The organism is Citrobacter sp. Cpo147, assembly GCF_030332405.1.
Classification (GTDB): Bacteria; Pseudomonadota; Gammaproteobacteria; order Enterobacterales; family Enterobacteriaceae; genus Citrobacter; species Citrobacter portucalensis.
On sequence record NZ_JAOWHX010000030.1, the window covers coordinates 1,324,338 to 1,520,169 of the forward strand.

Annotated in this window: 176 protein-coding genes and 5 pseudogenes (1 of these 181 running past the window's edge); 85 read left to right on the forward strand and 96 right to left on the reverse strand. The window is 51.4% G+C overall.

The features are described 5' to 3' along the window. Nucleotides 1–618, reverse strand: partial view of a trigger factor gene (tig, locus tag OGY06_RS08910; RefSeq protein WP_003021622.1) — the start only. Its footprint begins 681 nt before the window's first position; only the first 618 of its 1,299 coding nucleotides appear in the window; its start codon is at nucleotides 616–618; the stop codon falls past the left edge of the window. Nucleotides 619–962: 344 nt separating this feature from the next. Then, nucleotides 963–1,280, reverse strand: a complete 318-nt coding sequence (gene bolA, locus OGY06_RS08915) for a transcriptional regulator BolA (protein WP_286605119.1) — start codon at nucleotides 1,278–1,280, stop codon at nucleotides 963–965. 306 nt (nucleotides 1,281–1,586) lie between these two features. Here bolA and OGY06_RS08920 point away from each other — a divergent pair, with 306 nt between their 5' ends. From OGY06_RS08920 to OGY06_RS08955, 8 genes are all read left to right on the forward strand, one after another. After that, on the forward strand, nucleotides 1,587–2,165 hold the full coding sequence (locus tag OGY06_RS08920; RefSeq protein WP_032941838.1) for a lipoprotein: 579 nt from the start codon (nucleotides 1,587–1,589) through the stop codon (nucleotides 2,163–2,165). A 44-nt stretch (nucleotides 2,166–2,209) separates the two neighbouring features. Beyond that, nucleotides 2,210–3,685 carry a muropeptide MFS transporter AmpG gene (gene ampG, locus OGY06_RS08925; protein ID WP_063941308.1) on the forward strand — a complete coding sequence of 492 codons (1,476 nt, stop codon included), beginning with the start codon at nucleotides 2,210–2,212 and terminating at the stop codon, nucleotides 3,683–3,685. 460 nt (nucleotides 3,686–4,145) lie between these two features. Then, nucleotides 4,146–5,093 (forward strand): cytochrome o ubiquinol oxidase subunit II, encoded by a 948-nt coding sequence (gene cyoA / locus OGY06_RS08930; protein ID WP_032942534.1) that lies wholly within the window; start codon nucleotides 4,146–4,148, stop codon nucleotides 5,091–5,093. A gap of 19 nt (nucleotides 5,094–5,112) precedes the next feature. Then, the gene (gene cyoB, locus OGY06_RS08935) at nucleotides 5,113–7,104 is read left to right on the forward strand and encodes a cytochrome o ubiquinol oxidase subunit I (protein WP_003831008.1); all 1,992 of its coding nucleotides are present in this window, start codon (nucleotides 5,113–5,115) and stop codon (nucleotides 7,102–7,104) included. Further along, nucleotides 7,094–7,708, forward strand: a complete 615-nt coding sequence (locus tag OGY06_RS08940; protein WP_003831007.1) for a cytochrome o ubiquinol oxidase subunit III — start codon at nucleotides 7,094–7,096, stop codon at nucleotides 7,706–7,708. Before cyoB ends, OGY06_RS08940 begins: the two co-directional genes overlap by 11 nt. Next, nucleotides 7,708–8,037, forward strand: coding sequence for a cytochrome o ubiquinol oxidase subunit IV (locus OGY06_RS08945; protein WP_003831006.1), 330 nt, complete (start codon nucleotides 7,708–7,710; stop codon nucleotides 8,035–8,037). Before OGY06_RS08940 ends, OGY06_RS08945 begins: the two co-directional genes overlap by 1 nt. A gap of 11 nt (nucleotides 8,038–8,048) precedes the next feature. Beyond that, nucleotides 8,049–8,939: a heme o synthase gene (gene cyoE / locus OGY06_RS08950; protein ID WP_003831005.1), complete on the forward strand. Its 891-nt coding sequence runs from the start codon at nucleotides 8,049–8,051 to the stop codon at nucleotides 8,937–8,939. Nucleotides 8,940–9,160: 221 nt separating this feature from the next. Then, nucleotides 9,161–10,525, forward strand: coding sequence for an MFS transporter (locus OGY06_RS08955; RefSeq protein WP_057067573.1), 1,365 nt, complete (start codon nucleotides 9,161–9,163; stop codon nucleotides 10,523–10,525). A 46-nt stretch (nucleotides 10,526–10,571) separates the two neighbouring features. Here the strand turns inward: OGY06_RS08955 and OGY06_RS08960 are convergent, their stop codons facing one another. Beyond that, nucleotides 10,572–11,063: a YajQ family cyclic di-GMP-binding protein gene (locus tag OGY06_RS08960; RefSeq protein WP_003831002.1), complete on the reverse strand. Its 492-nt coding sequence runs from the start codon at nucleotides 11,061–11,063 to the stop codon at nucleotides 10,572–10,574. 174 nt (nucleotides 11,064–11,237) lie between these two features. Here OGY06_RS08960 and panE point away from each other — a divergent pair, with 174 nt between their 5' ends. The 3 genes from panE to OGY06_RS08975 are packed head-to-tail and all read left to right on the forward strand — an operon-like array spanning nucleotide 11,238 to nucleotide 13,817. Next, nucleotides 11,238–12,149 carry a 2-dehydropantoate 2-reductase gene (panE, locus tag OGY06_RS08965; protein WP_060682658.1) on the forward strand — a complete coding sequence of 304 codons (912 nt, stop codon included), beginning with the start codon at nucleotides 11,238–11,240 and terminating at the stop codon, nucleotides 12,147–12,149. Then, a complete protein-coding gene (gene yajL / locus OGY06_RS08970) occupies nucleotides 12,112–12,702 on the forward strand; it encodes a protein deglycase YajL (RefSeq protein ID WP_286605121.1) in 591 nt (196 codons plus the stop codon). Before panE ends, yajL begins: the two co-directional genes overlap by 38 nt. 32 nt (nucleotides 12,703–12,734) lie before the next feature. Continuing rightward, a complete protein-coding gene (locus OGY06_RS08975) occupies nucleotides 12,735–13,817 on the forward strand; it encodes a hypothetical protein (protein ID WP_286605123.1) in 1,083 nt (360 codons plus the stop codon). Nucleotides 13,818–13,882: 65 nt separating this feature from the next. Here the strand turns inward: OGY06_RS08975 and thiI are convergent, their stop codons facing one another. Beyond that, nucleotides 13,883–15,331 carry a tRNA uracil 4-sulfurtransferase ThiI gene (gene thiI, locus OGY06_RS08980; RefSeq protein ID WP_008783933.1) on the reverse strand — a complete coding sequence of 483 codons (1,449 nt, stop codon included), beginning with the start codon at nucleotides 15,329–15,331 and terminating at the stop codon, nucleotides 13,883–13,885. Between the two features lie 196 nt (nucleotides 15,332–15,527). On the opposite strand from thiI, the gene xseB reads away from it, so the two are divergent. Genes xseB through yajO form a run of 4 tightly spaced genes read left to right on the forward strand, consistent with a single transcriptional unit; the run spans nucleotide 15,528 to nucleotide 19,588 of the window. Then, nucleotides 15,528–15,770: an exodeoxyribonuclease VII small subunit gene (xseB, locus tag OGY06_RS08985; RefSeq protein ID WP_003021586.1), complete on the forward strand. Its 243-nt coding sequence runs from the start codon at nucleotides 15,528–15,530 to the stop codon at nucleotides 15,768–15,770. After that, nucleotides 15,771–16,670, forward strand: coding sequence for a (2E,6E)-farnesyl diphosphate synthase (gene ispA / locus OGY06_RS08990; protein ID WP_008783932.1), 900 nt, complete (start codon nucleotides 15,771–15,773; stop codon nucleotides 16,668–16,670). Nucleotides 16,671–16,694: 24 nt separating this feature from the next. Beyond that, complete coding sequence (gene dxs, locus OGY06_RS08995; RefSeq protein WP_126955925.1) at nucleotides 16,695–18,557, forward strand: 1-deoxy-D-xylulose-5-phosphate synthase; 1,863 nt, start codon at nucleotides 16,695–16,697, stop codon at nucleotides 18,555–18,557. A 56-nt stretch (nucleotides 18,558–18,613) separates the two neighbouring features. Continuing rightward, nucleotides 18,614–19,588 carry a 1-deoxyxylulose-5-phosphate synthase YajO gene (gene yajO, locus OGY06_RS09000; RefSeq protein ID WP_008783931.1) on the forward strand — a complete coding sequence of 325 codons (975 nt, stop codon included), beginning with the start codon at nucleotides 18,614–18,616 and terminating at the stop codon, nucleotides 19,586–19,588. 99 nt (nucleotides 19,589–19,687) lie between these two features. On the opposite strand, the gene pgpA is transcribed toward yajO, so the two are convergent. From pgpA to nrdR, 6 genes are all read right to left on the reverse strand, one after another. After that, nucleotides 19,688–20,206 (reverse strand): phosphatidylglycerophosphatase A, encoded by a 519-nt coding sequence (gene pgpA / locus OGY06_RS09005; RefSeq protein WP_003021578.1) that lies wholly within the window; start codon nucleotides 20,204–20,206, stop codon nucleotides 19,688–19,690. Next, complete coding sequence (thiL, locus tag OGY06_RS09010) at nucleotides 20,184–21,161, reverse strand: thiamine-phosphate kinase (protein WP_126319044.1); 978 nt, start codon at nucleotides 21,159–21,161, stop codon at nucleotides 20,184–20,186. The genes pgpA and thiL overlap by 23 nt, the downstream gene beginning before the upstream one ends. Nucleotides 21,162–21,238: 77 nt before the next feature. Further along, nucleotides 21,239–21,658, reverse strand: a complete 420-nt coding sequence (gene nusB / locus OGY06_RS09015; protein ID WP_000801129.1) for a transcription antitermination factor NusB — start codon at nucleotides 21,656–21,658, stop codon at nucleotides 21,239–21,241. 19 nt (nucleotides 21,659–21,677) lie between these two features. Further along, nucleotides 21,678–22,148, reverse strand: a complete 471-nt coding sequence (gene ribH, locus OGY06_RS09020) for a 6,7-dimethyl-8-ribityllumazine synthase (protein WP_003021575.1) — start codon at nucleotides 22,146–22,148, stop codon at nucleotides 21,678–21,680. Between the two features lie 90 nt (nucleotides 22,149–22,238). Next, nucleotides 22,239–23,342: a bifunctional diaminohydroxyphosphoribosylaminopyrimidine deaminase/5-amino-6-(5-phosphoribosylamino)uracil reductase RibD gene (gene ribD, locus OGY06_RS09025; protein WP_003830984.1), complete on the reverse strand. Its 1,104-nt coding sequence runs from the start codon at nucleotides 23,340–23,342 to the stop codon at nucleotides 22,239–22,241. Nucleotides 23,343–23,345: 3 nt separating this feature from the next. Further along, nucleotides 23,346–23,795, reverse strand: a complete 450-nt coding sequence (gene nrdR / locus OGY06_RS09030) for a transcriptional regulator NrdR (protein WP_003021571.1) — start codon at nucleotides 23,793–23,795, stop codon at nucleotides 23,346–23,348. A gap of 153 nt (nucleotides 23,796–23,948) precedes the next feature. Here nrdR and OGY06_RS09035 point away from each other — a divergent pair, with 153 nt between their 5' ends. Together OGY06_RS09035 and OGY06_RS09040 are read left to right on the forward strand one after the other, a co-directional pair. After that, on the forward strand, nucleotides 23,949–24,488 hold the full coding sequence (locus OGY06_RS09035) for a SadB/YajI family lipoprotein (RefSeq protein ID WP_003830983.1): 540 nt from the start codon (nucleotides 23,949–23,951) through the stop codon (nucleotides 24,486–24,488). Nucleotides 24,489–24,786: 298 nt separating this feature from the next. Next, the gene (locus OGY06_RS09040; protein ID WP_003021561.1) at nucleotides 24,787–25,650 is read left to right on the forward strand and encodes a nucleoside-specific channel-forming protein Tsx; all 864 of its coding nucleotides are present in this window, start codon (nucleotides 24,787–24,789) and stop codon (nucleotides 25,648–25,650) included. Nucleotides 25,651–25,695: 45 nt separating this feature from the next. Here OGY06_RS09040 and OGY06_RS09045 read toward each other — a convergent pair whose 3' ends face one another. From OGY06_RS09045 to queA, 7 genes are all read right to left on the reverse strand, one after another. Then, a complete protein-coding gene (locus OGY06_RS09045; RefSeq protein WP_032942528.1) occupies nucleotides 25,696–26,388 on the reverse strand; it encodes a helix-turn-helix transcriptional regulator in 693 nt (230 codons plus the stop codon). Nucleotides 26,389–26,411: 23 nt separating this feature from the next. Next, on the reverse strand, nucleotides 26,412–26,777 hold the full coding sequence (locus tag OGY06_RS09050) for a VOC family protein (RefSeq protein WP_003021554.1): 366 nt from the start codon (nucleotides 26,775–26,777) through the stop codon (nucleotides 26,412–26,414). 170 nt (nucleotides 26,778–26,947) lie between these two features. Continuing rightward, nucleotides 26,948–27,919 carry a protein translocase subunit SecF gene (secF, locus tag OGY06_RS09055; RefSeq protein WP_003021550.1) on the reverse strand — a complete coding sequence of 324 codons (972 nt, stop codon included), beginning with the start codon at nucleotides 27,917–27,919 and terminating at the stop codon, nucleotides 26,948–26,950. Nucleotides 27,920–27,929: 10 nt separating this feature from the next. After that, nucleotides 27,930–29,777 (reverse strand): protein translocase subunit SecD, encoded by a 1,848-nt coding sequence (gene secD / locus OGY06_RS09060; protein WP_003021547.1) that lies wholly within the window; start codon nucleotides 29,775–29,777, stop codon nucleotides 27,930–27,932. A 27-nt stretch (nucleotides 29,778–29,804) separates the two neighbouring features. Continuing rightward, nucleotides 29,805–30,137: a preprotein translocase subunit YajC gene (gene yajC / locus OGY06_RS09065; RefSeq protein WP_003021544.1), complete on the reverse strand. Its 333-nt coding sequence runs from the start codon at nucleotides 30,135–30,137 to the stop codon at nucleotides 29,805–29,807. 22 nt (nucleotides 30,138–30,159) lie between these two features. Then, nucleotides 30,160–31,287 carry a tRNA guanosine(34) transglycosylase Tgt gene (gene tgt / locus OGY06_RS09070; RefSeq protein WP_003021535.1) on the reverse strand — a complete coding sequence of 376 codons (1,128 nt, stop codon included), beginning with the start codon at nucleotides 31,285–31,287 and terminating at the stop codon, nucleotides 30,160–30,162. A 55-nt stretch (nucleotides 31,288–31,342) separates the two neighbouring features. Beyond that, on the reverse strand, nucleotides 31,343–32,413 hold the full coding sequence (queA, locus tag OGY06_RS09075; RefSeq protein ID WP_003021529.1) for a tRNA preQ1(34) S-adenosylmethionine ribosyltransferase-isomerase QueA: 1,071 nt from the start codon (nucleotides 32,411–32,413) through the stop codon (nucleotides 31,343–31,345). A gap of 90 nt (nucleotides 32,414–32,503) precedes the next feature. On the opposite strand from queA, the gene acpH reads away from it, so the two are divergent. Both acpH and OGY06_RS09085 read left to right on the forward strand, forming a co-directional pair. Then, a complete protein-coding gene (acpH, locus tag OGY06_RS09080; protein WP_003830978.1) occupies nucleotides 32,504–33,085 on the forward strand; it encodes an ACP phosphodiesterase in 582 nt (193 codons plus the stop codon). Nucleotides 33,086–33,253: 168 nt separating this feature from the next. Further along, on the forward strand, nucleotides 33,254–33,856 hold the full coding sequence (locus tag OGY06_RS09085; RefSeq protein ID WP_003021524.1) for a peroxiredoxin: 603 nt from the start codon (nucleotides 33,254–33,256) through the stop codon (nucleotides 33,854–33,856). 120 nt (nucleotides 33,857–33,976) lie between these two features. On the opposite strand, the gene OGY06_RS09090 is transcribed toward OGY06_RS09085, so the two are convergent. The 3 genes from OGY06_RS09090 to OGY06_RS09100 all read right to left on the reverse strand — a co-directional run bounded on the left by OGY06_RS09090 (nucleotide 33,977) and on the right by OGY06_RS09100 (nucleotide 37,227). After that, a complete protein-coding gene (locus OGY06_RS09090; RefSeq protein WP_003830977.1) occupies nucleotides 33,977–35,845 on the reverse strand; it encodes an amidohydrolase in 1,869 nt (622 codons plus the stop codon). Nucleotides 35,846–35,866: 21 nt separating this feature from the next. Beyond that, nucleotides 35,867–36,412 (reverse strand): antibiotic biosynthesis monooxygenase, encoded by a 546-nt coding sequence (locus OGY06_RS09095; protein ID WP_003830975.1) that lies wholly within the window; start codon nucleotides 36,410–36,412, stop codon nucleotides 35,867–35,869. A 173-nt stretch (nucleotides 36,413–36,585) separates the two neighbouring features. Next, nucleotides 36,586–37,227: a hydrolase gene (locus OGY06_RS09100; RefSeq protein WP_003830974.1), complete on the reverse strand. Its 642-nt coding sequence runs from the start codon at nucleotides 37,225–37,227 to the stop codon at nucleotides 36,586–36,588. A 273-nt stretch (nucleotides 37,228–37,500) separates the two neighbouring features. On the opposite strand from OGY06_RS09100, the gene OGY06_RS09105 reads away from it, so the two are divergent. Then, nucleotides 37,501–38,403, forward strand: a complete 903-nt coding sequence (locus OGY06_RS09105) for a LysR family transcriptional regulator (RefSeq protein ID WP_003830973.1) — start codon at nucleotides 37,501–37,503, stop codon at nucleotides 38,401–38,403. Here the strand turns inward: OGY06_RS09105 and malZ are convergent. From malZ to phoB, 5 genes are all read right to left on the reverse strand, one after another. Beyond that, entirely contained in the window at nucleotides 38,397–40,214 is a 1,818-nt protein-coding gene (gene malZ, locus OGY06_RS09110; protein ID WP_003830972.1) for a maltodextrin glucosidase, read from the reverse strand. The two genes, OGY06_RS09105 and malZ, sit on opposite strands and share 7 nt — an antisense overlap. 138 nt (nucleotides 40,215–40,352) lie before the next feature. After that, nucleotides 40,353–41,726: a proline-specific permease ProY gene (gene proY / locus OGY06_RS09115; RefSeq protein ID WP_003021504.1), complete on the reverse strand. Its 1,374-nt coding sequence runs from the start codon at nucleotides 41,724–41,726 to the stop codon at nucleotides 40,353–40,355. Between the two features lie 81 nt (nucleotides 41,727–41,807). Continuing rightward, on the reverse strand, nucleotides 41,808–43,127 hold the full coding sequence (brnQ, locus tag OGY06_RS09120; protein WP_003021501.1) for a branched-chain amino acid transporter carrier protein BrnQ: 1,320 nt from the start codon (nucleotides 43,125–43,127) through the stop codon (nucleotides 41,808–41,810). A 405-nt stretch (nucleotides 43,128–43,532) separates the two neighbouring features. Continuing rightward, nucleotides 43,533–44,828, reverse strand: coding sequence for a phosphate regulon sensor histidine kinase PhoR (gene phoR, locus OGY06_RS09125; protein WP_003830971.1), 1,296 nt, complete (start codon nucleotides 44,826–44,828; stop codon nucleotides 43,533–43,535). A gap of 50 nt (nucleotides 44,829–44,878) precedes the next feature. Continuing rightward, nucleotides 44,879–45,568 (reverse strand): phosphate response regulator transcription factor PhoB, encoded by a 690-nt coding sequence (phoB, locus tag OGY06_RS09130; protein WP_218667598.1) that lies wholly within the window; start codon nucleotides 45,566–45,568, stop codon nucleotides 44,879–44,881. A 190-nt stretch (nucleotides 45,569–45,758) separates the two neighbouring features. Between phoB and sbcD the strand changes: the two genes are divergently transcribed. The 3 genes from sbcD (at nucleotide 45,759) to araJ (ending at nucleotide 51,466) form a co-directional block, all read left to right on the forward strand. After that, entirely contained in the window at nucleotides 45,759–46,961 is a 1,203-nt protein-coding gene (gene sbcD, locus OGY06_RS09135) for an exonuclease subunit SbcD (protein ID WP_286605128.1), read from the forward strand. Continuing rightward, nucleotides 46,958–50,101, forward strand: coding sequence for an exonuclease subunit SbcC (gene sbcC, locus OGY06_RS09140; protein ID WP_126955933.1), 3,144 nt, complete (start codon nucleotides 46,958–46,960; stop codon nucleotides 50,099–50,101). The genes sbcD and sbcC overlap by 4 nt, the downstream gene beginning before the upstream one ends. A 192-nt stretch (nucleotides 50,102–50,293) precedes the next feature. Next, on the forward strand, nucleotides 50,294–51,466 hold the full coding sequence (araJ, locus tag OGY06_RS09145; protein WP_063941368.1) for an MFS transporter AraJ: 1,173 nt from the start codon (nucleotides 50,294–50,296) through the stop codon (nucleotides 51,464–51,466). A 27-nt stretch (nucleotides 51,467–51,493) separates the two neighbouring features. On the opposite strand, the gene mak is transcribed toward araJ, so the two are convergent. After that, nucleotides 51,494–52,402 carry a fructokinase gene (gene mak / locus OGY06_RS09150; RefSeq protein WP_126955934.1) on the reverse strand — a complete coding sequence of 303 codons (909 nt, stop codon included), beginning with the start codon at nucleotides 52,400–52,402 and terminating at the stop codon, nucleotides 51,494–51,496. Between the two features lie 91 nt (nucleotides 52,403–52,493). On the opposite strand from mak, the gene rdgC reads away from it, so the two are divergent. Next, nucleotides 52,494–53,405, forward strand: a complete 912-nt coding sequence (rdgC, locus tag OGY06_RS09155) for a recombination-associated protein RdgC (protein ID WP_003021479.1) — start codon at nucleotides 52,494–52,496, stop codon at nucleotides 53,403–53,405. A 50-nt stretch (nucleotides 53,406–53,455) separates the two neighbouring features. On the opposite strand, the gene ppnP is transcribed toward rdgC, so the two are convergent. The 5 genes from ppnP to OGY06_RS09180 form a co-directional block, all read right to left on the reverse strand. Beyond that, entirely contained in the window at nucleotides 53,456–53,740 is a 285-nt protein-coding gene (gene ppnP, locus OGY06_RS09160; protein ID WP_003021477.1) for a pyrimidine/purine nucleoside phosphorylase, read from the reverse strand. A 71-nt stretch (nucleotides 53,741–53,811) separates the two neighbouring features. Next, complete coding sequence (locus tag OGY06_RS09165) at nucleotides 53,812–54,489, reverse strand: AroM family protein (RefSeq protein WP_003830963.1); 678 nt, start codon at nucleotides 54,487–54,489, stop codon at nucleotides 53,812–53,814. A gap of 246 nt (nucleotides 54,490–54,735) precedes the next feature. Next, nucleotides 54,736–54,927: a protein YaiA gene (gene yaiA, locus OGY06_RS09170; RefSeq protein WP_003830961.1), complete on the reverse strand. Its 192-nt coding sequence runs from the start codon at nucleotides 54,925–54,927 to the stop codon at nucleotides 54,736–54,738. A gap of 26 nt (nucleotides 54,928–54,953) precedes the next feature. Continuing rightward, the gene (aroL, locus tag OGY06_RS09175; protein WP_003830960.1) at nucleotides 54,954–55,499 is read right to left on the reverse strand and encodes a shikimate kinase AroL; all 546 of its coding nucleotides are present in this window, start codon (nucleotides 55,497–55,499) and stop codon (nucleotides 54,954–54,956) included. A gap of 186 nt (nucleotides 55,500–55,685) precedes the next feature. Further along, the gene (locus tag OGY06_RS09180) at nucleotides 55,686–56,141 is read right to left on the reverse strand and encodes a YaiI/YqxD family protein (protein ID WP_003830959.1); all 456 of its coding nucleotides are present in this window, start codon (nucleotides 56,139–56,141) and stop codon (nucleotides 55,686–55,688) included. A gap of 189 nt (nucleotides 56,142–56,330) precedes the next feature. On the opposite strand from OGY06_RS09180, the gene proC reads away from it, so the two are divergent. Then, nucleotides 56,331–57,140, forward strand: coding sequence for a pyrroline-5-carboxylate reductase (gene proC, locus OGY06_RS09185; protein WP_003830958.1), 810 nt, complete (start codon nucleotides 56,331–56,333; stop codon nucleotides 57,138–57,140). A 17-nt stretch (nucleotides 57,141–57,157) separates the two neighbouring features. Here the strand turns inward: proC and adrA are convergent, their stop codons facing one another. From adrA to OGY06_RS09210, 5 genes are all read right to left on the reverse strand, one after another. Beyond that, nucleotides 57,158–58,273 carry a diguanylate cyclase AdrA gene (gene adrA, locus OGY06_RS09190; RefSeq protein WP_122973925.1) on the reverse strand — a complete coding sequence of 372 codons (1,116 nt, stop codon included), beginning with the start codon at nucleotides 58,271–58,273 and terminating at the stop codon, nucleotides 57,158–57,160. A gap of 91 nt (nucleotides 58,274–58,364) precedes the next feature. Continuing rightward, nucleotides 58,365–58,685 carry a phosphate starvation-inducible protein PsiF gene (gene psiF, locus OGY06_RS09195; RefSeq protein ID WP_003830956.1) on the reverse strand — a complete coding sequence of 107 codons (321 nt, stop codon included), beginning with the start codon at nucleotides 58,683–58,685 and terminating at the stop codon, nucleotides 58,365–58,367. A gap of 97 nt (nucleotides 58,686–58,782) precedes the next feature. Continuing rightward, nucleotides 58,783–60,198: an alkaline phosphatase gene (phoA, locus tag OGY06_RS09200; RefSeq protein WP_003830955.1), complete on the reverse strand. Its 1,416-nt coding sequence runs from the start codon at nucleotides 60,196–60,198 to the stop codon at nucleotides 58,783–58,785. Nucleotides 60,199–60,302: 104 nt separating this feature from the next. Then, nucleotides 60,303–60,545 carry a sigma-S stabilization anti-adapter protein IraP gene (locus OGY06_RS09205; protein ID WP_003830953.1) on the reverse strand — a complete coding sequence of 81 codons (243 nt, stop codon included), beginning with the start codon at nucleotides 60,543–60,545 and terminating at the stop codon, nucleotides 60,303–60,305. 248 nt (nucleotides 60,546–60,793) lie between these two features. Then, complete coding sequence (locus OGY06_RS09210; protein WP_003830951.1) at nucleotides 60,794–61,990, reverse strand: multidrug efflux MFS transporter; 1,197 nt, start codon at nucleotides 61,988–61,990, stop codon at nucleotides 60,794–60,796. A 301-nt stretch (nucleotides 61,991–62,291) separates the two neighbouring features. Here OGY06_RS09210 and ddlA point away from each other — a divergent pair, with 301 nt between their 5' ends. Continuing rightward, nucleotides 62,292–63,386, forward strand: a complete 1,095-nt coding sequence (gene ddlA, locus OGY06_RS09215) for a D-alanine--D-alanine ligase (protein WP_032934537.1) — start codon at nucleotides 62,292–62,294, stop codon at nucleotides 63,384–63,386. Nucleotides 63,387–63,409: 23 nt separating this feature from the next. Here ddlA and OGY06_RS09220 read toward each other — a convergent pair whose 3' ends face one another. Beyond that, nucleotides 63,410–63,628 (reverse strand): DUF2754 domain-containing protein, encoded by a 219-nt coding sequence (locus OGY06_RS09220; protein WP_003830949.1) that lies wholly within the window; start codon nucleotides 63,626–63,628, stop codon nucleotides 63,410–63,412. Between the two features lie 264 nt (nucleotides 63,629–63,892). Between OGY06_RS09220 and OGY06_RS09225 the strand changes: the two genes are divergently transcribed. Next, complete coding sequence (locus OGY06_RS09225; protein WP_003830948.1) at nucleotides 63,893–64,216, forward strand: DUF2755 family protein; 324 nt, start codon at nucleotides 63,893–63,895, stop codon at nucleotides 64,214–64,216. Here the strand turns inward: OGY06_RS09225 and OGY06_RS09230 are convergent. Continuing rightward, the gene (locus OGY06_RS09230) at nucleotides 64,201–65,304 is read right to left on the reverse strand and encodes a DUF1615 domain-containing protein (protein WP_126955935.1); all 1,104 of its coding nucleotides are present in this window, start codon (nucleotides 65,302–65,304) and stop codon (nucleotides 64,201–64,203) included. The genes OGY06_RS09225 and OGY06_RS09230 overlap by 16 nt on opposite strands. Before the next feature lie 15 nt (nucleotides 65,305–65,319). Next, nucleotides 65,320–66,540: a peptide antibiotic transporter SbmA gene (gene sbmA, locus OGY06_RS09235; RefSeq protein WP_003021430.1), complete on the reverse strand. Its 1,221-nt coding sequence runs from the start codon at nucleotides 66,538–66,540 to the stop codon at nucleotides 65,320–65,322. Nucleotides 66,541–66,924: 384 nt separating this feature from the next. Here sbmA and ampH point away from each other — a divergent pair, with 384 nt between their 5' ends. Next, on the forward strand, nucleotides 66,925–68,082 hold the full coding sequence (ampH, locus tag OGY06_RS09240) for a D-alanyl-D-alanine-carboxypeptidase/endopeptidase AmpH (protein ID WP_003830945.1): 1,158 nt from the start codon (nucleotides 66,925–66,927) through the stop codon (nucleotides 68,080–68,082). A 1-nt stretch (nucleotide 68,083) separates the two neighbouring features. Here the strand turns inward: ampH and iprA are convergent, their stop codons facing one another. Together iprA and ehaB are read right to left on the reverse strand one after the other, a co-directional pair. After that, nucleotides 68,084–68,707: a hydrogen peroxide resistance inhibitor IprA gene (gene iprA / locus OGY06_RS09245; protein WP_003830944.1), complete on the reverse strand. Its 624-nt coding sequence runs from the start codon at nucleotides 68,705–68,707 to the stop codon at nucleotides 68,084–68,086. Nucleotides 68,708–68,796: 89 nt separating this feature from the next. Next, on the reverse strand, nucleotides 68,797–71,796 hold the full coding sequence (gene ehaB, locus OGY06_RS09250) for an autotransporter adhesin EhaB (RefSeq protein ID WP_286605130.1): 3,000 nt from the start codon (nucleotides 71,794–71,796) through the stop codon (nucleotides 68,797–68,799). A 500-nt stretch (nucleotides 71,797–72,296) separates the two neighbouring features. Here ehaB and hemB point away from each other — a divergent pair, with 500 nt between their 5' ends. Continuing rightward, nucleotides 72,297–73,271: a porphobilinogen synthase gene (gene hemB, locus OGY06_RS09255; RefSeq protein ID WP_003830941.1), complete on the forward strand. Its 975-nt coding sequence runs from the start codon at nucleotides 72,297–72,299 to the stop codon at nucleotides 73,269–73,271. A gap of 77 nt (nucleotides 73,272–73,348) precedes the next feature. Here hemB and tauD read toward each other — a convergent pair. From tauD to tauA, 4 genes and pseudogenes are all read right to left on the reverse strand, one after another. Beyond that, nucleotides 73,349–74,200, reverse strand: a pseudogene (gene tauD / locus OGY06_RS09260) (taurine dioxygenase). Continuing rightward, nucleotides 74,197–75,027, reverse strand: coding sequence for a taurine ABC transporter permease TauC (gene tauC / locus OGY06_RS09265; RefSeq protein ID WP_148362359.1), 831 nt, complete (start codon nucleotides 75,025–75,027; stop codon nucleotides 74,197–74,199). Before tauC ends, tauD begins: the two are co-directional and overlap by 4 nt. Further along, nucleotides 75,024–75,791: a taurine ABC transporter ATP-binding subunit gene (gene tauB / locus OGY06_RS09270; protein ID WP_126319864.1), complete on the reverse strand. Its 768-nt coding sequence runs from the start codon at nucleotides 75,789–75,791 to the stop codon at nucleotides 75,024–75,026. The genes tauC and tauB overlap by 4 nt, the downstream gene beginning before the upstream one ends. A gap of 14 nt (nucleotides 75,792–75,805) precedes the next feature. Next, nucleotides 75,806–76,768, reverse strand: coding sequence for a taurine ABC transporter substrate-binding protein (tauA, locus tag OGY06_RS09275; protein ID WP_218667601.1), 963 nt, complete (start codon nucleotides 76,766–76,768; stop codon nucleotides 75,806–75,808). A 323-nt stretch (nucleotides 76,769–77,091) separates the two neighbouring features. Here tauA and OGY06_RS09280 point away from each other — a divergent pair, with 323 nt between their 5' ends. From OGY06_RS09280 to fbpC, 6 genes are all read left to right on the forward strand, one after another. Then, nucleotides 77,092–77,721, forward strand: coding sequence for a response regulator transcription factor (locus OGY06_RS09280; protein WP_003830935.1), 630 nt, complete (start codon nucleotides 77,092–77,094; stop codon nucleotides 77,719–77,721). Beyond that, nucleotides 77,721–79,262 carry an MASE1 domain-containing sensor histidine kinase gene (locus OGY06_RS09285; protein ID WP_286605133.1) on the forward strand — a complete coding sequence of 514 codons (1,542 nt, stop codon included), beginning with the start codon at nucleotides 77,721–77,723 and terminating at the stop codon, nucleotides 79,260–79,262. The genes OGY06_RS09280 and OGY06_RS09285 overlap by 1 nt, the downstream gene beginning before the upstream one ends. Before the next feature lie 85 nt (nucleotides 79,263–79,347). Next, nucleotides 79,348–80,652 carry an MFS transporter family glucose-6-phosphate receptor UhpC gene (uhpC, locus tag OGY06_RS09290; protein WP_003830933.1) on the forward strand — a complete coding sequence of 435 codons (1,305 nt, stop codon included), beginning with the start codon at nucleotides 79,348–79,350 and terminating at the stop codon, nucleotides 80,650–80,652. Further along, nucleotides 80,649–81,680, forward strand: coding sequence for an ABC transporter substrate-binding protein (locus OGY06_RS09295; protein ID WP_003830932.1), 1,032 nt, complete (start codon nucleotides 80,649–80,651; stop codon nucleotides 81,678–81,680). Before uhpC ends, OGY06_RS09295 begins: the two co-directional genes overlap by 4 nt. A gap of 68 nt (nucleotides 81,681–81,748) precedes the next feature. Beyond that, nucleotides 81,749–83,827 (forward strand): ABC transporter permease, encoded by a 2,079-nt coding sequence (locus OGY06_RS09300; protein ID WP_008783887.1) that lies wholly within the window; start codon nucleotides 81,749–81,751, stop codon nucleotides 83,825–83,827. A gap of 11 nt (nucleotides 83,828–83,838) precedes the next feature. Next, the gene (gene fbpC, locus OGY06_RS09305; protein ID WP_240389175.1) at nucleotides 83,839–84,885 is read left to right on the forward strand and encodes a ferric ABC transporter ATP-binding protein; all 1,047 of its coding nucleotides are present in this window, start codon (nucleotides 83,839–83,841) and stop codon (nucleotides 84,883–84,885) included. Between the two features lie 108 nt (nucleotides 84,886–84,993). Here fbpC and mmuM read toward each other — a convergent pair whose 3' ends face one another. From mmuM to OGY06_RS09350, 9 genes are all read right to left on the reverse strand, one after another. After that, complete coding sequence (gene mmuM, locus OGY06_RS09310; protein WP_206159838.1) at nucleotides 84,994–85,926, reverse strand: homocysteine S-methyltransferase; 933 nt, start codon at nucleotides 85,924–85,926, stop codon at nucleotides 84,994–84,996. Beyond that, on the reverse strand, nucleotides 85,913–87,316 hold the full coding sequence (mmuP, locus tag OGY06_RS09315; RefSeq protein WP_086482642.1) for an S-methylmethionine permease: 1,404 nt from the start codon (nucleotides 87,314–87,316) through the stop codon (nucleotides 85,913–85,915). The genes mmuM and mmuP overlap by 14 nt, the downstream gene beginning before the upstream one ends. A 274-nt stretch (nucleotides 87,317–87,590) precedes the next feature. Next, complete coding sequence (mhpT, locus tag OGY06_RS09320) at nucleotides 87,591–88,802, reverse strand: 3-(3-hydroxy-phenyl)propionate transporter MhpT (protein WP_286605139.1); 1,212 nt, start codon at nucleotides 88,800–88,802, stop codon at nucleotides 87,591–87,593. Between the two features lie 69 nt (nucleotides 88,803–88,871). Beyond that, nucleotides 88,872–89,885, reverse strand: a complete 1,014-nt coding sequence (gene mhpE, locus OGY06_RS09325; protein WP_063941282.1) for a 4-hydroxy-2-oxovalerate aldolase — start codon at nucleotides 89,883–89,885, stop codon at nucleotides 88,872–88,874. Beyond that, nucleotides 89,882–90,832: an acetaldehyde dehydrogenase gene (gene mhpF, locus OGY06_RS09330; protein ID WP_003830924.1), complete on the reverse strand. Its 951-nt coding sequence runs from the start codon at nucleotides 90,830–90,832 to the stop codon at nucleotides 89,882–89,884. Before mhpF ends, mhpE begins: the two co-directional genes overlap by 4 nt. Beyond that, nucleotides 90,829–91,638, reverse strand: coding sequence for a 2-keto-4-pentenoate hydratase (gene mhpD / locus OGY06_RS09335; RefSeq protein WP_000184938.1), 810 nt, complete (start codon nucleotides 91,636–91,638; stop codon nucleotides 90,829–90,831). Before mhpD ends, mhpF begins: the two co-directional genes overlap by 4 nt. Nucleotides 91,639–91,647: 9 nt before the next feature. Continuing rightward, the gene (mhpC, locus tag OGY06_RS09340; protein WP_126955948.1) at nucleotides 91,648–92,514 is read right to left on the reverse strand and encodes a 2-hydroxy-6-oxonona-2,4-dienedioate hydrolase; all 867 of its coding nucleotides are present in this window, start codon (nucleotides 92,512–92,514) and stop codon (nucleotides 91,648–91,650) included. A gap of 17 nt (nucleotides 92,515–92,531) precedes the next feature. Further along, a complete protein-coding gene (gene mhpB / locus OGY06_RS09345) occupies nucleotides 92,532–93,476 on the reverse strand; it encodes a 2,3-dihydroxyphenylpropionate/2,3-dihydroxicinnamic acid 1,2-dioxygenase (RefSeq protein WP_149334971.1) in 945 nt (314 codons plus the stop codon). Between the two features lies 1 nt (nucleotide 93,477). Continuing rightward, entirely contained in the window at nucleotides 93,478–95,142 is a 1,665-nt protein-coding gene (locus OGY06_RS09350) for a bifunctional 3-(3-hydroxy-phenyl)propionate/3-hydroxycinnamic acid hydroxylase (RefSeq protein ID WP_286605142.1), read from the reverse strand. Nucleotides 95,143–95,333: 191 nt separating this feature from the next. On the opposite strand from OGY06_RS09350, the gene OGY06_RS09355 reads away from it, so the two are divergent. Then, complete coding sequence (locus OGY06_RS09355; RefSeq protein ID WP_003838640.1) at nucleotides 95,334–96,146, forward strand: DNA-binding transcriptional regulator; 813 nt, start codon at nucleotides 95,334–95,336, stop codon at nucleotides 96,144–96,146. Between the two features lie 135 nt (nucleotides 96,147–96,281). Continuing rightward, entirely contained in the window at nucleotides 96,282–96,584 is a 303-nt protein-coding gene (locus OGY06_RS09360; RefSeq protein ID WP_008783873.1) for a putative quinol monooxygenase, read from the forward strand. Between the two features lie 191 nt (nucleotides 96,585–96,775). On the opposite strand, the gene OGY06_RS09365 is transcribed toward OGY06_RS09360, so the two are convergent. From OGY06_RS09365 to OGY06_RS09375, 3 genes are all read right to left on the reverse strand, one after another. Further along, the gene (locus OGY06_RS09365) at nucleotides 96,776–97,333 is read right to left on the reverse strand and encodes a hypothetical protein (protein ID WP_286605144.1); all 558 of its coding nucleotides are present in this window, start codon (nucleotides 97,331–97,333) and stop codon (nucleotides 96,776–96,778) included. Between the two features lie 239 nt (nucleotides 97,334–97,572). Then, entirely contained in the window at nucleotides 97,573–98,049 is a 477-nt protein-coding gene (locus OGY06_RS09370; protein WP_003830914.1) for a cold-shock protein, read from the reverse strand. 86 nt (nucleotides 98,050–98,135) lie between these two features. Then, entirely contained in the window at nucleotides 98,136–98,381 is a 246-nt protein-coding gene (locus tag OGY06_RS09375) for a YmjA family protein (RefSeq protein ID WP_003021350.1), read from the reverse strand. Between the two features lie 383 nt (nucleotides 98,382–98,764). Here OGY06_RS09375 and OGY06_RS09380 point away from each other — a divergent pair, with 383 nt between their 5' ends. Further along, on the forward strand, nucleotides 98,765–99,541 hold the full coding sequence (locus OGY06_RS09380) for an MBL fold metallo-hydrolase (protein WP_286605146.1): 777 nt from the start codon (nucleotides 98,765–98,767) through the stop codon (nucleotides 99,539–99,541). An 18-nt stretch (nucleotides 99,542–99,559) separates the two neighbouring features. Then, nucleotides 99,560–100,510 carry a GlxA family transcriptional regulator gene (locus OGY06_RS09385; RefSeq protein ID WP_286605149.1) on the forward strand — a complete coding sequence of 317 codons (951 nt, stop codon included), beginning with the start codon at nucleotides 99,560–99,562 and terminating at the stop codon, nucleotides 100,508–100,510. Here the strand turns inward: OGY06_RS09385 and OGY06_RS09390 are convergent. Continuing rightward, entirely contained in the window at nucleotides 100,507–101,115 is a 609-nt protein-coding gene (locus OGY06_RS09390; RefSeq protein WP_231912267.1) for a class I SAM-dependent DNA methyltransferase, read from the reverse strand. The genes OGY06_RS09385 and OGY06_RS09390 overlap by 4 nt on opposite strands. 165 nt (nucleotides 101,116–101,280) lie before the next feature. Between OGY06_RS09390 and OGY06_RS09395 the strand changes: the two genes are divergently transcribed. The 4 genes from OGY06_RS09395 to lacA all read left to right on the forward strand — a co-directional run bounded on the left by OGY06_RS09395 (nucleotide 101,281) and on the right by lacA (nucleotide 107,513). Further along, entirely contained in the window at nucleotides 101,281–102,363 is a 1,083-nt protein-coding gene (locus tag OGY06_RS09395; protein ID WP_286605151.1) for a LacI family DNA-binding transcriptional regulator, read from the forward strand. Between the two features lie 121 nt (nucleotides 102,364–102,484). After that, complete coding sequence (locus OGY06_RS09400) at nucleotides 102,485–105,562, forward strand: beta-galactosidase (protein ID WP_286605153.1); 3,078 nt, start codon at nucleotides 102,485–102,487, stop codon at nucleotides 105,560–105,562. A gap of 57 nt (nucleotides 105,563–105,619) precedes the next feature. Continuing rightward, nucleotides 105,620–106,873 carry an MFS transporter gene (locus tag OGY06_RS09405; RefSeq protein WP_111466016.1) on the forward strand — a complete coding sequence of 418 codons (1,254 nt, stop codon included), beginning with the start codon at nucleotides 105,620–105,622 and terminating at the stop codon, nucleotides 106,871–106,873. A 28-nt stretch (nucleotides 106,874–106,901) separates the two neighbouring features. After that, nucleotides 106,902–107,513, forward strand: a complete 612-nt coding sequence (lacA, locus tag OGY06_RS09410) for a galactoside O-acetyltransferase (RefSeq protein WP_149334966.1) — start codon at nucleotides 106,902–106,904, stop codon at nucleotides 107,511–107,513. A 92-nt stretch (nucleotides 107,514–107,605) separates the two neighbouring features. Here the strand turns inward: lacA and prpE are convergent, their stop codons facing one another. The 4 genes from prpE to prpB all read right to left on the reverse strand — a co-directional run bounded on the left by prpE (nucleotide 107,606) and on the right by prpB (nucleotide 113,154). After that, nucleotides 107,606–109,492 (reverse strand): propionate--CoA ligase, encoded by a 1,887-nt coding sequence (prpE, locus tag OGY06_RS09415; RefSeq protein WP_286605155.1) that lies wholly within the window; start codon nucleotides 109,490–109,492, stop codon nucleotides 107,606–107,608. Nucleotides 109,493–109,531: 39 nt separating this feature from the next. Beyond that, nucleotides 109,532–110,983, reverse strand: a complete 1,452-nt coding sequence (locus OGY06_RS09420; protein ID WP_286605158.1) for a bifunctional 2-methylcitrate dehydratase/aconitate hydratase — start codon at nucleotides 110,981–110,983, stop codon at nucleotides 109,532–109,534. A 39-nt stretch (nucleotides 110,984–111,022) separates the two neighbouring features. Beyond that, nucleotides 111,023–112,192: a bifunctional 2-methylcitrate synthase/citrate synthase gene (prpC, locus tag OGY06_RS09425; protein ID WP_060682693.1), complete on the reverse strand. Its 1,170-nt coding sequence runs from the start codon at nucleotides 112,190–112,192 to the stop codon at nucleotides 111,023–111,025. A gap of 80 nt (nucleotides 112,193–112,272) precedes the next feature. Continuing rightward, complete coding sequence (gene prpB / locus OGY06_RS09430; protein WP_003830903.1) at nucleotides 112,273–113,154, reverse strand: methylisocitrate lyase; 882 nt, start codon at nucleotides 113,152–113,154, stop codon at nucleotides 112,273–112,275. A 253-nt stretch (nucleotides 113,155–113,407) separates the two neighbouring features. Here prpB and prpR point away from each other — a divergent pair, with 253 nt between their 5' ends. Further along, the gene (prpR, locus tag OGY06_RS09435; protein WP_286605160.1) at nucleotides 113,408–115,018 is read left to right on the forward strand and encodes a propionate catabolism operon regulatory protein PrpR; all 1,611 of its coding nucleotides are present in this window, start codon (nucleotides 113,408–113,410) and stop codon (nucleotides 115,016–115,018) included. A gap of 32 nt (nucleotides 115,019–115,050) precedes the next feature. On the opposite strand, the gene yahO is transcribed toward prpR, so the two are convergent. Then, the gene (gene yahO / locus OGY06_RS09440) at nucleotides 115,051–115,326 is read right to left on the reverse strand and encodes a DUF1471 family periplasmic protein YahO (RefSeq protein WP_003830901.1); all 276 of its coding nucleotides are present in this window, start codon (nucleotides 115,324–115,326) and stop codon (nucleotides 115,051–115,053) included. A gap of 266 nt (nucleotides 115,327–115,592) precedes the next feature. Between yahO and OGY06_RS09445 the strand changes: the two genes are divergently transcribed. From OGY06_RS09445 to OGY06_RS09460, 4 genes are all read left to right on the forward strand, one after another. Then, entirely contained in the window at nucleotides 115,593–116,225 is a 633-nt protein-coding gene (locus tag OGY06_RS09445) for a LysE family transporter (protein WP_286605162.1), read from the forward strand. Between the two features lie 79 nt (nucleotides 116,226–116,304). Then, on the forward strand, nucleotides 116,305–117,693 hold the full coding sequence (locus OGY06_RS09450) for a diguanylate cyclase (RefSeq protein WP_126955953.1): 1,389 nt from the start codon (nucleotides 116,305–116,307) through the stop codon (nucleotides 117,691–117,693). Between the two features lie 219 nt (nucleotides 117,694–117,912). Then, complete coding sequence (locus OGY06_RS09455) at nucleotides 117,913–119,010, forward strand: 4Fe-4S binding protein (protein WP_286605164.1); 1,098 nt, start codon at nucleotides 117,913–117,915, stop codon at nucleotides 119,008–119,010. 183 nt (nucleotides 119,011–119,193) lie between these two features. Then, nucleotides 119,194–119,703, forward strand: a complete 510-nt coding sequence (locus tag OGY06_RS09460) for a hypothetical protein (protein WP_231133693.1) — start codon at nucleotides 119,194–119,196, stop codon at nucleotides 119,701–119,703. A 446-nt stretch (nucleotides 119,704–120,149) separates the two neighbouring features. Here OGY06_RS09460 and foxA read toward each other — a convergent pair whose 3' ends face one another. From foxA to OGY06_RS09475, 3 genes are all read right to left on the reverse strand, one after another. After that, entirely contained in the window at nucleotides 120,150–122,258 is a 2,109-nt protein-coding gene (foxA, locus tag OGY06_RS09465) for a ferrioxamine B receptor FoxA (protein WP_122973923.1), read from the reverse strand. A 121-nt stretch (nucleotides 122,259–122,379) separates the two neighbouring features. Continuing rightward, complete coding sequence (locus tag OGY06_RS09470) at nucleotides 122,380–123,363, reverse strand: helix-turn-helix transcriptional regulator (RefSeq protein WP_003830894.1); 984 nt, start codon at nucleotides 123,361–123,363, stop codon at nucleotides 122,380–122,382. Between the two features lie 124 nt (nucleotides 123,364–123,487). Beyond that, the gene (locus OGY06_RS09475) at nucleotides 123,488–124,393 is read right to left on the reverse strand and encodes a LysR substrate-binding domain-containing protein (RefSeq protein WP_048236016.1); all 906 of its coding nucleotides are present in this window, start codon (nucleotides 124,391–124,393) and stop codon (nucleotides 123,488–123,490) included. 109 nt (nucleotides 124,394–124,502) lie between these two features. Between OGY06_RS09475 and OGY06_RS09480 the strand changes: the two genes are divergently transcribed. Further along, entirely contained in the window at nucleotides 124,503–125,132 is a 630-nt protein-coding gene (locus OGY06_RS09480) for a LysE family translocator (RefSeq protein ID WP_003830892.1), read from the forward strand. A gap of 101 nt (nucleotides 125,133–125,233) precedes the next feature. On the opposite strand, the gene OGY06_RS09485 is transcribed toward OGY06_RS09480, so the two are convergent. The 4 genes from OGY06_RS09485 to pepT form a co-directional block, all read right to left on the reverse strand. Continuing rightward, the gene (locus tag OGY06_RS09485) at nucleotides 125,234–125,470 is read right to left on the reverse strand and encodes a hypothetical protein (protein ID WP_003830891.1); all 237 of its coding nucleotides are present in this window, start codon (nucleotides 125,468–125,470) and stop codon (nucleotides 125,234–125,236) included. Nucleotides 125,471–125,568: 98 nt separating this feature from the next. After that, nucleotides 125,569–126,198 carry a DUF2913 family protein gene (locus tag OGY06_RS09490; RefSeq protein ID WP_048226383.1) on the reverse strand — a complete coding sequence of 210 codons (630 nt, stop codon included), beginning with the start codon at nucleotides 126,196–126,198 and terminating at the stop codon, nucleotides 125,569–125,571. A gap of 322 nt (nucleotides 126,199–126,520) precedes the next feature. Continuing rightward, complete coding sequence (gene dcuC, locus OGY06_RS09495) at nucleotides 126,521–127,882, reverse strand: C4-dicarboxylate transporter DcuC (RefSeq protein WP_003830889.1); 1,362 nt, start codon at nucleotides 127,880–127,882, stop codon at nucleotides 126,521–126,523. Next, a complete protein-coding gene (pepT, locus tag OGY06_RS09500; RefSeq protein ID WP_003830887.1) occupies nucleotides 127,879–129,135 on the reverse strand; it encodes a peptidase T in 1,257 nt (418 codons plus the stop codon). Before pepT ends, dcuC begins: the two co-directional genes overlap by 4 nt. Nucleotides 129,136–130,455: 1,320 nt before the next feature. Between pepT and OGY06_RS09505 the strand changes: the two genes are divergently transcribed. Both OGY06_RS09505 and OGY06_RS09510 read left to right on the forward strand, forming a co-directional pair. Then, complete coding sequence (locus OGY06_RS09505) at nucleotides 130,456–130,713, forward strand: YjhX family toxin (RefSeq protein ID WP_003021255.1); 258 nt, start codon at nucleotides 130,456–130,458, stop codon at nucleotides 130,711–130,713. 10 nt (nucleotides 130,714–130,723) lie between these two features. Further along, on the forward strand, nucleotides 130,724–131,470 hold the full coding sequence (locus OGY06_RS09510; RefSeq protein WP_218667612.1) for an SAM-dependent methyltransferase: 747 nt from the start codon (nucleotides 130,724–130,726) through the stop codon (nucleotides 131,468–131,470). Between the two features lie 56 nt (nucleotides 131,471–131,526). On the opposite strand, the gene OGY06_RS09515 is transcribed toward OGY06_RS09510, so the two are convergent. Continuing rightward, nucleotides 131,527–132,090 carry a DJ-1/PfpI family protein gene (locus OGY06_RS09515; RefSeq protein WP_003830885.1) on the reverse strand — a complete coding sequence of 188 codons (564 nt, stop codon included), beginning with the start codon at nucleotides 132,088–132,090 and terminating at the stop codon, nucleotides 131,527–131,529. 618 nt (nucleotides 132,091–132,708) lie between these two features. Between OGY06_RS09515 and OGY06_RS09520 the strand changes: the two genes are divergently transcribed. Genes OGY06_RS09520 through OGY06_RS09535 form a run of 4 tightly spaced genes read left to right on the forward strand, consistent with a single transcriptional unit; the run spans nucleotide 132,709 to nucleotide 140,297 of the window. Then, nucleotides 132,709–134,400: a dynamin family protein gene (locus OGY06_RS09520; protein WP_286605167.1), complete on the forward strand. Its 1,692-nt coding sequence runs from the start codon at nucleotides 132,709–132,711 to the stop codon at nucleotides 134,398–134,400. Nucleotides 134,401–134,421: 21 nt separating this feature from the next. Next, nucleotides 134,422–136,596, forward strand: coding sequence for a dynamin family protein (locus OGY06_RS09525; RefSeq protein ID WP_286605169.1), 2,175 nt, complete (start codon nucleotides 134,422–134,424; stop codon nucleotides 136,594–136,596). 1 nt (nucleotide 136,597) lies between these two features. Next, the gene (locus OGY06_RS09530) at nucleotides 136,598–137,815 is read left to right on the forward strand and encodes a dynamin family protein (protein WP_257661387.1); all 1,218 of its coding nucleotides are present in this window, start codon (nucleotides 136,598–136,600) and stop codon (nucleotides 137,813–137,815) included. Beyond that, on the forward strand, nucleotides 137,808–140,297 hold the full coding sequence (locus OGY06_RS09535) for a CFI-box-CTERM domain-containing protein (RefSeq protein WP_286605171.1): 2,490 nt from the start codon (nucleotides 137,808–137,810) through the stop codon (nucleotides 140,295–140,297). The genes OGY06_RS09530 and OGY06_RS09535 overlap by 8 nt, the downstream gene beginning before the upstream one ends. A 119-nt stretch (nucleotides 140,298–140,416) precedes the next feature. Here OGY06_RS09535 and OGY06_RS09540 read toward each other — a convergent pair whose 3' ends face one another. Continuing rightward, nucleotides 140,417–141,805, reverse strand: a complete 1,389-nt coding sequence (locus OGY06_RS09540; protein ID WP_149334955.1) for an APC family permease — start codon at nucleotides 141,803–141,805, stop codon at nucleotides 140,417–140,419. A 343-nt stretch (nucleotides 141,806–142,148) separates the two neighbouring features. After that, nucleotides 142,149–143,567 carry a glutamine synthetase family protein gene (locus OGY06_RS09545; protein WP_003830879.1) on the reverse strand — a complete coding sequence of 473 codons (1,419 nt, stop codon included), beginning with the start codon at nucleotides 143,565–143,567 and terminating at the stop codon, nucleotides 142,149–142,151. A 212-nt stretch (nucleotides 143,568–143,779) separates the two neighbouring features. On the opposite strand from OGY06_RS09545, the gene puuD reads away from it, so the two are divergent. The 13 genes from puuD to cbdX all read left to right on the forward strand — a co-directional run bounded on the left by puuD (nucleotide 143,780) and on the right by cbdX (nucleotide 156,642). Further along, on the forward strand, nucleotides 143,780–144,544 hold the full coding sequence (puuD, locus tag OGY06_RS09550; RefSeq protein WP_003830878.1) for a gamma-glutamyl-gamma-aminobutyrate hydrolase: 765 nt from the start codon (nucleotides 143,780–143,782) through the stop codon (nucleotides 144,542–144,544). A 25-nt stretch (nucleotides 144,545–144,569) separates the two neighbouring features. After that, the gene (gene puuR, locus OGY06_RS09555) at nucleotides 144,570–145,127 is read left to right on the forward strand and encodes an HTH-type transcriptional regulator PuuR (protein ID WP_003830877.1); all 558 of its coding nucleotides are present in this window, start codon (nucleotides 144,570–144,572) and stop codon (nucleotides 145,125–145,127) included. Between the two features lie 138 nt (nucleotides 145,128–145,265). Further along, nucleotides 145,266–146,753: an aldehyde dehydrogenase PuuC gene (puuC, locus tag OGY06_RS09560; RefSeq protein ID WP_048226397.1), complete on the forward strand. Its 1,488-nt coding sequence runs from the start codon at nucleotides 145,266–145,268 to the stop codon at nucleotides 146,751–146,753. Nucleotides 146,754–146,755: 2 nt separating this feature from the next. Further along, nucleotides 146,756–148,036, forward strand: a complete 1,281-nt coding sequence (locus OGY06_RS09565) for an NAD(P)/FAD-dependent oxidoreductase (RefSeq protein WP_003830874.1) — start codon at nucleotides 146,756–146,758, stop codon at nucleotides 148,034–148,036. A gap of 208 nt (nucleotides 148,037–148,244) precedes the next feature. Continuing rightward, on the forward strand, nucleotides 148,245–149,372 hold the full coding sequence (gene hyaA, locus OGY06_RS09570; protein WP_032934533.1) for a hydrogenase 1 small subunit: 1,128 nt from the start codon (nucleotides 148,245–148,247) through the stop codon (nucleotides 149,370–149,372). Continuing rightward, entirely contained in the window at nucleotides 149,369–151,162 is a 1,794-nt protein-coding gene (hyaB, locus tag OGY06_RS09575; protein ID WP_063941955.1) for a Ni/Fe-hydrogenase large subunit, read from the forward strand. The genes hyaA and hyaB overlap by 4 nt, the downstream gene beginning before the upstream one ends. An 18-nt stretch (nucleotides 151,163–151,180) precedes the next feature. Further along, the gene (gene hyaC / locus OGY06_RS09580) at nucleotides 151,181–151,915 is read left to right on the forward strand and encodes a Ni/Fe-hydrogenase b-type cytochrome subunit (RefSeq protein ID WP_286605173.1); all 735 of its coding nucleotides are present in this window, start codon (nucleotides 151,181–151,183) and stop codon (nucleotides 151,913–151,915) included. Next, complete coding sequence (hyaD, locus tag OGY06_RS09585) at nucleotides 151,912–152,493, forward strand: hydrogenase 1 maturation protease (protein ID WP_286605175.1); 582 nt, start codon at nucleotides 151,912–151,914, stop codon at nucleotides 152,491–152,493. Before hyaC ends, hyaD begins: the two co-directional genes overlap by 4 nt. A gap of 5 nt (nucleotides 152,494–152,498) precedes the next feature. Continuing rightward, nucleotides 152,499–152,900, forward strand: coding sequence for a hydrogenase-1 operon protein HyaE (gene hyaE, locus OGY06_RS09590; protein ID WP_257661382.1), 402 nt, complete (start codon nucleotides 152,499–152,501; stop codon nucleotides 152,898–152,900). Beyond that, a complete protein-coding gene (locus tag OGY06_RS09595) occupies nucleotides 152,900–153,757 on the forward strand; it encodes a hydrogenase expression/formation protein (RefSeq protein WP_286605213.1) in 858 nt (285 codons plus the stop codon). Before hyaE ends, OGY06_RS09595 begins: the two co-directional genes overlap by 1 nt. 89 nt (nucleotides 153,758–153,846) lie before the next feature. Then, nucleotides 153,847–155,391 (forward strand): cytochrome bd-II oxidase subunit 1, encoded by a 1,545-nt coding sequence (gene appC / locus OGY06_RS09600; RefSeq protein ID WP_218667618.1) that lies wholly within the window; start codon nucleotides 153,847–153,849, stop codon nucleotides 155,389–155,391. An 11-nt stretch (nucleotides 155,392–155,402) separates the two neighbouring features. After that, complete coding sequence (appB, locus tag OGY06_RS09605; RefSeq protein ID WP_063941951.1) at nucleotides 155,403–156,539, forward strand: cytochrome d ubiquinol oxidase subunit II; 1,137 nt, start codon at nucleotides 155,403–155,405, stop codon at nucleotides 156,537–156,539. Between the two features lie 13 nt (nucleotides 156,540–156,552). Further along, nucleotides 156,553–156,642, forward strand: coding sequence for a cytochrome bd-II oxidase subunit CbdX (cbdX, locus tag OGY06_RS09610; RefSeq protein WP_003830863.1), 90 nt, complete (start codon nucleotides 156,553–156,555; stop codon nucleotides 156,640–156,642). Between the two features lie 52 nt (nucleotides 156,643–156,694). Here the strand turns inward: cbdX and OGY06_RS09615 are convergent, their stop codons facing one another. Then, nucleotides 156,695–157,408, reverse strand: coding sequence for a GNAT family N-acetyltransferase (locus tag OGY06_RS09615; RefSeq protein ID WP_286605177.1), 714 nt, complete (start codon nucleotides 157,406–157,408; stop codon nucleotides 156,695–156,697). A 192-nt stretch (nucleotides 157,409–157,600) separates the two neighbouring features. Beyond that, the gene (gene pdxR, locus OGY06_RS09620) at nucleotides 157,601–159,070 is read right to left on the reverse strand and encodes a MocR-like pyridoxine biosynthesis transcription factor PdxR (RefSeq protein WP_063941949.1); all 1,470 of its coding nucleotides are present in this window, start codon (nucleotides 159,068–159,070) and stop codon (nucleotides 157,601–157,603) included. Between the two features lie 124 nt (nucleotides 159,071–159,194). Between pdxR and OGY06_RS09625 the strand changes: the two genes are divergently transcribed. From OGY06_RS09625 to OGY06_RS09640, 4 genes are all read left to right on the forward strand, one after another. Then, entirely contained in the window at nucleotides 159,195–159,644 is a 450-nt protein-coding gene (locus tag OGY06_RS09625) for a GNAT family N-acetyltransferase (RefSeq protein ID WP_003830860.1), read from the forward strand. 167 nt (nucleotides 159,645–159,811) lie between these two features. Further along, nucleotides 159,812–160,816 (forward strand): LacI family DNA-binding transcriptional regulator, encoded by a 1,005-nt coding sequence (locus OGY06_RS09630; RefSeq protein WP_063941948.1) that lies wholly within the window; start codon nucleotides 159,812–159,814, stop codon nucleotides 160,814–160,816. Between the two features lie 153 nt (nucleotides 160,817–160,969). Beyond that, the gene (nhaC, locus tag OGY06_RS09635) at nucleotides 160,970–162,421 is read left to right on the forward strand and encodes a Na+/H+ antiporter NhaC (RefSeq protein WP_003830858.1); all 1,452 of its coding nucleotides are present in this window, start codon (nucleotides 160,970–160,972) and stop codon (nucleotides 162,419–162,421) included. A 12-nt stretch (nucleotides 162,422–162,433) separates the two neighbouring features. Further along, the gene (locus OGY06_RS09640; RefSeq protein ID WP_286605180.1) at nucleotides 162,434–163,615 is read left to right on the forward strand and encodes a MalY/PatB family protein; all 1,182 of its coding nucleotides are present in this window, start codon (nucleotides 162,434–162,436) and stop codon (nucleotides 163,613–163,615) included. Between the two features lie 523 nt (nucleotides 163,616–164,138). On the opposite strand, the gene OGY06_RS09645 is transcribed toward OGY06_RS09640, so the two are convergent. The 12 genes from OGY06_RS09645 to OGY06_RS09700 all read right to left on the reverse strand — a co-directional run bounded on the left by OGY06_RS09645 (nucleotide 164,139) and on the right by OGY06_RS09700 (nucleotide 174,422). Next, entirely contained in the window at nucleotides 164,139–164,753 is a 615-nt protein-coding gene (locus OGY06_RS09645) for a hypothetical protein (protein WP_220721905.1), read from the reverse strand. Between the two features lie 31 nt (nucleotides 164,754–164,784). Continuing rightward, entirely contained in the window at nucleotides 164,785–165,555 is a 771-nt protein-coding gene (locus OGY06_RS09650; RefSeq protein ID WP_259472358.1) for a hypothetical protein, read from the reverse strand. A 232-nt stretch (nucleotides 165,556–165,787) separates the two neighbouring features. Next, a complete protein-coding gene (locus tag OGY06_RS09655; protein ID WP_275147885.1) occupies nucleotides 165,788–166,129 on the reverse strand; it encodes a TA system toxin CbtA family protein in 342 nt (113 codons plus the stop codon). 20 nt (nucleotides 166,130–166,149) lie between these two features. Then, a complete protein-coding gene (locus OGY06_RS09660) occupies nucleotides 166,150–166,467 on the reverse strand; it encodes a type IV toxin-antitoxin system YeeU family antitoxin (RefSeq protein ID WP_275147884.1) in 318 nt (105 codons plus the stop codon). A 17-nt stretch (nucleotides 166,468–166,484) separates the two neighbouring features. After that, entirely contained in the window at nucleotides 166,485–166,706 is a 222-nt protein-coding gene (locus OGY06_RS09665; protein ID WP_275147883.1) for a DUF987 domain-containing protein, read from the reverse strand. Nucleotides 166,707–166,714: 8 nt separating this feature from the next. Then, entirely contained in the window at nucleotides 166,715–167,197 is a 483-nt protein-coding gene (radC, locus tag OGY06_RS09670) for a RadC family protein (protein WP_275147882.1), read from the reverse strand. A gap of 8 nt (nucleotides 167,198–167,205) precedes the next feature. Then, on the reverse strand, nucleotides 167,206–167,670 hold the full coding sequence (locus tag OGY06_RS09675) for an antirestriction protein (RefSeq protein WP_275147881.1): 465 nt from the start codon (nucleotides 167,668–167,670) through the stop codon (nucleotides 167,206–167,208). Between the two features lie 140 nt (nucleotides 167,671–167,810). After that, nucleotides 167,811–170,654 (reverse strand): Ag43/Cah family autotransporter adhesin, encoded by a 2,844-nt coding sequence (locus tag OGY06_RS09680; protein ID WP_275147880.1) that lies wholly within the window; start codon nucleotides 170,652–170,654, stop codon nucleotides 167,811–167,813. A 72-nt stretch (nucleotides 170,655–170,726) separates the two neighbouring features. Next, nucleotides 170,727–171,413 (reverse strand): WYL domain-containing protein, encoded by a 687-nt coding sequence (locus OGY06_RS09685; RefSeq protein WP_235155445.1) that lies wholly within the window; start codon nucleotides 171,411–171,413, stop codon nucleotides 170,727–170,729. 226 nt (nucleotides 171,414–171,639) lie between these two features. Next, nucleotides 171,640–172,467, reverse strand: a complete 828-nt coding sequence (locus OGY06_RS09690; protein ID WP_286605185.1) for a DUF932 domain-containing protein — start codon at nucleotides 172,465–172,467, stop codon at nucleotides 171,640–171,642. An 89-nt stretch (nucleotides 172,468–172,556) separates the two neighbouring features. Beyond that, a complete protein-coding gene (locus OGY06_RS09695) occupies nucleotides 172,557–173,420 on the reverse strand; it encodes a GTPase family protein (protein ID WP_275147878.1) in 864 nt (287 codons plus the stop codon). 90 nt (nucleotides 173,421–173,510) lie between these two features. Then, on the reverse strand, nucleotides 173,511–174,422 hold the full coding sequence (locus OGY06_RS09700; RefSeq protein WP_275147877.1) for a hypothetical protein: 912 nt from the start codon (nucleotides 174,420–174,422) through the stop codon (nucleotides 173,511–173,513). A 393-nt stretch (nucleotides 174,423–174,815) separates the two neighbouring features. Between OGY06_RS09700 and OGY06_RS09705 the strand changes: the two genes are divergently transcribed. The 6 genes from OGY06_RS09705 (at nucleotide 174,816) to OGY06_RS09730 (ending at nucleotide 182,083) form a co-directional block, all read left to right on the forward strand. Beyond that, nucleotides 174,816–175,022: a helix-turn-helix transcriptional regulator gene (locus OGY06_RS09705; protein ID WP_248248492.1), complete on the forward strand. Its 207-nt coding sequence runs from the start codon at nucleotides 174,816–174,818 to the stop codon at nucleotides 175,020–175,022. A gap of 382 nt (nucleotides 175,023–175,404) precedes the next feature. Then, nucleotides 175,405–176,016, forward strand: a complete 612-nt coding sequence (locus OGY06_RS09710) for an inovirus Gp2 family protein (RefSeq protein ID WP_248248508.1) — start codon at nucleotides 175,405–175,407, stop codon at nucleotides 176,014–176,016. A gap of 304 nt (nucleotides 176,017–176,320) precedes the next feature. Continuing rightward, on the forward strand, nucleotides 176,321–177,199 hold the full coding sequence (locus OGY06_RS09715) for a helix-turn-helix transcriptional regulator (protein WP_121265170.1): 879 nt from the start codon (nucleotides 176,321–176,323) through the stop codon (nucleotides 177,197–177,199). Nucleotides 177,200–177,233: 34 nt separating this feature from the next. Then, the gene (locus OGY06_RS09720; RefSeq protein ID WP_047738096.1) at nucleotides 177,234–178,079 is read left to right on the forward strand and encodes a hypothetical protein; all 846 of its coding nucleotides are present in this window, start codon (nucleotides 177,234–177,236) and stop codon (nucleotides 178,077–178,079) included. Beyond that, a complete protein-coding gene (locus tag OGY06_RS09725) occupies nucleotides 178,079–179,524 on the forward strand; it encodes a hypothetical protein (RefSeq protein ID WP_275147876.1) in 1,446 nt (481 codons plus the stop codon). The genes OGY06_RS09720 and OGY06_RS09725 overlap by 1 nt, the downstream gene beginning before the upstream one ends. Nucleotides 179,525–179,560: 36 nt before the next feature. After that, nucleotides 179,561–182,083: a YeeR family protein gene (locus OGY06_RS09730; protein WP_275147875.1), complete on the forward strand. Its 2,523-nt coding sequence runs from the start codon at nucleotides 179,561–179,563 to the stop codon at nucleotides 182,081–182,083. Between the two features lie 189 nt (nucleotides 182,084–182,272). On the opposite strand, the pseudogene OGY06_RS09735 reads toward OGY06_RS09730, so the two are convergent. Then, nucleotides 182,273–182,470, reverse strand: a pseudogene (locus tag OGY06_RS09735) (thioredoxin domain-containing protein); the annotation flags it as partial. A 503-nt stretch (nucleotides 182,471–182,973) separates the two neighbouring features. On the opposite strand from OGY06_RS09735, the gene OGY06_RS09740 reads away from it, so the two are divergent. Continuing rightward, nucleotides 182,974–183,801, forward strand: coding sequence for a DUF2971 domain-containing protein (locus OGY06_RS09740; RefSeq protein ID WP_072197166.1), 828 nt, complete (start codon nucleotides 182,974–182,976; stop codon nucleotides 183,799–183,801). 178 nt (nucleotides 183,802–183,979) lie between these two features. Here OGY06_RS09740 and OGY06_RS09745 read toward each other — a convergent pair whose 3' ends face one another. Continuing rightward, entirely contained in the window at nucleotides 183,980–185,020 is a 1,041-nt protein-coding gene (locus OGY06_RS09745) for an Ntn hydrolase family protein (RefSeq protein WP_286605193.1), read from the reverse strand. 253 nt (nucleotides 185,021–185,273) lie between these two features. On the opposite strand from OGY06_RS09745, the pseudogene OGY06_RS09750 reads away from it, so the two are divergent. The 5 genes and pseudogenes from OGY06_RS09750 to OGY06_RS09770 form a co-directional block, all read left to right on the forward strand. Then, nucleotides 185,274–185,369 (forward strand): annotated as a pseudogene (locus tag OGY06_RS09750) (alpha/beta hydrolase); the annotation flags it as partial. 396 nt (nucleotides 185,370–185,765) lie between these two features. Then, nucleotides 185,766–186,473, forward strand: a complete 708-nt coding sequence (locus OGY06_RS09755; RefSeq protein WP_248248497.1) for a hypothetical protein — start codon at nucleotides 185,766–185,768, stop codon at nucleotides 186,471–186,473. Then, entirely contained in the window at nucleotides 186,470–187,051 is a 582-nt protein-coding gene (locus OGY06_RS09760; RefSeq protein WP_275147873.1) for a hypothetical protein, read from the forward strand. The genes OGY06_RS09755 and OGY06_RS09760 overlap by 4 nt, the downstream gene beginning before the upstream one ends. Nucleotides 187,052–187,477: 426 nt before the next feature. Next, nucleotides 187,478–188,248, forward strand: a complete 771-nt coding sequence (locus OGY06_RS09765; protein ID WP_116360910.1) for a YiiX/YebB-like N1pC/P60 family cysteine hydrolase — start codon at nucleotides 187,478–187,480, stop codon at nucleotides 188,246–188,248. An 889-nt stretch (nucleotides 188,249–189,137) separates the two neighbouring features. Then, the gene (locus tag OGY06_RS09770) at nucleotides 189,138–190,256 is read left to right on the forward strand and encodes a PIN domain-containing protein (RefSeq protein WP_119921935.1); all 1,119 of its coding nucleotides are present in this window, start codon (nucleotides 189,138–189,140) and stop codon (nucleotides 190,254–190,256) included. Between the two features lie 220 nt (nucleotides 190,257–190,476). Here the strand turns inward: OGY06_RS09770 and OGY06_RS09775 are convergent, their stop codons facing one another. The 6 genes and pseudogenes from OGY06_RS09775 to arsR form a co-directional block, all read right to left on the reverse strand. Beyond that, the gene (locus OGY06_RS09775) at nucleotides 190,477–190,863 is read right to left on the reverse strand and encodes a hypothetical protein (RefSeq protein WP_275147872.1); all 387 of its coding nucleotides are present in this window, start codon (nucleotides 190,861–190,863) and stop codon (nucleotides 190,477–190,479) included. Nucleotides 190,864–190,887: 24 nt separating this feature from the next. Continuing rightward, complete coding sequence (locus OGY06_RS09780) at nucleotides 190,888–191,403, reverse strand: hypothetical protein (protein WP_232943512.1); 516 nt, start codon at nucleotides 191,401–191,403, stop codon at nucleotides 190,888–190,890. A 308-nt stretch (nucleotides 191,404–191,711) separates the two neighbouring features. Further along, nucleotides 191,712–191,798 (reverse strand): annotated as a pseudogene (locus tag OGY06_RS09785) (arsenate reductase); the annotation flags it as partial. Further along, nucleotides 191,788–192,037: pseudogene (locus OGY06_RS09790) on the reverse strand (ArsA-related P-loop ATPase); the annotation flags it as partial. The pseudogenes OGY06_RS09785 and OGY06_RS09790, both read right to left, overlap by 11 nt. A gap of 17 nt (nucleotides 192,038–192,054) precedes the next feature. Further along, nucleotides 192,055–192,417 (reverse strand): arsenite efflux transporter metallochaperone ArsD, encoded by a 363-nt coding sequence (gene arsD, locus OGY06_RS09795; protein ID WP_116360907.1) that lies wholly within the window; start codon nucleotides 192,415–192,417, stop codon nucleotides 192,055–192,057. Nucleotides 192,418–192,464: 47 nt separating this feature from the next. Beyond that, nucleotides 192,465–192,815, reverse strand: a complete 351-nt coding sequence (gene arsR, locus OGY06_RS09800; RefSeq protein WP_248248500.1) for a transcriptional regulator — start codon at nucleotides 192,813–192,815, stop codon at nucleotides 192,465–192,467. Between the two features lie 216 nt (nucleotides 192,816–193,031). Between arsR and OGY06_RS09805 the strand changes: the two genes are divergently transcribed. After that, on the forward strand, nucleotides 193,032–194,648 hold the full coding sequence (locus OGY06_RS09805; protein ID WP_286605203.1) for an ATP-dependent nuclease: 1,617 nt from the start codon (nucleotides 193,032–193,034) through the stop codon (nucleotides 194,646–194,648). Here the strand turns inward: OGY06_RS09805 and OGY06_RS09810 are convergent. Beyond that, a protein-coding gene (locus OGY06_RS09810; RefSeq protein ID WP_103015411.1) for an IS3-like element ISSen4 family transposase occupies nucleotides 194,641–195,761 on the reverse strand; the annotation gives its coding sequence in 2 pieces (ribosomal slippage) (nucleotides 194,641–195,503 and nucleotides 195,503–195,761; 1,122 coding nt in all). The genes OGY06_RS09805 and OGY06_RS09810 overlap by 8 nt on opposite strands. Nucleotides 195,762–195,832 lie beyond the last annotated feature (71 nt).

Consider the following 195,832-nt stretch of genomic DNA (forward strand, 5'->3'; position numbering starts at 1 on the left):
TTTGTGGCCTTTAACGCCTTCTTCAAAGCCCGGGATCATACGACCCTGGCCCATCGCCAGTACGAAGTCAGACGCTTTGCCGCCTTCGAACTCTTCGCCGTCTACAGAACCGGTGAAGTCGATGGTTACACGGTCTTCTGCATCAGCAGCGCCGTCTTTGTCTTTCCAGGTAGCCTGCTGCTTGCGCAGGGTGTCCAGCATTACGTCAACGTCAGCGTCGGTAACTTCAACAACCGGTTTTTCAACTTCGATTGCTTCCAGGCCAGTCAGCTCAACTTCCGGGTAAACTTCGAACTCTACCGCGTAAGTAAAATCTTCACCCAGTTTGTATTCGCCCGGAACGTAGTTCGGTGCGCCAGCCGGATTGATTTTTTCTTTGATGATCGCGTCAACGAAGTTGCGGCTCATCAGGTCACCCAGAACGTCCTGGCGAACAGACGCGCCATAACGCTGAGCAACAACATTCATCGGTACTTTTCCTTTGCGGAAACCGTCAATACGCACTTTCTTCGCTACGTTGACCAGCTCGCTTTTCACAGCGGTCTCGATGCTGTCAGCAGCGATAGTAATCGTTACACGGCGGCCAAGGCCTTGAGTGGTTTCAACTGAAACTTGCATCTTGTTACCTCAAAAAATCACAGTGCTCGGTCAACTCTTCTCCGCAAGCACAGGTTGTTGGCTTCGCGGAACTGGGATGTTCTCATAAGCAATCACATTCCCTGTCGTCAGAATCATCCCGAAGACATTCCGAAAAATAAGACGCGCATTATAGCGGCATCACTTTTATGAGTCGAGAACGGTTATCGCGCGTTGCTGCGGCTTTTTTCACAATTCCCGGCTAATTTTTGTCTGAATACTGTACGACTGCCCCAGAATTCAGACAAAACAAAACGGCCCGCAGGCCGCTTTCACATAATCTGTAGCAACATACTGGAAAAGCGTCGGTTGTTGCAAATCCGTTTTTACGCGATGCTTCCCGCGCCACGACACGGAGGCGATGCAAAAATCGTATCCTGCAACGCTTCCCACTCCTTAATAGTGTAGGTATGCAGGGCAAGCGCATGAACGGTTGTGGAAAGTTCCGCCGTTAATGTGCTGTAAATCATCCGATGACGATTAAGAAAACGTTCACCTGTAAAGCGATCGCTAACCAGTACAACCTTAAAGTGGCTTTCAGAACCAGCCGGGACATTGTGACAATAGCTTTCATCCACAACTTCGAGGAACACGGGTTCGAACGCTGCCCTTAATTTTTCTTCTATTTGCTCACGAATCATCATGAAATTTTTCCTCCGACAACGCTGAGATGTCACCCATCCCTTTAAATACTAGCCGCTTTTACCGTTTTCATTACACCTTAGCAACAAAAAATTAGCGCTTGTCTGATTTTCTCATTCAAACGGATGAAGTTCACTGATTCCTCACTCCAATTTATTGCAAAAAGTCCGTTTATAGTCTCTACAAAGTCATAAAACGGACAACACAATGAATTTACATGCGTTACCCACTTCCCCTCATCGTTGGCGATGTTATGATGGCGGGAATTTTCTCTAACCATACAATTTAGATTCGCTGAGAGCCCTGGCATGTTTAAAAAAATCCTCGTCCCGTTTGTCGCACTGTTTATGTTAGCTGGATGCGCAACGCCGCCGACCACTATTGAAGTCTCCCCGAAAATTACCCTGCCGCAGCAGGACCCGAGCCTGATGGGTGTGACCGTTAGCATCAATGGTGCCGACCAGCGCCAGGATCAAGCGCTGGCAAAAGTCACCCGTGACAACCAACTGGTTACCCTGACCGCATCCCGCGATCTGCGTTTCCTGCTGCAAGAAGTGCTGGAAAAACAGATGACCGCACGTGGTTATATGATTGGACCAAACGGTGCAGTCAACCTGCAAATCATTGTTAACCAGCTGTATGCTGACGTGTCTCAGGGTAGCGTGCGCTATAACATCGCTACCAAAGCAGACATCGCCATCATCGCGACCGCCGCCAACGGCAACAAGATGACCAAAAACTACCGTGCAAGCTATTCTGTTGAAGGTGCTCTGCAGGCCTCTAACAAAAATATCGCTAATGCCGTTAACAGCGTACTGACCGATACCATCGCTGATATGTCTCAGGACACCAGCGTTCACGATTTCATCAAGCAGAACGCTCGTTAATTTCTGCCCATATGGCCCGGCGTTCGTCGGGCCTATAGAAGCCCATGTCCAGTCATTACTTACGTATTTTTCAGCAGCCACGCTCAGCTATCCTGCTCATTCTGGGGTTCGCCTCCGGTTTACCGCTCGCACTCACCTCCGGTACGCTTCAGGCATGGATGACGGTCGAGAATATCGATCTTAAAACCATCGGTTTCTTTTCCCTGGTCGGTCAGGCCTACGTATTTAAGTTTCTCTGGTCCCCGTTGATGGACCGTTACACGCCACCGTTTTTAGGTCGACGTCGCGGCTGGCTGCTGGCGACCCAGGTGCTGTTGTTAATTTCTATCGCCGCGATGGGCTTTCTGGAGCCTGGCACACAGTTACGCTGGATGGCCGCACTCGCAGTAGTGATCGCTTTTTGCTCGGCATCGCAGGATATCGTCTTTGATGCCTGGAAAACCGACGTATTGCCCGCAGAAGACCGCGGCACCGGCGCGGCGATCAGCGTGCTGGGCTATCGATTAGGGATGCTGGTTTCAGGCGGACTGGCCCTGTGGATGGCCGATCGCTGGCTGGGCTGGCAAGGGATGTACTGGCTGATGGCTGCGCTGTTGATTCCTTGTATCATCGCCACCCTGTTAGCACCCGAACCGACTGACACCATTCCGGTGCCTAAAACGCTGGAACAGGCGGTTGCGGCTCCGCTGCGCGACTTCTTTGGTCGTAACAACGCCTGGCTGATCTTACTGCTTATTGTGCTGTATAAGCTCGGGGATGCCTTTGCCATGAGCCTGACCACCACCTTTTTAATCCGCGGCGTTGGGTTTGATGCCGGTGAAGTTGGCGTGGTGAATAAAACACTGGGGCTACTGGCCACCATTGTTGGCGCGCTGTACGGCGGGATCCTGATGCAGCGCCTTTCGCTGTTCCGCGCATTGCTTATTTTCGGCATCCTGCAAGGGGCGTCGAATGCGGGCTACTGGCTACTGTCCATCACGGACAAACACATGTTTAGCATGGCGGCGGCCGTCTTCTTTGAAAACCTGTGCGGTGGAATGGGCACGGCAGCATTTGTCGCCTTATTAATGACGCTGTGCAATAAGTCCTTCTCAGCGACCCAGTTCGCCCTCCTCTCCGCGCTTTCTGCCGTTGGCCGCGTTTACGTTGGCCCGGTAGCGGGTTGGTTTGTCGAAGCACACGGCTGGCCGACGTTTTATCTGTTCTCGGTGTTTGCCGCGATTCCTGGTCTGATACTGCTGCTGGTATGCCGCCAGACTCTGGAACATAGCTGGCAAAATGAAAGCTTTATTCCACGCACGGAATTTCGTGGGGCGTACAGTCTGGCATTAATGACGCTGGTTGCGGGCTGCTGCCTGCTGCTGGTTTGGCTGCTGCTGTTAACCATGAACGCGCTGGATTACACCAACTTCTCCTTCCTGCCAGAACTGCTTGAAGTCTCGGTGGTGGTCGCAGTCTGCGGGGTCGTTTTTGGTGGATTGCTGGATTATCTGGCACTGCGAAAAACACGTCTGGCGTAAAAAAACCGCATTAATATCGCCGTTGTAATCACCCTACGTAATTATAACGGCGAAATAAGCAACAACTGCTAAAAATAATATTTGTTATTTTGTGCGCCAAAGAATTTGGAAATTATTGACGCCTTTTATATATACTATTTTCCTTACTCGATTCAGCCACGAAAGATTTATTTTTTGTTCCTCAATTGTCCCTTTATTGATAATCAATTGTTAAACAATTGTTTTATTTTCGTATTGGTTATACCAATTGCCCTCAGTACGCCCCCCACCCGCCCGCTTTCGTTATAACGTGATGTTGCAACAGGTTCTTAAAGCCAAAGCGACATATATTGCAACATATGTGACATGCACGGCAGAACCCAGTAACACAGATCTAGAGATGTTTACAGTAATGTAACCTTCCCGTAAAATGCCCTCACACTTTAAACGCCACCCGGTCCCGTGGAATTGAGGTCGTTAAATGAGACTCAGGAAATACAATAAAAGTTTGGGATGGTTGTCATTAATTGCAGGCACTGCATTACTCAGTGGCTGTAATTCTGCGCTGCTTGACCCTAAAGGACAGATTGGACTGGAACAACGGTCATTGATACTGACGGCATTTGGCCTGATGTTGATTGTCGTTATTCCCGCCATCTTGATGGCTGTTGGTTTTGCCTGGAAGTATCGTGCAAGCAATAAAGATGCGAAGTACAGCCCGAACTGGTCACACTCCAATAAAGTGGAAGCTGTGGTCTGGACGGTGCCGATCTTAATCATCATTTTCCTTGCCGTCCTGACCTGGAAAACCACTCACGCTCTTGAGCCAAGCAAACCGCTGGCGCATGACGAGAAGCCCATTACCATCGAAGTGGTTTCCATGGACTGGAAATGGTTCTTCATCTATCCGGAACAGGGTATCGCTACCGTGAATGAAATCGCCTTCCCGGCGAATACTCCGGTTGAATTCAAAGTGACTTCCAACTCCGTGATGAACTCCTTCTTTATCCCGCGTCTGGGTAGCCAGATTTATGCCATGGCCGGTATGCAGACTCGACTGCATCTGATCGCCAACGAAGTCGGTACTTATGATGGTATCTCCGCAAGTTATAGCGGACCAGGCTTCTCCGGTATGAAGTTCAAGGCTATCGCAACAAAGGACCGCGCCGAATTCGACCAATGGGTTGCTAAAGCTAAACAGTCCACGAACACCATGAGCGACATGGCAGCGTTCGAGAAAGTGGCTGCGCCAAGCGAATACAACCAGGTGGAATACTTCTCCAACGTGAAACCGGATTTGTTTAAAGACGTTATTAACAAATTTATGGCTCACGGTAAGAGCATGGACATGACCCAACCCGAAGGTGAGCACAGCGCACACGAAGGCATGGAAGGCATGGACATGAGCCACGCGGAATCCGCTCACTAAGGGGCCGAGGAAGAATACGATGTTCGGAAAATTGACGCTGGATGCAGTTCCGTTCCATGAACCTATTGTCATGGTTACGATTGCTGCCATTATCATCGGTGGTGCGGCCTTACTGGGCCTTATCACTTACTTCGGTAAGTGGACCTACCTGTGGAAAGAGTGGCTGACTTCTGTTGACCACAAACGCCTTGGCATCATGTATGTCATCGTCGCAATCGTCATGTTGATTCGTGGCTTTGCCGACGCCATCATGATGCGTAGTCAGCAAGCGCTGGCTTCTGCAGGTGAAGCGGGCTTCCTGCCTCCTCACCACTACGACCAGATCTTCACGGCTCACGGCGTGATTATGATCTTCTTCGTGGCAATGCCATTTGTTATCGGTCTGATGAACCTGGTGGTTCCGCTGCAGATCGGCGCACGTGACGTTGCATTCCCGTTCCTGAACAACCTGAGCTTCTGGTTCACCGTTGTCGGCGTAATCCTGGTTAACCTTTCTCTGGGCGTGGGTGAATTCGCGCAGACCGGTTGGCTGGCGTATCCGCCACTTTCGGGAATAGAGTACAGTCCAAGCGTCGGGGTCGACTATTGGATATGGGCAGTCCAGTTGTCCGGTATTGGTACAACCCTGACCGGTATCAACTTCTTTGTGACCATCATTAAGATGCGTGCGCCAGGAATGACCATGTTCAAGATGCCGGTGTTTAGCTGGGCATCTCTGTGCGCGAACATCCTGATCATCGCTTCTTTCCCAATCCTGACGGTTACCGTCGCGTTGCTGACCCTGGATCGCTATCTGGGCACCCATTTCTTTACCAACGATATGGGCGGCAACATGATGATGTACATCAACCTGATTTGGGCCTGGGGCCATCCGGAAGTGTACATTCTGGTTCTGCCAGTCTTCGGTGTGTTCTCCGAAATCGCGGCAACCTTCTCACGTAAACGTCTGTTTGGTTACACCTCTCTGGTGTGGGCAACCGTGTGTATCACCGTTCTGTCGTTCGTTGTTTGGCTACACCACTTCTTCACCATGGGTGCGGGCGCTAACGTAAACGCCTTCTTCGGTATCACCACCATGATTATCGCCATCCCGACTGGGGTGAAGATCTTCAACTGGCTGTTCACTATGTATCAGGGCCGTATCGTATTCCACTCAGCAATGCTGTGGACGATTGGCTTTATCGTCACCTTCTCAGTCGGCGGCATGACCGGTGTACTGCTGGCGGTGCCGGGTGCGGACTTCGTTCTGCACAACAGTCTGTTCCTGATTGCGCACTTCCATAACGTTATCATCGGCGGCGTTGTATTTGGATGCTTCGCTGGTATGACCTACTGGTGGCCAAAAGCGTTTGGCTTCACGCTGAACGAAACCTGGGGTAAACGCGCATTCTGGTTCTGGATCATCGGCTTCTTCGTAGCATTTATGCCACTGTACGTGCTGGGCTTCATGGGTATGACCCGTCGCCTCAGCCAGCAGATTGATCCACAGTTCCATCCGATGCTGGTCGTTGCCGCCTGCGGCGCCGCGCTGATTGCACTGGGTATCCTGTGCCAGCTGATTCAGATCTTCGTTTCTATTCGCGACCGCGAGCAGAACCGTGACCTGACCGGTGACCCATGGGGAGGTCGTACGCTGGAGTGGGCAACCTCTTCCCCGCCTCCGTTCTATAACTTTGCCGTTGTGCCGCACGTTCACGAGCGTGATGCCTTCTGGGAAATGAAAGAAAAAGGTGAAGCGTACAAGCAGCCTGCGCACTATGAAGAAATTCATATGCCGAAGAACAGCGGTGCCGGTATCGTCATTACCGCCTTCGCAACACTGTTTGGTTTCGCCATGATCTGGCATATCTGGTGGCTGGCGATTGCAAGCTTCGCAGGCATGATCATCAGCTGGATTGTGAAAAGCTTTGATGAAGACGTGGATTACTACGTGCCGGTCCCGGAAGTCGAAAAACTGGAAAACCAGCATTTCGATGAGATTACTAAGGCAGGGCTGAAAAATGGCAACTGATACTTTAACGCACGCGACTGCCCACGCGCACGAACACGGGCACCACGATGCAGGCCAGACCAAGATCTTCGGATTCTGGGTCTACCTGATGAGCGACTGCATTCTGTTCTCTATTCTGTTTGCAACCTATGCCGTTCTGGTGAACGGCACCGCAGGTGGCCCGACAGGTAAGGACATTTTTGAACTGCCGTTCGTTCTGGTTGAAACATTCCTGCTGTTATTCAGCTCCATTACTTACGGCATGGCAGCGATTGCCATGTACAAGAACAACAAGAGCCAGGTTATCTCCTGGCTGGCGTTGACCTTCTTGTTCGGTGCCGGATTCATCGGGATGGAACTCTATGAATTCCATCACCTGATTGTTAACGGTATGGGCCCGGATCGCAGCGGCTTCCTGTCTGCGTTCTTCGCGCTGGTCGGTACGCACGGTCTGCACGTCACCTCCGGTCTTATCTGGATGGCGGTGCTGATGGTGCAAGTTGCTCGTCGCGGTCTGACCAGTACTAACCGTACCCGCATCATGTGCCTGAGCCTGTTCTGGCACTTCCTGGATGTGGTGTGGATCTGTGTGTTCACTGTTGTTTATCTGATGGGGGCGATGTAATGAGTCATTCTAACGAGAGCGGCGGCGCATCCCATGGCAGCGTAAAAACCTACATGACAGGTTTTATTCTGTCGATCATCCTGACGGTCATTCCGTTTTGGATGGTGATGACAGGTTCTGCCTCACCGGCCGTCATTCTGGGAACTATTCTGGCAATGGCAGTGGTACAGATTCTGGTGCACCTGGTGTGCTTCCTGCACATGAATAGCAAATCTGATGAAGGTTGGAACATGACGGCCTTTGTCTTTACTGTGCTAATCATCGCCATCCTGGTTGTGGGCTCCATCTGGATTATGTGGAACCTTAACTACAACATGATGATGCACTAAGAGCGGCGATTATGATGTTTAAGCAATACCTGCAAGTAACGAAACCAGGCATCATCTTTGGCAACCTGATCTCGGTGATTGGGGGATTCCTGCTGGCCTCGAAAGGCAGCATTGATTATCCCCTGTTTATCTACACGCTGGTTGGGGTGTCACTGGTTGTGGCGTCGGGTTGTGTATTTAACAACTACATCGACAGGGATATCGACAGGAAGATGGAGAGGACCAAAAACCGCGTGCTGGTTAAAGGTCTGATTTCCCCTGCGGTCTCGCTGGTATACGCCACCCTGCTGGGTATTGCTGGCTTTATGCTGCTGTGGTTTGGCGCGAACCCTCTGGCCTGCTGGCTGGGGGTAATGGGCTTCGTGGTCTATGTGGGCGTTTATAGCCTGTACATGAAGCGCCATTCCGTTTATGGCACGCTGATTGGCTCACTCTCCGGCGCTGCGCCGCCGGTGATTGGCTACTGTGCCGTAACCGGTGAGTTCGATAGCGGTGCATTGATTCTGCTGGCTATTTTCAGCCTGTGGCAGATGCCGCACTCTTACGCGATTGCGATTTTCCGCTTCAAGGATTATCAGGCTGCCAACATCCCTGTACTGCCGGTGGTGAAAGGTATTTCGGTCGCGAAGAACCATATCACGCTGTACATCGTGGCGTTTGCTATCGCCACGCTGATGCTAACCCTGGGCGGCTATGCAGGTTATAAATACCTGATTGTTGCCGCGGCGGTGAGCGTCTGGTGGTTGGGCATGGCGCTGCGTGGTTATAAAGTGGAAGATGACAGAGTCTGGGCGCGCAAGCTGTTCGGTTTCTCCATCATCGCCATTACCGCGCTCAGCGTGATGATGTCGGTCGACTTTATGGTGCCAAACTCGCAGAACCTGCTGACTTACGTCTGGTAAGTTAATCGTCACACCTTCTATGCCGGATGGCGGCTGACGCCTTATCCGGCCTACAAAAAAGCACATAGCTTGTAGGCCGGATAAGTTACGTTCAGATCGCTATCCGGCATTTTCGTCTCCAGCCGACGCCCCTCACAACCCCAACATTTGTTAATAAAGCGCATATTTACCCAGCCTGCTTAGCGCTTTACACTAGGCGCGAAATTAATACAGAGGTGGGAATGAACGATTACAAAATGACGCCCGGTGAGTTGCGCGCCACCTGGGGTTTAGGGACCGTATTCTCGTTGCGCATGCTTGGCATGTTTATGGTCCTGCCGGTTCTGACCACGTACGGTATGGCGCTACAGGGTGCCAGCGAAGCGCTGATAGGCCTTGCCATCGGCATATATGGTCTGGCGCAAGCCGTTTTCCAAATCCCCTTTGGCCTGCTCTCTGACCGCATTGGTCGTAAGCCACTTATCGTCGGCGGGCTGGCGGTATTCGTTCTCGGCAGCATAATTGCTGCTCTCTCCGATTCAATCTGGGGCATTATTCTTGGTCGGGCTTTACAAGGCTCTGGCGCGATTGCTGCTGCCGTAATGGCGCTGCTTTCCGACTTAACCCGTGAGCAAAACCGTACCAAAGCGATGGCGTTTATCGGCGTCAGCTTTGGTATCACCTTCGCCATTGCGATGGTGCTGGGACCAATCGTTACCCATGCGCTGGGGCTACACGCGCTGTTCTGGATGATTGCAGCCCTTGCTACCACGGGTATCGTGCTGACCATTTGGGTCGTTCCCAATAGCACTACCCACGTGCTGAACCGCGAGTCGGGCATGGTAAAAGGCAGCTTCAGCAAAGTGCTGGCGGAGCCAAAACTGCTGAAGCTCAACTTTGGCATCATGTGTCTGCACATATTGCTGATGTCCACCTTCGTCGCTTTACCAGGCCAACTGGCGAAAGCAGGCTTCCCTGCAGCAGAGCACTGGAAAATTTATCTGGTGACGATGCTGCTGTCCTTTGTTTCCGTGGTGCCGTTCATCATTTACGCCGAAGTGAAGCGCAAGATGAAACGCGTGTTCCTCGCCTGCGTGTTACTGATTCTTATTGCAGAGATTGTATTGTGGAGCGCTAACGTGCGTTTCTGGGGGTTGATTGCGGGCGTGCAGATATTCTTCCTCGCGTTCAACCTGATGGAAGCCCTCCTCCCCTCGCTTATCAGTAAAGAGTCTCCGGCTGGCTATAAAGGCACGGCGATGGGCGTTTACTCCACCAGCCAGTTTCTTGGCGTGGCGATTGGCGGTTCGCTCGGCGGTTGGGTGGTTGAAATGTTTGATGGTCAGGCCGTATTCCTGGCCGGTGCGCTTCTGGCGGCAGTGTGGTTATTGGTGGCGAGTACAATGAAAGAGCCGCCGTACGTCAGCAGCCTGCGGGTGGAAATCCCGCCTGAAATTGCTGCGGATGACACCCTGAAGCAGCGCCTGCTGGCAAAAGAAGGAATAAGCGAAGTGTTAATTGTGGCGAAAGAACATTCGGCCTACGTGAAAATCGACAGCAAAGTGACGAATCGATTTGAGGTTGAGCAGGCCATCAGCCAGGCGTGAAGATGAGATTTGTCAGATGGCGGCTTACGCCATCTGACATAACGACTTAATCGCGGAAGTTCTTAAACTGGAACGGTTGACCGAGGTCGCCGCCGCGAACCAGTGCCATGACGGATTGCAGGTCGTCACGCGCCTTGCCGGTTACACGGATTTCTTCGCCCTGAATCTGCGCCTGCACCTTCAGTTTGCTGTCTTTGATCAGCTTAACGATTTTCTTTTGCACTGCGCTTTCAATGCCTTGTTTCAGCTTAGCTTCAACAAACCAGGTTTTACCACTGTGCACGAAGGTTTCAGGTACGTCCAGCGACGTGCCTTCAATACCGCGTTTGAGCAGCTTGGCACGCAGAATATCCAGCAACTGATTGACCTGAAAATCAGACTCGCTCAGCACCTTAATCGTCTTATTTGACTCATTCAGCTCAAAAGTCGCTTCAACGCCACGAAAATCAAAGCGTGACTCCACTTCGCGGCTGGCGTTATCTACCGCGTTACGGGCTTCCTGAAGATCAACTTCAGAGACAATATCGAAAGATGGCATCTTTTCCTCTCCCTTCATTTTTGATGCGAAGCATAATACCTGCAAAGTTACCCAACAGACAGCGCTATACTAGGCTGTATCCTTTAATTGTACGTGGTACTGATACCTGCGAACAATAATGGGGTACGGCCGATATGGATTAACACCTGGTGCTGTTGCAGGTGAGGAGGAAGAATGAAAATTACCGTACTGGGATGTGGAGCGCTAGGACAGCTTTGGCTTACCGCGCTATGCAAACATGGACATGAGGTGCAAGGGTGGCTACGCGTACCGCAACCCTATTGCAGCGTAAACCTGATCGACACGGATGGGTCAGTTTTTAATGAATCCCTGACGGCAAACGACCCCGACTTTTTGGCAAAAAGCGACCTGCTGCTGGTCACCCTGAAAGCCTGGCAGGTTTCTGATGCGGTAAAAAGCCTGGCCGCAATTCTGCCTGAAACTACTCCCATTCTGCTGATTCACAACGGCATGGGGACAATTGAAGAGCTGCATAACATTAAGCAACCTCTGCTGATAGGCACCACCACCCACGCGGCACGCCGTGACGGCAACGTCATCATTCATGTCGCTCAGGGAACAACACGCATTGGTCCGGCACGTGAACAAGACGGTGATTTCAGTTATCTGGCTGAAGTCCTGCAAGAGGTGCTACCGGACGTCGCCTGGCACGACACTATTCGCGCCGAGCTGTGGCGAAAGCTGGCCGTCAACTGCGTCATTAACCCGCTGACCGCATTATGGAATTGCCCAAACGGCGAGTTACGCCATCATCCTGAAAAAATAGCACTCATCTGCGAGGAAGTGGCCGCGGTCATTGAACGCGAAGGCCACCACACATCTGTGGACGATTTACGCTATTATGTCGAGCAAGTGATTGACAGTACGGCGGAAAATATCTCATCAATGCTGCAAGACATTCGTGCCCTGCGCCATACTGAGATCGACTACATTACCGGTTATTTGTTAAAACGCGCCCGCGCGCACGGCATCGCCGTCCCGGAAAACGCCCAACTGTTTGAAATGGTAAAGAGAAAGGAAAGTGAGTATGAACGCTCAAGCACTGGTATGTCTCGCCCCTGGTAGTGAAGAGACCGAAGCGGTCACCACTATCGATCTGCTGGTGCGCGGCGGAATTAAGGTCACAACTGCCAGCGTCGCCAGCGATGGCGACCTGACGATCGTGTGCTCACGCGGAGTGAAGCTGCTGGCGGATGCGCCATTAGTCGAAGTTGCTGACGGCGATTTCGACATTATCGTGCTACCGGGCGGTATTAAAGGCGCCGAGTGTTTCCGCGACAGCCCGCTGCTTATCGAAACCGTGAAACAGTTTCATCGTTCCGGGCGCATTGTCGCGGCAATTTGCGCCGCGGCCGCCACCGTACTCGTCCCACACGATATTTTCCCCATCGGTAACATGACCGGTTTTCCGGCGCTGAAAGACCAAATTCCCGCTGACCAGTGGCAGGACAAGCGCGTCGTATGGGATCCGCGCGTCAATCTGTTAACCAGCCAGGGACCGGGGACTTCCATTGATTTCGGTTTGAAAATCATTGATCTTCTGGTGAGTCGCGAAAAAGCTCACGAGGTGGCGTCACAGCTGGTGATGGCCGCGGGAATCTATAACTACTACGAGTAAATCTTCGAGCCACTCCCTTATAAGGAATCATAATGAAAGGATATCTGAGTGGAGTGGCTTTACTGCTCCTTTCCGGTTATGCCACAGCGACGCAACTCGAAATAAAGAGTATTGAATATCGCTATCCCGGAAGCACTGAAATGCAGTATCGCTTGCCATGGTTTTCCTCGACGGATAACCCCAAAGTTGCAAAACGCATTAACGATTATATTTTCGCAAGCTTTATCAATCAGCTACCGGGTAATACTCCACAGGCCACAGTAAATCAGTTTGCGAAATCAGCCATGAATCCCACCGCAAACCTTGACTACACGGTTGAGTATCGCGACGCAAAAATCCTGACGCTCAACATGTTTGTCGAAGGTTGCGGGGCGTATTGCGAGTCGTACAATGTGCCGATCAGCTTCGATTTAGCCAGCGGTGCGGCAATTACCCTTAACGATCTCTTTTCCCGGGCTACAATCGCCGAATTAAACATCCGTATCAGAAAAGATATCCGCGGCCAAATCGATACCTTTGTTACGGCGCATAATTCGCAAACACCAGAACAAATAAAAGAAGAGAAAGGTGAAGATTTTAACTATGCCGAATTCTACGCATCGTGCGCAACCTACACCGACGGTTTGTACTACATCGACAAATTCTCCCTGCAAAAAGACCATCTGGCTTTCCTGAACGGACGCTGTAGCAACCACGCCAGCCGTGCGCTCGACGAGTTGGGTGATTTCACAACGAAAATCCCAACCGCGGAACTGCAAAATCGACTCACACCGTACGGCCAATATCTGACTACCGTAAAGAGTACAACACCAGTTTCGCCAGCGCCCGGCATTGACGGCAAAGTCATGTACGGCACACTGGGAAAAAGCATGCGTATTGTGTTGAAGGTGGACTGCAAATACGGTGATTTTTTTGAAGGGGCTTACTTTTACCAAAAATTTGGCGCACCGATTGAATTGACCGGCAAATGCGACACAGCCGACAATCAACATTATGAACTGAAGACATCTGCGGCTGAACAAACGCAAGAGAAGATAACGCTAGAGTTAAAAGACGGTGTCTATCAGGGGCTCTGGGAGTCGAACGGGAAGACGCTTCCCGTGCGGTTTGAATAATATCGTTATATTGCCGGATGGCGGCGTAACCGCCTTATCCGGCCTACAACACGGTGTTTACTCAATTACGGGCGATACACCTTCACGTTCTCAAAGCCCTGCTCGCGCAGATAAAGCGCCTGCAGGCGACTCATCACCCCGCGTTCACACCACAGCAGCCAGGTTTTACTCTGGTCCAGATCGCCGAATTTAGTGCTCAGCTTGTAGAATGGCAGAGAAACGACGTCCACACCTTCAACCTTCAGCGGTTTATCATCCTGTTCATCCACAGAACGGATATCAAGGATTACGTCATTCGGGCCGAAACCGCTCACGGTTTCCACTTCTACCACGGTCTGCTGCGTCTGCTGGGCGATATCGCGAATATCGATATTGTTCGCTTCTTCAACCACTTTATCGAGGATAGAGAAATCGAAGTTTTCTTCTTCGGCCTCAATCTTCGCTTTGATCGCTTTCACCGTCGGGCTTTTTGAAATCACACCGCAGTATTCCGGCATGGTACGGGCAAAGTCCTCGGTACCAATTTCACGCGCCAGATTGATGATGTGCTCTTTATCATGGGAGATAAGCGGGCGCAGGATCAGTGTGTCAGAAACGTTATCGATCAGACGCAGGTTGGTCAGCGTCTGGCTGGACACCTGGCCCAGTGCTTCACCGGTTACCAGCGCCTGTACGCCGTAGCGCTCAGCGACTTTCGACGCTGCGCGAACCATCATACGTTTGAGAACCACGCCCATCTGGCCGTCATCAACTTTCTCCAGGATCTCACCGACCACCGGTTCAAAGTTGATAGCAACAAAACGCACGCGATGCGAACTACCGAAGCGATTCCACAGGTAATGCGCCACCTGGCGAACGCCGATTTCATGCGCTGCGCCGCCAAGGTTAAAGAAGCAATAGTGAACACGGCAGCCGCGACGCATCAGCATGTAGCTGGATACACCAGAGTCGAAACCGCCGGAAATCAGCGACAGTACGTCTTCCTGCGTCCCAATCGGGAAACCACCAATACCTTCATAGCGGCCTTTAACCAGCAGCAGACGGTCGTTTTCGATTTCAAGATTAACGGTCACATCCGGCTTCGTCAGCTTCACGCGTGCAGATTCAATATGTTGGTTCAGTCCACCGCCAACATAACGTTCCACCTCAATGGAGCTAAACTCATGCTTCCCGCGACGCTTCACGCGAACACAGAAGGTTTTACCTTCCAGTTGATCGCGATACTGAACCAGTGCTTTCTCGAAAATATCGTGCATATCGGTAAACGGCACGTCTTCTACTTCGAGAATGTGGTGGATACCCGGAATACGGGTCAGCGCGTCGCGAATATCCAGGCGCTGGCTTTCATCTTTAGCGCGAACCTCAACGTGATCCCAGTGACGAACAACGGCAAGGTCTTCATCATAGTGCTTTAAAACGTTACGAATGTTCCCTGTCAGAATTTTTATAAAGCGCAAACGCACAGATTGGCTTTTGATGGTGATTTCTGGGAACAATTTAATGATAAACTTCATGGCGGCAATGGTTCTTAGGCAAGTCTGAATGACTTGTAATGGAAAAAAATACAGCAGCCCATACCCGCGACTGCATCCAGGCGCGCAAGTATATCACCATCACGCGGCTACTGTGCACATTGCGCGTTATTTGCTTATCAGTGCGAGTCCGTTACCATAGTCTTGTGCTGCCAATACAGAGAGTCAGACATTCATTATGCCGAAGAAAAATGAAGCGCCCGCCAGTTTTGAAACCGCGCTGAGCGAGCTGGAACAAATTGTTACCCGTCTGGAAGGCGGCGACCTGCCGTTAGAAGAAGCGTTGAACGAATTCGAACGTGGCGTACAGTTGGCGCGTCAGGGACAGGTCAAATTGCAACAGGCTGAACAGCGCGTACAAATCCTGCTGTCAGATACTGAAGACGCCGCCCTTACGCCTTTTACACCGGATAATGAGTAAATGGATTTTACGCAGCAGCTACAGGCTTGCGTTGAGCAGGCCAACCAGGCACTGAGCCGTTTTATCGCGCCACTGCCCTTTCAGAACACTCCCGTGGTAGAAACCATGCAATATGGCGCATTATTAGGCGGTAAACGCCTGCGCCCGTTCCTGGTGTATGCGACCGGTCAGATGTTTGGTGTCAGCCTGAGTACGCTTGATGCTCCCGCTGCCGCCGTCGAATGCATTCATGCCTATTCGCTGATGCACGATGATTTGCCCGCGATGGATGACGATGACCTGCGACGCGGTCTGCCGACTTGCCACGTAAAATTTGGCGAGGCAAATGCGATCCTGGCCGGAGATGCGCTACAAACGCTGGCATTCTCCATTATCAGCGACGCCCCAATGCCGGAAGTCACTGACCGTGACCGCATCGCGATGATCTCTGAACTGGCTCAGGCCAGCGGCATCGCCGGTATGTGCGGCGGTCAGGCGCTGGATCTGGAAGCTGAAGGTCATCAGGTTGAGCTGGATGCACTGGAGCGGATTCACCGCCATAAAACCGGAGCATTGATTCGCGCCGCCGTGCGTTTGGGGGCGTTAAGTGCTGGCGATAAAGGGCGAGAATGCCTGCCAATACTCGACAAATACGCAGAAAGCATCGGTCTGGCTTTCCAGGTTCAGGATGACATCCTGGATGTGGTAGGCGATACTGCAACATTGGGTAAACGTCAGGGTGCTGACCAGCAGCTTGGCAAAAGTACCTATCCTGCACTTCTGGGTCTTGAGCAAGCCCAGAATAAAGCCCGGGATTTAATCGAGGATGCCCGCCAGTCGCTAAGTCTGCTGGCCGCACAGTCACTCGATACCTCGGCACTGGAAGCGCTAGCGGACTACATAATCCAGCGTGATAAATAAACCAACATATCCCATGAGCTTGCGATGAGTTTTGATATAGCCAAATACCCGACCCTGGCGCTGGTCGACTCCACCCAGGAGTTACGTCTGCTGCCAAAAGAGAGCCTGCCAAAGCTTTGCGACGAACTGCGCCGCTATTTGCTCGACAGCGTAAGCCGTTCCAGCGGGCACTTCGCCTCTGGTCTGGGCACGGTGGAACTCACCGTCGCGCTGCACTATGTCTACAACACCCCGTTTGACCAGTTAATCTGGGATGTGGGACATCAGGCTTATCCGCACAAAATTCTGACCGGTCGCCGCGATAAAATCGGCACCATTCGTCAGAAAGGCGGCCTGCATCCGTTCCCATGGCGCGGTGAAAGCGAGTATGACGTACTGAGCGTTGGGCACTCTTCTACCTCCATCAGCGCAGGTATCGGTATTGCCGTTGCCGCCGAGAAAGAAGGTAAAGAGCGCCGTACCGTGTGTGTGATTGGTGATGGTGCCATCACCGCTGGGATGGCGTTTGAAGCGATGAACCACGCGGGCGATATTAGGCCCGACATGCTGGTTATCCTCAACGACAACGAAATGTCGATTTCAGAGAACGTCGGCGCGCTGAACAATCATCTGGCACAGCTGCTCTCTGGCAAACTCTACTCATCGCTGCGCGAAGGCGGGAAGAAAGTCTTCTCCGGCGTGCCGCCGATTAAAGAACTGCTCAAACGTACTGAAGAACACATTAAAGGTATGGTTGTGCCGGGGACTCTGTTTGAAGAACTGGGCTTTAACTATATCGGTCCGGTGGACGGTCACGACGTGCTGGGGCTTATTACTACGCTCAAAAACATGCGCGATCTGAAAGGCCCGCAGTTCCTGCACATCATGACCAAAAAGGGTCGTGGCTACGAGCCTGCGGAAAAAGATCCGATAACCTTCCACGCGGTACCCAAATTCGATCCGTCCAGCGGATGCCTGCCGAAAAGCAGCGGCGGCCTGCCGAGCTATTCAAAAATCTTCGGTGACTGGCTGTGCGAGACCGCGGCGAAAGACAATAAGCTGATGGCAATCACCCCGGCAATGCGCGAAGGTTCCGGAATGGTGGAGTTTTCACGTAAGTTCCCGGACCGCTACTTCGATGTAGCGATTGCCGAGCAGCACGCGGTGACGTTTGCTGCCGGTCTGGCGATTGGCGGCTACAAGCCGGTGGTAGCCATTTACTCGACCTTCCTGCAACGCGCCTACGATCAGGTGCTGCACGATGTAGCCATCCAGAAACTGCCGGTCCTGTTCGCCGTTGACCGGGCAGGGATTGTTGGCGCAGATGGACAAACCCACCAGGGGGCGTTCGATCTCTCCTTCCTGCGCTGCATCCCGGAAATGGTCATCATGACCCCGAGTGATGAAAACGAATGCCGCCAGATGCTGTTCACCGGCTATCACTACAACGATGGTCCAACGGTCGTGCGCTACCCACGCGGTAACGCGGTAGGCGTTGAGCTGACCCCGCTGGAACAACTGCCAATTGGTAAAGGCATCGTGAAACGTCACGGGGAAAAAGTGGCGATTCTCAACTTCGGCACCCTGATGCCGGAAGCCGCTCAGGTCGCAGAGTCGCTGAACGCCACGCTGGTCGATATGCGCTTTGTAAAACCACTGGATGAAACGTTGATCCTTGAAATGGCTGCCCAACACGAGGTGCTGGTTACCATTGAAGAGAACGCCATTATGGGTGGTGCTGGCAGCGGCGTAAACGAAGTGCTGATGGCCCATCGTAAGCCCGTCCCGGTGCTGAACATTGGCCTACCAGACTTCTTCATCCCGCAGGGAACTCAGGATGAAGCTCGTGCCGATCTGGGTCTGAATGCCGCCGGAATTGAGGCCAAAATCAAGGCCTGGCTGGCATAATCCCCTCCCCGCTCCTGCTATGCTTAATTCATCACGAGCTAAGCAGGAGTGGATTGATGAAATACAACATCTTAGGAAAAACCGACCTACGGGTCTCCCGCCTTTGCCTGGGTTGCATGACGTTTGGCGAACCCAATCGCGGCAATCACGCCTGGACGCTACCTGAAGAAAGCAGCCGCCCGATAATCAAACACGCCCTTGAGGGCGGCATTAACTTTTTCGATACCGCCAACAGCTACTCCGCTGGCAGTAGCGAAGAGATTGTCGGTCGCGCGCTGCGTGATTTCGCCCGCCGCGAAGATGTCGTGGTCGCTACCAAGGTTTTTCATCAGGTTGATGATTTAGCGGAAGGATTATCCCGCGCACAAATTCTGCGCTCGATTGATGACAGTCTCCGACGCCTGGGTATGGACTATGTGGACATCCTGCAAATTCACCGCTGGGATTACAACACGCCGATCGAAGAAACGCTGGAGGCCCTCAACGACGTCGTAAAAGCCGGTAAAGCTCGCTATATTGGCGCCTCATCCATGCACGCTTCGCAGTTTGCCCAGGCACTGGCCTTACAAAAGCAACACGGCTGGGCGCAGTTCGTCAGCATGCAGGATCACTACAATTTGATCTACCGTGAAGAAGAACGCGAAATGCTGCCGCTTTGCTATCAGGAGGGTGTGGCAGTGATCCCATGGAGTCCGCTGGCGCGTGGTCGCCTGACGCGTCCCTGGGGAGAAACAACAGCACGCCTGGTTTCCGATGAAGTCGGTAAAAATTTGTACAACGAGAGCGATGAAAACGACGCGCAAATCGCCGCACGACTGACCGGTGTCAGTGAGGAGTTGGGTGTAACGCGGGCACAGGTTGCGCTGGCCTGGCTGCTGAGCAAACCCGGCGTGGCAGCGCCAATTATTGGCTCTTCGCGTGAGGAACAGCTGGATGAGTTGCTCAACGCGGTAGATTTAACGTTGAAGCCGGAGCAAATTGCCGAGCTGGAAACGCCGTACAAACAGCATCCGGTGGTGGGATTTAAATAAGCGCGGTTGAAGATTGTAGGCCGGATAAGCATAGCGCATCCGGCACTGATCGCCCGATGTCTCGGCGTTTATCGGGCCTACAATAGCCCCTGAAAAGGGTTAAATGATACCTACCGGCCAGTGATGACCGATAAAATACAAAATTCCGGCAGAGAGTATTCCAGCCACAATATCGTCGATCATGATTCCCGTCCCGCCATGCACGTTGCGATCGAACCAACGAATCGGCCACGGCTTCCACATATCCAGAATACGGAAAATCACAAATCCGGCGGCAACCCACTGCCAGTCGTTTGTCGGCAGCGCCATCAGGGTAATCCACATCCCGACAAACTCGTCCCAGACTATGCTACCGTGATCGTGCACGCCCATATCTTTCGCCGTTTGATGGCACAGATAAACGCCGATACAGATAGATAACATCACCACCAGCGAATACAGCTGCCACGGCAGAAAGGTCATTAAATACCAAAAAGGGATCGCCGCCAGCGATCCCATCGTGCCAGGAACAATTGGGCTCAGCCCGCTGCCAAAACCGGTGGCTAACAGGTGCCACGGATTGCGCATACTCAGGCGGCTTTTGGCGACATCTTTTTTAAGGCGCGGCAAAATGGTCATATCCTTTCCAGTCAAACGTGACGGGTTTTCCATCGCGCGTAAAGTGAATGCCTTCCACGTCCGCGCTCATCTGCCCAATGCAGGTAAACGCTGCGCCGAGATTTCCCAGCGCCACGTCCAGCGCACCACGATTAATTTCCGGTACGGTAAAGCATAACTCATAATCTTCACCGCCCGAGAGCGCCCAGCGCAGGGCCTGTTCCGGCTCAACGTGCTGTGACAATGCCGTGGAGTATGGCAGCACATCAACGTTAACCCGTGCGCCACAGCCGCTGGCATTAACGATGTGCCCCAAATCGGAAATCAAACCGTCGGAAATATCGATAGCCGCACTGGCCAGATCGCGCAGGGCTTGTCCCTGCAAAATACGCGGCGTGGGACGCAGATGGCGTTTCAGCAGATAGTCCGCGTCTGTTGCATCTGCAACCTGCAATCGGTTCTGCAAAATCGCCAGCCCGGCCGCACTGTCACCCGGCGTGCCGGTAACATAAATCCAGTCACCCGGTTTCGCGCCAGAGCGTTTTAAGGCCCGCCCAACGGGGACGTAGCCATGGATACCCAGCGTCATCGACAGCGGCCCACGCGTGGTGTCACCGCCAATCAGCTGCATATCATAGTAATTGAGGAGTTCAAACAGGCCATCGCTGAAGGCTTCCAGCCAGGCTTCATCGACGTCAGGTAACGTGAGCGCCAGCGTCAGCCACGCAGGATCCGCCCCCATCGCCGCCAGATCGCTCAAATTCACCGCCAGCGCTTTCCACGCGAGATCGGTCGGATCAATGTCGGGGAGGAAGTGGTTACCTGCCACCAGCGTATCGGTACTGATCGCCAGCGTTTGTTTTTCAGGGATGTTCAGAAGTGCGCAGTCGTCACCAATACCGGTTTCGACATCAAGACGAGAAGTTCTTACGCGGTCAAAATAACGGGCAATCAGGGAAAACTCGCCACATGCCATACGTTATGCCTCAGCAGAAAAAAAAGAAAAAGCCGGGGATAGCGGAAACAGGTTCCACCATCCAGCCGGCCTCGGGATTACTTTTTGTTGGGGCGAATCACAGGTGCTGCTTTATCCAGTACGCCGTTCACGAATTTGTGGCTATCTTCGGCGCCGAAGGTTTTTGCCAGTTCAATCGCTTCGTTGATGGCCACTTTGTACGGCACATCACTACGTTTAGACAATTCAAACAGCGCAATACGCAGTACAGCTTTTTCTACCTGACCCAGCTCTTCCAACAGACGAGACAGATAAGGCTTCATTAATCCATCCAGGTACGCGCTGTTAGTCGCCACCCCGGACAGCAGTTCACGGAAATACAGAACGTCGACATCTTTAACGTCCTGTTCCGCCAGGAACTGGTATTCAACATCAGCGATGTCGTTCTGGGACAACTGCCAGGAGTAGAGCGCCTGGACGGCACACTCACGGGCGCGGCGACGAGCAGCAGGTTTCACGGATTTCCCCTTACAAAAATCAGGCCTTGATGGCTTTCAATACATTAATCATTTCAAGCGCAGTCAGTGCAGCTTCTGCGCCTTTGTTACCGGCTTTAGTGCCAGCACGTTCGATGGCTTGTTCAATACTTTCGGTGGTCAGAACACCGAAGGCTACCGGAATGCCACTGTCCTGAGCGACATGCGCCAGGCCATTGCTTGCACCGCCAGCCACATATTCGAAGTGCGCGGTACCGCCACGGATCACCGTACCGAGCGCAATCACTGCGTCGTATTTACCGGTTTTTGCCAGTGCGTCGGCCGCCAGTGGCAGCTCATATGCACCTGGAACCCAAACAACGGTAATGTTTTCATCTTTAACCTGGCCAATACGTTTCAGGGCGTCGATAGCACCTTCCAGCAGGCTGTCATTGATAAAGTTGTTGAAACGCGCAATGGTGATGGCGACGCGAGCGTCCGGGGTAGCAACGTTAGCTTCAATAATGTTCATATTCTTCCTTCGGGTTCGATTTATGGCCCCGTAAGGGGGGCGGATTTTATCATAATATTCTGTGCGCTGCTTCCTCTAAATCAGAAAGCCTCACGCAGTCGTTAAATGCAGGCAAACGTCCGGGCCCACCTGGCGTATCTCATTGAATTTGAAATGGGGTGCGTCAGCCAGTTTCTCAAGGCCTGGAAGCACACATAATCCTCTCGCATCGCTGCCTAACAGTTTAGGCGCAACATAAACGATTAGCTCATCGACCAAACCGGCCTGTAATAATGCCCCTGCGAGCGTTGGGCCTGCTTCAACCCAAATGCTGTTAATTTGCTGTTTGCCCAGTTGCATCATTAGCACCACCAGATCCAGATGCCCGTTATGTTCCGGCACCTTCAGGCTGCGCACCGTCTCCGGCCAGCTACGAGGGTCGTCTTCAGTCCGGACAATCCAGGTTTCTCCTGGCTGTTGCACAATTTGGTGCTCCGGTGTGACCTGATTCTGGCTATCAAGAACAATGCGGATTGGCTGGCGCAGCTCTTCCTGCGGGTAACTCGCCTGAGTTGACTCCCCTAGCTCCGACCAACGCACGGTAAGCTGAGGGTCGTCTGCCAGCACCGTAGAACTGCTGGTTAAAATGGCATGGCTTTGCGCGCGCAAGCGTTGCACATCGCGGCGCGCCTGTGGCGAGGTAATCCACTGGCTTTCACCGCTGGCCATCGCCGTACGGCCATCAAGCGACGCGCCAAGCTTAAGCTGAAGATACGGGAATCCCGTACGCATGCGCTTGAGGAAGCCTTTATTCAGTTGCTCAACTTCGCTCATCATCAGCCCGTGGCTGACGTCGATGCCCGCCTGCTGTAAACGGTAGAGCCCACGTCCTGCGACCTGCGGATTGGGATCCTGCATCGCCGCAACCACACGCGACACCCCCGCCGCAATCAGCGCATCGCAACACGGCGGCGTGCGACCATGATGACTGCAGGGTTCGAGCGTCACGTAGGCAATTGCCCCCTGCGCTTTTTCTCCGGCCATCCGCAGAGCATGAACTTCGGCATGCGGTTCGCCCGCACGGTGATGATATCCTTCACCGACGATCTCCCCATCTTTCACAATCACGCAGCCCACGTTGGGGTTAGGGTGAGTGGTAAAACGTCCGCGCGCAGCAAGCTTCAGCGCGCGCGCCATGTACAATTCATCCTGCATGGCTTAGTCCTGTAGGCGAGCAATCTCTTCGCCAAATTCTTTGATATCTTCGAAACTCCGGTAGACAGAGGCAAAGCGGATGTAGGCGACTTTATCGAGCTTTTTCAACTGCTCCATCACCAGGTTGCCAATCATCTTACTCGGCACCTCACGCTCGCCCGTCGCACGCAGCTGTGATTTGATATGGTTTAACGCCATTTCGACGTCATCTGCGCTGACAGGCCGTTTCTCAAGCGCTCTGAGCATGCCGCTGCGCAGCTTTTCTTCATTAAAGGGTTCACGCACATCGTTGCTTTTCACAACGCGCGGCATGACAAGTTCAGCCACTTCAAAAGTGGTGAAACGTTCGTTACAAACCAGACACTGCCGACGGCGGCGTACCGAGGAGCCCTCGCCTACAAGACGAGAGTCAATTACCTTAGTGTCTACGGCGAAACAGAATGGGCAATGCATACGGCGTCCTGTACCTCAGTGGTTAACAGAATCTATTTTACCCTGAACTGCCGTGACAACAAAGGCGCTGCGCTTTTGAGACAAAGGATCGATGCCTTCGTGCTCAGTCCACACTACCATTATGCTATCGCGACAATGAAGGAAGTAATCACAATGACAAGACGTTACCTAAGAATTCTCCTGGTGGGAAGTCTCTTTAGTCTTAGTGCCTGCGCACAGCAAAGCGAAGTACGCCAGATGCATCAAAGCGTTAGCACGTTGAATAAAGAGATGACGCAGCTTAATCAGGAAACAGTAAAAATTACGCAACAAAATATGTTGAATGCAAAATCAACCAGCGGCGTCTATCTGCTACCGGGTTCCAAAACCCCGGCACGACTGGACAGCCAAATTGGCACCTTACGCATGTCACTGGTGAACATTGCACCGAACGCCGATGGTACGCGCCTGACGCTACGGATTCAGGGTGAATCCAACACGCCTTTACCCGCTTTTAGCGCCACCGTTGAGTACGGGCAAATTCAGGGCACCACGGACAATTATCAGGAAGTGAACGTTCACAACCAGTTGGTCAACGCTCCGGCGAGTATTCTTGCTCCCAGCGACGTAGACATTCCGTTGCAGATAAATGGCCTCACTCCAGATCAGTTAGGATTTGTTCGCATCCACGACGTCCAGCCTGTTAGCCAATAAACTTTTTTGCGGAACGTTTTGTGCGTTCCGCAACATCATCCCAGTCCATTTTGTTACTCCTCTGACATCACCGATATTTCTGGTAAAACTTGGCAACATTCATGGGAGCCAGTACAATTCGCCGCCTAAAGTACGCAAACGTGAACGCAATCGATTACGTAAATGATAGAACTGTGAAACAAGACATATTTTTGTGAACAATGATTTTTATAATAGGCTCCGAAGAATTACGAAATATTTAGAAACGCAAATTGCGCATTTTTCACTCCCGAAAGGGATTTCAAACAGTGGCATACATATGAAAAAAACATTACTTGCAGCCGGTGCAGTGCTGGCGCTCTCCTCGTCTTTTACTGCCAACGCAGCAGAAAATGACAAACCGCAATATCTGTCCGACTGGTGGCACCAGAGCGTTAACGTGGTGGGTAGCTATCACACCCGTTTCTCCCCGAAACTGAACAACGACGTGTATCTGGAATACGAAGCGTTTGCTAAAAAAGACTGGTTTGACTTCTATGGCTACATCGATATTCCGAAAACCTTCGACTGGGGTAACGGCAACGATAAAGGTATCTGGTCTGACGGTTCCCCGCTGTTTATGGAAATCGAACCGCGTTTCTCCATCGACAAACTGACCGGTGCTGACCTGAGCTTTGGTCCGTTCAAAGAATGGTATTTCGCCAACAACTACATCTACGATATGGGTGATAACAAAGCCAGCCGCCAGAGCACCTGGTATATGGGTCTGGGTACCGATATCGATACCGGTCTGCCGATGGGTCTGTCTTTGAACGTGTATGCTAAATACCAGTGGCAGAACTATGGCGCATCCAACGAAAACGAGTGGGATGGCTACCGTTTCAAAGTGAAATACTTTGTGCCGATCACCCAGGTTTGGGGCGGCCAGTTGACCTACATCGGCTTCACCAACTTCGACTGGGGCTCAGATTTGGGTGATGATCCGAACCGCACCAGCAACTCTATCGCGTCCAGCCACGTCCTGGCGCTGAACTACGATCACTGGCACTACTCCGTCGTAGCGCGTTACTTCCATAACGGCGGCCAGTGGAAAGGTGGAGATACCCTGAACTGGGGCGAAGGCGACTTCAGCGCGAAATCTACCGGTTGGGGTGGTTACCTGGTCGTAGGTTACAACTTCTAATCCAGACAATGTTTCGCAGACAAGCCAGCTTAACCGCTGGCTTTTTTATGGCTGGTCTTCACAGCGTACTTTACGCAAAAAGTCACTTAGCGAGCGATCTGCCGATTCGCGAAAATGCCTGTCGAGTGGCGTAATCTTCAGACATCGATCAACGCGAAAGCAACGATAATCGTCACGCTTCTCGCACCAGCCAACCAGCAGCCAGTGCTCGCCCCAGAAAAATAATCCCAGCGGCTGAACGTCGCGCCAGGAGAGGTTCCCGGACTCATCGCGATAATGCAGCGCCAGCACCTGCTGTGCTGAAACCGCGCGATGTATGAGATCGAAGGCACTACGTGAATGCGGCTGATTACCAAAATCTGGCGCGAAAATCCGCGTTTGCTCGGCTCTGCGCCGACTCTCTGGCGGCAATATCGCCAACACTTTTTCCTGCGCGGATTCCAACGCCTGTGAGAGTGAATCCCCACCCCATGTTTTCAGCAACCGAATCGCTACCATCAATGCTTCTGATTCGTGATGCGTTAACATCAAGGGCGGTAGATCAAACCCGGCCATTAAGCGGTATCCGCTGCCCACTTCGCCTTCAATAGGCACGCCGGATAAAGAGAGATCGCGGATATCGCGATAAATCGTCCGTTCAGAAACCTCAAGACGCTCTGCCAGCAGCGCCGCCGTTGTCACTCGCCTGCCACGCAGGATTTGCACAATCTGAAACAAGCGGTCGGCGCGTCTGCTCATTTTAATCCTCAGTGCTGAAAATATTACGCGGGTTGATGTAAACCAACACGATTGCCTTCGCTGTCAGTAAATAGCGCAATCGTACCAATGTCCTGCCCCAGTTCGAGTGGGCCAAACACACACTGACCGCCAGCAGTGGCGACGCGTTCAAGCGTTGCAGCCAAATCGTCCGTATGCAGATAAATAATAGCGCCCTGCGCTGAAGGCGTAATACCATCAAATTTAGCCAGCGCCCCGCCGGGAGCGGGATCCTGATGCGGAAATACGGCGAGCTCAGCGCAGTCCATATTCTCCCTGCGCAAAGAAACCTGCATCACTGGCTCATAAAAAGCGATGGCGCGATCCATTTGTGCCACGGGGATTTCAAACCAATTAATTACGTTGCTCATACTTCCTCCTGCCTGTGTGGGTAATCTCAGGAGGACTATAAGACAGGGCTACTGACAGCATACTGTCAGTAGTGTGGCGACAGGAAAAGATAATTACCTGTCGCTAATTCACAGGCAAAAAAAATCCCGACCTTGCGATCGGGATTCCAGTATCTTCACTCCTGGATGGGTTAAGGCAGAATCGACGGTTGATCCGCCCCTTCTTTCTCGACCTTCTGCTGCAGCATGTGCTCACGCTTCATACCCAGCTTCAGCGCCAGCGCCGAAGCCACGTAGATAGAAGACGCAGTACCGATGGAAACACCGATCAGCATCGTCAGTGAGAATCCTTCCAGTACCGGACCACCGAACAGGAACAGCATCAGAATAACCATCAACGTTGTACCGGACGTAATCAACGTACGGTGCAGCGTTTGAGTCAGTGACACGTTAAAGATTTCGTAAGGCGTACCGCGACGAATTTTGCGGAAGTTTTCACGAATACGGTCAGATACAACGATACTGTCGTTCAGCGAGTAACCGATTACCGACATCAGTGATGCGACGATAGTCAGGTCAATCTCGATATGGAACAACGACAGGATCCCAAGTGTGATAATCACGTCGTGCGCCAGCGCGATAACTACCCCTGCCGCCAGTCGCCACTCAAAACGGAAACCGACGTACACCAGGATGGAGATCAACGCCGCCATCAGCGCCATCGCACCGGTTTGCGCCAGGTCTGCACCCACGCTCGGACCCACGAATTCAATTCGCTTCACCGCGGCGTTTTGGTTGGTGGATTCGTTAATCACACTCAACACTTTACTACCCAGCACCTGACCGCCGTCTGCACCTTCAGTTGGCGGCATACGTACCATAATGTCGTGGCTGCTGCCGAAGTTCTGCAGAAGCGGATCAACGAAGCCCGCTTTCTCCAGCGCATCGCGCATCACGTCCATATCGGCCGGTTTTTCCAGCGTGATTTCAATAACCGTACCACCGGTGAAATCGAGACCCCAGTTAAACCCGCGTACGCCCATCACCACGATGGCCGCAATCAGCAGGAAACCTGAAATGCCGAAAGCCCAGTAGTCCCAGCGCATAAAGTCCCAGACTTTACGGCCGTGGTTCAATTGTTCAACAGTATATTCCTGTGCCACTTCGCACTCCTCAGATTGACAGCTTTTTGACGCGCTTGCCGCCATACAGCAGGTTTACGATGGCACGTGTACCGACAATCGCGGTAAACATCGACGTCGCCACACCAATACCGGTAGTAATCGCGAACCCTTTAATTGCCCCGGTGCCCACTGCGTACAGGATGATGACCTTGATCAGCGTCGTAATGTTCGCATCAAAGATGGAGCTAAATGCGCCCGCATAACCTTCATTGATGGCCTGCTGCACCGAACGCCCGTTACTCAACTCTTCTTTGATACGTTCGTTGATCAGTACGTTCGCATCGACCGCGACAGCAAGGGTTAAGACGATCCCCGCAATCCCCGGCATACTCAGCGTAGCACCCGGCAGCAACGACATAATACCGACAATCAGCACCAGGTTAGCAATCAGCGCACTGGTCGCAATCAGACCGAACTTCTTATAGAAGAAGATCATGAACAGGATAGACACCACCAGACCGGCCAGACATGCTTCCAGACCCTGTTTAATGTTCTGCATACCCAGGGTTGGGCCGATGGTACGTTCTTCAACAATCTGAATTGGCGCAATCAACGCACCGGCACGTAACAGCAGGGAAAGCTGGCGTGCTTCGTTCGGGTTGTTGATACCGGTGATACGGAAGCTGTTACCCAGACGAGACTGGATATTGGCGATGTTAATCACCTCTTCCTGTTTCACCAGTACTGCACGACCGTTAGCATCTTTCTTACCGCTGTCTTTGTACTCCACAAACAGGGTCGCCATCGGCTTACCGATGTTGTCCTTAGTGAAGTTGGACATGATGTTACCACCTGCGCTATCCAGCGAGATGTTAACCTGCGGCTGATTGTATTCGTCCTGGCTGGAAGTAGAGTCGGTGATATGGTCACCGGTCAGAATCACGCGTTTGTACAGCACAACCGGCTGGCCTTCACGAGACTGTTTCACTTCCGAATCACCCGGAACACGACCCGATGCCGCAGCGGACTGGTCAACGTTGGTGTTTACCAGACGGAACTCCAGCGTCGCGGTTGCGCCCAGAATTTCTTTCGCACGCGCGGTATCCTGAATACCCGGCAGTTCGACCACAATGCGGTCAGCCCCCTGGCGTTGTACCACCGGCTCAGCAACACCCAGTTGGTTAACACGATTACGCAGAATGTTGATGTTCTGCTGTACCGCGTATTCACGGGCTTCGCTCAGGCGCGCATCGGTCATTACCGCACGCAGAGCATTGCTGCCCTGGCTGGAAATAACCAGATCCTGGTGACGTTTGCTCAGGTAAGAGATAGCTTCATCACGGGCGCTGCTATCACGGAAAGTGATGCTCAGACCGTAGTTATCTTCTTTGCGAACAGTAGTATAAGGAATGCCTTTTTCACGCAGATCGCTGCGCAGGCTATCGATATTTTGTTCCTGCAACTTACTCAGCGCGGTGTCCATATCCACTTCCATCAGGAAGTGAACGCCGCCACGCAGGTCAAGACCGAGTTTCATCGGTTCTGCGTGAATGGCAGCCAGCCAGCGTGGGGTTGCCGGAGCAAGGTTAAGCGCCACGACGTACTGATCGCCCAGTACGCCCATTAATACTTCACGTGCGCGCAGTTGGGTATCAGTGGAGTCGAAGCGCGCGAGAATAGCACCCTCTTCCAGAGCCACAGACTTAGGTGTGATTTTATCTTCTTGTAACGTTTTCTGGACCTGGATCAGCGTTTGCTCACTGGCGGCGGCACCGCGCACGCCAGTGATTTGAACAGCCGGATCCTCACCATACAGGTTGGGAAGCGCATAGAGCAGACCGACGACAATAACGACGATCAGCATGACATACTTCCACAAAGGATAACGGTTTAACACGGCAGTTCCCTTTGGGAAAACAATAAATTACAGCGCCTTCATGGTGCCTTTCGGCAGAACGGCAGCTACGAAATCACGTTTGATAACCACTTCAGTGGTGTCGTTCAGCGCGATAGCGATGTAGCCAGATTCTGCTACTTTAGTCACGCGACCCACAAGACCACCGTTAGTCAGTACTTCATCGCCTTTCGCAATGGAGTTCATCAGGTTCTTGTGTTCTTTGGTACGCTTTTGCTGTGGGCGCAGGATCATAAAATAGAAAATCAGACCAAACACCACCAGCATCAGAATCAGAGACATCGGGCTGCCCTGCGCCGGAGCACCTGTTGCCGCTACCGCATCAGAAATAAAAAAGCTCATTCAAATTCCCTCATTATTAAAATTAATCAACGTTCACAGGTGGAACTGGTCTACCCTGACGTTGGTAAAAATCGGTCACGAAGCTCTCTAATTTACCCTCTTCAATAGCCTTGCGTAAACCCGCCATCAAACGCTGGTAGTAGCGAAGGTTATGAATCGTGTTGAGTCGCGCGCCCAATATTTCGTTGCAACGGTCGAGATGATGCAAGTAAGCGCGCGAATAATTGCGACAGGTGTAACAATCACACTCAGCATCGAGCGGACTGGTGTCGCTTTTATGTTTCGCGTTACGAATTTTTACCACGCCGTCAGTCACAAACAAATGACCATTACGGGCATTTCGCGTTGGCATCACGCAGTCAAACATATCGATACCGCGACGCACGCCTTCAACCAGATCTTCTGGTTTGCCGACGCCCATCAGGTAACGCGGTTTATCTGCCGGAATCTGCGGGCAAACATGTTCCAGAATGCGGTGCATATCTTCCTTCGGCTCACCGACAGCCAAACCGCCGACAGCGTAGCCATCAAAGCCGATATCTACCAGACCTTTGACGGAGATATCACGTAAATCTTCGTAAACACTGCCCTGAATGATGCCAAAAAGCGCATTTTTGTTGCCGAGACTATCAAAACGGTCACGGCTGCGCTTCGCCCAACGCAAAGACATCTCCATTGAGCGTTTAGCATAGTCCCAGTCGGCCGGATACGGTGTACATTCATCGAAGATCATCACGATATCGGAACCGAGATCGTATTGAATCTCCATCGACTTCTCTGGATCGAGGAAAATCGGATCGCCGTTGATCGGGTTACGGAAATGCACGCCCTGCTCGGTTATCTTACGGATATCGCCCAGGCTGAACACCTGGAAGCCGCCGGAGTCGGTGAGGATCGGCCCTTTCCACTGCATGAAATCGTGCAGATCGCCGTGCAGTTTCATGATTTCCTGACCCGGGCGCAGCCACAGGTGGAAAGTGTTGCCGAGGATAATCTGTGCGCCGGTCGCTTCAACTTCTTCCGGCGTCATGCCTTTTACTGTGCCGTAAGTACCGACCGGCATAAAAGCAGGCGTTTCTACTACGCCACGATCAAAAACCAGGCGGCCACGGCGAGCGCGACCGTCTGTGGTATCCAGTTCAAATTTCATCTTCACTCCTGCGTCAGAAAAACAGTCCGACGTTTTAAACACTCATGCCGGAGACTTACTCCCCGACACGCTCAGAAATAGCCTGCGGATTGTACGTGATAAACATGGCATCCCCGTAACTAAAAAAGCGATATTCCGCTTTTACCGCTTCATGATAGGCGTGCATGGTATTTTTATAACCAGCAAATGCGGAAACCAGCATAATCAGCGTTGATTCCGGCAGGTGGAAGTTGGTGACCAGAGCATCAATCACCTGATATTTATAGCCTGGATAAATAAAGATTTGTGTATCGCCGAAGAACGGCTCGATGAGATCGTTTTTGGCCGCCTGCGCCGCACTTTCCAGCGAACGCACGGAGGTGGTACCTACCGCAATCACGCGATTACCGCGCGCTTTCGCCGCCAGCACCGCGTCCACCACATCCTGCGGCACTTCCGCATATTCGGAATGCATAATGTGGTCTTCGATGGTGTCTACGCGTACCGGCTGGAAAGTACCCGCTCCAACGTGCAAGGTGACGAACGCCATTTCAATGCCTTTATCGCGCAGTTTAGCCAGCAGCGGATCGTCAAAATGCAGACCCGCGGTCGGTGCAGCGACGGCACCCGGTTTTTCGCTGTACACGGTCTGGTACAGCTCGCGGTCGGCGTCTTCATCCGGACGGTCGATATACGGAGGCAACGGCATATGGCCGATGGCGTTGAGGATATCCAGCACGCTGCGTTCGTCGTTAAACTCAACTTCAAACAGCGCGTCATGGCGGGCGACCATCGTCGCCTTAATACTTTCGTCGTCGCCCAGCAGCAGCTCGGCACCCGGTTTCGGCGCTTTCGAGGCACGAATATGCGCCAGAATACGTTTGTCATCCAGCATACGCTCGACCAGCACTTCAATCTTGCCGCCGCTGGCTTTACGACCAAACAGACGCGCAGGAATGACGCGGGTATTGTTAAAGACCAGCAAGTCTCCAGGGTTGAGCTTATCGAGCAAATCGGTGAAAGTACCGTGCGTCAGCGCGCCCGTCGGCCCGTCCAAAGACAGCAAGCGGCAGCTACTGCGCTCAGCTTGCGGATAGTGGGCAATCAGGGATTCGGGTAGTTCAAAGGTGAAATCGGTAACGCGCATGACACTGACTCAGACTAAAATAAGAGGCGGGTAGTCTAGTGCCGGGGCGTTCTCCCTGCAACCTTTACCCCTCTGGATAAACGTTTAACTATGAATTTTCTTGCACATTTGCATCTCGCTCACCTTGCCGATAGCTCGCTTTCCGGCAATCTGCTGGCCGATTTTGTCCGGGGTAATCCGGAAACACACTACTCGCCTGATGTGGTAGCAGGCATCTTCATGCATCGTCGTATCGACGTGATGACCGATAACTTACCGCAGGTGCGTGAAGCCAAAGAGTGGTTTCGTAGCGAAACGCGCCGCGTCGCGCCGATTACGCTGGACGTTATGTGGGATCATTTTCTGTCGCGTCATTGGTCGGAAATCTCCCCTGACTTCCCGCTGACGGACTTTGTGCGCTATGCCCGTACCCAGGTAACCACTATTTTGCCGGAATCGCCGCCGCGCTTTATCAATCTGAACAACTATATATGGTCAGAGAAATGGCTTGAGCGCTACCGGGACATGGATTTTATCCAGAACGTCCTGAACGGCATGGCCAGCCGCCGTCCACGGCTCGATGCCCTACGCGACTCATGGTATGACCTCGATACGCATTACGATGCGTTAGAAGAACGATTCTGGCAGTTTTATCCGCAAATGATGGAACAGGCGCGGTGTAAAACCCTTTGATCGCAGCCCGCATTCCCCGCCGGATAAGCAGTAGCCGCCGTCCGGCAAAAGATTGATAGACAAAACCTGTCTCATTGATTGCCAGCGCCTCTTTGTCTTATTCCCGAACACTCTCTATACTGGCCCGCGTTGCGTTCCAAAAACCCCTTAACTTTGCAGGAGAATTATATGGTACTGGTAACTCGTCAGGCTCCGGATTTCACAGCAGCTGCGGTACTGGGTAGCGGTGAGATCGTTGAAAACTTCAACTTCAAACAGCATACCAACGGTAAAACCACCGTTCTGTTCTTCTGGCCGATGGACTTCACCTTCGTTTGCCCGTCTGAACTGATCGCATTCGACAAACGTTACGAAGAATTCCAGAAGCGCGGCGTTGAAGTTGTTGGCGTTTCCTTCGACTCTGAATTTGTCCACAACGCATGGCGTAACACCCCTGTCGACAAAGGCGGCATCGGTGCAGTGAAATACGCAATGGTTGCTGACATCAAACGCGAAATCCAGAAAGCCTACGGCATTGAGCACCCGGAAGCGGGCGTTGCGCTGCGCGGTTCTTTCCTGATCGACGCTAACGGCGTTGTTCGCCACCAGGTGGTTAACGATCTGCCGCTGGGTCGTAACATCGACGAAATGCTGCGCATGGTTGACGCGCTGCAGTTCCACGAAGAGCACGGCGACGTTTGCCCGGCACAGTGGGAAAAAGGTAAAGAAGGTATGAACGCGTCTCCGGACGGCGTGGCAAAATACCTGACCGAGAACGTTTCCAGCCTGTAATTGGCATGAATCGACGAAAGGCCCGCAAATGCGGGCTTTTTTATTGTTCGCAGATCAGATAAGCGATTGCGTCACTTTCCGTTAGTATCGCCAGTGACGATACGCTTATCCAAACCACAATTAAAACGCGAAGCAGGAGCAGCCAAGCGTGCCCCAGAAAGCCCGGTCATCTGACACCGGAATCCCCGATTTCCGCGCAATATCATGCTGGTGCCCGTGTACACCGCAGCTACCGCAGCACTGGTGCATCTGCACCAGTGCGCCAATTTTCGCCGCAGCAGGTGGCGCTGAGCGAAAGTGCCCCGGCACCTTCACTACCGGCGACCAGTCCGGCACAACCGGAATAGCAGGTGGTGCCAGCGGGGTGAAATGCCCGGCGGCGTAAACCACTTTGCCATCAACAATGGTCATTACCGACTCAATACCTTTAATCTCTTCTTCCGGCACGCTGAAGTAATCTTTGGACAGCACCACCAGGTCGGCCAGTTGATCTTTCTCGATGCGCCCTTTCTTACCCTGTTCGCTGGAGAACCAGGCGCTACCGGCCGTCCACAGTTCCAGTGCCACATCGCGTGGCAGGCGATTGTTATCATCGTACATCGCCATACCACCAACGGTACGGCCCGAAACCAGCCAGTAGAGCGCGGTCCACGGGTTGTAGCTGGCCACGCGTGTGGCGTCAGTCCCCAGTCCGACCGGAACGTCAGCCGCCAGCATTTTCGCCACCGGCGGTGTATGTTTGACCGCATCTTTACCGTAGCGATCGACAAAATATTCGCCCTGGAACGCCATACGGTGCTGAACCGCTATCCCGCCCCCCAGCGCTTTTACACGCTCGATATTCCGTTCGGTAATTGTTTCGGCGTGATCGAAGAACCAGTGCAGACCATTGAACGGGATATCACGATTTACCTTCTCAAACACGTCCAGCATTCGGCTGATGGATTCATCGTAGGTAGCATGCAAGCGGAACGGCCAGCGGTGCTCAACCAGGTGTCGCACCACGCGCTCCAGCTCATCTTCCATACCTTCCGGCAGATCCGGGCGTGGCTGGAGGAAGTCTTCAAAATCCGCGGCCGAGAAAACCAGCATTTCCCCTGCCCCATTGGCACGATAGAAGTCGGTTCCCTGCCCTGGCTTGAGCATATCAGTCCAGCGTTCAAAGTCTTCCAGTTCCTGCTTCGGACGCTGGGTAAACAGGTTGTAGGCAATACGCACCGTCATCTGTTTGTTGGCGTGTAACTGCTCAATGATCTCGTAATCTTCCGGGTAGTTCTGGAACCCGCCGCCCGCATCGATGGCGCTGGTCAGTCCCAGACGGTTCAGCTCGCGCATAAACTGACGGGTCGAGTTAACCTGCATTTCCAGCGGCAGTTTTGGTCCCTTTGCCAGCGTCGAGTAAAGGATCATTGCGTTCGGTTTAGCGATCAGCATTCCGGTCGGGTTGCCGTTGCTATCACGCACAATCTCACCGCCCGCCGGATCCGGCGTCGCTTTGGTATAGCCAACCGCTTTCAGCGCGGCGCGGTTGAGCAAAGCCCGGTCGTAGAGATGCAGAACAAAAACCGGAGTATCAGGAGCGGCTTCATTCAGTTCTTCGAGGGTTGGCATGCGACGTTCGGCAAACTGGAATTCACTCCAGCCGCCCACCACGCGTACCCATTGTGGCGACGGCGTTCTGTCAGCCTGGTCTTTGAGCATGCGTAGCGCGTCCGCCAGTGACGGCACGCCCTCCCAACGCAATTCCAGGTTGTAATTCAGTCCACCACGAATAAGGTGCAGGTGCGAATCGTTCAGGCCAGGGATCACCGTATGCCCTTGCAGATCGACAACCTGCGTCCCTTCAGCGGTAAAGCTCATTACCCGTTCGTGGCTACCGGTCGCCAGAATCTTTCCGTTGGCGATCGCCACCGCCTCGACCTGAGGACTTTGTCTGTCGAGAGTATGAATTTTTCCGTGAGTCAGAATCAGTGTGGCAGTTTGAGACATAACAATCTCCTGAGATACCGGTCAGGCTTTTTTCAGCCATCCGGCAAACAGACGGGTTACGATGGGCATCCAGAACCAGACCACCAGCGCAACCACAAAGGCATCATTGATGAGATGCAGGAGTAACGAGCCCTTCATTGCAGGCAGCACAATGCCGGTCAACCACGGCACCAGATTGGTGCTTGGAAATATCACCAGCAGGGTTATCAGAAACTGTTTCCAGCGTTTGGGCTGTCGTACATGGGGCGCGGGCGGCGTAAACCAGAATGCTGCTTCGGTGCGAATTTCGGTTTTGTCACCTTCAGCCAGCAGTGGAGCAATCTCTTCGACCAACACGCGGCGCGTATCGGACTGGGTCCAGCTATACAGATGCTCAAGCGTGTCGAAGCGGATAATGATGTTCCACAGGTTGTTGCCATCTGCCGGGCGAATCACGTTCGCCCCGAGATGACCGGGAAATTCAGCCGCTACAGGCATGATTTTCCCCAGCCACTGCTCATACCGCTGCGCCTGCTCAGGTAGCAGAGTGTGAGTAATTACCAACGTCACATGTTTGTTCTGCGCCATGAAGGGTTCCTTGTTGACAGGAAACAGGCCGCTTAGGCCAGGAAAGTAATACACAAAATCATTCATGGTGCATCGAGGCGGCAAGGTTGTGGATCCCCGGGAGCTTACATAAGTAAGTGACCGGGGGACGCAAGCGAAGCCAACAAAGATGCAACATGAAGGATGACGTGTATTTAAGCTTTACGTTCCGGCGCGCCATGCACCATGGTATAGGCATAATCCACGCCCATACCGTAGGCACCGCTGTGCTCGCGTACCAGATCCATTACGGCGTCGTAGGTTTCTTTGCGGGACCAGTCGCGCTGGTACTCGAGAAGAACCTGTTGCCAGGTTACGGGTACGGCACCTGCCTGTACCATGCGATCGATAGAACGCTCATGAGCATCTACGGACGTGCCGCCGGAGGTATCCGTTACCACATAAACTTCATAGCCTGCCTCCAGTGCCATCAGCGCTGGAAAAGTCAGGCATACTTCGGTCCACAGCGCGGAGATAATCAGTTTTTTACGCCCGGTCGCTTCCACCGCTTTCACAAACGCCGTATCTTCCCAGGAGTTCATTGAGGTGCGTTCAATGGGTTTGACATCAGGATGAACCGCTAACAATTCCGGCCAGATATATCCGCTAAAACTTTTAGTTTCTACAGAAGTATAAATCACCGGAACATTGAATATTTTCCCGGTTTTCGCTAATGCCACGGTATTATTTTTTAAAGTCTGGCGATCAATATTCGCCACACCGAATGACATTTGCGGCTGATGATCAATAAAAATAAGCGTAGAGTTTTGAGGGTCAATCAGTTCCCGAATAGACATAGCATACCTTCTTAATCAATAAGTTAAAAGGCAACGGTCTGTATCTGCCGTCAGCAGCAGGATCCTGAATCAGAAAGCTTGTTGAGTATAGCGGGAAATTTCTAACGAGTTATTAAAGAAAACTTACCATCCTGTGAAACTATTAATTTTGTGTTGCGATATATCCTAAACAACATCAAAAAAATGCGCATGACTCATCTAATTTATTCACTGGCATTGTTTTTCTTCATTCGGTACAACAGAAGGGTTTAATTTTCAGGATATTTTCTGCTTATGCGCATTAATCTGGATGTTTTGCTTATTCTCGACGCTCTCGACAAACAGGGTTCATTTGCCGCAGCGGCCGAGTCGCTGTTTAAAACCCCTGCCGCACTCAGCTATATGATTCAGAAGCTGGAAAGCGATTTGAATATCGAGCTGCTTGACCGTTCCGGGCACCGGGCAAAATTTACCGATACCGGACAGATGATGCTGGAAAAAGGGCGTTTGCTGCTGAATGCGGCAAAAGATCTCGAAAAACAGGCGGTACAGCTGAGTTCAGGCTGGGAAAAAGAGCTGGCAATTGCGCTGGACGACTCCTTCCCTTTCGCTGCGCTGTTGCCCATTATCGATGAATTTCATGCGCTGAATAAGCAAACTCGCCTCAGTTTTACCCACCATACGCTGGCGGGCTCCTGGGAGGAACTGACCCATAATGGAGCCGATATAATTCTGGGGGCAATTAATGAACCGCCAACGTCTGCAGCCTGGTCCTATAAAATGCTCGGCACGTTGGACAATGTGTTTGTCGTTGCGCCTGAGCATCCGCTGGCCGCAGCAGCAGACGGCCTGACCAACGAACAGTTATGCCTGCATCGCGCGATTGTTATCAGCGACAGCGCCCGCTTCTGCCATCCGTTACAAACCAATCTGATGGAGGAACAGGCGCAAATCCGCGTCGATGACTTCCACAGTAAGGTGATGCTACTGCGGGCCGGTATGGGCTGCGGATTTCTCCCCCGCCATATTGCCAGCCCGTGGCTTACCACGGGCGAGCTGGTGGAAAAAACGGTTATCTCATTTCGCCAAAAAGACGTGGCTTATATGGCATGGCGCAATAACCGCGATGGGCTGGCACAGCGCTGGTGGCGGGAAACGCTGCTGGCAAGCCCGGAGATTGCGCGCTTATATCAATGACCTATCCATACCGAGGCGGAAATCGCCGGCAGCGTCAGGATATCGTCGGTAAGCATACCGTTGCCCTCTTTATGCTGCCATTGACTCACGCTCAGTAATGGCGAGGCTGGCAGGACCACTTCACAAGCGTGGCCACGGTTAATCGCCACCAGTACGCGCTGTCGGTTTAGCACGCGAACAAACACCACCACGTTATCCTCGGCGTAAATCACCTGGCAACCACCGTGGCGAAGCGCCTGATTCTGGTGGCGTAATTTTGCCAGCCGCTGATACAACGCCAGCAGAGTAGCGTCCTGTTTTTCAGGCTGCCACGGGAACGGTTTGCGACAAAAAGGATCGTTGTTCCCGTCCAGCCCCACTTCGTCACCGTAATAAATACAGGGCACGCCAGGCCAGGTAAACAGCCATACCACCGCTAGCGGTAACCGTGCGACGTCTTTACCGAGCAGAGATTTAAAGCGGGCGGTATCGTGGCTGTCGAGCTGATTAAACATCCGCAGCTGTTGCTGATGCGACAACCCCGCGCGGTAGTTATCCATCCACGCCATACAGGTCTGGGCATCAATGGATTGCGGGTCGTATGAGATATCGGTATTGGCGAGGAATCCCCAGAGGGGGAAAGTAAAGCCGCGATAGTTCATGGCGGCATCTTCTGCATCAGCCTGCAACCACTGACGCGCATCGCCAAAATGCTCACCCACCACATACGCCTCTGGCTGGGTTTCTTTTGCCGCCTGCGTAATTCCGGCCACATGTTGTAGGTTGTTACGTGCGCCTCCGGCCTCTCCCAGCATGTGCACCACATCAAGACGCCAGCCGTCCATACTCCACGGCGCTTTCAGCCAGTGGCGGACGATACTGTCTTCACCGCGATAAATTTCATTCACCAGGCTTTCCGAAGAAAAGTCCAGCTTGGGCAGGCTGGAATATCCCAGCCAGTCGAGCGCAACGCCGTCGGCTGAGAAATGATACCAGTCGCGCCAGGGGGATTCTGGATTATGGCACGCCCCGTCCGTCCCCCGATTATGTCGGTCAAACCAGGCGTGCGAATCGCCGCTATGGTTAAAGACGCCGTCGAGAATCAGACGCATGCCCTGCTGTTGGGTGTTGTGCCGCAGACGCAGTAGCGCCCTGTCGCCGCCAAATTGCGGATCAACATGACGGTAATCTTCGGTATCGTATTTATGCACGCTCGGGGCGGTAAATACAGGATTCAGGTACAGCGCCGTGACCCCTAACGTTTTCAGGTACGGTAGCTTTTCGCTGATGCCGTCCAAATCACCGCCATAGAACGTGGAGCCACCGGCCTGAGCCGTAAGCGGTTCATCCCATTCGCGCCGTAAGATGTCGTGTCCGGCGGCGTGGTGGTAATAGACGTTATCCTGGCCCGCTTCACGCGACTGGCTGCGGGCAAAACGGTCCGGGAAAATTTGATAGAAAATCTGATCGGCAACCCACTGCGGACCGTTATCCGGCACATCAACCGCAAACTGCTCCAGACGCGCAGGCGGAAAACGGCTGAATCCCTGTGGGGTGAACCACAGCTGACGATCGAGCCAAAGTAATTTAAAGCTATAGCGTCGACGAGGCTGCCCGCTGGAGAGATCGAGCGCCGCTCGCCACGCGGTCACGCCCGGCTGCGGCTGGCTGCGCTGCTTGTGCATAGCCAGCGAAATCTCTTCGTTATCATTTTCTGCGCGTAGCGTCACCCGCAGGGGTGGATTTTCCCCCGCCAACCATAATGTAATCGTCAGTTGATCTTTGTTTTGCTTAACAAATGGGGCAACCGGAAGGTGCCAGGCGTTCAACATCACGTATCCCCTTTGATGATAATGACGTCACCTTGCCATAGCGAAGTGCAGGATCACTCATCATCTTAACGTTTATTGGGGGAGGAGTTCGGGGGAGGAGAAAATTGCCGGGTAACGCAAAGCTACCCGGCAAAAATATTACTGTGCTTCAGCCAGTTGGCGCTCGCGACGGCGCTTGAATCCCCAGCCGACCAGCAGCAGAACAATCCACGCAAAGCCGACGTACAGCGAAATGCGGGTATCCGGATGATAGCCGATGAGCGCGATGATAAAGACCAGGAAAATTAGGCCAACAACAGTCGTCGTTACCCCACCCGGTACTTTAAATTTCAGCGCTTTGACCTCTTCCGGCGGCAGACGACGACGGAAAGCAATCTGCGACAACAGGATCATAATCCACACCCATACCGTGGCGAAAGTCGCCAAAGAGGCGATCACCAGGAAGACGTTTTCCGGCATGATGTAGTTAAGATACACCGCAAACAGCAGCGCGATAGTCATCACCATTACCGTCACCCACGGCACGCCACGACGCGACGTCTTGGCGAACATTTTCGGGGCACTGCCCTGCTCCGCCATGCCGTGCAGCATACGCCCCACACCGAAGACGTCAGAGTTAATAGCCGACAGCGACGCAGTCAGAACCACAAAGTTGAGGATCCCGGCAGCAAAGGTAATACCCATATGCTGGAACGTCATAACGAACGGGCTACCGTCGGTACCCACCTGGTTCCACGGGTAGATAGACATAATGACGAACAGCGTCCCCACATAAAACACCAGGATACGCATTGGTACGGAATTGATGGCGCGCGGAATAGATTTTTCCGGATCTTTGGCTTCGCCTGCGGTAATCCCGATAATCTCAATCCCGCCATAGGCAAACATCACCATTTGCAGCGACATCACCATGCCGAGCCAGCCGTTGCTGAAGAAGCCACCGTTGCTCCATAAGTTATGGATACCGGTTGGTTGTCCGCCGTTGCCAATCCCCCAAATGATGATACCGAAACCGGCAACAATCATGATGATAATGGTGGCGACTTTGAAGAACGAGAACCAGAACTCCAGCTCACCAAACACCTTCACGCTCATCAGGTTGATGGCGCAGATAATCAGCACCACGCTGAGTACCCAAATCCAGTGCGGTACCGCCGGGAACCAGACGCCCATGTATATGCCGAAGGCTGTCACGTCGGCAATGGCGACAATCAGGATTTCAAAACAGTAGGTCCAGCCGGTAATGTAGCCTGCCAGCGGTCCGAGGTTTTCCTGCGCATAGCGCGAGAAGGAGCTGGCTGCCGGGTTATGAACAGACATTTCGCCCAGCGCACGCATAATAATGTACGCTGCGACACCGCCGATAATATAGGCCAGCAACACGCTTGGCCCCGCCATTTTGATGGCGTCGGCCGAGCCGTAAAACAGCCCGGTACCAATTGCTGAACCTAATGCCATAAAGCGGATGTGCCGGGTGCTCAGCCCACGCTTTAGCTTGTTATTACTTTCCATCGATTCCTAACCTGTTAACACAATAAAAAAACCACGGGGCCATGTTAATAGCCCCGTGGTTAAAACTTATTGTCAGTGATATTAGTGTGCGCTGGAGGTCACTTGTCGACCCGCGGCGCGATCCCAGATAACTGCCAGGACCACCATCACGACTGTTGGCATCAACCACGCCAGCCCCTGCTCCGCCAGCGGTAAACGCTGGGTCCAGGCCGGTAACACGTCGCCAATTGCAGAAGCTTTAATGCCATCAAGGATACCAAAAATCAGGCTGATAAACATCGCAGGTGCAATGACGCGGGAAGAATTATGCCACCATGAGCGGGTAAAGCTTAATACAACCAGTGCGATACATGGCGGATAGATAGCCGTCAGCACCGGAATAGAGATCTGAATCAGATGGCTCAGACCCAGGTTAGAAACCACCATCGAGAAGCCGCCGAGGATAAATACCAGCGTACGATAAGACAGTGGAACGTACTGGGCAAAGAACTCTGCGCAGGCGCAGGTCAGGCCAACCGCGGTGACCAGACAGGCGATGAAAATCAGCGCCGCCAGCAGGAAGCTTCCTGCACCGCCAAAGGTGTGCTGAACATACGCATGCAGAATCGCCGCGCCGTTAGCAGACTGATCGACCAGAATCGCGCTATCTGAACCCAGACGGAACAGCGCGAGATACAGCAGCGTTAAGCCCACACCCGCCATTAAACCCGCCCAAACGGTGTAACGGGTCAGCAGACGCGCTTCAGTAACACCACGCGAGCGAGCGGCGTTAACGATAACAATACCAAACACCATCGCGCCCAGCGTATCCATGGTCAGATACCCGTTCACGAAGCCATTAGAAAACGCCGCAGTTTGATAGGCTTCCATCGCATTACTGATCGGGCCTGCAGGCCAGACGATTGCAGCGACAGACAGGACCACCAGCGCCAGGATTTTCAGCGGTGCCAGGAAATTACCCACCGTATCCAGCAGTTTGCCTGGATAAAGCGAAACCAGAATGACAATCGCGAAATAGATAACACTATAGATAAACAGCGGCAGCGCAGAGTCACCAGTCAGCGGTGCAATCCCGACTTCGAAAGAGACCGTCGCGGTACGCGGGGTAGCAAATAACGGCCCAACGGCCAGATAGCAAACGGTCGCCAGCAGCAGACCGGCAACTTTACCGATAGGCGTGCTCAGTCGGTCCACACCACCGCCGACTTTCGCCAGCGCGACAACGGTAAGTACCGGCAGGCCAACGGCGGTAATCAAAAAGCCAAAAGCCGCAGTCCAGACGTGTTCACCTGCCTGCAAACCAACCATTGGGGGGAAGATGATGTTACCTGCACCAACGAACAGTGCAAATGTCATAAATCCCAAAGCGATAATATCGCGCGATTTTAACTGATGGGTCATAAAGTCTTACTGCCTGTGGATGTGGTGTTGAAAATAGTAAATTTTTGCCTTTCCCTGGGGGACAATACAGCGGCATTTTTGCTCAATTCCAGCGGGAAACACTCCCGACCTGGCGCGGCGAAGAATAGTTTTTCGATTTACCGCGTAAATGCAGTCGGTATGACAGCACCTGGAGCGCAATTTAAACGCTTATAACGTTTTAAAGCAAGGTGGGATCCAAAAACCAGAACAATATAGCGATATGAAAAATAGGGTTAGCACAAAAAACCATTTCATGGAAAAAGGTATGGGTAATAATTCGAACAAAAAACAATCAAACGTCGTAAAATTCAGGAGGCATCTATTGACCACATAAAAAAAACCAGCTTGCGCTGGCTTTTGGAAAGATTATCTTACGAATACGTCTTAGCCGTTACTTTTGGCAATGAAACGTTCCGGGATCATGAAACTAAATCGCGTCCCTTTGCCTGGTTCGCTTTCGATGTTCAAACGGCTGTCGTGATGATGCAGCGCATGTTTCACGATAGCCAGACCCAGCCCGCTACCGCCCGTTTGTCGCGATCTCGCCTTATCCACACGATAAAAACGCTCGGTCAAACGTGGTATATGCTCGGGGGCAATGCCCGGACCGTTGTCTTCCACGCAAAACTCCGCCCCCGACGCCACATGCTGCCAGCGTACGGTAATGTGCGTTCCCGCTGGTGTGTGGTTAACCGCGTTGTACACGAGATTCGAGATAGCGCTACGCAACTGCTCCTCGTTGCCTCGCACGTTCAGGCTGTTATCGACATCAAAGGTAAACGTATGTTTATGCTGGCTCAGGGTTTGCGCTTCGTGCTCGATCACGCGCAGCATCATGGGCACATCGACTTTCTCATTCAGCTGCAACGTCGGCGCAGCTTCAATTTTTGACAGCGTCAGCAGCTGTTTCACCAGACCTTCCATACGGTACGTTTGTTCACGCATGGTATGCAGCGCTTTTTCGCGCGTTGTCCCTTCCAGCGGATGCTCCTGCATCATTTCCAGGTAGCCTTGCAGCACCGTCAGCGGTGTGCGCAGCTCATGGCTGGCGTTGGCGAAAAAGTTACGCCGTGAACCTTCCAGTTGGTGCATCTGGGTAACGTCGCGCGCCACCATCAACAATTGCTTATCGGTATAGGGCATCACGCGAATTTCCAGATGCCGTCCGGTATTGAGCACCAGATTGATTGGCCGGCTAAAATCGCGCGTTTTCAGATATTGTGTGAATTCCGGGTAGCGCAGCAGGTTAAGAATATTTTGCCCGCTATCGTCCGGCCAACGCAGTCCCAGAACCTGCTGAGCCAGTCCGTTACACCAGAAGATACCGCCTTCTTCGGTGGTCAACACCACCGCGTCGGGTAGGGATTCCGCCCCGCTGCGAAAACGTTTAATCAGGTTACCCAGTTCTCGACGGCGCTTTTTGTTGCGAAGCTGCATTTGATGCAGCCCATATAACAACGGCTCCCAACTGCCTCGCCCCGGTGGCGGCGTCATACTTCTGTCGACCCATAACCACCAGGATAAACGTAATAAATTCCAGAAATGCCAGATAAGCAGGCCCGTTACCGACGCCAGTAAAAACCAGGGCAGGTAACCGAAAAAAGCGCTAAGGATAAATGCCGGTATGCAGCACAGGATCAGCTCCAGTACCAACCTTTTCCATGACAATCGTTCTAGCAAACGTCTTACTCCATAAACGGCCTAATCCATCAGGCCCTGATTCTTGTCAGTCAAAAGCGGGTCGAAAAACGATATCCCGTCCCGCGAACTGTCTGCACCATACGATCGTGTCCGCTGTGCTCCAGCGCTTTACGTAATCGACGGATATGCACATCAACTGTCCGGTCTTCCACGTAGACATTGGTTCCCCAGACATGATTGAGGAGTTGTTCACGACTGTATACGCGTTCGGGGTGAGTCATAAAGAAGTGCAACAGTTTGAATTCGGTCGGCCCCATATCCAGCGGTTCTTCGCCGGTCATCACGCGATGCGAAGTGGGATCAAGACACAGCCCCTGCATCTCAATCACCTCTTCCACCGCCATGGGGGAAATTCGACGCAGCACAGCTTTAATACGCGCCACCAGCTCCTTGGGAGAAAACGGCTTGGTAATATAGTCATCCGCACCGGTTTCCAGACCCCGGACGCGATCTTCCTCTTCTCCCCTCGCCGTCAGCATCATCACGGGGATGTCCCGTGTCATGGCTTCGCGCTTGAGATGCTTAATAAACTGTAGACCCGAGCCGCCGGGAAGCATCCAGTCAAGCAGGACGAGATCCGGCCAGGGTTCATTGAGTTGGTTCACAGCACTGTCATAGTCTTCGGCTTCTACGGGTTGAAAACCGTTTTGCTCGAGCACGAAGCAGACCATTTCACGAATTGGAGCTTCATCTTCTACGACCAGAATACGTCTCGCCATGATTTGCCCTGTTTATAATTAAATCGTTTGCCATCAATACGGTGCCATTATGCGTCAGTTTTATGACAGATTTATGAAAAGATAGCCCAGGTTTAACGCAGCCCGACGAATTATGACAGCCCGGAGACAAGATATTACCGTCCTTGAAAGGTTATAATCCCCGCCACTGTTTTATCGTCATGGAACTCTTATGCGCATCCTTCACACGTCTGACTGGCATCTGGGCCAAAATTTCTACAGCAAGAGCCGCGCCGCTGAACATCAGGCCTTTCTCGACTGGCTGCTGGAAACGGCACAATCCCAGCAGGTGGATGCCATTATTGTGGCTGGCGATATTTTCGATACCGGCTCACCGCCAAGCTACGCCCGTGAGCTGTATAACCGTTTTGTCGTCAATCTGCAGCAAACTGGCTGTCATCTGGTGGTGCTGGCAGGCAACCACGATTCCGTCGCCACGCTCAATGAATCCCGCGATATTCTGGCGTTTCTCAACACCACGGTCGTTGCCAGCGCCGGCCATGCGCCGCAGGTACTGCCGCAACGTGATGGCACGCCGGGAGCGATCCTGTGTCCGGTTCCTTTCTTACGACCACGTGACATCATTACCAGCCAGGCCGGGCTAACCGGACAAGAAAAACAGCAGCATCTGCTGGGGGCGATCACCGACTATTACCAGCAGCAGTATCAGGACGCCTGCACGCTGCGTGGCGATCGAAACCTGCCCATCATTGCGACCGGGCATTTGACCACCGTTGGCGCCAGTAAAAGTGACGCCGTACGTGACATTTATATCGGTACGCTGGACGCCTTTCCGGCGCAAAACTATCCACCCGCGGACTACATCGCACTGGGGCATATTCACCGGGCGCAGGTTATCGGCGGGACGGACCATATTCGCTACTGCGGTTCACCGATTGCCCTCAGTTTTGACGAGTGCGGCAAAAACAAATGTGTACATCTGGTGAGCTTTGAAGCGGGGAAACTCAGCGCCGTTGAAAATCTCACCGTACCGGTCACCCAGCCGCTTGCGGTACTGAAAGGCGATTTAGCTGCCATTACCACCCAGCTTGAACAGTGGCGTAACGTACCACAAGAGCCGCCGATATGGCTGGATATTGAAATCACCACCGACGACTATCTGCATGACATGCAACGTAAGATCCAGGCCTTAACCGAAGATTTACCGGTCGAGGTGTTATTGGTGCGCCGCAGTCGGGAACAACGTGAACGTATTATGGCCAGTGAACGACGCGAAACGTTAAGCGAGCTAAGCGTAACGGAAGTTTTTGACCGCCGCCTGGCGCTGGAAGAGCTCGAAGAGCCTCAGCGCGAGCGGTTGAATCAGCTGTTTAGCGCAACCTTACACACGCTTGCAGGGGAGAGTGAAGCATGAAAATTCTCAGCCTGCGCCTGAAGAACCTCAACTCCCTGAAGGGAGAATGGAAAGTCGATTTCACGGCAGAACCTTTTGCCAGCAACGGGTTGTTCGCCATCACCGGGCCAACGGGCGCGGGGAAAACTACCCTGCTGGACGCGATTTGCCTCGCCCTGTACCACGAAACGCCACGCCTGAATACCGTGTCACAGTCGCAAAATGACCTGATGACCCGCGACACCGCGGAGTGTCTGGCCGAGGTCGAGTTTGAGGTGCGCGGCGAAGCCTACCGCGCATTCTGGAGTCAGAACCGGGCACGCAACCAGCCTGAGGGCAACCTGCAGGTCCCGCGCGTAGAGCTGGCCCGCTGCGCCGACGGTAAAATCCTCGCCGATAAAGTCAAAGACAAGCTGGAGATGACAGCCGAGCTTACCGGGCTGGATTACGGGCGTTTTACCCGTTCGATGCTGCTGTCTCAGGGGCAGTTTGCCGCCTTTCTTAATGCCAAACCGAAAGAGCGCGCCGAGCTGCTGGAAGAGTTAACCGGTACTGAGATCTACGGCCAAATCTCCGCCATGGTGTTTGAAAAGCACAAGTCAGCGCGTACAGAACTGGAAAAACTGCAGGCCCAGGCCAGCGGCGTTGCGCTGTTAGCACCAGAGCAGGTGCAGTCCCTGACAGAAAGTTTGCAGGTACTTACTGACGAAGAAAAACAATACCTTACCAGCCAACAAATCCAGCAACAGCACCTCAACTGGCTTATTCGGCAAAATGAACTTCAAACGGACATAAACCGCCACCAGCAGGCATTACAGGCAGCACTTCAGGTGCAAGAAGACGCGCAGCCGCAGCTGGCAGCGCTGAGCCTGGCGCAGCCAGCCAGAGCATTACGCCCACACTGGGAGCGAATCCAGGAACAAACGGCTACTATCGAGCGCACGCGCCAGAAGATTCAGGAAGTGAATACTCGCTTACAAAGCAGCTTAGCGCTGCGCGGGCGCATCCGTCAGCAGGCGCACACGCAATCGACCGCGATACTCGCCGAACAACAGACGTTAACCGACTGGCTGAACGAACATGACCGCTTCCGCTTATGGAGTAGCGAACTGGCAGGATGGAAAGCGCTTCTGGCGCAACAGTCCGACGCCAGCGCCCAGCTACGCCAGTGGCAGCAGTTGCGGGAGAACGACACCCGTAAGCTCAATGCACTAACGCTTCCCGCGCTGACCCTTTCGCCGCAGGAGGTAACGGATGCGTTGGCACAACATGTGCAGCTTCGTCCGCTACGCCAGCGGCTGAGCAATCTGCACGGGCAAATCGCCCCGAAGCAAAAGCAACTGGCACAGTTACGCGCCACGCTTGTACAGCGTCAGCAAGAGCTAACTCAGCGCAACGCGGTGCTTGCCGAAAAACGTCAGCGCTATAAAGATAAAAATCAGCAACTTACCGATGTAAAAGTCATTTGCGAACAGGAAGCCCGCATCAAAGATCTGGAAAGCCAACGGGCATTATTGCAATCCGGCATGCCTTGCCCGCTATGCGGCTCCACCGCACATCCGGCGATTGAACGCTATCAAACGCTCGAACTGAGCGTGAATCAGACGCGGCGTGAAGCGCTGGAAAAAGAGGTCAAAACACTGGCCGATGAAGGTTCCACGTTACGCGGCCAGCTTGAGGCGATCACGCAGCAACTTCAGCGGGATGAACGCGAAGCACAGACGCTTTCTCAGGAGGAGCAAGCACTTACTCAAGAGTGGCTGACCGTCACCGCCAGCCTCAACGTCACGCTACAACCGCAGGATGACATTGCCCCGTGGCTGGCCGCTCAGGAAGAGCACGAACAACAGCTTCACCAGTTGAGCCTGCGTCATACCCTGCAGGCGCAAATCGCAGCCCATACCGAGCAGATTACCCAGCTCCAGCAGCATATTGACCAGCGCCAGGCGATGCTAACCGTCGAGCTGGCCCGTCATGGTCTGGCCCTTCCGCCAGAGGATAACGTTGCCTCATGGCTAAGCGAACGGGCGAACGAAGCGCAAATGTGGCAACAGCGCCAGAATGAACTGACCGAGTTACAGGCCCGGATTGCCCAGCTTGCGCCGCTGCTGGAAACGCTGCCAGAAACCGAGGCGCTTTCTGAAGACATTGAGGATTTGTCGCTGGAAAACTGGCGGCAGGTGCACGACGATTGCCTCTCTTTACAGGGACAGTGGCAAACCTTGCAACAGCAGGAGGCGCAGGACGTTCAGCGCGCCGCAGACATTCAGGCACAATTTAATGCCGCATTGCAGGCCAGTATCTTTGACAATCGTGACGCCTTTATTGCCGCCCTGCTGGATGAAGAGACTTTCAACCGTCTTGAGCAGTTGAAGCAATCGCTGGAAAGCCAGCAACAACAGGCACAAACGCTGCTTAATCAGGCCCAGCAGGCGCTGGCGACTCATCAACAGCAGCAACCAACCGGGGTAGATCTCTCGCTTACCGCACAACATCTACACGACGCGCTGGCGCAGCTCACCCAGCTGCTACGCGATAACACGACTCGTCAGGGCGAAATTCGCCAGCAGCTTAAGCAAGATGCTGAAAACCGCCAGCAGCAGCAGGCGCTGATGCAGGAGATTGAAAAAGTCGCACAGCAGGTCGAAGACTGGGGGTATTTGAATGCGCTGATCGGCTCGAAAGAGGGAGATAAGTTCCGCAAATTTGCCCAGGGGCTGACGCTGGATAACCTCGTCTGGCTTGCCAACAACCAGTTAACCCGTCTGCACGGTCGCTATTTGTTGCAGCGCAAGGCCAGCGAAGCGTTAGAGCTGGAAGTGGTTGATACCTGGCAGGCCGATGCGGTGCGTGACACGCGTACGCTTTCCGGCGGCGAGAGCTTCCTGGTGAGTCTGGCGCTGGCGCTGGCATTATCCGATCTGGTCAGCCACAAAACACGAATTGACTCCCTGTTCCTCGACGAAGGCTTCGGCACGCTGGACAGTGAAACGCTGGATACCGCTCTGGACGCGCTGGATGCGCTCAACGCTACCGGTAAAACCATTGGCGTCATCAGCCACGTCGAAGCAATGAAAGAACGCATTCCGGTGCAGATCAAGGTGAAAAAAATCAACGGTCTGGGCTACAGCAAACTCGACAAGATGTTTGCGGTGGAGTAATCGACCAGCGGATGTGGTGTCACAGGCCGGATACGCGCTAGCGCCATCCGGCACTCTATGTAGCACAATATTGCATACTCAGGGACGGATATGAAATGGCATTCCACTTCGCTTATCCGCAAGCTATCGCTATTGGCGGCGAACGTTCGCCGCTATGACGCACATCCTGCGTCTTTCTTGTTGGCAGGTGGCATGAAAAAAGTCATTTTCTCTTTAGCGCTGGGAACATTTGGGCTGGGCATGGCCGAGTTTGGCATTATGGGCGTTCTCACCGAGCTGGCGCAGGACGTGGGAATTTCTATTCCTGCCGCTGGCCATATGATCTCGTTTTACGCCTTTGGCGTGGTGCTGGGCGCCCCCATTATTGCGCTCTTTTCCAGCCGTTTTTCACTCAAGCATATTCTGCTGTTTCTGGTCACACTGTGTGTGATTGGCAACGCCATCTTCACCCTCTCCTCCTCCTATTTTATGCTGGCGGTAGGCAGGCTGGTCTCCGGCTTCCCGCATGGTGCGTTTTTTGGCGTTGGCGCAATAATCCTGTCGAAGCTCGCCCGTCCGGGAAAAGTCACCGCCGCCGTCGCGGGTATGATTTCGGGGATGACCGTAGCCAATCTGGTTGGCATTCCTTTCGGCACCTGGCTGAGTCAGGAATTTAGCTGGCGCTATACGTTCCTGCTGATTGCCGTCTTTAATATCGCCGTGATGGTCTCGGTCGCTTTTTGGGTACCCAACATCAGCGATGAAGCAAAAGGAAAACTGCGCGAACAATTTCACTTTTTGAAAAGCCCCGCCCCGTGGCTCATTTTCTCCGCCACCATGTTCGGTAACGCCGGGGTTTTCGCCTGGTTCAGCTACGTCAAACCGTACATGATGTATATCTCCGGCTTCTCCGAATCGCTGATGACCTTCATCATGATGCTGGTAGGATTAGGAATGGTGTTGGGAAATCTGCTGAGCGGTCGGCTGTCTGGTCGCTATACGCCGCTGCGCATTGCGGTGATAACCGACTTCGTGATTGTGCTGGCTCTGCTGTTGCTCTTTGCCTTTGGCGGGATCAAAGTCGCGTCGCTGACCTTCGCCTTTATTTGCTGCGCGGGCCTGTTTGCCCTGTCGGCGCCGCTGCAAATTTTACTGCTGCAAAATGCTAAAGGAGGGGAGCTGCTGGGTGCGGCTGGCGGGCAAATTGCCTTTAACCTCGGCAGCGCGATTGGCGCTTATTGCGGTGGCATGATGCTGACGCTGGGCTTTGCCTACAACTACGTGACACTGCCGGCGGCACTACTGTCGTTTTCTGCGATGTCGTCACTGTTGCTGTACGGTCGCCTGAAGCGCGCAGTCCCCCAGATGACACACGCTGCCGGATAGCATCTGCGCTACCCGGCTACGCGAACATTACTCCTGCGGCCACAGCCAGGCCGCACCGCGTACACCGCTGGAATCCCCGTGTAGCGCCTTGCGTAGAGGCGTTTCGCACTCGCCGCCAAAGACAAACTGCTTAATCAACGTCGGAACGTTTTGATACAGTCGGTCGACATTGCTCATTCCACCACCCAGCACAATGACGTCCGGATCGAGAATATTCACCACATGAGCCAGTGATTTCGCCAGACGAAGCTCATAGCGGCTCAACGCTTGCTCCGCAAGAGCATCCTGCGCATTAACAAGGCTGATAATTTCATTACCTTTGAGCTTCTTACCGCTCAGACGCTGGTAGTCGGTGGCAAAACCGGTCCCGGAAATGAAGGTTTCAATGCAGCCTTGCTTGCCACAATAACAGGAGACTTCCTGTCGAAAACGCAGCTCATCTTCGTCCATCCACGGCAGCGGATTATGCCCCCACTCCCCTGCGGTACCGTTGCCGCCGGTGTGCGCCCGACCATTCAGTGCCACGCCTGCGCCACATCCAGTGCCGATAATCACCGCAAACACGGTTTGCGCCCCCGCCGCCGCACCATCCACCGCTTCTGAAACCGCCAGACAGTTGGCATCATTTGCCAACCGCACTTCGCGATTCAGACGCGAACTCAGGTCTTTGTCAAAAGGTTGTCCGTTAAGCCAGGTCGAGTTGGCATTCTTTACCACCCCGGTGTAGGGCGAGATTGAACCTGGAATGCCCATTCCCACGGTTCCCGTCTGCCCGGTGGCGTTTTCCGCCATCTCCACCAGCGTGGCGATGGTTTCTATCGTTTGCCGATAATCATCACGCGGCGTGGGCAGGCGATGGCGAAAAAGCTGCTCGCCCGCATCGCCAAGCGCAATAACTTCCGTTTTCGTACCGCCCAAATCGATACCTATACGCACTGTTTGCTCCTCTTCCCGATTAACAATGCAAGCATAGCGACAATTCGCTATCATGCCCGCTGGATTTAACGACAAGGCCGTGGAAATTATCATGCTGTGGTTCAAAAATTTAATGGTTTACCGTCTTAGCCGCGATGTTTCTTTGCGAGCCGAAGAGATGGAAAAACAGCTGGCATCAATGACGTTCACCCCTTGCGGTAGCCAGGATATGGCAAAAATGGGCTGGGTTCCGCCGATGGGATCGCACAGCGATGCATTAACGCATACCGCCAATGGCCAAATTATTATCTGCGCCCGCAAAGAAGAAAAAATTCTGCCGTCGCCGGTTATCAAACAGGCGCTGGAAGCCAAAATATTCAAACTGGAAGCTGAGCAAGGTCGCAAACTTAAGAAGACCGAAAAAGACTCGCTGAAAGATGAAGTTCTGCACTCATTGCTGCCGCGCGCCTTTAGCCGCTTCAGCCAGACAATGATGTGGATCGATACCGTCAACGATCTGATCATGGTTGATTGTGCGAGCGCGAAAAAAGCCGAAGATACGCTGGCGCTGCTGCGTAAGAGTCTCGGTTCGCTGCCGGTCGTTCCGTTGACGATGGAAAACCCTATTGAGCTGACGCTGACCGAATGGGTTCGCTCCGGCACCACGGCGCAGGGCTTCCAACTGCTGGATGAAGCTGAACTGAAAGCGATCCTTGAAGACGGCGGTGTGATCCGCGCGAAAAAGCAGGATCTGGTCTGCGACGAAATCGCCGTGCATATCGAAGCGGGCAAACTGGTCACCAAGCTGGCCCTCGACTGGCAGCAGCGCATTCAGTTCGTTATGTGTGACGACGGCTCCATTAAGCGCCTGAAGTTCAGCGACGAGCTGCGCGATCAGAATGAAGATATCGACCGCGAAGATTATGCTCAGCGTTTTGATGCCGATTTCATCCTGATGACAGGTGAACTGGCGGCGCTGATTAAAAGTCTGGTGGAAGGATTAGGCGGCGAAGCGCAACGTTAAGCCGTGTTTAGCGAATGGCGACTCAATATCGCCATTCGTCATTTTTACGCTTACAGGTAACGGCAAAGATAGGATGTTGGCTCTGCTACCTGCAGATGAAACTCGCTGTTGCCCGGTACGTTAAACACGTCTCCTGCGGCATACACTTTCCACTCGGTTTCCCCTGGCAGCAGCACGTTCAGTGCGCCACTAACTACCGTCATCTCTTCAGGCGCCGCAGTACCAAAGGTATATTCACCTTCAGCCATCACACCTACACTGGCGCGGCCAGTACTGCTGCTGGTAAAACCGATCGATTTTACTTTGCCGGAAAAGTATTCATTACTTTGAAGCATACAACTGGCCCTATCTCGTGATTAAGTTAGGAACCAATATAGGGGGCTGACGTTCCACCTGTCACGCAAAATTACGCCAGCAATTCCGAAGCCAGTCGAGCAATCAACACATTGGACAACAGAACCGGGACATCCAGCGACTTTTGCAGTAAATCACGATGACGTTGATGAAACCCCAGGCAGTCCAGCATAAGAACATCAGCACCTTGCTCAAGGAGATATTTCCCGGCATCAATCAGCTGTTGTTCGGAACCTTCTACTGGATTCGCCACGGCGTACACTGGCGGAGTTTGTAACACCTGCCACTTTTGTGTCTGGGCTTTGAGCAATTCAGCAACAGGTACAATGACCCCAACCTGATGCCCTTCGACAATTGAAGCCACTAACGGGGGAATAATGCGTATGGGTTCCAACAAGATACTATTGCGGGCGGTCAGACGGGTGATTGAGGCGGTACTCATCAGCAGGATCACATCAAATCCCTGATTATCGAGAACCTCCACAATGCTTTGCAGCGAGCGTTCCACTTTCTGACGTGAGACATGAGCAAGTTGGTGGTCGCTAAGCAGTGTTAATAACAGCTCGTCACCGGGTGAAGCCCCGTACTCGGCCATCACATCTTCTCGCTGCATCTGCCCCAGCAGACTGTGGTGAGTAATGTGCTGTTCATCAATATATTCCGTCAGGAGCGGTAACATCTCACACATCGGCACAACGCCAATCGTGAGGATAGCCAACGACGTACTCATTTGTTGCTCCACCGTCTTCTTACTTTGCTGTGAAATCCCGGATAAGTGCCGGGCGCTGACCTGTGCTACAAATGCTCAAAAGCGTAGCAGTAGATCGGCGGTGTATTGTGTAAAGATTCCAGATCATTCCAGTACTGGATTGTTATTGTTTAATTTTCAATTTTTACTGTATACGGCGAAATTTAAAATAATGTGATGCACGCCCGGACTGGCACTTTTAAGAATCGTGCCAGAGCGGTCTTCATATCAGGTTTTATCGGGGTCTTCGTAGCGTTTTTTAGCATCCATCGCTTCCTGAGCTGAAGGATGCTCACTGATCAACGAATTCGGTTTAGGGTGATCGGCACGAAGTTGATACCAGGTTACCGTCTGGCCTGGCGCCCCTTTTTCAACCGTAACAATGGTCGCTTGACGTGGGTAAGGTGGTTGTGTCGGCATAGTTCTTCCTTTTAACTGGATGAACATTAAGTATAGACACCGCCCTGCAACCGTGGCGCTGCCTGCGCCAGTATTCCAAGAATGTCTTCCACTACCTGCGAAGGCGGATTGGTGGCATCAACGATATAGTGCGCAGCCTCGCGATACAAAACATCGCGCTGGGCGAGCACTTCCTGAACCTCTTCGGTCAACGGCTTGCCGGTTAGAGTCGGTCGTAATCCTTCTTCAGGCGTGGCCTCCAGACGATCAACCAGTACCGATACCGGTGCGCTTAGATAGATAACCACGCCGTGGCTGCGCATGTAGCGGCGATTAAATTCGGTAAGAATGATACCGCCGCCGGTCGCAACAACCGTGGCAGGAGCTGTGACAGCCTGCAGAGCGGTCGTTTCCTGGGCACGAAACCCTTCCCATCCTTCTCTTTCGACGATTTCCGCCACGGTCATTTGCACGTGCGATTGCAACCAGCGATCGGTATCAACGAACTGGAAATCAATAGCCTTTGCCAGCGCCATACCGGTTGTCGTCTTACCACACCCCCGGGGGCCAACAAGAAAAAGAGGTTGCGTCATCACAGAATTTCCCCAGAGAGCCGCCAACAAGCGGGATCTGATGCGGTTAAAAATATAATCATATCATCAAACTAGTACACCGCCAAAACTGTAAATAAAAAATTACAGAAGAAATGGCGAGGTGAGTTAACCCCTACTATAACAAGAATTCACAATGAATAAAGTGTAAATAATAAATTACACACTCTATTTTCTACGCTGAACTTCCAGCCACCACTTATCCAGTTCAGCCGCAAAATGCTGTCTGTCGCGGGGCGAAAGGCTATCCGGCCCCCCGGTCTGAATACCGCTGGCACGCAGTGTATCCATAAAATCACGCATCATCAGACGCTCACGGATCGTCGCGTCGGTATAACGTTCGCCACGCGGGTTAAGCGCCGCCGCACCTTTTTCAATCACTTCAGCCGCCAGCGGAATATCTGCCGTTATCACTAAATCACCGGCGCTGCACTGACGCACAATCTCGTTATCAGCCACGTCAAAGCCCGCAGGCACACGTAATGTGCTGATGAAACGCGAAGGCGGGACGCGCAGGCTTTGGTTGGCCACTAAAACAAGCGGCATTTGCATGCGCTCAGAGGCGCGGTACAAAATGTCTTTAATCACATTCGGACACGCATCGGCATCCACCCATATTGTCATAACTTCTCCCCACTGGTGTGCTGTCGCACATTGTCGCGTGCTTTTACTTTCAGGCAAAGTGCTGTTTCTCCTTCTGAACATATTCATTCCGCGCTAAGCTTACCTTTCCCAGATTTACCCTAAATACTTCAAGTAACTTGAAGTATTTAGGGTATAAAACAATGAATATCATCCATAGGGAGTGACAAGATGGACAAGAAAATTGGTTTTATCGGCTGCGGTAATATGGGCAAAGCCATTCTTGGCGGCATGATCGCCAGCGGTCAGGTTCTCCCCGGACAAATCTGGGTCTACACCCCTTCCTCCGATAAGGTCGCCGCACTACACGACCAGTACGGCATTAATGCGGCGCAGTCTGCACAAGAAGTCGCGCAGATCGCTGATATTGTTTTTGGGGCCGTAAAGCCAGGCATTATGATTAAGGTGCTGAGCGAAATTACCTCCAGCCTGAACAAAGACTCCCTTGTCGTTTCGATTGCCGCGGGCGTCACCCTCGATCAGCTCGCTCGCGCGCTGGGTCATGACCGTAAAATCATTCGCGCGATGCCAAACACGCCATCACTGGTGAACGCCGGAATGACCTCCGTCACGCCAAACGCCTTAGTCACGCCGGAAGATACGGCCGACGTGCTCAATATCTTCCGCTGCTTTGGCGAAGCTGAAGTCATTGCGGAGGCAATGATTCATCCGGTCGTTGGCGTCAGCGGTTCAGCACCGGCCTATGTATTTATGTTTATCGAAGCGATGGCAGATGCCGCCGTTCAGGGGGGGATGCCCCGCGCGCAGGCTTATAAATTTGCAGCACAAGCGGTAATGGGTTCGGCGAAGATGGTGCTGGAAACGGGTAAACATCCAGGCGAATTAAAGGATATGGTGTGCTCGCCGGGTGGAACCACCATTGAGGCGGTACGCGTCCTGGAAGAACGCGGTTTCCGTTCATCGGTGATTGAAGCGATGATTAAGTGCATGGAGCAGTCGGAAAAACTCAGCCGCTCCTGAGTTAACACCGCCGGACGTCAGGCCGCCGCTTCAGTGCGGTTACGTCCGGAATTCTTTGCTTTGTAGAGAGCCATATCTGCTGATTTTAACCATTCTCGATAGTGTTCAGTTTCAGATGTCAGCGGCGCAACGCCCACGCTAATGCGCAGGTCAACCTGCGGCGCGCAGGATAAACGCAGTTGGGTAAGCCGTTCGTGAACACGTGACATCGCTGCAATCGCGCTGCTCGCTGACGTGCCACACATGATTACCGCAAACTCGTCACCGCCAAAGCGACCAATCACATCGCTACCGCGTAAGGTCATCTGTAACTGGCGGGTCAGTGCAACAATGGCCTGATCCCCGACGTCATGGCCCCAGGTATCATTGATACTCTTAAAATGGTCGATATCGATGATAAGGAGCGTGGCATCACGCTGATGGCGGCGGCAATTATCAAATTCATTTCGCAGCAACAGTTCCCAATGGCGTCGGTTATACACCCCGGTCATCCCATCTCGCGTACTCATAACCTGTAAGCGGCGTTTATGTTCTGCCAGCCTGATGAGTGTCTGGTAACTCACCCAGGCAAACAGCAACGGGTAAACCACTAACACCGGCAGCGACAGCAGCACGCCCAGTTGCGTACTGCTAAAAGCCACGGGGATATCCGTTAACTGTAACGTCACCAGGCATGAAACCACCATCAACACGGCACCTGCGATGAAGACACGCATCCCCCCTGCGCCCATCAGGTTGATACAGATAATCATCAACAGCGCCGTGGATGGCAGCAAGTTTATCCCCATAATCCCCATCCACATCCCGGCGAGGATGGCATCGGCTTTTAAGTTGGTATATTCGCTATGCAGTGGATCGATAGCTTTACTTGCCAATTGCCATGCCAGATGCGGCCAGACAAACGCCCATCCCACCAGCAAAAGCCACCAGCCTCCGGTTATTGGCTGAGAAACTAATACCGACGCGATAGGGAAAAACATTCCCCCCAGTCCCACCGCTCGCGGCAGCCTGATTCGTCGGGCAAATCGCAGACCGGAACGTTGGTGGTCATTTTGATGAAGCAATATAAATGCTTCATTCGGGACGACCTTCTTTTGATAAAAGTTTTCATCATTCATCGTATTTGGGAATATTCTGAAACAAATTTCCCAAATTATAGGAAGGGGTCTGGTGGCGGAAGTATGATATTTCGGGTGAGCGATTTTACCTGCTCACCCGGAAGTGCTAAGCAGATTTTTTCAGGCAAGCGCTCATAAACTTATTACGATCATCGCCTTTCAGCGACTGTTCCGTCGCCTTGACGTTGCATTCACGCATTTTCTGCTGCTGCGGCGTCAGGCTCTTTTCCTCAGGCGCAGATTTACTGTTTTTCAGGCAATCACTCATGTAGGTCTTACGCGCATCCCCTTTTAAGGTCTGCGCCGTTGCCTGCTGATTGCAGGTGGTCATACGCTGTTGTTGCGGGGTTAACGTCTTCTCGGCAGCACCGACTGTAGTTAAAAAAATAAGGCCAAAGAGTAACGTCATTAATAATGTAATTTTCATAGCACCATCCTTTTCTGAACGACGACACACAGGTAAGTTTGGCTGCTAACGATAAAAATACCACCCAACGGCAAAAGTATTGCCGTCGGGTGTCAGCTTATTTCAGTCCTAACGCCGCTTTCATGGTGTAAAACAGATCGGTTTGATCGGTCAGGCCAACCACATTCGCCGCATGGGGGCCATAGGCTGCAATACGCAGTTGGCTGCCGGTGTGCTCCTGGGACTCTTCTTCAGAGTTGCCATAACTAATGACCATCACCGCGCCATCTTTGGTGTTCAGCGCTTGCGTTAAACCGGGTGCTTTGGTATCCGGTGCGACGATCTGGCTGGCATGTGCGTGGTCAGCGGTTACCACAACCAGGGTGTTGCCATCTTTCTTCGCAAAAGCAAGAGCACGCTGCACCGCTTCATCCAGATCGACCGTTTCACCAATTTGACCACACGGGTTAGCGGCATGATCTTGTTTGTCGATTGACGCGCCTTCTACTTGCAGGAAGAAACCTTTCTCATTCTTGCTTAACAGCTCAATCGCTTTATCCGTCATCTGCGCCAGCGTTGGCACGCTGTCGTTACGTTTTGGATTTGGCGTACAGGTTACTACCGGCTTATCCAGATTCCCGTGATAAGACGCTTTCGGCCCTTCCCAACGCACTGGCATATTACCGTCTGAGAACAGACCCAACAGCGGTTTATCCTGATTCGCTTCGGTAATCGCCGCCAACGTCGCGGCATCGCTCACCATTTGATAACCGCGAGCCTGTGCTTGCTCACGCAGCGTTTTACCCTGCCACTCACCTGCCGTAGCGGTTTCAGTAAATGTTTTTGCTCCGCCGCCTAACGTAACATCCGCACGGGCATTCAATAATTGTTCGGTAATCGACCCTTTACCGCCTTTTTCCAGCGCGTTCGTCGGGCATTTTTCAGCCGTCACGCTCGGGCCATAGCATTTACGCGAAGTGACATGGGCAACCAGTGCGGCCGGGGTGGCATCCTGCAATTCAGCCGTGGAAACGTTGCCTGTCGCCAGACCTGCCGCTTTGGCCATTTCCAGAATAGTGGCGTGATCTTTTTCACGAATATCAACGCCCAGAGCACCATTGTAAGTTTTAACGCCGGTCGTCCACGCCGTCGCGGATGCTGCTGAATCTGTCACATAATCAGGTTTCCCTGTTTTCTTATCCAACGCATAATGCGTGTATTGCCCGGTCAGCGGTAAAGCATCAATACCTTTAAAAAAGCCGCCCGCGCCTTCAGCATAATTTCGCGCTGCCGTTATTTCGGAATCGCCCATCCCATCGCCAATCAGCAAAATAATATTTTTGGCTGGTTTATCGTTCAGGGATTCGCGCAGAGCCGCCGTTTGATCGGCAGACAATCGGCGAGCGCCACCCGGCGTGGTGATATCACCTTGAGCGGCACGATTATCCATAACCGCTACAGTAGATGTTTCTGCATTAATAACCGGGGTAAACAGCAAAGGTAACAGGGCAATCGCGAGTGCGCTTTGTTTCACTTTATATTCTCCATGTATAAATACGGTAAAATTAAAACAAAGCGACTATAAGTATTTGATGTGACACTTTTATGATAATTTGTGGGTGTCCCGCCACAGAGGGTTCAAAACGCTTTTTGTACGCCCTCGCAAGCGCTATGTATGTTCGTCAGAAACGCGGGCATGTGGTTTACATCAGCCAGCGCCCCCTCAATTTGACGAATAAATATTTGCCGATCGTTCCACGCCATATTGCGCAGCATTTCGATGATTACCCGTTCCAACGTTTCGACCTGTGCCGCCAGATCTTGCGACTCTTCTTCTTTTTGCGCGAGCTTAAGTAACAACTCAGTGACGAGGTTTTTCATTTGCTTATTCCCTTAACAAAATATGGGCCACGTTATCATTAAGGCTCACAACTGCCTAGAGGATGAAAGTTGTATTTTTATAAGGAATAAAAAGATTTGCGAAAACAATCACAACACAAAATAAGGGTAAATGCGTCTGGATGCAGAATGATTCAATATAAAAAGGTAAGAAAATTAATAATCACACAAATATATAATACGCAATTATGGATTAACAACGCTGACAGGCAGCGTTGTTAATCAGGAACTCAACGAACCCCGCGCCGACGTCGTAACGCGATAGCCAGTTGCCAGATATTGATAAGCACAATGCTTGCTGTAGCAATGAACACCCAACGGAACCCCGCCATTGCCGAAACCGTCGCCCCCATTAATGGCCCGGCGACGTTGCCGAGATACATAAATGACTGGTTATAGCCAAAGATGCGCCCGGTTATCTGGTCGCTGGAGTATTTCACCAGCAGCGTCTGCACCGCCGGCAACATCGCGCCGTCGGCAAATCCAAGCAGAAAACGTAGTACTCCCAACTGCAACGGCGTGGTGACCCACGACATGGCGAAAAACAGCACCACCGCAAAGATTAACGTCGCCATTAAAATCCGCTCAGTACCAATACGGTCGCCTAATTTACCCAGTCGAGGCGCGGAAATCAGAGCAGAAATGCCCGGTACTGAGGCTATCAGCCCGCTGAGAAAGGCAATATTCGAACTATCTGGGACCATCGATTTGATAAACAGCGCCAGAATCGGCCCAATTGAACCGTTACACAGTTGAATCACCATGGTTGTAAAAAACAGGCTGATCACCAACGCCGGATGCGAAAGCGAGGCAAACACGGCCTTCCCACTCAGACGTTCACTTTTTTTAACCGTCGGGCGAACGCCCTCTTTGATCAAGAACAGTGTGACCAGAAAACTCACCACCAGCAAGGCGGCGGTAATACAGAATACCGCCCGTAAGCCAACATGATCGGCGATAAAGCCTCCCATCAGCGGTCCGCCAATGACGCCGCTAATTTGCGCCGTAGAGAGCGTACTCAGCGCCCAGCCGCTGCGCTCGCGTGGAACCTGTGACGCAACCAGCGCCATCGCATTAGGAATATAGCCGGAGGTTAACCCCATCACCCCGCGCAGCAGAAAAAGCTGCCAGACGTTAGTGGCAAATGCCTGGAGCAAAATCGCAATGGCCATCCCCAGTGAGGCCCGCAGCAGCATCAGCTTGCGTCCTTTGCGGTCGGCCAGACTGCCCCACATCGGAGAAACAATGGCTGAAATCAGGAAGGTGACGCTGAACGTTAATCCGGACCACATTGATAGCGCTTCATGCGAGGTCACGCCCAGTTGGGAGATATAGAGTGGTAAAAAAGGCAAGATTTGGCTAATCGCCAGTCCGGTAAAAAAGCACCCGAACCAAACGGAAATAAGGTTAACTCTCCAGGATTCCATAAGGACTCATAACGATAAGTAGCTGAAAACTGCGAGCAGCTTAACAAATTACTTAGCCGAATAAGGGTCTACAGGTGCGATAAATCACAGTTTAGGATTTTATCTTCCCGCTCATCATATTTGTGATATAGCTCACATCAAACCCATAATACAAACAGGGGATTGTGCTTCCCGCGCAATCTGCGTGTATGTCCCCTTCTAATCCCCTGTCATTCGCCAAAACAATCTGCCAGAAGCCGAGGAAACCTGCGTTTTGTCGTGGTAATGTATGTGCTTTGCATTCATGGAATGGGTTTTTAAGATGGCAAAGTTGCGGGTAGGAATCGTATTTGGTGGTAAATCAGCGGAACATGAAGTGTCATTGCAATCGGCAAAAAATATTGTCGATGCCATCGACAAGACTCGCTTTGACGTTGTGCTGTTAGGTATTGATAAACAAGGGCAATGGCACGTCAGCGATGCCAGTAGCTATCTGCTCAATTCAGACGATCCGGCGCATATTGCGCTGCGGCCTTCTGAAACCAGCCTGGCGCAGGTACCCGGTAAACAAGAGCACCAGTTGATCGATGCACAAAACGGTCAACCACTGCCGACGGTCGATGTTATTTTCCCAATCGTACACGGTACTTTGGGTGAAGATGGCTCTCTGCAGGGCATGCTGCGCGTGGCGAACCTGCCGTTTGTCGGTTCTGATGTGCTGGGTTCTGCTGCCTGTATGGATAAAGACGTGACCAAACGTCTGCTGCGTGATGCCGGGTTAAACATCGCGCCATTTATTACTCTCACTCGCGCGAATCGCAACAGCATCAGCTTTGCCGAAGTAGAATCCCGCCTGGGTCTGCCGCTGTTTGTAAAACCGGCCAACCAGGGATCGTCCGTTGGCGTCAGTAAAGTAACCAGCGAAGCCCAATACGATCAGGCCGTCGCGCTGGCATTTGAATTCGATCATAAAGTCGTTGTGGAGCAAGGGATCAAAGGCCGCGAGATCGAATGTGCGGTACTGGGCAACGATCATCCGCAGGCCAGTACCTGTGGTGAGATCGTGCTGAACAGCGATTTTTACGCTTACGACACTAAATACATTGACGATAACGGTGCCAAAGTTGTCGTTCCGGCAGCAATTGCGCCAGAGATTAACGATAAGATCCGCGAAATCGCCATTCAGGCATACCAGACTCTGGGCTGTGCCGGCATGGCGCGCGTGGACGTCTTCTTAACTGCTGAAAACGACGTTGTGATCAATGAGATCAACACGCTGCCTGGCTTTACCAACATCAGTATGTATCCGAAACTGTGGCAGGCGAGCGGTTTAGGCTATACCGATTTGATCACTCGCCTGATCGAACTGGCACTGGAACGCCATGCTGCAGATAGCGCGCTGAAAACCAGTATGTAAACCCGTCAGGATGCCTGATAGAGCTATTGGGCATCCTTTGCTTCATCATCTTCAACGCGGCGACGGATGATTAATCCGGCCAGCCAAAAGCTAATCACCCAGGTCACCAGCCCCACCGCATAGGTTTGCCATCCCTGCGCTTCAAAACCTAATAACCCCACCACGCCATTCAGAATAAAGATAAGCCCAATAGCGAAAGCATAGTAGTGCCAGTCTCGGCGGATTTTTACAGGCAGGTTCATAACAGCTCCGGTGAAAATACAACACAGGGAGGCATCCTCGCACATTTCCCCGAGGGCGTCTGTGGTCTGTGCGGAATTTCTTAAATGTAACTCAGTTTCACTTAAGGTTACATAATTGTGACCATCAACAAAAAACCGAAATCCAGGAATAATCTCTACCTGAAATTACCATCATTCTGATATTGACATTGCCGATCACCTGTCAGACTCACTCTCAGTTCCAGGCATTACGTCAAAAAAAGCAGGTTATTTCCGGAGGTCTTTATGGCTGATTTTACGCTCTCAAAATCCCTGTTTAAGGGCAAGCATCGGGATCCCTCCTCCCTGCCCGGCAACATTGCGTATGCCGTATTTGTGCTGTTTTGCTTCTGGGCGGGTGCACAGATTTTAAATCTGTTGGCCCACGCACCCGGCATCTATGAAGAACTGATGCAGCTGCAAATGCAAGAGACAGGACGCCCGCGGGTCGAAATCGGTTTAGGCGTCGGTACTCTCTTTGGACTGATCCCCTTCCTGGTAGGAAGCCTGATTCTTGGTGCCATCGCGGCGATCATGCGCTGGCGTCACCGTCATCATAAAGATGACTGATTCATACACTTCGCCCGACGATCGTCCACGCGTTTAGCAAACCATGCGGTAGTCAGATTACGCGTGATCTTCGGGCTTTCCAGTTGAATGCCCGGCAGCATTTCACGAGGAAGCGCTTTCCCGGTCTTCGCTTCCGCCAGCTTGTAGACCTTCTCGTACAGTGCGGTCTCTTCAAAGGCCTGGCTGTCACCTTTTTGCAGTTGACGGCGGATCTCACTCTCGCTCATCCCTAGCTTCCCGGCCAGTTTACGTACCGCCAGCTCCGTTTTGCCCGGCTCACTGCTGCCATAGAGAATCAGATCCCCATCCATCGCCAGCTTCACTCCGCTGGCTTTACTGACCGCATTCTGGAAAGCTGCATTGCGGCTCGCATACCATCCGGCATTAAAATCGGCGAAGCGGAAGATTGGCGCACTGTAATTCGCCGGGTAATTGAGCAGATGATATGTACCAAACCACAACCCACCACGGCGGCTAAACACTTCCTGACGTACCGTCCCCGCCATTTTCCACGGATACCCGCTGGTGTGCTGCTCAGCAAACGCGATACTGACCTGCATTGGACCACCGGTATGTACCGGATTAAGCGATCCGAACAATGTCTGCCCCATCGGCACCATGTTGATGAAATCATCAAAGATAGCGCTAAGCTGTTTTTCCGTCTTCACCGTATCCAGACGCTCGCTGTAGCTTTTCCCCGTTGGCGAGTTAATCTTTAGCGCGGTATGCACGACAAACAGCGGGATATGCATACGTTCTGCGCGACGATCAATCTCTTTCCAGGCTATTTTGCTTAAACCAGGAACAGCCGGATCGGCCTGGAAGTTTGACTCCTGCTGCGCTACCGCCAGCACCGAACAGATGTTTTCAACCGTCGGTGCCAGCTTCTGGCTTTCAAAGGTCTTTGCCAAATCCTGCGCCCACGCGTCCCGGTCTTTCACGCTGGCGGGCATTTTCTGGCGCACCACGCTCGCCACATCGACGGCTTTCTCCCCCTTTTTTAGCGGCTGCGCGGGTTGGCTACTACATCCCACCAGCACCAGTGCTGCCAGACCAGACAAGGGGTAAAGACGGGAAACCGTCGACATAGCATCTCCTTATTATTAACTCAGCGTATGGGTAACTTCCTGAATATCCTGACCATCAAGCTCTCGTTCAAAGCTGCGCAGACGCTTATAAATAGACATCAGTTCCACTAACGTTGTCCAGGAGTTAATCAGATACTGGAACGAGCCGCGCACCTGGCCAAACACGTTGGTGATTTGCGTCATCAAACCGAGCGTAATCGTACCGGCAACAATTGACGGAAACAGCAGGAACAAACCGAAAACGTTATCAACCTGCAGGTAAAGAATACGGGCGATATTGAAGTACATATAGTGAAAATAGAGGCGGAAGTAGTTTTGCCGTACCGCATGGAACAGTTCACGCACCGTCGGTGGCGTCGCACGGTTGCCATCATCTTCGCCATACACCAATTCTTTACGATAGGCCGCTTCCACGCGCTGGTTTTTAAACTCCAGCCCGGGAAGTTTTATCCCGACCACGGCCAGTAAGCCGGTTCCCATCAGCGACCAGACAATCGCGGCAATCACCAGGCCATAAGGCACATGTCCAACAATCGGCAGGTCAGGAACATGGGCAGAGAGCGTAACCAGTACAGGCAGGAAGGCAATCAGCGTCATAATCGCGTTGATAAAGCTGACGCCCATATCTTCCAGCGTAGAAGCAAAACGCATGGTGTCTTCCTGCACACGCTGCGCTGCGCCTTCGATGTGACGCAAATGCTGCCAGTGCGCCATATAGTGTTCGTTCATCGCGGTACGCCAGCGGAACACATAGTGGCTGACGAAGAAGTTGTTCATCACGCCAATGACTACGGCTATCAGCGCAATACCGAGAAAAATGCCCACTTCATGATAGAACTGCTCAATCTTCACCTTGTGTGGTGCGCTGAGCGCAGTTTGAATCAGGTCATAAAATGGCGCATACCAGGCGTTGACAGCGACACCGACTTCAACCAGAAACCAAGTCACAAAAATAATCAGCGATGTGCCAAGAATAGACCAGTACTGCCAGCGGTGTGGGCTGTAGAGAAACCAGAACAGCGCGAACACCCCGACACAAAGAATGTAGTACGCATAAAAAATCAGGTAATCCAACGACCAGAAACGCGCTGCGCTAATAGGTACGTCTCCCGACGCGCCGGTAATATGTGCAACCCAGGCTCCCCCACCTGCTTGCCAGAATACAACGGCGACGAGTGCCCAAATAAATGCCGAAATAAAGAACGGCCCCGGCTTTGGGAAAAAAGACTTAAACATAGTGCTCTCCTGCTAACTTCTTATCGTTATGACGACTGCTGTGCATTTGCCACCGTAGAGTGCGGAGGCCAGACGGCTTACGCCCAAAAACACAAGCTGAAACCGACAATTGTGACCAAAACCGAGGCACTTAGTTCGCACCTCGGTTATGAAGAATTGTTTCTGTGGTTTTCACACTCGACAACGTTCCAGTATGTGCAGATTATCACAGCGTGAGATCACAAAAGCGAACATCCGCAATCCAGGAAACTCCTGTGTTTACTCATCGTTACGTTTTTCCCACTATCATTGGTTGATAAGCGCTTTGCAATACGCCGATGAGTAGTATAAATACGCATACGCACGACATCCTTTTTCACTTTCTCTAACTCATGGACACCACCGTTGAAACGTAGTCTGCTTTTTTCTGCCGCGCTGTGTGCGGCGTCATTGACATCTGTCCAGGCGGCACAGCCTATAACCGATCCGGTCTTCGCCTCTGATATCGTTGATCGTTATGCCGACCATATATTTTACGGCAGTGGTGCTACGGGGATGGCGCTCGTGGTGATTGATGGTAATCAGCGTGTATTTCGCAGTTTTGGTGAAACACGCCCCGGCAATAATGTTCACCCGCAACTGGATTCCGTAATCCGCATTGCCTCAATTACCAAATTAATGACCAGCGAAATGCTGGTGAAATTACTCGATCAAGGCACGGTCAAACTCAACGATCCATTGAGTAAATATGCACCACCTGGCGCACGCGTACCCACTTATCAAGGAACACCAATTACGCTGGTGAATCTGGCGACACATACCAGCGCACTACCGCGCGAACAGCCAGGCGGGGCAGCCAAACGGCCGGTGTTTGTCTGGCCAACCCGCGAGCAGCGCTGGAGCTATCTCTCAACGGCTACGCTTAAAGCCGCGCCAGGATCGCAGGCTTCTTATTCCAACCTGGCGTTTGATCTGCTGGCCGATGCGCTGGGTACCGCGTCAGGTAAGCCTTATCCGCAGCTGTTTGAAGAAAAAATCACCCGCCCGCTGGGGATGAAAGACACCACCTTTACGCCGTCCCCCGATCAGTGTCGACGCCTGATGGTCGCGGAAAAAGGTGCCAGCCCTTGTAACAATACTCTGGCAGCGATGGGTAGCGGCGGCGTTTATTCAACGCCTGGCGATATGATGCGCTGGATGCAGCAGTATCTCTCTTCTGACTTTTATCATCGTAGCCAGCAGGCCGACCGGATGCAGACGCTGATTTACCAGCGTACACAGTTAACTAAAGTGGTGGGAATGGACGTTCCAGGCAGAGCCGATGCGCTTGGTTTGGGCTGGGTCTACATGGCGCCGAAGAATGGCAGACCGGGAATTATTCAAAAAACCGGTGGCGGCGGTGGCTTCATTACCTATATGGCGATGATCCCACAGCAAAACGTTGGGGCATTTGTCGTAGTGACGCGCTCTCCGCTGACCCGTTTTACCAATATGAGCGACGGTATCAACGAACTGGTTGCAGAATTGAGCGGGTACAAGCCACAGGTCATTCCTGCATCCTGATTCAATACTCAAAAGGCAAACGGTTAATGCACACCAGTTTGCCTTTATTCATTTCAATATAACCGCCTTTGCGCAATGCCGCGAGAACCTCAGCGACAACCGAGCGTGAAATTCGTGTGCGTTGGTGAATATAGTTCATAACTCCAATGCGTGAACGAAGGGCTTCATCCCATTTCGTCATAGAGATCAATGTCGCGCGGATCTGATCGTAGGAGTTGTTGCCGATCAACTGCAGATCGCGTAATTCAAGCATGGAGTTTTGCCATGCCAACCAACAAAAAGCTTCACGCCAAAGCTGGCACTCTTCAATTATATTAATTGTTTGCGAGGCAGGTAGATGGTATCCCGTACAATCGCTTTCTGTGATTAATCTGTATTGTATATCTGTTTTTATCACACCATCTGAAAGCCCCATAATAAACGGTGCCTGCGCAATACCGACCAGCACATTCTCCCCTCGCCTCAGGGAAATTACACCATTTAAAATGATAAAGGTATCGTCACTGTTTATATCACTGGAATAAATTATTTCTTTATCGTTATCACACTCAAAGTGTTTGCCATATTTTGACAAACATTTATCAAGCTTACCAAATTCCACAAGCGGTTTATTTGCAGACAACATTTGGGCATTCCTTGCAATAAATGCCCGTCAAATCCGTGACGGGCATTTTTCTGAGTTAGATTATCTTTTCTTTAACAACAAGAGATGTCTTACCAGGTATATTTAACACCAACATTTGCAGACCAGTCTTGATCAACATCGCCACCACCGAGGTAGTTAGCATCGGTGTATGCGCTGAAGTTTTTGGTAAAGCTGAACTGAGTACCCAGTCCAACACGTACCGCAGAACCTTCTACACCGTTGTCGATAGAGTCGCCGTTTACGTCAGAATCGTTGTTAGAGTCATCGTAAACGTAGGCCAATTTGAAGTACGGGGTCAGCGCCTGGTCGTCGCTGTAGGCGAAGGTATAACCTGCATCTACACCGAGTTCATAGCGCATGCTGTCATAAGACTGACCATCAACTTTCATGTCGTTGCTCAGCTTATAATCATCACCAGACTGGAACAGACCGGATACGCTGCCGTATGGCGTTACGTAACCTGCATCACCCAGCTTCAGGTCATAACCCAGTTTCAGGCCAAAGCCCCAGGCGTCAGATGAGGTGCTGCCATCAACATACTGACCGTTGCTCATGTTAGCAGTCAAATCGTTGTTGAAGTGAGAGTAGCTTAAGTTACCGTCAACAAAGATGTTGTTGGCAAAGTGAGCAGAAGAGTAGATGTAGGCAGTCTGGCTATCCTGATCCACCTGACCGGTACGGTCGCTCATATCACCTTTCGCGAAGCCTGCTGCAGCACCGACAATCCACTTAGCGTTGTTACCATCAATTTTGGAATCAACACCGACCATGATGCCGTTAACATCCTGATCGTAGTTAATGGTGCCATTATCTGCATCGAAGCTACCACCGAAGTAGCTAACCCATGCACCACCGTTATCAACCAGACCATGACGCGCGTTAGTCAGACGAGTACCAACGGTATCTTGTTCCAGGTTCCAGATATTGGTGTTAGCAGACGGAATGCTCAGCGCCATGTTCGCGTAGTCTGTCAGTTCCATCTGCTGCAGAACAACGGTGTTACCCTGCTGCTGTGCCTGATAGGTGTAAGCACCCAGGTCAGCTTTGTTGGCTGCAGAGAAGGTCGCAGTGCTGTTCGCGTCGTTAACGTAGACCAGCTCGTTACCTTTGTAATCCGCAACAGAACCTGCGCCAGTCGCGTTGTCGATACGGACTTTATAGTTACCGGTTGCCGCGGCTACATGGTCACCATAGTTATCAACTTCAGACTGATCGCCTGAGGTGTCGGAATCGCCGTTACCGTTGATAGTCAGATGACCATCAGAGTTCATCGCGATCACGCCATAACCGTAGTTAGACTGAGATTCATCGTTAGTGCGATCGTTGGTCAAGTCAGCATCCAGCACATAGTTGTTGCTGTTGATGTCGAAAACACCCGCGTTAACATGGTTATAAGCGTCGGTGTAGCTGGTCAGATTCAGGGTATCAACCTGCAGCGCATTACCGGTACTGTTACCCACATCCAGAACACCGTTGTTGGTGACGTTAATGGTGTTTGCATACAGCGCAGCACTACCTACACTCCAGCCAGCAGATACGTCGTCAGCAATCGTTACAGTACTGTTGTCGATAGACAGAGTATCTGTTGCAACATGACCATCTTCGGTGATGTTCAGTGCAGAACCACCGGTCAGGCCAATAGTGTCGGAGATCAGGATAGAATCACCCACGTTGACAACCGAACCGCTGTTAATGCTCAGGGTGTCGATCAGAGATGTTTTGGTGGTATCCCACTGTGAACCCGTATTCAGGGTCACATTGAACAGGCCGCTCTGGTAGACAGCGTTGCCAACTACATGACCATTTTCGTCATAAGAAGTTGTGTCGCTATCAATACCGTAGGTTGAATCCGGCCACAGGCTGTTAGCGGTGATGTCGATCAGAGTAGCGGTGGCTTCAGTGCCTGCAGCGTAGCTGTCATACACGCCGTCTGGAGTTGTTGCATCCAGAATACCGTCACCATCTGTATCAACTGTTTTTTCGAAAACACCATCGCCATTAGCATCTGTACCAAGATCAACCTGGTGCACAGACATTGCCGCACCGACCCACTTACTGCCATTGTTCAGGGTCAGATCCAGACGGTCAGTACCGTCCCAACCATTGGTATCCAGGTCAGCATCGGTATCACGATAAGTGTCAGCACCGTTCGGGAAGAAGTTCTCATCGAAGTTGCTGGAGAACAGCACGTCACCCATCAGCGTGGAATTATCAAACGTGGCAGTGGTCTGCATCGCGTTATCCGCATCCGGATGTGCAATAACCGCTAATGCAATATCGTCAGCGTTCCAGCCATTACCGTTGTAGTCGCTTGCATTGCTGGTGTTACCAAACCAGCCGGTGGTACCTTCGTCAGACCATGAGCCAGAGGTCACGGTAGAATCGCTGACAGCGATAGTGTTGTTAAATACTTCACTGCTGTTTACGCCAGTGCTGACGGTATTATCGTCAATATCTGCCCACTCGTAACCCTGAGTCAGGGTAATGCCAGCGACGTGAGAGTTGGCGGAGATAGACAGATCAACTTCTTGATCCAGCGTGATAGCCGTACCCAGGTTATAAACGTCGACAACGTGCGTGTCAGCTGCGTCATTATACGTACCGTTGTAGGTATAATGTTCGTAGTTGTCATCGATAGTTGAGTTGATGACGTTCATCGCCAGGCGATCATAGTAATAGTCAGTACCCGTACGGTTAGTACAATCCGTGGTCATACATTCGGATGTCACCATACCGTGAATGGTGCTGTTTTTAATGGTCAGGCTGTTGTTATTGGTGTTAGTAGACAGCCCATCATCCAGATAATAAGTAGAAATAACGCCGTTGACAGTGGCGTTATTGATTACCGGATAAATATCACCGTTATAAATACTATCGGTATCGTAATTGTTCCAACCGACATATCCATCATAATAGACGCCATCCGCATAAGATGCGTCATTATAATGAGCAAACGTTGTGTAGGTGGTCCCAGAGATATCAGTTGAAGCATTCGCCTGAGAAGTGATTGCCAAAGTGCAGGCTAATGCTAATTGTGATACTACAAGCTTCTTTTTCCAAGTGTGCATTTGTCATCCCTCCTCAGGGACGTAATATAGTTGATCCATCAATTATCAATGCAAAGAAAACATTTTATGTTTCGCGGGAAGGATTATGCGGTTTCACAAAGGAAAGGTTCAATTATTCTTTGGCTTAAGTCCGATTACGGACAATAGACATGCAAATTATTCGGAACAGCAAACAAACGTAAAAATCATTTCTATTTTAGACAGTTACAGGCAAAGACACTGGCAAAACAATATATTAAATTTATGATTAACTTAAAAATCAAACGTCAGCAAATAAATACCGTTAAATCCCGCCACTTAATTAAAAATTAAACTAAACTAAATTCACCATAAAACTAATCACTATTTAAAATAGTCATAATTGCAAAAATAGAGATAATACATAATACCACGCATTGATAACATCACCATAACCTCGGCATAACGCCAACTTTCGTAAACCCCTCGCCCTCAGGTTCGGGTATACTACGGCCTTCGATTCCACAAACATCAGGCATACCATGACAGACCTAATCCAACGCCCTCGTCGCCTGCGCAAATCCCCTGCGCTGCGCGCTATGTTTGAAGAGACAACACTCAGCTTAAATGACCTGGTGTTGCCGATCTTTGTTGAAGAAGAACTCGACGATTACAAAGCTATTGACGCCATGCCCGGCGTGATGCGCATTCCGGAGAAGCACCTGGCGCGCGAAATCGAACGTATTGCTAATGCCGGTATCCGCTCGGTCATGACCTTCGGGATTTCTCATCACACCGATGAGACCGGCAGCGATGCCTGGAAAGAAGACGGTCTGGTGGCGCGCATGTCGCGTATCTGTAAGCAGACCGTACCAGAAATGATAGTCATGTCCGACACCTGCTTCTGTGAATACACCTCGCACGGTCACTGCGGCGTATTATGCGAACATGGCGTTGATAACGACTTAACCCTTGCTAATCTCGGCAAACAGGCAGTCGTTGCCGCAGCAGCGGGCGCAGATTTCATCGCCCCTTCCGCCGCAATGGACGGCCAGGTACAGGCGATTCGCCAGGCGCTGGACGCCGCGGGCTTCACCGATACTGCGATCATGTCCTACTCCACCAAGTTTGCCTCTTCTTTCTACGGCCCGTTCCGTGAAGCCGCAGGCACGGCGCTGAAAGGCGATCGTAAAACGTATCAAATGAACCCGATGAATCGCCGTGAAGCGATTCGCGAATCGCTGCTGGATGAAGCCCAGGGAGCAGACTGCCTGATGGTGAAACCGGCAGGCGCGTATCTCGATATTCTGCGTGATATCCGCGAGCGCACCGAGCTTCCGATTGGCGCTTATCAGGTCAGCGGTGAATACGCGATGATCAAATTTGCGGCGATGGCAGGTGCAATAGATGAAGAGAAAGTGGTGCTGGAAAGCTTAGGCTCGATCAAACGCGCTGGCGCGGATCTGATCTTCAGCTACTTCGCACTGGATCTGGCTGAGAAAAAAATCCTGCGCTAACCACTTTGTTGCCGAATGGCGACTTCACCTTATCGGGCCGACAGTTCCAGGCCCGATAAGTAAAACCCCACCAACAATCATCCCGCCCGATAAAACGGCTTGTCTCCCAAAATTGTCGCCCGGTGCATAATGCGCCTCTGTGGCAGATAATCCGCATTCGCATAATGCTGCGTCACGCGATTATCCCAAATCGCCACATCGTTGGGCTGCCAACGCCAGCGCACCTGAAACTCCGGTTTAGTGATATGCGCGAATAAAAAACTCAGTAACGCCTCGCTCTCTTTTTCCGTGACATCGACAATTCGCGTGGTAAATCCTTCATTCACGAATAGCGCCTGCTTCCCGCTCACCGGATGCGTACGCACCACCGGATGCAACAGGGGCGGATGCTTCGCCACCGCTTCCAGTCAGCGCTGATGCTCCTCTGGCGTCTTGCGGTATTTATATTCCTGAAATGATTTACGAAAATCATGTTCTGCCCGCAGGCCGCTCAGCAACTGGCGAAACGGCTCAGACAACGCATCATAAGCGGCAATCCCACTGGTCCACAGGGTGTCTCCCCCGGTCGATGGCAGCTCTTTTGCAGCCAGAATCGCCCCGGCAGGCGGCGTGTCAATAAAGGTGACATCGGTGTGCCAGTTGTCGTTATCCGGCGGATTGTCGTTATGAGTATCCAGTACGATAATCTCTTCTACCCCTTCGGTATGCGGATAGACCGGGTGAATATGCAGATCGCCGAAACGCAACGCCAGTGCGCGCTGCTGTTGCGGCGTAATCACCTGCTCACGCAGGAACACCACCTGGTGGCGCAGTACCGCGTGATAAAGCTGTTCAAACTGATTATCGCTCAGCGGACGCGTTAAATCCGCACCAGTGATTTGTGCGCCAATATACGGCCCCAGCGGGGTAATGCTCAAACGTTCACTCATTGTACTTCTCCATGCCAGGGCGTCAGGCGACGCTGAATCGCGCGCAGACCCAGTTCTAAAATAAATGCGATAACGGCAATGACCGCGATCCCTGCCAGCACCACATCCGTTGCCAGAAACTCACCGGCTGACTGCACCATAAATCCTAACCCTCGCGTGGCCGCGATCAGTTCAGCTGCCACCAGCGTCGACCAACCCACGCCAAGCCCAATGCGTAACCCGGTGAGGATCTCCGGTAATGCCCCCGGCAAAATAACAAACCACAGCACCTGCGCACGGCTGGCCCCCAGCGACTGTGCGGCGCGCACTCTCACCTGCTGCGCACTTTTCACCCCCGCCAGCGCCGACATCGCCACAGGGGCGAAAATCGCCAGATAGATCAGCAGGATCTTGGAGGTTTCACCGATGCCAAACCAAATGACCATCAGCGGTAAATAGGCCAGGGGAGGAACCGGACGATACAGTTCAATGATCGGATCGAGAATGCCGCGCATCGTAGGACTCAGCCCCATCGCGATCCCAACCGGAACGCCCAGCAGCACCGCCGCCAGCAGCGCGATAACAATACGCGTCAGACTCGCCGCCAGATGCTGCCACAGCGTGGCATCCATAAACCCTTGCGGCCCGGCAATGACGAGCAGCTTTTGTAAAACCTGTCCCGGTGGCGGTAAAAACAACGGACTGATTAACTGCAGCGCCGCCACCGTCCACCACACCGCCAGAATGACGGCCAGCGTACCGAGGCTTAAGGTAATCTGTCGCGAAAACGGCCAACGCCAGTTCAGCACCCGCTGGCGACGGGGTTTATCATTAATCACCACGCTCATGAGAATGCCTCCCGTTGTTCAAAGACACGACCTAACACGTACTCGCGCATGGCGATAAACTGCGGATCGGACTTAATGCTGCGGCTCGACTCTCCGGCCACAAAGCGACGGGCGAAATTGAGCGGCAGACGTTCCAGTACCCGGCCAGGGCCTGGGGACAGCAATACCAGTTCTGTCGCCATAAATACTGCTTCTTCAATATCGTGGGTAATCAGCAGCACCTGTTTGCCGGTCTCATGCCACAGCTTCAGCAGCAGGGTTTGCATCTGCTCGCGAGTAAAGGCGTCGAGCGCGCCAAAAGGTTCATCCAGCAGCAACAGCTGCGGATTGGCCGCCAGCGCCCGCGCAATGCCGACGCGCTGACGTTGCCCACCGGAAAGTTGCCAGATAAAGCGTTTTCCCGCGCCCTCCAGCCCGACTTTCTGCAACATATCCAGGGCAATACGCTGGCGCAGCTGCTTGTCCACGCCCGCCAGTTGCAGACCAAAAGCCACGTTGTCCTGCACGTTACGCCAGGGCAGCAGACCTTCATTCTGGAAAACGACCCCGCGATCTGCCCCCGGGCCATCAACCCTGTTACCCGCCAGCGTGATGCTGCCATGCTGATACGGCACAAACCCGGCAATCAGATTTAACAGCGTGGTTTTCCCGCAACCGGAAGGCCCGAGTACCACCAGCAGTTCACCACTATCGAGCGTCAGGTTGATATCCTCCAGCGCCGGTTTTCCACCGTAGCTGGCGGCAAGATGAGAGATTTGCAGCATCATCGCCTCCTTATTTATTGCACGAAGCGATCGGTAACGTACTGGCTGTAATCTGTCGCGACAGCGGGGACTTTGCCCTGCTCTTTAAGGAACTGCGCGGTGTCGATAATCGCTTTGTTCACCGGGCCGGTTAGCTCAGCGGTTTGCTGTTGCGGTGTCAGGTAAGTGTTACCTTTCACCAGCCCCGGTACATCCGCCTCCGGTACGCCGCTCAAACGCGACAGTTTGCTGATATTCTCCGGCTGCTTCAGCCATTCATCAGGATTAGCGATATAAGGCTGCTGGGCATCGATAGCGCTTTTGGCAAAGGCTTTCACCACCTCAGGATGCTTCTCGGCAAAATCTTTACGCACCACCCACACGTCAAGCGTCGGTGCTCCCCACTCGCCAACCTGTGAGGAGTCCGTTAACACCTTACCGTCTTTTTCCAACGCATTGACCGCAGGTGCCCAGACATACGCACCATCAATATCTCCGCGCTGCCATGCGGCAATAATCGCCGGTGGTTGCAGGTTCACAATCTCCACCTGGCCGGGTTTAATCCCCCAATGTTTCAACGCCGCCAGCAGGCTGTAATGGGTGGTGGAAATAAACGGCACGGCAATGCGTTTGCCAATCAAATCTTCCGGTTTACTGATGTTTTTCTTCACCACCAGCGCTTCAGAATTGCCGAGCTTTGATGCCAGTAGGAAAACCTCAATAGGCACCTGCTGGCTGGCAGCGACCGCCAGCGGGCTGGAGCCAAGATTACCGATCTGCACATCACCGGATGCCAGCGCACGAACGATGCTCGCGCCGCTGTCGAATTTGCGCCAGTCAACGGTCGCCCCGCTCTCTTTGGCAAAGGTATTGTCCGCCTGCGCCACTTTGGCAGGTTCGGCGGAGGTCTGATAAGCAACGGTGACGTTCACCGCCTGCGCCTGAAATGCGATGAATGCCAGTGCGGCAAGAAGTGTGTTACGCGATGAAATAGCCATGATTGTCTGCTCCCCTGTCTTGTTATGGAGGCAGTATTTCGTTGCGGCACAATTTGATAAAGGAATTAAAAATTCTGGTTAATAGCGTTCTGTTTTTAGAAAAAAAGCGGCAATAGTTAGCTATTTCGCTCATTACGGAATGTAGGCCGGATAAGGCGCTTGCGCCGCCATCCGGCAATCAATGCCTGATGCGCTTATCAGGCCTACACTCGCTGTAAATTATTGCGATTTTGTTACATTCGTTACATATCCGCGCCACGGTGATTGCCAGCGCGGTGCTGGCAGGCATCATAGAGACCATTGTCAGGCAAGAGAGCAATATCATGATTCATGTTGTGCTGGTGGATGACCATGTGGTGGTGCGTTCCGGCTTTGCGCAATTACTCAGTCTCGAAGACGATCTTAACGTTACCGGTCAGTACAGCAGCGCAGCGGAGGCCTGGTCTGCACTTCTGCATGATGACGTCAGCGTCGCGGTAATGGATATCGCCATGCCGGATGAAAATGGTCTGAGCCTGTTAAAACGACTGCGGGCGCAAAAGCCCGGTTTTCGCGCCATCATTCTCAGCATTTATGACTCGCCCACGTTTGTGCAAAGCGCGCTGGACGCTGGTGCCAGCGGTTACCTGACCAAACGCTGCGGCCCGGAAGAACTGGTGCAGGCAGTACGTTCGGTAGGTATGGGCGGGCATTACCTGTGCGCCGATGCTTTACGGGCACTACGCGGCGGCGAGCAGCCCGCGCAGGTCCTGGAAGTTCTGACCCCGCGCGAGCGTGAAGTTTTTGATCTGTTGGTCAAAGGCGACAGCGTAAAAGAGATCGCCTTCAAGCTCGACCTCAGCCACAAGACGGTGCACGTTCATCGGGCGAACGTGCTGGGCAAACTGCAATGCCACAGCACCATCGATCTGGTGCATTTTGCCCTCGACCACCAGCTATTAACGGGGCATTAATGTCGCGTAACCTTCGGCATTGGGTTATTTCTCTGTTTATTCTGCTGGCCTGGGGATCGGGCTGGCTGATGCTGTGGACGCTGGGGTTTTACCTGACCCACAACGGCCAGCAGGCGGCGCTATTTCTGCCGCACGGCGTCTATCTCGCGCTGTTAATTCTGCTTTCTCGCCGTTACTGGCCCGCACTGGTGCTGCCCCCCCTGCTAATGTTGTTCTGGCTGCACAGCGAGCAATTACTGAATGGCTATATCCTGCTGGCTGCGCCGTTAATTAGCCTGATTCCGGCGAGCATCGGCCAGTCATACTGGCACCGATTCCCCCTTTACTGGCAGCGCTTAACCCTGCTGCTGGCCGCCGTGACGATCACTTCATTGCTCAATACCGCCCTGCTTTCACCGTTTATTCAAAGCCCGGCGACGTTAATAGGTCTGGCGTCGTTTACCGGCGGCGTGCTGCTGACGCCGTTTGTCTATCTGATCTATGAATTTTTGCGCCAGCAGCACCGCTATCATCTGCTCGGGCTGGATACCACCAATCCCCCGCTGCGCACTTCGCTTATCATCTGGTGCAGCCTGTTTTTTATTATTGGCATCGGCACTCAGATGGTGCTGTCGCCGGAGATCGAGCGCCTGTTGCTGATCGTGGTGTTCTTACCTAACGTGGTGATGGCGTGGAAATTTGGCTGGCAGGGCGGCGTGTTATCCGGATTGCTCGGCAGTATGATGATCACCATCGCCCGGCAAATCGGCGTCGGGTTCAGTAACTTACTGGAGCTGGAAATTTTTCTCGCCACCCAGGCGCTACTGGGTATAGGGCTGGGGATCGCCATCAGCCGCCAGCAGCATCTGGCGCAAAATTTGCACCATTATCGCCAGCGTCTGGAAACCGAACTGGCGGCGCGTCGCGCCCTGACCGAACAGCTGATCCGCACCGAAGAAAATACGCGCAAAAGCCTGGCGCGGGAGCTGCATGACGAAATTGGGCAGAATATCACCGCCATTCAAATTCAGTCGCAACTGGTCAAACGCGCGCCAGGCCCTGAGCAAACGCTCGAAGCGGCAAATCAGATCAACAACCTGGCCCGGCGTATTCACCATTCGACCCGCCAGCTACTTCGTCAGCTGCGCCCACCCGCGCTCGATGAACTGTCTTTTAAAGATGCACTACATCATCTGGTGAATGAATTTGCTTTTGCTGAGCGGGGTATTCGCTGCCGCTTTGATTATCAGCTAGAGAATACGCCAGAAAACGAAACGGTGCGCTTCACGCTGTATCGCCTGTTGCAGGAGTTACTCAATAACGTATGCAAACATGCCGATGCCAGCGATGTGTCGATTACGCTGCGACAGCGGGAACATTGCTTGTTTCTGGACGTCGCTGACAACGGCGTTGGTATTCTGCCAGAAAAAATCCCCGGTTTCGGTATCCAGGGGATGCGTGAACGGGTGAGCGCCCTTGGCGGTGAACTGACGCTCGAATCAAACAACGGCACGCGGGTAATTGTTAACCTGCCCACAAATTTGCAACAAACCAGCCGCTAACCAGGAAAAAGTCTTAGTCACTGCGGACTTTCTCTCATCCCCTTTTGCTTTCACTTTCCTATAGTCAGCACAAACGGAGACTGCCATGCATACACGCTCAGCCAGCGAAACAGACCAACAATACCGGGCGCTACGCCCCCGGCTGCTGATGTGTATGGTAATTGGTTACGCCGCGTTTTATCTGACGCGCAAAAGCGTTAACTACGTCCTCCCGGCGCTGCAAACGGATCTGGGTCTGGATAAAGGCGATATCGGCCTGCTTGGGTCACTGTTTTATCTGACCTATGGTTTGTCGAAATTTACCGCTGGGCTGTGGCACGACAGCCACGGACAGCGCGCATTTATGGGAATTGGCCTGTTTGCTACCGGCGTTTTAAACGTGCTGTTCGCCTTTGGGGAATCGCTGACGCTGCTGCTGGTGGTCTGGACGCTGAACGGATTTTTTCAGGGCTGGGGCTGGCCGCCCTGTGCCCGACTACTGACCCACTGGTACTCGCGCAACGAACGTGGCTTCTGGTGGGGCTGCTGGAATATGTCGATCAATATCGGTGGCGCCATTATCCCGCTGATTAGCGCTTTTGCCGCCCATTGGTGGGGCTGGCAGGCAGCCATGCTGGCACCGGGGATAATCAGCATGGCATTGGGAATCTGGCTCACCCTGCAATTGAAAGGCACGCCCCAGGAAGAAGGATTACCCACGGTTGGGGAATGGCGGCATGACCCGCTGGAGCTACGCCAGGAGCAGCAAAGCCCGCCGATGGGGCTGTGGCAAATGTTGCGCACCACCATGCTGAAAAACCCGATGATCTGGTTGCTCGGCGTGTCGTATGTATTGGTCTACTTGATCCGCATTGCGCTCAACGACTGGGGCAATATCTGGCTGACGGAAAGCCACGGCGTGAATCTGCTCAGCGCCAATGCCACGGTGATGCTGTTTGAAGTTGGCGGCTTGCTGGGGGCGCTGTTTGCCGGATGGGGATCGGATCTGCTGTTCAGCGGTCAACGTGCGCCGATGATTTTGCTGTTCACGCTGGGGCTGATGGTTTCCGTCGCCGCACTGTGGCTGGCACCAGTGCACCACTACGCGTTACTGGCAGTGTGTTTCTTTACCGTGGGCTTTTTTGTGTTTGGCCCACAGATGCTAATTGGCCTCGCAGCCGTTGAATGCGGACACAAAGCGGCGGCAGGTTCAATTACCGGTTTTCTCGGGCTTTTCGCCTATCTGGGGGCCGCGCTGGCGGGTTGGCCGCTGTCGTTGGTCATAGAACATTACGGCTGGTCGGGAATGTTCAGTTTGCTCTCGGTTGCCGCTGTCTTTATGGGTTTATTGCTGATGCCGTTGCTCATTGCGGGCATTACCCCTTCTCTCAGTCAAAGGATAAAACAATGAAACTGACGCTTACCTCTACCCTGATTGCTTCCGCTCTGACGCTGGCGGCCTTCAGCAACGCAGCCCAGGCGCAGGGCCGCCTGGTGGTGTATTGCAGTGCCACCAACGAGATGTGCGAAACCGAAACCAAAGCCTTCGGTGAAAAATATGATGTGAAAACCTCATTCATTCGCAACGGCTCGGGCAGTACGCTGGCGAAAGTGGATGCAGAGAAGAAAAACCCGCAGGCGGATGTGTGGTACGGCGGTACGCTGGATCCACAATCTCAGGCCGGTGAAATGGGTCTGCTACAGCCGTATAAATCACCAAACCTCGAACAGATCATGGAGAAATTCCGCGATCCCGCAAAGGTCAAAGGTAACCTCTCTTCGGCGGTTTACGTCGGTATTCTGGGCTTTGGCGTTAATACCCAGCGCCTGAAAGAGAAAAACCTGCCGGTGCCAAAATGCTGGAAGGATCTGACCAAACCGGAATACAAGGGCGAAATCCAGATTGCTGACCCGCAAAGCTCCGGTACCGCCTACACCGCGCTGGCGACCTTTGCTCAACTGTGGGGCGAAGATCAGGCCTTTGATTACCTGAAACAGCTCAACGCCAACGTCTCTCAATACACCAAATCCGGCATTGCCCCGGCGCGTAACGCTGCCCGCGGTGAAACGGCTATCGGCATCGGCTTCCTGCACGACTACTCGCTGGAAAAAGAACAGGGCGCACCGCTGGAACTGATTTCTCCATGCGAAGGCACCGGTTATGAAATCGGCGGCGTCAGCATCCTGAAAGGTGCGCGCAACGTCGACAATGCCAAACTGTTCGTTGACTGGGTGCTGTCAAAAGACGCGCAGGAGCTGGCGTGGAAGAAAGGCAAATCCTATCAGATCCTGACCAACACCACCGCCGAGACCTCCCCTAACTCGCTGAAGCTCGACGACCTGAAGCTTATCAATTACGACATGGATAAGTACGGCTCGACTGACGTACGTAAGGCGTTGATCAATAAGTGGGTTAGCGAAGTTAAGATGGGTAAATAAGCCCACGTTGCGTTCATTTGCCGGGTGCGGCGTAAACGCCTTACCCGGCCTACATTACCGGAAACGCTATGTCACACACACTTGCACTCCATCCCGTAAAAAAACGGGATGCGATATTTCTTTGGGTTTTGCTCGGCTGGCTGGCGTTTGCCCTACTGCCGAGCTGGAGCCTGGACTACGGTCTGCTGGAGTCAACGCGGGAAGAAATACTCGCCGCCTACGGCTGGTCGCAGTTCAATATCAGTTGGCTGTGGTATCTGCTGCCAAGTCTGCTGCTGGTGCGCCCATTCCATGAAGCCAGGCGCGAACAGCGCAGCCGCCATTATCTTGACGCGGGTTGGGCATTTTTCTGTATGGCCTTTATTGTCGCCAGCGCCACCCTTGAGGGTCGCGGCTTAGGCTATGCCACCATCGTGCTGTTTGTGGCGCTTGGCGCAATCATGACCCTGGCGCTCACCCGCCTCGAATGGCTGGGCGGTGACCGTTTCGTCATCGGCTCGCTTACCGCGATTGTCGCGCTGATCGGTATTTTTATCGTCTGGCCAAGCATCGCCATTTTCATTCCGATGTTCACCAACGACGCCGGGGAATTTGCCCCGCTGGCATTTATGAATGTGCTGTCGCAGGCGCATATCATTCAGGTGATCCTCAACTCGATTATGCTGTCGATTGCCGTCGGCGTCGGCTGTACCTTCTTTGGTCTGGTACTGGCTATCTACACCACCCGTATCGCCAGACGCAGCGCCATAATCGGACGTATCTTCTCGATTCTGCCGATCGTCACTCCGCCGTTTGTCGTCGGTTTAGGCGTCACGCTGATGATGGGACGCTCCGGTTACATCACCGAGTTTATGGTCGAATGGTTTGGTTTAACCAACACCAACTGGCTGTATGGCTTTACCGGCATCTGGCTGGCGCAGGTTCTGGCCTTTACGCCGATGGCGTTTATGATCCTCGACGGAGCAATCAAAACCATTCATCCGTCGCTGGAAGAAGCGTCATACACCCTGCGTGCCAGCCGCTGGCAGACCTTTAACGGCGTGTTTGTCCCGCTGCTGAAACCCGCACTGGCGAACGCTTTTTTAATCGTAGTGGTGCAGTCACTGGCCGACTTTAGTAACCCGCTGGTGCTCGGCGGTAACTTCGACGTGCTGGCAACGCAAATCTACTTCTACATCACCGGTTCGCAGCTCGACTACCAGGCCGCCAGTACGTTGGGAGCCTTCCTGCTGCTGTTCTCGCTGCTGGTATTCTGCGTGCAGTATATGTGGATTGGTAAACGCTCATACGTCACCGTTTCCGGCAAATCCTACCGGGGCGACGTACAGCCGTTGCCTGTGACGCTGGTATGGAGCGTGGTCGCACTGCTGGCAGTGTGGATTGCCTTTAACGCCCTGCTCTACGGCAGCATTTTCTACGGCAGTTTCACCGTCAACTGGGGCGTGGACTACACCCTGACGCTGGCGAACTTTACCAAACTGTTCGGTCAGGGGATGAGCGACGGCGCGTGGCCTTCACTGCTCGACACCCTGCTCTACGCCGGGATTGCCGCGCCGATCACCGCGATCTTCGGCCTGCTGATCGCATGGATCGTGGTGCGCCAGCAGTTTAAAGGCAAGAAGACCATCGAGTTCACCACCATGCTGTGCTTTGCCGTTCCGGGCACCGTCGCGGGCGTGTCGTACATTCTGGCCTTTAACAGCGCTCCGGTGTACCTCACCGGCACCGCAGCCATCGTCATTATCTCAATGGTGATGCGTAACGTCCCGGTCGGTATCCGCGCAGGCATCGCGGGCTTAGGCCAAATCGATAAATCGCTCGATGAAGCCTCGCTCAGCCTGCGCGCCGGTTCGCTGCGGACCATTACGCATATCCTGCTGCCGCTGCTGCGCCCGGCGATCCTTTCGGCGCTGATTTACAGCTTTGTGCGCGCCATTACCACCGTCAGCGCCATTGTGTTCCTCGTCACGCCGGATACCCGCGTAGCGACGGCCTACATCCTGAACCGCGTGGAAGATGGCGAATACGGTGTAGCGATTGCCTACGGTTCCATTCTGATCGTGGTGATGCTGGCGATTATTTTCATCTTTGACTGGCTGATCGGCGAATCACGTACCTCCCGTTCAAAAGCCAAAAACCAGGCGTAATGGAGCGCACTATGACTCAGAAAAATTTCGTTGAACTGCGCAACGTCACCAAACGATTTGGCAGTAATACGGTAATCGACAATATCAACCTCACCATCCCGCAGGGGCAAATGGTAACCCTGCTCGGCCCGTCCGGCTGCGGCAAAACCACTATTTTGCGCCTGGTTGCCGGGCTGGAAAAACCGAGCGAAGGGCAAATTTTCATTGATGGCGAAGACGTCACCCATCGCTCTATTCAGCAGCGCGATATCTGCATGGTGTTTCAGTCCTATGCCCTGTTCCCGCATATGTCGCTGGGAGAGAACGTCGGTTATGGCCTGAAAATGCTCGGCGTACCGCGCGCAGAGCTGAAAGCCCGCGTCAAAGAGGCGCTGGCGATGGTGGATCTGGAAGGATTCGAAAACCGCTTTGTCGATCAGATCTCCGGCGGTCAGCAGCAGCGCGTAGCGCTGGCCCGCGCGCTGATCCTCAAGCCGAAAGTGCTGCTGTTTGATGAGCCGTTGAGTAACCTCGACGCCAACCTGCGTCGCAGTATGCGCGACAAGATCCGCGAGCTGCAAAAGCAGTTTGATATCACCTCGCTGTACGTCACCCACGATCAGAGCGAAGCCTTTGCGGTTTCTGATACCGTGCTGGTGATGAACAAGGGACACATCATGCAGATCGGCTCACCGCAGGATCTTTACCGCCAGCCCGCCTCCCGCTTTATGGCGAGCTTTATGGGCGATGCCAACCTGTTCCCGGCTACCTTCAGCGACAGATACGTTGATATCTACGGCTATCATCTGCCGCGCCCGCTGCACTTTGGTACACAGGGCGAAGGGATGGTCGGTGTGCGCCCGGAAGCGATCACGCTCAGCGATCGCGGCGAGGAGAGCCAGCGCTGCGTGATCCGCCACGTCGCCTATATGGGGCCGCAGTATGAAGTGACGGTGGAATGGCACGGGCAGGAGATTTTATTGCAGGTCAACGCTACGCGCCTGCAACCGGACGTCGGCGAACAGTATTATCTCGAAATCCATCCGTACGGCATGTTTGTTCTGGCGGATGCGGCATAACGTTTTGTGGCTTTGTAAGCCGGATAAGGCCCTTGTGCCGCCATCCGGCAATGCCTGATGCGCTGCGCTTATCAGGCCTACAATGAACGAAGTAGGCCCGATAAACTCTCAGCTTCGCGCTTTTAGCGCGGCGATATCCGCAGGCGTGGTGCGACAGCACCCGCCAATTAACCGGGCGCCAGCGGCCTGCCACTGCGGCAGATAATCCGCCAGTTGCGCGCAATGCTCACCGTGATGATGCCAGGTTTTGCTCACCGCATCGTACTGCTCGCCCGAGTTCGGATACACCACCAGCGGCAGCGCCGTTAAACCGTGTAAATGCTGCAACGCAGCGGTGGTGTTTTCCAGCGCAATGCAGTTAATGCCTAGCGCCACCACCTGCGGATAACCCGCCAGCAACGCAACCACGTCACGCAGCGGCGTACCGTCGCTCAGGTGCTCGCTGTCGCACAGGGTAAATGAGAACCACGCCCGCGCACGCGGATATGCGGTCAACAGCTCAGCCAACGCCTCAATCTCGGCAAAATTCGGCAGGGTTTCGCAGGCCAGCAGATCGGCCCCAGCATCCAGCAAGGCTTCCATGCGCGGGCGATGAAACGCCTGGAACGCCTCAACGCTACAATGATAATCGCCACGGTATTCAGAGCCATCCGCCAGATACGCGCCGTAAGGCCCAACGGATCCCGCCACCAGCAGCGTTCCTGCCTGCGGGTTCTCTGCCAGATACGCTTCACGGGCTTTACGCGCCAGCTCCACGCTTTTGCCAATCAGCGCTTTCGACTGCGCTTCATCCAGACCTCGCGCGGCGAAGCCCGCCGGCGTCGCCTGATAGCTGGCAGTGATCGCGCATTGCGCCCCCGCCCGGTAGTAATCAAGATGCACTTCGCGGATAAGCTCCGGGTTTTCTACCAGCACTTTGGCTGACCACAGGCTGTCGGCTAAGTTACACCCTCGCGCTTCCAGCTCCGTCGCCATCGCGCCATCCAGCAGCAGGATATCCTGTTTATCAAGGAGAGCGCGTAACGGATTATTCTGCGACATGTTCTGGCTCCTGTTTTGCGTTTCGGGGTTGAGTAAGGAAATAAGCACCATAGCACAACGCAACAAACGGTAACCCGCACCACAACGCAATTCTCTGCGCTGGATCGAATGCCAGCCCTACACAGGCCACCAGGCACAGCACAAAACCTAATACCGGCACCAGCGGATACCACGGCGCGCGATAATGTAATTCACTCAATGCCTTACCTTGTTGCAGATGACGGCGACGAAAAACAAAATGCGAGGCGCAGATACTCAGCCACACCGCCACCACCGCAAACCCGGAGATTGCCGACAGCGCAACAAATACCGTGTCCGGGGCCACCACGCTGGAAAACAGCGCCAGCACACCACCGAGCATACTGACCGACAGCGCCGTCAGCGGAACGCCGTTTTTCGTTACTCGCGCAAAACAGGCCGGTAGCGTACGTTCATTCGACAGCGACCACAGCATGCGCCCGGAAGCATACAAACCGGAGTTAGCTGCAGAAAGAATAGCTGTCAGGATCACGAAGTTAAAAATATCAGCGGCGTACGGGATCCCTACTTTCTCAAATACCAGCACAAACGGGCTTTTCTCCACGCCCGCCTGCTGCATCGGGATCAGCGCCGCCAGCACAAACACGGTGCCAATGAAGAAAATAATCAGCCGCGCAATGGTGGTACGAATCGCCACGGGGATAACCTTGCGCGGGTTTTCCGTTTCACCGGCGGCAATGCCGATAAGCTCGGTCCCCGAAAAAGCAAAGTTCACTGCCACCATAGTCATCAGGATCGGTAAGCCACCGTGCGGGAACCAGCCTTCCGCCGTGATATTACTCAGCCCCGGCGCGGGCGAGCCATCCTGCATCGGAATAAAGCCGAAAATCGCCGCCCCACCGAGGATGATAAAGGCGATGATAGTGACCACCTTGACCAGGGAGAACCAGAACTCCCCTTCGGCAAAAAAGCGTGTGGAGATAACATTCAGACCAAAAATAATCGCGCAGAACACCACGCACCAGACCCATACCGGCACCTGTGGAAACCAGTACTGCATACAGAATCCAGCGGCGGTAAAGCTCGAACCCAGCGCCACGGTCCAGGTCAGCCAGTAGAGCCAGGCCACGGTATACCCGGTAGCCGGACCAAGATAGCGCGCGGCATAAACGTGAAACGCCCCGGTCTCCGGAATCGCGACCGACAGCTCGCCCAGACACTGCATGACCAGCCAGACCACCAGCGCGCCAATCAGATAGGCCAGTAGCGTTCCCGCCGCTCCGGTGGTGGAAATGATGTACCCGGTATTGAAGAATAACCCTGTGCCAATCACGCCACCCAAGGAAAGCATAATCAGGTGACGCGTTTTCATTGTGCGCTTCAGTGGCGCATTTTGTTGTGTTGTTTGCATATAACCTTCTAAACGTATGGACATCTAAACATCCAAAGAAGGTTTGTTATACCGTGTTTGTTACCAGAATGCAAAGTCAACCCTGCACCAGACGCAGATGACCGCGCCGGGCGCTTAATAGCGGGTGGGGATTAATAATCAGATACAAAAAGGGCCGCCAGCTCATAACGCCTCCGTTGCCATGTTTTATCTAAACTTTGGCAACACAGTTGACTGACGGCGTTCACCCGGAAGTGGGAATCAAATCTCCCCACTCCCACAACCGGATGAGTGCTTAAGCACCGCTGACCGGGAACGGCATCTGCGATTTGCGGCTCATCAGAATAAATACCGCCAGGCCTGCCAGCAAAATGCCCGGCGCAGAAGCCGCCATCACCCCTACCGTTCCGGTACCGAGCGCTAACATTTTCCCTGCCAGCAGCGGGCCGCTCATCGCCCCCAGACGCCCGACTGCGACGGCGGTTCCCACGCCTGTGGCGCGGATCTGCGTGCTGTAAAACAGCGGCGCCAGCGCATACAACACGCTTTGCCCGCCGGTGGCGAACATCCCCGCCACAAATCCCGCCATTAGCATGCCGCTCAATGACGACACCGTACCCAGCGCCAGCAGTGAAGCCAACATCCCAGTGTAGATCAGCAGCGACATCACCACCGGGCGCAGTTTATCCATTAACGCCCCGAGAATTAACATGCCGCTGGCCGCGCCAATTTGCAGAGCAAACATTACGCCTGCCGCCTGCGATGGCCGAAAGCCCTGCTCCACCAGCAGCATTGGCAGCCAGTTGATCAGCATATACACCACCAGCAGGGTGAAGAAATAGCACAACCACAGCAGCAGCGTGGCACTCGCCGTCGCTGGCGAAAACAGGGCCCGCAGCGGTGCGACGGCCACTTGCGTTTGTTGGGTATAAACCTGTGATTCCGGCAGCCAGCGCATCAACAGCGGCACCAGCAGCAGCGGGATCACCCCGCCTACCCAAAACACCGTTTGCCAGGCGGAGGCCAGACCGCTAAACCCGAGCGCTGCCGCCAGCGCCGCACCAATCGGCACACCACAGTACATCAGACTCACCGCCGTACCGCGAAAACGCGGGCCCGCCGCCTCGGAGGTCAGCGCGATCAGGTTCGGCAACGCCGCGCCCAGCCCGACACCGGTCATCAGACGGGCAAACACCAGCGATGAGAAATCCCAGGAAATCGCCGTCACCAGCGAGAACAGGCCGAACAGCGCCACAGAGGCAATGAGAATGCGCTTGCGGCCATAGCGGTCAGCCAGCATGCCACCCACCAACGCGCCGGGCAGTAGCCCGAGAATGCCTGCGCTGAAGATCCAGCCCATCTGCATTTTATCCAGCGCAAACGCGTGGGCGATACCGACGGCAGCGATACCGGCGGCCTGTAAATCCAGCCCTTCCATCAGGGCAACTAAAAAGCAAAGCCCAACGGTCAACGTCAGGCGGTAAGATGCGGAGGTACGGGTCGTCATAAGATGTCCCTCTGAGGTCACGATGCAGGTGAATCGCGGCTGATACGTTGCCAGCCGCGTAATCATTTTTTATTTGCGGTTGCGCAGGTCCAGCGCCACGTCGACGATCATATCTTCCTGGCCGCCCACCATCCGACGTTTGCCCAGTTCCACCAGAATATCTACTGCGCTCAGGCCATAGCGTGCTGCCGCCACTTCGCAATGACGCAGGAAGCTGGAGTACACCCCGGCATAGCCCAGCGCCAGCGTTTCACGATCCACCCGCACCGGGCGGTCTTGTAGTGGACGCACTAAATCGTCGGCGGCGTCCATCAGTGCGTAGAGATCGGTTCCATGCTGCCAGCCGAGTTTTTCCGCAGCGGCGATAAACACTTCCAATGGCGCGTTGCCCGCGCCTGCGCCCATCCCGGCCAGGCTAGCGTCGATACGGTCACACCCCTCTTCTACCGCGGCAATGGAGTTCGCCACGCCAAGACTCAGGTTGTGATGCGCATGCATTCCGGTTTCCGTCTCCGGCTTCAGCACCGCTTTCAGTGCGCGGAAGCGGGCGCGAATATCGCTCATGTTCATTGCGCCGCCGGAATCGACCACATAAATACAGGTCGCACCGTAGTTCTCCATCAGCTTCGCCTGCTGTGCCAGGTTCTCCGGTGTGGTCATATGGCTCATCATCAGAAAGCCGACGGTATCCATGCCAAGCTCACGCGCATACTGAATATGCTGGGCCGACACGTCTGCTTCAGTGCAGTGGGTCGCCACGCGCACTACCCGTGCGCCGGCCTGATATGCATTTTTCAGGTCATGAATAGTGCCGATACCCGGCAGCAACAGCGTGGCAATTTTGGCATGCTTCACCACGTCCGCCGCCGCTTCAATCCACTCCAGATCGCTGTGCGCACCAAAGCCGTAGTTAAAGCTGGAACCTTGTAAACCGTCGCCGTGGGCCACTTCAATAGAATCAACCCGTGCGTCGTCCAGCGCTTTGGCTATCTGGCGCACATTCTCCAGCGAATATTGATGACGAATAGCGTGCATACCGTCGCGCAGGGTCACGTCAGAGATATAGAGTTTTTTACTGTTCATGCTGCTTCTCCTGCCTGACGAGCGAGGGACTGCGCCATCTTCTCAGCGGTCGCCAGCGCGCTGGAGGTCATAATGTCGAGGTTGCCCGCGTAGGCTGGTAAATAGTGCGCCGCGCCTTCCACTTCCAGATACACCGCAGTTTTCAGCCCAGAGAACTGGCCGATACCCGGCAGATTCACCGGTTTATCCTCCGGGATGACTTCAAACTGGACACGCTGTTTCAGGCGATAGCCCGGCACGTAGGCCTGCACCGCCGCCGCCATCTCATTAATAGACGCTTCAACTTCAACCTCAGAGGCCGCTTCGCTCAGCACATACACCGTGTCACGCATCATCAGCGGCGGCTCGGCCGGGTTAAGGACAATAATGGCTTTGCCTTTTGCCGCGCCGCCGACCACTTCAATCGCCTTCGAGGTAGTTTCGGTAAACTCGTCGATATTGGCACGGGTACCCGGTCCTGCCGATTTACTGGCGATCGAGGCGATAATTTCGGCGTAATGGACTTTTGCCACGCGAGAAACTGCCGCTACCATTGGGATGGTTGCCTGTCCGCCGCAGGTCACCATATTGACGTTCTGCTGATCAACGTTGGCTGCCAGATTCACCACCGGCACGCAGTAAGGACCGATTGCCGCGGGCGTCAGATCGATCAGGCGGATGCCTGGTTTAACGGCACGTAGCGCGGCATCGTTCTTCACATGCGCGCCTGCGCTGGTGGCGTCAAACACGATGTCGATATCGGCGAATTCCGGCATGGCGATAAGCCCTGTCACCCCTTCATGGGTGGTGGCAACGCCCATGCGTCGGGCACGCGCCAGGCCATCAGATTCTGGATCGATACCGACCATCACCGCCATTTCCAGATGCACGCCGTGACGCAGAATTTTTATCATCAAATCGGTACCGATGTTGCCGGAGCCGATAATGGCGACTTTACGCTTACTCATGACTGACTTCCTTTTGTAACCGCCGCTGAAAAGGTGGCGGCGACTGAACCAATACCGTCGATATGGGCTTCGAAACGATCGCCCGCATTCACCGCCACCATCGGGCCTAATGCTCCGGTGAGAATAATGTCTCCGGCACGCAGCGGCTCGCCGAGGCTGGCCATTTTGCGCGCCAGCCAAACGGCAGCGTTGATCGGATGTCCCAGGCATTCGCTGCCGCGTCCGCTGGAGACCTCTTCGTTGTTGCGCGTCATTTTCATCGCGCAGTTTTTCAGATCTAATCCTGCCGGACGCTGCGCCGGACCGCCGACCACATACACGCCACAGGAGGCGTTATCCGCCACGGTATCAACAAATTTGATCGACCAGTCGCGGATACGGCTGCCGACCACTTCCAGCGCGGGAAGTACCCACTCGATGGCGTTGTAAAGCTCGTCAAAAGTGGTGTCGGTATTGGGCAGATCGCGGTTCAGCACCAGCGCAATTTCAGCTTCAATACGCGGTTGCAACACACGGGAAAACGGGATGGTTTCGTTATCGCCATAACACATATCAGCAAACAGCGTACCGAAGTCCGGTTGATCGACACCCAGCTGTTGCTGCACTTTCGGGTGCGTCAGCCCCACTTTGCGCCCCACCACGCGACGCCCGCGCGCCACGTCGTACTGCACGTTGATGCGCTGAATGGCGTAGGCCGCTTCGGCGTTATCCACACCAATTAATTCACGCAGCGGGGCGATGGCTTCCCCTTTTTCTTCAGCCTGACGTAAATCGGCGGCTAGCTGCTCAAGATTACGATTCGTCATGTCCGTTCCTTAAGGGCGTGTGAGGAAATTCAGCACCAGCTGGTTAAAGGCATCCGCATGCTCCCACTGCGCCCAGTGTCCGCAGTCGCGGTAGATATGCAGCTCAGAACCGGCAATTCCGGAGAGCAGGCGCAGACCGGCATCCATCGGTACGAAGCGGTCATTGCGTCCCCAGACAATCAGGGTCTGGGCTTTGATTTCACCCAGACGCGGGCTGAAATCCGGGAACTGTTTCGGGTTGGCCTCCAGACTCTGGACAAAGTTTTCCAGGTGATCGCGGCGCGACAGCATGTTGTTCAAACGCGCTTCGAACAGCGCCTCGGTCAGGTCGCTGGTGTCGAAGACAAAGATCTCCATCATCAGCTTCAGGTTCTCGATGGTCGGCTCACGATACAGCTGATTCAGGCGCTTGATACCTTCGGTCGGCATCGGAGTAAACAGGCTCATGCCGCCCGTTCCGCCGCCCATTAATACCAGTTTGCCCACGCGCTCCGGCCAGCTCAGGGTAAACGCCACAGCACTGTGGCCGCCCATCGAGTTACCCAGCAGGTGGACTGTTTGAATATCCAACTGATCGACCACGCTTTTCAGGATTCGAGCGTTGAGATCGGATCGCGAACCGCGGTTAACGATCCCATCGCTTTTGCCCCAGCCAGGACAATCCAACAGGATCACCCGGTATCCGGCCTGTACCAGCGGATCGATATTTCGGCTGAAGTTTGCCCAGCCCGTCGCGCCAGGACCTGATCCGTGCAGCAGCACGACGGTCTCTTCGCCCTGCCCACAGTCATTGAAATGCACGCGTAGGGTTTCGCCTGCTTCCTGCACCTCCAGAAAACGACTGGTAGCGGCTTCGGTTTGCGATTGGTAAGTCATGATGTTCTCCTGCATATTTAGTTCTGCGTAGTGGCGCTCAGGGAGCCGAATCCGGCGATCCACTCCGGGATCGGGCGGTAATAACGGCCTTCGCTGCGCCAGTTGCCAAAGGCAGAAATGGCGGCAAAGGCGGCAACCCAGGTTTTAACTTCGTGCGTTGATTTGCCCGCCATCGCGGACAACTCTTCGTTACTGACCGCGTCCAGCTCCTGCAAACGCCCCTGCTCAAGCAGCGTCATAAAACGGTTATCCCAGACGGGGTTAAGCGGGTGCAGCGTGTTTTGATCGACCACAAACTTCTCGGCGGCGCTGATCACCCGCTGCTGGCGCAGCTCACGCTCGTGTTCAGGCAACTGTTTGCCGCTACCGAGCAGGCGGTCGCGCATATGGGCATCAGCCTTCGCCAGCTCCGGTACCGGCGGCTGGTGCGATAGCCCGCCGGAGCCTAAAAACAGCACGCGCTTATTCAGCGAGCTGGCGAAACGGCCAATCGCTTCACCGAGCATGCGGGTACGCTGAAAGCCCGGCAGCGGCGTGGCGACGCCGTTAATAAACACTGGCAGCACCGGCACCTTATCCAGGCCGCCGAGCAAAAACTCCAGAGGCTGCGCGAAGCCATGATCGACCTGCATGTTGTAGGACACGGCGAGATCGATACCGCTTTTCATTACCGCGTGGGCGCAGGCTTCAGCCAGATCTGTCGGAACCGGCAATTCCCCCGCCGCGCTACCAAAATCGCCGATCGCCGTAGCGCCAACGCCTAAACAGAACGGCGGCATCACGTCGTAGAAAAATCCGTTGTAGTGATCGGGGGCAAACAGCACGACCAGTTCAGGTTCGAACGCCGCAATACGTGCCCGAGCGCTGGCGATCACGCCGTTAACCTCGTCGAGCACAGCCTGTGCCGGGTCGACATAGCCCACCAGCGGCGAATGGGAAAGACAGTGAAGATAAGCGTGCATATCAGGCAACCTTTTCAACAGGAATGTCGGCAGTAGCGCGAGTGAGCGTCATCACCGACGCCAGTTTATTCAGGGTGCTGCCCAGGGTTTGCGGAATGGCGATGGCGGCCACGAAGCGGTCCGGGCGCATGACTACCAGCGCGGCGTTGTGCTGGGCAAACCACGCGCGCAGGCGGTTTTGTGTATCGCCAATGCGGGTAACGCCATCGTGGTTATCCTGATCGGTATGTATCTGCGTCTCCGGCGCGACCTGGATAAAACACGTCCCCAGCGCCTGCCACTGTTGGATCTGCGCCTCGCTCATGCCCCATAGCGGGTTACAGCCCCAGCCAATCACCGCGAAATTCGGTCCGATGACGTTGTCGAGCAACGTCACTTCGCCCGATTCCAGCGTCACCTTCGGCTGGATAAACATCTTGCCGACCGGTGAAGTTTTCGCGTTGCCTTCACGCACCAGCGCCCCGGCGTGGTACTGCGGCATCGGCTTAAAGCGCATTTCAAGGAAGTAGCGTTTGACCGGCGGAATATAGTTCAGCAGCCAGGAAACCCCATCGCGCACCGCACCATGCCAGCGTTTGGGCGGTGCAAGTACGTTGCCTGCGGTCACAGAGAGGTCGATCATCGCTTTGGCGTGGTCGCGACGTTCCTGCTGGTAGGTATTCAATAGCGCATCGCCGGCTTTACCGTTAATCACCAGCGCCAGTTTCCATGCCAGGTTGAAAGCATCGCGCATGCCGCTGTTGTATCCCTGACCCTGCCAGACCGGCATAATGTGCGCCGCATCGCCCGCCAGCAGCACGCGGTCAATACGAAAACGTTCGGCCAGACGAGCATTATGGGTATACACGCGCTGGCGGATCAGCTCGACGTTGTCCGGGTTCGGCAGCACTTTGCTCAGTAACTGGCGCATATTCTGCGGCTCGCTAAGCTGCGCTTCAGTTTCCCCCGGCATCACCATAAATTCGAAACGGCGCACCGCGTGCGGCAGTGCGGCGGAGACGTACGGGCGCACCGGATCGCAGCACAGATACACATGCGGCGTGCTGAGCGGATCGTTGGCGATATCCACCACAATCCACTGATTCGGCGCGGTTTTACCTTCAAACGGCACGTTCAGCGAGCGTCTGACGTTGCTGCCACCGCCGTCACAGGCCACCAGCCACTGGGCCTTCACCGTTTCACGTTGATCGTCCGGCGCTTTCAGATTTAGCGTCACTTCGCCGTTTCGCTGGCTGAAGGCCTCCAGTTCGCGGGAGAACAGGCAGCGCACGTTGGGAAAACGCGACAACCCTTCCAGCATCACCGCGTCCACCTGTGGCTGAATAAACGCATTGCGGCGCGACCAGCCAAATTCGTCGGTCATCGGCTGGATATCAGCAAAGCAGCGGCCTTTCGGGGTGAGAAAACGCATTGCGTGCCACGGCGTGGTGTGCGGCAAAACGCGCTCGACCAGCCCCACAGACTGCATAGTGCGCAGCGCTTCATCGTCAATGCCGATGGCGCGAGGATAGTCGATCAGCGTGTCGAGCTTCTCCACTACCAACACCTCAATGCCCATCTGCCCAAGATAGTTGGCTATCATCAGCCCTACCGGACCAGCACCGGCAATCGCCACCTGCGCGGTATGCTGCACAGCGGGTTGGATATCCGGGTTTATTGTTGTCATTTCAGAACCTCACGACTCGGACAAAACGCAATTGCGGACCCTGGTGAGGCGCAATCTGTTTTGTTAAAAATATGTGAATAATTTTTTGTTGTGCGGTCAGTATAGAAGCGAGTTTTTGCGCTACAATCAAAACATGCCAGGATGTGCACTAAGTGCACCACGTTGTTTTACCTGTAGATTTGTCAATGAATATGAAAAATGACGAGAGCACTGAGTACAAAACCGTACGCGGATTAACGCGCGGATTAATGTTATTAAATATGTTAAACCGGCTCGATGGTGGGGCCAGTGTTGGCTTACTTGCTGAGTTAAGCGGCCTGCATCGCACCACGGTCAGACGGCTGCTGGAAACCCTGCAGGATGAGGGTTACGTCCGGCGCAGCCTGTCCGATGACAGCTTTCGCTTAACCATTAAAGTCCGCCAGCTCAGCGAGGGGTTTCGTGACGAGCAGTGGATTTCTGCACTCGCCGCCCCGCTGCTGGGGGATTTGCTGCGCGAGGTCATCTGGCCGACCGACGTTTCCACGCTGGATGTGGACGCGATGGTGGTACGTGAAACCACCCACCGCTTCAGCCGCCTGTCTTTTCACCGGGCGATGGTCGGGCGTCGTTTGCCATTGCTGAAAACCGCATCCGGCCTGACCTGGCTGGCATTTTGCCCGGAGAATGAACGGCAGGAACTGATTGAAATGCTGGCCTCCCGACCGGGAGAAGAGTTCCAGCTTGCGCGCGAACCGCTGAAGCTCAATGCCATTTTGACCCGCGCGCGAAAAGACGGTTTTGGCCAGAACTTTCGCGGTTGGGATCAGGAAGAGAAAATCGCTTCTATCGCCGTCCCCATCCGCAGCGAACAGCGGGTGATCGGCTGCCTGAATTTGGTGTATATGGCCAGCGCCATGACCATCGAACAAGCCGCGGAAAAGCATCTTCCGGCCTTACAAAAGGTGGCGAAACAGATAGAGGACGGCGTCGAATCGCAGGAGATTTTGGTTGCCGGGAGGTGAGATGGATCACAGTTATGCGGATTATCTGATTGATAGCTGGCATAACTCACTATCCGGCCGATAAAACTCTGTGACCTCTTGCCCAAAAAATATCTTCATTACATAGTGTGCATTCGTTTTCTGCCAGGAGGCTGCATGTTAAAGGTCATTGCTGAGGATTTCATCAAACCTGAGTATATTGAAACTGTTCTCCCATTGTATCGTGAGCTAATAGCGGCAACGAAGAAAGAACCGCACTGCATTGCTTACGACCTCTATATTGATGAAAAAGATCCGGGGCATTTTATTTTTATCGAAGAATGGCCAAACCACGCGGCTCTCGATGAACATTGTGCCAGCGAGCATTTCCAGCGACTTGTACCATTAATCGATCAATACACGCGCCAGGAAGCACGTTACATACTGATGGATGATGTGGTAAATCCGGCAGTCTCGTGATAATGAAGAAAGTAGTTGGAATACTGTTAATTATGTTTTTGGCAGAATGCTCAACACCAGGAAAGACAGTCTTTTACTTCCCCGGTCGCTGAGGGCTTAAAGCCTCTTCAAAAGAGGCTTTAAGCTTTGCAACAATGCATCCCACGGATTACAAAACGGAATCATCACTTTTCCAGATATTAAGCGCATTTTTACGAGGCCATTTTCATCGCGGCACCAATAACTGCCATACACATACTGCTCGCAAGTAAAACAATAAACCAATATATATAATTATTAAACCTTGTAAATAACCAGATAAACCTAAGTAATGACAATGCAGCAATAGAAATAGAAGACACAAACATTGTAAATATATAAATACCTGAAATTATCCATCCTGCTTCTTCGTAAATACTCTTCATTGTAAAAATAAGGATAGATAAGTAAAATGCTGATAAAGCAAGCCCGCTCAGAAAATCATAATAATCGATGTATGTGATGTTTTTATCTTTCTGCGGAAGAGCTATAAACTTTTCAAGTTTCTCATTGTCTACTCGTGACAAAAACCGATTAATTAGCGGAGTAAACATCACTAAAATCATCACCAAATGAATGAATAGTAAAGAAAGTTTAATTCTGTCATCAACCGATTCATTCTGTGGCCAGATAGATATTATTTCATAATCCATTTTTGCAAGGAGAAAAAAGCAAATGGCCGATGGTACATATTCAGAAGATATAGCTTTCCATATTTTTTTAAAAATCACTTATATTACCCCATTAGTTATATCGGTGAATCACTATTAGTTAACCGTGCTACTAATCTGCAAATAGTTGGCGATCATATTTATTTAAAACGGATAATATATACCTATTCAGAAACGGATTGCTACCTACTAATTTTATCACTACATACCTGAATCACGTAAATTACACATATCAAAAAAAAACCGAAACCCGCTCCTGAAAAGAGCAGCGTTCCGGTTTTTATTCAGTCCGAAGGGTTTCAGACTTTAAGCAGTTTCACCGTCGCGTCGATGTCGATTTCATCTTCCGAGAAGATCAGCGTCGTGCCCTGGAAGGTAGTGATGGCCAGCTTTTTCAGCGTGCGCATTTCACCAGGCTTCACGTCTGATTTCGGTCGGATGCTGTTCATCAGCACGCCGACAGACAGCACAGCATTTTCTTTGTCGATACGGGTCTCTACAGGGACTTCTTCGCTGTAGACCAGGAATGACTTGATCGAGGTGAGCTTCAGACGCTCGCCTGCGATATAGATGTACTTGCTGTCTGGTATGACTTTTACCGCGTAGGCAGACAAGCCTTTGTTGTTGGTGGTGGGCTCAAAAGTCACCGCCGCGTCTTTCTTGATCAGCTCAGGATTAGCAACCTTAATCACATGAAAATAGCGGTTGTCGCCGTTTTCATCTTTGATAAATCCAAAGCCTTTATCTTTAAACCACGTTGTGATTGTTCCGTTCATTGCTGTTTCCGCCTGATTAAACCTATTACTCGTAGAGTATACCTACTCAATTTGCGCGCAGTGTAAAACACAGGCCATGTCTTTGGCTACTCGTTACCCCAACGATTGAGGAACTCCGCAATATCATCGATACGCTGAGCGTCGACACCTGCCACGGTAGCCATCTCCTGCTGCGCTTCTTCGCTGATCTCTTCGTTGTTCATCAAACGGGTGATCAACTGCTGGAAGTAGTGCGCCAGCGCGTCACGTTCTGTGTCGCTCACCGGCTTTGCGGCCTCGGTCGCGTACTCGTCGGCAATATCATAATATTTTAGCGGAATGTCGTTGTTCATCAGTTGCTCCGGGGTAAATGCATGTGCCAGCAGTTGCCTACCGCGTCTGGTGTGAATGATAGCATTCTTATTTCATGGTTCGCGATCTGTTTTATTGGTCACTATGCATTACATATATCAATAATGTTTTCTGGCACCACTTCGCATTTAATCAACCTTTCCGTATTTAAATAACAGCATTCTTATTCAGCTCGATAAAAACAACTGCGTATTAAATAACGAGCCACCAAGGAAATATTAAATTACTTTAATTCTAATTACATTATCGACATCTGTAATCAGCAGTTGGCCCAATCCCATCGCTAGTCGCCCATTTGCCCGCATTCATCTTCTGGACAACACTCTACGATGACACCACTGACCCAACACGTGGAGCAAACACCATGAACATCACACAAATCCGTAACGCTACGCAGCACATCACTTTTGGTGGCAAAACCTTTCTGATCGACCCTATGCTGGCGGCAAAAGGTACTTATCCGGGCTTTGCCGGTACGGCACGCGCCGAGATCCGCAACCCGACCGTTGATCTGCCTGTCGATATCGACACCCTGCTCAACGTTAATGCGCTGATCGTGACCCATCTGCATGAAGACCACTGGGATGAAGCCGCGGCTCGTGTCGTGCCGAAAGACAAACCGATTTATGTGCAAAACGATCGCGATGCGCAGGTACTGCGGGAACAAGGTTTCACGCAACTGACTGTACTGACGCAAAACACTGCGCTTGGTGATATCACCCTGCGTAAAACCGGCGGCCAGCACGGTTCGGATCGCGCTTACGCCGTCCCGCAAATGGCTGAACGTCTGGGTGATGCCTGCGGAGTTATCTTCCAGCATCCGGCGGAAAAAACGCTGTATCTGGTCGGGGACACCATCTGGCGCGACGAGGTGGAAACCAACATGCGGACTTTCCAGCCAGGCGTGGTCATTCTGAACGCAGGCTTTGCTCACGTTATCGGGTTTGGCCCAATTATCATGGGCGCGGAAGATGTGCTAAAAACCCACTTCACGCTGCCCGAAGCACAAATTGTGGCGACCCACATGGAGGCGATTAACCACTGTCTGCTGACCCGCGCGGCCTTGAAAGAGTACGCCTGCGACAACCAGATTGCGCAATTTGTTAACGTGCCGGAAGATGGCGAAACCCTGACGTTTTAAACTCCACAGAGGACTCGTATGCAACCGCTTAACGTCGCCATTGTTGCCGTGGAAGATTTCAGCCCGTTTCACTTCTCGGTGCCGTGCATTATTTTCAGTGACAAAGTGGCGGCGAAAAAGCGTTTTGAGGTGCAACTGTGCGCCGAACAGCCGGGCATCGTTTCCTCGCAGGATGGCTTCTCCATTCACGCAGCCTACGGCTATGAAGCGGTGGAGGCCGCCGATATTGTGGTGATCCCCTGGTGGGGCACCACAGCACATCGGCCACCACAAAGCCTGCTTGATGCGCTCAATCGTGCGCGACAAAACGGCGCGCAGATTGTTGGATTATGCTTGGGTGCGTTTGTCCTCGGCTACGCCGGTCTGCTGGATGGCAAACGGGCGGCTACGCACTGGGAGTTCGAGCAGGATTTTCAGGCCCGCTTTCCGGCAGCTCATCTGGATATCAACGCGCTGTATGTGGATGACGACGGTATTATTACCTCGGCAGGCACCGCCGCCGCACTGGATTGCTGCCTGTACGTCATCCGCCAGCGTTTTGGCAGCACGGTGGCGAATCAGATTGCCCGACGGATGATTGTGCCGCCACATCGCGAGGGCGGCCAGGCACAGTTTATCGAGCAACCGGTGGCGAAAAATACCAAAGATCAGCGCATCAACGTCCTGCTCGACTATTTGCGCCAGCATCTCCATGAACCGCATAATCTCGACGAGCTGGCGCAACGGGTGATGATGAGTCGTCGCACCCTCACCCGTCATTTTATGAAGGCTACAGGGTCAAGCGTGGCCGAATGGTTGATTGCCGAGCGCCTACGCCGTAGCCAGACGTTGCTGGAGTCCAGCCAGTTACCCGTTGAACGCATCGCCGAACAGGTTGGTTTTCAGTCGCCCGTCACCTGGCGCCAGCATTTTAAATCCCACTTTGGCGTTAGCCCGGCTGAATGGCGTAAAACCTTTCGCGGCGATTAGCCTCTTTTTTGCGCCAGCCAGATGGTGTGCCCGGTGCATTGCGGATCTTCCATCACCATCTCGACCACCGCAAAACCGTGTGCTGACAGCAGTGCGCGGTATTCATCCGGCGCGAGGCTGGCGTGAAACAGCGGCTCACCTTCAAATTGCCCCATCGCGATGCCGTTGTCCGTACCGCTGGTAAACATCAGCGCACTACCGGGATGGCTGAGGCGGTCAAAAATCGGGAACATCTTTTGCTGGTCCTGCTGAGTTAAATGGAAAAAGCTGTCCCAGGCGATCAGTCCATCAAAAGTCTCATTGAGTGCCAACTCGCGCATATCCTGTTCCAGCCAGCGCTGTGCGGGAAAAGTGTTTCGGGCCCGCGTCAGCATCGCCGGGGAACCATCAACGCCGGTAAGCTGAAAACCTTGCTGGATAAAATAACCGGCGATCGGCTGACCGTTGCCGCAGCCAATATCCACAATGCTGCCCTGCCCGCCCATCACGGAAATAAATTTGTCGAGCCAACTTTTCTCGAACAAGGTGCGCGAGCGCTGGCTGGCAAAAGCATCCGCATGGCGTCGGTAGATGGACAGAATATTTTTTGCCGCAGAATCGCTCACAATGTCCTCACTTTTTTCTTCTGTTAGGTATAACGCCGATAAATCCTTCAGCACGCTATCCTCAAACCCTGGAATGCGCCTCGCAGAACCCATGCGCAAATACCCCAAAACCGTCCCGCTGTGGCATCATAGCGCACAGATAACGTCATTACAGGGGTGATAAACGTGAAACCGGTAACGCTATACGATGTGGCAGACCATGCAGGTGTCTCTTACCAGACCGTCTCTCGCGTCGTGAACCAGGCCAGCCACGTTTCCGCAAAAACCCGACAGAAAGTTGAGGCCGCGATGGCGGAACTCAATTACATCCCTAACCGCGTTGCACAGCAGCTGGCTGGCAAACAGACGCCACTGATTGGCGTTGTGACGGCAAACCTAGCTCTGCATGCCCCCTCACAAATTGTTGCTGCCATAAAATCCCGCGCCGACCATTCCGGTGCCAGCGTGGTGATCGCCATGGTCGAGCGCAGCGGCGTTGAGTCCTGTAAAGCCGCGGTCCACAATCTGCTTTCTCAACGCGTAACCGGGCTTATCATCAACTATCCGCTGGATGAAGAAGATGCCATTGCCGTGGCCGCTGCCTGCGGTACGGTGCCGGTGCTGTTTCTCGATGTCTCTGACCTGACGCCAATTAACAGCGTGATTTTCTCTCATGACGACGGCGCGCGCCTTGGCGTTGAACATCTGGTGCAGCACGGACATCAACGGATCGCCCTGCTGAGTGGGCCGCACACTTCCGTTTCGGCAAGGCTTCGGCATGCGGGCTGGCACAAATATCTGGCACATTACCAGCTACAACCCGTTGTGGAGCTGGAAGGCGACTGGAGCGCGATGTCTGGTTTTCAGCAAACGATGCACATGCTGAATAACGGTAACCTCCCTACCGCCATGCTGGTCGCTAACGATCAAATGGCGCTGGGCGCGATGCGGGCAATCAGCGAGTTCGGTCTGCGGGTCGCCGTGGATATATCGGTAATTGGCTACGATGACACCGAAGACAGCGCCTGTTACATCCCACCGTTGACCACCATCAGGCAGGATTTTCCGTTACTGGGTGAAACCAGCGTCGACAGGCTGCTGCAACTCCCACGTGGCGAATCAACCGTGGGCAACCAACTGCTACCCGTCACCCTGGTCAAGCGCAAAACGGTTCTGCCTCCCGATACGCAAACCACCACTCCCCAGGCGCTGGCTGATTCCCTGATCCAGCTGGCACGGCAAGTTTCTCAGCTCACACCCAAATTGTGAACGCATAACAATTGTGTGAGTCAGTTCACTTATTGAACGCTCCATCCTTTACAGAAAGGAGCGCTTGTTCGTATTTTGATTGAAATTGTGAGCGAGTAACAAATTCAAACAGGATACCGTTATGAACCTGAACACAGATTCACTCTCCGCTGTTCTGGCCCGCCGTGACTGGGAAAATCCCGGCGTCACGCAGCTCAACCGCCTGGAGGCGCACCCGCCTTTTTGTAGCTGGCGCTCAGCGGATGATGCACGTACCAATCAGCATTCGAGTCAGTTACGCTCGCTGAATGGCAAGTGGCAATTTGCCTGGTTTGCCGCACCGGAGGCAGTACCGGAAAGCTGGCTGACAAGCGATCTGCCACAGGCAGACATCATCAACGTCCCTTCTAACTGGCAGATGGACGGTTACGATGCGCCAATTTATACCAACGTCACCTACCCAATCCCGGTGCATCCTCCGTACGTTCCGGCACAGAACCCCACAGGATGTTACTCGCTCACATTTAATATCGAAGACGCGTGGTTAGAGGAAGGTCAGACGCGCATTATTTTTGACGGGGTCAATTCCGCGTTTCATCTGTGGTGCAACGGTCGCTGGGTCGGTTACGGTCAGGACAGCCGTCTGCCGTCTGAGTTTGATCTTAGCGATTATCTGCTGCGCGGCGAAAACCGTCTGGCTGTGATGGTGCTGCGCTGGAGCGACGGCAGCTATCTGGAAGACCAGGACATGTGGCGCATGAGCGGTATTTTTCGCGATGTCTCCCTGCTGCATAAGCCCACTACGCAAATCCGTGACCTGCGCATTAATACCCGTTTTAATGACGACTTCAGCCGCGCCACGCTGGAAGCGGAAGTCAGAGTGGGTGGCAACGAGAGCGAAGATTTACGCGTCACCCTGCAATTGTGGGAAGGTGAAACGCTCAGCCACGAAACGACCTCACCGCTCGGCAGCGAGATCATTGATGAACGCGGCGCTTATCATGACCGGGTGACTCTGCGTCTGAACGTCGAAAAACCGGCGCTGTGGAGTGCCGAAACACCCAATCTGTACCGCGCCGTTGTGCAGTTACACACCGCGGGCGGAGTGCTGATTGAAGCGGAAGCCTGTGACGTTGGTTTTCGTCAGGTTTGTATCGAAAACGGCCTGTTGCTGTTAAACGGCAAGCCGCTGTTGATTCGCGGTACCAACCGCCATGAGCACCATCCGGTCAACGGCCAGGTGATGGATGAGGCGACGATGGTGCAGGACATCATCCTGATGAAGCAGAATAACTTCAACGCCGTGCGCTGCTCCCATTACCCGAACCATCCGCTGTGGTACACCCTGTGCGATCGCTACGGTCTGTATGTGGTCGACGAAGCCAACATTGAAACCCACGGCATGGTGCCGATGAATCGCCTCACCGACGACCCCGCATGGTTGCCTGCCATGAGCCAGCGCGTCACGCGCATGGTGCAGCGCGATCGCAACCATCCGAGCATTATTATCTGGTCACTGGGCAATGAATCCGGCCATGGTGTCAATCACGACGCGCTCTACCGCTGGATAAAATCAGAAGACCCGTCACGCCCGGTACAATATGAAGGCGGCGGCGCAAATACCGCAGCGACCGACATTATTTGCCCGATGTACGCCCGCGTCGATCAGGATCAGCCCTTCCCCGCAGTCCCCAAATGGTCGATTAAAAAGTGGCTGTCGATGCCCGGCGAACAGCGTCCGCTGATCCTTTGTGAATACGCCCACGCTATGGGCAACAGCTTTGGCGGCTTCGCCAAATACTGGCAAGCGTTCCGTCAGTATCCGCGCCTGCAGGGCGGATTTGTCTGGGACTGGGTGGATCAGTCGCTGACCAAATATGATGAGCACGGCAAAGCATGGTCAGCCTACGGTGGCGATTTTGGCGACACGCCTAACGATCGTCAGTTTTGCATGAACGGGCTGGTGTTCGCCGATCGCACTCCGCATCCGGCGTTATATGAGGCCAAACATGAACAGCAGTTTTTCCAGTTCACGTTACTTCCTGGCGCTGAACGCCAGATTGAAGTGACCAGCGAATATCTGTTCCGCCGCAGCGATAACGAAGTTCTGCACTGGTCGATTGCCCTGGACGGCAATCCGCTGGCCGCCGGGGAAATCGTTCTGGATATCGCCCCACAGGGCCGCCAGGTGATTACCCTACCAAACGTTCCGATGCCAGACACCGCAGGCCAGCTGTGGTTGACGGTACGCGTAGTGCAGCCTCAGGCGACCGCGTGGTCAGAAGCCGGGCATATCAGCGCCTGGCAACAGTGGAAGCTGGAAGAGAAGCTCAGCCTGGTACGTCAATCACGCGTCAGCAGCGCACTACAGCTGGATGTTAGTGAGAGCAATTTTACCGTGGTGGCCAACAACACACGCTGGCAATTCGATCGTCAGTCCGGTCTGCTAACACAATACTGGATTAGCGATGAAGCCCAGTTGGTAAGCCCGCTTACTGACCAGTTCACCCGCGCGCCGCTGGACAACGACATCGGCGTGAGCGAGTCAACCCGCATCGACCCTAACGCCTGGGTTGAACGCTGGAAGGCCGCCGGTCACTATCAGGCTGAAGCAACGTTACTGTACTGTGCTGCCGATACGCTGAGCAGTGCGGTACTGATCACCACCGAACATGCGTGGCAGTATCAGGGTGAAACGCTGTTCGTCAGCCGAAAAAGCTACCGCATCGACGGCAAGGGTGAAATGCAAATAACGGTGGATGTCGATGTTGCCAGCGGTACGCCGCATCCGGCCCGTATCGGCCTGAGCTGCCAGCTGGCGCAGGTTGCGGAGCGAGTGAACTGGTTAGGTCTCGGCCCGCATGAGAACTACCCGGACCGTCTGGGCGCCGCCTGTTTCGATCGCTGGGATCTGTCGCTTGATGAGATGTACACCCCGTATGTTTTCCCGAGCGAAAACGGTCTGCGCTGCGGCACGCGCGAACTGCACTACGGCGCGCACCAGTGGCGCGGAGACTTCCTGTTCAACATCAGCCGCTTTAGCCAGCAGCAACTGATGGAAACCAGCCACCGCCATCTGCTGCAACCTGAGGCGGGCACCTGGCTCAATATTGATGGCTTCCATATGGGCGTCGGCGGCGATGATTCGTGGAGTCCTTCCGTGTCACCGGAATTTCAGCTGAGCGCCGGGCGTTATCACTACCAGGTTATCTGGGGTTAAACATAATAATAATGGGCAGGTTATGACCTGCCCTTATTTTTCCTGAGGAAGTCTGTTATGTATTATTTAAAAAACACTAACTTTTGGATGTTCGGCTTTTTCTTCTTCTTTTACTTTTTCATTATGGGTGCCTATTTCCCCTTCTTCCCTATCTGGTTACACGATGTAAACCATATCAGTAAAGGCGACACCGGCATCATCTTCGCCTGTATCTCACTGTTTTCTTTGTTATTCCAGCCAATTTTCGGACTACTGTCCGATAAGCTCGGTCTGCGTAAACATCTGCTGTGGGTAATTACCGGCATGCTGGTAATGTTTGCCCCGTTTTTTATTTACGTATTTGGCCCATTATTGCAGGTTAATATTTTACTGGGTTCAATTGTCGGCGGGATTTACCTTGGCTTTATTTACAATGCCGGTGCCCCAGCGATTGAAGCCTATATTGAAAAAGCCAGCCGCAGAAGCAACTTTGAATTTGGTCGCGCGCGCATGTTTGGCTGCGTGGGCTGGGCGCTGTGCGCCTCGATTGCCGGCATTATGTTTACCATCAATAACCAATTCGTCTTCTGGTTAGGTTCTGGCTGTGCGGTCATTCTGGCATTGCTGCTGTTATTTTCAAAAACAGATGCCCCCTCTTCTGCAAAAGTCGCGGATGCGGTAGGCGCCAATAACTCGGCATTTAGCCTGAAGCTGGCGCTGGAGTTATTTAAACAGCCGAAACTCTGGTTCCTCTCCTTGTATGTGGTCGGCGTTTCCTGTACTTACGATGTGTTTGACCAGCAGTTCGCCAACTTCTTTACCTCATTCTTTGCCACCGGCGAACAGGGCACCCGCGTGTTTGGCTACGTCACGACGATGGGAGAATTACTCAACGCCTCGATCATGTTCTTTGCGCCGCTGATTGTGAACCGCATCGGCGGAAAGAACGCCCTGCTGCTGGCCGGTACGATCATGTCGGTGCGGATCATTGGTTCATCATTCGCCACCACTGCGCTGGAGGTCGTGATCCTCAAAACGCTGCATATGTTCGAGATACCGTTCCTGATTGTCGGTTGCTTCAAATACATCACCAGTCAGTTTGAAGTGCGTTTCTCGGCCACAATTTACCTGGTGTGTTTCTGCTTCTTCAAACAGTTAGCCATGATTTTCATGTCAGTTCTGGCCGGAAAAATGTATGAGAGCATTGGTTTCCAGGGAGCTTATCTGGTGCTGGGGATTATTGCGCTGAGCTTCACGCTGATTTCCGTATTTACCCTTAGCGGGCCAGGGCCGTTTTCCCGCGTTTTCACCCCGGCAAGTAAACAAGTCTGAAGACAAATAACAAGAAGGAATATCTTCGATGAGCATGTCTATGAGAGACAGAATGAAAGCAGGCAAGCTGTTTACTGATATGTGCGAGGGGCTGCCAGAAGAGAGACTGCGCGGAAAGGAGTTAATGTATGAGTTTAACCACACGCGTCCATCTGAGATTAAAAAGAGGGAAAAACTGATTCGCGAAATATTTGCCTCCGTAGGAGAAAATGCGTGGATTGAGCCCCCCATTTATTTCTCTTACGGCAACAATATTCACATTGGCAAAAACTTCTACGCCAATTTTAACTTTACCATTGTGGATGATTACACGGTCACCATCGGCGATAACGTTTTAATTGCACCAAACGTCACGATCACGGTAACAGGTCACCCTGTGCACCATGAATTAAGGAAATCCGGAGAGATGTTTTCCTTTCCAGTCACCATCGGCAATAACGTATGGATTGGCAGTAACGTAGTGATCAATCCCGGCATAACGATTGGCGATAATTCCGTTATCGGCGCGGGGAGTATAGTCACAAAAGACATTCCGGCAGATGTCGTGGCCGTGGGGGTTCCCTGTCGAGTTCTCAGAACCATTAATGAACGAGATAAAGAGTACTATTACCAAAATTATAAAGTGGATCCGTTACTTTAAGTCGTCATGCCGGATGCACCACTCACGTGGTTTATCCGGCCTACAATACTAAAAGGCCCGGTAAGCATTGCGCCGCCGGGCATCACACGATGTTACTCTTCAATCGCCTGACGGATTTGCTGCAACGACGCGGGATCGTCAATGGTCGTTAGATCGCCAGGATCGCGGCCTTCACAGATCGCCTGGATCGTCCGTCTGAGCATTTTGCCAGAGCGCGTTTTCGGCAACTGCGACACAAACCAGACGTGCGCCGGACGGCCAAAATTACCAATCTGACTGTCCACCAGCGCCATAATCGCCTTCTCTTCCGAATGTGCGATGTCGCGATCTTCAAGGCTGTCGCTCTGTTTCGGAATGACAAACGCGACCGCGACCTGCCCCTTCAGCGCGTCCTTCACGCCGACCACAGCCACTTCGGCAACGTTCGGATAGCTGGAAATACTCTCCTCTATCTCACGCGTCCCCAACCGATGCCCGGCCACGTTGATGACATCATCCGTACGGCCAAGGATGAAGTAATAGCCGTCCGCATCGCGAATACCCCAGTCAAAGGTGGCGTACACCTGGCGAGAAAACAGCGACCAGTAGGTATTCACAAACCGCGCGTCATCACCCCAGATAGTCTGGATACAGCCCGGCGGCAGCGGCCCTTCAATCACCAGCATGCCCTTTTCATTCGCTTCACAGGGCTCACCGGTCACCTCATTGAGCAACTGCACGTTATATCCGTACATCGGCACGCCTGGGCTACCCAGCCGCGACGGGCGGTCGTCCAGCCCGCGAGCGATCGCCATAATCGGCCAACCGGATTCAGTCTGCCAGTAGTTGTCGATAACCGGGACACCCAGCGTTTCCGTTACCCAACTGGCGGTCGGTTCATCCAGCGGCTCACCCGCCAGATACAGCACCTCCAGCGAGGAGAGATCGTGATTGCGGATTTGCGCGGTCGGGAATTTCTTCAGCACGCGGATGGCGGTTGGGGCAGAGAACATCCGGCTGACCTGATACTTCTCAACAATTTTCCACCATACGCCACAGTCTGGATACGTTGGCAACCCTTCGTAAACCACCGTCGCCATCCCCGCCAGCAGTGGGGCATACACGATATACGAATGCCCAACCACCCAGCCGATATCCGATGCGCAGAAGAACACGCCGCCCGCTTTACCGCCGAAAATTGTGTCCATCGAGGTCGCCAGCGCGACCGCGTAGCCGCCAACGTCGCGCTGCACGCCTTTCGGTTTACCGGTTGTCCCGGAGGTGTAGAGAATGCAGGACGTTTCGTTCGACTCCAGCCAGGCAACCGGCACCCGCGCGCCGAGATGCTGTTGGCGCAGCGCGACAAAGTCGAGGTCTCGCCCCTCTACCCGCGCCATTTTCGCCAGACCGCGATCGACCAATACCACATGACGCGGCTGGTGCTGCGCCTGGTTGATCGCATCATCGAGCAGCTTTTTATACGGCAGGACTTTGCCGCCGCGCGCCCCGGCATCCGCCGACACGATAACCACCGGTCGGGCGTCGTCGATACGCGCCGCTACGCTGTGCGAGGCGAAACCACCGAACACCACCGAATGGATCGCCCCTATACGTGCGCAGGCCAGCAGCGTAATGTGCGCCTCGGCGATCATCGGCATATAAACCAGTACCCGATCGCCACGCTGTACGCCCAGCGACAACAACATCGCCGCCGCGACGTTCACTTCGTCATACAGCTGACGAAAGGTAAACGTGCGTTCTTCTTCGGTTTCTGATGACACAGCAATCAGCGCCAGCGCGTCAGGCTGTTTCTCCAGCCAGCGGTCAATGGCGTTGTGGCACAGATTGGTCGTACCACCGCAAAACCAGCGGGCAAACGGCGGATTACTGTGGTCCAGTACCTGCGTATACGGCTGCTGCCAGTCAATACGCTGGGCCTGCTCGGCCCAGAACGACTCCGGCTGTGTAATAGAACGTTGATAAAACTCGCTATAAGACATAATGCTCTCCTGTTGAACTTACGCCTGATGAGTCGGGTTTTAGATAATGAACAAATCCAGATACTCATTGACCGGCATCTGCTCCAGACGAGTTCTGTCCAGGGAGACATCCAGGATGCGCTGCTGCTGACGGGTCGGGAACTGACGCGCCAGGTTAATTTTGAACTTCTCGACCAGCTTCGGCATACCGTCGTTACGACGGCGCGCGTGGCCGATTGGGTATTCCACTACCACTTCTTCAAAGCGTGAGCCGTCGGTGAATTCAAGCGTGATGGCATTCGCGATGGCGCGTTTTTCAGGGTCGTGGTAATCGGCAGTAAAGGCCGGATCTTCGAAGCAGTTAATCTTTTCACGCAGTGCATCAATGCGTTTGTCCTGCGCCACGCCGTCTTCGTAATCTGCCGCCGTTAAGCGTCCGAACAGCAGCGGGATAGCCACCATGTACTGGATGCAGTGGTCACGATCCGCCGGGTTATTCAACGGGCCTTTTTTATCGATGATACGGATACAGGCTTCGTGCGTACGAATGGTCACTTTTTCGATATCGGCAGCGGTCTTACCTGCGGCCTGTAACTGCTCGTACAGCGTCATCGCCGCTTCTACCGCGGTCTGCGAGTGGAACTCTGCCGGGAAGGAAATTTTAAACAACACGTTTTCCATCACGTACGAACCGTACGGGCGCTGGAAGCGGAAAGATTCGCCTTTGAAAGAGACATCATAGAAGCCCCAGGTTTTTGCCGTCAGTGCGGACGGGTATCCCATTTCACCGGTTTTCGCCATCAGCGCCAGACGTACAGCACGTGAGGTGGCATCGCCAGCCGCCCAGGATTTACGCGTGCCGGTATTCGGCGCATGACGATAGGTACGCAGCGACTGACCGTCGACCCACGCCAACGAGACAGCGTTGAGAATTTCATCCCGGTTCAGGCCGAGCATCTCGGCAACCACCGCCGTGGAGGCGACTTTTACCAGCAGGACGTGATCCAGACCGACGCGGTTGAAGGAGTTTTCCAGCGCGATACAGCCCTGAATTTCATGGGCTTTAATCATTCCGGTTAACACTTTTTTCATGGTTAACGGCGCTTTACCCACCGCCACCGCATTGCGCGACAGCCAGTCAGCCGTCGCCAGAATACCGCCGAGGTTATCGGAAGGATGACCCCATTCTGCGGCCAGCCAGGTGTCGTTAAAGTCCAGCCAGCGGATCATCGCACCGATGTTAAACGCCGCCTGCACCGGATCGAGCTGGAACTGGGTACCTGGTACGCGCACACCGTTCGGGACGACGGTACCCAGTACAACCGGCCCCAGCAGTTTTTTACAGGCCGGATATTCCAGCGCTTCCAGGCCACAGCCAAGGGTATCAAGCAGGCAATAATGCGCAGTGTCATACGCCACCTTCGAGGTGATCTCGTAGTTCATGACATAATCAACGATATCAACGATTTCACGGTCAAATTCAGGGCGGACGTTCGAAATATGTGCAGACATAGGGTACATTTCCTGTTTTTTATCTTTAGAGGTTTTGCATTAGCAACGCTGATCAATCGAGACAAATACGCGATCTTCCGGGCCGGTATAGTTGGCGGAAGGACGGATAATTTTGTTGTCCTGGCGCTGTTCAATGATGTGCGCCGCCCAGCCAGTGACGCGGGCGATAACGAACAGCGGTGTGAACATTTCAGTGGGGACGCCCATCATGTTGTAAGAGACTGCCGAGAACCAGTCGAGGTTGGGGAACATCTTTTTCGTTTCCCACATCACCTCTTCCAGACGGTCGGCGATGTTGTACATTTTCAGCGAACCGCCTTCCTGAGAAAGCTGTTTCGCCACGCTCTTGATCACCTGGTGGCGCGGGTCGGCGATGGTGTAAACCGGGTGACCAAAGCCAATCACCACTTCTTTATTTTCAACGCGTTTACGGATATCCGCTTCGGCTTCATCCGGCGTTTCATAGCGTTGCTGGATCTCCAGCGATACTTCATTCGCTCCGCCGTGTTTCGGCCCACGCAGTGCGCCAATCGCACCGATAATCGCGGAGTACATATCAGAGCCAGTTCCCGCAATCACACGCCCCGTGAAGGTAGAAGCGTTAAACTCGTGTTCGGCGTACAGCACCAGCGAAATGTGCATCGCCTTTTCCCAGCTTTGTGATGGCTTTTCACCATGCAGCAAATGCAAGAAGTGACCGCCAATAGAATCATCATCGGTCTCCGGCTGAATGCGCTCGCCGTTATGGCTGTAGTGATACCAGTACAGGAGGATAGAACTGAGCGATGCCAGCAGTTTGTCGGCAATATCGCGTGCGCCGGAGACGGTATGTCCTTCTTTTTCTGGCAGAGTACAACCCAGCGCGGAAACACCAGTGCGCATCACGTCCATCGGATGCGAGGCGGCAGGCAGCGCTTCCAGTACGGTGCGCACGTTAGCGGGCAATCCGCGCAGCGCTTTCAGTTTGCTTTTATAGGCGGTGAGCTCATCGCGGGTGGGTAATTTCCCGTGAATCAGCAGATGCGCAACTTCTTCAAATTCGCACTGTTGTGCCAGGTCAAGAATATCGTAGCCACGATAGTGTAGATCGTTACCGCTTTTACCCACGGTACATAAGGCAGTATTTCCGGCAGCGACGCCTGACAGCGCAACCGATTTTTTGGGTTTAATGACATGGGTACTATTTTGCAGGATCGTTGTGTCGCTCATGTTGTCCTCGTCATTATTGTAATATGTAGGGTACTAATTTATTGCCGGATGGCGGCTACGCCTTATCCGGCCTACGACGGTTACTTTTTTGTGTACAACGCGTCGAGTTTCTCTTCGAACTGGTAGTAATTGATGCTTTCGTACAGCTCGTTGCGCGTCTGCATAATGTCGATAACGTTCTTTTGCGTACCTTCCTGACGCAGCACGTTGTAAACCTTCTCCGCCGCGCGGTTCATGGCGCGGAAAGCTGACAGCGGGTATAGCGCCATCGCAACGTTCGCGCTGCGCAGTTCATCGGTGGTAAACAGCGGTGTGGCGCCAAATTCAGTAATGTTGGCAAGAATTGGTACCTGTACCGCATCGGCAAACTGGCGGTACATCGCAAGTTCGGTAATGGCTTCCGGGAACAGCATGTCAGCGCCCGCTTCGACATACGCCTGGGCACGATCGATGGCAGCCTCTAACCCTTCCACCGCCAGTGCATCGGTTCGCGCCATAATCACAAAGTTGGGATCGGTGCGCGCATCAACGGCTGCGCGGATCCTGTCGACCATCTCTTCTTTCGAGACGATCGCCTTGTTCGGGCGATGACCGCAGCGCTTGGCGCCGATCTGATCTTCAATATGCAGCGCAGCAGCACCCGCTTTGGAAATCGACTTGACGGTACGCGCCACGTTGAATGCAGACGATCCAAAACCAATATCCGCATCCACCAGCAATGGCAGCGGGCAAACATCCGTAATGCGACGAATATCAGTCAGCACATCATCAAGGGTAGAAATACCGAGATCCGGCAGCCCCAGCGAGCCCGCAGCGACGCCACCGCCGGAGAGATAAATCGCCTGATACCCGGCGCGTTGAGCCAGCAGAGCGTGGTTGGCATTGATGGTGCCAACGATTTGTAATGGGTTTTCTTTGGTAAGCGCAGCGCGAAACGCCAGCCCTGGGGAGTGTAGAGACATATCCCGTCCTCTTGTTATCAACTTGTTATCGTTCGTTGATATTTCTAAAGCAAGGGGTATGCCAGGGAGCTTATTTTCTCTTCAATTTAATTTTTTATCTTTTAAAACAATATATTAAATCCAATACTTCTATTTTTGTTGCACAAAAGCGTGTCAGCTATCGTTTCATGAAACGTTCCTTCACGTTTCATTGCAACATTTATGAAACACAACTAAACCCTACTACTCGGTTCCTTAATTTTTGGGGTTAGTTATGGCAGATACGCATCTACCGCCGCGAGTGAACGACGATAAACCGGTTATCTGGACAGTCTCGGTCACCCGCCTGTTTGAACTGTTTCGCGACATCAGTCTGGAGTTCGACCACCTGGCGACCATCACCCCCATTCAGCTTGGTTTCGAAAAAGCGGTGGCCTATATCCGTAAGAAGCTGGCTACCGAGCGTTGCGATGCCATCATTGCGGCGGGCTCCAACGGGGCATATCTGAAAAGCCGTTTATCGATTCCGGTGATCCTGATTAAACCCAGCGGATTCGACGTGCTACAGGCGCTGGCAAAAGCGGGAAAACTCACCTCGTCGATTGGCGTCATTACCTATCAGGAAACCATTCCTGCGCTTCTCGCGTTTCAAAAAACCTTCAATTTGCAGCTTGAACAGCGCAGCTATATCACCGAGGAAGATGCCCGTGGGCAAATCAACGAACTGAAGGCCGGCGGTACGCAGGCAGTGGTTGGTGCGGGATTGATTACCGATCTGGCAGAAGAAGCAGGTATGACCGGCATCTTTATCTATTCGGCGGCCACCGTGCGCCAGGCCTTTGTCGATGCGCTGGATATGACTCGCCTGACGCTGCGCAGAAACGGTCAGTACGCCTCTGGCGATACGTTGCGCACCCGCTACGCGCTGGGTGATATGCGCGGTCACTCTGCGCAGATGGAACAGGTGCGGCACACCATTATGCTCTACGCCCGTTCGCGTGCGCCGGTCCTCATTCAGGGCGAAACAGGAACGGGTAAAGAGCTGGCCGCACAGGCCATTCACCGTGAGTTTTTCACCCGTCAGGAGAATCGACGCGGTAAACCCTCGCCGCCGTTTGTTGCCGTCAACTGCGGGGCAATCACCGAGTCATTGCTGGAAGCGGAGCTGTTCGGCTATGAGGACGGCGCCTTTACCGGCTCTCGCCGAGGGGGGCGCGCGGGCCTGTTTGAAATCGCCCACGGCGGAACGCTGTTTCTTGATGAAATAGGCGAGATGCCGCTGCCGTTACAAACCCGACTGCTGCGCGTGCTGGAAGAAAAAGAGGTTACCCGGGTCGGTGGACATCAGCCGATTCCGGTCGATGTCCGGGTGATTAGCGCCACACACTGTAATCTGGAGCAGGAGATGAAACAGGGGGAATTTCGTACCGATCTGTTTTATCGCCTGAGCATTTTACGCCTCAAGCTACCGCCGCTACGCGAGCGGTTGCCCGATATCCTGCCGCTGGCGGAAAGCTTTTTAAAACAATCGCTGGCGGAACTGGACGTGCCGTTTTCTGAGCCAGTACGCAAGGGGCTGGGATTAAGTCAGCCGACGCTGCTGAATTATGGCTGGCCGGGGAATATCCGCGAACTGCGTAATATGATGGAGCGTCTGGCGCTGTTTTTAAGCGTCGAGCCGCAGCCTGAGCTGAATGTACAATTCCTGCAGCAGTTGTTACCGGAACTGGTCGTTGCTGCTGACTCCCCACAGCTATCCACATCGCTGACGCCGCAGCAGGTGCTGGCACAATTCAATGGTGATAAAACCGCGGCTGCACGCTATCTCGGAATTAGCAGAACCACGTTCTGGCGCAGATTAAAAGAAAACCCGCCGGTGCAATGACCGACGGGTGGCGTATTTTTTACAGCAGCGTGTTATTTTTTCTTGTAAATATTAGCTGTGCCATGGATTTTGTTATCCGTTTGGCCGGAGGTTAATACCACCACATCAGCGCCTTTCTCTTCAGCTTTCTTCAGCAGCTCTTCTTTAGCATCTGCAACAGAAACTTCATTACTCGTTGAAATATCACCGATTTTTGTGTACTGCGACTCAACCTTTTCAAACTCAAGTTTTGTCATAAATTCCGCAGCATAGGCGTTGGAAAAAACTAAAGCTAACGCACCAATAAGTACTTTATATCCAGTTTTCATATAAAAGCTCCAGGTTTTGTTATATATGCCATCATCGCCCCCTGAACATTCGACACGCGAGTCAAGGATGATTAATAAGTAGTTCAGGCTGATAAAAAGATCCAGAGCAGGCGGAAATATAAAGATATTTTGCTAATCGTTAAATACGCAAAACGCAGCGGCGCTGCGTTTTCAACGCGCAGTGTGAGTGAATACGCAGAATGACGTGCGCACTAAAATTATAGTGTTAGCTGTCTTTCCCGTGTTTACTAATGGAAACGTTGTCTATGGAACCTTTGCACGCCGTTGTACTCACCGTCAGCCTGTTTGTTTTAACCTTTTTTAACCCCGGCGCAAATCTGTTCGTGGTGGTACAAACTAGCCTGGCATCCGGACGACGCGCAGGTATGATGACCGGTCTGGGTGTTGCCTTAGGTGATGCGTTTTACTCCGGCCTTGGGCTCTTTGGTATGGCAACGCTAATCACCCAGTGTGAAGAGATATTTTCATTGATTAAGATTGTCGGCGGCGCCTATCTGCTGTGGTTTGCCTGGAACAGCATCCGCCATCAGGCCACGCCGCAAATGCCCACGCTACAGCAGCCGCTTTCCGCCCCCTGGTATGTATTTTTCCGCCGTGGATTACTAACAGATTTATCGAACCCACAAACTGTACTCTTTTTTATTAGTATCTTCTCGGTCACCTTAAGCGCAGACACACCTACGTGGGCCAGACTGATGGCCTGGGCAGGCATTGTGTTGTCTTCCGTTATCTGGCGTATTTTTCTCAGCCAGGCATTTTCTTTGCCTGCCGTGCGACGGGCGTATGGTCGCATCCAACGGGTTGCCAGCCGGGTAATTGGCGCAATAATAGGTGTCTTCGCGCTAAGACTTATTTATGAAGGTATTAGCCATCGATAAGAGAGTTTAACTTGACCATCGTGAGGTAATTGTCCGTAATACCGCCTGAATTTTTAATCGCAGGTTGAGTGGCAGTGAGATGGAACAGGTTGAACCGGTAAACGACACATTACTCCTTACGGAATGGCAGGCGCTGATACGACAAACATCGCCTGACGTTCATACGCTCCTCACATCGTTAAGCGATGAAGAGATCCGCCATTTAGTGACCGTTTTTTATGACTATATGCTCTCCCATGCCCAGAGCGCATTGTTCCTTAATACAGAACAGGTCAGTACCCGCCTCAGCGGTAGTATGTTTGACTGGTTACGCAGCGTGCTCGGCAGCGCGCACGAAGATCTCTCACAGCTGCTGGCCAAACAGCGAGAAATTGGCGTGGTGCATGCCCGTATCGGCCTGCCCATCGATCTGGTGAATCGCGGCGCGCGTAAGCTCAAGGATGAGCTGTATCGAGTATTGAAAACCAAAGCTGACCACTCGTCTTCCCTGCTGAGCAATGCTATCTGTTTCAGCAGCCTGGCAATGGATACTGCGCTGGAGGCCATGACCGTCTCCTATTCCCCGAGCCACCAAAACTCCCTGCATACGCAGGAGCAGTATCGCCTGCAGACCATTTACGATGACGTTAACGTCGAGCGCGAACGGCAAATTCGCTCATTTACCGACTGGGAAAACCAGTTTATCTATAACATTGCCACCGGAATGCCTTTCGGTGAAATGGTGTTTCTGGCGAACTCTGATTTTGGTATGTGGTTCTCACATAAGGGAAAACATATTCTTGGCAACAGCAATTTGCTCAAAGAAATGGAATCGCTAATTGCAGAGATCGACACCCGTCTGACGACCACCCTGTCACCTCAGCATCAGCCGACAGAACCCGAGCGGATGAGCTTATTACAGGATGTTCGCCAGCTGTCGGCAAAAATCCATTTCCTGCTCGCTTCGATGTTTGAGGCGCTGGTTAAGCAGGAAAATGGTAAAGATTCGCTGACCCAGTTGCTTAATCGCCGCTTTATTCCGACCATCATGCGACGCGAAATCTCGCTGGCGTTACATGCGCGTAAGCCTTTTAGCCTGGCGATGCTGGATATCGACTACTTCAAGCAAATTAACGATAACTTCGGGCATAATACCGGCGATCTGACGCTCAAAAATGTCGCAGCGGCCATTTATGATCATATCCGTAGCAGCGATTACGTGTTCCGCTACGGTGGTGAAGAATTTATGATCTTGCTCGTCGAGTCAGATGAATCGCAGGCCAGTATTATTCTGGAAACGCTGCGTATGAAAATTGCCGGGATGCGCATGGCAGCCTCTGCGACAGAAACGTTTTCTATTACCGTCAGTATCGGTATTGCCGAATATGATTATCATCCCGACTACAAACAGCTGGTTGATAAAGCCGATCGCGCACTTTATCAGGCAAAAAGTAATGGTCGCGACCGCGTTGAGGTTTATCAGGAATAACCATTGCCCTGCAGAGAAATAAATACCCCGTTCAGGGTATTTATCTGACTTGCGATAAATATCGAGCTGTTATTTTTATTCAGGCATATTGGCATGATGAAAATAACAGCCACGTAATAAGATGCAAATCAAATACACCAAATCTGAATAGCGCTAGCATATCCCGGTGATGACGCCTTCTGAATGCAGAAGGGGAAATATGAGGGATAGTATAAAATCATGAACGGGAAGAAAAGAACGTGCTGGCAGCGCCGTCCTGGCACGATCGGAGGCAAACTGCCGTGGAATGACTGGCGCAACGCCAGCAGCTGGCGAAAAGCCACCCAGTTTCTCCTGCTGGCTATTAATATTTATATTGGCGTAACGTTCTATTACTGGGTCCGCTATTTCGAAACCGCCGGCACCAGCGTCTATATTCCAAGGCCAGGTGGTATTGAGGGATGGCTACCAATCGCGGGTTTGATGAATATCCGCTATACGCTGGAGACTGGTTTTCTTCCGCCTATCCATGCCGCCTCCATGCTGCTGTTAGTTGCGTTTATCCTGATTAGTCTGTTGTTAAAAAAAGCCTTCTGTTCGTGGTTATGCCCGGTGGGCACGCTGTCCGAACTGCTCGGCAATCTGGGGAAAAAAGTATTTGGTCGCAACTTCACGCTGCCGCGCTGGCTGGATATTCCGCTGCTCAGTCTGAAGTATTTGTTGCTGAGTTTCTTTTTGTATATCGCCCTGTCGATGCCTGCGCAGGGGATTCAGTATTTTCTAATGTCGGCCTATGGCATGATTATCGACGTGAAGATGCTCGATTTCTTTCGCCATATTGGCTCCGCTACGCTCATCTTTGTTATCGTTATCAGCGTCCTGAGCCTGTTTATTCGCAATGCCTGGTGCCGCTATCTGTGCCCTTATGGTGCGCTGCTCGGCCTGTTCTCATTACTCTCACCGTTTAAAATCCGCCGTAACGCTGACAGCTGTATCGACTGCGGAAAATGCGCGAAAAACTGCCCGTCGAATATCCCGGTCGACAGACTGATTCAGGTGCGTACCGTGGAATGCACTGGCTGCATGACCTGCGTTGAATCCTGCCCGGTAGCCTCAACGCTGAGCTTTTCACTGCAGACTCCGCCTGGAGCACAAGGCAACGGTGGTAAATCATTATGGCGCCAGAGGACGCTGTCAGGTGTTGCCATGACGCTACTGGTGCTGGGCATTCTGTTTGCCACTATTGGTTATGCCGTTTATGCCAATGTCTGGGATACGCCAGTGCCCGATCATATGTATTTCCAGCTGATCCCGAAGGCAAAGATGATCGGCCATTAATTTTTTTATCAGTATGTTCAAAACCCTGCCAATTCTGGCAGGGTTTCCCGCGTCTTTTGCCATTTTAAGACAATTGAACTTGTGCCATCGCGCTCTCGTTTATACAACCTTAAATATCATCTGTAATAATTTTTCTATTTTGTTATGGGCGACTGGGATCAAAATAATGAACGGGATAACATCATGACTAAAATAAAACTGGCACTGCTATTACCTCTGTTTCTGGCGGGTTGTACGATGAGCGACGGGGAATTAAGAAACGCTTACGCTCAGCATTATCAGCAACCTACCGCTTATGTAGATGCTTATAAACAGAAAATAGCCAGTATGGATATTCATGCGCTGGCCCAATATGCCGCCGCAGAAGATAAGAAAAAAATGCGTGGGCAGCCAAGACTGAAAATCGACGAATTCATTACCATTGAGAACGTGCAGGCGAAAGGAAATCGGGTAGTCTATGATTACTCACTGTCCGAAAGCTGGCTGGCGCTGTCCGCAGATAAACAGCGCGAGAAGCAGACCAATATGAATAAAGACCTGATCTACCGTACCTGCTCGCTGGAAACGGTACGTCTGGCGCAGGCAAAAGGGCTGGAAGAAGAGCATAACTATTACAGCCAGTACCCAGACAAAGTCGCCTTTACTCTGAGAACCAGCGCGCAAATTTGTATGCAAAACGGTTTTACACAATAACCGCAATCCACTATGCCTGATGCGCTGCGCTTATCAGGCCTACGATTTGCACGCTACCGTAGGCCGGATAAAGCACCAGCACGCAGATTTGTATGCAAAACGGTTTTACACAATAGCCGCAATCACAACGCCTGATGCGCTGCGCTTATCAGGCCTACGATTTACACGCTGCCGTAGGCCGGATAAGGTGCCAGCACGCAGATTTGTCTGCAAAACGGTTTTACACAATAACCGCAATCCACTATGCCTGATGCGCTGCGCTTATCAGGCCTACGATTTGCACGCTGCCGTAGGCCGGATAAGGCACCAGTGCACAGATTTGTCTGCAGAACGGTTTTACAAAATAATCGCAATCCACTATGCCTGATGCGCTGCGCTTATCAGGCCTACGATTTACACGCTACCGTAGGCCGGATAAGGCGCCAGCGCCGCATCCGGCTAAAACATCAGAATTTCCACGAAACGCTGCCGACAATACTGCGCTCGGCGCCGAAGTAGCAGTATGAGAGCGAGTTACAGGCCGCAACGTAGCGCTTGTCGGTCAGGTTGTTAACGTTCAACTGCGCGCTCAACCCTTTAATGCCGATATTCGTTAAGTCGTAACCAATCACCATATCCACCAGCGTGTAGGACGGCAGGGTGTGAGTATTCAGGCGATCGCTGGTAATACCGTTAACGTAGCGCACGCCTGAACCCAACGTCAGACCGTCCAGCGGACCGCTTTTCACATCGTAGCTCAGCCAGGTACTGGCCTGGTTACGCGGGGCGTACACTGCGCGCTTGCCCTGCTCTTCCGGGCTGCTTTTCTTATAGCGAATGTCGGTATAGGTATACGCCGCCTGCAAACGGAAGCTATCCGTCAGTTGGCTAATTGCCTCCAGCTCCACCCCTTCAGATTCAATTTCCCCAATCGAGCGGTACGGATCGGTCGGCTCTTCTTTGGTGGCGATATTCGTCTGATTGATACGGAATACCGATGCGCTGAACTGGCTGTTGAGTCCTTCCGGCTCATATTTCAGCCCGGCTTCCCACTGCTTGCCTTTCATCGGATCCAGCAGATTGCCGTTCTCATCGGCAAAGCTGGTTGGCGTAAAGGCAGTGGAATAACTCACGTACGGCGCAAAGCCGTTATCGAATAAATAGAGCAACGCGGCGCGGGTGCTGAAGTTGTTTTTATCCAGATCGCTGCGAGTATTCTTGATCTTATCAATGTTAGAAACGCTGACCTGATCGTAACGACCACCGAGCGTAATACGCCAGCGATCCCATGACATCTGATCCTGCAAATAGTAACCCGTCTGGCGCAGCTTGTGTTTCTCACGCGCATACATGTCGATGTAATCAGGCTTCGCGCCGTACACTGGATTAAAAGCGTCAATCGGCGGGAAAGCGCCGTAGTAACCGGTAGTATTGTTGCTGCGATCCTGATAGTCGATCCCCACCAGCAGACGGTGGTTTACCTGCCAGGTATCAAAGCTGCCGTCGAGCTGGTTATCCAGCGTAATCGCCGACATTTTTTCATCGGAGCCGGAGTAACCGCGATTAAGCTCGGTTTCATTCAGCCAGCCCGCCGCATACACCTGATTCAGCTCAACGTCGGTATGCAGATAGCGCAGCTTTTGCCGCACCGACCAACCGCTATCAAACATATGCTCAATGTTGTAGCCCACCATGTTTTCACGGCGATCGTATTTGTCGTAATCATCCTCGCCTTCGTAAAAGGTGTTGGAGATCTTTTGCCCGTAATGCGGAACCACGGTGCCGTCATACGGCAGACCGGAGTGGCTACCGCCTTCCGGGTCACGGTGCAGATAGGCCATCAGATCCAGACGCGTCTGGTCGGTGATACGCCAGGTCAGGCTGGGCATCAGCGCGTAACGCTCTTCCTTCAATGGACCAAACTGCGAGTCCGCGTAACGCGTCATCCCGCTCAGTCGCGCCGCCACACGATCGTTATCATCCAGTGCCCCGGTAACGTCAAACGCCGCACCGCGCTGGTTATTGTTGCCAGCAAACAGCTTCACTTCGCCGCCCGCATCAAACGACGGCTTACGTGAGGTCAGCGCCACAATACCGCCCGGAGAGGAACGACCATACAGTACGGAAGCCGGGCCACGTACGACTTCGATATCTTCGAGGAACCACGGATCGACCACCAGCGAGCTGTGTGAGTTGGTGTCGCCCATCATCTTCAGACCATCGAGATAGACGTTATCCAGGCTACCGTCAGAAAAGCCACGTAGCACGATGTAGTCAAAGCGGTTGGAGGCGCCAATCTGATTGCTGTACACCCCCGGCGTATAGCTGACGGCCTGGCGCACGCTGGTTGCGCCCTGCTCTTCAAACTGCTCACGGGTAACGATCGATACCGACTGCGGCGTTTCAATATCCGGCGTGGCAAGCTTCGTGGCCCCGCTCTGCATCTGCGAGGTGACAACCACCGTATCGTTTTTTGTTGTTTCCTGCGCCAGCAGAGGAAAAGCCACGCTGCCGGTAACCCATCCCACCAGCAGCGCCAAGCGAGTCTTCGCGAACATGAATATCTCCAAAGGCATGTCTAATTGTAAGTGAGAATTATTACCTTTTTGCTGACGGAGATAGCTATGCCGGATGCCAGGTTGCCTATGCGCAGTGCCAAATTGTCAGGAAATCACGTGCGTAAAACGCAAATATGGATTAGCAAAGTTTGAGCAAATCACCGGGTGAAAAGCCGTAACGGCGACGAAAAGCGGTAGAAAAGTTGGTGGCGTGCTGATAACCCGACATCCAGGCCGCCTGCTGTACGCTATATCCTTCCAGTAGATAGCCGCGTGCACGTTCCAGACGGCAATCGCGCAGGTAGTCGAATACCGAACAGCCATAGGCTGCGCGAAACTTACTGCGCAGGCTACTGGGACTCATCGCTGCGCGTTGGGCCAGGTCATTAAGGGTGTAGTCATTTTCGGGACTCTGCTCCAGCAGTCGGCGAACGACCTCCAGCCGCTGCTGCTCCCCGCTCGCCGCAAGACGTTTACCGCTCTCGACCTGACACACGCTGAGGCCATGACCGAACAGTTGTAATATCAGCCCTTCCAGCATCAGCTGACGAGAAACATGGCTAATCGTGCTCTGCTGCGCGTACTGCAGTCCGCTGAGTAAAAACCCCGGCACCTGCCAGATAAGCGTTGGCGTCTGGCATCTTTCCCACTCACGCATCAACGATTCGAGCAACCCCGTGCGACACGCGCCGTCGGGATACAAACCAAGCGATAATGTCCGCAGTTTACAATCAGCATGATGACGGGCACGCATCGTCTGGTGCTCACTCAGGCGTGAGCTAAACGCCATGCCGGAGCGCACCACATGCTCCTGTCCGTTAAGCGTCAGGAGCACGCAACCTTCCAGTACCACCAGCATATACAGAGGGCTGTCGTGACGAGAGGTGGTTTCGTAGGGTTGCAATACCTGTACGTCGGAGTGCGTCACGCACATCCCACACGGGAGCGTCATCTCCTCCACCTCACCTTGCAGAACGGGGCTGCAGGACGGTAAATCCGGCCTTTGTGCCAACTGGGGAAAGCGGTAATCGATCCCGTAGCGCTCACCAAAATCCATAAACTCGCTGACGGAGAAAGTGCGAGCGACGCGTCCGGAGGCATTCAGGGCGGTGGTATTGTTCATGCTGTCTTCTGCACAGGAAATGGGATTAACGGTTTATAACTGAAGCAACATTACCATTACCTGCGCATCACGACAATAATAATGAGAACTATTATCAATATGGATAATTAGCAGAATAAACAGATTAATCCAGCCAGTTTAGATCTGCCGAGGAGACACACGGCGCAGCCTCTTTTAACCAGCGATACAGCAGCTCAATATTTCTAAGCCGTGTTGAAGTCTTTGGCCAGACAAGGTAGTAGCCCTCGCCAGTCGCTACCGCATCTTTAAACGGTAACGCCAACATCCCTGCCTGAATGGCCGCCAGGCTTAACAGCAGGTCGGCAACGGACACGCCATGACCGCTCATCGCAGCAAGACTGCCCTGCTCCAGGGTGTCGAACACTTTGCCTCGCGCAAGATTCAACGCCGGAAACTTCCCGGTGCGTTGCAGCCACCGACGCCAGTCACGGCGATCCGCTGAGGGATGAATCAGTTCACAGGCAGAAAGATCGCGCTGCGCCTGCACCAGCAGTGCGGGTGAGCACACCGGGATAAGCCACTCCTGAAACAGCAACCGGCTGTCGGTATCGTCACCAAAATGGCCATTCCCTAACAGGATCGCACAGTCATACGGTTCACGACCGAAGGATACCGAATCGGTATCCATCCAGACGCTGGAAATTTCGACAACCGGGGTCGGATGCGCTTCACGGAAATGACGCAGCACGTCCAGAAGCCAACGCATCGTCAACGTAGACGGCGCTTTCAGCCGTAGCTCATGACTGCTGCTGCGAAAGGCATGACACGCGTGTTCCAGACTCTGAAACCCAGCCGTCAACTGCTGCGCCAGCCCTTGGCCAGAAGGCGTTATCTCGATACGCGGGCCGCTGCGGACAAATAGCTCACAACCAAACCATGCCTCCAGCGTGCGAATATGACGGCTTACCGCGCCCGGCGTCACGTTAAGTTGAATAGCGGCTTTACTGAACGATCCCAGACGGGCTGCGGCTTCAAAAGCCCTCAGGGCATACAACGGAGGTAGCGTCATTCTCAGCTTCTATGTTGAGTTTTACTCACAGTAGAGCGCAGTTTTATTCGTTTTTCAATGCGCCACGCAGGCGGAATACTGATGGAAAATATCATCAGGATAATCAGGTATGAATTTCACTTTACTGGCTGCCTATAGCCTCAGCGTAGTAACCCTGTTGTTAACTCCGGGTCCTGTCGTGGCGCTGATTACCACCACCGCGTCGCAGCACGGCTATCGCCGGGCCTTTCTCACGCTGATTGGCACTAACGGCGCTTCTTTAGTATTGATTGCTCTGGCTGCACTGATGTTAGCTGGTGTGGTTTCAATCTCTGCGATATGGCTTGGCGTACTGGGTCTTGTGGGATCGTTGTATATCGGTGTGATGGCGATTAACGGCCTGCGGGCCAGGGACTCAAACCCCGGACTGTGTGCGCCAAAACGCGATAACAGCGGGCTTATCCATGGATTTCTGACAGGGGTCGCTAACCCAAAGGACATTTTGTTTTTCGTAGCGTTTTTTCCCCAGTTCATTGCCATTACGCAAGATTTCACCACCAGCATTCTGACGCTAACGCTGGTGTGGGTTATTTTTGATGTTACGGTGCTGTCTTTTTACATCATAGTTTTCAAACGCTGGATGCCAGAGCGGTTTGCCAGACGCAGCGTTTTTATCTCCTCCCTGTTTCTACTCGCGGTGGCGGCGTTTGGCATTATTTATAATGTACACGCGCTACAAATGCTCTCACCCGCGATGTGATCCCCAACGAATTGTTCAGCCAGACATCTGATCTTGCACCGGGAGGAATAAAATAAGAACAAATCGACATTAACATTATTAATGGATTTATAAACCAGGATTCAGAAAATATAGACGATAACATTTTCCCGGCGTTCAACTGGCACCCTCACCCATGACAATGCATCAACGGCGACAGGTGCCATTTCATTTTCTAAGCGAAGTAGAGGTGTGTTGCCATCTGGCACAACCGTGCTTTCACCGATCTCAAGAACGCCCCGAAAAGAAATGGACACATTGTCTGGCGTATCCGACAACCTTATCCATTCGGTTGTAATCACTAACTTTCGAGTAAACATTCGCTGTCCTTTGCGTGTGGTATATATCCGATAATTTCACAGGTAGATCAATACACTCTTTGAACAAACAGAAATTTGTCCCCCATATCAGTTAAGCATTACTTAACAGAAAGAAAATTGAAGTAATAAAACTCATTCGAAATATGTTTCACAAATTCAACCGGCAGGTTATGTTTGATGAACGTTAACTTTGCAAACTCAATATCGCCGTACACTCGAATACAGAAAGGTTTGACTATCTCGCCCTGCACGCCAAAGCACTCCTGAAGCCGGGTGTCATCCATAAAAATAAAGTCACCTTTTCTGACCTTAATACTTTCATGAAGGCCTTGCCACTTCTCCGGAGTGAGCAGAAAGCTCTCCCATCCATTATTTCTCAACACTTCAATCGTGTGAGTAAATTTAAAATAGTCGTTTTGCATTGTCACATCACCACTCGATGTGGCGTACAAATATTCTATTTTAAATTTAAGTTGTGCATTGAGGCTTTTTTTCTTCCCCTCATCAATTAACCACTGAAGCTCACTGACAATGCTCTTCGAAAAGATTTTTCTTTTTTTGGCAATAGCCAGCCAATGCATAATGAATAGATGCTCTGACATTTTAGAGTAGATTTTATGATCCTTTATTGCAATACCAATTGCGACTAACGCACTCCAGGTAAAGGCTTCAAGATCATCCTGATAATGATGTCGTAACGTACTAACTCTTCCAGAATCCCTTACCACTTAAACCTGCCCAAATAAATCATCATTGTTATTCCACGTCATTCTTGTATTACTCTATTAAAAAATTACTACAACTAAAATCGCCAAAATATGATCCAGATTAACTTATCCCTATGTAATAAACGTGCAAATATAATACATCATACTTATTAATCATTAATCCGGGGTAGCTCAACAATGACTAATAAGAATAATGCGATAAAGATAAAGGTTAATAATAATCACCAGTAATCAATATCACCTTCTGTGATGAGACCTGTAAACAGAAAAAGCAAACTACCGGGCATTCAGCAAGCCGGAAGTTTGCTTATTACAGACGAAGTTAATAGAAAATACCGATGATCAGGGTATGCGTTACAAAGCCCACAATCAACGGTACAGCGGTACGTTTAACCACATCAAATGGCGTTATTTTCGCCCCACTGGAAACGGCAATCACCACGCCGGAAACCGGTGAAATTGCCCGCCCCATATGTGATGCCTGCTGCATCGGCAGGATCATGGCAACAGCGTTAGCGCCCATACTTGCCGCGATTTGCGGGATCAGCTCAACGAAAGCAAGGAATGGCGCATTACCCGATCCCATAATAATTGCTGCCGCCAGCGTCACCAGCGCAAATACCACCGCCATAGCAAATGGAGGTAATCCCACGTGCTCCGCCATCAGGATTAATTGATCAATGGCACCAATAACTTTAATCCCGTGAGCAAAAACACCTGCCGCAACCAGTAGCCCAACCACCCCGGTAAAGGCGGTGCCCATGCCTTTAAGGAAATGGCTGAATCCTTCGCATACTGACTTTAAATCACGCACCCGCAGCCACTCAATCAACATGCAGACAGCCATCGAAATGAGCACAATGGTGATAATATTCAAGTTAATACCACTGACGAACATTTCCGATGATCCCACCGCCATCAGTATCGGAAGCATCGGGAGAAGCGCATAAAAAGCCGGGGCTTTTCCTGAATCAGTCACCTCAGCGCTACCGATTTCCCGTGGAAGCGTCCCCGCTTTACGGTCGCAATGCCGCTGCCAGAAGAAATGGCAGACGCCGACGACCAGCACGGTTGCCAGCGCTGCGGGTCCCTGGTGGTAAACAACGTATTCCACCACATCCATATTGACCGCTTTAGATCCCCTGATAGCATCGATGGCCGTCGGGGTATACGCCACACCAAGCGAGGTGGCAATAACCCCAGCAGCCGAGGCCGCAGAAAGCCCTAACCCCAGCATAATGGGGAACATCGTCCCCATCAGCAATACGGCAAGCCCGGTAGCGGATGGGATAGCCAACTGCAGGAGGCTGGCGAGCAGATAGGAGAAAAATAGAAGCACATAGGGCGAACGCAGCGCGCGCAAAGGTTTCGTCACGACCCGCACAACCGCTTCATTTGCCCCGATATGATCCATGTAATGCGCAAATCCCATAAGCGCCATAATCATCAGGCCGAGATCGGCAGCACGCGTACTAAAGAGATCGCGCATCACCTCGAAAGGATCGAGAAATGAAATCCCCGTACTGGCGACGCCCTTCGGTAATACAGAACCCCATCCGGTTAACGCCGTACAAATCATCAACACCAGGCCCGCAATGAACAGCACGGGTTCAGCGCGATAACCTTTCAGTATCAGACGCGCGACCACCACGATAACCAGTAGGGCAATTAACACCTGAATCATGACTGAGCTCTCCTCTGCGCGAACTCAGCAAAGGTTTCCTCAATGACCGCTACCACCACATCGCTGGCGGCTCGCAGTGAACGCACCGGTAGATATTCATAAATTGAATGAAAGTTATGAGCACCGGTAAAAATATTCGGGCAAGGCAGTCCTTTCTGCGATAGCACTGCGCCATCATACCCACCACGCATAGCGACAGGTTGCGGGGTAATGCCACACTTCTGATACGCGCGTAACGCAATATCAATCGGGTAGTGTGCATCGCCCTGCAAGCTATTGAACACATTGGCATAGCGATCGGTTAAATGACAGACCACGCTGTTTTCTCCCCACAGCGCGCAGGTGCTGACGGCAAGCTGGCGGATATATGCCATACGCGCCTTATACCCTTCTTCGGTAAAATCCCGGATATCCAGCTTAAGTACCGTACGGGCGCTGTTACCCTGAAGCTGTTTTACCCAGTAATACCCTTCGCGTCCTTCCGTATACTCAGGCGCCTCTCCTCCGGGCAGCATCGCAATAAACTTATGCGCCATCAGCAGAGAGTTCTTCAGCTTACCTTTGGCCGACATAGGGTGCGCGGACTGGCCGGTAAAGATGATTTCCGCATCACCCGCGTTCCAGTTCTCATAGACAAACTCTCCAATGCCGCAGCAGTCCAGGGTATAGCCAAAATCAGCGCCAAACGCAGCAACATCAAACGCTTTTGCTCCCCGTAATCCCTGCTCTTCATCAGGAACAAAACCGACCTTCACCGGCCCATGCTTAATCTCCGGATGCGCGACAAGGTACTCCAGAGCATTCATAATCGCGGCGATGGCGGCTTTATCATCAGCCCCTAGCAGACTGGTACCATCCGTCACCAGCAGGTCATCGCCGACATAATTTTTCAGTTCCGGAAATTCACTTTCACGCAGATAAATATTCAGCTCTTGATTCAGACACAAATCCCCACCGCTGTAGTGAAGACGTTGCGCATTTGTGTCCGCGGTCTGTTCCGCGCTGGTATCCAGATGACCAAAAAAGGAAACGACAGGGATCGTGTCATCGGTATTTCCAGGTAAGGTCGCGGTCACAATAGCGGTATCCCTGACCTCAATGTGTTCCATTCCTAATGCTTCAAGTTCTACTGCAAGTAGTTTTGCCAGTTCCATTTGACCAGGTGAAGAAGGCATTATCCCATTAGCACCATTTTCCCTTGAGGTCGTGGTATTGATTTTCGTGTAGTTAATAAAGCGTTCAACAATATCCATTCCAGGAGATCCTTTAATGTATCATTTACGAGGTACTGCAAGAGAAGACCTGCATACAGCGTGGGTTGAATAATCTGAGAACAAAATAAAATCAGCGCTCATCCCAGAACGCTGATTTTATGGGTGTTACGACAACGATTTATATAAAGGAAGATAAAAAAGGCCAGTAATTATACCAGTGATTAAAAACTCCATTTGATTGATAAAATCATATTCCCTGTCTGTTTTTACTACATTTTCCATGGTGTTAAGCTAACAGAAGTCATAAACGGCATTCGTATGCCTAAGGGATAATAAAAATCATTTAGATTCTTGCCCCCGACACCGACACAAGACATACCATCGCTATATTTTTTTAATGAACGAATGCTGTAACAGCAACATGCAACCGTTTGCACCTCTCTACAAATAGCCACTTAACGCACTAAAATCCGTGAACAAAATCACAATTACTTCAAAAGCGAGAATTAACATAACGCTTAAAAACAGACAGTTATAAGAAAAACTATATAATACCCCTATAAATAAAGATGAAATCACACTATTCATCATGAAATAGATTCATAGCGATACTATTTCAACATTACCGTATGGTTCACAGAACAAAATCTTTCGTCATCACTAATGCAAAACAACAAGAACAATAATATTAAATTATCTATTTATGACGATTATCAAAATTATACACAGGCAAAAAAAACCTCTCCCCTGAGAAGAGATTCAGGGCAGAGGTAATACGGGTGTTAAGGACATTTTTATAGTTTTGATGATAACAGAAGAGCTTCTTGCTGGATTGAGTATACACACTTCATGACGTTAAGAAAATTCTTAAAAAGAATTAAAAGAAAACACTATTAAAAATCATTTTTATAATAAAGACATGTTTATCAAATAAAACAAAATTAGGATAGGGGAAAATTAAACATCACTAATCTATAGTATTACGCAACTGGGACTAACAACACATCATTACGGCCAATACCACTACTGACGATGTCTGAATGTTCAATAAATTTAATATATTCATACACCGCTCAGCTAACGAGAGTTAAAAAATTATAAAATAAGCTAAACGCAATTTTTCGTCATAGATCACATTTTCCCGACAGGACGATTCCCCTACTTGCCCATACTGGTATGATTCAGCAGGTAAATACCTATCAACTCAACCCGAGGCTTTGATGCTGGAGAATGTAATCATCAGATAATCAGCTTACCGACCTTTTCAGGCCGGACTGGTTATCAATGCGCCGAAATCGAATGCGGACACCGCTGTGTGTTTGCACGTTTTGCACATGATGATTAAACAGGTTTTCCAGTATGAATTTATCCCGTCAGGAACAACGTACCTTACACGTTCTCGCCAAAGGTGGCCGTATTGCTCACGTCCGCGATGCATCTGGTCGCGTCACTTCCGTCGAATGCTATAGCCGCGAAGGGTTACTGCTCTGCGACTGCACGCTCGACGTATTCAAAAAACTCAGAACGAAAAAGCTGATCAAATCCGTTAATGGTCAGCCCTACCGCATCAATACCACCGGGCTGAACAACGTTCGCGCCCAACTGGATAATCGCTAAGGAGAGAGAGATGGATATCCCGAAGATTTTTACGATCAGCGAAAGCGCACATCGCATTCATAATCCGTTCACCGCGCAAAAATATGCGACGTTAGGTCAGGTTTTACGGATGCCCCCAGGAACCCGCATCCTGGATCTCGGCAGCGGCTCGGGCGAGATGTTGTGCACCTGGGCACGCGATCATGGAATTTCCGGCGTTGGTATCGATATGAGCCAGTTATTCAGTGAGCAAGCCACCCTGCGGGCAAGTGAATTGGGCGTCACTGAGCACGTGCGTTTTATTCATGCCGATGCAACAGGTTATATCGCCGAAGAAAAATTCGATATTGCCGCCTGCGTTGGTGCAACCTGGATTGCCGGCGGCGTTGTCGGAACGGTCAAACAACTGGAACAAAGTCTCAAACCAGGCGGGAGCCTGCTCATCGGCGAACCGTACTGGCGTCAGATGCCCGCAACGGAGGAGATCGCTATGGCTTGCGGCGCGACTTCAGTAGCCGATTTTCTTTCTCTGCCAGAACGCGTTTCGTCTTTCGACCTGCTCGGTTATGACGTGGTTGAAATGGTATTGGCCGACCAGGAAGGTTGGGACAGATACGAGGCGGCAAAATGGTTGACGATGCGCCGGTGGCTAGAGGCAAATCCGGACGATGATTTTGCCGCCAAAGTCAGAGAGCAACTGAGAAGTTCACCAGTACGCCACGTTGCATTCACCCGGGAATATATCGGGTGGGGCGTGTTCGCACTCATACAGAGGTAATATGTCCTGTCGGTATAGCCAGGCAGGTTATACCGACTTTTTCATCGCATCATCACTTACTTCATTAATACTTCAACAAATTTAGCTAACCATTGCGGATGTGCGGGCCATGCTGGTGCCGTCACCAGATTGCCATCAACGTGGGCCTGATCAATGCCAATATCGGCATAATGTCCACCGCTCAGACGAACCTCGGGCGCACAGGCCGGATAAGCGCTACAGGTCCGGTTTTCTAACACCCCCGCCGCCGCTAACAGTTGGGGCCCATGACAAACTGCGGCGATAGGCTTACCGGCAGTGTTGAAATCTTGCACCAGCTTAATGACATCCGGATTCAGTCGAAGATATTCCGGAGCACGCCCGCCGGGGATCAACAGTGCGTCGTAATCCGCAGCCCGCGCCTCGGCAAAATTCGCATTTAACGTAAAACGATGCCCCGGCTTTTCACTGTATGTCTGCGCCCCATCAAAGTCGTGAATGGCGGTTTGAACGTAGTCACCCTGACTTTTATCCGGACAGACGGCATCCACACGATGCCCAAGCATTTGCAAAGCCTGAAAAGGCACCATCGTTTCATAATCTTCGACATAATCTCCGACCAGCATCAGTATCTTCTTCATTCACTTCCCCCACTCACGGTTATTAATGATGAGAAATAACGGCCATCTTTACTATAGCCCACACGGTTCATGGCATTAATAAATACAACAGAACAATCGGTCAGATCACAATCCACGGCAAGGCCCGTCAGATGACGACCTTAGCATAAATGGCATGACATAATTCAGCTAGTAAATATATAGCAAAGTAATTTTAAAATTAACCTCAATAATATTAAGTGGGTTATTTATTATTTTATTTCGCTTATGTCAGGTAAAGTATGCGAAAGTTATTTCTGCGATGACAAAATGTACGTTCGTCAGACTTCATAGGGGGCGGCAAAGACGTACGCCACTCGCCTTCCCTGTCTGTAAAACAGTATCAATCATTAAAATATCATCCATACCACCAGTCCGCGTTTACACTGATAATTTCTGACTTTCAAGGCACACAGAAATTTTTCCAGATAAAATATATTTTTGCTACCTGGGTAGCAGAATTTCCTATAAATTTCGTATCCATTTTTCTGCAGAGTCCCGCCACCACAGACATATTAAAGAAATAATTATAATTAGAAGACAGTGGGTGATTCTCGTTTTAATATGTTTATAGCTTATTGATAAATGGAAAGGTTGAACATGTCTGATGCATTGACAGGACCGTTAACGCGCCTTATCGGCATAAGTAAAGAATTTGAATCTACCGCACCTCAAATTCCCAATGATTTATGCTCACAATTACATCAAATCAAGAATTTTTCCGCCTTTGTGCCGCTAATTGGAGTCTTTAGCGCGGGAAAATCATCTCTCCTCAATCTCTGGCTGGGGCAGAATATATTACCCGTTGACCAGGCACCGACCACCGCATTAGCAACTGAACTGCGGTATGGCGAACAGCAGTCTTTGATTATTACTTTGGCTGATGGCACTGTCAGAGAAGTACACTATGCACCGCAAAATGCACTGGAGGTAAATAATGACGCAACTCAGGAGGATCAGTTTGCCTGCTTAACCTTTCCTTCCTCTCGTCTTCGTGATTTGCGAGGGCTTATTCCGGTAGATATGCCGGGAGTCGATTCCGGAATAAAACGTCACGTTGATGCCTTTTATCGCTATGCAGAGCGTGGCGCCGCATTCGTTGTGGTCGTTTCTGCAGAAAGCGGAACGCTGCACGCCAGCCTTGCGGCTGTTCTCCATGAAATTGCTCTCCAGCCTGTTCCTGTAATCCTTGTCTTGACCAAGTGCGATAAGTCAACGCCAGAATCGTTGGAAAACGTAGAAGAAGAAATAGCAGGCAGACTTAGCGACATGGGATGTCCGCCGCAGATCGTCATGCGCGCAAGTCGTAACGATCAAGATACAGCCGAACGTCTGCAGAACGCTTTACTCCAGTTAAATGTTCAGGATCTCAAAATAACCCATTTCGCTGGACAGATTCTGTCGTCAGCATCTCGTCTAAAAGATCATATCGTTATGCTGCGCAAAAGCAGCACGCAGGATCCCAGCGCCCTGGACGCACAAATTTATCAGTACGAACGAGCTTATCAGGAGTTGAACGACTCTCTGGCTCGCCAGAAACGCCGTCTTTCCGGGACTCTTCGTCAGGAAACGATGGATAAAGTCAGCGGAGATGTACATAACGCATTGGTGAGAAATCTTGACGTATTATATGACTGCCTTGTCCAGGGAGAGGATATTTTCCAGACCCGTACGGCAGCGATTATAAGCGATGTCTATCGCACTTCCCTGAACCAAGCTCTGCGAGTCAATCTCTCAGACATCATCATGAATATGCAAAATGAGACCGGTGGTGACAACATTGATATTGGCAGTATTCTGCAAAATGGTTCGCAGACGGCAGTACTGGTTCTGGAAACCCTGGCAACCGTCAGTAAGGGAAGTCGCTGGTATAAACTTATCTCCACAGCCCTTGCAGTAACCACTTCCGTTATCAACCCTATTGTCGAGTTATTGATCATTTTCTTACCGGATATTATTAAGTTCTTTTCCGATCCGGAAGAACGTAAGCGAGAACTTGTTAAGCAAAACTTATTGGAGAAAGTCTTCCCTGAAATCCGGCGCCGGGCACGTGAAGCGCTCGCCGATATATTGCCAGAAATTGAGCTGGAACTGATCGCCAGTCTTGAGGAAGAGTGGCGTACCCGGATAGAAGAGAGCCGCAGGGCGCTTGAGTGTTGCCGTGAAGAAAAGCGCCAGCACGAAGCAGAGTGGCTTGCCCGGCAAGATAGCTGGTCCGCACAAATTGATGGCGTACGAATTATCATGCGGGAAATAGAACAACTGCAAAACTCACCAACTGTACATTCATAATATCTTCAGGGAAGATGAATCATGAACCAACTCACCCCACGCGAAAATATTCACGCGTTTATGCAAACGCTGGAAAACGTCTACACCCAGTTGTCACTTCACAAAGGCTTTCTGCGTGAAGAGGGGCTTTTTCAGCTAAACCAAATACTCGCGAACATGCACCGCAGTCTCGCTGCTGAAGACGAAGCCAGTAAACTATTGCGCATCGGTATTGTGGGTTCGGTAAAAGCAGGGAAATCCACATTTCTTAATGCTCTTCTGTTCAATGGACAGAATATTTTACCGAAAGCAGCGACACCAATGACGGCTTCACTTACCCGTCTACGCTATGCCCAGGAACAATGTGCAAAACTGGTTTTCTACTCCCCAGAGGACTGGCAAGATATTGAAAGCGACGCCGAAACTGCTGAGAGTATGATTGCCAAAAAGTTGGCAGAAGCGCGTACTCATCACGCCAATAATCTGCGAAACAGCTCCATTCACTTCAACGAAGAAAGAGTTCGCAAAAGTATTATCCACGAGCTTCCCCCCGAATTAGCCGCTTGTCGCGAACTCAAGAAAACCGCTGAAAAAGAAGGGCTGGATGTTTACAGCGAACTGGAAAAGGGAGAGCAGATTATCCCTTTTGACAACCTGAGCAATATCCAGGCAAAACTCAGTGAATACATCGGATCTCGTGGGCGTTTAACCCCACTCGTTCGCCATGTTGAGTTAAACCTTAATCATGACGTACTCCGCGATATCGAAATTATCGATACCCCAGGCTTGAACGATCCTGTGGTATCCCGTAGTCGGGAAACGATTAATTTCCTCTGCCAATGTGATTGCGTCATGATCCTCTCTTATGCGGGAGAATTTCTATCCAAGCAGGATATGGATCTTATTAAACATAAGTTAGTCAATGATGGCATTCTTCATCACACCATTATCGCCAGTAAAATGGATTTGGCGATTCAGGATCATCGCGGCCAGAAAACCTTTTTTAAGGATGCCTTTATGGCGACACGACAAAACGTCGTCAGCACCATGAAAGGTCGGTTTGACTCTCAGGAACCAGTCCTGGTTTCGGCTTTGCTGGAAGGTATCGCATGGAAAATGGAACAACAGTTACCTTTAAGCGAGGAAGAGCAACTCACCCGAGATAACCTGGCAAGCTTTACTAACGCCCCACATGAAGCGAAGGATTTTCGCTCCGTCGCGGGATTAAAAAGAGTTCACCAGGAACTGGAGCAGTGTCGGGAGAAAAAAGATCAGATCAGATACTCACATCAGATTGATTTGATCCGTGGTAAAAAAAGCGAGCTTCGCAACTGTCTTAAAAATCTCGAAACCTCTGCCCTGAGCGATAAAGAGACGCTTTCGTCAGTTGATCTGGAAACCCTACAGTCAGGGATGAATGCGCTCAATCAGAGTGTTAAGAAAATTGACGCTGATATTCATGTCCATTTCAGTACAGCCGAGTTGCAGATGCACCGGGAATTTGAACGTCTTAAATTACGTATTATTGGGCTTATTGATAATTATCGTGAACTGAATGTCAGCAGTAGGAGCCATGATGAAGATCGCTCCACAACCAGCGGTATGTTCTTCTGGAAGAAAACCCATACCCGAATTGTGTCTGTAACTGAACATCAGGCAGAAATTTCAGATATTATCAATACGTTACGCCGATATACTAACAACGTCGGAGCGGAAATCATTACCGCCTATGAACATTTTACGCCGCTGGATACCTTAAAGTCGCAGTTGAAAAAACATGTACTTGAAGCCTTCCACGAGGCAGATGTCACCTTTAGTAAAGAAACTATTCTTGGACCATTACAAATAAGCCTTGATAAGCTGCGTATCACTCCTCCCCATTACGAGCCACAAGCCGAGATCGACAGTATTGTGAATAAATTCGGTGCCAGCGTTAAGAATGAAGATATTGCCGAGCTAAAAGTGGCCCTGGAAAAGGCATTAGACAGCATAAGCAAGAAAATCAGACATACGCTTGATGAACAACAGGCTAGTTTTATCAGAACTCTTCATCAGCAAAATGACATGTTTGTTGGCGATATCAGCAAGTCTATCCAAAGTAATCTCGATAAGCTCTCAGCCCAATACAATGATAAGCAAAGTAATATTGCTCACTATGACGAAACGATAACACGACTACGAGAATTACGTGCCGAATTATCACATCTGGAGGTGTGAGGTGGATTTTGATGATTTATTCACAGATGAAATACCTCCAGACATTGCAGGCGATAGCATACTGGAGAAAGATAGCGCATTGGCGCTACTACTACGCCTGTATGCTAACAACACGCAAAATCAGAAGCATTTCGCGCATTTACGACGCAGCCTACAAGAGTATCTGCCAGAAATTATCAGCCGAGATGCGCTGACTGATGAACGTGAACGTAACCTGGTCAATGCATTTCGTACCTTAAGCGTGAAATTCGTCGAACAAGCGCAACTTCCGCAGCTTAAAAACAAGTGTCTGGTCGGCGTGGGAGGACGTTTTAGCGCAGGCAAATCGCAATTTATCAACATGCTGACCGGTCGACGCCACCTTCCAACAGGCCAGCGCCCAACGACGGCGGTAGCAACCTATTTGGTTAGTCAGGAATGTCCATCCATCACGGCTTATACAGCGAATGAAACGCGAGTTCCCCTCGAAGCGAAAGAGTTGGAAAGCATTGCCCATGTTTTTTTTGATAGCTACGGGCTGGGTTTCTCCGATATTCTCAAAAAAATAGTCATTGGGCAGCCAGATTTCCCGTGGCCGAATATCGCGCTGCTTGATACCCCAGGATATAACAATGATGATGAAGAAAACCGGGGAGATCGGTTGTTTGATGAAAAAATTGCCAGGGAGCACCTGAGCAATTGTGACTATGTTATTTGGCTGGCGACAGCCGATAATGGTTCATTAGGTCAGAGTGACATTACCTTTCTTCATTCCCTGCATTTAAGCCATCCTTGCCTGGTAGTATTAAACAAAGCAGATGGGAAAACCACAGACGATCTACACAGCATCATCAATACATTTAAAGACCAACTGGATAATGCCGGAATTGCGTATTGCGGCGTGACGGCCTTTTCATCAACGCTTAACACTGAGTATTTAGGCGCAACCCTGCTGCATGATTTTATTATCCAAGCCAGTAATGACCAACAGGCACGTCAGGATATGAGGCAAGAATTACTGAGTCTGCAGGCCGAATGGCAGCGGATGAATCGACATAAACGCGATGCACTAAACCATATCAACGCACCAATCAAGCGCGGTATTGTGAAAAGTGAATCGCCACAATATATCCGATCGTTGGTCGAAGCCTACAGCCTGAACCACTCGCAGATCGCCGATCTCGCTCGTCAGAATAAAGCCTTTAACCTTCAGATTGAAAAATTATTAAAATATGAATAAAGCGATGCCACATTTTCTTGATGAGCTGGTCAGCTTGCTACAGGATGATCCGCAACATGATACCTGGTCCACCCCATGGAAGCTGTTAAAAACCGCCTGCGATACACTTATCGAACAGCATTTATTACCCAGTAACTACCCGGAAAAAGCCGTACTTCAGTTAGCGCAACAACAAGCCCTTGATCGTCTTCAGGTCTTGCTGCGCTTTCCCCAGCTAATTAATCATCATGTAATCTGTTACATCGGCTTCAGAGGGCATGAACGCGACACATTGCTGCCTGCTTTTACTCAATCCCGACGTTTCCACCGGGCGAATGATACAATTCCGACATTGATGAGCCGCACATACGCGCATGCCTGTCACGGCGGTATCACGCTTTATCAAAAGCGTTGCCCAATGAACGAATCAGCCATCCTTGATACCTTTGAAAAAACACGACAGCATAAAGGGGAATTACATCATTTTATTTCCGCATTTGCACTCGCAGTACCCGGCGCAGGACCTGCAGTTACTCTGGTCGACATTCCGTACCGGGCTTCGCCGGACTCGCTCTATTTCAATGGATTTTTGGACGTTGCGGACACTATTGTCTTACCGGCCAGATCGCAATATCTAATAAAACGTACGCTGAATATACTTGAACAAACCGGAAGTACGGCGCAAATTCATCTGGTATCGATTGGTGATGGGCAATCCGCTGAACTAAAAAGCATGTTTCCAAAATTATCCATTCAGGAAACGCTACCGCCTGAACGAACCTCTCTACGTCCTACGGTTAACAGCGGCATTTATCGCGAGCTTGAAGCTATTTTCGACGAACCACTGCTTTGGCTGGAAGGCGAGATAAAACGCAGTAAACAAATTATCGTTAACGCGAATGCTGATCTGGTGCAAAACGACACCGACCCGCAGGCCAGTGAAGTTATCGAAACGATGATGCTACAAATGAAAACACAATGTGATGCGCTTGAAGATGCTGCTCAACGCTATCGCCAGAGTCTGGATCAACTGTTAAGCCAGTGCAGAGAAGTTGAAACGCTTGTAGAACAACAACAAGCCCCAGCCCTGCACGGAAAAGATGCTCATTCCACTCTGCGAGATCGAAAGTGGAAATATGCACAGCAGCGTTTTATTTCTTTGTGTTACGCGAAGCAAATAAGCAAGGCCACACGTCTTGCCAGCGATATGCGTCTCGCTGGTTATCCTTATGTGAACATCCTTGAGCTCTTTATTAATGAACTCAACAATATGCCATTGAATAGCGCACATCTGGCAGAGCTGAGTGTGCTGAGTGGCTGCAAAAACGAATTTATTTATCGTACCTGTCTGCATTTTCGCTCCGCGCTGAAGGTAAGCGATGCTGAAGCAGGTCAGAGCTATGCCGCAAATATTACATGCCGGACAGGTGAAGAATTTTATACGCTTGGCTGCTGGAAACTCACAACCCGCGCCAGCGAAGGCGAAAAAAACCTTCGTCGCGCTTATATGCTGGGCGAGCCCCTTGCCGGCGACCTCTTATTACGTTGCATAGATAAAAAATCCCCCGCCGAAGCTGAAGCTACCCTGCGTTATCTGGCTAATGCCCTACATCCCGGCGCTAATTATCGCTTCGGATGCCAATTTATAAAAGATAATCGCAAGGATAACGCTCATCTTCATTTACGCATTGCTGCAGCCTTAGGGCATCTGGACGCGCTTAAAATGATCGCCAGGATGGAGTACAACAAATATGTGCCGTCACAGGAAATGACCCCTGCGAGAAAAAATGCGCTCAGTATTTATCATTATCTCTGGCACACTACATGCGGTACTCAAGGTAATAATGAGGTATTTCTGGATGACGATGATCGCTATATTTACGGCAGTTTGCTGCACTTACAAAAATCATTTACCGAAGCATATGCAATCCTTGAAAAATGCCATCAGGCCAGAGCCTGGACTTTATTAGGCAGGATGAACCACTATGGCGACGGTAAGCCGGTAAATCTCGATTTGGCGAGAGCCTATTATCAAAAAAGCGTCAGTGCTGGTGATAAAAGTGCAACAAAAATGCTAATGCGCCTGGAAGAGACCGCAAAAGCGAAAGCCCGCAGAGAAAATACCTACAACACGACTTACCAGCGTACGGAACATACTTCTTATTCCAGCTCCTCGAGTGACAGCAGCTGTTTTCTTACCACCGCAACCTGTCGCGTAATGGGTTATGAGGACGATTGCGAAGTTTTGCAATCCTTCCGCCATTTTCGTGACCACGTACTGCTTACGGAGTCTGAGGGCGAAAAATTGGTTGGTGAGTATTATCAAATTGCCCCCAGGCTCCTTGAAAAAATTGACGCAAGAGCCAATCCTCAAGCGATCTACCAATCAATGTGGGATGACTATATCAAACCGGGCTATGACCTCTTGCAGGCTGGGCGTCACCAGGAAGCAAAAGAACTTTATATAAAACTCGTTACAACATTAATGAAAACCTACCTTTAGTTAAGGTTAAGACTATGTAAACCCTGTGTTTAGAGCCTCGTTAACAGCTGTCAACGCTCAGAACGGGGGCGCATTCTGATGATGCGCTCCCGTTGGTACTACTTAAAACGACATATCCATCACTCCCATGCCCGCTCAGATTTCGCGGCGTCAAACTGTGGCGGCGGTTTGCGAAACCGTCCGGTCAGCCAGGCGAGATACACCAACCCTAACCCGGCCCATACCAGTCCCAGCGTCAACGATGTCACCTCCAGATTCACCCACAGTACGGCAACCGTGGCGGCACCGACCATTGGCAATACCAGATAGTGCAGCTTCTCCTGCCAGGTATGCTTGCGTCCTTCACGACGCCAGAAGTGGTTAAACACGGAGAGATTAACGAACGTAAAGGCCACCAGCGCACCAAAGTTAATCAACGCCGTGGCAGTCACCAGGTCAAAAAACAGGGCCGACAACGCCACAATCCCAACCATGATGACGTTCAACGCGGGAGTACGCCATTTGGGATGGACATAACCAAAGTACTTCTCCGGGAAGACGTTATCGCGGCCCATCACGTACAGCAGACGCGAAACGCTGGCATGCGACGCCAGACCTGAAGCCAGCGTATTCACAAAGGTGGTACACAGGAAAATAGACTGGAACAGCTTGCCGCCGACGTACAGCGCAATCTCCGGCAGCGCCGCATCCGGGTCTTTGAATCGGCTAATGTCCGGGAAAAACAGTTGCATAAAGAACGAGGCGGCAATGAAGATCAGCCCACCGTACAGCGCGGTAAGAAAAATAGCTTTCGGAATGGTGCGCGCAGCATCCGGCGTCTCTTCGGAGAGAGTCGTCACCGCGTCAAAGCCGAGAAACGAGAAGCAGACAATGGTCGCCCCGGTGATAATCGGGATCAAATGCGCATTCTGGCTGATAAACGGTTGCAGCGACCAGACGGTCCCAACCCCTTCCCCTTTGTGCAGCCCCTGCACCACGAGGAAAATGAACACCACGATGATCGCCACCTGCACCAGTACAAACAGCGCATTGAAGTTCGCTACCAGATTAACGCTTTTCAGATTGGCCGCGGTGAGGATCGCGACGAACATCACCACCCAAATCCATGGCGCGACCCCCGGGAACAGCGCGGAAAGGTAAATTTTCGCCAATAGTACGTTAATCATCGGCAGGAAAAGGTAGTCAAGCAGTGACGACCAGCCGACCATAAACCCGACATGCGGATTAATCGCTTTTTGCGCGTAGGTATAGGCCGAGCCGGCCTGTGGAAACTGGCGCACCAGCTTTCCATAACTGATGGCGGTAAACAGTACTCCCGCCAGGGCCAGCAGGTAGGAGGCCGGAACATGGCCATTGCTGATACCCGAAACAATGCCAAAGGTGTCAAACACCGTCATCGGCGTGAGATAGGCCAGCCCCATCACCACCACCTGCCACAGCTTGAGGGATTTACGCAGCTGTGCTTTGCCTGGCTGGACAGAATGATCTGCAGAAGAGTTAGTCGACATAGTTTTCCTCCCCGCTGCGAGTCCAGATCTGCGTTCGAAACGTGGGTACAGCAGACCTGGGTCGTGTCGGGGAGGAATGGCATAAAAAAGGCGTCAATGTGGTACGGCACAGATGCGGTCCGTATTTACTGCGGGAGCCATGAATACTCACGCGGGGCAGGTTTTTAAACATTGGCATCATCACATTTCCTCGTCACAAACTCTGTCGGTTATCTGAAGACCCGTTGTCGCCCGCGCTCCATTACGCGACATCCGGGAAATGGCAGGTATTCCTGCAATTTTTACGGGCTGGCTCCGCTCAGCCCGCATGATGCGACTTCTTTTTCAATGACCTGTACAACGGTCAGGCGTTTTTCAGCATCCACTCAATTTCAGTGTCGGTTATCAGACGTTCAAACTGGATAAGCTCATCGTTTTTACAGGCGTGATACACATGGCTAAACCGCTCACCCAATAGTTCACGCAGACTGTCATTTTGCATGAACTCCCACAGTGCATCGCTCTGGCGAATCGGGAACGGCAGCCCTTCCTGCTCCAGACCGTTGCCCTCTACTTCTTCTTGTAATGGCAGTTCGTTATCCAGACCGTGAAGGATCCCTGCCAGGATGGTCGACATCACCAGATACGGGTTGGCATCAGCCCCCGCTACGCGATATTCAACCCGATGGTTATCACGGTCACCGCAGGGAATACGCAGCGCCACCGTACGATTGTTATGCCCCCAGGAAGCCTGAGTCGGAACATACATCCCCGGCTGGAAGCGGCGATAGGAGTTCACATTCGGCGCCAGCAGCGCCATTGACGCGGGCATCAGATCAATCATCCCGGCAAGCGCACGCTTTAATAACGCGGAATCATCGCCATTCGCATCAGCCAGAACGTTCTCACCTTTGTTATTCATGACGCTGATGTGGATATGCATCCCGCTACCGGCATGCTCCTCATAAGGCTTTGCCATAAACGTGGCATGCATCTTATGTTTCTCTGCCACCAGCCGTACCAGACGTTTCAGCGCCAGTGCGTCGTCGCAGGCGTCGAGCACGTTGTCGGTATGGTAGAGGTTGATTTCAAACTGCCCAGGGGAGGCTTCAGCCACCGCGCCGTCAGCCGGGATCAGCTGCAAACGGGCCAGTTCATCGATATCGTTCAGCACATCAGCAAAATGGTTCAGGTTATCAACCGAATAAACCTGACTTTGGGTATTACGATCGTCCGTTCCCGGCGCGCATGGCGGCTGCAGATAACCTTCGGGATCGCGCTTACGATCGAGTAAATAGAACTCCAGCTCTACCGCTACGACGGGGAACAGACCGCGCTGGCGAAGTTTCTGCCAGAGTCGGTTTAGTACGTTCCGCGGCTCAACGTCAAAGGGAGCGCCATCTTCATCCAGCATCGTCAGCATCATCTGCGCAATAAATTCCGGATCGGCAGCCGAAGGGGTTAACGTACCTGCCACGGGTACACAGGTCCGATCCGGTTCGCCAAGCTCCTGGCCTAATCCCGCCTCTTCGACCACATTGCCCAGAATATCCATCGCGAAAACGGATGCCGGGAAATAGCAGCCTTTCTCTAACTTATGCAATCCCGCAACGGGAAGGCGCTTACCGCGAAAACAGCCATTAAGGTCGGTTAACAACACATCCACATACTGCGTATTAGGATAGCGTTCCAGATACTGCTTAACTTCGCGCGCAAACGCGCTACTTCGTCTCTCTTCAGAATGCTGAACAAAATTCTCAACTTCTACGATATTGGTTTCCATGATTCACCGCCGTTGGCCTGGTAAGCTGTTCTGTGATTTAACTGTTAAATATAATGTCCACCCTTCGACTCTGGATGCAAACAAATTGTTTGTCAAATGTTAAATTAAGTTTGCTAGAAGGTTATTCCGCTGCTAGATTGAGAAAATAATGAACGGAATGGCACAACAAGGAACCGTTTGGCAATAATTTATTCCAAAACGTGAGGTCGATCATGGGCAATATATTTGACAAGCCAGTTATTGGTGTAGTGATGTGTAGGAACAGGCTTAAGGGTCACCAGACCCAGACTCTGCAAGAAAAGTACCTGAATGCGGTATTAAATGCCGGTGGATTACCGATAGCGCTTCCCCATGCGCTTGCGGAACCCGAATTGTTGAACGCGCTGTTACCAAAACTGGACGGTATCTTCCTGCCAGGAAGCCCAAGCAATGTGCAGCCGCACCTCTATGGTGAAAATGGCGATGAGTCTGACGCCGATCCCGGGCGTGATCTTCTGAGCATGGCGCTAATTACCGCCGGGCTCGAAAGGCGCATTCCCATTTTCGCCATCTGCCGGGGCTTACAGGAATTAGTTGTCGCCACTGGCGGGACTCTGTATCGTCGCCTGTGCGATCATCCACAGTTCCTGGAACATCGTGAAGATGCGGAACTCCCGGTGGAGCAGCAATATGCGCCATCTCATGAAGTCCAGGTTCAACAGGGAGGATTGCTATCTCAGTTAATACCAGGTTGCAGCACGTTTTGGGTTAACTCCTTGCATGGTCAGGGCGCAAAAACCCTTGGCCCGCAGCTGCGCGTGGAAGCACGCTCGCAGGATGGATTAGTGGAAGCTGCCAGCGTCCATGACCATCCTTTCGCGCTCGGCGTGCAGTGGCACCCGGAATGGAACAGTAGCGAATACGCCCTGTCGCGTTTGTTACTTGAAGGTTTTATCACCGCTTGTCAGAACCACCTCGCTGAAAAACAGCGACTCTGACCACTACAGTTAAGGAAATGCAATTATGAGCGATGACGGCCTGGCGCCGGGTAAACGTTTGTCAGAGATCCGCCAGCAATTGGGTCTTTCGCAGCGTCGTGCCGCCGAACTGTCTGGGTTAACGCATAGCGCCATCAGCACCATAGAGCAGGATAAAGTCAGTCCTGCCATCAGTACGCTGCAAAAGCTATTGAAAGTATATGGGCTGTCGCTCTCCGAGTTCTTCGCGGAACCGGAAAAGCCTGACGAACCGCAGGTGGTTATCAATCAGGATGATTTGATTGAGATCGGGAGTCAGGGAGTATCCATGAAGCTGGTACACAACGGAAATCCGAATCGTACGCTGGCAATGATGTTTGAAACCTATCAGCCAGGTACGACAACCGGGGAGAGAATTAAACACCAGGGTGAAGAGATTGGCACAATACTGGAAGGTGAAGTGATACTGACCATCAACGGTCAAACGTATCCTCTTGTTGCAGGACAAAGCTATGCCATTAACACTGGCATACCACACAGTTTCAGCAACACCTCGGCAGGGATCTGCCGCATCATCAGTGCCCACACTCCCACCACTTTCTAATAAGTAGCGGCCTGAGTTTCTCAGGCCTTCTTAAATAACGCGCATTAACAGGGTACATCCCTGGGGCATCGTGCAGCCTGATTTTGCCTGAAAAAGATCAGCAACGAACTTTATCTTATTGATATAAAAGGAGTAGCTATGAACTTTCAGAATCTTAAATATTGGCGTGAGAAAGCCAGCCATTATTCACCAGAGACCCGTTTATTTATTAACGGCGAATATTGTGCCGCCGCTGATAACGAAACCTTTATTACGCTGGATCCGGCAGGACAACGTCCTCTGGCTAAAGTCGCCCGCGGTAAAAAAGCGGATGTGGACCGCGCGGTCACCGCAGCCCGTACCGTCTTTGAACGCGGAGACTGGTCGCAAGCATCACCCGCAGAGCGCAAAGCGGTACTGCACAAACTCGCCGATTTAATGGAGCAGCATCACGAGGAGCTGGCGCTACTGGAAACGCTCGATACCGGTAAACCGATTCGCCATAGCCTGCGTGATGATATTCCCGGCGCGGCGCGCGCCATCCGCTGGTATGCCGAAGCTATAGATAAAGTCTATGGCGAAGTTGCCACTACCTCGGTGAACGATCTGGCACTGATTGTGCGCGAACCGGTGGGCGTGATTGCGGCCATAGTACCGTGGAATTTTCCCCTGCTGCTGGCCTGCTGGAAACTCGGCCCGGCACTGGCGGCGGGCAACAGCGTGATCCTCAAGCCTTCCGAAAAATCACCGCTGACCGCCATTCGCCTGGCTGCGCTGGCTAAAAAAGCAGGTTTGCCCGATGGCGTTCTCAGCGTTGTTAGCGGGTATGGTCACGAAGCGGGCCAGGCGTTGTCACAGCATCCGGATGTTGATGTGATCACCTTTACCGGCTCGACCCGTACCGGCAAGCAACTGCTCAAAGACGCTGGCGACAGCAACATGAAACGCGTCTGGCTGGAGGCCGGAGGTAAAAGCGCCAATATCGTGTTTGCCGACTGTCCGGATCTGCCGAAAGCCGCCGCTAATGCAGCGGCAGGTATCTTCTATAACCAGGGCCAGGTTTGTATCGCCGGAACGCGCCTGCTGCTGGAAGAGAGTATTGCCGACGAGTTCATCGCCCTGCTGAAAGAGCAGGCGAAAAACTGGCAGCCTGGCAACCCGTTGGATCCGGAAACCACGATGGGCACGCTTATCGACAATGCGCATGCCGACACCGTGCACGGTTTTATCCGCGACGGTGAAGCGCAAGGCACGCTGGCGCTGGATGGCCGCAGCCACGTACATCCGGCCGCTATCGGTCCGACTATTTTTGTCGATACCGCACCGCAGGCCCACGTCAGCCGCGATGAAATCTTCGGCCCGGTACTGGTCGTCACCCGTTTTAGCAGTGAAGCCGAAGCCCTGGCGTTAGCCAACGACAGTGACTACGGCCTCGGCGCCGCAGTCTGGACCCGTGATTTATCGCGCGCCCACCGTATGAGCCGTCGCCTGAAAGCCGGCTCAGTCTTCGTGAATAACTACAACGACGGTGATATGACCGTGCCGTTCGGCGGTTATAAGCAAAGCGGTAACGGACGCGATAAATCCCTGCATGCGCTGGAAAAATTTAGCGAACTGAAAACCATCTGGATCTCCCTGGAGTCTTAATCATGACTGAACATACCAGCAGTTATTACGCCGCAAGCGCCAATCAGTACGAACCGTTTCCAACCCTTAGCGAATCGGTTAGCTGTGATGTTTGCGTGGTGGGCGGTGGTTATACCGGACTCTCCTCCGCCCTGCATTTAGCGGAAATGGGTTACGACGTGGTGCTACTGGAATCCGCGCGTATTGGTTTCGGGGCCAGCGGACGTAACGGCGGTCAGTTGGTGAACTCCTACAGTCGCGATATCGACGTTATCGAACGTACCTATGGCCCGGACGCCGCTAAAATGCTCGGTGGAATGATGTTTGAAGGCGGCAATATCATCCGCGAACGCATCAAGCGTTATCAGATCGAATGCGATTATCGTCCCGGCGGGCTGTTTGTAGCGCTGAACCACAAACAGATGGAAACGCTGGAAGAGCAGAAGTCGAACTGGGAACGCTACGGCAACACGCAGCTTGAACTGTTAGACAGTAGTGAAATTCGTCGCGAAGTCAGCAGCGATCGTTATGTCGGCGCGCTGCTCGACCACAGCGGTGGTCATATTCACCCGCTGAACCTGGCGATTGGCGAAGCTAACGCCATTCGTCTGAACGGCGGACGCGTCTACGAACAGTCGCCAGTCACCCGTATTCAGCACACCAGCCCTGCAGTGATCAGCACTGAAAAAGGTCAGGTGACGGCCCGCTTTGTGATCGTCGCGGGCAACGCCTACCTCGGAGACAAACTGGAGCCTGCGCTGGCAAAAAGCAGTATGCCGTGCGGCACGCAGGTATTAACCACCGAACCGCTGTCGGCGGAGATGGCGCGCTCGCTAATCCCGAAAAACTACTGCGTGGAAGATTGTAACTACCTGCTCGATTACTACCGTCTGACCGGCGATAACCGCCTGCTGTACGGCGGCGGTGTAGTCTATGGCGCTCGCGATCCGGATGATATTGAGCGTCTGGTGATGCCGAAACTGCTGAAGACCTTCCCGCAATTACAGGGGGTAAAAATTGATTTCCGCTGGACCGGTAATTTCCTGTTAACGCTGTCTCGCATGCCGCAGTTCGGCCGTCTTGATACCAACATCTACTATATGCAGGGCTACAGCGGCCACGGCGTGACCTGTACTCACCTTGCAGGACGCCTGATTTCCGAACTGCTGCGTGGGGATGCCGAGCGCTTTGACGCGTTCGCCAAACTGCCGCACTACCCGTTCCCGGGAGGCCGCAGCCTGCGCATTCCGTTTACCGCCATGGGGGCGGCATATTACAGCTTACGCGATCGCCTTGGGGTTTAAGTTCTTCCGCGATAAACCCGACGCACAGGGCGGTCCCCCCTGTGCGTTTTTTTATTCCTGGAAAGCGAAAAACAGATAACAGGTACGAAAATACCGCAATAGGACATAACCACACTCTTTGCATTGTTTCTCCCTTCCGATCGGATACGCTTTTTTAGATATCGCTGGCGGCATGCGCCAGAACTCAACGGGGGAAGAAACGCGTGTTATGAATACGAATAACGAGGAGACCTTTTATCAGGCGATGCGTCGCAAAGGCGTAAGCAGACGCAGTTTTCTCAAATATTGTAGCCTCGCCGCTACATCGCTGGGGTTGGGAGCCGGAATGACGCCCAGAATTGCATGGGCGCTGGAGAACAAACCCCGGATCCCGGTAGTCTGGATCCACGGGCTGGAATGCACCTGCTGCACCGAATCATTTATCCGCTCCTCTCACCCACTTGCCAAAGACGTCATCCTCTCCCTGATTTCCCTCGATTACGACGACACGCTGATGGCCGCCGCCGGAACGCAGGCCGAAGAGGTATTTGAAGACATTCTGAGCCGCTACCACGGCCGATATATTCTGGCAGTCGAAGGTAATCCTCCACTGGGCGAGCAAGGGATGTTTTGCATCAGCAGCGGGCGTCCTTTTATTGAAAAGCTAAAAAGAGCCGCGGCAGGTGCCAGCGCGATTATCGCCTGGGGAACCTGCGCCTCCTGGGGCTGCGTGCAGGCTGCCCGGCCTAACCCCACCCAGGCGACACCAATCGATAAGGTGATCACCGATAAGCCGATCGTGAAAGTGCCCGGCTGCCCGCCGATTCCGGATGTCATGAGCGCCATCATTACCTACCTGGTGACGTTTGGAAGGTTGCCTGAACTCGACCGTCTGGGTCGTCCGCTGATGTTCTATGGTCAGCGTATCCACGACAAATGCTACCGCCGCGCCCACTTTGACGCCGGGGAGTTCGTTGAGAGTTGGGACGATGACGCTGCCCGCCAAGGCTATTGCCTGTACAAAATGGGTTGCAAAGGGCCAACCACCTATAACGCCTGTTCCACCACCCGCTGGAATGGTGGCGTTTCCTTCCCCATCCAGTCCGGCCACGGTTGTCTGGGATGTTCGGAAAACGGCTTCTGGGATCGCGGTTCGTTCTACAGCCGCGTGGTCGATATTCCACAGATGGGAACGCATTCAACCGCCGATACCGTGGGCCTCACCGCGCTAGGCGTCGTGGCGGCCGGTGTCGGTGTTCACGCAGTCGCCAGCGCCGTCAATCAACACCACCGCCACAAACAGCAACTAGCCGACGCCGGACAACAGTCTCCAGACAATAAGGATAAACAGGCATGAGCAATTCGTATCAAACCCAGGGATATACGGTCAATAATGCCGGTCGCCGCCTGGTTGTCGACCCCATCACGCGCATTGAAGGCCATATGCGTTGTGAAGTGAACATTAATGAGCAGAACATCATCACCAACGCGGTTTCCTGCGGCACCATGTTCCGCGGGCTGGAGATCATTCTACAGGGGCGCGACCCGCGCGATGCCTGGGCATTTGTCGAACGAATTTGCGGAGTGTGCACCGGCGTACATGCGCTCGCCTCGGTCTATGCCATTGAGGACGCTATTGGCATCAAGGTGCCCGACAACGCCAACATCATTCGCAATATTATGCTGGCGACGCTGTGGTGCCACGACCATCTGGTGCACTTTTACCAGTTAGCCGGAATGGACTGGATTGACGTGCTGAATGCCCTGAAAGCAGACCCGCGCGCCACATCGCAGTTGGCACAAAGCCTTTCAGCCTGGCCGATGTCTTCTCCAGGCTACTTCTTTGACGTTCAAAATCGCCTGAAGAAATTTGTCGAAGGCGGTCAGTTGGGGATTTTCCGCAACGGTTACTGGGGACATCCGCAGTACAAGCTGTCGCCAGAGGCCAACCTGATGGGCTTTGCCCACTATCTGGAAGCGCTCGATTTTCAGCGCGAGATCATCAAAATCCATACGGTGTTTGGCGGTAAGAATCCGCATCCGAACTGGATTGTCGGCGGGATGCCGTGCGCTATCAATATCGATCAGAGCGGCGCGGTAGGCGCAGTCGATATGGAACGCCTGAACCTGGTGCAGTCGATCATCACCCGCACCGCCGACTTCATCAACAACGTCATGGTGCCTGACGCGCTGGCTATCGGCCAGTTCAATAAACCCTGGAGCCAGATTGGCACCGGGCTTTCTGATAAGTGCGTCTTAAGCTACGGCGCGTTCCCGGATATCGCCAATGACTTCAGCGCGAAGAGCCTGTTGATGCCTGGCGGTGCGGTGATTAACGGTGATTTTAACAACGTCATGCCGGTGGACCTGGACGATCAGCAGCAAATTCAGGAGTTTGTCGATCATGCCTGGTATCGTTATCCGGACGATCAATTAGGCCGTCATCCGTTCGAAGGGATTACTGAACCCTGGTATAACCCGGGCGATGTCAAAGGCAGCGATACCGATATCAAGCAGCTCAACGAACAGGAACGCTATTCGTGGATTAAAGCCCCGCGCTGGCGGGGACACGCTATGGAAGTTGGGCCGTTGGCGCGTACGCTGATTGCCTATCACAAAGGGGATGCCGCCACGATTGAATCCGTGGATCGCATGATGTCCGCTCTCAAGCTGCCGCTATCGGGTATGCAATCAACGCTGGGACGTATTCTGTGTCGCGCGCACGAAGCGCAGTGGGCCGCGAGCAAGTTGCAATATTTCTTCGACAAGCTGATGACCAACCTGAAAAACGGCAATCTGGCTACCGCAAATACCGAAAAGTGGGAGCCTGAAAGCTGGCCGCAGCACTGTCGCGGGATCGGTTTTACCGAAGCGCCGCGCGGAGCATTAGGCCACTGGGCATCGATTCGCGACCAGAAGATCGACCTGTATCAATGCGTGGTGCCGACCACCTGGAATGCCAGCCCGCGCGATCCAAAGGGACAAATTGGCGCTTACGAGGCGGCGCTGATGGGCACCCAAATGGCGATACCGGATCAACCGCTGGAGATCCTGCGCACCTTGCACAGCTTCGACCCCTGCCTGGCATGTTCAACCCACGTACTCGGCGACGACGGCAGCGAACTTATCGCCGTCCAGGTTCGCTAAGCGTTAAGGAACGGAACGATGACTGGAAAAACATCTCCACGCGCCGGGGAGGCGCGTGATACCGCCACCAGCCACTATGTGTTTGAAGCGCCAGTACGCTTGTGGCACTGGCTGACGGTGGGCTGCATGTTGGTGCTGATGGTGACCGGATACTTCATTGGCCGACCGCTGCCGTCGGTCAGCGGTGAGGCCACTTATCTGTTCTACATGGGCGACATCCGGCTGGTGCATTTCGCCGCCGCCATGGTATTCACGGTGATACTGCTGATGCGCATTTACTGGGCCTTCGTCGGTAACCGCTATTCACGCGAACTGTTTATCGTGCCGGTCTGGCGACGCAGCTGGTGGCAGGGTGCGTATTCTGTGGTGCGTTGGTATCTGTTTCTGGAAAAAAAACCGGGAGATGATATCGGTCATAACCCCATCGCGCAGGCGGCGATGTGCGGTTATTTCCTGCTTTCCGTTTTTATGATCCTCACCGGTTTTGCCTTATACAGCGAACATAGCCAGTACGCCATTTTTACCCCTTTCCGCTATGTGACGGAGTTTTTCTACTGGACCGGCGGAAACTCTCTCGATATCCACAGCTGGCATCGGTTAGGGATGTGGTTCATCGCCGCCTTCATCGTAGGCCATGTGTATATGGCGATTCGTGAGGACATCATGTCTGACGAGACCGTCATCTCAACCATGATTAACGGCTTTCGTAGCCATAAATTTCCCAAAGGCCAGCACGATAAGGAGGCGTCATGAGCGAACCTAACGTCATCGTGATGGGCTTAGGCAACCTGCTGTGGGCAGATGAAGGGTTTGGTATTCGTCTCGCTGAGCGCCTGTACGCCCATTATCACTGGCCAGAATCGGTAGAGATTGTTGACGGCGGCACGCAGGGACTGAATCTGCTGGGCTACGTTGAGCAGGCCAGCCATTTGCTGCTGCTTGACGCCATCGACTACGGGCTCGCACCAGGCACCCTGCAAACTTACGCCGGAGACAAAGTCCCGAGCTACCTCAGCGCCAAAAAAATGAGTCTGCATCAGAACAGCTTCTCTGAAGTGCTGGCTCTGGCGGATATTCGCGCCCATCTCCCCGCGCACATCGCTCTGGTGGGACTACAGCCGGTACAGCTGGACGACTATGGCGGCAGCCTGACCGACATCGCGCGCGCTCAGCTCCCGGCGGCAGAACAGGCCGCGCTTACGCAACTGGCCGCGTGGGGCATTGCGCCACAAACAAGCGATGAAACACGTTGCCTGAACTATGAATGTCTGTCGATGGAAAACTATGAAGGCGTGCGTATTCGCCAGTATCGCGTAACGCTGGAGAGATAATTAACATGTTGAATGACCAACCGTTTTCTGCGCTATGGCAGCGAATGCTGGCCAGGGGCTGGCATCCTCTGAGCGCATCTGAACTGGATGACTGGATAACCCGCGTGCGTGATGGCGTGGTCCTGCTCAGTAGCGATCCTCGCCGTACACCGGAAGTCAGCGATAACCCGGTCATGATTGCCGAGTTGCTCCGCGAGTTTCCCCAGTTTGACTGGCACATCGCCATGGCGGATCTTGAACACAGCGAGGCGATCGGCGATCGCTTTGGCGTGTTCCGTTTTCCGGCTACCCTGGTGTTTACCCAGGGTGAGCTGCGCGGCATTCTCAGCGGTATCCACCCGTGGGCCGACCTGCTCAACCTGATGCGTCCCTTCGTTGAAGAACGTATACCGCCGGAGTCTGCATGATGAGCGATTCCTTTTTTCATCTGCTGGGGCCAGGAACGCAGCCGGGTGATGACAGCTTCAGCATGAACCCCTTGCCCCTCACCTGCCAGGTCAACAGCGACCCCAGCATGGCAACACTGGAAAACTGCCCGCACAGCCCGGCGGTGATGGCATTGTTAGCCGATGTGCGCCACCAGCTCACCCAGAGAATTCCCGCTAAACAGGACGTACTGGGATGGGATTTATCCGCGCTCAATGCAGACGATCTCACCTTTCTGAATACGCTACTTGGCGAAGGCGAAGTTTCCGTGCGCATTCAGCATGCTGACGGCAGGGCGAGCGAGATTCAGGAGTCGATTTTCTGCGGTATCTGGCGGGTGCGTAGTCAGAATAACAAGGGGCAATGGCAGGAACATCTGGAAGCAGGCAGCGCACCACGGGCGCTGTGGCAGGCGGCAACAATCAATACGCTGCCGGACGATAGCCTGCTGCCTCCGCCTATAGATGGGTTGATGAATGGCCTGACGCTGGCCCAGGAACTGCTGGCGCACGTGCGCGATCCTGCAGCGCAACCCCATAGCATTAACCTCACCCAACTGCCGATTAGCGACGCGGATCGCCTGTTCCTTGCCCGCCTGTGCGGCGAAGGGCACATTCAAATCCGCACCATCGGCTACGGCGAGAGCCAAATCGACGCCACGGCGCTGCGCCATGTCTGGTATGTTCGCTGTCTGGATACCCTGAAAGGGCTTCTGCTTGAGAGTTATGAGATCTGTCCGTTGCCGGAACTGGTGTTGGCCGCACCGGAAGATCTGCTCGACTCGCTCGAGCGCCTGGATGAAGTCTGCGGCTGGCTGGGATCCGGCCCGCCTGCCTGATCCCCCTCTTTAGACCCGCGTACTTTTCTACTGCGGGTCTGGCGTTTTCTTCCTTACCTATTCACTCTCTAATGCCTGATGGAGTTAGCATGTGGGACGTCATTGACCTATCGCGCTGGCAGTTTGCGCTGACCGCGCTGTACCATTTTCTGTTTGTTCCCCTGACGCTGGGGCTGATTTTTTTGCTGGCCATCATGGAAACCCTGTTCGTGGTGACCGGCAAAACAGTCTACCGCGACATGACGCGTTTCTGGGGAAAGCTATTCGGTATTAACTTTGCGCTCGGCGTGGCAACCGGCCTGACCATGGAGTTTCAGTTCGGTACTAACTGGTCGCTCTATTCCAACTATGTAGGCGATATTTTTGGCGCTCCGCTGGCGATGGAAGCCTTGATGGCTTTCTTTCTTGAATCCACCTTCGTCGGGCTGTTCTTCTTCGGCTGGCAGCGCTTAAACAAGTACCAGCATTTGCTGGTGACCTGGCTGGTCGCATTTGGCTCCAATATCTCGGCCCTGTGGATCCTCAACGCTAACGGCTGGATGCAATATCCAACAGGCGCTCACTTTAATATTGATACCCTGCGCATGGAGATGAGCAGTTTCAGCGAGCTGGTCTTTAACCCCGTCAGCCAGGTAAAATTTGTGCATACCGTGATGTCCGGTTATGTCACCGGCGCCATGTTTGTGATGTCCATCAGCGCCTGGTATTTGCTGCGCGGTCGCAATCGCGAGTTCGCCCGGCGCTCCTTCGCGGTGGGTTCCGTCTTCGGTACGCTAGCTATTCTTGGCACCCTGCAACTGGGTGATAGCTCAGCCTATGAGGTTGCCCAACTCCAGCCGGTAAAACTGGCGGCAATGGAAGGCGAATGGCAAACCGAACCGGCACCAGCGCCCTTTCATGTCATCGCCTGGCCGCAGCAGGAGCAAGAGCGTAACGCCTTCGCGGTGAAGATACCGGCCCTGCTGGGTATTCTGGCGACCCACTCTTTAGATACGCCGGTTCCGGGGCTGAAAAACCTGATGGCGGACGCGCTCCCCCGCCTGCAGCGAGGCCGGGAGGCGTGGTTACTGATGCAGGAAATTGCCAAAGGTAACCGCACGCCTCAGGTACTGAACGCTTTTCACGCTATGGAGAAAGATCTGGGTTACGGCATCCTGCTGGCGAACTACGCGCCTGATATGAACCACGTTACACCAGCGCAATATCAGGCCGCGCAACGCGGCGCCATTCCGCAAGTGGCCCCCGTGTTCTGGAGCTTTCGCATTATGATTGCATGCGGTTCGCTGCTGCTACTGGTGATGGCGATTGCGTTGATACAGACCTTACGCTGGCGTATCGACCAGCATCGCTGGGTACTGCGCATGACGCTGTGGAGCCTGCCGCTCCCGTGGATTGCCATCGAAGCGGGCTGGTTTATGACGGAGTTTGGCCGCCAGCCATGGGCGATTCAGGATATTTTGCCGACCTGGTACGCCCACTCCGCGTTAAGCGCAGGTCAGCTGGCCTTCTCGATGGGGCTAATTCTCACGCTTTACACCCTGTTTTTAATTGCTGAGGTCTACCTGATGCAGAAATACGCGCGCCTTGGCCCAGATGCAATGCAAAACCAGCAACCCGCGCAACAACAGGGATAAAGGAGACAATCATGTTGGATTATGAAACGTTGCGGCTCATTTGGTGGCTGCTGATTGGCATCATTCTGGTGGCCTTTATGGTCACTGACGGGTTTGATATGGGGGTCGGCTGCCTGTTGCCGCTGATCGCGCGTAACGATGATGAGCGTCGGGTGTTAATCAATAGCGTCGGGGCGCACTGGGAAGGTAACCAGGTGTGGCTCATTCTGGCGGGCGGCGCATTATTCGCGGCCTGGCCGCGGGTCTATGCCGCGGCATTTTCAGGGTTTTATGTGGCAATGATTCTGGTGCTGTGCGCCCTTTTCTTTCGCCCGTTGGCCTTTGATTATCGCGGTAAAATTGCTAATGCACGCTGGCGCGTCATGTGGGACGCCGGGTTGGTTATCGGGAGCCTGGTCCCCCCGGTTATCTTCGGCGTCGCATTCGGCAACCTGTTCTTGGGCGTGCCTTTTATCTTCACACCACAGCTTCATGTGCAATACCTGGGCACCTTCTGGCAGTTACTCTCACCCTTTGCCCTGCTGTGCGGCGCATTAAGCCTGATGCTGGTTATTCTGCAAGGGGGCGTGTGGCTCCAGTTGAAGACCGACGGCATTCTTCATCAACGCGCGCTTTCTGCTACCCGTCGCAGCGCGATGCTGGTCGTGCTCTGCTTTCTGTTAGCCGGTTACTGGCTATGGACGGGGATCGATGGCTATGTGTTGCTTAGCCAGGATCCTAATGGTCCCTCCAACCCGCTATTAAAAATGGTAACTACCTCACCGGGCGCGTGGATGGCGCACTTTTATCAGTCACCACTGCTGTTAATTATTCCGCTGCTTGGCATGATTTTCCCGATGCTCGCGATCTATGCCTGCGGGCAACGTCGGGCCGTATGGGGATTTTTGTGCGCTTCACTGACCCAGGCCTGCGTGATCTTCACCGCCGGAATCACCCTGTTTCCGTTTGTGATGCCTTCAAGCGCGTATCCGCTCTCCAGCCTGACGGTGTGGGACAGTACCTCCAGCCAGATGACGCTCAGTATCATGCTGGTTATTGTGCTGATTTTTCTACCGATCGTTCTGCTTTATACCGTGTGGAGTTATTACAAAATGCTGGGACGAATCAATGTAGAAACGATCCGCCGCCACAATCACGAACTTTACTAGGGAGGACCGTAAGATGTGGTATCTGTTTTGGTTTGTCGGCATTCTGCTGATGTGCGCACTCTCCACGCTGGCGCTGGTCTGGCTGGAGTCGCGGCAGAAATAATTCTGCGCGTACGCTACGCTTTCTGGCTCCCCGGTTTATTCGGGGAGCTTTTTTATCCCCTTTCCATCAGCTCTCCAAGGCGCTTTATCTGCCGTCCCTGGTTATCGAAATTACGCTCATCAAGCCACAAATCGTAGGCAGGACGGAGTGTTGGGTACTCTCCGTCGATGATTGAGTACCATGCGGTATCGCGATTTCGCCCACGGGTAACGATTGCCTGACGAAATATGCCTTCAAAACTGAAGCCAAAACGCTCTGCCGCCCCACGAGAAGGGGCGTTAAGGGCATCGCATTTCCATTCAAAACGGCGATAGCCCAGATCCTCAAAAACGTACTTTAAAAGCAATAAGATGACTTCCGTTGAGATTCGCGAACGTTTCATGCGTACGGAGTAGGAAACATGGCCAACCTCGATCACGCCATTTGCGGGATCAATCCGCATAAGAGCAAACGTACCAACAGGTTTCATACTGGTTAAATCGATCGCAGCAAAATGCATCGGATCTGTCTGTTCTTCCGCCTTTTTTAAATAAACCTGGAAGGCATCAAAAGTTTCAAAAGGTCCGACCGCCAGATATGTCCAGTCACGACAATCGCTTGCTTCGCAGTACGCTTCATACAACTCTTTTGCATGGCGTTTGGCGTTAATGCGTTCAAGCTTACAATAGCGACCTGTAATTTGCTGAGCCTGTGGAAAGGATGCGCCTTTCCAGTCAGACAAAGTCATACCTACGGGTTGTTGGAATTGATTAAAGACGCCCGGCATATCTGTACCCCTTACAAAACAGAACTAAACCAGCGCAGGGTATGATCAAACTGAGCGGCCCAAAAGAACCACAATGCGTGTTTTTAACGGATCCACACTATTTAATTGTACAAAAAGCAGGCTCTGCATTTTTACACGTAGCGAAAGAAACGTATTTACTGCATTAATGCTAATAGCGGAATAAATTATAATTTAAATAACCTGAGCCAAACGGCGAATCCCATCAACAATTGCCTCTACCGGATGATTTGCAAAACCAATCAAAATCCCCTGTCGTGAGACATCGCTCTGGTAATAACGACTTAGTGATAGTATTCCCATCCCTAGTAATCTGGCTTGCTCCTCAACTTCATTTCCGGTTAATCCGTTTTGTAGCCAGCACACAATATGGACGCCAGAGTCAGAAGGCTGCACAATCATTTTATCAGCCAGGTATTCTTGAATAGCATTCACCAGCGCAGTTCTTCTTTCATAGCATGCCTTACGAATTCGGCGCACATGACTGGCATAGTGACCATCCTCTATAAAACTCGCCATCACAGCCTGCTCAAGATAACTGGTGCCAAGATCGGAGAAATATTTCGTCACCATAATCTGTTCTTGTAAACCCGGCGGGACAACTAAAAAACCTAAACGAAATTCCGGGTACATCATTTTAGAAAATGTTCCGGCGTAGATTACGCGTTGATTCTGATCTAATCCTTGCAGGGCTTGTAAAGAACGGTCGGCATAACGGAACTCGCTATTATAGTCATCTTCAAATATCCAGGCCTGATTCGACTTCGCCCATTCCAGCAACTCAAAACGTCGGGATAAACTCAACGTTCCACTTAATGGATATTGATCCGACGGGACGACATAGGCCAGCTTAGCGTCAGGAAAATAATCAATACCATAGCGGACGTTCATTCCCTCGCTATCTACCGGTACCGGCCTCACCATCGCGCCAACTGACATGAAGGCTCCGCGAGCGCCTTTGTAACCCGGGTCGTCCAGCCAAACGTCACTTCCTGCCGACAGCAATGCTCGTGCAGTAATGTTCAATGCCTGTTGAATACCATTTACGATGATTATCTGATCTTCGTTACAGTTCACTCCACGCGTTGTTTTAATGTAGCGGCAAACCGCTTTTCTCAAAGGAAGGTACCCGCAAGGATGAGTGTGAGCGCCCAGTTGATGCCGGGATTGTCTCCAGACACGTTGCAGTAGCTTTCCCCATAACGCATGCGGAAAGAGATCCGTACACCCGACACCAACCGCAAATAGGCGGTTCATGCCGCGCCCTTCATACTCATTTGACCATAAATCGCGAACAGGATTATTTCGGCTATGAACCTGTTCACCAGGCGAGACGACGCCCCCCGACGCTATCTTTGGATAGATATTGCTGATACTCCGATCCGGAATATTATGTGAGACATATGTTCCAGACCCTTTACGGGTCAGGATATACCCTTCATCTAATAGCCTGTCATAACCGGCGATCGCTGAGTTTCGTGAAATTGACATCATCTCGGACAATGCCCTGGTTGACGGCATTTTTGTTCCTGGCGGCAATCGCCCTTCGAGGATGTGATCGCGGAGGATGTGGTAAACCTGCTCCTTAACCGCGCCTTTTCCTAAAACAAATCCTTGAAATAAAGGCGCATTGTTTTTCTTCATTGTATTAACCTTTATACTAAAAGTGGATCCTATCAATATATCGAAAGTGTCTCTTTACGAGAATTTATAAAGCTCTTAGTATCATCATACTAACACATTACTCGCACAAAATATCAGGATATATATGATTAACATGAATGCCGTTACTATTGAAAGTGCAGAACAAAAAGACTACGCCAGCTGGCTTCCTTTATGGATAAACTATCAAACATTTTATCGCACTAAAATTTCAGATGAAGTAACAAAATTAACGTGGGAGCGTTTCCTTACCCCGAGCGAACCTGTTTATTGTGCTGTAGCCAAATATAATGGGAAAATAGTGGGACTGGTGCACTATCTCTTTCACCGCTCAACCTGGGCAGAATCAAATTATTGCTATCTCGAAGATTTATTTGTTAGCGAAGATGTACGCGGTCAACACATCGGTAAACAACTTATCGAGTATGTCCAACAACAAGCCAAAAAACACCACGCGTCAAGATTATACTGGCATACGCATGAAACCAATCTCCGTGGACAACGTCTGTATGACTGGGTGGCCAAAAAGAGCGGGATGATCGAATATCAAATGTAAGGATAATAATACTCAGGATAGTATTTAATTATTCAGTACTAAAAATAAACCTCTGAGTAGATATACTCAGAGGATGTCTCGGTGACAAATCCCCCCAACCTGAATAAGATAAGGAAAAAAACCAGCGATAAGCAAATTCTTAAGAATCAAAAAGGTAAAGAGCCAGCATGGCAACGATAAAGGATGTTGCAGAGTTAGCGGGAGTGTCCACCGCAACAGTTTCACGTGTTATTAATCAAACCGCATGGGTTGAACCCGTGACGCGTGAGCGTGTTGAAAAAGCCATGCGCGAACTGAGCTATCATCGCAATGCCGCCGCAATTGCATTAGCGAAACGCAGCGGTGACATGCTCGGGTTATTGACCGGCAACCTTGCCGATCCCTTTTTTGCCAGGCTTGCCCGAGGCGTGGAAGAAGTATCACGCCAGCAGCAATTTCGGCTGATGGTATGCAGCGGTGGCCACGATGAAGGAATGGAAAAATCAGGACTCGATTTTCTGATAAACCAGGGCTGTGAAGCTATTGTGGTCCATGCCAGTAGACTGTCTGAAAAGGAACTGTTGAGATATGCCGCTCATTTTCCTGCCATGGTGGTCGTGAACCGCTATATTGCCGGGATGGCCAACCGCTGCGTGTGGCTGGAAAATAGTCAAGCAGCTAAAACAGCCACGCTACATCTCCTGGAACAGGGGCACCGTTGTATTGCCTGCGTGACAAGTGATTTACCGATTATCGATCGCCGTGAGCGGCTGGAAGGTTATCGCCAGGCGCTGGCTGAATATGGCATTACGCCAGATAAAAACTGGGTGATTAGCGTGCCTTTCAATGAAGAGGGTGGCGAACGCGCTGCACACCAGCTGCTTAATTGCGGCATTCCTTTCACCGCAGCGGTGACGTTTAATGATGTAATGGCCGCCGGGATTATGCGCATCCTCCATCAGCAGGGAATTACACTTCCGCAGCAGCTTTCGATCGTTGGATTTGATGATGTGGTGATGGCCCGCTATCTCTACCCCGCACTGACAACAATGCATTATCCCGTTGAGCGCATGGCTCGCAGCGCTTCGCAGCTGGCGATACAGCTTTTTAAGGGCGCAACTCAGCGTCCCAGCGTGAATAGTTTCACTGCGGATTTAGTGATCCGCGATTCTGTTCTTCCCCCCTCTCTCTGAAATCAATGCGTAAATCGTCAAGCCCCTGAATTGTGACCGACTTCAAGTTTAACGTCTTCATGTAATCGCTTACATGAGGGCCAATGAGCGATCACAGTCAGGCAAAAGGGTGTTCTCTACTCTTGAGCGACCTTACAGACTGGAGATTCATGAATGAATGCCTCTCAAAATCAGAAAAAAACACTCTCATTTGGACTGGCAGTGATCCCTATTTTAGCCATGCTACTGCTGCTAATTATTGGCTACGGCATCATGGGGCTACGTATTGAGCCCTTGTTGCTATGTTCTGCTGCAGTCGCCGCGGGCATGGCCTGGTGGCAAGGGTATTGCTGGGAAGACATCATTAATTCGGTAGTTGATAAACTCGCCAAAGCAATGCCGGTGATCATGATTCTTATCTGTGTCGGCGGCCTGATTGGTACATGGATGTTCAGCGGCACCATCCCTTACATGGTGTACTGGGGACTTAAACTCATCAGCCCCGAATACATTCTTATCGCCGCCTTCTTTTTGACCAGCGTCGTATCGGTGTGTACCGGAACCTCCTGGGGTTCCGCCGGAACGGTTGGCGTAGCATTGATGGGCGTTGCCGCCGGACTGGATGTTTCGATGGCAGCAGCGGCAGGTGCCGTTGTTTCTGGCGCTTACTTCGGTGACAAGATATCGCCGCTGTCAGACTCCACCAACTTTGCGGCCATTGTTGCAGATACCACCCTTTTCGAGCATATCCAGCACTTATTGTGGACCACTATTCCCAGCTTTCTGCTTGCCGCCGTGGTTTATCTTATTGCCGGCCACAGCAATATGCTCGGCGAGGTCGCCACGCCACAACGGGTTACCGATATTGTCAGCGCTCTGGAGTCGCTATACCACTTCAATATCATTCTGATTTTGCCGCCGGTTATTGTGTTGTGGGGCGCGATTCGTAAAAAGCCGGTCATTCCTTTAATGCTGAGTGCATGCGTATTAGCCCTGATTCTGGGCGTTGTCATGCAAGGACTCAGCATCAAGCAGGGACTGGATGCCTTTATAGATGGATTCAACATTACTATGTTCCCGCAAGGGAGTGAGGGCATTATTGCTGATGTTCCGCGCCTGCTGAACCGCGGCGGAATGTTCTCAATGATGAGCACTATCCTTCTGGTATTTTGCGCATTCTCTTTTGCCGGTGCCTTAACGTTAACCGGCGCGCTCAACATTATCATTAACCGCTTACTGACGGTCATTCACAGTGTCGGTCAGTTAATTGCGGCAACCATTGGTACCACCCTTCTGGTGACCGGAGCCACAAGCGACGGCAAGCTGGCTCTTCTGGTTCCAGCTGAACTGTTTAAAGACGCATACCGTCGTATGGGACTGGATACCAAAAATCTGTCCCGCACCATTGAAGACGCTGGCACCGTTATTGAGCCGTTGTTGCCGTGGACAGCTGCCGGAGTTTATATGGCCACGACATTAGGAGTGAGCACGCTGGATTTATTGCCATGGGCGATTCAGTGCTATGCCGCAATCTTCTTCGCCTTGATTTACGGTTTCACGGGAATCGGTATTGCGAAGGCGCCTTCAGTGACAGAAACAGAAAAAAATATCACGGCAACAGAATAGGGAGAGCATGTAATGGATTTTAATAAGATTATCGATCGCCACGATACCGCCTCGCTGAAATGGGACTTTATGGCGCGATATTTCGGCGAGGATACACATCAACTGTTGCCCATGTGGGTGTCTGATTTTGACTTTACTTGCCCGCCCGCTGTTCAGGAGGCTTTAACTCACCGCGTAGGGCACGGTATTTTTGGTTACAGCGAACGACCACAAAGCTACTTTGATTCATTAATTTCATGGTTCTCAACCCGGCATCAGCTGGAAATCAAGCAAGAGTGGATCTGCAGTATTGAAGGTGTTGTTCCGGGATTATCGCTACTCGTACAAATGCTGAGTCAACCCGGTGAAGGCGTGGCCGTTCAGGGGCCTTATTATGGTTCATTCGCTAAAATTATCTCTCTGAACGGCAGACAGCTGCTGGAAAATCCGTTGAATGAGGACCCGGCTACCGGTTATCAAATGGATTTTGCTCACCTGGAAATGTTATTCCGGACTGAACGTCCGCCGTTGATGATTTTATGTAATCCGCATAATCCAACCGGTCGTTGTTGGACTGCACCAGAGCTGGAACAGCTACTTACGCTATGCGAGACCTATGATGTGACGTTGCTGTCTGATGAGATATGGGCAGATTTATTGCTTCCTGGAGAACAATTTACTTCAGTTCTGCATCTGGGAGAACGCTGGCATTCGCGTGTAATTTCAGCTACTTCAGCCAGTAAAACGTTTGGTTTGTCGACATTGCGTATTGCTAATTTTCTGATACCGGCACCGGCATTGCGTGAACACTTTTTACGCCGTCTGGATGCGCATGGACTGGATGTATTCAATGCGCTATCCGTCGAAGCGAGTACGGCAGCATGGCAACATGGTGCGCCATGGTTAGACGAGTTACTTGGCTATCTGGCTGAAAATCGACGCTGGTTTATTCAACAAATTGATGAATATCTCCCATGGGCTCGGGTTGTTCCTTCCCAGGCAACGTATCTACTGTGGATAGATTGCAAAGCGCTTGGACTGGATGATGAGCAGCTCAAATGGGTAATGCTTGATGTTGCCGGTATTGCGCCTTCAATGGGAAATGGCTTTGGTCCTGCTGGAAATGGTTTTATCCGCCTGAACATGGGATGTCCACGCGCCTACCTCGAAAAAGCGGTAGAGGGCTTAAAGCGTATTGCATTTACATCCTGCTGAATCTGCTCAGTAAACGAATCGGCCCTGGCTCAGGGCCGCTCGATATTATCAGCCATTTCGACGAGGCCTGATTAACGGGCTCTGAACTACCAACCAAGAATGGCGATGCGGAGAACGTGGTGCAGGTTACCCGGAAAATAATATGCGAGCTGAAAACCGCAGTAAACGGGGTTTGCGTTGATTTCGGTAGACCTGGGAAGAGTTTGAAATGGTGCGATAATAGGAACATAACATACCCCACATAACCATTGATAAACATACATATTTTCTTGTTTCATCTTTATAAATGCCCCCTTTTGTGCCCCCACCTTGTTTTTCATGCGACTCGATGAGCCTTTCATCGAGTCGTCAATATCATTAATCTCGATAGAGGTACCTCTACTCACCCAAGTATCTTAGGGCCGTGATTGATTAAGAATAATATTGCTTGCTGTACGATACGTCACTTTGTTTGCTCATAACGTACACAGCCCTATTTACGACTTTAACATCCAGACTTGTTGAACCATGAACGTATATACAATCATCGAAGCCATGAAGGAGGTTTCGATTTCGTTAACTCGTGAAAATCGCTGGACATAGCGTCAAGCAACTGTTTTCGCAGTGTATCAGCATCTTTTTGCCATTTACTGAGTTGTCGAATGAATGCCTCACAATCCTCTTGTGTTCGACTCTGATTCTTCAAATCTTTAACAATCTCGCCTGCACGTGTAATCATGAAAAAATCATAAATATCGTTTTGCAGCTTCGGGACAATAGCATCCCATTTTTGCCATTCCTGATAATGATGGAAACGTAAGCCGTGTTCGCATCTTCGCCCTTTCTCTCTATCTGGAGCTAATTTACTGTTATCTAATAGGTCTTTGTCTTCAGAAAATTCTTGAATAGGGATACGGGCCTTTGACTGAGTCGGAGTGAGTAATAAAAGCCGGGACTGAACAAGCCCACTAATAAAACCAGCATAATTAATAAGCTGTGATAAGACCTCATCACAATCAGCAGAGAGCTTCTCCAGCCGATCAACACGGATCTCCAGCTCTTTCTTACGAATTTCCCGATTAAGGGTAAACCTGGCAGTAAGCCAAACGGCCAAGAGGGAGGCTGCCGGGGTTAATAAGTCTTTCAATTCAAATGCCATTCTGCTCTCTCATTACGTTTTAAGGGATATTTTACCGTAATTCACTGATGCTAAAGGCATTCAAGCTTCTCAGCACATCCCCTGTACACCACGATAGATCCTCTTTCCCCAAAATGTTGTTAACAACATATTCTTTAAAAGGGATCTCTAGCAGGAACGAAGCTGGCTTCTCAAGATTTGGTACAATAAGTTTACCACTGCTAGCCCAATGTGCTTCTAGCCGGACATTCAGGTTTTGCCACTCAACACCCCGGCGGGCTCTGTCTTTCTTAAGCGAATAAAAAAATGCAGACTTACCATTAGGTGTTGGATGATTGTCCATTAGCATTAAAAGAAGAGGGATGCCCCATTCCGGGAGATAGCTATAACGCCAGATCCCAAAACTATCAGCGACCCTGACCAAACGGATGAAGGATTTTTGATCAAGTTTTCCTTCGCCTCCACGTAGAGACCTACAAACTATCCATGCTCGACAGAGGCTATCAAATTGCATGAATCGATTTCGGCGAGATGCAGCGATCTCTGTTGATACTATCTTGTCATTTCCGGAAAGACCTGTGAAACGTTGAGATCTAGACCCCAGAGGGCAAAACTCTCCGTTTTCTGGTGGTGCTGAATGAGAGAATCTGGGGATATACTCGGGATTGGGAGTGACTAAACCACTATCATGAACTTGCTCGCCACAAGCGATACAGCGTAATGAAGGGTACCTATCTCGTGAAATTCCTTTTACCTTTTGTGCAAATTCTTCAATATAAATTTCAACCCAACAACCTTTCTCCAGAATTTCTGCTTTATCCATAATGTATTTTATTAAATATTGTTGATGTGAATGAAGTACATCAGAATTGCAGGTTAAAAAAGAAGCAGCAAGCAATTTTTCTTATCTATACAGTGGTACAATTTTTGTTCATGGCCGGATGCCACTAATTGTGTTTAAACACCCATAAACGCAAATGCGCCCACCGTAACTAGCTGGTGCATTTGCAATTAGTAAAATAGGGACAGTAAATCGGAAACACTGCTAGCAAGATTCAGGGGATCGAAGGAGGATGGTTTTGCCGCAGCAGGCCGATTGCCTGTCTTGCCCGTAAAATATCTACCGCCAGAAGGTAAGGTGACTGCTCCTGGCGGTTAAATCCTCTGCGATCGATACGAACCAGTTCGTACTTCTCCACCAGAAAGTTAACAGCATTAGCCAGACTGATACCGGCATCAATATGTTCCTTAATAACAGTTTCATCACTGAACGGCGTGTCGTTCAGTGTCAGGCCATAGTGCTGTTCCAGCAGACGTATCAGTAACATTTGCCAGACAGCCACGGGCGACAGACAGGGCTTCGCTGCCTGCGAAATTTTAGCAGGTAGAGTTTTCATGCTTGCTCTCGTGAAATTAGTTAGCTTTGAGTGGGATAAACTGCGATGTATACGTAGCCGCAACTGCCAAGGGTGTCGGCTTCGCAGATAAAACCGTTGTGGTAAAGGGTGACGCAGTGGGCATGGCGAGGATTCATTTCACCAGTGGTCAGCATCGATTCCATCTGACTGATAAAATGCGGAAATGCCGCATCCAGCTTAAGACATTCGGCGTCACTAAACTTACCGGTGATACTGGCCCGGTCATCCAGATAGTGCAGCCGGTTGCCCTCCTGCACCAGACGTGCTCCCAGGCGCGGCGTGAAATCCCGCTGCAGGCCCCATCTAGTGTTGCTCATTTATAACCTCTTTATTGTCAGTTCAGGGTGATACTCATCAGACAGGTATAAGGTCCGTTGCGATCCTGGCGGCGTTCGGCGTATATCGCCAGCACGCCGGGAATATCAGGAACGGCCAGACCGATGTAATGACAGACACTACCGTGCCACTGGTATCTGCCGGTGCAGTATCGAAAAATGCGGGAGGCCGGATGCTGGCGGTATATCGTCATTGCCCGGCGTTTACTGATAATTTTCATGTCATACCTCAAAGCAAACCGTGTTCAGCAAACGACAATATCTGCGTGCCACCGACAATGAGATGGTCAGGAACACGGATATCAACGAGCTGAAGCGCCTGCACCAGACGCTGCGTGATGGACTTATCTGCCTGGCTGGGTGTGGTGTCACCGGAGGGATGGTTATGCGCCAGTATCACTGCTGCCGCATTGAAGTAAAGGGCACGTTTGACCACCTCACGGGGATGCACCTCGGTACTGCTAATAGAACCGGCAAAAAGGGTTTCGTGAGCAATCAACTGGTTCTGCTGGTTCAGGTACAGCACCATGAACTCTTCGCGTTCAAGCCCCGCCATTTTTAGCTTTAGCCAGTCACGGGCAGCTTGGGTGGAGGTGAATGCCACGTCTGTTTCGCGCATGTGTCGGTCAAGCAGCGTTAAGGCGCGTTTTACCGTGCGTTGTGCGGTTAGTGATAGTGCCGGAGCCAGTGGGATAAGCGACTGTTCCATCATAAGTATCCTTAATCAATAATGTGCAGAATGACGCTGGATTCAGGGTGCTGCAGAGCGTAATCCCGCAGGCGGTAATAGTGTTCAGTCATGGCATTGCATTCGGTGCGACAGGTGTGATGGCTGTATTCAATCAGGCAGACAGCGATACCTGCAGCTTCCGCGCTCATTTGCGCACTATTGCCGTTCATGCCGTTGAACAGGTGCCATTTATCGTCACCGTCAGCATCAGGAGCCATAAACGCTCCGCCATTGCTGAGCGTGTAAAAGGACCAGATACCACCGCTGTACTCATCACAGAAGCGGTCCATCCAGGCGAAAATGCGGGGTTCCAGGATTATCCACTGCGGAATGGAGCCAAAGTGTGTCGGCCAGAATGAGAGCCGCTGACGATCGGGTACAACAGAGGCGGTAATACCTGTCGCTGGCGATTGTTCCTGAAAGGGCGTAACGCTATTGCTATTTAATGCGTTCATGATGTTTCTCCGAAATTAAAAGCCAGCGACTGTGCGCTGGCGTGAAGTTGATTACATAACGTTAAAAACAAAAAGCCCCTGCTGCATAAGCAACAGGGGCCGAATGAGAGTGGTTATCTCTGTTTTAGTGGGCCGTGCTATCAGAAGGCGACTTTCAGTGTGGCCTGCCCGTTGTAACCGTCAGCGCTGTTACCGCTAACGCTACGGGTATAGCCGCCCTGAATACCAAGCGTCACGTTCTGGCGGATAAGTGCATCAATACCCGCCTGGAGATCAACCGCTGTGCCATCCTGAGACGGGGTAAAGGTAACATTACTTCCCGCCGTGGCCGTTCCCATGCTCAGATCGCCGTCTGAGCTGAAGGTGCGAATAACAGACGGACGAACCCACCAGTTAACCGGCAGTTCACTTACGCTGTGTTTCATGCTGCCGCCAGAACCTGTTTGTGTGGAAGTGCCGTTACCGAAGGCCATCTCCGACTGGCTGCCGAAGCGAAAACCGGCACGGATATGCTGTGCGCTACCGTCACCAAAGTTCACGTAGCCTCCATTGTCATGACCGTTATTCAGGGACAGTCCCTGCCAGATATACTGAAGCTGCGGCTCCAGTATCAGGCCATTGGTCACACTGAACGGCAGGCCCGTTTCCAGCGAGCCCAGCCAGCCCCAGCCGTGGGTAGAGAAACTGTCTGCATCAGACGTCGCTTTCAGGTTATGACGGGAGCCCTGAGCCACCACGTCCGCCCACAGGCCGCTGGCGGCATGCACGGCCGTCAGATAACCGCCCAGGCTGTATACGTCATCGCGGGCAGTCCCGGCGCGGGAGTGGTCATCGTCTTTCACATCAACAGAGGAGTGACCGGCTGCACCATACACACCGGCTTTCAGCGAAGAGTAGCTCAGCAAGTCGCTGCCCAGTTGTACAAAGCCGTAGCTGCCGCTGCTTTCCGGTATCGCACCCTGTGCAATTCCGCCGTTATTTTCATGTCCCATATGACCGCTCTGGATACGCCCCCAGACTCCACTGCCACCTTTGACCGCACTGCGCTGGTTGTAGCTGCCTGCCAGTGCGCGGTCATAGTCCATGCTCTGCGCAAACAGCGAAGCATAAAGAGCAACTTCAGCACGATAGCCAGCTTCGCTGGTCAGATACCAGTTTTCATCCGCAGCACCGTGGTTCAGGATGTAGTTATACGCACCAGCCTGCAGTTTGCTGCCAAGCGCAAAGGCCCCGGCATCCGTCGTGGCACCATTAATCGCATCCACTACTTTGATGCCGTTCCCCGTGGTAGCGAGACCCAGCCCGGCATCACCGGCATTGGTGAAATTCAGCCAGGTTTTACCCGTTGCCTGCCCGCCGTCGATAATCAGCATATCAGCCGGGAAGTCTGGGTTAGCCAGATTAATGCTCATGTTAATGGTGCCACCCTGGCCGACAAGGTTTGTCGTGGTGAGCTTGCGGGGAGTAAAGGTAATATCAGAGGGAGCAGCAAACAGGCGAGTTCTGGCGGCATCGCTTTGCTCAGGCGCGAAGGTTATCGTACCGGCATTTTCAATGGTGCCGGTACTGATGACATCCCCCGTAATCGTTAGATTTGCATGCTCAGCCAGGCTGGTGGTTCCGGCCAGCCCACCGCCATTTCCCACACTCAGCTCGCCGCCGCTGCCAACGGCGGTATTTTCCGCGATCGCACCGGATTTAACGCTAAAGTGACCGCCGCTTTCCAGCAAGAGTCCACTGGCTTTGCCAGATGCAGCATCAATGCTGAATTCACCACGCGCGTTTGTACCACTGACCGTTGAACCGCTGTCGGCAATCAGGGCACCGCCTTCATTCATGGTCACGTTTGTCGCCGTTCCACCGTCGTTAACCGCCAGCACTCCCTCCTTATCGACCGTTGTTGTGTCTGCAGCATCGCCAGTGAGGACATCCAGTCGCCCGCCATTTTCCAGCACCACATTGCTTGCGTTACCGGAAACCGAATCAACACTGAAGTTGCCGAGTCGGTTGGTGCCGGACACATCCGCAGCCGTATTTGTCACCAGCGCGCCACCTGCATTGATAATGACATCTGAGGCCTTGCCACCCGCCGCTACGCTGAGTCTGCCGCTGTTATTGACCGTGGTATCGCTGACCTGAGCGCCGCCCTTGACTACCTGCCAGCCACCGCTGTTGATGACGGTATCCGTTGCTGCCGCACCGGAATGAACGTACTGATAGCCGCCATTTAGCGTGGTATTTTCTGCACTGCCATGAACGCTCTGGTCGCCGCCAGCATTCACCGTCGTGGCGACGACGGTCCCTTGATCGAAAACGACCTGGCGGCCATTTTCATTGATGGTTGTATTTGTTGCGGTACCAGAAACAAACATCCCGTCGCTGTTTTCCGAATCCGGACCACCCTGTGCGCCGGTATTCACAACGGTGCCAATTGCCTGAGCCCCCCCTTTCACTACCATGTAGCCGCCTTCATTAATGACGGTACCGGTGGCAACCCCGCCGGAATGTACCCATTGCTCGCCACCGTTCAGTACCGTACCGGAAGACTGACCGTGTACGCTTTGACCACCACCGGCATTTATCGTTGTATCGCTGACACTGCCGCCTGCAAGCACCGCCTGAAGACCGTTACTGTTTATGGTGGTGTGGTTTGCTACGCCACCATCCTGTACGAACTGGCCGCCCTGATTGTTATCTTCATCATCGCTGCCGTACTCCAGGCCCGTGTTAATGGTGGTATTATTCGCCTGCCCGTAAACCAGCTGCGTGTCGTTGTTGCTGATAACCACCCCGTCAGCCGTCTCTCCGACAGGTACGGAGGTCTCTGCCGCCAGTGCTGTACCAGAGGTCAGTCCGGCAACGGCCAGTGCGAGTACTGCGCCAGTACGCTTTCCTTTTGCTTTTGCCTGTTCTGAAACAACCACAAATGCGCCAAGAACTTCGTTCCAGACCAGCCGATAACTGGTATTCAGATTTCGCTTCATCGTATTAACCTTGTTGTGTGTAAATAAAAAAGCCAGCATCCACTCTCCGTGGATGCTGGCTGGTGAAAAACTTCAGGGTGAGGTAAATGCATTCAGCGACTGCTGGATGCAGCGGAAATGCGGCAGAGCCCGGGCAAAACCGGTATTCTCTGCCATCCGCCAGAGCCTCTCGTTACGTCTGAATATCTCCGTTGTGGGCTGTACCACATGGATTTCATTCAGGGTGAAAACAGCCGGACGATCCTGATATTCAGCGATCAGATACCAGTGACCTTCCTGCATCATCAGCCGATACGGTGCCAGCCGTTCGCAACGCTGTCCGTCAGCGAGCAGCGTGACGCGATAGCAGGCGGTAATGGCTTTGACCAGACGATAGAATGACAGTGACGCTGACGGGCTGGTTATACCCACAGCTTCACCCACCAGACAGGGCGCGTCGTTGCAGTTCAGCAGCAGGCTGACCAGTCGACGGTCCAGCCCCGGAAACAGATCGGCCACACCTGTACGATGAGCAAAGGTCAGCACATCCAGCTCGGCCTGCGCACCACTCACCCCCGTCCGCAGGCGGTAACAACCGTTGCTGCATTCAAGATCCAGATACATCAGCCGTTCACGAAAATCGCGGTACAGAGTACGCGCAGATACACCAAACTCTGCGGTCAGCCTGCGCATATCCAGCGTTTCACCTGCGACGAGGCGACTGATAATCAGCGACAGCCTGATCGCCAGCCTGTCGTGGCGGCGCTCTGTCTGTGTCATTATCATTTCTCCATACGAGTTAACTGACTGAAAGGGTTATGATTCTAAATAAGGGGTCTGACAGGGTATGTCCGGGGCAATAACTATTTTTCGATGGACAGGAAGCCACTGATCACTGGGTAAGCCGGGGTTTTTGTTCAATTAATCAGCAACACAAGAAGAGGTGAATTGACAGGGCATGTCATTCTTTAACGAGGCATTAACTTTTCAGATGCAGAATCTGAATTTAAACAGAATGAAACTGTGACAACATCGTTTCCGCCATCACCCACAGCGCACGGTTGAGTTTTACGTCTCCGTCAATGCCACGCACCGCACGGGTATGCGTTCGTCCGCCTTTAGCATTGCGTCCACTAAGCCCGCCCTTAATCAGGTTTTCCTGTACACGCTGATAAGTGGTCCACAGATCATTGCTCTCATCCTGCCAGCGGCGTGGGGAGAGTATCTGCGATTCAGTAACAGGCTGGTGGTCCTCACCAAAGCGATACGTAAGCGCTGCTTTCGCAAGTGCCTGCTGCGCAGGTGGCGGTAGCATCAGAGACTGCATGGCATCGCGTTTCTCTTCCACCCGATCAAAAATCCCAAGCACTTCATAAGCCCCTTCAATCACCTGACTCACCACATCACCTTTATGTGGTACCCGCACCTCACCAAACGACTCACCGCAGACAAGCCCGTTCTGACACACCGCACGAAATAATCCCGGCAGCATTTGATACGAACTGGTGCCATCATGAGAGTTAAGCAGAATGATTTCCGGCACCTGTTTACCTGTAATTTGCCCCTCCCGCCGCAGGCGAAGCATGTGCCTGGTGTGTTCCCGACGCCCCGGGTCACGCACGCGGGTCTGACAGGCAAAGAATGGCTGAAAACCTTCGCGCTGCAGGCTGTCCAGCAGGGAGATAGTTGGAATATAGGTATAACGTTCGCTGCGGGATTCGTGTTTGTCCTGGCTGAAAACGCTGGGCACCACACGAAACAGTTCTTCGCGGGTTAACGGACGGTCACGACGGATAAGATTTGCTGCGCCAAAGCGCGAAGCCAGACGGGTCATAAGCAGACTCCTCATAACGGAAAACAATAATAGAAAGCCCTGCCGCACAGGCGACAGGGCTCATGGAATAACAGGTTGGAATTAAACGCTCAGAAGAAGAAATCCCAGACAGCACGGGCCACTGATACCACGGTGGTGCGCATGGCCTGAATGATGGTCCGCACCGGAGTCGGTATCAGCGGGAAAGTACTCACCGTATCCAGCAGCGCACCGATAGTTTCACCAAAATCAACGCGCGCTTTTTCCTGGACTACTGTTGTGCGAAAGGGAGACTGCAGTTGCGCGACCACCGGGCTGCTGGCCTCGCGCGGCAGGCAGCGAATCATTCTCTCCGCCATTGTTCGTAATCCCCACTTAGCCCGGACCGATACGGCACATACAGGATGAACAGGCTGGAACAATTCATGCAGCAGGCAAATTTTACGGCTAATGTTTTGCTTCTGCTCTGTGGATAAGTAACCGCCACCGCTAGTGGGTTCGGTCTTGTCCGACTGACTAATAACAAACAGCACCTTATGCCGGTACGACTCACCAATTATCTGATGATAAAAATGCTCATCCACCGCCAGCGCCCGATCATCGGCCTTGATCAGCCACAGCACCAGGTCGAGCCGGGGAAGCTGATCACGGTACAGCCCGGCATACTCGCTATCGCGTGCACTACTTTCCCCTACGCCGGGCAGATCTACCAACGTCATAACGCGCTCGCCAACCTGAAGGCGAAAGCGCAGAGGTTCCCGGGTACAGGCTACCACATCGCTGACAGGCGATACCTCACCAGCAAACAGGGCATTGCAAAGGCTACTTTTGCCTGCTCCCGTTTTACCCATAATACCTATAACCGGTTCATACTCAGTTATCTGTCTTATTTGTTGCAATAAATGCTCAGTAACCCATTCTGGTAATCCAGATACCGGCTTTAGCAAAGAAGAATAACCATATTTATTTTTCATAACACCACCATCTTATTGATAATAAAAAGGCAGCTTACATGGCTGCCTTTTTGAATCCTTCATGGGGATGATATATATCCAAAAAAATATTCAGCGTGGATTCAATTTTTGCCTCCATGCCAGATGAATAGCATATTCAATAACTCTGGCATTTGAGATCCCTTCTCTCACAGATATATCACGAAGCTTATCATGAGTCTCCTGAGAAATGATCACGTTAAGGGCTTTATTTTTATCTGCACGCTTCTTCTCTCGACTTTTCTGTGTGCTCAATGCACTTTTAAATTTTCTTATGAATAGTTCTCTTTCTGCTTCAGTCCTAAAAAAATCCTCACGCCAGATAAAATATGATGCATAACAGTATGCGATTTTTTCTTCTGTTCCTTCAGCATGCCGATACCTTTGCAAGGTAACATTATTTTCCTGCAAATAATTCAGCAGCCAGTCAATGGTTACCCCTGCTTTCCCATTAACATCAGAAAATAAATTTTTCTTTGTAATTAATTCATTCCACTCATTATGTAATTTTAGAATATATTGCCTGGCATTTCCTTCAGAAATACTTTTTACAACTTTATCTTTGATAAGCCGCACCCGAAGATTATGGACCGGTGGAATATCGAATCCTAAAGTGAATGGTTCATTTAACAGCGAATTTCCTGCCTGAACAGGGAATGTGTCTGTATAGGGTGCATAACTTAGGGTTACCTGTTCTTGATCTGTTTTACAAAGTAACCAGTAACTAGCCCTGGAATCTGTGGTGAACCATTCAAGCTCATCTTCACATGGAATCTCTTTTTTAGCTTCAACCCGGGTGTTATTGATAAAAGTATCTACTTCTCTTTCGGAACCTTTATTCCCACTCAATAATAAATTGCGCACTCTCTTTTCATAGTTTGCAAGATTTGCTTCGGACGACTCAGGAGGAATATCAACCTCGAATTTCTTTAATTTAAAGTACAAAAATAAAATGAGATTCCTTTCATCATAAAATGAAACCACCACTACCCCCTTGTCACTACGTGATTATAGGTACAAAAATGCCCATTTTTGCACATTAACTCAATGAGTTATTGTTGATAACGTGTATACGGTCACGAAAATTTGGCTTCTTGAGGATTGGGGGATAGCAGAAGGGAAGAAGTAAAAGAACTGTTTGGGTCCTGGATTACAAAGGGATATAAAACTCTAAGCGCAAATATAAACAGATTGAAATAGCCATTACGAATTATAAAAAACCTTACTGCTTTATATGCATGAAGTGGGACATTTCAATTTCCAGAATCACTTAAAAGGCTCATTATAATTTTTACATAACAACCGGTTGTTATGCCAGAACGCAAACTCAATTCCAAATTGAGCTCTACCACACAAATAACAACCGGAGAATCTAATATGACAACTGAAACACTATTAACTGAAGACAAATTAGTTGACATGTTATTTATCACTACCCTAACTGGATTAACTGATAAGTGGTTTTATAAATTAATTAAAGATGGTGGATTTCCAAAACCTATTAAGCTAGGGAGAAGTTCTCGCTGGTTACAGAGTGAAGTTGAAAATTGGTTAAGAGAACGAGTTAAAGCATCGCGAAGCTGAAATGAAATTACGCCCATACCCCAACAATTTAAATATCGGACTGCATATTTACATCATAAATATCATTATATAACCCACATGTTAACTTCGGAGTAAAAATAAATGACCACCAGCTAATAAAACCACATCTTGCATGACACACATTAAAATTAACGCCCCGGATTGGTAATATATACAACAATATACAACGCATCCAACCATCAACACACTCATCCATTGCAAGTATATAAAAGACAACAGTCAATACACTCTGCACATATACACAACCCCACAAATCAAACTAACAAACATTCAAATCAAAACCATAAATCACCATTTAATTACCTCGTCAACCCAAGGTAAGAAACAACCCTAGATACTATACAGACAACAGGAATTTATGATGCTTAATGATATTTATCTTGATCAACGTCATGCCCCATTCAATACAATGTATCTGCAACGGATGCTTAGCGTAATTAATAACGCTACAGCACAATATCCACGAACAATGGTTGTCCGTGTAGACCTCCGACTTCCTGATAACCATGATGAATGTAAGGCTGGTCTTATCTCTCGATTTATAGAATCACTAAATGCAAAGATTGAAGCACGATATCGAAGCAAACAAAAGCAGGGTGTTCGATGCTACCCATGTCATTTACGTTACGCCTGGGTCCGGGAGGTTGGAGAAGTAAACAAGAAGTCTCATTACCACATGGTACTCTTTGTGAATAAAGATACTTTCAACGGGTTAGGGGCGTACAGTGAAAATGGAACTGGATTAGCCAGCCTGATACAGGCAGCCTGGCTGAGTGCTTTACAGTTGAGCCCTCCCCCCGGATATCGAACGCTGGTACATATCCCGGACAACCCATTGTATTACCTGGACGTCAACGATTTAGACTACAAAACGGTTTACGATAAACTCACTTTCAGGCTGAGTTATTTTGCGAAGGAGCGCACCAAGTCATACAGCCGGAATGAACGCTCATTTGGCTGCAGCCAGTCCTGAGGCAAAACAAACTAGCTCTACAAAAATTTTTAAGCCTGGCTCTAATCGACTGAATCTCAGCATACTCCGCTTTTGAAGCCTTGACACGTCAGTTGTTCTTTCACCTCTGAGTGGCTGCTCGCGACTGTCTGCAGGAGACTGATTATGTTATTGACCGCAAAAGCCATTAACTGACTTTTCGACTTAATCTCCTTAAGTTATGTGAGAAATTTGCCGATATGAAAACATGATCCCCCAGTCGCTACTGACATGCCCTGTCAGTAGCGACTGGTAATCTCAAGGAAAAATTACAAGGAGAACGCGCATGAGCGGGCATGAGGTAATGGTACAAAGAATAACCGCTATTATTGCAGAACTTTACCAGTACGGTTTTGTATCACGTAAGAAGATGATGGACGAATTCAACATCAGTGAGCGTACTTTGTATCGTGATCTTAATCGTCTGGGCGACAGAATCGTCCCCGATGGTGATGGTATTTACAGGCTGGCTCCCGCTTACGCTAAACCTCAGGCTCTAAAAGAACAACAAAATCTCATCAATGCCCTGGGGATGGCAGAGTTATTCCCTGTAAAAAAAATCTTCTCCCAGCCTGACATGACTTCACTGATCATCAGATCGCTGCCCGGAGATCCAGAAGCGAAACGCGTACTTGAGAATAACTATAGTGTGTTCGATAAAGCGATTCGTGAAAATAGCCTTTGTGAATTTCATTATAAAGGGAAACATCGGACCGTCGCGCCTTATAAGCTTATTAACATAAAGAGCGTCTGGTATCTCGGTGCGGTAGAGAATGAAAAGGTTAAAGGATTCCAGCTCACCAAAATTCATTGGCTGAAATTTAAATCAGAGCACTTCACACCACAACCCCATATCACACAATACTTTGCTGAAGAAGATGATGTCTGGTTTTCTTTGGATAAGCAGATTGTACTCCTTAAAATTTCAGCCGACGTAAGCCATTTTTTTAAACGTCGAAATGTTCTGCCTGCCCAAAAGTTAATTCGTCAGGAACCTAATGGCGACTTGATCGTGCAAACCAAAATGGCACACGAAAACCAGCTATTTCCATTATTACGTTATTGGTTACCAAACCTCACTATTATTTCCCCGATTAGCCTACAACAACGTTTTTATCAGAAGCTCAACCAGCAGATAATAGAAATGAAAAACCCATTGCAGTGAAATTATTTTTGACAACATACAGCAGGAGTAAAAAATGTTACGTGGTTCAGAAAGAAAAGAAGCATTAGCCAGTCTCAAAAGTGCAACTAACCGTTATGAAGTACAGGCTAAAGACACCCAGGATGAGATCACTGCCCTCTTTCTGTTACGCCAGAAATGCAGTAAGGACCTGATTGCCCGTGGTGAAAATTTTGTTAATCGACTGGCGAATACACCGAAAGAGTTTGATAAATCCTGGAGCGAATTGAAAGCGGAAATCGCTGAATTTGATAACGTGGTGGAAAAACTGGAAGAAGAATACCGCGCATCACATATTGGTAAAGGAACGGCTGCTGCGGGGGTTGCCGTTGGGGCGGGGGTCGCCGCATTTGCCCCTACGGCTGCGCTGGCGGTCGCAACAACTTTTGGTACAGCATCCACGGGTACCGCTATTGCTACGTTAAGCGGAGCTGCCGCAACAAATGCAGCCCTGGCATGGCTCGGCGGCGGCGCACTGGCTGCGGGTGGCGGTGGCATGTCAGCAGGAAGCGCACTACTGGCTCTGGCGGGTCCAATAGGCTGGGGGATTGGTGCTGTAGGCATCGCTGGCGGAACCCTACTAGCCCGTCGCAAAAACGGTAAAATCATTGATGAGGCACAACAGGAAGAGCGCCAGGTTCGCGCAAAAACCAGCGAACTTCGCGTGATGGAACGTGGTGCGCAAGAACTCAAGATGCTCACATCCGAGCACTATCATGGTACTGAAAGCATTATTGATGTGCTGGAAAAGGCTGCGCCTCAAGACTATTGCCAGTTTAATACCCATCAGAAAGATCAATTAGGGGCATTGATTAACCATATCAATGCATTATCAAAACTGATCAACAAGAAAATCCAGTAATGAGCATTAACCATAATACAGTTGGCGACCAGCTTATCGGCAGCGCGGTTAACGCCATTAATCAGACCCGCATTGATAGTGAACTGTTAAAACTATCGCAGCAGGATCGTGCATTTGAGTTGGCTGGCGAACAAATGCAAAAGGTGCGTGATTTCATCGCGTCACCGGGTAACATCCTGGGCTCAATGAGCACCAAACACGGTGAAATTGCTGAGCAGGTAGAAGTTGGCGTGCGCAATGCTCGCCAGGCAATAGAAGAAAGGGTTCAGGATGCCTCTGATCTTAGCGCCACGTTTGACGGAGTGGGTCGAACCGCTCCGGCGGATTATATGATAGATGGCGTTGACGTGCAGTCAAAGTTTATCAACGGAGTTAATAATAACCTGAACCATGTCCTTCAGCACATGGAAACCTATCCCAATTTTACCCAGGGAGAATCCTTTTACCATATCCCCAAAGACTCCTGGCAAACGATTCAGAATGTTATTGATGGGAAACCGGTGGAGGGCTTGAGCGAAAAAACAATACAGGCTATCAGGGATAAAGTTGCAGAAATTGAAAGTACAACGGGAAGATCCTTTAATGATGTCGTGCGTCCTGGAGTTTCTGATTACAAAGATGTTCAGTGGGGAAAAATTGACGAAACGCTTGATAAACATGATCAGGAATTAGCGGAACAGAACGAGGCAAAAAAAGCAGAAATTATTGACAATCACCAACCCTCCCTAAGTGAAGGCATGCGTGCAACCGCAATGGGAGCCGCTTTCGGTGGAACCTTTGCTCTTGTAACAGGTATATATAGCAAATACCGTGATGGTAAAAATATATTTCGTGGAGATTTCAACAGACAGGACTGGCAGGATGTCGGCTTAGATACATTGAAAGGTGCCGCTATTGGCGGTGTATCCGCCGGAGCAATTTATACCCTGACCAATTATGCCTCTCTGGGAGCACCGTTCGCCAGCGCGCTGGTCACTGCCGCTAAAGGTGTAAGCAATCTTGCTCTCTCCTATCAGCGCGGTGAGATTAATGCTGATGAATTTACCGATCTTGGCCTTATCATCTGCGCGGAATCGGCCATCGTTGGCGCAATGTCTGTCGCAGGTCAGGCAATCATCCCTGTGCCTGTTTTGGGGGCATTGGTTGGTTCTATCTCAGGGAAGTTTATGGTTACCGTAGCTAAAAATCTGGACAGTAAAGCACGCCAATTGCTGGCGAAAAAAATGGAGCAATTTACATGTCGCTTAAGTGAGATTGAGCAGAAAGCACTCAACCGAATTTTGAACGAGTTCGCGGCGCTGGGTGAGCTTACCGCAGCTGCATTTAGCGTGGAAAACAATCGCCGGTTGCTGGAAGCAAGCATCACACTTGCCCAGGCCCACGGTGTTGAAGAGGCAAAGATAATCAAAAATGCGGATGATCTTGACACATTTATGATGGCGTAGCACTCGAATAAAAATTACAGCAAGGATAAAACCACAATGCTACAGATAATTGGTGCGTTAATTTTACTGGTAATCGGTTTTGTTATTATAAAAGCGTTGTTTAAGGCATCTCTCAATATTCTAGGTGTGATATTAGGATTGGGTGCATTGATTGTTGCAGGCCCACCTTTATTGGCGGGCTATATTGTAGAGCGCGTAACCTATGCGCTTCACTCACGTTGGCTGCTGGGTGTACCTCTTGCCATAGCAGGAATGGTGATTAGCTTTATGTGGGGACTTGATGGTAAACATATTGCCTACGAAGCTTATTCATTTGATTCAATGAAGTTTATTTTAACCGCTGCATTTGCCAGTGGCCTGCTTGCAGTACCTGTACAAACCAAGGCTATTCTACAAAACGGGCTTATACCAGCCGATATCAATGCCAAACTTAAAGAGTATTATTGCTGTTTTTATACGTCTTACTTTTTGATGGCCTGCTCTGCGGCTACACCGTTTATAGCCTGGCAATATAATATCTCATCTTCACTGATGTGGTGGACAGGATTGCTATACTGGATAGCAGCCTTACTGACACAGTTCTATGCGGCAAACCAAATTCAGGAACTCAAGAAGTTAACTAATGCCATCAATACAGGGTTAAATGAGCAAAAAGCGATCAATAACCAACTTTGGCTGACGGAACTAAAAGAAGGAAGTAACCTCTCAGCAGAATTCGTAGAGACTATCTATCTCAAGTTGGTCTCACAGCATATTTTTCAGGGCGATACTCGAGAGCAGGATCTGGCTGGTGAAAACTGGCTTTTAAATGATGCCTGGTATGAAAGAAAGATGGCTGAATTTAATGAGCAGTTAAACAGTAAAATAGTACACTCATCAGATGAGCTAAGAAGCCTTTTTGGTAATAGGCTGAATTTACCCTCTGCTGCGAATGATGATCTCCTGAACCGTTATCTTGATGGTGGGAACTATTATTCTTTTTCGGATGGTCGAAAATTTGTCTCGTTTCACTATGTCGACGAGCTTTGTACCTGCACTTCATGCGGTTTGAGCGAGATTAAAAACGCAAAACACCAGGGCGGTGGTGGGAGCCAGGAATGGTATTGCTCTGATATTTGCCGGGAAACGGAAAAACTCTGCATTGAAATTCACAAGCGACCACAGGCTGAATTTATTTCCAGTGCAGCAACAAACGGTCTGATTCTCATGACACTCCCGGAGGCCTGGAATACTAACGAAAAAATGTTTGCAGTGGGAGGACAAGGACATGGTTTTGCAGCCGAACGGGGAAATCATCTTACTGACAAAATCCAACTAAAAGATGCACATATTCTCGGTGATGATAATGCGAAAAATGGTGCAGACAGGCTGGTTAACGGTTCAGAGATTCAGACCAAATACTGTGCAACCGCTGCACGTAGCGTCGGTGCTGGTTTTGACGGACAAAACGGTAATTATCGCTATTATGACAGTAACGGAACCCCAATGCAGTTAGAGGTTCCGAAAGACCAGTATTCGAAAGCGCTTGAAACGATGGAGAACAAAATTCGCGATGGCAAAGTCCCCGGCGTTACCGATCCTGCAGAAGCCACAAAACTTGTACGTCAGGGACACCTGACTTATAGCCAGGCACAAAACATTACTAAGTTTGGCACGTTCGAATCTATCACTTACGACATTGCGGAAGGATCTATCATCAGCCTCGCAGCTGGAGGTATCAGCTTTGGTCTGACAGCTTCTATTTTCTACCTCAATACCGGCGATCGTAAGGCTGCGTTGCAAACGGCAGCAATACAGGCAGGTAAAACATTTACCCGCACACTGACAGTTTATGTGACGGTACAGCAATTACACCGTATCAGTGCCATTCAGGGGTTACTTAAAAATATTGATTTTGCCGCTGCCAGCCCGACAGTTCGTAATGCGCTTCAACAGGGAGTCGGAGCTAACAATCTCAACTCCCTTAACAAGATGATGCGTGGCACACTGGTTACCTCTTTCGCACTGGTCGCCGTGACCACTGGTCCGGATATGATTAAAATGGTGCGAGGTCGTATTTCTGGGGCACAGTTTATAAAAAATCTGGCAGTTACTTCATCTGGTGTGGCTGGGGGTGCAATTGGTTCTATTGCTGGCGGAATGATGCTTAGTCCATTAGGTCCTTTCGGTGCTTTAGCAGGACGCGCAGCTGGTGGCTTGTTAGGCGGTATGATTGCCACAGCGATTTCCAAAAAAATAGCGGGTGCACTGGTTGAAGACGACCGAGTAAAAGTGCTGGCTCTCATCCAGGAACAGGTTACATGGCTTGCAACAAGTTTCATGCTTACAGAACACGAACTTGAAAACCTGAACGCGAATCTGGCAACAGTAATTGACCAAAAAACCCTGGAGGTTATCTTCGCCGCAAAAGAGCAAGACCGAGCAACGGCCAATATGCTGATTAAACCACTTGTAGTAAGTGTGGTTAAGCAACGACCGGTCCTGAGCTATGAACAATCGCAAATCTGCGAAATGGTCGATCAGCTTGATACATCGGTTTCATTATCTGCTGTTGCATAATGAAAGGTATAAATTCATTACCATCGTGATATGGTGCTTCAGACGAAGCAAACTTAAATACCATTAACCCCATGATACTATTGTAAAATCCAAAAAAAACAATGGTAATCATCATAATGAACTGGTTCGAAAAGACTGCGGAAGAGTATGGAGAATTAACAAATAAGGGGGCATTTGCCCCCTTCATCTTTATTTCAGTCGTTTACCTGCATCATCAACGACTTTCTCGCCGTCTTCCCTGGTGAAAGCCGCTTTCTGAGCATCAGGAAGGATATCCAGAACAACTTCAGAAGGACGAAACAGTTTGGTTCCCAGCGGCGTCACAACGATTAACCGAGCGTCAGTAAATTTCTCATCTGCAAAGCCCAGTTCCTCATAAGGCTCAACAGTTTATTCCTTATTTGATAACATTACCCATTAATAGGTCAGGGTTAACTTGTGCTCATCGATTAGCAATATCTAGCTGCATGCGAAGCGTATCCTCCCAAGGAAGGTTATGAATGAATATGGTTTATCTCTCAGTCACTGTATTGACCCGTTCCCCGTTGAACCACACAGATTGTTGTTAGCCACTTCCGCCCCCGAACACGAAGAAACTCACGCTCAGCAAGGTCCATAGTGAGTGAGGAGCGAAAGTTAGTTTTGGGTAACGTCATCGGTGTAGCAGTTACATTCTACAACGATAAAACAGTATCTATGGATAGCAATAAGGTATCGGTTAAATATATGGTGATTCAGTCTTCATTTTATTATCATGCGATATCTACTCATACATCTGCGATTAAATCATTGAGAGGCATGAGTGTTGGAAGACAGGCGTTAGCTAAGTCGCGGGAGCCTCTTGAGATAAGCAAGGGGATTTTTATATTATAAAGAAGGTTGTGTCTTTGATGGGTAAAGTTTATCACTATTGTGATCTCAATGCACTATTGAGCATTATAAATAATAAGAAACTTTGGATTTCATCGGCTGGAAATCTAAATGATTACACTGAAATAAATTATGCTAAAAACTATTTCTTGGATGCTCTGGATTCAAAGAGGAATCCATCTAATAATTATGTTATTGATGAGTTCCTTCTTTGCTTTCAAAACTCATTCCCACATCCTTATATTTGTAGTTTTTCAAAAAACAAAGATCTCTTAAGTCAATGGCGTGCCTATGCTAGTGATGGCTGTGGAGTATCAATTGGTTTTAATACTGAAGCCTTTGGGTTTTCTGACGTCGCCCCAGTTTTGGGTATGTCTGATATTCATTCCATAGGCATCAATGAAGTTTTTTATGATGATGTTAAAGTTATCCGTGAGTTTGCTGACCGCATGTCTAATGTTGTAATTGCATCATCTTTTCTTGATGACTCTCATAGATGGATGACCTATAATCATATAACAACTGAGGTCAGAACAAAATGCTTATTTACTAAAAATAAATTCTTTGAAGAAGAGCAAGAAGTGAGAATTGTACACCTTCCCTTTGTTACAGGGAATGAGCGTGGCGAATTTAACTTCTTACATTCAATTTCAAGGCCAAAGCAAAGAGTTACAGGAAATAGAATAACATCGTATTTCGAATATGATTTTTCCTCAAAAGAAAATCTTCTATTTGAAGTTGTTCTTGGCCCTAAATGTGAAATAAATAATTATGAAATTGAGATGTTACTAGCGTCGAATGGCTATCTAAAGATACCCGTATCTAGATCTGGTGCAAGTTACAGGTAATCTTTGTAACTTTCCTCGTTTGTACGAAACAACAGAAACAATGAAGAACTAGCCAAGTCTACAAGAGCATTTAGGTGTTGTCCGCTCCTCCCACGGAACGGACACGTTAACCGGGCTAAAAGTCCGATGTGAGCGAACAACATAAGTAAGTGGCAATGTTTGAAAGAGGATAGCTAATTCACGCTGTTGCCTGCATAGCCGATACGCTAATGCGCTTTTTGCCCAAAAATGCTTTAAGTTCAGGCCACGTGGTTATTAGTTTATAAGAGTGAATTTCTTCTTCATCACTCACATGACGATCGACAACAATTGGCGGAAGTTCTGTTATTGGCTGTATATTTATTGACTTTTCCCCCTGTTGCAATATATCCCTTATCGAGTTATACAAAAATGGATTATATCGTTTGATATAATCTAATTTTTTCTGGACATCAGGAACTGAGAGCACAGAAAGAAATAATCTGTAATTTTCAGTTTTCATTTCAGTGGGTCCTAAACCTAGGGTGATAAATGCTTCTTTTAAATTCTTGTTTTGTTGCTCACTATAAATCTCGTCAAAGGGTATTTCTGATTCAAAAGAAATCAATGTTCGACTTATACCCGGCTGATTAACTTTTGACGCTTCATTCAGAATTATGTTTTTGAAATTTTTAAGAGTGATAATATCTGGAGCACCTTCAATGTTAGAAAATAATTTTTTGTACTCCGGCGTGGAAATTTCCTTCCCCTCTAAAAAAGAAGATATTGCCTGAAAGGTGCTATTAGTCATTCCACTACCTGATTGAGCAACCCCAGGCAATGCGGTTGAATTCATAGTAAAGTTTGGCGATTTAAATTTCATGCAAAATGGGCGATATAGAAGTCCATCGCCTTCTTGTGAATTCCATAGAAACATTAATTCAAGATAAGGCTTATGGTTCGGATTGATATAATCATAGCAGCACTTAAGAAAACCTATCAATATCTTAGATTGGCCATCAATATCAAAGCATTCACCATCCTGAAAGTTTTGATGAATATTTTCCCTCAATAACTCGATGATTTTGAAACCTGACCTAATATCACCACTGAAAGCCACGCATAAATTACTTCCTATTTGGTGTATTTTTTGAATGCAATTAAAATAACGAACTTCCCCGCCAGTCAATGTTATTGTTGCCTGAATATCGGCTACGCAGACAAACCCATTAAAGCAGTTCCCTCCAACCACCCAAGTCATAATATCCATCCTTTTAATTTCAATTCTTTCGAAGCTGCATGTTCGTCCAAAACTTTATCAATATCATTTATTTAATCTTCCATTAACTATATCTGCTATGGCCTATAGAAGCTAATTTTTATTTCCAAGAGTTCAGTGATGTCTTCTCGCAAACAAACGTTACCCGTTGTTGAAATATCGCTCATAGTCCCATTCATCCTGCCTGTGATTATCAATAAGCACAAACTCGTCAACATCCTCCTAACTTTACAGCGATGACCTAACAGATAAACCCATCGCTATGCCCGCGCAGGGCAGCTGGTGCATACGTCTGGCGATGGCTCGTGAGTGGCGTGACGTTGTGAACAAGAGCATGGCTAGGATGTGATACTGCCTGATGTGAGAGTCAAAGTTAAGCCAGTAGCCTCAAGTACAAGTAGTTGGCGGAGCAGCTCGGCGTATGCAGCGGCCAGCCCGTGACTGTGTCGGCTTCTCATTACTGAATGATTAATGCTGCTGACGGGAAAGCACTTTCACCAAAAAGTTTGAACACAGGGCCGGTAAACTCAGCTCTTTCTAAATGGCTCATTTGCTCCAACGCTTAGTGTAATGTAAAAATCTCCTTCGAAAACAATCATCCTCTCAGAGTAGAGGCCGATAAATCGCTATGGACATAGGTAAACAGCGGCCAGAAATATGCCAGCTCCGGCGTGTAGATAAATATACTTGCGGAGCCGCGCTAAGTACTGAGGAGAGGAAGCAGGCAGTGAAACTTTATGAGAATGTGGTTATTGGTAATTTCCTGTACGGACTGGGCGTCTCTGTAGGGGCACAGCTTCGCGGGCATGTATTGCCAGCATCTGTCAATCTGCTCCAGCAGACGCCTGAGGACAAGGCGCTGGCTGATGTCCTGCTTTCCTTTCCCGGCACGCTACGGCTGATTGAGTTTAAATCTGCGGATAACCGCTCTGGTAAAGAGGCAGCCCGCTTCAGAAAGCTCTCTCACGCGCTGGAAAGTGATGCGAGACTGAGGCCGCTTTCTCACCGAATCCATTGGTATGTTGAAACCACGCCTGACGCTCAGGTGGGTGTGAAAACCTACTTTTCGAGCTATCTCATCGCCCTCTCTCAGTCCACCCGTAAGGCTGAGCCTCTGAACCTTGAGAACTTTATTGCACAGACAACACGTAGCATCTTTTCGACTCAGGTTAATGCCGAAGATCCGGTTGCCGTCAGTGACTACCTGAAACTGGTCAGGTGGTGCCAGGGCGTGGACGCAGAGAGCAACGCGGGTGCGCTTATCGTCGTTTGTGACGGCAGCGGCAATCTGAGGTATGTAGAGCTGAAGAATATGATGGAGCTTTCGATGACACATGAGAAATGGCTCCTCTACAGGCATGAAGTAGATCGCCAGACAGAGCTGAAGAGAGAGCAATCATTAGACCACGACAGAGGGATTGAGCAGAGCCTATGAAAAACACAAATTCCGTCAGTGAACACGACATACGCCTCTTTTTTGAGGCCGCAGACAGGCTCCTTCAGGCCGCACAGCAGCAGGGAAAAAAAGCAGACAGAGCAACGTCAGCACTGATTCATTCCGCCACATCTCATGAAAAACAGATGAGAGAGGTCAGAGATGATGTTATCAGTGCCGTTACAGCAATGGCCGACTCAACGGCTCAGAGGTCTGCACGACTTCTGGCGGACCATTTCCGCGAAGCCGATCGGGCCGCAGACGGGGCAACTAACCGCTATGAACGAGCCTGCAGGTCTCTTGGTTGGCGAAGCTGGCTCTGGTTTCTGGCTGCACAGGGGGTTCTGTGCAGTGTGGTCATTGTGCTTATCCTGACGCTTGTTCCCTCACTGGATGAGATACACGAGCGACGCTCAACGCTGGCGCAGCTACATAAGGAGACTGAGGGCTTCCCGTTATACTGGGGAAATTGCAACGTTGACGGCAAAGTCACCCGGTGTTTCCGGACGGATGATAAGGCAGGAAATTTTACGTCTGAAGATGGCAGCACCTGGCACGTTCCATGGCAGAAACCTTAGGCCAGGCAGGGCTTGGGATAAACGCATCGGTACCCTGCCTGCAAAAGACTCCAGGCCCGACAGAATTTCTCAGTGCCATCGCCTGAATTTTCGGAGATGAGAGTGCGACGTCAAAAAAAAGAAAAATCCCCCACAGGTTTTCCTATGGGGGCTTCACTCAGGTGCGGCTGCTGTGAGCGAGCAGCGGAAGTACGAAATTGTTGTTCTCACCGCCAAGAGGCATTACTAACATTTCCGTGTCTTAATCAATGGAAGCAGATCACTGTTGGGTCAGTTAACAGAGGAGGAATACAATGTTAATCCACTTAGCTTTCATAACGTCCGAAGGCATTTTGATGTTTTAATATTTATTTTGTGCTAAGACCTTTTGGACTACTTTTTTTCTGCATATAATGCACATATCCTTTCATAATAGGTTAATAAAACATGGCAATATTAGACTATAAGGTTGGTGATATTCTTTTAATCAACAATAAAAGCAAGATGCAAAGTTTTAATATAAATGGTCAAAGATTAATCAGAAAAACAAAAAATGTGAATGCTACACATGTGGCGCTTAGCCTAGGTAATGGGATTTTTATACATGCTGATGCTGCAACTGGAGTAGATCTCGTTTTTTTTGCGGATATTTTAGAGCAATCAGATGGCAAATGGCGTGTGATAAGACCACCCTTCATAAATGCTGAAAATGAAGAGACACTTAAGAAAGAAGCCATCTATCATTTTAGTAAAGCCTACAATTATGGTTTTTTAGGTCAAGAAAAATATGATGCTTTATTTTGCTCGCAACTAGTAGATAAGGTGTTTCAATCTTTAGGTTTTCACCTTTTCAAACATACTAATGCATTCCCAGTAGATTTCGAGAATTTATCTAATAGTTCCCAAGATTGGATTGACGTTACCAAATTTTATAGTGATGGTTTAACCGACAATACTTTTAAGTTGCTTCGTCCTCAGTATTTTTTACGAAAAACCATGGTGTCTATAAGCCAAAGGCAGAACGCAGCAAGTAACGGAATGATAAATACATTAAAAGAAATGGTCAATCTAACAAATTCTTTACCAGAATATCAAAGAGAGAAGGTTGACCTAAAGGATATTGAAAGTTCTATAAAAGAACTGGAGGAGGAGATTGGAAATCGGCTATATAATTTCTGGAACGATGATTTAAATGACTTTTCGAAACGTAATAGTTAGTAATCATTGAAGCAATGCTCATTACCAGTGCACATGAACTGGCATCCGGCAGGACCTTTGCCAGCACAGCCTCAGGAAAGCCGCCGCTGAATACAACCCGTCCGCCGAGTTTTTTATCCTGCGTCCGGTAACTTTAATATCCGGATACACGTAATGCACCAGTGAAAACAATGACTGCTGGTAACATTTCAGGGACATGCCCTCCCGGATAAGCGTAAGCTTTCCCGGACGCGCACTCAGCGCCAACCTCTCCTTAATCTCCATCATTCATTTTCCTCATTCTCCCCCGCGAGAACGCGGGGGAGAATAAAAAACATAATTAAAAATAAAAACCAAAGGTTAAAAACTAAAGACTAAACGCTAAAGCCCCCTGACGACACAGCACGTAGCCCGTTGCGTTGACGTAGCCGCTGTAGATGCCGCCATCGCCCAAGAAAACGCCGTAGTAGTCGTTGCCTAAGCTCGGCTCCGACGACCAGTAGAAGTTGCCGGAGAATCCCGCGCTGGATTAACCCGACATATTGCACCATTTGTTCCACAGCGCTCCGGTGCTCCGGGGCCTTGTTGCCGTATAATCGCTATGAATTGACATTTGTGCTGCTGTCGGCTGGTGTAACCCGACTGCGATGAGCAGTACGTGTTCGTGTTGGACCAGTTCATTATGGTGGACCCATTATTTATGAACCAGTTCTTAAGCGTGAAACTGTACTTGAGACGATGTGCTGTCTGTTTTTTATCCACGCATTTCGCCTGAGATCCGAAAAAATAAAAGCGGAAATGATGCGCCTGCTGTTCGATCTGTATCAGTAACTGATACGACATCTACTCTCTTCATCTGTCATTTTATGACTGATATAGTGGTCTGAAAATTCATTGATCAGAGAGATGCATGGAACTTCAGACAAGGCTCGTTTTTATTGACACCTCTGCATACGAAACAAAAAAACTTCAGTTCGGGCATTTCGTTCTGAGCAGGCTTCAGCAACTCGTAGAAGAAGAAAAAATTCACCTACTCATCACAGATGTGGTTCGCGCAGAAATTGAGAAGCATCTAAAAAAATACGCAGAAGCGGCGGTAAAGGAGCATAAAAATTTCCGTAAAAAAGGGAGTTTTTTATGTGTTGCTGATGAGGTTACAGGGGGCGGTCTTTTCCCAGAGATCAACGCAGAAGCTGTACTTAACGCGGCCATGGGCAAATTCCGGGCGTTAGTGGATAACCGGTTAACTGAAACCGTGTCTGTCGCTGATGTAAATCCGAAACAAATATTTGATGATTATTTTTCAGGTGCCGCGCCCTTTCACCGGGAGGCGAAAAAGTCAGAGTTTCCGGACGCATTTTCACTTGCAGCTATAGATGCAGTGGCAAGAGCACGTCAGAACAAAGTGTATGTCGTCAGCGACGACGGTGATATGGAGGCAGTAGCGGCAGCTAACAATAACTTTATTCATCTTAAAAGCATCGATGTGCTTCTTGATCTAGTTAACAGGAATGATGAAGAGTTGGCTGAACTTTCAACGTTTGCCGACAGTATTCTCGAGCAACTGAAAGAAGACGTGATAAGAATGGCCCGGGCACATCTAAATGACGCAGAATTTATGCCCGTATCGTCAAGCGAATACGATCCTGAGATCTATGAAATAGAGATATCTTCAGTGAGCATTGATGAAGTGCAGCTGATTGATGTCAATAAAGATAACGCCACCTACGAGATCACTTTCAAGGTTAATGTAACGGCCGCATACGATTACGAAGATTACTCCGGCGCAGTCTGGGATAAAGAAGATCGTGTGTACTACGGCGTTGAGGTCTCCAATGACACCTATCGTCATCAGGAACTGTATACCGCGTCTCTTGAGATTGGATTTGTGGACGGAATAAGGGCAAATGCAGAGATTCATCTGCTGAGTTTTGATGACAGTATCTTTAGCCTTGATCTGGATACTGCAGAACATATTGAATATGTGCCGGTTGTCTCGGCTGAGCCCCAAAATCCTGATCTCTTCTAAAGCCACCTCTTTGCGCTGCCCGCAGTCATTGTAGGCTTGACCAGCGCGAACTGGCCGGAGAAGGGAGAAACCGACTATTAAAACGGGTATTGGCAGTTTTTTCCCCTTCAGGCCAGCGCCTCGTTCTTCTTGACCATAAAAAAGGCTCCTGACGGAGCCTAATGGAATGGTTTTGAGGGAAACAGGTTTGACCCAGTTTAGACCTGATCGATATACCCTGTCAGAAATGGTTTCTCTTGATGGCCTGCTCTACTTCACCAACCAATTCTGAGAATTTCTCTTCTTTTACGATACGGTCGATGCGCTCTTCAATCTTGTCGCGATCACACATAAGCACTGCCATGTCTGACAGTTTCAGAGCCCGATAATTTCCGTCTTCCGAACTCGTTCCATGATACCGGAGTTGCAGAAGCAGTTTAAGAAACGCCTCATCTTCGCCAGCCATGCTGTCAACCCACCCCTTTACAGCCTCATTTCCGCTGATATCACGCCATGCCCATATATAAGAACTCAGAAGAGGAAAATCTGGCAAATGACTGGTGATATCGGGGCGGTTCAACCTTTTCGCGAGGGAACCACGCAGTTTATCTATTTTATCCGCCTCCATCCATGACTCCTGCTGATACGGGGCCTAGTCACCGACCAGCCCGTGCTGCCAGAGCAGATGGCGAAAATATTCTGCAATCCAGTACCAGGCGCGGCCTTCCATGACCAGTTCTGTCAGTACTGCCATGTTTTCTTCAGAATCATGCTGTTGCATCCTGATAATGAGCCGATCAGCCACGCCGTTCGTATCAAGATCATGTGGCGCAAACCTGTGGTTGTCTGCCCTGTATCGCTCCAGCAATTCATCTCCGTAGTTAAATAAGAACTGCAGCAGGCCCCTGCATTCTGCAGATGTCCTTGTTTCTATCAGCGGAGCGGTCAGTTGGGTCAGAATGTGTTCAAACCAGGTCCGGGTGGAGTACTTCTTGATTTGTATATAGCCGAGCAGCGTATCAGCAAGTTCCTGTTGCTGACCGGGATGAGCTGCAATCTCGAATAATTGGTCGAAGATCGTCGGCGGAAGGACGTTTTGCGGGGCTGAAAAAGCGAAATAGTTGCGCCAGTAAGCCTGACTACCCAGGCGCTTACTTGCCGTCATCATCACACTTTCCTGTTCGCTGGTCTTCGCGAATACTGATGTGAATGAATGTAAGGCGTTTTTTGAAAGGCTTTACCAGACGCTGTCTTCAGCGTTCCGACAGGTTATGACTATTTGGAACTCCGCTTTCTGTCTTAAAACCATGGAATGATATGCCTGTAATCTGGCTCGACTGAACGGAGGTCAAGGACATGCCGAAGGTCCGCCCCTGGCACAAAGCGGACCGCCTGAAGCGTTGCGAGGTCTGCTATGAGCGAAAGGTGGACGCCCGCATAGCATTAAAAGGTGTCCGATATTTTAAAGTGGGCAGATTACTTAACACGCTTCCCCGTTTCGCCAATGACTTTCTCACCATCCTCTTTGGTAATTGCTCCTTTCTGACGTTCCGGAATGATATTGCTGGGCGGCGTCCTGCGGGCTAATCTCCAGAGCCGAAAGACCAGACACAGCAGTCACGGGCTGGATAGTGTTACCGATAGTCTGATCGAATACCTGACCGACGTTAGAGGCCGGGTCGGTACTGACGCTTTCCCAGTTCAGCCAGACGTATAGCCGTTGCGCAGGAAATCGAAGTTTTGCCTACACCTCCCTTACCGGTGAAAAACAGGTAAGACGGGATATTCTGTAAGAATTTCATATGTCCTCCTGACACATTCAGCAACAGGAAGTATTACCACCACAGCAGCTGGTGGGAGCTAACCCTACCTTCTCCAGCGGAATACCGAACCAGCGAGCCAGCTCAGCACGTTTTGGGTATCGCCCTGCCATCACCGTTTCACCGTCCAACAGCAGTAGCGGAAGCCCTTCTGCTCCAGATGCTTCGAGGAATGCTTTCGCTTTCTCATTTTGAACAAAGCTAATGGGCTGCTGCGCCAGGTTGTAACGTTCAACCTGTACACCACGTCCTTTCAGCCACTGCACATCAGCAGAAAAATCAACCAGAACCTGATCGACATCTGAGCCACATACGCCGGTACTGCAGCACATTGCCGGGTCAAACACCGTTAACGCCTTCATTCTGAATACATCACATTCGTAAAATCATATATGTTCAGGCAAATTTTTTAGATACAAACAGCCTTACCGCTACCAGAACAGTTTGCCGATGCCAGCTTACGGGAGATGGCCTGTATGTCGTCCTGTTGGCTTAACCAGGCCTGCTCAATCACCTGAGCAGCCCAGGAAGGAATATGCGGAGATAAGCGGTAATGAACCCATTTCCCCTGCTTGCGATCCAGCAATAGGCCACTTTCCCGAAGCATTGCCAGATGGCGGGAGATCTTGGGCTGTGACTGTTCTAGCGCAGTGCAAAGGTCGCACACGCACAGCTCTCCCATCTCTCTGAGCAGCAGTACGATCCCTAGACGGGTTTCATCGGAGAGGTTTTTGAAGAGTTGTAAGGATGTTAGTGACATCTGGCCTCCTGTCCTATTGAAGTTAGGATACTCCCATAAGGACCAAAATCAATATTCACATTCAAAAAAACATATGTGTTATTTAGAAGGATTTTTTTGCTAACGATCAATAATTACGGCTAACACACTAAAATCTAGTGAATTAAAGTGTTATACAGTTCCTAGAATACACACTTCATTGTTGGTTTAGCTGGCTTATGCGCCAAGGAATAGAATGTGATAAAAAAGATTAAAATCTCAGGTTACAGAATCTACAAGCAATTGATTTTAGAGCCAAATCCAAAGCTCAACCTGATCGTTGGGGGGAATGAGGTTGGAAAATCAACCCTAATGGAAGCAATAGCCTTAGCGCTAACAGGCAGAATCAACGGAAAAGGAGCTAATGATGAATTAAATCCGTATTGGTTTAATACAGAGCTAGTCGCTGATTTTGTTGAAAGAAGACAAAGAGGTGAAAACATTATCCTACCCGAGATTAAAATTGAGCTCTTTTTTGATAATACGCCAGAATTACAAAATCTATGTGGAGCTATTAATAGCGACCATCCAACAAATGCATGCCCTGGTGTATTATTCCATGTACTGCCCAATAGTGAATATAATGAGGAGATAGAGCAATGGCTTATAAGCCCTACTAAAATATTACCTGTAGAATTCTACCGTATAGAATGGCGTTCTTTTGCTGATGAGAAACTTCTCAATAGGCCTCGGCAATTAACAACTGCCATCATAGATTCTAAAACTGTTAGGTCCTCCACATCAATCGACTATCATTTAAGGCAAATAATTAATGATCATCTTGCTCCAATAGAAAGGGCAAAAATATCCTTATCGTACAGACAAGTTAAAGCATCTATGGCCGGAGGTGTACTTGGTGATATCAATGAAAGAATAAGTAAATTAAATGCCTCATTACATGATAAAACCATCATTTTAGATATGGATCAAAGTAGTCGAACCTCTTGGGAAGGCGTTGTATCTCCTCATGTCAATGAGGTCCCTTTTTCTATGTCTGGGCAAGGTCAACAAGCTGCCATCAAAATTTCTCTGTCTATGGGTCGTCACGCTGAAAAGACAAAATTTGTGATGATAGAAGAACCAGAGAACCATCTTTCACATACCAGTTTATCAACACTACTTTCTCGAATCGAAAAGTTATCTAGTACTAGTCAGCAATTGTTCATTACAACGCATAGTACTTTCGTATTGAATAGACTCGGACTAGATTCGTTAATTTTAATTGGCAATGAATCCGTAAGCAGAATCAATGGCCTATCTCCAGATACTGTTTCTTATTTCCAGAAACTGCCTGGTTACGACACACTCAGAATGGTCTTGGCAAAAAGAGTGGTATTGGTCGAAGGCCCATCTGACGAAATAATTTTCGAACGTTTTTTCAAAGATACATACCAGCTGCGCCCTATGGAGGTCGGTATTGATGTTATAAGCATGAGGGGACTATCACTAGCAAAATGTTTGGAGTTATGTGCCGCTCTCGATAGGCCTGTTGCCTCTCTCCGAGATAACGATGGAATTTCACCAGAAGATCTTGCGCTCCCAGTTCAAGGATGGCTGAAAAAAAACAGAAGAGAGCTATTTATTGGAAGTGTAGTTACAGGGACAACATTAGAGCCACAACTAATTCACCACAATGGTGAAAAGTTACTTCGTGAAGTATTAAACATAGAAGATAGAGCAGATCTTTTAACATGGATGAGTAGAGAAAAAACAGAGGGGGCCTTGAGAATTTCGGTCTCAAAAAAGGCACTCACACCACCTAAATACATGAGCGATGCTGACCTGCCCCCACGATTAGATACAACACTCAGTTAGTAACGTCGGAATCTTCATTCTCAGAATGACCCTTTCTCCAGCCCGCTGCAAATTCAGACGGTGTCTGATAATTCAGCGTGGAGTGCGGGCGGCATTCGTTATAATCCTGCCGCCAGTCATTAATAATTTTCCTGGCATGAACGATATCGCTGAACCAGTGCTCATTCAAACATTCATCGCGAAATCGTCCGTTAAAGCTCTCAATATATCCGTTCTGCGTTGGCTTGCCCGGCTGGATTAAGCGCAACTCAACACCATGCTCAAAGGCCCATTGATCCAGTGCACGGCAAGTGAACTCCGGCCCCTGGTCAGTTCTTATCGTCGCCGGATAGCCTCGAAACAGTGCAATGCTGTCCAGAATACGCGTGACCTGAACGCCTGAAATCCCAAAGGCAACAGTGACCGTCAGGCATTCCTTTGTGAAATCATCGACGCAGGTAAGACACTTGATCCTGCGACCGGTGGAAAGTGCGTCCATGACGAAATCCATCGACCAGGTCAGATTGGGCGCCGCCGGACGGAGCAGCGGCAGACGTTCTGTTGCCAGCCCTTTACGACGTCTTCTGCGTTTTACGCCCAGGCCACTGAGGTGATAAAGCCGGTACACGCGCTTATGATTAACATGAAGCCCTTCACGGCGCAGCAACTGCCAAATACGACGGTAGCCAAAACGCCTGCGCTCCAGTGCCAGCTCAGTGATGCGCCCTGATAAATGCGCATCAGCAGCCGGACGGTGAGCCTCATAGCGGCAGGTCGACAGGGATAAACCTGTAAGCCTGCAGGCACGACGTTGCGACAGACCGGTCGCATCACACATCAACATCACGGCTTCCCGCTTCTGGTCTGTCGTCAGTACTTTCGCCCAAGAGCCACCTGAAGCGCCTCTTTATCCAGCATGGCTTCGGCAAGCAGCTTCTTGAGTCTGGCGTTCTCTTCCTCAAGCGACTTCAGGCGCTTAACTTCAGGCACCTCCATACTGCCATACTTCTTACGCCAGGTGTAAAACGTGGCATCGGAAATGGCATGCTTGCGGCAGAGTTCACGGGCGGGTACCCCAGCTTCGGCTTCGCGGAGAATACTGATGATCTGTTCGTCGGAAAAACGCTTCTTCATGGGGATGTCCTCATGTGGCTTATGAAGACATTACTAACATCGGGGTGTACTAATCAACGGGGAGCAGGTCA

What these genes read in the sequence shown, in the direction of transcription:
- bolA (WP_286605119.1), bottom strand. Translation starts at nt 1,280, where the DNA reads ATGATGATTCGTGAGCAAATAGAAGAAAAATTAAGGGCAGCGTTCGAA.
- OGY06_RS08920 (WP_032941838.1), top strand. Translation starts at nt 1,587, where the DNA reads ATGTTTAAAAAAATCCTCGTCCCGTTTGTCGCACTGTTTATGTTAGCT.
- ampG (WP_063941308.1), top strand. Translation starts at nt 2,210, where the DNA reads ATGTCCAGTCATTACTTACGTATTTTTCAGCAGCCACGCTCAGCTATC.
- cyoA (WP_032942534.1), top strand. Translation starts at nt 4,146, where the DNA reads ATGAGACTCAGGAAATACAATAAAAGTTTGGGATGGTTGTCATTAATT.
- cyoB (WP_003831008.1), top strand. Translation starts at nt 5,113, where the DNA reads ATGTTCGGAAAATTGACGCTGGATGCAGTTCCGTTCCATGAACCTATT.
- OGY06_RS08940 (WP_003831007.1), top strand. Translation starts at nt 7,094, where the DNA reads ATGGCAACTGATACTTTAACGCACGCGACTGCCCACGCGCACGAACAC.
- OGY06_RS08945 (WP_003831006.1), top strand. Translation starts at nt 7,708, where the DNA reads ATGAGTCATTCTAACGAGAGCGGCGGCGCATCCCATGGCAGCGTAAAA.
- cyoE (WP_003831005.1), top strand. Translation starts at nt 8,049, where the DNA reads ATGATGTTTAAGCAATACCTGCAAGTAACGAAACCAGGCATCATCTTT.
- OGY06_RS08955 (WP_057067573.1), top strand. Translation starts at nt 9,161, where the DNA reads ATGAACGATTACAAAATGACGCCCGGTGAGTTGCGCGCCACCTGGGGT.
- OGY06_RS08960 (WP_003831002.1), bottom strand. Translation starts at nt 11,063, where the DNA reads ATGCCATCTTTCGATATTGTCTCTGAAGTTGATCTTCAGGAAGCCCGT.
- panE (WP_060682658.1), top strand. Translation starts at nt 11,238, where the DNA reads ATGAAAATTACCGTACTGGGATGTGGAGCGCTAGGACAGCTTTGGCTT.
- yajL (WP_286605121.1), top strand. Translation starts at nt 12,112, where the DNA reads ATGAACGCTCAAGCACTGGTATGTCTCGCCCCTGGTAGTGAAGAGACC.
- OGY06_RS08975 (WP_286605123.1), top strand. Translation starts at nt 12,735, where the DNA reads ATGAAAGGATATCTGAGTGGAGTGGCTTTACTGCTCCTTTCCGGTTAT.
- thiI (WP_008783933.1), bottom strand. Translation starts at nt 15,331, where the DNA reads ATGAAGTTTATCATTAAATTGTTCCCAGAAATCACCATCAAAAGCCAA.
- xseB (WP_003021586.1), top strand. Translation starts at nt 15,528, where the DNA reads ATGCCGAAGAAAAATGAAGCGCCCGCCAGTTTTGAAACCGCGCTGAGC.
- ispA (WP_008783932.1), top strand. Translation starts at nt 15,771, where the DNA reads ATGGATTTTACGCAGCAGCTACAGGCTTGCGTTGAGCAGGCCAACCAG.
- dxs (WP_126955925.1), top strand. Translation starts at nt 16,695, where the DNA reads ATGAGTTTTGATATAGCCAAATACCCGACCCTGGCGCTGGTCGACTCC.
- yajO (WP_008783931.1), top strand. Translation starts at nt 18,614, where the DNA reads ATGAAATACAACATCTTAGGAAAAACCGACCTACGGGTCTCCCGCCTT.
- pgpA (WP_003021578.1), bottom strand. Translation starts at nt 20,206, where the DNA reads ATGACCATTTTGCCGCGCCTTAAAAAAGATGTCGCCAAAAGCCGCCTG.
- thiL (WP_126319044.1), bottom strand. Translation starts at nt 21,161, where the DNA reads ATGGCATGTGGCGAGTTTTCCCTGATTGCCCGTTATTTTGACCGCGTA.
- ribH (WP_003021575.1), bottom strand. Translation starts at nt 22,148, where the DNA reads ATGAACATTATTGAAGCTAACGTTGCTACCCCGGACGCTCGCGTCGCC.
- ribD (WP_003830984.1), bottom strand. Translation starts at nt 23,342, where the DNA reads ATGCAGGATGAATTGTACATGGCGCGCGCGCTGAAGCTTGCTGCGCGC.
- nrdR (WP_003021571.1), bottom strand. Translation starts at nt 23,795, where the DNA reads ATGCATTGCCCATTCTGTTTCGCCGTAGACACTAAGGTAATTGACTCT.
- OGY06_RS09035 (WP_003830983.1), top strand. Translation starts at nt 23,949, where the DNA reads ATGACAAGACGTTACCTAAGAATTCTCCTGGTGGGAAGTCTCTTTAGT.
- OGY06_RS09040 (WP_003021561.1), top strand. Translation starts at nt 24,787, where the DNA reads ATGAAAAAAACATTACTTGCAGCCGGTGCAGTGCTGGCGCTCTCCTCG.
- OGY06_RS09045 (WP_032942528.1), bottom strand. Translation starts at nt 26,388, where the DNA reads ATGAGCAGACGCGCCGACCGCTTGTTTCAGATTGTGCAAATCCTGCGT.
- OGY06_RS09050 (WP_003021554.1), bottom strand. Translation starts at nt 26,777, where the DNA reads ATGAGCAACGTAATTAATTGGTTTGAAATCCCCGTGGCACAAATGGAT.
- yajC (WP_003021544.1), bottom strand. Translation starts at nt 30,137, where the DNA reads ATGAGCTTTTTTATTTCTGATGCGGTAGCGGCAACAGGTGCTCCGGCG.
- tgt (WP_003021535.1), bottom strand. Translation starts at nt 31,287, where the DNA reads ATGAAATTTGAACTGGATACCACAGACGGTCGCGCTCGCCGTGGCCGC.
- queA (WP_003021529.1), bottom strand. Translation starts at nt 32,413, where the DNA reads ATGCGCGTTACCGATTTCACCTTTGAACTACCCGAATCCCTGATTGCC.
- acpH (WP_003830978.1), top strand. Translation starts at nt 32,504, where the DNA reads ATGAATTTTCTTGCACATTTGCATCTCGCTCACCTTGCCGATAGCTCG.
- OGY06_RS09085 (WP_003021524.1), top strand. Translation starts at nt 33,254, where the DNA reads ATGGTACTGGTAACTCGTCAGGCTCCGGATTTCACAGCAGCTGCGGTA.
- OGY06_RS09090 (WP_003830977.1), bottom strand. Translation starts at nt 35,845, where the DNA reads ATGTCTCAAACTGCCACACTGATTCTGACTCACGGAAAAATTCATACT.
- OGY06_RS09095 (WP_003830975.1), bottom strand. Translation starts at nt 36,412, where the DNA reads ATGGCGCAGAACAAACATGTGACGTTGGTAATTACTCACACTCTGCTA.
- OGY06_RS09100 (WP_003830974.1), bottom strand. Translation starts at nt 37,227, where the DNA reads ATGTCTATTCGGGAACTGATTGACCCTCAAAACTCTACGCTTATTTTT.
- OGY06_RS09105 (WP_003830973.1), top strand. Translation starts at nt 37,501, where the DNA reads ATGCGCATTAATCTGGATGTTTTGCTTATTCTCGACGCTCTCGACAAA.
- malZ (WP_003830972.1), bottom strand. Translation starts at nt 40,214, where the DNA reads ATGTTGAACGCCTGGCACCTTCCGGTTGCCCCATTTGTTAAGCAAAAC.
- proY (WP_003021504.1), bottom strand. Translation starts at nt 41,726, where the DNA reads ATGGAAAGTAATAACAAGCTAAAGCGTGGGCTGAGCACCCGGCACATC.
- brnQ (WP_003021501.1), bottom strand. Translation starts at nt 43,127, where the DNA reads ATGACCCATCAGTTAAAATCGCGCGATATTATCGCTTTGGGATTTATG.
- phoB (WP_218667598.1), bottom strand. Translation starts at nt 45,568, where the DNA reads ATGGCGAGACGTATTCTGGTCGTAGAAGATGAAGCTCCAATTCGTGAA.
- sbcD (WP_286605128.1), top strand. Translation starts at nt 45,759, where the DNA reads ATGCGCATCCTTCACACGTCTGACTGGCATCTGGGCCAAAATTTCTAC.
- sbcC (WP_126955933.1), top strand. Translation starts at nt 46,958, where the DNA reads ATGAAAATTCTCAGCCTGCGCCTGAAGAACCTCAACTCCCTGAAGGGA.
- araJ (WP_063941368.1), top strand. Translation starts at nt 50,294, where the DNA reads ATGAAAAAAGTCATTTTCTCTTTAGCGCTGGGAACATTTGGGCTGGGC.
- rdgC (WP_003021479.1), top strand. Translation starts at nt 52,494, where the DNA reads ATGCTGTGGTTCAAAAATTTAATGGTTTACCGTCTTAGCCGCGATGTT.
- ppnP (WP_003021477.1), bottom strand. Translation starts at nt 53,740, where the DNA reads ATGCTTCAAAGTAATGAATACTTTTCCGGCAAAGTAAAATCGATCGGT.
- OGY06_RS09165 (WP_003830963.1), bottom strand. Translation starts at nt 54,489, where the DNA reads ATGAGTACGTCGTTGGCTATCCTCACGATTGGCGTTGTGCCGATGTGT.
- yaiA (WP_003830961.1), bottom strand. Translation starts at nt 54,927, where the DNA reads ATGCCGACACAACCACCTTACCCACGTCAAGCGACCATTGTTACGGTT.
- aroL (WP_003830960.1), bottom strand. Translation starts at nt 55,499, where the DNA reads ATGACGCAACCTCTTTTTCTTGTTGGCCCCCGGGGGTGTGGTAAGACG.
- OGY06_RS09180 (WP_003830959.1), bottom strand. Translation starts at nt 56,141, where the DNA reads ATGACAATATGGGTGGATGCCGATGCGTGTCCGAATGTGATTAAAGAC.
- proC (WP_003830958.1), top strand. Translation starts at nt 56,331, where the DNA reads ATGGACAAGAAAATTGGTTTTATCGGCTGCGGTAATATGGGCAAAGCC.
- psiF (WP_003830956.1), bottom strand. Translation starts at nt 58,685, where the DNA reads ATGAAAATTACATTATTAATGACGTTACTCTTTGGCCTTATTTTTTTA.
- OGY06_RS09205 (WP_003830953.1), bottom strand. Translation starts at nt 60,545, where the DNA reads ATGAAAAACCTCGTCACTGAGTTGTTACTTAAGCTCGCGCAAAAAGAA.
- OGY06_RS09210 (WP_003830951.1), bottom strand. Translation starts at nt 61,990, where the DNA reads ATGGAATCCTGGAGAGTTAACCTTATTTCCGTTTGGTTCGGGTGCTTT.
- ddlA (WP_032934537.1), top strand. Translation starts at nt 62,292, where the DNA reads ATGGCAAAGTTGCGGGTAGGAATCGTATTTGGTGGTAAATCAGCGGAA.
- OGY06_RS09220 (WP_003830949.1), bottom strand. Translation starts at nt 63,628, where the DNA reads ATGAACCTGCCTGTAAAAATCCGCCGAGACTGGCACTACTATGCTTTC.
- OGY06_RS09225 (WP_003830948.1), top strand. Translation starts at nt 63,893, where the DNA reads ATGGCTGATTTTACGCTCTCAAAATCCCTGTTTAAGGGCAAGCATCGG.
- OGY06_RS09230 (WP_126955935.1), bottom strand. Translation starts at nt 65,304, where the DNA reads ATGTCGACGGTTTCCCGTCTTTACCCCTTGTCTGGTCTGGCAGCACTG.
- sbmA (WP_003021430.1), bottom strand. Translation starts at nt 66,540, where the DNA reads ATGTTTAAGTCTTTTTTCCCAAAGCCGGGGCCGTTCTTTATTTCGGCA.
- iprA (WP_003830944.1), bottom strand. Translation starts at nt 68,707, where the DNA reads ATGTTGTCTGCAAATAAACCGCTTGTGGAATTTGGTAAGCTTGATAAA.
- ehaB (WP_286605130.1), bottom strand. Translation starts at nt 71,796, where the DNA reads ATGCACACTTGGAAAAAGAAGCTTGTAGTATCACAATTAGCATTAGCC.
- hemB (WP_003830941.1), top strand. Translation starts at nt 72,297, where the DNA reads ATGACAGACCTAATCCAACGCCCTCGTCGCCTGCGCAAATCCCCTGCG.
- tauC (WP_148362359.1), bottom strand. Translation starts at nt 75,027, where the DNA reads ATGAGCGTGGTGATTAATGATAAACCCCGTCGCCAGCGGGTGCTGAAC.
- tauB (WP_126319864.1), bottom strand. Translation starts at nt 75,791, where the DNA reads ATGCTGCAAATCTCTCATCTTGCCGCCAGCTACGGTGGAAAACCGGCG.
- tauA (WP_218667601.1), bottom strand. Translation starts at nt 76,768, where the DNA reads ATGGCTATTTCATCGCGTAACACACTTCTTGCCGCACTGGCATTCATC.
- OGY06_RS09280 (WP_003830935.1), top strand. Translation starts at nt 77,092, where the DNA reads ATGATTCATGTTGTGCTGGTGGATGACCATGTGGTGGTGCGTTCCGGC.
- OGY06_RS09285 (WP_286605133.1), top strand. Translation starts at nt 77,721, where the DNA reads ATGTCGCGTAACCTTCGGCATTGGGTTATTTCTCTGTTTATTCTGCTG.
- uhpC (WP_003830933.1), top strand. Translation starts at nt 79,348, where the DNA reads ATGCATACACGCTCAGCCAGCGAAACAGACCAACAATACCGGGCGCTA.
- OGY06_RS09295 (WP_003830932.1), top strand. Translation starts at nt 80,649, where the DNA reads ATGAAACTGACGCTTACCTCTACCCTGATTGCTTCCGCTCTGACGCTG.
- OGY06_RS09300 (WP_008783887.1), top strand. Translation starts at nt 81,749, where the DNA reads ATGTCACACACACTTGCACTCCATCCCGTAAAAAAACGGGATGCGATA.
- fbpC (WP_240389175.1), top strand. Translation starts at nt 83,839, where the DNA reads ATGACTCAGAAAAATTTCGTTGAACTGCGCAACGTCACCAAACGATTT.
- mmuM (WP_206159838.1), bottom strand. Translation starts at nt 85,926, where the DNA reads ATGTCGCAGAATAATCCGTTACGCGCTCTCCTTGATAAACAGGATATC.
- mmuP (WP_086482642.1), bottom strand. Translation starts at nt 87,316, where the DNA reads ATGCAAACAACACAACAAAATGCGCCACTGAAGCGCACAATGAAAACG.
- mhpT (WP_286605139.1), bottom strand. Translation starts at nt 88,802, where the DNA reads ATGACGACCCGTACCTCCGCATCTTACCGCCTGACGTTGACCGTTGGG.
- mhpE (WP_063941282.1), bottom strand. Translation starts at nt 89,885, where the DNA reads ATGAACAGTAAAAAACTCTATATCTCTGACGTGACCCTGCGCGACGGT.
- mhpF (WP_003830924.1), bottom strand. Translation starts at nt 90,832, where the DNA reads ATGAGTAAGCGTAAAGTCGCCATTATCGGCTCCGGCAACATCGGTACC.
- mhpD (WP_000184938.1), bottom strand. Translation starts at nt 91,638, where the DNA reads ATGACGAATCGTAATCTTGAGCAGCTAGCCGCCGATTTACGTCAGGCT.
- mhpC (WP_126955948.1), bottom strand. Translation starts at nt 92,514, where the DNA reads ATGACTTACCAATCGCAAACCGAAGCCGCTACCAGTCGTTTTCTGGAG.
- mhpB (WP_149334971.1), bottom strand. Translation starts at nt 93,476, where the DNA reads ATGCACGCTTATCTTCACTGTCTTTCCCATTCGCCGCTGGTGGGCTAT.
- OGY06_RS09350 (WP_286605142.1), bottom strand. Translation starts at nt 95,142, where the DNA reads ATGACAACAATAAACCCGGATATCCAACCCGCTGTGCAGCATACCGCG.
- OGY06_RS09355 (WP_003838640.1), top strand. Translation starts at nt 95,334, where the DNA reads ATGAAAAATGACGAGAGCACTGAGTACAAAACCGTACGCGGATTAACG.
- OGY06_RS09360 (WP_008783873.1), top strand. Translation starts at nt 96,282, where the DNA reads ATGTTAAAGGTCATTGCTGAGGATTTCATCAAACCTGAGTATATTGAA.
- OGY06_RS09370 (WP_003830914.1), bottom strand. Translation starts at nt 98,049, where the DNA reads ATGAACGGAACAATCACAACGTGGTTTAAAGATAAAGGCTTTGGATTT.
- OGY06_RS09375 (WP_003021350.1), bottom strand. Translation starts at nt 98,381, where the DNA reads ATGAACAACGACATTCCGCTAAAATATTATGATATTGCCGACGAGTAC.
- OGY06_RS09380 (WP_286605146.1), top strand. Translation starts at nt 98,765, where the DNA reads ATGAACATCACACAAATCCGTAACGCTACGCAGCACATCACTTTTGGT.
- OGY06_RS09385 (WP_286605149.1), top strand. Translation starts at nt 99,560, where the DNA reads ATGCAACCGCTTAACGTCGCCATTGTTGCCGTGGAAGATTTCAGCCCG.
- OGY06_RS09400 (WP_286605153.1), top strand. Translation starts at nt 102,485, where the DNA reads ATGAACCTGAACACAGATTCACTCTCCGCTGTTCTGGCCCGCCGTGAC.
- OGY06_RS09405 (WP_111466016.1), top strand. Translation starts at nt 105,620, where the DNA reads ATGTATTATTTAAAAAACACTAACTTTTGGATGTTCGGCTTTTTCTTC.
- lacA (WP_149334966.1), top strand. Translation starts at nt 106,902, where the DNA reads ATGAGCATGTCTATGAGAGACAGAATGAAAGCAGGCAAGCTGTTTACT.
- prpE (WP_286605155.1), bottom strand. Translation starts at nt 109,492, where the DNA reads ATGTCTTATAGCGAGTTTTATCAACGTTCTATTACACAGCCGGAGTCG.
- OGY06_RS09420 (WP_286605158.1), bottom strand. Translation starts at nt 110,983, where the DNA reads ATGTCTGCACATATTTCGAACGTCCGCCCTGAATTTGACCGTGAAATC.
- prpC (WP_060682693.1), bottom strand. Translation starts at nt 112,192, where the DNA reads ATGAGCGACACAACGATCCTGCAAAATAGTACCCATGTCATTAAACCC.
- prpB (WP_003830903.1), bottom strand. Translation starts at nt 113,154, where the DNA reads ATGTCTCTACACTCCCCAGGGCTGGCGTTTCGCGCTGCGCTTACCAAA.
- prpR (WP_286605160.1), top strand. Translation starts at nt 113,408, where the DNA reads ATGGCAGATACGCATCTACCGCCGCGAGTGAACGACGATAAACCGGTT.
- yahO (WP_003830901.1), bottom strand. Translation starts at nt 115,326, where the DNA reads ATGAAAACTGGATATAAAGTACTTATTGGTGCGTTAGCTTTAGTTTTT.
- OGY06_RS09445 (WP_286605162.1), top strand. Translation starts at nt 115,593, where the DNA reads ATGGAACCTTTGCACGCCGTTGTACTCACCGTCAGCCTGTTTGTTTTA.
- OGY06_RS09450 (WP_126955953.1), top strand. Translation starts at nt 116,305, where the DNA reads ATGGAACAGGTTGAACCGGTAAACGACACATTACTCCTTACGGAATGG.
- OGY06_RS09455 (WP_286605164.1), top strand. Translation starts at nt 117,913, where the DNA reads ATGAACGGGAAGAAAAGAACGTGCTGGCAGCGCCGTCCTGGCACGATC.
- OGY06_RS09460 (WP_231133693.1), top strand. Translation starts at nt 119,194, where the DNA reads ATGACTAAAATAAAACTGGCACTGCTATTACCTCTGTTTCTGGCGGGT.
- foxA (WP_122973923.1), bottom strand. Translation starts at nt 122,258, where the DNA reads ATGCCTTTGGAGATATTCATGTTCGCGAAGACTCGCTTGGCGCTGCTG.
- OGY06_RS09470 (WP_003830894.1), bottom strand. Translation starts at nt 123,363, where the DNA reads ATGAACAATACCACCGCCCTGAATGCCTCCGGACGCGTCGCTCGCACT.
- OGY06_RS09475 (WP_048236016.1), bottom strand. Translation starts at nt 124,393, where the DNA reads ATGACGCTACCTCCGTTGTATGCCCTGAGGGCTTTTGAAGCCGCAGCC.
- OGY06_RS09480 (WP_003830892.1), top strand. Translation starts at nt 124,503, where the DNA reads ATGAATTTCACTTTACTGGCTGCCTATAGCCTCAGCGTAGTAACCCTG.
- OGY06_RS09485 (WP_003830891.1), bottom strand. Translation starts at nt 125,470, where the DNA reads ATGTTTACTCGAAAGTTAGTGATTACAACCGAATGGATAAGGTTGTCG.
- dcuC (WP_003830889.1), bottom strand. Translation starts at nt 127,882, where the DNA reads ATGATTCAGGTGTTAATTGCCCTACTGGTTATCGTGGTGGTCGCGCGT.
- pepT (WP_003830887.1), bottom strand. Translation starts at nt 129,135, where the DNA reads ATGGATATTGTTGAACGCTTTATTAACTACACGAAAATCAATACCACG.
- OGY06_RS09505 (WP_003021255.1), top strand. Translation starts at nt 130,456, where the DNA reads ATGAATTTATCCCGTCAGGAACAACGTACCTTACACGTTCTCGCCAAA.
- OGY06_RS09510 (WP_218667612.1), top strand. Translation starts at nt 130,724, where the DNA reads ATGGATATCCCGAAGATTTTTACGATCAGCGAAAGCGCACATCGCATT.
- OGY06_RS09515 (WP_003830885.1), bottom strand. Translation starts at nt 132,090, where the DNA reads ATGAAGAAGATACTGATGCTGGTCGGAGATTATGTCGAAGATTATGAA.
- OGY06_RS09520 (WP_286605167.1), top strand. Translation starts at nt 132,709, where the DNA reads ATGTCTGATGCATTGACAGGACCGTTAACGCGCCTTATCGGCATAAGT.
- OGY06_RS09525 (WP_286605169.1), top strand. Translation starts at nt 134,422, where the DNA reads ATGAACCAACTCACCCCACGCGAAAATATTCACGCGTTTATGCAAACG.
- OGY06_RS09535 (WP_286605171.1), top strand. Translation starts at nt 137,808, where the DNA reads ATGAATAAAGCGATGCCACATTTTCTTGATGAGCTGGTCAGCTTGCTA.
- OGY06_RS09540 (WP_149334955.1), bottom strand. Translation starts at nt 141,805, where the DNA reads ATGTCGACTAACTCTTCTGCAGATCATTCTGTCCAGCCAGGCAAAGCA.
- OGY06_RS09545 (WP_003830879.1), bottom strand. Translation starts at nt 143,567, where the DNA reads ATGGAAACCAATATCGTAGAAGTTGAGAATTTTGTTCAGCATTCTGAA.
- puuD (WP_003830878.1), top strand. Translation starts at nt 143,780, where the DNA reads ATGGGCAATATATTTGACAAGCCAGTTATTGGTGTAGTGATGTGTAGG.
- puuR (WP_003830877.1), top strand. Translation starts at nt 144,570, where the DNA reads ATGAGCGATGACGGCCTGGCGCCGGGTAAACGTTTGTCAGAGATCCGC.
- puuC (WP_048226397.1), top strand. Translation starts at nt 145,266, where the DNA reads ATGAACTTTCAGAATCTTAAATATTGGCGTGAGAAAGCCAGCCATTAT.
- OGY06_RS09565 (WP_003830874.1), top strand. Translation starts at nt 146,756, where the DNA reads ATGACTGAACATACCAGCAGTTATTACGCCGCAAGCGCCAATCAGTAC.
- hyaA (WP_032934533.1), top strand. Translation starts at nt 148,245, where the DNA reads ATGAATACGAATAACGAGGAGACCTTTTATCAGGCGATGCGTCGCAAA.
- hyaB (WP_063941955.1), top strand. Translation starts at nt 149,369, where the DNA reads ATGAGCAATTCGTATCAAACCCAGGGATATACGGTCAATAATGCCGGT.
- hyaC (WP_286605173.1), top strand. Translation starts at nt 151,181, where the DNA reads ATGACTGGAAAAACATCTCCACGCGCCGGGGAGGCGCGTGATACCGCC.
- hyaD (WP_286605175.1), top strand. Translation starts at nt 151,912, where the DNA reads ATGAGCGAACCTAACGTCATCGTGATGGGCTTAGGCAACCTGCTGTGG.
- hyaE (WP_257661382.1), top strand. Translation starts at nt 152,499, where the DNA reads ATGTTGAATGACCAACCGTTTTCTGCGCTATGGCAGCGAATGCTGGCC.
- OGY06_RS09595 (WP_286605213.1), top strand. Translation starts at nt 152,900, where the DNA reads ATGAGCGATTCCTTTTTTCATCTGCTGGGGCCAGGAACGCAGCCGGGT.
- appC (WP_218667618.1), top strand. Translation starts at nt 153,847, where the DNA reads ATGTGGGACGTCATTGACCTATCGCGCTGGCAGTTTGCGCTGACCGCG.
- appB (WP_063941951.1), top strand. Translation starts at nt 155,403, where the DNA reads ATGTTGGATTATGAAACGTTGCGGCTCATTTGGTGGCTGCTGATTGGC.
- cbdX (WP_003830863.1), top strand. Translation starts at nt 156,553, where the DNA reads ATGTGGTATCTGTTTTGGTTTGTCGGCATTCTGCTGATGTGCGCACTC.
- OGY06_RS09615 (WP_286605177.1), bottom strand. Translation starts at nt 157,408, where the DNA reads ATGCCGGGCGTCTTTAATCAATTCCAACAACCCGTAGGTATGACTTTG.
- pdxR (WP_063941949.1), bottom strand. Translation starts at nt 159,070, where the DNA reads ATGAAGAAAAACAATGCGCCTTTATTTCAAGGATTTGTTTTAGGAAAA.
- OGY06_RS09625 (WP_003830860.1), top strand. Translation starts at nt 159,195, where the DNA reads ATGATTAACATGAATGCCGTTACTATTGAAAGTGCAGAACAAAAAGAC.
- OGY06_RS09630 (WP_063941948.1), top strand. Translation starts at nt 159,812, where the DNA reads ATGGCAACGATAAAGGATGTTGCAGAGTTAGCGGGAGTGTCCACCGCA.
- nhaC (WP_003830858.1), top strand. Translation starts at nt 160,970, where the DNA reads ATGAATGCCTCTCAAAATCAGAAAAAAACACTCTCATTTGGACTGGCA.
- OGY06_RS09640 (WP_286605180.1), top strand. Translation starts at nt 162,434, where the DNA reads ATGGATTTTAATAAGATTATCGATCGCCACGATACCGCCTCGCTGAAA.
- OGY06_RS09645 (WP_220721905.1), bottom strand. Translation starts at nt 164,753, where the DNA reads ATGGCATTTGAATTGAAAGACTTATTAACCCCGGCAGCCTCCCTCTTG.
- OGY06_RS09650 (WP_259472358.1), bottom strand. Translation starts at nt 165,555, where the DNA reads ATGGATAAAGCAGAAATTCTGGAGAAAGGTTGTTGGGTTGAAATTTAT.
- OGY06_RS09655 (WP_275147885.1), bottom strand. Translation starts at nt 166,129, where the DNA reads ATGAAAACTCTACCTGCTAAAATTTCGCAGGCAGCGAAGCCCTGTCTG.
- OGY06_RS09660 (WP_275147884.1), bottom strand. Translation starts at nt 166,467, where the DNA reads ATGAGCAACACTAGATGGGGCCTGCAGCGGGATTTCACGCCGCGCCTG.
- OGY06_RS09665 (WP_275147883.1), bottom strand. Translation starts at nt 166,706, where the DNA reads ATGAAAATTATCAGTAAACGCCGGGCAATGACGATATACCGCCAGCAT.
- radC (WP_275147882.1), bottom strand. Translation starts at nt 167,197, where the DNA reads ATGATGGAACAGTCGCTTATCCCACTGGCTCCGGCACTATCACTAACC.
- OGY06_RS09675 (WP_275147881.1), bottom strand. Translation starts at nt 167,670, where the DNA reads ATGAACGCATTAAATAGCAATAGCGTTACGCCCTTTCAGGAACAATCG.
- OGY06_RS09680 (WP_275147880.1), bottom strand. Translation starts at nt 170,654, where the DNA reads ATGAAGCGAAATCTGAATACCAGTTATCGGCTGGTCTGGAACGAAGTT.
- OGY06_RS09685 (WP_235155445.1), bottom strand. Translation starts at nt 171,413, where the DNA reads ATGACACAGACAGAGCGCCGCCACGACAGGCTGGCGATCAGGCTGTCG.
- OGY06_RS09690 (WP_286605185.1), bottom strand. Translation starts at nt 172,467, where the DNA reads ATGACCCGTCTGGCTTCGCGCTTTGGCGCAGCAAATCTTATCCGTCGT.
- OGY06_RS09695 (WP_275147878.1), bottom strand. Translation starts at nt 173,420, where the DNA reads ATGAAAAATAAATATGGTTATTCTTCTTTGCTAAAGCCGGTATCTGGA.
- OGY06_RS09705 (WP_248248492.1), top strand. Translation starts at nt 174,816, where the DNA reads ATGACAACTGAAACACTATTAACTGAAGACAAATTAGTTGACATGTTA.
- OGY06_RS09710 (WP_248248508.1), top strand. Translation starts at nt 175,405, where the DNA reads ATGCTTAATGATATTTATCTTGATCAACGTCATGCCCCATTCAATACA.
- OGY06_RS09715 (WP_121265170.1), top strand. Translation starts at nt 176,321, where the DNA reads ATGAGCGGGCATGAGGTAATGGTACAAAGAATAACCGCTATTATTGCA.
- OGY06_RS09720 (WP_047738096.1), top strand. Translation starts at nt 177,234, where the DNA reads ATGTTACGTGGTTCAGAAAGAAAAGAAGCATTAGCCAGTCTCAAAAGT.
- OGY06_RS09725 (WP_275147876.1), top strand. Translation starts at nt 178,079, where the DNA reads ATGAGCATTAACCATAATACAGTTGGCGACCAGCTTATCGGCAGCGCG.
- OGY06_RS09730 (WP_275147875.1), top strand. Translation starts at nt 179,561, where the DNA reads ATGCTACAGATAATTGGTGCGTTAATTTTACTGGTAATCGGTTTTGTT.
- OGY06_RS09740 (WP_072197166.1), top strand. Translation starts at nt 182,974, where the DNA reads ATGGGTAAAGTTTATCACTATTGTGATCTCAATGCACTATTGAGCATT.
- OGY06_RS09745 (WP_286605193.1), bottom strand. Translation starts at nt 185,020, where the DNA reads ATGACTTGGGTGGTTGGAGGGAACTGCTTTAATGGGTTTGTCTGCGTA.
- OGY06_RS09760 (WP_275147873.1), top strand. Translation starts at nt 186,470, where the DNA reads ATGAAAAACACAAATTCCGTCAGTGAACACGACATACGCCTCTTTTTT.
- OGY06_RS09765 (WP_116360910.1), top strand. Translation starts at nt 187,478, where the DNA reads ATGGCAATATTAGACTATAAGGTTGGTGATATTCTTTTAATCAACAAT.
- OGY06_RS09770 (WP_119921935.1), top strand. Translation starts at nt 189,138, where the DNA reads ATGGAACTTCAGACAAGGCTCGTTTTTATTGACACCTCTGCATACGAA.
- OGY06_RS09775 (WP_275147872.1), bottom strand. Translation starts at nt 190,863, where the DNA reads ATGGAGGCGGATAAAATAGATAAACTGCGTGGTTCCCTCGCGAAAAGG.
- OGY06_RS09780 (WP_232943512.1), bottom strand. Translation starts at nt 191,403, where the DNA reads ATGATGACGGCAAGTAAGCGCCTGGGTAGTCAGGCTTACTGGCGCAAC.
- arsD (WP_116360907.1), bottom strand. Translation starts at nt 192,417, where the DNA reads ATGAAGGCGTTAACGGTGTTTGACCCGGCAATGTGCTGCAGTACCGGC.
- arsR (WP_248248500.1), bottom strand. Translation starts at nt 192,815, where the DNA reads ATGTCACTAACATCCTTACAACTCTTCAAAAACCTCTCCGATGAAACC.